A 230,686-nucleotide genomic window follows, 5' to 3' on the forward strand; every position below is an offset into this window, starting at 1 on the left:
CCCGGTTTGGTCTTCTTTGATCACCAGGTTCCGGATCTGGGACAGGTCCTGGAATTTACCCGATAAACGGATCTGGGTCTGACCGGCTTCGTCCTTGATCTTTCCGGTAGGGAAATCCAGGTTGGAGTTTCTGATCTTCTGCTGCACCTGCAAAATGGAGATGCCGTAGGCTTCCAGCTTGCTGGCGTTCACGTTCACCTTTATCTCACGTTCCTGCCCACCCAGAATCTTGATTGCAGCCATACCCTGCACTCGGGAGAGCTCTGGCTTGATCTTGTTCTCAATCAGGTCAAAGAATTCCGTGGCCGGCATGTTGGCGGTGGCCCCCATCTTAATGATAGGCAAATCGTCAAAGTCAAACTTATTAAGGGTAGGCGTGTCTGCATCATCTGGGAGGCGTGACAGCACCGTGTTGATCTTGCGCTGGGCGTCCTGCAGACTCTGGTCTACGTTGGTGCCCTGGTTCAATTGCACGGTAATGATAGAGAAACTCTCCAGCGAGGTGCCTTTGATTTCCTTCACGTTCTCCAAAGAAGACAAAACCTCTTCAATCTCCTTGGTCACGGAGTTTTCTACCTCATTAGGCGAAGCCCCCGGGTAAAGGGTAGTGATGGTGAGTACGGGCGGGCTGAACTTAGGAAGCAGCTCGTAGTTAAGCGCTTTATAAGAGACAACGCCCAGCAAGGTGAGTACGGTGAAGACCACCACTACCAGGGTTGACCGCTGTATAGATACTTTGGTTATATTCATTTTCTGGATGTACTAATTAGAAAATTACTTACTTCTTGTTTCTTAGAGGGCGGTCACCTGAATGCCTTCACGCAGGTTGATCTGGCCGCTCTGCACTACTTTCTCGCCGGGGGCAATGCCTTCCAGAATCTCTACCTGGTCCTGGGTCACGGTGCCCACTTTCACTTTGCGCAGATAGGCCTTGTTGTTTTTTACCACGTACACGCTAGGGTCCTGGATGCTCCCTACGATGGCCTGACGGGCCAGTAACAGGGCATCACGCTGGTCAGCAATCTCAAAAGAGGCGGTGCCGTACATACCGGCGCGCAGGTTGTTGTTAGAGGCGTTTTTCACTTCAATCTCCACGTCATACTTCAAGGTAGGATCAGACTGGGCGCCAATGGCGGTCACGGTGCCTTCGTATTCAGTGCCTCCGCCGGCGTTGGCTGTCACTTTCACTTTCTGGCCTTTTCTTACCAGCAGCACTTCAGACTCAGACACCTTCACGTTCAGTTTCAGGCGGTCTACGTTCACAATGTCATACATTTTGGTACCCATGCTCAAGTAAGAACCTACCTCAATGTACATCTCATTGATCTCGCCGCTGATTGGGGCGGTAATGCGGGTTTTGGTCAGGCGCTGGCGGGCAGCCACTAACTGGGCTCTGGTCACGTTCACGTTCAGGCGGGCGTCTTCCAGCTGCCGTTTGGTAATGGCGTCACCGGCGGCCAGGTTCTCAAAACGGGCCAGGTCTCTTTTGGCTTTCTCGGCGTTGGCCTGGGCCGTGGCCAGGTCTGCGTTCATGGTGTTACTTTCTACCTGTACCAGTAACTCACCGGCCCGTACCTTGTCTCCTTTGCGCTTAAGCACGCGCTGGATCTGGCCAGAGGTTTCGGCCATGAGGGTAAGGCTCTGCACGGGCTTGAAATTACCCTGCGCAGTAAAGGACTTGTCTAATTTGGCAGCTTTGGCTTCAGTAAGCGATACCGGAATGGCGTCACTTTTGATCTCGGCCACGGCGGCCTTTTCCGTCATCTCTTTTTTGTTTTTGTTCAGGGTATAGGCCACAGCGCCAATGAGAACAAGCACCACTACGATATAAATCAGTTTTTTCATCTTTTTAAGAATGTACAGGTAGGTGTTATTTGATAAGGGTTTGTAGTTCGCCGCGGGCTTTTAAGTAGTCCAGCTGGGCTATTTTATATTTTAATCTTTCGCTGTTCAGGTTGGTTTCTGCTGAGCGGAGGTTTACCTCTGCCTCCAGAAGATCTGTGAGCGGGGCCAGGCCTTCACGGTACAGGTCATTGGTGGTTTTGTAGACTTCCTGGGCCAGTTTCACGTTACGCTCCTGGCTCTGGATAGACAGTTGGCTGGTGGCTATTTGCTTGATGGCGTTGCCCAGGCCCATTTGGGTACCCAGTTCCAGGTTCTTCATGTCCAGTTCCACTTTTCTTTCTTCCATCTGCGCCTGTTTTACCTGATTTTTGCGCTGGAAGCCGTCAAAGATGGGAATGTTCAGGCGCAGGCCCAGCACGAAGGTGTTGAACCAGGGTCTGCTGGTGTCATAGAAGTTGAACTCATTGCGTTGGGCCTGGTAGGTATATTGGCCAATGCCCGCCAGGGTAGGGAAGGCACGACCTTTAATGTTCTTGATGTTAAGGCCGTACAGTTTTTTCTGGGTCTGCAGCAACTGGTAGTCTACCCGGTTAGCAAATACCTCGCCGGCGTTAGCATTCACCGGAAGCACCGTGTTGGCCAGGGTAGTGGCCTCTGACAGCTCAAAGTCCTGGTCCATGGGCATGCCCATAAAGAACTTAAGCGCGTTTTTCTGCTGCTCATAGGCCGCCAGAAGCGTTTGCCGTTGGTTTTCCAGGTTGGTGCGGCTCACGGTGATGCGGCTCACGTCTACCTTCTTCACAAAGTCATTCTTGTACTGCAGGGTCAGGATCTTCTCCAGTTGCACCAGACGGTTGAAGTTGGCCTCAATGGTCTTGAACTGCTCTTTGGTTTGCAGGGCCTGCAGGTACGCGGAGCTTACGTTGTAGATCACGTCTTCCTTGCTCATTTGCGTGCGCAGGCGGTACAGGTCACGGGTGGTGGCTGCCGCCTCAAGGCCTACAAAATAAGACTTGCTGAAGATGAGTTGAGACAGTTCCAGCCCGCCGTTGGTGTTATACTTAGTGCCGAACTGCACGGGCACCGTGGTGCCGGGCTTACCAATGATCTCTCCTGGAAGGATCTGGGTTGGGATGGACGGGAACACGTTGAACTGACCCACGCCATTTACCTGCGGTAGGCCAGAGCCTTTGGTTTCCTTTATTCTGTACTCGGCGCTTTCTTCATCTAGCTGGCCTTTTTGAATGCTTATGTTGTTGGTAGTGGCAAAGGTAATTGCCTCCTCAAGCGTAAGAATAGTGGCTTGGGGCGTTGTCTGTGCATAACTGAGCCTGGCCACCAGTACCAGCAGAAGACTCAGTAGGAAATGCTTTTTATTCACGGTGTAAACGGGTAATTGGTTTGTGTATAAGTAGTTGGTTCAGTTAAACGAGAACCAAATCGTTAAAAAAATTACTTCTTTCTTTCCTTCAGCCAGTTCTCCATCAGTTTGGGAACCTCCTGGGAGAGGTATTCCATGAACTCCACGCGTTCTTCCATAAGCTTGTTCATCTCTGGGTTGGAGGTACCTCTAAGCTCATTGGCCTGGCGCACCAGTTTACTGAAGGACAGTACCTGCTCCATTTTATTGACTACCTCCTGGTGCCAGTTCTCCAGCAGCGCCCCAAAGTACCGTTTGCGGTCGCCGGGGTAGGTGGTGTACTCAATCAGGCGCATCTGCAAAAGCATGTTCAATGCATTGCTGGTGGCACTCTTACTTATGTTGAGCGTCTCAATGATCTCTTCAAAGGAGAGGTAAGGTCTATCTGTGACAAACAGCAAGCCCATAATGCGGCCGGTAGCGGGCGGAAAGCCCTGCTGCTCGTGGAAAATCCCTATTTTCTCAATTAATTTTCTTTGCTCTTCAGATAATTGCGCCACTTGGTTATTCTTTGTTTAGCCTAAGAACGCTGCAAAGGTAGAATTAAGTTTCTTTAGTTCATAATTTACAGAACCAAAATTTATTCTTTTTCGGAGGGGTATTTTCTATGACTAAAAGGCGGTTTTGGAGCACCCAAAACTTTAACAGGAAAGCCTTGGGAAGGTTTCTCATAAAAGGGGCCACGTAAGAACTGCTTTTCCTGATTGGGGTGCAAAGATAGGAGAAAACCAACGCCTTTCCTGCGTAAACCTCCAACAAAACTGGCGTTTTGCCTCTAACCCCGAGCAGTTCCGTTTTAAGGCCGGTTTCCTAAAAGTAACCTTAAAACAGAATTGGTGTGGTTATGGGTGGGTAAGTTAAGTAGCCTGTGTCTCGTGGTCGATCAATCTTACTTGGAGTTTGCTTGGAGGTGACCCTTGTGTGAGTACCTAAGCCGATCTTCTTATAAATTCTGCCTTTTTATACATTCTGTCTCCTAAAACATTTTGTCATCCTGAAAGGATCTCGGTGGCGAACGGCAGTAGCGCAACAGCCTAGGCTTATCTAGTTCGCCCACAAGGTCCTTTCAGGATGACAGAAGAAGAAGAAGAAGAAGAAGAAGAAGAAGAAGAAGAAGAAGAAGAAGAAGAAGAAGAAGAAGAAGAATTCGACCTTGCTAGCCATTAAAAGCAGACTCCCGTTTTGGGGCTGTTTTCAGAAAAACGGCCCCAAAACGGGAGTCTGCCAAAGGAATACTTCTGAAAGCCTATTTCTTATAGCGGCCCCCGAAAAAGTCGTTGGGGTTCCAGGTGGGGCGTTCCTTGGTGTTGGCTATCTGGTAACTGATCAAGAAGTTCAACTGCACGTATTTCTTGCCGGCCTCAAAGTCAAAAGAGTCATTGAGTTCATCCTGGGGCTTGTGGTAGAATGCGGCGCGCCAGACCTCTACCTGCTTGTTAAGGTTGTTCTGGCCGTCTTTGGTTTTGTTGCCGTATTTGATGTGCAACGCCGGAATGCCCTGCATCACGAAGCTGTACTGGTCGCTCCGGATAAAACGGTTCTGGTCGGGCTCTGGATCTGCCTCCACGCTTATGCCTAAGTAACTGGCGGCCTTGGCCACCGGCTGGGCCAGGGAAGAGTGCTCCGCGCCCAGCGCCACCGCCGACAACAAAGGGGCAATAATGGTGGGCATATCCGTATTAATGTTGGCTACTATCTTTTGTTGCGGTACGGTAGGGTGTTTAGCAAAGTAGGCCGAACCCAGCAGTCCCATTTCCTCACTGGCCAGCAGCACAAATAGCACCGATCGCTTCGGCTTCACTTTTAAATTAGAATACGCCCGGGCAATTTCCAGCACGCTGGCCACCCCCGAGGCATTGTCATGGGCGCCGTTGTAAATGGAGTCACCTTTCACGGGTGTGCCTACGCCGGTATGGTCAAGGTGCGCGCTGTGCACCACGTATTCCTCCCGCAGGGTGGCGTCTGACCCGGTAATCTTGCCTACTACATTATAAGTGTCAAAATCATGGTACGTAGAGGTGTAGTTGCTTTGCAGCCTGGCCGGCAGCGCCGCCGAAATAGGGGTGCCTTTTTTCAGGCTGGCCGTAACCTGGGCCGTGTCCAGCCCTGCGCCCTGAAGCATAGCATGAAAGGTAGCGGCATTGACGTAGGAAAGCAGTTTGATCTGGTTAGTGACAAAGCTGCGCGAGGCCGCTACGTTGCCCTGGGCATCCATGACGCCATACACGCCGCGTGAGAGGTCTGGCACCGTAGCCCGGGGACTGGCGTTGGTGCTCCCAACCACTACCCCCACAGCACCGTGATCAGCGGCGTTCTTTAAGATCACCATCAGGTCTGAGCTGGCAGCGGCCACAGTGGAATGGAAGCTTTTAGGGGCTCCCCGCAAGATCACTACCACTTTGCCTTTCACATCCAGCCGGGCGTAATCATCATACCCTACCTCTGGGGCGGTAATGCCGTACCCGGAGAAGGCCAGGGGCGCATCTACCGTAATGGTGGGGTTCTGCGGGTTGGGGTAAATGGTGAAGTCCTTACCCGCTGCCAGGGTGGTAGTTCCCTGGTTGGAGGTAAGGCTGAGGATGGCGTCTTTGCCGGTAATGGCTTTCCTGATTCTCACCTTCTGCAGGTACGTGCCGTTTTCGCCGGCCGGCTGCACGCCTGTGCTTTTAAATTGCTGCACCACGTAGTCTACCGCCATCTGGTAACCGGGCGTGCCGGGCATGCGGCCCAGCAATTTATCATCTGCCAGGTACTGGATATGTCCTTTAAGGGCCTCGGGTTTTACCTGGCTCAGGGCTTTGGTGACATCTTTGTCTACTTGCAACTTCTGGGCGGAGATTGGCCCGGCCAGCAGCAGGGCGCTTATCAGGTAAGGGAGTAGCTTCATGGGTAGAATTGCGTTTGCCAATACAATTGAAGCAGGGAATTTACTAAATAAAGTTTGAACCAGAGGCAGGCCTGAAAAGCGGGGAAAGAGCCCGCGCATACACAGAGGAAGTAAGGCCCCAATAGAGGTGGGTACCAATAAGTGGTTTTGGTTTTGGTTTAAGCCTCTTTTCCGGAAAACGGCTCTTAAACAGAAGGGGCTTCTAAGGTTGCCTATACCAGAAGAACAAAAACAAAAATCCCCGCCACGAAGGGTGGCGGGGATTCCATTACTCTTTGGTAGGTTTAATCAGTTGTAGGTACCTGTTCTTAGATTATCGCTGGTTCTGCCGCACCGGCACCGGAATAGGCTGCAGGGTAGGGCCGGTTAAACTGGAAATCAATTTTTTCAGTAACGAGGCGATGGACGGAAGCGTGGTATTTTTCATGTTTGGTAAATACGAGTTTAACTAAAGTGTAAGCAGGGAAACCCCGTTCTGCGGTCAAAGGTCACAGCGCCTTTCTTTTCTTCTATAACTATCAACGCCGGAAAGGGTTTTTGATTTTACGGAAGCAAAATATTTGGTTGCCTCCGGGCCAGAAACTTTCTTACCGTTGATGATTCTTGTACAGACAACAATTGTGCCAGCCTTAAGCGTTCCTCAATCATTTATATTTACGTTTTTCAATAGACCTTCAGCCGATAAAAGCATAAAAAGATCTTTTTGTGCCCGTTCTTAGAAGCTGTCACCGCCAAACATCATTCCCTTAAAAAGACTTGGCCGGGCTTAGTTAAAGGCAAACCCGCAGAATTTCCATCCTTCTCTGCTTTTCTGTTTTAGCACGGTTTTAAGAAAAACGGGCCAGAAACGCATAGGCAGTGGCTCTGCGTCTGCTTTTTCTAAGATAGCTTAAATTTTTAACATTATAATATAGTGAAACCTCAATTTTAGGCAAGGTGTTTGCTTTTGCATTGCAAGGCAGAAAATCCGAAGCGTAAGCGCCTAAGGCCTTGGTGTTTGCTAGGTGAAACTCTACCCCCGTGTACCTTAACTAAAACCAGTATGAAATCTTATTTACAACGAATGTGGGCACTGGGAGTGGTGGCCTTCATTTTCTTCAGCCTGATGGGGAGCGCAGAAGTTCAGGCCCGCCCAGGAGACCGGGTGTCCTTCCGGACGTTCTATGATGAGCTGGAGCCCTACGGCCGCTGGATCAATGACCCCGAGTACGGCTACGTCTGGTCGCCGGACGTGGAGCGCAATTTCCAACCGTACGCCACCCGCGGCCACTGGGTCATGACCGACTACGGCAACACTTGGGTCTCTGACTATGACTGGGGCTGGGCGCCGTTTCACTACGGCCGCTGGATGTTTGACGACTACTACGGCTGGCTCTGGATTCCGGGCAACGAGTGGGGACCGGCCTGGGTAGACTGGCGCCACAACAACGGCTATTACGGCTGGGCGCCCATGGGCCCGCGGGTAACTTATTATGTGCCTGCCTCCCGGTGGGTATTTGTTCCGGTGCGCTACATCACGCATCCGCGCATCTATTCTTATTGTGTGCCCAGAACCCAGGTAGTGAACATCTACCACAACACCACCATCATCAATAACTACTATGAGCGCGATAACCGCAAGTATGTGTATGGGCCCAGAAGCCAGGACATAGAGCGCGCCACCAATAGAAAAGTGAACGTGTACCGGGTAGAAAACGACAGCCGGGCCGGCCGAACCGCGGTAGCAGAAAACTCCGTGAGAATCTACCGCCCTGAGATTGACAACAACCGTCGGTCAGAGGCACCTGCCCGGGTAGAAAACCGGGACAACAGCCTTACCCGCTCCCGGTACGCAGACAGCAACGCCTCCGGTACCAGAACCGACAGAAGCAGCAGCGGTGCAGTACGAAACAGAACAGCGGTAGAAACCCAACCGGGTGCAACTCGTTCCAGCGGCGAGGTGAATACCTCTTCCGTGGGCCGCAGCCGGACAGGTTCGGCCGTTGAGCAGCGCACGTCAGAGGACAGCAGAGTACGGGAACGGGAAAGCATACGCAGAACATCACCGGCCTCACATACAGAGGCCCAGCCTGACCGGTCCACCCGCACCGACTACCCTGCCCGCACCCGGGAAATGGAGCCGCGTGAATCCAGGTCACGGTCTAGCGTAGAGGGGCCTGCACCCCGGTCAGAGAGTAGCCCTGTGTACCGCAGCAGCGAGTCTTCCGTACAGGGGCAACCGCAGCCCCGCACACGGCAAATGCCCGCGGCCACCCCGGCGCCCCGCCAGGAGCAACCTCAAGCACAGCCGGAGCACCGGTCTTCAGGCGGTGAGGCTCCTGCCCGTGAGAGTCGTCGCACCCGCAATTAATTTGTTTTATTAGAGTAATGAATGATGGGAAAGCCGCACCTCTTTGGGGTGCGGCTTTTTGTTTATAAGGAGGAGAAAGCTTGAGGTGGTATTATCTACCTTAAGTCGCTTTTCAAGATGAAATATTTGGGGAGGAGGGGATTTTTGCAAGTTTAGTCATTACTGTCTCAATATGTAATATCGCAGTTCCTTCTCCCTGAGGGAGAAGGGTAGGATGAGGGGGATGTTGCCAGTTAGAAAGACCAATACTATTAAATATGCCTGTTTTGGTTAGAAAAAGACTACTGTTTAGTAGTTCCACTACTCCGGGAGCCACGAGCTTCCGGTGCATAGTAAGGGGAGTAGAACTCCCGGGCAAGACAATCCCGAAGCGGAATATATCCCCAAACAACATGCGCGGAAAAGCAATGAAAACTATGCCAGAAGGAAGTTGAAAACTTCCAACATTGTACCCACAAGTTGAAAACTTGCGGGAGGTATAAGTCTGGTGCGAGCGTTTGTGCCAGGAACCACCGCTGCCCCCTCACCCTAGCCCTCTCCCCTAGGGAGAGGGAATTCTGCAATAGCGTTTTGAGGCTGTTTTCCATAAAATAGGCTCAAAACGAAGACCATTAAGGACTATAAATAAAAGCCCCAACCTCACCAATAGGCAAAGCGGGGCTTCTGAAAAACAAATTGCTAGGCCTCGTGCTACGTGATACGCACTACCTGATACTTAAAACAGCTGGTACTTAGATATCTCCTTAGACGGTAACTCAGAGTCTCCCATCAAATACACATCAATGGCGCGGGCGGCTTCGCGGCCGTCTGAGATGGCCCAGACCACCAGGGATTGCCCACGGCAAGCGTCACCCGCCGAGAAGATGCCCGGTACGTTGGTTTGCCAGTCACGCAGCTTGAAGTTGCCGCGGCGGTCATATTCAAACTGAAAGTTAACCGAGAAGGCATCATGCTCCGGGCGTTCGTAGCCAATGGCGATGAGGGCCAGGTCGCAGGGCAGGATACGCTCGGTGTTGGGTTTCTCGGTGTACTCACTTTGGTTTTTCCATTCCAGCTCTACTACGCGCAGGCCTTTCACGTTTCCGTTTTCATCGGCAATGAATTCCTTGTTCAGCCAACCGTAGCTCCGGTCGCACCCTTCTTCATGCGAGGAAGAAGAAGAGAACGTAGCCGGCAGCTCGGGCCACGGGTTGGCCGGGTGGCGCTCAGAGCTGGGCATGTAGCGGTACTGCAACTGGGTAATGGTTTTGGCAAAGTGGCGGTTGGCCGTGCCCACGCAGTCAGAACCGGTATCGCCGCCGCCAATCACCAGCACGTGCTTGCCTTCGGCGTGGATGTCCTGCTCTGGCGCGATGGCCACCCCGTCTACCCGGCGGTTGTGCAGGGCCAGGTAATCCATGGCAAAATGGATGCCTTTCAGGTGGTTGCCCGGAATAGAAATGGATCGCGGCTTGGAAGACCCAATGGCCAGCAGCACCGCGTCATATTTGCGGTACAGTTTCTTGAGGGTGGTTTCATGGCCAATACGGCGATTGTATTTGAACTTAATGCCCTCGGCCTCCAGGATGGCTAACCGGCGGTCAATGGTCCATTTCTCCAGTTTAAAGTCCGGAATACCGTAGCGCAACAGGCCCCCGGCTTTCTCGTCTCTCTCGTACACGGTCACCTTGTGGCCGGCCTGGTTCAGCTGGGCGGCGGCGGCCAATCCGGCCGGGCCGGAACCCACAATGGCTACTTTCTTACCGGTCCGGTACTGCGGTGGGTTCGGCTTCACCAGGCCCAGCTCAAACGACTTCTCGGCAATAGACTTTTCTATGTGCTCAATGGCCACGGCCGGTTTGTTGATAGACAATACGCAGCTGCTTTCACAAGGCGCGGGGCAAATCCGGCCCGTGAACTCCGGGAAGTTGTTGGTGCTGTACATCACGCGCACGGCCCGTTCCCAATCGCCCTCAGATACCGCATCATTGAAATCCGGAATCAGGTTACCCAAGGGGCATCCGTTGTGGCAGAAAGGAATGCCGCAATCCATGCAGCGGGTGGCCTGTATCCTGGTCTTTTCCTCTGGGAACGGAAGGTAAATCTCGTTGGAGTCGTTAATGCGGGTTTTGGGGTCGCGGGTGCCAGGCAGCTCGCGGCCAAATTTCAGGAATCCGTCTGCTTTTCCCATTATGCCAGTACGTTTACGGTTTCAGTTTCTTTTACTTGTTGCAGCGCCTTTTTCAGGTCATGCGGCACCACTTTCAGGAAGTGTTGGCGGTGCTGTTCCCAGTTGGCCAGAAACTCCTGCGCCAGCACGCTGCCGGTGTAGGCCACGTGCTCCTGCAGTTTCTCCACAATCCAGAGTAGGTCCTCGGGGTCTGGTTCTTCCAGGCCAATCATGTCCAGGTTGCACTGCTCCACATGGGCAGGATCTGGGGCGTAGAGGTAGGCCACACCGCCGCTCATACCGGCCCCGAAATTTTTGCCAATCTCTCCCAGCACCAGTACCTTACCGCCGGTCATGTACTCGCAACCGTGGTCGCCAATGCCTTCCACCACGGCCTCAGCACCGGAGTTGCGCACGCAGAAGCGCTCCCCGGCTAGGCCGTTGATGTAGACTTTGCCGGCCGTAGCGCCGTACAGGGCCACATTCCCGATGAGAATATGCTCATGCGGCAGGTACTGGGTATCCTGGAAGGGTTGTAAAATCAATTTTCCGCCAGACAGGCCTTTGCCCAGGTAGTCATTGGCCTCACCGCGCAGGCGGAACGTGATACCCGGCGCCAGGAAAGCCCCAAAGCTCTGGCCCGCCGAGCCGTAGAAAGTGGTTTTAAAGCTGTCTTCCGGCAGGCCGTGCTTCCCGAAGGTTTTGGAGATTTCATAAGACAACATGGTGCCCACCGCGCGGTCCACGTTGATGATGCGGTACTCCACCTCGGTGTTGCCTTTCTTCAGGTCGCGGATCAATTTCTTGTCCAGCACCTTGTTGATTTCATGGTCCTGCTCAATCTGCTTGTAGGTACCCACGTTGCGCGGCACGTACTCCTGGTGCAGGATAGGCGAGAGGTCCAGATTCTTCAGTTTCCAGTGGTTCAGGTCGGTTCTGATTTTGAGGATCTGCGACTGGCCCACCATCTCATTGATGGTCCTGAAGCCCAGAGACGCCATGATCTGGCGAAGTTCCAGGGCCAGGAAGGTGAACAGGTTCACCACGTGGTCTGGGTCGCCGGTGAAGAGCTTGCGCAGTTCCGGGTCTTGGGTGGCCACACCTACGGGGCAGGTATTGAGGTGACACTTGCGCATCATCACGCAGCCTTCTACAATTAGGGCGGCGGTGGCCACACCGTATTCCTCAGCGCCTAACAGCGTCGCCACGGCCAGGTCATAGCCGGTCAGAATCTTCCCGTCGGTCTGCAATACCACGCGGCTGCGCAGGTTATTTTTGATGAGGGTCTGGTGCGCCTCGGCTAAGCCTATTTCCCAGGGAAGACCCGTGTGCCGGATAGAGCTCAAAGGGCTGGCCCCGGTACCGCCGTCGGCCCCCGAGATCATGATGGCGTCTGCCTTGGCTTTGGCCACGCCCGAGGCGATGGTGCCTACACCGGCCTCGGCCACCAGCTTCACGTTGACGCGGGCCCGCGGGTTGGCGTTCTTCACATCAAAGATGAGCTGCTTCAGGTCTTCAATAGAATAGATGTCATGGTGCGGCGGCGGCGAAATCAAACCTACGCCAGGGGTAGAGCAGCGCACGCGGGCAATCCAGTGGTCCACTTTGTGGCCCGGTAACTGGCCGCCCTCGCCGGGCTTGGCGCCTTGGGCAATTTTAATCTGAATCTCATCGGCGTTAGCCAGGTAATGGCTGGTCACGCCAAATCTTCCGGAGGCCACCTGCTTCACGCGGGAACGCTCTGAGTCGCCGTTGGGGCGCTTGATGTAACGGGCCTCGTCCTCGCCGCCCTCGCCGCTGTTGCTTTTGCCACCAATGCGGTTCATGGCAATGGCCAGCGTGCTGTGCGCCTCATACGAAATAGACCCAAAAGACATAGCGCCTGTGGCGAAACGTTTCAAAATGGCCGAAACCGGCTCTACCTCCTCCAGAGGCACCGATTGCCGTTTCCGGAACTCAAAAAGGTTGCGGAGAGTGATGGTGGACTGCTGGTGCTCCCGTATGGCCTTGGAATATTCCTTGTATAATAAGTAGTCGTTCAGGCGGGTGGATTTCTGCAGCAGGTGAATCACCTTGGGCGTGAGCAAGTGCTCCTCGCCGTCGCGGCGCCACTGGTAGAAGCCCCCGGACTCCAGCAGGTTCTCCAGGTCTGGGTAGGCGCTTTGGTGCTTGGTGAGCGTCTCGCGTTCCAGGTCCTCAAAGTTGAGGCCTTCCAAACGGTTCACGGTGCCTTTAAAGCATTTCTCAATCACCTCCTGGCCAATGCCCAGAATCTCGAAGATCTGGGAGCTTTGGTATGACTGCAGCGTGCTGATACCCATCTTAGATAGAATCTTAAGCAGGCCATTGTCTACCGCGTAGATGAAATTTTGGAAGTAATGGGTGTAGGGTTGCGCATTGTCCAGTTTGTGCTGGTCATGCAGGCTTTTGATGGTGTCATAGATCAGGAACGGGTACACCGCGCTGGCACCGTAGCCAATGATGGTGGCGAAGTGGTGGGTTTCCCAGGCATCGCCGGCCTCGGCTACCAGCCCGGCCTTGGTGCGCAGGCGCTTCTCAATCAAATGGTGGTGCACCGCGCCTACCGCCAGCAAAGACGGAATAGCGGCCCTATCGGCCTGGATCTTACGGTTAGAGATAATCAGAATTTTCTTGCCTGCACGCACGGCGGCCTCGGCCTCGGCGCAGATGCGGTCAATGTCGCGCTGCAGGTTGCCGGGCTCACGGGTGGAGAAGGTGGCATCCAGCAGTTCATGCTCAAAGCCTTCCTCTTTCAGGAACACTAGTTTCTGGAATTCCACGGGGTCTAGCACGGGCTGCGAGATATGGATCTGGCGCACGTGCAGCTCGCTTTCATCCAGAATGTTCAAGGACTCGCCCACGCGGGTGAAAAGCGACATTACCAACCGCTCTCTAATAGAGTCAATGGGCGGATTGCTCACCTGCGCGAAGAACTGCTTGAAGTAGTTAGACACATGCTGGCTCTGGCGCGAAAGCACCGCCAGCGGCGTATCGGAGCCCATGCTGCCCACCGGTTCATAGCCCGTGGCGGCCATGGGTTCTACCAGCATCTTCAGGTCTTCGCGGGTGTAGCCGTAGGCCTTCTGCCGCTGCCGAAGCTCCTCTGGGGAGCAAGGCTGCAGCAAGACGCGGGGCTCGGGGCGCAGGCGCAGCTTGATGCGGTTTTTCTGAATCCAATCAAAATACGGCTTGTCATTGCAGACCAGTTGCTTGATTTCCTCGTCCTCAAAGATTCTGCCCTGGGAGATGTCTGCCAGCAGCATTTTGCCCGGCTGCAGGCGGCCGCGTTTGATCACGTCTTTGGGGTCTACGCACAGCGCGCCAGCCTCAGAGGCCATGACCAGGCGGCCTTGCCGGGTGAGGCAGTAGCGCACGGGGCGCAGGCCGTTGCGGTCCAGGGTGGCGCCAATCTGGGTGCCGTCGGTGAAGAAGAGAGCGGCGGGACCGTCCCAGGGCTCCATCATGGACGCGTGGTATTTGTAGAACGCCTTTTTGTAAGTGTCCATGTGCTGGTTGTTCTGCCAGGCCTCAGGCACCAGCATCATCATGACATGCGGCAACGGCCTTCCCGACAAAGTCAGGAGCTCCACCAGCGCATCCAGGTTGGCAGAGTCAGAATCCTCGGGGTTGGTGATAGGAATCAGCCACTGCATTTCCTCTGGCGTGAACAGGGGAGAGGACATAAGCGCCTCCTTGGACTTCATCTTGTTCACGTTCCCGCGTATGGTGTTGATCTCGCCGTTATGGGCAATAAACCGGAACGGCTGGGCCAGGCGCCAGTTGGGGAAGGTGTTAGTGGAGAAGCGGGAGTGCACCACGGCTATCGCCGATTTCAGCTCGGGGTGGCGCAGGTCATGGTAGTAGCGCTCCAGCTGGTCGGTTTTGAGCTGGCCTTTATAGATGATGGTGCGGCTGGAGAAGCTGGCAATGTAAAATGTTCCGTTCTCGCCGCGCACGCTTTTGCGGGTCTCGTTGCTGATAAGGTTACGCAGTACAAACAGCTTGCGCTCTAAGTCCTCGCCTTTGATAGACGGGTCTACGGGCTGCACAAACACCTGCTCAATGTAGGGTTCCACGGCTTTGGCGCCGTGGCCGGGTACCTGACCGTTTACCGGCACCAGGCGGTAACCGATCAGGTTCAGGCGAAGCTTGCGCAGGCAGTTGTTGAGGATCTTGCGGGATTTCTCGCGCACTTCATACACGGCCGGGAAAAAGACCATGCCCACGCCGTAGCTGCCTTCGGGGGGAAGCGTAATGGCAAACTCGGCTAATTCTTTTTTGAAAAACTCATGGGGTAACTGCAGGAGAATACCTGCGCCGTCGCCGGTCTCGGGGTCACTGCCGGTGGCCCCGCGGTGTTCCATGTTCTTGAGCATGGTGAGCGCATCTTTCACGGTGGCATGCGACTTCTGGCCATCTAAGTTGACCACGCAACCAACGCCGCAGGCGTCATGCTCTAGTTCGGGTGTGTACAACCCTTTTTTGTTCTCATCAGCCTGATTCATCTACTTTAAAATAATGTTTGTAGTAGGGTGAATCAGTAATTTGGGTAAATATTGCTAAAGAAACAACTTAAATATTGATAAAAATGTAGCGAACAAGCGTTAGGGTTAATAAAATTATAAAATACAATTGCCAAAAATCAAATATTGGCAGTATGGCTTTGTTAATCCTTTATCTATATGTGAAAATGAAAATCAGGGGTTTTAAAATTTTTAAGGCAGTTTGAGGTATTACCTTGTAAGGAAAGGCCTTGCTTTGTATCTCTTATAAAACCTGCCGCTGTTTAGGAGAAAGGCGAAGTAGGTTTGATGCTGTTTTTAGAAAAACACCTTTAAAACAGGAATACACCCAACACTTGCTCAGACTCGCAGGTTAAGTCATCAACCCTCAAAAACCGTTTTGAGGAAGTTTTTAGAAAAACAGGCCCTAAACAGGAAGCCAGGTCTGGCTGAGGTCTTGCTGCAAAATATGCCGAACTATCTTCTCGGCATGGTCGCGGGAATTCTCAATAAACCACAGGTGCGTGTCCATGCCCCCGCATACCACGCCGGCCAGGTACAACCCCGGTTGGTTCGTTTCCATGGTTTCTGTATTGTGCTGCGGGTACAGCTTATCATCTGGAGACAGTTGCACGCCAAACCGGCGGAGCAGGTCAAAGTTGGGTTTGTAGCCGGTGAGCGCCAGCACGAAGTCATTTTCAATGGTGGCCATCCCGTCAGGGGTCTGGATATCTACCTGGCCCGGACGCACGGCCATGAGCGATGCGTTGAAATAGGCTTTGATGCTGCCTTCCTTGATGCGGTTCTCAATATCAGGCTTCACCCAATACTTCACCCGCCTTCCAATTTCGGGGCCCCGCACCACCATAGTCACCTGGGCGCCCTTGCGGTAGGTTTCCAGCGCCGCGTCTACCGAAGAGTTGCTAGCGCCTACCACTACCACCTTCTGCATGGCGTAGTAATGCGGGTCTTTGTAGTAGTGGGTCACCTGCGGAAGGTCTTCCCCGGGGATGTCCATGGTGGCCGGCAAATCATAAAAGCCCGTGGAGACAACGACCTTTCGGGCGTGATAGGTTGCCTTAGACGTCTGAACCACGAATCCTTTATCCACTTTCTCCACCGAGGCTACTTCCTCAAAAAGGCGCACGTTCAGGTTGAATTTGAGGGTCACCCTGCGGTAGTACTCCAGGGCCTCCGCGCGGCGCGGCTTAGGGTTATCTGAGATGAACGGGATGCCGCCAATCTCGAGTTTCTCTGAGGTAGAGAAAAAGGTCATGTTCTGCGGGTAGTTATACAACGAATTGACCAGGCAACCTTTCTCCACAATCACATAGGACAATCCTGCCTTTTGCGCTTCAATCCCACAGGTCAACCCGATGGGACCCGCGCCAATCACCACTATATCTACTCCTTCACTGCTACTCATACCGCAAATCTACGAAAGCTACCGGTGGAAGATTAAGGTTTTTGCTTTCGCTAGTTTTTCCGTTCACGGGTTGGGATATGCTATGCTGTTTGATAAAGAATTTGCTTTCGCCTTGGAAGGACGGCTTGTCTATGGCTTCATGGGCATTTTTGTTTCAATTGTCTCTCCGAGCGCTCACGGCCGCGGGGCCCCGCCTTCCGCCCTCGCGCTGTACCCTCTCGCCTGGCCCCGCAGGGCCTGCCGCATCCGCGGCACCGGGTCGAGTGCTAGGCGCTCAGACGAAAGGCTGGAATCGGAAAGAGAAGAAAATGCTTTTTAAGGCCGTTTTCAGAAAAATAGCTCCTAAACGCAATTCCACTTTATAACTGCAGCGCTACCTATTAAGCGCAGACTCTCCCCTTGAGGATTGCCCAAACGAGAGTTTGAGGCAGCGAGCGAAGCTCTGAAAAGGGGTGTTTACATGGGAGAGCACATCTGTAGTAGATGATCCTTCCTTCACTAAACATGTAAGTCACGGAAATAACTTCCGCGCCATAGAAGAAGGCCATTGGAGCAGACACTCGTAGGAGCTGCTAACGCTACGAGGTCTTTTGAGCCAGCGCAGTCTGGCAAGAAGCAAGCATTCTTTCCCTCCGCCTGAAAGGCAATACAGGCATTGCAGCGGACCAACCAGCATTAGGTCTAACTGCCCTGGACCTGGCGGAGGGCCGCCACGCGTAGCCCGAAGCATGGGCAGGGGCAAGCAGCGGCTATCCAAACAGCAAGGACGTAAGCTCCCTATGCAACAGATAGCCTTTACCCGGTGGTACCGCGGTGAAGCCCCGCCTGTCTGAGCGGCAGAGAGTTCGGGGCTTCTTGATTCTTTTGGTTACTTTTCTCATCAAGGAGAAAAGTGACAGACGCAGGCAGGCCGCGACTCCCGCCCCAAGGCTTGGCAGGAAGAGAATAGGAAGTAAGGGCTTATTGGCAAATGGAGCAGCAGTTTCAGTCGTTAGTGAGAACCCCAACAACGGCGAGCAAAGAAAGTCACGGAAGTAAATCCACGCCAAAACAGAAGCCAAAACCCTCTGCCAAAAGAAAAACGTTAACACCAATTGCACCACCTTACAACCGTTTTAAAGCTGTTTTCCCGAAAACACCCCCAAAACAACCTAAGCCTATCTTCAAAATTTCCGTACAGCAGGGGCATGAACAACAAGGTAAGAGAGCTGCAGTCTTTCTTCTACAGTCAAAATTTCTATGACGGAATCCGGACCACCATTGGGGTCCTGATCCCTTCTTTGCTCATGGCGTACCTGGGGCATTTGCAATGGGGCATCGCCATGTCATTGGGTGCTATTGGCGCCAGTTTGGCAGATGCTCCCGGCCCCGTCCTTCATAAACGCAACGGCATGCTGGCCTGCATTGCCCTTTGCACGGTGGTAGCGGCCCTGACGGGGTTTGCGCGCATGAATGCGGTCACGTTGGGGCTGGAGATTCTGGTGCTTAGCTTCTTGTGCTCCATGTTGCAGGTGTACGGCATGCGGGCATCGCTCATTGGGTTGGCGGCGCTGCTGGTCATGATCCTGACCATGGACCATGAAATGACGCCGGTCCAGATAGTGATGTACAGTGGACTGGTGCTGGTAGGGGGCGTGTGGTACTTACTCCTCAGTTTGCTGTCTTTTCAGATGATGCCCTACCGGCCGGCCCAGCAGGCTTTGGGGGAATGCATACGCGAAGTGGCGAAGTTCCTCCGGATAAAAGCCTCTTTCTATCAACCGCAGACCGACCTGGAAGGGGAGTATAAGCGGCTGGTGACCCAGCAGATGGTGGTGAGCGAGAAACAGGACGCCGTGCGGGAGCTGTTGTTCAAGAGCCGCCAGATCGTGAGCGAATCCACAGATGCCGGAAGGGGCCTGGTCATGACCTTTGTAGACCTGGTAGATTTATACGAGCAGATCACGGCCATCCATTATGACTACACCACCATCCGGGAAAAGTTTGGCCCCACCGGCATCTTGCAGGAAGTTTCTGAAGTAATTGAGATGCTGGCCAATGAACTGGATAACATTGGTTTTGCCATCCAGGCCAATTTGCGGCACACCAACCTGGTGGACCTCACCCAAAAGCTGGAGGGGCTCAAAAACCGCATGGACGCTGTGGCCGGGCAGGAGGCAGGGGAGAGTACGCTGGTGCTGAAGAAGATCTACGTCAACCTAAGAACCATAGCGCAACGGCTAGCCGATATTCTCTCCTACGCTAACGCCAAAGGCGTACAGCATCCCAGCAAGGTAAGAGAGCAGGAGTTTGGGCTTTTTGTGACAAAGCAAAAGCTGGACCTTGGCATTTTCCTCAACAACCTTACCCTTAATTCCTCCATCTTCCGGTTTTCAGTGCGGGTGGCCGTGGTGGCCGTTTTTGCCTACACGCTCACCAAACTGGTGCCCTATGGGCAGCACAGCTACTGGGTGCTACTCACAGTGGTCTTCATCTTAAAGCCGGCCTTCAGCCTGACCAAGCAGCGCAATTACCAGCGGGTGATTGGTACGTTGATAGGGGGCATTATTGGGTTGGCGGTGCTGTACCTGGTCAAGAATGACACGGCTCTGTTCTTTATTTTGCTGGTGTTCATGACCGGCTTTTACAGCGTGCAGCGCCTTAACTATGTGCTTAGTGTGGTGCTCATGACGCCCTTCATGCTGATTCTGTTCAAGTTTCTGGGGGGCGGCGGGTTCGCGCTGCTGGAGGAACGGGTGGTAGACACGTTGGTGGGCTGCGGAATCGCGTTTGCGGCCACCTACCTTATTTTCCCTAATTGGGAATCTGAGCAACTGGCCAAGTTTCAGGTGGGCGTGCTGCGGGCCAACCTGAAATACCTGCAGGTGCTGGCCGACGGCCTGTCCGGGAAGGACATTCCGGAATTGCAGTACAAACTGGCCCGGAAGGATGTGTACGTGCATTCGGCTAACCTGTCGGCGGCCTTTCAGCGCATGGTAGGTGAACCCAAGAGCAAGCAGTTGAACAGTAAGAGGGTGTATGAATTTGTGGTCTTGAACCATGTGCTCTCTTCCTACATCGCCACCATCGCCTCAGACAAAAGGAAAATCAACGCGCCCCATTCCAAGGCGTTTCTGCGGCCGGTGCGCCGGGCCATTAACTCCTTGGTAGAGGCCATAAGGCAACTGGATCCTGAGTTCACCTATCCTGAGCAGGAAACAACCCTCCAGGAAACCGCCGCTCCAGTTGCCCTGTCCAAAGACGATCAGCTGTTGGCCGAGCAGCTGGAGTTCATTAGAAAGCTGTGCGCAGATATCTTAAAGCAGAATCCTACCAAAGGCATTCCCCTTAACCCGCAATAGCTATCCAATGATTAGCTCTTATAAGGGATTTGGTGCTAATCTGGCAGAAATAATTTCACATTTAAATACTTCTGCTTTGGCAGTTGCTTGGAAAGTCGGTTATTTATGTATAAATATGTAGGTACATTAAATGTAATGATGTAATTCCAACTCCCCCAAGAGGCCTACGTATAAAGTCAGACTTCAGGGCGAAGCAATCCTTAATCCCAAATCCCAAAACTATGGCAAATGTAAAATGGTCCATTGACCCTACCCACAGCGAAGTTCAGTTCAAGGTAAAACACTTGATGATCACCACTGTGACGGGCTATTTCAAGAAATTTAACCTGGAGGTGGAGACCGAGACCGATGATTTCTCCACGGCCTCCAGCATTGTGTTCACCGCCGATGTAGATTCCATTGACACCAACAATGAGCAGCGTGACACGCACCTGAAGTCAGCCGATTTCTTTGATTCCAGCACCCACGGCGAGGTACGGTTTGTAGGAAAGCGGTACGAGAAAACGGGCCAGGACTCCGCTAAACTGCACGGCGACCTTACCATCAGGGGCACCACCAAGCCGGTCACTGTAGATGTAGAATTCGGTGGTATTGTGGTAGACCCTTACGGCCAGACCAAAGCCGGCTTTACCGTGAGCGGAAAGATCAGCCGCAAAGACTTCGGCCTTACCTGGAACGCTGTGACCGAGGCCGGCAGCGTGGTGGTAAGCGATGACATCCGGCTGTTAGCTGAAATTCAATTAGTGAAACAAGCATAACCACCCATCCATATTCAGAAGGAAAGCCCGGTGCCCACCATGGTACCGGGCTTTTTCTTTGGGGAATGTTTTTGAGGACCCTAAAAGGCAATATTGCACTTAAATTGGTACTATTCTATGAATATACAAGTGTTAAATTAATTTAACAACATCTAAAACCTTGGGGAGGGCTTGCCGTACTTATACAGTTTAGCTAGTAGAATGGTAGTGAAAACAGGCATTAGGTTTAACAGAGTAAGCGTAGCATTCCCCTTATGAATAATTCTTTCGGTATAGACATTATCCCTGATAACGAGGTAGATAGATTAAAAAAGTTATACAATTACCAGATTTTAGACGCAGAAACAGAGGGTACCTTTAAACACATTGCTGCACTGGCGGCCCATGTTTTCAAAGTACCCATCGCCCTGGTTTCTTTCGTAGACGCGGCTACCGTGTGGTTCAAGGGCAACGTGGGCATGGACGGCGTACCCGGGGTAGACCGCGGCATCAGCCTCTGTTCCCTTTCCATCCTTCAGGAGGAAGCCACCATTTTCAGGAACGCAATAGAAGAGAAGTGCCTGCTGACCAATCCCTTGGTAGCCGGTGAGTTTGGGCTTCGGTTTTACGCGGCAGTTCCTTTGCGCACCCATGACGGGTTCAACCTGGGCTCCGTCTGCATTGTAGACAAAGTCCCCCGTGAGTTTACCCCCGAAGACCTGGTTACCCTGGAGTACATGGCCAAGTTGGTGATGGATGAACTGGAGCTTTGGAAATGTAAGCTGTACCTGGAAAACAAGAATAAAATATCGGCTTAACCTCAAAGATTCTTAAAACAGAAAGGCCCTGTGCATTGAATGCACGGGGCCTTTCTGTTTTGAAGGTGGCAAAAGTGCTGGCCAACCTCTCTATGGCCTTACCTGAATTCTGTTGATGCCCAAGCTGTTTTGAGGCCGTTTTCAGGGAAACAGGGCAAAAACGCTATCCCCCACTTTTCTTCATTTCCTTTATTGACATGGAGCTTAGACGCAAGCGGTTTATAAAGAGGCCCTTATCCAAGTGTAGCCCAGTACGCAGATATAGAACCCAGTGAGTAGGTTGCCTGAAAGCGCGGGGTCAATGAATTGGGTAATCACCGTGGCGGCGCCCAGCGTGGCTATTCCCCAAGTGATAAGGGTTGATTTGCGGCGCGGGGCTTTGTACTCCAGCTGCAGCGTGCCAGCCACCGGGAACAGCATGCCCAGCAATACTATCCCCAGCGTTCCGGCCTCCGGTAGATCAATGGCAAAATTGGTGACCAGCGCACTGATACCCCCCAGGAACAAGGCCAGGAAAAGGTTGGAGCCGTCTATCTGCTCCTGGCTCAGGGCATGCCGACCGTAGCGGTTAAACCGCAGCATGGTATTGAAGATGAGGTCTGAGAACCAGGTGAAAAAGATGAGCATAAAGTAAAACGGCAGGAGCAGGGGCATGACGCGCACCAGTATGATCATACCAATGTACATGCCCCACCGGGCCCCACCACTCAATGATGCCATTTTATAACTGAACTGAAGAAAGCCCCGGTAGATCCAGTATTTGGCCTTGAGCGCCTCCACCAGGCCTTCGCGGGCGAAGTCTGAGGTGGGGTTCAGGCGCAGCGCTTCCTGAAAGTGGTGCAGGGCCTGTTTGTATTGGGCCTGCTCCAGGTAGACCCAACCCTGGTTGGTGTGGGTTTGGTGGTTGTCTGGCGCGTGCAGAAAGGCATTCCCGAAGCTTTCGGTGGCCATTTCCTTGTGCCCCAGGCGGTTCAGGGCCCGGGCTTTCAGGTTCAGGCAACTCACGTCCTCGGGCTCTACGGCCAGGCCTTCCTCGGCACTGGCCAGGGCCTCTTTCCACTGGCTACGGCTAAAGCAGATGCTGCCCAGCACAAAATGGTAAGTGGCCTCATAGGGTTCCAGGGTTAAGGCTTCCCAGATGGCGCGCTCACTTTCTGCCAGGCGCTCTTCCTGCAAATGAATAAGGCTGAGAATATAGAAAGCATAGTCCAGGTCGGGCTCCTCGGCAATGGCTTGCTGGGCTTCCTGCAGGGCCTCCTGAGGTTTGTTGAGGTGCAGAAGGCACAGTGCCAGGTAAGCGTGGTTGAGGCCATTGTGGACATCCTCGGTTAAGGCGCTTCTCAGTTCCTTTTCAGCTAAATCATACTTCTTCTGCTGAAGCAGGAGCAGGGCCCGGTCTTGGTTAATGGTTTGCATGCGTGAGGGAATAGAAGGGCAGCCACTACCGGCTGCCTTTTGGTTGAGGAAAGTAAAAGCGGATTTACCTGTGATGGATTACTTCTTCACGCCCATGTAGTCCAGAATCTCATCATAGAGGCCGTTCTCGTTGGCGTACAGTGCGTAGTTACGGGCAGTGGTAAACCATTCCTTGGTAGAGGGTTTTACCTGGTCCAGGGCTTTGAGCAGGTCGTTCTGTTCAATGGGCAGCGGCTGGCCTTTTTTCATGGATTCGCGCAGCTTTAGCTCTATCGCCACGTCTACAATGGCTTTTAAATCGGCACCCGAGAAGTCTTTGGCTTTTTTGGCGATGGCTTCCAGGTTGAGTTTTTGGGAGGGTTTGCCATGGAGGAGCACTTCCAGAATGGCTTCCTTGGCGGCCTGGTCTGGGGGCGTCACAAACACAATGCGGTCAAAGCGGCCCGGCCTCCGGAAAGCGGAGTCCATGTTCCAGGGCGTGTTGGTGGCGGCCAAAATTAGAACCCCTTCATTGGAGTGCTCCACGCCGTCCAGCTCAGACAGGAACTGGTTGATGAGGTGGCGGCCACCGCTCTTGCGCATGTCGGTGCGGGAGGCGCCCAGGGCATCTACCTCGTCAAAAAACAGCACGCAAGGCGCCTGGGCACGGGCCAGTTCAAAGACCTGGTGCAGGTTCTTCTCTGAGTTGCCAATCCACATGTCCAGAATGTCATTGATGCCCACTGACAGGAAAGAGGCGTTCACCTGACCGGCGGTGGCGCGGGCCAGCAGCGTTTTTCCGCAGCCCGGCGGACCGTACATGAGAATGCCGCCGCCAACCTGCTTACCGTAGGCTTTGTACAGCTCTGGGTGCTGCAGCGGATGAATGATCTTCATCTCAATCTCCTCCTTCACCTTCTCCATACCGCCCACGTCTTTGAACTTAATGGTAGGTCTTTCCAGCGAAGGGTATATTTCGCGTTCGGGGGCTTGGGTGGGTACCTTCAGGTCCAGCTCAGAGAAACCGGGGTAGGCTTGCTGGGTAAGGGCAGTTTCCAGCTCTTTGTCTTGCAGGCCCGGGTTCTGGCGGGTGGCCAGCTGGTATTTCTCCAGCGCCTCTTTGGGTTCCTGGTGGGCCAGCAACAGGCGGGCGTGCAGCAGGTTCACTTCGGCGGGGCTGTAGTCCAGGCTGTGCAACTCCTCCACAATCACAAACACAGCCGAGTGCTTGCCAAGCTGCAGGTACGTGGCGGCCAGCAGTAATTTAAGGCTATGGTCTTGCGGGGCGTGTTGCAGGCCCAGGAGCAAATGCTTTTCAGCCTCTTCCCACTGGCCCAGGTTAGAGTAAGTGGCCACCACATGCTTGCGCAGCGGGGTGTTGTTGGGCGAAAACATGAGGGCTTCAAGCAGTCCCTGCAGGGCTATCTCGTCGGGGGTAGGCATGGGCGTGTCTTTTTTAAGGACAGGTAAGTTAGTATAAATTGTTGAAGGTCGAAGGAGAGGAGGGGGCCTTTTACGGGTTTTTGTGGGTACTTCAAGTGAGTGCGTTTTAAAGCCGTTTTCCTTAAAACAGGCCCAAAACGCCTTTCTATCTTTTGTAATTGGTGCCGCATCACCTCCGGTAGTGACATTTATCATATTTCTTCTCCAGGGGAAAGATTCTCTTTGTAGCGCCAAATCTTTTCCTTTTCAGAAAGAAAAAGACCAGCGTATCTCCCAATATGAACCCCAGACTATGACCATCACTGAGCTACAGGAAAAATATAAAAAGACGGAGCCCGTCACCAACCTCACCGACGACCAACTCAAAGAGGAGATCTTACGACTGAAGAAAGAGAAGAACGCCGTTATTCTGGCCCACTATTACCAGGAGTGGAAGATACAGGAGATAGCCGATTACGTGGGCGACAGCCTGGGCCTCTCGCAGCAGGCGGCCAAAACCGAGGCCGATGTGATTGTGTTTGCCGGCGTGCATTTCATGGCCGAGACCGCCAAGATTCTGTCGCCGCAGAAGAAGGTTTTGCTACCAGACCTGGATGCGGGCTGCTCCCTGGCAGATTCCTGTCCGGCAGACGCCTTCCAGAAATTCAAAGACGCGCACCCCGGCCATGTGGTGGTGAGTTACGTGAACTGCACCGCCGAGATCAAGGCCCTGAGTGATATTATCTGCACCTCTTCCAACGCCAAAAAGATCATAGACTCTATCCCGCAGGAGACGCCCATCATTTTTGCGCCAGACGTGAACCTGGGCCGCTACCTCAAAAAAGTGACCGGCCGTGACCTGGTGCTCTGGGACGGGGCCTGCATTGTGCATGATTCCTTCTCCTTAGACAAAATAAAGTCTCTGCAGGAACAGCACCCACAGGCCAAGATATTGGCGCACCCAGAGTGCAGCCACGCTATTCTGGAAATAGCAGACTACGTGGACTCCACGGCCAAGATGCTGGACTACAGCCAGAAAGACGCTACCTCTACCTACATTGTGGTCACCGAAGAAGGTATTCTGCACCAGATGCGCAAGGCCTCGCCGGAGAAGCTTTTCCTGCCCGCCCCTCTGGTCACCTACACCGAGTGCGCCTGCGGAGAATGCCCGTACATGCGCCTGAATACCCTGGAGAAACTCTACCTGTGTCTGCTGCGCGAAGAACCGGCCATTGACCTGGACGAAGACCTTCGGCTGAAAGCCCTGGCACCCATCCAACGCATGTTGGAACTTTCATAACCCAAGAACTGCCGCCCAAGCCTAAACCTTGGTGGGCGGCAGGATACTCTTAAAAAGTTTCAAGCCATGAAAGAAGTAGACGTATTGGTGATCGGGTCTGGCATAGCCGGTTTAAGCTATGCTTTAAAGGTAGCCGACCGCCAGCCAGACAAAAAGATTCTGGTGGCGGCCAAGGCCGGGGTGTTGGATACCAATACCAGCTTTGCCCAGGGCGGCATTGCCGCCGTGCTTGACCTGGCCACCGACTCTTACCAGAAACACATAGAAGACACCATGGAAGCCGGCGCCTGGCTCTGTGACCCCGCGGTGGTAGAGCTGGTGGTGAAAGAGGCCCCAGACCGCATTACAGACCTGGTGGCCTGGGGCGTGTCTTTTGACCTGAACGCCGGCGGCGATTTCCATTTGTGCAAAGAAGGGGGCCACTCCGAGAACCGCATCCTGCATGTCAAGGACCAGACCGGCGTGTCCCTTGAAAAAGCCCTAAGCCAGCAACTAAAACAGCGGACCAACATAGAAGTGCTTACCCACCACTTCGCCATAGACCTAATCATAGACGAAGCGAAAGACGGCGGTACCACCTGCCGGGGCGCCCTGCTGCTGAACGTGAAGGCCCAGGAATTGGTGCGCGTCACGGCACGGGTAACCCTGCTGGCCACCGGTGGGGCGGGGCAGGTATACCACGCTACCACTAACCCGGTAATTGCCACCGGCGACGGCGTGGCCATGGCCAGCAGGGCAGGGGCGGCCATTGAGCACATGGAATTTGTGCAGTTCCACCCAACGGCCTTGTTCAACCCGGGTCATAAACCCTCTTTTCTGGTCTCTGAAGCAGTACGAGGCTATGGCGGTATTTTAAGAAACTCTGCCGGCCGGGCATTTATGGAAGACTATGACCCGCGCGGCTCCCTGGCCTGCCGCGATGTGGTGGCCCGGGCCATTGAGGCTGAAATGAAGAAAGAGGCTGCCCATAGCATGTTCCTGGACGTGACCCACCTGGACCCCGACGCCTTTCAGGCCCACTTCCCTACCATCACCCAACGGTGCAAGAGCCTGGGCATTGATCCGGCCACAGACCTGGTACCGGTGGTGCCCGCGGCGCATTATTTCTGCGGCGGCGTAAAAGTAGATACCCAGGCCAGAACCAGCATTGAGAACCTGTATGCCTGCGGCGAATGTGCCTCGACAGGCCTGCACGGTGCCAACCGCCTGGCCTCTAACTCTTTGCTGGAAGCCCTGGTCTTTGCGCACAGGGCCTGTGAAGACACCTGCGGCAAACTAACCAACATAGACCTGGTAGACGTGGTGCCGGCCTGGTTTGCCATACCCGTTCGGCCCCCAGAGAACCCGGCCCAGCTAGATTGGCTGCGCGAAGAAGTACAAACGCTCATGAGTAGCAATGCCGGTATTTTCAGGAGTAGAAAAGAGCTTTTTGAGCTACGCGGGCGGCTGAAGCAGTTAGCAGATGAAGTGGAGATGATGGTGGGCCTGTCGCCTTTGTCGCTGCAGCTATGTGAGCTGGACAACCTGCTCACCGTGGCACTGTTGGTAGTAGAGGCGGCCATCAACCGGAAAGAATCCATTGGTTTGCATTACCTGGCCCCCGACCTTGAGAGCACCCCGCAACCCGCAGCGCTGGCAGAGGTGGAACCCACCTGATCACATGGGGCGTTTATAAGGCTTTGACAGATACCCTTCTAAAAAAGATTCCCCGGTTCCTCTCACCTAAGAGGTACCGGGGAATTTTCTGTTTTAGGGCTGTTTTCTCTAAAATAGGCGTAAAATAGAAAGCAGGCATGAAGATGTTTTAAGCTGATCCCATGCAATTAAAGTGGAAGGTTTAAAAAGGGAAGGCTGTCCCATCTTTCTCTACAAAGGCAGGTAAAGAAACGCCAATGATATGTTGCCAGCCTGCCTCAAAGTTCTTGCGCGCAAAGTCTGGGTTAGACGCCGGAAAGGTTTCCAGCCCAGTGTGGGTGAGGAGGACCTTGGTTTCATTTTCCTCCAGGGGTATGAGTTCAAAGGTGACCAAGGTGTTGCCCTCATACCCGTCATACCGCCAGGTGTGGGTCAGTTTACGGCCTGGTTCAACCGCCGTGATTTCGCAAAGGTGTAGATACGAGTTTTCTTCGGTTCCGCCTACAAACTGGAATTTGAATCCTACCTCGGGCCGGAACACCGCCAGGTCAAAAAACCACTGCTTCATCTGGTCTTTATCCGTGATGGCTTGCCAGACCTTGGCTGCTGGGGCGTTTACCGTTTGCTCAACTTTGATAGGGTCTTGGGGCATGGGTACCATATTCTTTTTTAGAGGGCTGGGGCTGAGGATGCAGAGTTTAACGTGCTGGGCTTTGCCATGGCGTAGCTATGGTAAAGGTGTTGTTAGCGACTGACTATTTTAAGTAATAGCATTAATGACGTTTGTCTGTCAGGTTTAATCATTACCTATTAAATTATATACCCCAAACAGATACTCTTCCTTTTTCAGCTTAGTTGAGTCACAACCAAATTCAGCCGTCTTAAAGACTACATATTCATTATTCCTCATCTTCAACATCTGTCGTGTTCCAGAAGGCTTCTTAATGGTGTCTCCCAAACTTATAGCTTCATACACACCAGTGTCCTCCCCAAATAAGTCAAGAGTATCCATGTTATTTTGAAAATCTATTAACACCACTGTAGGTGTAGAATGGTTTGACTTATCGAGATACTTCTTCTGAATAACACCCTCAAACTTCATTTTGCCAAAGTCTTCATTCCATGTACAATTATGGAAATTAGTACTTGGAATACAGAAATATATTACCAAGATAAAAGCCCCAAAGAACAGCAATGGTATAGTTCTATTCCTTGGATTTTTCATTTTCTATTAATTAAGGCTTACCGCTAACGATTTGTAGCTTAGTGAAGGGCGGGTTTTTTAGTACTAAAGTTCATGCAAAGTAAAAACGCTCAGCCTTGCACTAGCCTTACTTCGAAGCAAGTAAGCCCGCCTTTTACCAAGCCGTTGTTATGCGTTCGTTATTTTTTTCCTTATTACTTTCCATTTTTTAAATCCTCCGATTAGATATAGTAATCCAATTGCCAATGCGACAAATGAATATGCTATTTCTGTTGTCGAGTGTTTGCTTCGCGTAGTTTCATAGATTAATTCTCCAAGTCCACGGAATATATAAATACCCCCAATTAAAAATATTACGGGCTTTAGGAACGGCATTTTGGGGAGTTTATCGTCGGCTAACAGTCCATAAAGGCCAAAAACTAAAAATACTAAAGCAACAACAATTGTTAGTAAATATGGAAATGATGAATGGATTTCTGAAAGTTCATTCATTTGTTTACTAATACCAAATAACTTAAACACTTGAACCATCCAAATCAGTCCGATAAGATGTACAAATGCAATTAATAAGTTTATGTATCCGCCTAGTTTCAGCATAAATAGTTTAATACCTGTTTTTAGATAATCTTCATATATTTCGGAATTTAATTGAATCAGTTTAAGATTCTTATTCATTCACATTAATGCATAGATGAAATAGACTGAAAAGTGTCATAAAATTTACCTTCTTAGCAGGCGCATACAATTATTTGGCGTTGAATCTGTATAATGAAGCATAACGGACTCGTGTAAAAAACGTGCAAGGCCGTCGGCCGTAGCATGATTTTTACACAATGTTATGGCCTGTTTTTCCTTATTAGCGCATACAGGGCTTCAATTTTCATTGATTCTTCTAAAGTCCACTTTCTCATTGTGTTTAAGTTGACCATTCTTGCGAAGTCGTTTCCACCCTCAATTATATAGTTGTACTTATTCCCTTTAAACCAAACAACAGCGTAGTATATTTCCCCTCCATGCTTTTGCTGATAGAAACGCTTTACCTTTGTTTCTTTAAAAAGTGCTTTCAAATCGGCTGTTTCTGGTCCATTCAATTTTACCGTTTTAGCTTGTTGGGAAGCAAGGTCACGATGGTTATGCTGAAGTCCTGCCGTTGTCCCTGCACGTTTGAAGTCTTTATAAATAAATATTGAATCTGCTTCAATTTGGCAGAAAGCTGGAATTGTAAATAGTATCAGGAAGGCTAGAAGTAATATCTTTTTCATATTTATAAATTGGCCATAACGGACTAGTATAAACTACGGCGAAGGCCGTCGGCCGATGCTGGCGTTTATGCAGTGTTACCAGCAGGTTTTATTTAACTTTTATAATCTTCCCGAAAATTTTACTTATGTGAAGATAGCTTGCATTGGGAGGGCTATGTTTTCTAGGGTCGGTCTCTACAGTAGAAAAACTAAGTGTATCCTTTAATATATCAGCTAATGATATCTCAATACGTTGGGTCGAGAAATTATCTTGAAGGTAGATTGTTGAATGAGAATATCTAATCGTGCCTTTAACTATACCTCCATTCTTCAATTTTTTTGAATAGGTGCTATCAGAGAAAATGATTGAGTTGTCATCCAGATAATATTGATGGTCATATTTAATTACATATTCCCCAGATAGCTTTTCTTTTCTTTGAGAGATGGGAATTACGCTTACTAGTATGAAAATCAGAATTTGATACATCTCTTATCATTATTAAACTTGCTGGTAACGGACTAGGCTAAGCGGCGGCGGAGGCCGTCGGCCGAGGATGCCGTTTAGGTGTTGTTACGCGAAGTTGTTTTTATTTTTACACCTGCTCTTTTGTTAGCTCTAAAGAAGTTTTTTCCTGCTGTAATTCATTTTCAATCTTATTGAGCAGATATATCACTACCAATGGCACTATGTTGACAACAAGGAAAGCTTCTTCGTGGTCCGTGTTCCAGTTATATTCAAAGCTTGACAAGGCAGCATTAAGTTTTAACAGCATACCTTCTGTTAGGTCAAAACCGATAATCACCCCTAATCCTGAAATATACTGAAAACTATAGCCCGCAACGGCGAAACCAATGATTTGCAAAATTTGATTAATTCTAGAGGGTAACATCCCTTTTGTTGGGTTCTTTAGCAATATTAGTCCGCAAGCAATTGAGAATAAGAATAGCATTAACATGGCGAATAGAAAAAGAACTGCATAGCCATTGAATGCTTCGGTCTGTAATATGTAATGAATCAGAATCACAAGTCCGATGAATCCGCCAATTATCTGATACCAGCTAAGAATTTTTATTTCAGTATCTAATTTCATCAAATATCAATTATGCGTAACGGATAGTATAAACGGCGGCTGAGGCCGTCGGCCGATGCTGGTGTTTACACAATGTTGGCTAAAGTATTTTTATCTGTAGGTATTGGAAATCTTTATTGAGGTCGCCTCCCTCATCCCAAAATGCCTGTGCATGGAGAACCTTCACAACAATTGTGTTTGCGTCCTGCCAATAAATCTCCTGAGGCTCTAAAGCGGCCATCCATTTGCTGAAGCTCGCCTCCAGTTCTTTCTTTATAGTTTTGCTGTCGATGATTTTGTACAACTGAAAGTCGGTAGTCTGGTCGTAAGGGTTGGTGTACAGAGAAACAATATACCGCCCGTCAGGGGAAATATAGGGATAATCATTGAAGCTGATAATCTCCTCACCTTTTTCAGAACTGTAGAGCATGTACTCACTTCCTTCATAGTACCCGATTGAGAGCAGAAACGAATTAAGGAGTTCTGAATGTCCAACGTAAGTGTAGTCCTTCCTACTTTCCTCTGCATTGGGTGAGCTTACATACTTCTTTTTCTGCCCATTACCTGTGGATACAATGAGTACAGTATCTTTCTGCGAGACTAAGGTGTTGCGAGGAACAATAAACTTATCTTTCTCTTGCTTATCTTTCTCAAATTCATCTTTGCTGATTAGGTTAATCTTCAATTTGCCATTAATAGTCGCATTGTCAGAAGTCAGGTATAAATCCTTGGCTGTCAGCTTAACCTGTATGAGAGGCCCTACATCAAGTTTGGGTATATTCACTACCTCCCAGCCAGATGACTGAATTTGCTGGCCGTTTCTCACAAAGCTTCTCCCTATGCGTTCTTTTATCTGGTACCAGCTTGCTGCCTCCCCAATGACTTCCACCTTGTAGCCATATTCTAGCGTCTCTAAAACTGCTGACTGCTTATCGGGCTTCTCATAGATATTGCTCCCTTTTGGATTTGTGACATAAAGAGTCTTTATGGTAGGTATCTCAAACACGTCCACCTTAGCTTCTGGAGCATGCTTTTCAATTTGGCTAACCGTCGGCACTTTGTTTTCGGTTCTTTTCAAACTGTCTGAATTTGAGCAGCCTAAGGAGACGCCTATCAAGGGGAGTAAGAGAATGATATTTGAATTTTTCATCTAATATTTTAGCCAACGTACTGGGCTAAACGGCGGCGACAGCCGTCGGCTGGAGTTGCCGTTTAGGTGATGTTGTAAAGCGTTATTTTTAAGCATTTATTGGTTGACTTTGCATATTGCAAAAGTTTTCCTGTCTGACAGTAGATATAAGTGATATGTCTTTTCGTATTTGTTTTCAGTGATTGAAGATTTAGCCATATTCAATATATCCAGGTTATTACGATATAAGTAATCGTCTAATTCAATATTTAAGTAGTAGGTGCCTTTTTTAAATCTGTCACTTGTTACGATTGAATTTTCCAAGTTTCGAAAAGCCAAGGAGTCGATTGTAAAAAGGCTGTATTCCATCATAGGTTCAAGAAACCTACTTTCTTTCCCTGATTGAATCAAGGTCGGCTTGTAAACTCTATCAAATTCAGCCATTTCATTTACATCATCAAACAGTTCGGAGTCTGTTTGACAACTGACAAATAGTAACGCGGCTAAAAGTAAAAAAAGTCGGTTCATTTTTAATGCTTTACAACGGTTAGTATAAAAAACGTGCAAGGCCGTCGGCCGAAGCATGATTTTTATACAATGTTATATGCAGCTTTTTTTTCTTGTTTGTATCAATAATTACCATTCTTGTTCAAAAGCAATTTATTGAAGTCCTGAACAAACCTTGGAATGCAAGTTTGATCGGTCTTGAACTTGAATTTCATACACTGTTCTTCATAAGTGCCGCCTACTTGTCCATTAACATATAGATTTCCATTCGGCTCTATCGAGAACTCTACGAATCCGTCAGAGTCGTTGTCTTCAATTCTTGCTGAACCTTTTAGTGATGAGTAAAGGTCGAGTAGATTCTTGCAAAAGCTTTCTATTTCATCACGTCTTACACAAAAGTGGGAAGTCCCGCTGAAGTCACCCGAACGCACCTTAAGGTCGAAAGTGAAATTTATCTGAACCAAGTACCTTGTTGCAAAAGAGAGCTTTTCAGTTTGTGAATTAGTTTGCAGCTCAATTATGTCATCAAGTTCTAGCATAAAGGTTCTATGGCTTATTTGTAATCTAAAGTTGCATATAACGTCTAGTATAAACAGCGGGCGAGGCCGTCGGCCGAAGGCTGACGTTTATACCTTGTTGCCAGGAGTTATTTTTCAATACTTCTCCAGTTTGACCACACACCGAATGCTCCTAAGCCTATTCCAAACAATCCGCCAAACATTGCTCCCCATATTGAGCCGCCGACCCAAGCATATCCTATCATTTTTCTGAAGTCTTCAGGTACATTAATGAATGTTCTTTTGTAGAAGTCGGGGCTCAAAGTTGCCAGACCCATTGCAATCAGTCCACCAATGACCCAGCATAGGTATACAAATCCTACCACTCTAAGTAAATGCCTGAACCCGAAGCTAAAAGTCGATTGTCCTTTAGTCACAAAACCGATTGTCGCAACAAAAACTAGGGTGAACACTATCCCATAAAGTAGTCCCTCAAATATTCCCTGAGCTATGCTAGCGGCCCAAATGCCTTCAAAGTCCCAGCCCATAACATTGCGGAAATAAGTAGGACTAACAAATCCGTTAATAAGATTAGTAGTTGCCCCAATAAACCCACTTGCTAAGACGCTGGTAATTGCGACCCAAAGAATAGTTAGGTAATTGGTTTCTTTTCTGTAGTCAAAAGTTGAATTCATATTTTTATTAATTACTGGCAACGGTTAGTATAAGCGGCGACGAAGGCCGTCGGCCGAGATGCAGTTTATACAGTGTTAGGTGCCGCTTTTTTTCTTTTTATTTATGAAAAGCCATATAATGAGAGGAATTAGCCCTAGGGTTGTAGTTATTCCCAATCCTATATAGCCGTCTTGCCATGAATTGCTAGTCCTTTCGTAGCTGTTAGACCACGAAAAATAGTACTCCCAATAATCCCCGTTCCATAAACCAATTGCGTAATCCTTTTTCCAATCCGCTTTTTTGAATTTATATTCGTCTCCACTTACTACTTGGGCAATATGCCTTATATATTGTCTCCTCCCAAGCCCAGGAATCAATGAGTCAACTTTCTGATTTAAGTCGCTTGTGTAATCCTCGTAATAATCCCTGTGCCAAGTGAAGTATTCTCTGTTTGATGGCAATCGGCCGTTTTCTACTTTAAATTGATTGATGAAGATTACTGACGGCTTTATATTCTTTTCTACAAAGTCTATGTTCCGTTGAATTTGGTTTGGAGTGTCGAGGAATATAGAGAAACCATAGATTAATATAAAAACAGCCCATATTATTGATACAATCGCTAAAACTGTTTTCATTAGCTTTTTTTATCGAAGTGGCACCTAACGTACTTGTGTAAACGACGGCGAGGCCGTCGGCCGATGCTGGCGTTTACACGTTGTTAGGTCTAGTTTTTCTTTTCAGTGACCTCACATCTTCTTACTGTTTTTAGCCTGTTTTGGTAAAAGTAGCCCGAAAACACGTTTTTTGAGTCACTCTTTTTTTGCAGTCAAACAAGGAGAAGTTGCCACTCAGTTTATCATTTGAATTTTACTGTTTCTATAATTTTCAGTAAGGCCTCATGGTCAGCGGTACCAAGGTCTTTTCCAACTATGGTAAATTCATAGGCGGTTTCACTTCCCTGTAGTTTAATACCTCTGAAATGTGCTCCTGTAACTCCTTTTCCTACTTGTTTTGGGATTACAACCTTTGCTTTAACTCCATTGATTCTCTTCTCTTCAAATTTCTGGGTAACAAGCTTTTCTTGCATGGTCGGAACATCTTTGTCCGTCGGAACAAACACGAATCGGGACATGTCGGCGCCTTCTTTCAAAAGCTTTTCCCTTACTCTTTCTGGAACCACTATTTGTTTCCTTCCGTCATCACTTAGACTCTCTGTGCCTAGGCTAAAGATAACCCCTAAAGTGTCACTGCTGGAGGTAATTATGTCACCTTGGAATGCGTCAATTACTGGGCCCTCATATCTTAGGTATTTCCATTCTGGTGGAACCTTCAATGTGAATGATTGCGTCTCTATCTCTGTCCAGCCTGAATAAGTGCAGGAAGAGGTAAGGGCAAAACATATTACTAAAAACAGAGGAGAAGTAGACTTCAATTTTATGTTTTGAATTTTTTACTATTATAAATTAGACCTAACGGTCTCGTATAAACAGCGAGCAAGGCCGTCGGCCGTAGCTTGTTGTTTATACAATGTTAGCGGCTGGCATTTTTTTCACCTCTCCAGAGCAATTCTTTTCACCTCTCCAGAGCAATTCTTTTCCTTTTCTCTTTTTCAAATACATTTTCCTAGTAGTCATATACCGTTCACCAAAGAACAGGTATTTTCTGCGTCGGCTTAAACCCTGTCCCTGTTTAACTACGTGACCATCTAAATGGAATGAGTACAACTTTCCGTTTTTAAAGAGAAATCTTTTCGGTCTGTATCCGTTGCTAGATAAAGTCCGAGCAATCAAATCTACAGAATCGGCAGAATGCTCTGGTTCAAAGTCGAGATGTATTACACTTACATCTTCCACTCTGTACTTTCCTGTTCCTTTGTTATGTGACAATTCTCCGCTGAATTCATATTTGAATGTGGAGTCCTTATTTAGTTGAATTCTTGTAACGAAGAATCCCAAGTCGGCTACGTTACTTGAATAATAACCCGCTAAATTCTTTTGACTGCAAGAATCAAGTGAAAGTAATACCAAGATTAAAATAGCGAAATTTCTCAATTCTATATTTTTTATTGCTTGCCGCTAACGTCTAGTGCATGAGACATGCAAGGCCGTCGGCCGTAACATGGCTTATGCACCTTGTTAGCACCTGTTATTTTTCTAGTTCTCTACCGAACCCCATTTTAAGGTAGGTTTTTTCTATTTCATTTACAGGACGCTTCTTGTATTCAGAATAAATGGCGTAAACTTCATCTAGAGATTTTACTCCAGCATCATAGTTTGCTTTACCCCATTTATAAATCGCCAAGCCTCTTTTCGTATCGTAAATCCCTGGTTTTATTTGTATTCCGTCGTTCTCGTGTCCCTTAATTGATGTAAAGAAGTCGAATCTACCTCCTTCTTCTGTTTCCTTTAGAATATATGCCTTTAAATCGGATTGGGAAAGAGTAGTAGTTGATGTTTGGCTACTTTGTTGAGCTACTTTTTCAGAACAGCTTGTTAGAACTTGTAAAAGAATGAATGATGCAATTAGAGCTTTTGACATTATTTATGTTTAATTAATTGGTGCTAACGGTCTCGTGTAAACGACGGCGAAGGCCGTCGGCCGAGGTGACGTTTATACCTTGTTGGCAGACGTAATTTTTAGTTCATCCATTTAGCGTTGAAGTTACTGACAAAAAAGGTGTCTACTGAAACCCCGTTTTTATCCTCAAAATGGCAATTGATTTTTATTGTCCATTTCTCCTTGAGTTCTTGCTTTGTCGCATTGAGGTTATTTATTTTTAAACTAAAGTAAGCAGTGTCGCCTACTGGTTTTACTTCAAAGCCATTGCTAAAATCAAAAATCCTTTCTTTTTGAGTCGTATCGAGTAAATAAGTTTTAGAGTATGAGAGGTTTTCTTTTTGTGCAAGCCTTTTGAAAACACTGTCAAGCATCCAAAACTTTACTTTTACTAATTCAAAGTTCCCAGAAGAATCGATTGTTAACTCCCCGTAAGGTTTTTCCTCCTCCTCAAAAGGTCGGTTATCTGAAGGATAATATTCTGAACTAGGCAACCTTAAGTATTTATTCCCATTATAGGTAAACGAGGGAAAAGGCTTCTCTTCGACTTTCCGTTTTGTTTCTTTGCATGAGCTTAGCAACGAAATAGTAAATACAAGTATTAATATTTTCTTCATTTTTATTTATGACTGCCAACGGTTAGGCTACAAAGCGTTTTGATGCTTTGTAGCTGTTGTTGTATGAAGTTTAATTTTACACCCCTTCTAATATCAATTTTAGTAAAAATAAGCTTACTCCGGTTGGTATCAGTAAAAGCAAGAAGAGCATACATTTGTCAAAAAATTTGATTCCATTCTTCCCCTTTGGAGGAGAATCCCATCTAGTGGCCAAGATTAAGGGTCTCTTATAAATAAATAGCGATAAGTAGTTCAGAAGTCGGAGTAGCATTAAATATATCAAAGGATTGAAATAGAAAAATTCTCTATTGTCAAAATTTATCACTCTCCATAGTCCAAAGGTTCCTATTAATAGTGCGCCTATGATGTGGATTGAGAATATTTTCTCGTTGAATAATTTGTAATAATATTTATCCTTTTGCCTTGATGAATTGCTGATTGTCAAAAAACAATATCCAATTCCTATTACTATACTCAGAATTAAACCTATATTATTCATAGGTAAGTAGCATATTAAATTTTACATATTGCATACAACGTCTAGTATAAACGACGGACGAGGTCGTCGGCCGAAGGTTGACGTTTATGCCTTGTTGGGTGGCGTTGTTTTTTCTTTTCCATTTTTAGCCTGTTTTTAAGAAAACTAATCAAAATCAGGCTGTTGTAGATTCTTTTCTTTCTTTAAACCATCTAATGATTGCCAGAGCGCCAATCGAGCAAGAGATAGCTAAAGAGTAAAATATCTGGTTTGCAATGATGTTTGAAACCACTCTTTCATAGTCATATCCATAAATCTGCTCTAAGATTTTCTCAGTGAAAGAAAGGCTAATAAATAGACCTATGACAGAGAAAAGGGTCGAGTAAAATATTTTTTCAAAAGTAGTGAAGCTAAAAAGGGGTAGAAGGTATAAAGCGGAAAGACATATAGTCAAAAACAGAATAGCATAGTGCATATACCAGTCAACTCCGCCTTTCTGAAAAAGTGAATCGGTGAATACTGACCATATTACTATAACCAGAAAAATGAACAGATACCTTTTCGATGACAGCCTTTCTATCATAATATTTAATTATCAATGCCACCCAACTACTGTATATACGTACCACCTACGGTTATCTGACCTATGTGCGTAAGTGTGAAAGCCCGTTTTACTTGGTTCCTTCCCCGGCCAGTTTTGTCTTTGGTTTTTTCCATAGTCGGTATTAAAGGTAAGATAAGAGTATTTTACTACAAGGTATCCAGCGGGCTCTTTATTTTGTCCACCGCATAAGTGGTGATGTGCGTGTAAATCTCGGTGGTCTTACTTGATTTGTGGCCTAGCAAGGTTTGGATGTAGCGCAAATCGGTGCCTTGCTCCAGCAGGTGCGTGGCGAAGGAATGCCTTAGCGTATGGGGGGTGGCCTTGGTTTTGATCCCTGCCTTTTCCATAGCTAACCGGAATACATTTCTGATGCTCTCCACGGAGTATTGCCCCCCAAACTGCCCCTCAAACAACCACTCCTTCGGCCGGTAGGCCTTATAGTACTCCCTAAGGCTTTCCAGGAGCCGCTGCGAGAGCAGGGTGGTGCGGTCTTTCTTGCCCTTGCCGCCCCGTATGAGCAGTAGGTTACGGGCAGACTGCACGTCCGTCAGTTTCAGGTTAATGACCTCGCCAATGCGCAGGCCCCCGGCGTAAAGGAGCTGCAGCAGGCAGCGGTGCTTGAGGTTATCGGTGGCGGCCAGAATCCTGGCCACTTCCTGTTTGCTCAGCACCAGCGGCAGGCGCTCGGGCTTCTCGGGGCGCTCCACATTGCGCAGTTGTACCTCGTGGCGGTTTAGCACCCGCTGGTAATAGAACTTGACGGCGTTTATGCTCTGGTTCACAAAAGAGCAGGAATAGGCTCCGGCCTGCACCATCTGGCGGTGGTAGGCGTTGATGTCCTCCTCGGTGTACGCCGAGATAGCGGCCATTCCCCTGTCTTTGAAATGATTAAGGAACCTCAGCAGCAGGCCGTGGTAGGTCCTGAGGGTATTGCGGCTGTAGTTGAGCAGCAACAACTTTTCCAGGAAGGGGAGGGGGCAGGGAAGGTAGCCGGCGTCCTTCCGGTAGGTCTGCTCCCAGAGTTGCCGCATCAGGCGCACGTCCTGCACGGGCAGGTCCTGGGCCAGCCAGAGCCCGGCCTGTCCCGCCAGTTCCTGCTGCAGGGCCATCAGGGCTTGGCTGCCGGCAAGTACCACAAAGCACTTGGGCACCTGCTCCCATCGGGCCACGCGGCTTTTCTTTAGCGCCTCATACAGGGGCTTGCTGTATTTGAAGGAGAGGCCCACTACCGTGGAACCGTCGGCCAGCAGCAGGGGCTGCAGGCGTACAATGGGCAGCTCTGCCTCTTTTTGCAAGGGTTCGGCCATAGGCCCCGCCGCCAATACCGGCGTGCTTTTGGCTGGCCTGAGCCGGGGCGCCCGGTGCAGGTAACGGGTATTCACCTGGGCCAGCCCCTGCAGGTGCGTGTAGGTAAGGTCAATGGCCTGCGGGGTGTGGTGCATCACCAGGCACTTATAGGTCTTGCTGTACTTGATCCAGGAGGCTTCTTTGAGCCGTTTGCTGAGCAGCGGGTTAGGCTGGTGCCAGAGTTTGATGTACTTCTTGCCTGCGTGCTCCAGGGGGTTGAGGTACAAAGTGGCCGCTGCCGGGCGAGGATAAGATGCTTTGTTTTCGCGCATGCCCCAAGATACGGCAGGTCCATACCTTAGCCGTTTAATAAACGTATAGATGCGTTTATAAACGTTTTAAGCGTTTATAAACGTTTACGAACGCCTATTTGGTAGACTATGGAAAAAAACGGAAAGAAATGTGGTCATTGCCAGGCTTCCATTATAGGCCGGGCAGATAAACGGTTCTGCTCCAGCCAATGCCGCACTGGCTTTGCCAACGCCCATCGGCTCTCAGACCAGGGCGAACTGCTCATAAAAGAAGTGAACATGGTATTGCGCCATAACCGGCAGCTGCTTAAAAAGGCCAGTCCCCACGGTAAGACCACCGTGCGGCGCCAAGTGCTGGAGTTGGCCGGCTTCAACTTCCGTTATTTCACCCATGTCTACCGCACCAAACAAGGCAACACTTATCACTTCTGCTATGACTACGGCTACCTGCTGCTCCCCCAGGAAGACAAAGTGCTAATTGTGAACTGGCAACAATACATGCAGCCACAGGAAAACATATAATCCCCAGGAGAGGGTCTGCCTGTAAACCTCGGCCCAGGCCGATAGATGGATGCCAATACCTGACAAGGGTAGAAGGGCACCAACGCTTGGCCATTGGTGAAGGGGAAAAAGCAGAACAGAGCCGGAATTGTTTTGGGCACGTTTTCCTTAAAACAGGCTTAAAACGCCGTCTTCTGCTTCTCCCTGGGCTTGTCACCAGACAGACCGGAAACAAAGCCCCTCTATTTGGCTATAAACATGCTGGTACGGCAAAAGGGGAGGTTAGGAAAAGAAGAGTATTTTTGATGTGTCGGGGCAATCCCTTGTAGTTGCCCTATTACGGTAACAGACGCATTAGGGCAACCACAAGGGATTGCCCCTACTTTTCTCCGGAAACCCAGAAAATTCACTTTCAAAGGAGATTAACCAGCAAAAGGTGCTACCTTCTGTTTTAAGCCCCTTTTCCCCAAAACAGGCCCAAAACGCAACCACCCCTTGGTGCTTCCGGATTGTAAATCCGAATGAGCGCAAACCCTCCCCCCGGTCTGTCCCCTGACAGACCGGGGGGAGGGTTTGCGCCTCCATCAGCCAAAACTCGGCGTTGGCAGGTCCCAAGCCAAACCCAGGAACCATCCACTCACCATGGGCCTCGCCAAAAAAAAACGCCCCACTTCTTCCACCCAAACTCAAGACTCAGAACTAAGATTTGCTACTTCAGCCGCTTGGCTTTGCGGCGCATGATCTCCTGCACGGGCACATTCTCAATCTTGCTTTCCAGCCAGGAGATAATATCCAGGTACATGAAAGGGCGCCGCTCATAGGGGTTTTCAGAGATGGCTATCAATTTTTCCTTGAGCGTGATAAAGGCGTCTTTCAGTTGCGAGGGAGCCATGTTGCCCAGGCTGCGCAGGAACCGGAAGATTTCCACCTGCATCTGCTGCTGGTTGTCCATCTTGCCCAGAAAATGATACACAGATTTGATCTGGTATTCCAGGGCGTCATCGTCGCCGGCCTCATAGTGGGCAATGAGGTTAAGTATACGGGCGAAGCATTGCAGGTCCTCGCGCAGGCTGGTGTTGCGGTGATGGATTACCTTGTTCAGGTATTCAATGGCTTTCCTGAAGTTACCGCTCCCGAAGTACAGACTGGCAATTTTGTAGTAGAACACCAGCATGCGGTGCGGGTCTAACTGCGCCTGAAAGCCCTGCAGGTTTTTGAGTACGTCTGGTATGACTTGGAGCCCCTCGGTGAACTTGCCCTCCAGAAAGTAGGCGTTAATCTGGTTGGTAGAAATGTACAAGAATAGCAGCGTGTCAATGTTAGGGTTCACGCGCCGCTTGGGGTCATTGGCAAAATCCTCCAGTTGCTGCAATACCTCCTTGAACTTGCTGTAATACAACAGGTTGTACAAGGCGTTAAGCAGGTTGTGCATGCCTTTGATGTACAGCACCGACCGCCGCTCTTTCATGTGCGGGTATTCTTCAAACAGGTCTACCCATTTCTGGGCGTACTTGTAGCAGGCCTTAAAATCCTGGGTGATGAGGTAATACCACACGTGCGCCTGGTAATAATACAGCTTCTCATAAAAGCCCGCGCGGCGGATGTCCAGCTGGGGCAGATTCTCCCGGAAAAACGTGGTAATAGACTGGTGGTCTTCCTGGTTACGGGCCAGCCCCACCTTTAAGTACAGGCCATACAACCGCAGCGCCACATTAGAAAGCGCGTGCATCTGTGACAGCCGTGTAGACACCACTGTGGCCTCCTGAGAGAGATCTTCGGCGCGGCCGCTCAAACTGCGGGTAATGTACTGGCTCTCTATCTGTTTCTCAAAGTCAATAGCCGTGAGCGCAATATGGGGTAGCTCATATTCCAGGGCCGCCACCTTCACCTTGTCCAGCATTTTGAGGCTCTGCTGGTAAAAGCCCTTGTTGTAAAGAACCCGCGCGTAGTCCAGTTGCTCGTGCAGCTGTATGTCCAGGTTCTGGGGCGTATGAAAGGTGCGCAGACTGGAGAGCAGGTGCTTGTAAAGGTTGTTTTTGAGGTTGGCCAGCTGCGCCTTTTTAATAGTGGGTACTTGTTTCAACACCTGGGTCTCATCCAGGGTCTCCTGCTGCTCCAGGGCGTCAAACAACTGCAGGAACTTCAGGTCCTCGCTGGAGCCGCTCCGGTTGGTGAACAGCCTGAAATGTCTCTTTTCTGAAGGGGTCAGAGATTTTATCAGCTGAAAAATAGGATCAATATTTTGATTAGGCATTGTAAATGAAAGCTTGTTAAAATATTGATTACCAGTAGGTTAATAATTTGAAACGCCCTGTTAGAAATAGTAAACACGGGCAAAAAAGTTTTTGCCCTCCGTAAAAGTACCTACTTCTTTGTAAAAGACTTAGAGGCCAAATTAACGATGTCAGCTCAGAAGATACAAATATTTGATACAACGTTGCGCGATGGCGAGCAGGTGCCCGGCTGCAAATTGAACATGGAGGAGAAGTTGGTCATTGCCCGGCAACTGGAGCTTTTAGGCGTTGATGTCATTGAAGCTGGCTTCGCCGTTTCCAGCCCCGGCGACTTTGCCGCCATCCAGGCTATAGCAGCCCAAACCAAAGAAGCCACCGTGTGCGGACTCTCCCGCGCCGTAGAAAACGATATCAAAACGGCCGCCGAAGCCCTTAAGTCCGCCCGCTACCCCAGAATACATACGGGCATAGGTACCTCAGAATCGCACATCAAGTTCAAACTGCGCACCACCCAAGAAGACGTGATTGAGCGCGCCGTTGCCGCCGTGAAATACGCCAAAAGCTTTGTGGAAGACGTGGAATTCTACGCCGAGGACGCCGGCCGCACCGACAATGAGTTTCTGGCCCGGGTCTGCGAAGCCGCCATCAAGGCCGGGGCTACCGTCCTGAACATCCCCGACACCACCGGCTATTGCCTGCCCCAGGAATACGGCGAGAAGATCAAGTACCTGTATGAGAATGTGCGGGGCGTGCAGTACGTGACCCTTTCCACGCACTGCCACAATGATCTGGGCCTGGCCACTGCCAACTCCATTTCCGGGGTGGTGAACGGTGCCCGCCAGATTGAGTGCACCATTAACGGGGTAGGGGAGCGCGCCGGTAACACGGCCTTAGAGGAAGTCGTCATGATTTTGCGCCAGCACCCGTACCTGAACCTGAGCACCGGTATTAACACCAAGCTGCTCACTGAAACCTCTCACCTGGTCTCCCACATGATGCGCATGCACGTGCAGCCCAACAAGGCCATTGTGGGCGCCAACGCCTTCGCGCACAGCAGCGGCATCCATCAGGACGGCGTGATCAAGCACCGCGAGACCTATGAGATCATTGACCCCAAAGAAGTGGGCGCCGAAGATTCTTCCATTGTCTTAACCGCCCGCTCCGGCCGCGCGGCCCTGGCCTACCGCCTGCAGAAAATCGGCTACGCCTTTGACAAATTCACCCTTGACAAAGCCTACGCCTCCTTCCTGGAAGTGGCCGACAAGAAAAAGGAAATTGTAGACGAAGACCTTCATTTACTGGTAGAGCAAGACAACCTGATATCTGCCTCTTAAGCTTGAAGACAAACAATATAATTTCCCTGTCATCCTGAAAGTGGCTCCTCCCGAAAGTATTTAGGAAGACCTTGTAGACAAACGATATATTTTTTTCTGTCATCCTGAAAGGACCTTGTGGGTGAACGGTAGCAGCGGAAAAGCATAGCTGATAACCGGCCCTCCGCATTAAGACAAAGTAACAACCATGGCACAGACCTTATTAGATAAAATCTGGAACGCACACGTGGTCAACTCCATAGAAGGGGCTGGCTTAGACGTGTTTTATATTGACAAACACCTTATTCATGAAGTAACCAGCCCCCAGGCCTTTGATGAACTGGAGGCCCGTGGTCTGCCCCTGTACCGCAAAGACCAGATAGTAGCTACCGCCGACCATAACGTACCCACCAAAAACCAACACCTGCCCATTGAAGAGCCGCTTTCCCGGTTTCAGGTAGATACCCTTACCCAGAACTGCGCCAAACACAACATTGAACTCTACGGTCTGGGTCACCAATACCAGGGCATTGTGCACGTGATCGGGCCGGAATTGGGCCTCACCCAGCCGGGCATGACCATTGTCTGCGGCGACAGCCACACTTCTACGCACGGGGCGTTCGGTGCCATTGCCTTCGGGATTGGCACCAGCCAGGTGGCGCAGGTCATGGCCTCACAGTGCCTGCTGTTGAGCAAGCCCAAGAGCATGCGCATTACCATAGACGGAGCGGTACGGCCCGGCGTGAGCGCCAAAGACCTGATCCTGTACGTGATCTCCAAACTGGGTACCGGTGGCGCCACAGGGTACTTTGTAGAGTACGCCGGAAGCGCATTCCAGGCTCTGAGCATGGAAGGCCGCATGACGGTCTGTAACATGAGCATTGAGATGGGCGCCCGCGGCGGCATGATTGCCCCAGACCAAACGACTTATGCCTACCTGAAAGGCCGCAAATTTGCCCCGCAGGGCGAGCGGTGGGAGCAGGCCCTGGCCTACTGGTCAACCCTGTTCACCGACGAAGGCGCTTCCTTTGACCAGGAGCTCTACTTTGATGCCCAGGACATTGCGCCTATGATCACCTTCGGGACCAACCCTGGCATGGGCATGGCCCTGGATGCGTTCATTCCTACAGAGGTGCCGGCCAGTGAGCAGGCCAGTTACCAGAAGTCTCTGCAGTACATGGGTTTCGCTGCCGGCGAGTCCTTGCTGGGCAAGAAGATAGACTATGTGTTTATTGGTTCCTGCACCAATTCCCGCATAGAAGACCTGCGCGAGGTGGCCCGTTATGTGAAAGGAAAACAGAAGGCCCCGCATGTGGAGGCCATCATTGTACCCGGGTCAAAACTGGTGGAAAAACAAGCCATGGAAGAAGGCCTGGACCAGGTGCTGGCCGCCGCCGGCTTTGAACTCCGTGAGCCCGGCTGCAGCGCCTGCCTGGCCATGAATGAAGACAAGATTCCGGCTGGCGCCTACTGCGTCTCTACCTCAAACCGCAACTTTGAAGGCCGCCAGGGCCCCGGTTCCCGCACCCTGCTGGCCAGCCCGCTGGTAGCCGCCATAGCCGCCGTTGAGGGCAAGATTGTAGACATTACGCAATACCTGAATTAGAAAATATTAAGTGCGCATTTCGTCCCCCTTTGAAGGGGGTAGGGGGATGATAAGGATGGTTAGAAATAGCTTCAATCCGCTAAACCACTAATTAAACGCAGACTCTCCCCTTGAGGGGACCGCAGAGGGGTGTTTACAAAGGAGAGCACTTTTGCAGGGTAAAGGCGTCTTTGCTTAAAGATCCATAAGTCACGGAAGTAACTTCCGCGCCATAGTTAGAAAAAGAAAAATCAGTACCAAAAATCATCCCCCTACCCCCTTCAAAGGGGGACGAAAGAGTAAGACAAGAATAGATGGAAAAATTTGAAATACTTCAATCTACGGCGGTTCCGCTGCCTATTGAAAATATAGATACCGACCAGATCATTCCGGCCCGCTTTTTAAAGGCCACTTCCCGGGAGGGGTTTGGAGAGAACCTGTTCAGAGACTGGCGCTTTGATAATGCCGGGCAGCCGAAGCCAGAATTTGTGCTGAACAACGGAAAATACAGCGGCCGCATTTTGGTGGCCGGCAAAAACTTCGGGTGCGGTTCTAGCCGCGAGCATGCCGCCTGGGCCATCCATGACGCCGGTTTCAAGGTGGTGATCTCCAGCTTCTTCGCCGATATCTTCAAAGGCAACGCCCATAACAATGGCCTCTTGCCGCTGCAGGTCTCTGATGTTGTGTTGGCCCGGCTATTGGCGCAGATAGAGGCAGACCCGCAAACGAAGCTGGTGGTGAACCTGGTCAACCAGGAGCTGGAGGTACCTGCCTGGGAAGAGAAAATTCCCTTTGACATTGATGCTTACAAAAAAGAATGCATGATCAATGGCTATGATGACATTGACTTTTTAGTAAACCAGAAACAAGCCATAGAGCAATACGAAAGCAACCGACCATGGGCGTATTAACCAAAAGAATAGCCGTTTTACCCGGCGACGGAATTGGGCCGGAGGTTTGTGCCGAGGCCTTGAAAGTATTAGAAGCAGTGTCTGAGCGTTTCGGGCATTTCTTCGAGCTGAACATCCAATTGATGGGTGCCTGCGCCATTGACGCCACCGGCGACCCGCTGCCAGAAACCACTTTGGAAGCCTGCTACGCCGCCGATGCCATTTTACTAGGCGCTATTGGTGACCCCAAATATGACAACGACCCCAGCGCCAAAGTACGCCCCGAACAAGGCCTGCTGCGCCTGAGAAAATCGCTGGGTCTGTTCGCAAACATTCGTCCCGTGACGGCCTATGACGTGCTGCTGGAACATTCGCCCCTCAAAGCCGACCGCATCTCGGGCGTAGACATGCTCATCTACCGCGAACTGACCGGCGGCATCTACTTCGGGGAGAAAGGCCGCACCGCAGATGGCGCCTATGACAATTGCTATTACTCCCGCGCGGAGATTGAACGTGTGGCGCACCTGGCATTTGAATCGGCAGTGACCCGCCGGAACAAGCTTACGCTGGTAGACAAGGCTAATGTGCTGGAAACCTCCCGGCTGTGGCGTGAAGTGGTGCAGCAGATCGCTCCGCAATACCCCGGCGTAGCCGTTGACTATCTGTTCGTGGACAATGCCGCCATGCAGATGATTTTGAACCCCAAGCAGTTTGACGTGATCCTCACCGAGAACATGTTCGGGGATATTATTTCAGATGAGGCCTCGGTGATTGCCGGGTCTCTGGGCCTGCTGCCCTCTGCCTCCGTGGGCGAAACCTCGGCTTTGTTTGAGCCTATCCATGGGTCGTATCCGCAGGCCAAAGGCCTGGGCATTGCCAACCCCATCGCCACTATTTTATCGGTGGCCATGATGCTGGAGCACTTCGGGATGCAGGAGGAGGCCGCCCTGGTGAAAGAAGCCGTGGACTACACCTTAGATAAAAACGTGCTCACGCCCGAACTGAACAAAACGAATCCTTTCACCACCGAGCAGGTTGGCTCTTTCATTGCCCACTACGTGCAGGAAGGCGGTGAAGGCTTCCGGCACCTGAAAACGGAAGAGCACAGCTTAAGCACCATTATTTAAAAGCTGTTTTAGGCCCGTTTTTGGAAAAACGGGCTTAAAAACACAAACCTACCTCTGGCGCGAGTCTTCAGACTCGTGACTAAAGATGAAGGGAGTCTCCAGACTCCCCGGGAACCAGAAGAGGAATATGGGAAATGGAGTCTGGAGACTCCAACCATCCAACAGCCCGAGTCTTTAGACTCGCGCCAGTGAAAATAAAGAAAATCCCTTTTAAGCCCGTTTTCCCCAAAATAGGCCTAAAACAGAGAACACGCATCAAGATTAAAAAAGGAAGTACACCATGTGTTTAAATAAATTCAGCAGCATCTACACCAAAGACGACAGCCTTCCGGCCTCCCAGGCCATGTTGATTGGCTCGGGTTTGTCGGAGGGTGATCTACGCAAGCCGTTTGTGGGCATTGTCTCCACCGGGTTTGACGGCAACACCTGCAACATGCACCTCAATGACCTGGCTGATGTGGTGAAGGAAGGCGTGCAGGCGCAGAACCTGGTGGGGCTTCGGTTCAACACCATTGGCGTGAGTGACGGCATCACCAACGGCAACGCGGGCATGCGCTTCTCGCTGGTCTCCCGGGAGATCATTGCTGACTCTATTGAAGCCATGGCCGGTGCCCATTACTATGACGCCATTGCCTGCGTAGTGGGCTGTGACAAGAACATGCCCGGCTCCCTCATGGCCCTGGCCCGCCTGAACCGCCCCGGCATGATGGTCTACGGCGGCACCATTAAAGGCGGGAACTTCAAGGGCCAGAAGCTCAACATTGTGTCCTGCTTTGAGGCTTACGGCCAGAAGCTGAACGGCAACATCTCAGACGAAGATTACCGCGGCATCATCCGGAACGCGTGCCCGGGACCGGGGGCCTGCGGCGGCATGTACACCGCCAACACCATGGCCTCGGCCGCTGAGGCGCTAGGAATGTCCTTGCCGTACTCGTCTTCCTCCGTGGCGGTAAGCCAGGAGAAGCAGGACGAATGCCGCAATACCGGTAAATACCTGCGCAACCTGCTGGAACTGGACCTCAAACCAAGAGATATCTTAACCCGCGAAGCCTTCGAGAACGCCATGGTGCTCATTACGGTCCTGGGCGGCTCCACTAACGCGGTCATCCACCTGATTGCCATTGCCCATGCGGCCGGCGTGCACCTCACCTTGGATGATTTCCAGGCGGTAAGCGACCGGGTAGCATTCCGGGCAGATCTGAAACCAAGCGGCAAGTACCTCATGGAAGACCTTTCCGCCATTGGCGGGGTACCGGCCGTCATGAAAACCTTGCTGAATGAAGGCCTCCTGAACGGCGATCTATTGACCGTGACCGGTAAAACCATTGCCGAGAACCTGAAAGACGTGCAGCCCCTGGGCGAGGAGCAGGATCTGTTGCGACCGCTGTCTAACCCCATGAAGCCCGACGGCCACATTCAGGTGCTGTACGGAAACCTTGCTACCAAAGGCGCGGTGGCCAAGATCACCGGCAAGGAAGGCACCCGCTTTGAAGGCCCGGCTGTTGTTTTTAACTCAGAAGAAGAACTCAATACCGGCATCACCCAGGGCAAAATACAACCCGGTCAGGTGGTGGTCATCCGGTATGTGGGCCCCAAAGGCGGTCCGGGCATGCCCGAGATGCTCAAGCCTACCTCGGCCATCATTGGGGCGGGTCTGGGCGACAAAGTAGCCTTGATTACCGACGGCCGCTTCTCGGGCGGGACCCACGGCTTTGTGATAGGCCACGTCTGCCCAGAGGCCTTTGACGGCGGCACCATTGCCCTGGTAGAAGACGGCGACTGGATTGTGCTGGACGCCGCCAACAACACCATGGACGTGCAGGTGAGCGAGGCCGAACTTAGCCTGAGAAGAGAGAACTGGAAAAGACCAAAGCCCAATGCGTCACAAGGCGTGTTGTTGAAATATGTAAGAACCGTGAGTGATGCCAGCCACGGCTGTATCACCGATTTAGAAGAAGAAGCCTATGTTAACGCAAGAGAAACAAGCCCCAGCCTTGCCTGAAACAGCTACCATGCTTAGCGGCGGACAGGCCCTCCTGCACGCGCTCACGGTAGAAGGCGTAGATACAATTTTCGGGTACCCGGGGGGCGCTATTATGCCCATTTATGATGCCCTGTATGACTTTGAGCCCAATATAAAACACGTATTGGTGCGCCATGAGCAGGGCGGAATCCATGCCGGGCAGGGCTACGCCCGGTCCTCCGGCAAGGTAGGTGTGGTGTTCGCGACCAGCGGCCCCGGCGCCACTAATTTAGTCACGGGCTTAGCTGATGCCCAGATTGACTCCACGCCCTTGGTGTGTATCACGGGCCAGGTATTCGCGCACTTGCTGGGTACCGATGCCTTTCAGGAAGCCGATGTGATTGGCATTACCACCCCGGTCACCAAATGGAATTACCAGATCACTGATGCCACCGAGATTCCGGAAGTTTTAGCTAAAGCTTTCCATATCGCGCGCAGCGGTCGGCCCGGCCCGGTCTTGATTGACATCACCAAAAACGCGCAGCTGCAGAAATTTGAGTTTAAGGGCTATACTCCCTGTGACCATATCAGAAGTTATCGGCCCAAGCCTATTGTGCGTCATGAATATATCCGCGCTGCGGCAGAATTGATCAATAAAGCCCAGAAGCCTTTTGTGCTGTGGGGACAGGGCGTGATGCTGGGTTCCGCTGAAACAGAGTTTAAGGCCTTTCTGGAGAAAACCGGAATACCGGCGGCCTGGACCATTATGGGCGCTGGCGCCTTGCCCAGTGACCACCCGCAGAACGTGGGCATGCTGGGCATGCACGGCAACTACGGCCCCAACGTGATGACCAATGAGTGCGATGTCTTGATCGCCGTAGGCATGCGCTTTGATGACCGCGTGACCGGCCGCCTGGACAAATACGCTAAGCAGGCCAAGGTCATCCACCTGGACATTGACCCCGCCGAGATAGACAAGAACGTGAAAACCACCGTGCCCGTGTGGGGCGACTGCAAAGAGACGCTTCCGCTGCTCACCCAGATGGTGGAAACAAAGCAACATCCCGCCTGGCTGGCCAAATTCCGGGAGTTTGAGCAGAAGGAAATTGACGCCGTCATCCGCGAGGAACTGTTCCCGGCAAGCGGCGAAATGACCATGGGCGAGGTGATTCAGCAACTGAACGAACTCACCAAAGGCGAGGCCATTATTGTCACCGATGTGGGGCAGCACCAGATGGTGGCCTGCCGCTACGCCAAGCTCAACCAAACCCGCAGCAACATCACCAGCGGCGGCCTGGGCACCATGGGCTTTGCTTTACCTGCCGCCATTGGCGCCAAGTTTGGCACCCTGGACAGAACCGTAGTGGCCGTGATTGGCGACGGTGGTATTCAGATGACCATTCAGGAACTGGGTACCATTATGCAGAGCGGCATTGACGTGAAGATCATGATCTTGAACAACCAGTTTTTGGGCATGGTGCGCCAGTGGCAGGAGCTGTTCCATGAGCGGCGCTACTCCTTTGTAGACATCACCAGCCCAGATTACGTGATGGTGGCCAAAGGCTACGGCATTGCCGGCAAAAGCGTGAACCAACGCGAAGACCTGACGGCGGCCCTCCAGGAAATGCTGCACCACCCGGGGGCCTTCCTGCTGGAAGTAATGGTGACCAAAGAGAACAACGTGTTCCCTATGGTACCGCAGGGCTGCAGCGTGAGTGAAATCAGATTGAAGTAACGGGGCTAAAAGGAGAGAAATTATGAGTGAGCAAGCGCACATAGATCGGGAAGAATATAACATCACGGTGTACACCGAGAACCAGGTAGGGTTGCTGACCCGCATTGCCATGATCTTCTCGCGCCGCAAAATGAATATCCTGAGTTTGAACACCTCGCCCTCAGAGATTGAAGGCATCCACCGGTTCAACATCGTGATCCACGAGACCGAGGAAGTAGTGAGCAAGATCTGCCGCCAGATTGAAAAGCAGGTAGAGGTGCTTAAGGTCTACTATCATACCAATGAAGACGTGATCTGGCAGGAAATGGCCCTTTACAAAGTTCCTACTGATGTGATCGCCGAAAAGGTGAAAGTAGAGCGCCTCCTGCGCGAGAACGGGGCCCGCGCCGTGGTGATCAGGAGAGACTACACCGTTTTTGAGACCACCGGCCACCGCGAGGAAACCGACAACCTGATCAAGATCCTGCAGCCCTACGGCCTCATTGAGTTCGTGCGCAGCGCCCGCATCGCCATCATCAAAGACAGCGACGGCTTCAACCGCAAACTGCGCGAGTTTGAACGCGCCGAACCCAGCCATGAGGTGGTAGAGAACGAGTACCTGAACAGTAGGGAAAAGGTGTTCAGTATGTGACATTCGTTTTGTGGCTGTTTTCGCGAAAACAGGCTTAAAACCCAAATCTGTCCCTGGCGCGAGTCTTCAGACTCGTGACAACAGATGAAGGGAGTCTCCAGACTCCCGGGAACCAAGAGTTGAAAAGGATTGCAAATGGAGTCTGGAGAATCCACGCACCTGAAGTCACGAGTCTGAAGACTCGCGCCAGTATAAATCAACGTTTCCTCGGTCTGTCCCCTGACAGACCGAAAGAGTAGCAGCAATGAGTAAAGTGTCGGTGTGTCAGGGGACAGACCGAGGAGAAGAAAGCAATTAGCGTTTTGGGCCTGTTTTTCCTAAAACAAGACCAAACCAGAAAACACTCAGGCCCGGGCCTGTACCAGAACCAGTAAATAAATTATCACCAAATAACAAACCCTAACATGGCAACTATCAATTTTGGCGGCGTAGATGAAACCGTTGTAACCCGCGATGAATACCCTTTAGAAAAGGCGCTTGATTTCCTGAAAGACGAAGTAATTGCCGTGATTGGCTACGGCGTGCAAGGTCCGGGCCAGGCCCTGAACATGCGTGACAACGGCTTTAACGTGATTGTAGGCCAGCGCAATGATTCCCCATCGTGGGAGAGAGCCAAAAAAGACGGCTTTGTGGAAGGCGAAACGCTTTTCTCCATTGAGGAAGCCGCCGACCGCGGAACCATCATCTGCAACCTGTTGTCAGACGCCGGCCAGATTGCCGTGTGGCCTACCCTGAAAGAAAGACTCACCGCCGGCAAAACGCTGTATTTCTCGCACGGCTTCGGGATCACTTTCAAAGAGCAGACCCAGATCGTGCCTCCGGCCGATGTGGACGTAATCTTAGTAGCCCCTAAAGGCAGCGGTACCAGCCTTCGTCGGTTGTTCCAGGCTGGCGGCGGATTGAACTCCTCGTTTGCCGTATTCCAGGATGCTACGGGTAACGCCTATGAGAAAGCCATTGCCATGGGTATTGGCGTAGGCTCCGGCTACCTGTTTGAGACCGATTTCAAGAAAGAGGTGTACTCAGATTTAACCGGCGAACGTGGTGTGTTGATGGGTGCCTTAGCGGGCATCATTGAAGCCCAGTACCAGGTACTTCGCCAGCGCGGACACTCTCCGTCTGAGGCCTTCAACGAGACCGTGGAAGAGCTGACCCAGAGCCTGGTGCCCTTGGTAGGCGAGAACGGCATGGACTGGATGTTCAGCAACTGCTCCGTAACCGCCCAGCGCGGCGCCCTTGACTGGAAAGGTAAATTCAGAGAAGCCACCCTTCCAGTTCTGAATGATTTGTATGACAGCGTAGCCTCCGGCAAAGAAGCAGAGCGTACCATCCAACGCGGCTCTACCCCCGGCTACCGCCAGGAACTGGAAGCCGAACTGAAAGAAGTACGCGAGTCTGAATTATGGCAGGCCGGCGCCGTGGTAAGACAACTCCGCAGCAAAGCCGCCGTGGCCGAGGAGGTATAATACCTGAAGAAGACATTTCCTGGTTCAAGTTTTCAACTTGGACCCACCATTTGGGAAGTTTGCAACTTCCCTGAGGCGCAAGCCTCACACCACGCATTCCGTCCCCCTTTGAAGGGGGTAGGGGGATGATCACGCATTCAGATGTTTCTCTTCAACGAAGGGGATTACAAATCTCCCTTTCCCAACTTCCGGATTGCAAATCCGGAAGAGCCCGATGGTAAACACCACTGGGAGTAGGGAATGGCCCCAACGGGAGATTCAATAATAAGTAAATTCCATTCCCTGTTTTGGGGCTCCTTTTTTAAAAGTAGCCCCAAAACAGCTTTTTCACCCAATCAAGATGCAGAAAGAGACAGCTCCGGTAGAAACGGTGGCCATGCTAGGCAAGGTAGAGAAGGCAGCCAAGAACCTCAAAGGAGTGATTTACAAGACACCCCTGATGAAGAACCTGTGGCTGTCGCAGACCTATGGCGCGGAGGTGTACCTGAAGCGCGAAGACCTGCAGATTGTGCGTTCCTACAAAATAAGGGGCGCCTACAACAAAATGTCTACCCTGTCTAAAGAGGAAAGCGATAGGCAAATTGTGTGTTCCAGCGCCGGTAACCATGCCCAGGGCGTGGCTTATGCGTGCCAGTTATTGGGGGTGAAAGGCTTCATTTTCATGCCGGCCCAAACTCCCGCCCAGAAGGTGAACAAAGTGCGCCTGTTTGGCAAGGAGTGGGTAGAGGTAGTGCTGACCGGTGCTACTTATGATGATACCTTCAAAGCCGCCAAAGACTTCTGCGATGCCCGCGGCAGCACCTTCATTCCGCCGTTTGATGACCTGGCCATTGTGGAAGGACAGGCTACCGTAGGGCTGGAGATCTTCAAAGACGCTGACTTTGCCATTGATTACCTGTTCATGCCCATTGGCGGAGGCGGGTTGGCGGCCGGTGTTTCCAGTGTGTTCAAGCAATTGAGCCCCGGTACCAAACTGATTGGGGTACAGCCCAAAGGTGCCCCGTCTATGTACAACTCCATCAGGGCCAATGAGCGGCAAACCCTGCAAACCATTGACTCTTTTGTAGACGGCGCCGCCGTGAAGTGCCCCGGTCAACTCACCTTTGAGATTTGCCGTGAGTTACTGAATGACGTGGTGCTGGTGCCCGAAGGCCAGGTTTGCGAAGACATTCTCAAGATGTACAATGAGGAAGGCGTGGTATTGGAACCGGCAGGTACATTGACCATCTCAGCGCTGAAATCTTACGCCCAGGAAATAGAAGGCAAAAACGTGGTCTGCGTGATTAGTGGCAGCAACAATGATATCACCCGCATGGAAGATATCAAGGAGCGCGCCCTTCGGCACCAGGGCCTCAAGCATTATTTCATGGTCACGTTCAACCAGCAGCCCGGCGCCCTGCGCACCTTCGTGAACCGGGTGTTGCACCCCCAGGATGATATCATCCATTTCCAGTACATCAAGAAAAACAACAAGGAAAAAGGCCCCGTGTTTATTGGCGTGGAAGTGAAACACCCCCAAGATGTGGAGACCATTAAAGAAAGAATGCAGGAGGAAGGTTTCGCCTATGAGTACCTCAATGGGAAGCAGGACTTCCTGAACCTGTTCGTGTAATAGTGTAGTGTTAGTTTAATTAGTTCGTTTTAGTGTGTGTTGTTTGTGTAGTAATGCCCTGCTTCTGTCAAAAGTTGTGGGGCATTTCACATTTACAGGGCTGCTGTTTAAACCTTTGCCGGATTTTTCCTTCAAAGGCAGACCAAGCAACAAAAGATTCGGGGCTGACCCCTGTTTACCCCCTTGATTTATAGACGTGGGGTTGAGCTTTTGCCTGGGATATAGAACCTTATAGCCAAGCTGCCTTTTGTTTCTGCAATACGTTTTACCTTACTAAACCCTGATATGCGCACCTTCTACCCCCGTCTTTTCTGCCTCGTTTTGTTTCTTTGGGGCGCCAGTTCCCTTTCCAGTATGGCCCAGAGCAAAATCACGCTCTCCAACTTCACCTTTACCCCCAGCCGCCTGGTGGTAGGCCAGGTGATCTCTACCAAAAAAGGGGAACCGGCTCCCAAGGTGAAACTGGTGGGCGACGGGGCCCGGCACTTTACCCTGGAGAAAGACAATACCCTTAAATTAAAGAAAGCGCCCCAAGAAAAATGGCTGGACCTGGTGCTGGAAACCGGCACTGGAAAAGAGGCCATGCGGGACACGTTTAGGGTAGTGAAGGACGAGTTCCTGAAAAACAAGGTCATCGCGCACCGCGGGGCCTTCCAAAACACCGGCGTCGCTGAAAATTCCCTGGCCTCTCTGCAGCACGCCATCCGGTTGGGTTGTACCGGCAGCGAGTTTGACGTGCACATGTCGCTTGACTCTATTCCGTTTGTGTACCATGACCCCAAGATCAACGGCATTGATATTTCCCTGACCCCGGCCGCCGAGTTAGCCCAACTGAAGCTCCCTAACGGGGAAACGCTACCCACCCTGGATGCTTATTTGCAGGCCGGCCTAGCGCAGAACAACACCCGCCTTATTCTGGAAATTAAGCCCCGCGCGAAGAACCTGGCGCATAACCGCGCGCTGGCCCACAAAGTGGTGGAGGCCGTGCGTAAAAACAAAGCCCAGGGCTGGGTAGATTACATCAGTTTTGGGTATGAGATTCTGCTGAAGGTTCAGGAGCTGGAGCCTTCAGCGAGGGTGGCTAACCTCAACGGCGAAAAAACACCGGCCCAACTGGCCAAAGACCGCATGTACGGGCTGGACTACAATCTGGCCCTTATCAAGAAAAACCCGCAATGGGTGAAAGAGGCCCATGACCTGAACCTCACCGTCAATGTCTGGACCGTGAACAACCCCGCCATGATGGAATGGCTTCTGGATCTGAACGCTGACTTTATCACCACCAATGAGCCAGAAATGCTTTTGGAGAAAGTGAAGAAACTGGCGGGGAAGTAAATCTCATGTAAAGGCGCTCAGAATACGCCGGTGAAAAAAGCACCCTATAAAAACAAAAGAAGCGTTTCCGGCCTGTTATCCTAAAAACAGGCCAGAAACGCTTCTTTTGTTTTGGCTTTCACCCAACAACCAGGCTATTGTTTCGTCTCTTCCAGGTGCACAAAGTATTTGGTGATCTTATCCCATTGCAGATCCTGGAAACCGGCCCAGCCGCCTTCTGAGATGAGCGTGTTCAGAACCGCCCGTCCGCCGGCCTCAGGGCCACTATTGTTGATGACCTCGTCCTTGCCAATCTCAAAACCCATGAGCGTGTTTCCGTCGCGCAGCACCCGGAACGTGCTGCTGGCCTCGGGGGAGAAGAAATGCTTGACCTCACTGTCCTGCGGGTCAGCCTGGCCTTCGGGCGACTGGCTGGGTTTCACCACAAATTGCGCCACGTCTTCCTCATCCAGTACCCCAGTCACGGTCACCCAGTTCTCCACGGGGGTGCCTGGTAAGATAATCTCTATGAAATCGCCCACGGCGGGTTGCTGGGCCTGAGATTTGGTGCCGGCTGAGTTAAATAACTGGAACGTGGAAGTAATGCCAGGCAGGTGAGACCAGGCGTTCACGTCAAACAGTTTTTGCCTGGCGCGCGCGAACTCGCGCTGGGCGGTGGCCTCATCTGGATACGTGTGCTCGTTCATGAACAGCTTGTCCTTAGAGTCCTGGCCCTTTAAAACCTCCCACTCTTTTTTAATCTTTTGCAAAATATCTGAAATGCCCATAGTGGTTTCCTGTCGCTAACTAGTGAATAAATGCTGTAAGGAAATACGGCATGGGAGGGGGGAGGTTCAGAAACAGGCGCTGGCAGAATAACTGTTTTAGGCCTGTTTTACTAAAAACAGGCCTAAAACAGACGTACAGTGAAAATGCACGGGAAGGGAAATAAAGGAATAGGCGACAGGGGACTGCTATTTGGCAGGCGGCGTCTGCGTGATGCCGTCCAGCACGGGTCTGATCTGGTTGGCCTGGGTCATCATCTGGTAAAGTTGCTCGGTCTCGCCATGCTGCAGGTGGTGTTGGAACTGCTGCAGGTGCTTAATGTATTCGCCCAGGGCGTGGCTCAGGAAATGCGCGTTCTGTTCAAAGATGGGCGCCCACATGTCAGGGGAGCTTTTGGCCAGACGTACTGTAGACGCAAAACCAGAGCCTGCCAGCGTGAAAATATTCTTCTCGTCTTTCTCCACATCCAGCACGGTAAGGCCCAGTAAAAAAGAGCTCACGTGCGATAGGTGCGAGATGTAGGCCACGTGCTTGTCATGTTCCTGCGGCTGCATGAAAATGGTCTTGAGGCCCAGGGTAGTAAACAGGTCCAAGGCGGTGGCTAGGGCTTGCGCAGAAGACAGCTCCTTCTCGCAGATAATGTTCATCTTGCCCTGGTACAGGCCTTGTAGCGCGGCCAGGGGGCCGGAGTTCTCGGTGCCCGCAATAGGGTGGGCGGCCACGAATTGCGCGCGCTTGGGGTGCTGTTGCACGGCCTGGCAGAGCAGGGTTTTGGTAGAGCCTAAGTCAATGACCACCGTTTGGGGCGGTACCAGGTCCAGTAAAGAGGGCAGCAGTTTCTGGATAGCCGTAACCGGAATAGCCACCAGGATCACGTCAGAAAGTGCGGCGGCTTCTTCCAACGGAAGCACCTGGTCTACAATGCCCAGTTCCACCGCTTTGGCTGCGTTCTCAGGGTTTTGTTCCACCCCAATAAAATGGCTGGCAAACCCTGCTTTTCTAAGATCTAGGGCGGCAGAACCCCCAATAAGTCCGGGGCCAATAACGGTGATGGTTTTCATGGAACAAACGCGTACGCAGGTAAAAAGACGAAGGTACTAAGAATGAAGACACCAGCCCCAGCCCATAGCCACTTCTTTTGCGCCCGTTAAAAGAACCGCCCTCTGTTTTGGGCCCGTTTTCAGGAAAACGGGCCCAAAACAGAGGGCGGTTCAAGAAGTTTCTCCTCGCTTAGATTTCCACCATGAAAGCAGCATACTCGGGGTGGCGCTTCACGAAGGCTTCTACCACGGGGCAGGAGGCAACGAATTTAAGTTGATTGGCTTTCACGTGTTCCAGGGCGGTTTTCACCAGTTGGTCGGCCAGGCCCTGGTTCCGGTGCTCTTCGGGGACATAGGTATAGTCCAGATCCAGTTCCTCTTGCTCCGTGAACGAATAGGTAAGTTCGGCTTCTTCCTCGCCCAGGGCCACGTAAAACCGGAGGTCCTCGGTATCATGAATAACTTCTTTCTTTTCCATGGGTTTTTAGTAGTTTGAGAGAAGGTTGTTATACGGCTAGTCCACTCCTGTAGCTGTTGTACCTTCTAGAAAGTAACAGAACCGCGCTTAGCCCCAGACATGAATTACGTAGACCTCCTGCTGTTGCTCATCATCCTTTTCAGCCTGGTAACGGGTTGGTTTCATGGCTTTGCCCATGGGGTGCTGGATCTGGTGCGGTGGGTGGGAAGTCTGGTGCTGGGCCTTAAGTTTTACCCGTACGTGGCAGATTGGCTGGAGAAGTTACTGCATTGGAACGAGCTCTGGTTACTGCCGCTTTCCTTTTTCCTTATTGCCGTGCTTTCCAGTGTGCTCATTCAGGAACTGGGTGAAAAGCTTCTGGCCTACTTTCCAAAGCACCTGCACCGTCATAAAGGCAACCGGGCGTTGGGTTTGCTGCCGGGTCTGTTGAGCGGACTGGTCACGGCAGGCATTGCGGTGGTATTGCTCACGGCGCTACCCTTGCCCCAGACCCTCCGCGAAAAAGTGCACGAGAGTATGCTGGCCACCCGGTTCTCTTTGTACACCGGCAAAGCCGAGAAGTTACTTACCCCCGTTTTTGATGAGGCCCTGAACCGAACCGCCCGCAAGCTCACCGTAGAGCCGGGCTCTGAAGAGGTGATAGCGTTGCCTTACAAAGTCACGGAAATGGAACCGCGTCCCGACCTGGAAGCCGCTATGCTGAACTTGATCAATGAAGAAAGGGCCAAAGAAAACCTTCGGCCGCTGGCGGCAGACACTGCCTTACGGCGAGTGGCGCGGCTGCATTCAGAAGATATGTTCCGGCGGGCCTATTTCTCGCACTACACCCCAGAAAAACAAAGCCCGTTTGAGCGCATCAAGAAGGCGAAGGTACCCTACCGATTGGCAGGCGAAAACCTCGCCCTGGCGCCAACCCTGGAGATAGCACATGAAGGCCTCATGAAATCGCCGGGGCACCGGGCCAACATTATGCGCCGCCGGTTTGGCCGGGTAGGCATTGGCATTCTGCAGGGCAGCGACGGCCGCCTGATGATCACCCAGAACTTTAGGAATTAAGGAACTCACCAAACACAAAGAAGCCGCTCCTAAGATAGAAGCGGCTTCTTTGTGTTATGATGGGAAGTCTATTTTTCAACCACCTTAAACAAGGTGTTGGCCGGTAGCTGGTCGGTGAGTTGCATGCCGTTCAGAATGGCCATTTCCTCTAATCGGTTGTCCGGAATATTATAGTTTTTCAGAGCCTGCCGTAAGGTGGTGGCAGACTTGACCGTTTTAATGTGCACTACCTCAGGCTTCCGGTTGATCTTCTCCTGGTCGGTGAGCTGTCTGAAGTTCTGCGCCACGCCACTAAAGGTCTGGAAGTAGGTGTTGAAATCCTGGGCGGTGGTGACCCCGGTGATGTTGTAGATGTTGCCACCGTACTGGATCAAGTAGGTTAACAACTGAACGGGCTGCTGCTGCTGCTGCTGTTGTTGTTGCTGGGCCTGTTGCTGCTGCTGCTGCGGGGCCGGTTGCGAAATAATGGCCAAAGCCGGAAGACCGTTCACAGTCACCGATTTAGACTCTATGGCCTGCAATTGGTTCTGCTGGAGCATCTGCTGACCGGCCGCCTCCAGAGAGGTGCCCTGGGCCAGGCGAAGGAACATCAATGCTTTGCCGTCTTTGGGGGCCATCTGTACCTGTTGCGGGGTGTTCTGCACGTTCCAGCCGGCCGGGGTAGGAAACTGGAATTTGAGTTCCGGATGGTAGAAAATGTTGTTTTCTACAAAGCCCTGCTTGGGGTCTTCGCCATAGATAATGCCGTCAATCATTCTCAGGTAGCTGTCACGGCCCTCTTTGAGGTTGGTGGCGCCGGTCTTCTGTTTCCATTGGTCGGCTAGCTGGTGCACGGTGTTGTAGCGGTCACCGGGGTTAGGGTGACTGGATAAGAAGGTAGGAAGCTCTTCCTGTCCGCTCTCAGCGCCCTGGCGTTGCAGGGTCTGGAAGAAGTCTGCCATGTGGCTGGCGTCATAGCCAATCTTGGTGGAGTATTCAACGCCCAATTCATCTGACTGGCGCTCATCATCGCGGCCAAATTTCAGGAACATCAGCCCGGCCCCTTGGGAGAGCACATCACCGTATTGCGCTATGGTAGGCGAGGCAATCATTGTTCCCATTAAAACCACTTGCGCCAAGGTAGCCTTGCTTTGCTGCTGCGCCGAGTGGCGGGCCGTAATGTGCCCAATCTCATGGCCTAACACGCCAGCGAACTGCGCCTCGCTGTTAAAGTGGGCCATAATGCCGCGGGTAAAGTACACGTAGCCGCCTGGTACGGCAAAGGCGTTGAGCACCGGCGAGTCTACAATTCTGAAGGTGTATTTAAGGTTGCTGCGGTGCGAGATAGCCGCCATCTGCTGGCCTTTCTCCTGAATAAAGTTTTGCAGCTTAGGGTTCTGGTACAGACCAAATTGCGCCACAATCTGCGGATCTGCCTGTACGCCCATGGCCACTTCCTGGTCTTCAGAAACAAAGTTGATGTCTTTTTTGCCGGTAACGGGGTTAGTGGCGCAAGAATTGAAGAGCAGGAGCACCGCGGTTACAAGGGGTATTGAAAGGTATTTTTTCATAGTTTTTAGTGTTAGATAGTACGGGAAGAGGAGCAGGGACAACGCCCTTGCTTCTTATACATTTTCTGCAACGTGTTAAACCCGTATTGGTTGCAACCCCCTCTTTTTCAGGCCCAGGAGGCGGTTTTTGCTGGTTTAATAGCAAAGTGAGAGAAAGGCGTTTTTGCACTGTTTTTTGGAAAACAGGCTTAAAACGTAAAAAGGGTAAGCCAGAAAACTAAGGAAGCAGGGGAGTTGGACCAGGCCCGGAAGATAAGTTTAGGGTGCTCTGCTCTTTCCAGCGCATGCGGTAGGCGTTCATGGCCGTGGTGCCCAGTTTCTGCAGCAGACGGTAATTGACCACCGCGCCCACAGGCGCTCCAATGACCGGTATCATCTGGGCCATTTTAGGGATGTCTATATAGTCACGGTATTCCTGCTGCAGGTTGCGCCAGTCAAACTCATGGATGTCTTGGGGTAGAAGGTCTTTTTTTGTTTCCCAGTCCACCATCTGCAGGTACACCTCACGGCGGTGCTGCTGCCCACTGAACGCCAGCTGGAAAATATGCAGCAGGTACACCCGCTCTCTGTAATCATCTACCGGGTACCCATAAAGAGACGCAATGTCAAACAGCATCTTCAGCTTAATGCTCAGCAGCAGCGGAAAATCTGTGAGGCCCAGCAAGAACCCGGCGGCTCCGGTCAAGCCTCCTTCGGCCGCGGCCGTTTTCTTGTAAATCTCTATGCGTTGCTTTACCGCTGCCTCTTTCTCCTCCAGGGTCAAAGGCAATGCCGGTTTGCCGGTGGTATGCTTGGCGCCAAAGAGCACCGCTCTGATCATCTGCTTGATGGTGGCGGTAATGGCCTGGTGTACCTTCTCTGGTATATAGCTGTTTACTTTCTGCTGCAACCCCCGGGTAAGATGGTTCAGGAGGGAAGGCGACTTGAGCATCTGCTGTTGCCAGGCGTGCAGTTCCTGGAGAATCTGGGTTTCATAGGCAGACGTAGGCATGGCCAAAGGGGTAGAAAGTGAGGCTAATGTTACAACTAAACAAGGCAACTATTCTTATTTTTTTAAACTTTAAGCTAGGGAAATGTATTGCTTGCAAATACCTAAAAATGGGTAAGAAAGTAGATTAGATAGAATTATTTTTGAATTATTCATATTTTATTTTATATTATGTGGATAAAAGCAAGTACAGGGTTGAGGATGCTGCTTTTTTGCCCTAGTATTAACTTTTCCATTTCCCCTAGTACGTAGAAGTTTCCCCAAGCATGAATACAAACATACAGCACCTTTTCTCCATTACAGAAAAAGAAAGCCGAAGGATCATAGGGCTTATGTCTGGTACCTCTTTAGACGGACTAGACGTGGCGCTATGTGAGTTCCAGGGGCACGGGCTAAATACCCAGATTACCTTACAGAAGTTTGAAACCATGCCCTACAGCCCCGACTTTAAGGAAAACGTGAAGTCTATTTTCTCAAAACGGCAGGTAGATCTGGAGAAGGTATGCCTCTTGAATGCGTTCATTGGCTCTTACCACGGCCAACTCATTTTAGAATGCCTGCATAACTGGGAGATAGACCCTTCTGAGGTAGACATAATTGCCAGCCACGGCCAGACCATTTACCATGCGCCGGCCGCCCAGCACCACCAGCCGGGCATGCCCAACGCTACCCTGCAGATAGGAGACGGAGACCACATAGCCGTGAAGACCGGCATTATCACCCTCAGCGATTTCCGGCAGAAGCACATTGCCGCCGGCGGCGAAGGGGCTCCTTTAGCGGTGTACGGCGATTACCTGCTGTTCTCAAAAAAAGGCCAGAACCGCATTCTCCTGAACGTGGGCGGCATCGCCAACTTCACCTTTCTGCCCGGCGACCTGGACACTAAAAAGATTTTCTCTACTGATGTGGGGCCTGGCAATACGTTGATGGATGCCTACGTGCAGCTGCATTACCCCGGTACCTATTATGACGCCAATGCGGCCATCGCTTTACAAGGCACTTACAGCCAACCGCTGTTAGCGGCCTTACTGGACCATCCTTTTTTTGAATTGCCTTTTCCTAAAACCACGGGCCCAGAGGTTTTCAACTTAGCGTACCTGGCACAAGCGCAGGAAAAATCTAAAACACAGCATCTCTCGGTGCCAGACGTGATGGCTACCCTGAACCGGTTTTCGGCTACGGGCATCTGTGAGGCCATTACCAAAGGCATCGCCCAGGAAAAGGACTTTGAGATTTTTGTCAGTGGCGGCGGCATGCACAACCCTCTTCTGCTGTCTACCATCAAAGAGTTGCTGGGCACCGATAAGATAAGAGATACCTCTGAGTTAGGTATTTTGCCAGACGCCAAGGAAGCCGTTTTGTTTGCCACCCTGGCCAATGAAACGCTGGTAGGAGACCACATTGATTTTGGCTACAGTGACCGTTTGGTGCCCTCCGTGCACATGGGAAAGATCAGTTTTCCTTCCTAGCGGTAGTGTTTTTATTTAATAAGGATTTACCAACTAAAAGTCAGCTTTATGAGAAAAATTTACGCTAGAAGTAGCGCTTGTCTCCTGACAACGCTGTTTTGTGTCCTCTTGATGGCCCTGGCACCCAAGGTCTCGTTTGCGCAGAATGCCCGGTACACGGTAACGGGCTCCGTGACAGATGCCCGCACCAAGGCTCCTCTAATTGGGGTAGTGGTGAAAGTAGAGAATAGTAATTCAGCCTCGGCAACAGATGTGACTGGTAACTATACTCTTAATCTGGCTGTACCGGCCGGCACCTACCGTCTCACCTTTTCTTACCTGGGCTACCAGCCGCTCACACGGTCTGTAGTGCTGGGATCTACCATGGCTATTACAGAGAATGTGCAGTTAAGCGAAGACATTGTAGGGTTAGATGAAGTGGTAGTGACCGGTACCTCAGTGGCTACCAGTAAAAAGCAACTGGGGAACGCTATCTCCACGGTTTCTGCTGAAGCTCTGGAAAACAGCGTGGCCACTTCTATTGACCAGGCCCTGGCCGGGAAAGTGGCCGGGGCGCAGATTACCCAGAACTCCGGTAACCCGGCGGGGGGCATAAGCGTGCGGTTAAGGGGAACCAGTACCGTGGTAGGCTCCGGTGACCCGCTATATATTGTAGACGGCGTCATCATCAACAACTCCTCTTCTGAACTGATAGATTTGGGAGGCTATGCGCAGAACCGTCTGGTAGACATCAACCCCAATGATATTGAGCGCATGGAGATCATTAAGGGAGCTGCCGCGGCTGCCATCTATGGTTCCAGGGCCAGTAACGGGGTGGTGCAAATCTTTACCAAACGGGGCCGTGAAGGGAAACCCAAAGTAACCGTTTCCTCACAGTTCCGGGTGAATGAGATCCGTAAAACGCTGGATTACAATGATTACCCCTTCCGGTTTGTCAATACCACCGCCACAGATCTTACCCAGGAGCCTGTGCAGCGCTATGATTACCAGGATAAGATCTTCAGGACGGCCTACGGCACCGAGAACAATGTGAACGTGTCTGGCGGTACGGCTACCACCCAGTATTTCCTGAGCGGGAACTACCTAAGCAACCAGGGGATCATTGACAACACAGATTTCAAAAGGGGAGGCGCCCGCCTGCGGGTAGACCAAACCATGAATGACTGGATCTCTGTCTCCCTGGGGGCCAATTACGTGCTCAGCACCAGCGCCGAGATTCCCAACGGTGGCTTAAGTGAAGCCTACGGCGCGTTGACTGGCTTTATCTTCAGCAATAACTTCATTAACCCAGAACCGGTGAACGGGGTGTACCCGTCTACCGCGCCAACGGCCATCTTACGGAGAACTAATCCGCTGGAAGCCATTAACCGCTTTGATTTCAGGCAACGAACCAACCGGTTCATTGGTGACTTTCAGTTGAAGATGACGCCTATCAAAAACCTGAACGTCAACTACACGCTGGGGTATGACAACGCCACCCAGATTGCCACCGGCTTTATCCCGGTCCGGAATACTACGCCATCTTATGATGCCGGGTATTCCCGTAGGGCAGACAAGACGTCTTACTTCCTCAACAATGACCTGAACGTTTCTTACCAGACCAATTTCACAGACTGGCTGGAATCTTCTACCGGCATTGGGGCTACGGCCCAAATTGAGAAGAACTTTACCACCGGCATTACGGGTACCCAGTTAGGGCCTATTGCGCAGATTTCTACCGGTGGGGCTACGGTGGTGTCCGGGGAGGGAAGAAGTGATGTCAGTATCCTGGGGTTCTTCGCGCAGCAGACCTTTGGGTTTGGCGACCGCCTGTTCTTAACGGGGGCAGGACGCTATGACGTTTCCTCTGTGTTTGGCACTGAGAACAGATGGCAGTTTTACCCTAAGGTGAGCGGCTCTTATGTGATCTCCAATGAGAAATTCTGGGAGGGCCTGAAGGAAAAAGTGCCCATTCTTAAGTTGCGCGCCTCTTACGGGCAGTCTGGAAACCTCACCTCTATTGGCGCCTTTGACCGCTACACCAACTATTCGCCGGTGGCCTTGCCCGGCTTGCCGGGGGTAATATCATCTACCCTGTTGGGTAACGCCGGCATTAAACCAGAAAGGCAGGTGGAAACAGAGTTTGGGGCCGATGCCAGTTTCCTGAATGGCCGTCTGGGCTTTGAGTTCTCTGTGTATAAGAAAGACGTGAAAGACCTCTTGTTATTCATTGGTCTGGCGCCGTCTTCTGGGTTTGTGAACCAATACGCCAACATAGGGACCATGACCAACAAAGGGTTTGAACTGATGCTGACCGGAGCCCCCATTCAGACGGCTAACTCAAAATGGACCTCCACCCTTATCTACTCCAGAAATAGGAATGAGATAAATAACATACCAGGTGGCGTGCTTACTTTCCCGGGTGGTTTCGGGCAGGTGGCTGCCGTGAACGGGTACCCCATTGGGGCCTTTTACGCAACCTATTTCGCGCGTAAAGAGGACGGTTCTTTGTTACTGACTCCCGCGGGCTTGCCCCAGGCAGAACGGGTGGGCCGTAACCCCGCCACTGGTCAGCCTACCGGCGCTACCAAGCCCAAGGTGATAGGCGACCCTAACCCAGACTGGACCGGTTCCTGGGTAAACGACGTGTCTGTTGGCAAAGGCTTTTCCTTTAGGGCCCAGGTGGATGCCTCTTACGGTTTTGACGTGTTCAACTTCACCCGGCGGGTGGGGGAACGTGATCTGTATGGCGGCTTGGCCGGGTATGAGCCCGAGTTGAGGGGAGAAGTTCCCAAAGGAACCTCGGCGGCCCTGTTCGGGATCTTTGAGAACTACATTGAAGATGGCTCTTTCATCAAATTGAGAGAAGTTTCTGTCTCTTATGACTTCCAGCCGGCCTTTTTAGGAAAGGCGAATACGCGCCTGAGTTTAGCTGGCCGGAACCTCTTCTCCATTGATGATTACAGCGGGTATGACCCAGAGGTGAATGCTGCAGGTCAGACCAACGCGGTACGCGGGTTTGACTTTGTTGAGGTACCTATCCCCAGGACCTACGCCCTGGGTGTAACCGTTTCCTTCTAATCTGTTTTACTTCAAATGACTGTTCCTATGAGACATATAACATCTTTTTTGAAAATAAGCGCGCTCTCCGCGGGTCTGCTAATGACCAGCAGTTGCGAGCTAGACATAGCCAACCCCAACGCCGCCAGTGACCTGGAAGTCCTTACCTCCAGAGATGGCATCATTTCTTTGAGCGTGGGCCTGCGGCAATTCTACTCCACCTCTGGGGTAGAAGCGGCTTACCTGTACACTGGCGTGACCGGCCGTGAAATGAAAGGCGTGGCCACCTTTACCAACGTGCTGGAACTGGAAGCCGGAGGCACTGCCTTGCCTACGTTCAATGGCAATATTCTGGGCTTGTGGTCCAGAATGCAGCGCACCATGAGCATGAGTGAGCAGATCCTTGAAAACGCCCCTAAGATTTCTACCTTAACCGGGGGGACCCTTAGCGGTATTCTGGCACACGCCCACTTATTTAACGCAATGGCCCTGGGTACCCTGGCTACCTCTTTTGAGCAGGCCAACACCCAAACCAGCAAAACGGGCAATGTCACCTTCAAGCCACGGGCCGAAGTGCTGGCCGCGGCCATTGCGCACCTGGACGAGGCCATTGCCCTGGTAAACGCCAACCCCATTTCTCCGGAGTTTGTCTCTCTGGTAGCGGGCCCCGCCTTAAACCTGAAGAATGCGCTCTATGCCATGAATGCGCGGTACAACCTGTACGCCGGAAACTATGCGGCTGCCCTGGCCAACGCCAACCTGGTAGACCCGACCGTGAAATCTGAGTACGTCTACAGCACCCTGAGCGTGAACCCCATCTACAACACGGTTTTCATTCTAGGCTACTACCGGCCCCGTGACAAGTTTGGTCTTCCCGCCGGTTTGTTTGAGGAAGGCGATGCCCGCTATCCTTTCTACATGACAGATCCAAGTGCGGTGGTCAACGGAGACCCGGTAAAAACCTTGAAAGGATTCTTCAACACCCAGACGGCCAACATTCCGGTTTTCCTGACAGATGAGATCAAGTTGATAAAAGCCGAGGCCATTTTAAGGAGCAACGGGTCTTTGACAGAGGCGCTGGCCCAGATCAACCAGGTGAGAACCCAGACGTCTGGAGACCCCTTCGGCGTTCATGCCGCCTTGCCTCCTTACACGGGTGCCATCACCCGAGAAGATTTATTACTGGAAGTATACAAACAACGTTCCGCTGAAATGTACCTGAGTGGTCAGAAATGGGAAGACAGCCGCCGGTTCAACCGCCCAGCCCCTCCAGGCAACTTAACGGAGCGGAACAGGAACTTCTACCCGTACCCAGATCAGGAACGAATCAACAACCCCAATACCCCACCTGATCCAGCTATCTAAAACCAAAAAGGCGACCTTCTACAGAGGTCGCCTTTTTTGCTTATTAATATAAAAGCGTTTCGGGCCTGTTTTCTGAAAAACAGTCCCGAAACGCTTTTGATAAACCAACGGAATTGAGGGCTTATTTCCGGCCCTTGCCTCTGGTGCCGGCGGTGCGCTTGGTCTTCTGGTCCGCGGCTGGTCTGGCGGTTCTGCCGCCGGCGGCTGGTTTAGCTGGCCGGGTACCGGCGCTTTTGGCGGTTCTGCCTGCCGGGGCAGCGCCTTTAGGAGACCTATCGGTTTTGTTGGAGGTGTGCTCAGACTTGGTCTTCAGGTTTTTGCCGCCAGACGGTTTGCTTTTGCGCGTGGGCCTGCTGGTGACCGCCCCATACTCCACAGATTCCGTCTTAGGGCTTCTTTCTGATTTGGCCTTGGTATTGCGGGGACCTGAGGTGCTGCGTGGGCCAGAGGAAACGCTGCGCGGAGGGGCGCTTTTCACCTGGTGCACCTTCACGCCAAACTCCTCCTCAGACAGCAGATTTTCGTATTCCTCGTCGGCGGTTTTCTTTTCAGGTTTGGCGGTTTTGCGGCCCACTGAGGCGTCTTCGGTTTTAGAGGAACCTGCCACCAGTTGGTTTATGGATTTGATTTCCTCCAGGGTAAGGTAACGCCAGTGGCCGGCCGGCAGATCGCCTAATTTCACGGTCATAATGCGCACGCGCTTCAGCTTCTCCACCTTGTAGCCTAAGGCTTCGCACATGCGCCTGATCTGGCGGTTCAGTCCCTGGGTCAAGATAATCCGGAACACCTTATGGCCTTGCTGCTGCACAAAGCACTCTTTGGTCATGCCCTCAAACAAAGGCACGCCGCTGCCCATTTTCTTGATGAACTCCTCCGTAATGGGTTTGTCTACCATCACCACGTATTCCTTCTCGTGGTTGTTATCAGCGCGCAGGATCTTGTTGACAATGTCGCCGTCGTTGGTCAGGAAGATAAGGCCTTCAGAGGCGTTGTCCAGGCGCCCAATAGGGAAGATACGCTTGGGGAAGCCAATGAAGTCAATGATGTTCTTTTTGTCCTTGCTATCGGTGGTGGTGGTGATACCGGTAGGTTTGTTGAAGGCAATGTAGATAGGCCGGTCGGTGGCTTTCTTGGCTTTTACCTGCTCACCGTCTACGGCTACCTTATCGCCAGCCTTTACGGTGGCGCCTTTCTTGGCGTCTTTGCCATTGATGGTTACGCGGCCCTCTTCAATGTATTGGTCGGCCTCGCGGCGCGAGCAGAAGCCCGAGTCGCTGATGAATTTATTGAGCCGTATGGTGGTGTCTGTTGACATGAATGCAATGGGTGAATGAATGATGGATTAATTGAAGCTAGGAGAAAAGGAGGGCATGGCCCTATCTCTCTTTCTATGGCTGCCGGGTTAGCAATATGTACGTTTCCTGACTGGGAAAGATAGATGGTGAGATGCCGTGGTAGAGGTTGTCAGGCGCTCCCGGTAAGAGGCTGTTTTACTTAAAGGTTTTCAGGTACAGGTCTTCCACCTTCTTGCGGGCCCAGTCGGTCTTGCGCAAAAACGTGAGGCTGGACTTAACGCTGGGGTTAGAGTTAAAGCTGTTGATGTTGATGCGGGCCCCCAGGCCATCCCAGCCGTAGTGGTCCACCAACTGTACCAGAATCATCTCCAGTGTTTTGCCGTGCAACGGGTTGTTTTTCTGCTCTTCCATAGTTCCGGGGCAAAGTTAGTCTTTCTGCACGAGTTTTACGCAGCCCGGGCGGCCTGGAAGAAGATTAGCCATGGTTTAGTCCTGTTTTAGCAAAAACGGCCTCAAAACGTCAGGCAGATTTGGGGAAAAGCGGCATCTCAGGGAAAATAAATTTTACTAACTTCCAGAAGTTTTAGCCCGCTGCGCGAAAGAAGACGCCATGTGCTTGGCCGGAGAGGAGGGCAGAAGAGACGTAAATTTCTAGATATGGAAAAGACCTTTCACCCCCAGGCCATGCTACCCGCCAACCTTACTATAGAAGAGTTTGTGCAGGCCTATGCCACACACCCGGTCTACACGCCGCCCCGCGGGCCCCAACTGCACGCCAAAAACTGGCAGTCTGAAGCCGCGCTGCGCATGTTCCTCAATAACCTTACCGCCGAGGTAGCCGAGGACCCCGAGCGCCTGGTCGTTTACGGCGGCATAGGCCAGGCGGCCCGCACGCCCCAGGACGCCCGCAAGATTGTAGAACTGCTGCTTACCCTGGAAGAAGACGAAAGCCTCCTGATCCAATCCGGAAAACCCGTGGGCAAGGTACGCTCGCACCCCGAAGCCCCGCGGGTGTTAATAGCCAACAGTAACCTGGTGCCGCATTGGGCCACCTGGGAGCATTTCAATGAATTGCGGGAGCGGGGCCTCATGATGTACGGCCAGATGACCGCCGGCTCCTGGATCTACATCGGCACCCAGGGCATCTTGCAGGGCACCTATGAGACCTTCGCGGCCTGCGGCCGATTACATTTTGGCGGCGACCTGCGCCACCGGCTGCTGGTCACCGGCGGACTAGGTGGGATGGGTGGGGCCCAGCCTTTGGCGGCCACTATGGCCGGTGCTACCTTCCTGGGCGTAGACGTTGACCCAGACCGCATCCAGAAGCGCCTGGACACCCGGTATATTGATAAGATGACCTATGACTACGAGGAGGCAAAACGTTGGGTGCTGGAAGCCCAGCAAAAAGGGGAGGCCCTGTCTGTAGGTTTAGTTGGCGACATAGGCGATGTGCTGGAACGGTTAATTGCTGACAACATTACCCCAGATATCCTCACCGACCAGACCTCGGCCCATGATCCTGTCAATGGCTATGTGCCCAATGGCATCACGCTGGCAGAAGCCCGGGCCCTGCGTCAGAGCAACCTTGAGGAATACAAAGCCCGAGCGTTGAAAAGCATGGCCCGCCACGTGCATTTTATGCTGGAACTACAGCAGCGCGGCAGCCGCACTTTTGACTACGGCAACAACCTGCGGGAATTCGCGAAACAGGGCGGAGAGCAGAATGCGTTCAACATTCCCGGCTTCGTGCCCGAGTACATGCGGCCTTTGTTCTGCGAGGGCAAAGGCCCGTTCCGTTGGGCGGCCCTCTCCGGCGACCCCGAGGACATCCGGGTCACCGATGAAGCCCTGAAAAAACTCTTCCCTGAGAATACCCATATGATCAATTGGTTGGAGCAGGCCCACGAGAAAGTAGCGTTCCAGGGCCTGCCCTGCCGCATCTGCTGGCTGGGCATGGGCGAGCGCGAAAAGGCCGGCCTCCTGTTCAACCATTTGGTGCGCGAAGGCAAAGTGAAAGCCCCCATTGTCATTGGCCGCGACCACCTGGACTGCGGTTCGGTGGCCTCGCCCTACCGCGAGACCGAAGGCATGCTGGACGGCTCAGACGCCGTCTCTGACTGGCCGCTCCTCAACCTCATGGCCAACACCAGCGGTGGCGCTACCTGGGTGTCGTTCCACCACGGCGGCGGCGTAGGCATTGGCTACTCCCAGCACGCCGGCATGGTGATCCTGGCCGACGGCACTGACCGCGCTGACCGCTGCCTGCGCCGCGTGCTCTACAATGACCCCGCCCTGGGCATCTACCGCCACGCCGATGCAGGCTATGAAACGGCCCAGCAGAATGCTGAGAAATTCGGATTGAAGGTGTAGGAAATGAGTGAGTGAGTGAGTGAGTGAGTGAGTGAGTGAGTGAGTGAGTGAGTGAGGCAATCCTCTCTTTGTCATCCTGGAAGGATCTTGGCAGCGAACGGTAAGGACATTAATTACCCGCTACTGCCGTTCGCCCACAAGGTCCTTTTAGGATGACAAAAGAAAAAATGCATAGAATAAATAAGTCTGCGTGCAGGCACAAGGGGACGCTTGTGCCATGCATTAAAAGATAAAAACGCAAACCAGTTCTCAAGTAGTAACTCCAATTTAGAGCAAAAATGCATACTCTCCTCGGCCCCTTCACCCAAGTCCTCACCATGGCTAACCTTCCGTTGGCCGGGCCAATAGCCGATGACCAACTGGAGGTGCTGGAAAATGCGGGTGTCCTGGTGCAGGGGGAAAAGATAGTGCAGATTGGCAACTACCAAGACTTGCTGAATGCCCCTGAATCCAGCACCTATGTGCTCCACAAAATAGAGGAGCCCATGGTGCTTATGCCGGGCTTTATAGATGCCCACTCGCATATTTGCTTCGCGGGCTCCCGGGCCGGTGACTATGCCTTGCGGGTAGCCGGCAAAAGTTACCTGGAGATTGCCCGCAGCGGGGGAGGAATACTGGATTCTGTAAGAAAAACCAGGGCTGCTTCTTTAGAGGAATTGACTACCCTGCTGAACCAACGCTGTGACCGGCACCTTTCTGAAGGCGTGACTACCTGTGAGGTGAAAAGCGGCTACGGCCTAACCGTGGAAGCCGAGCTGAAAATGCTGGAGGCCATCAAGCAGGTTGACCAGAGCCACCCCCTGGATTTAATCCCCACCTGTCTGGCTGCCCACATGTGCCCCCCTGAATTTACCGATACCAAAGAATACCTGAACACTGTGCTGGAGCAACTGCTGCCGCAAGTGAAAGAACGCCAGCTGGCCCAGCGCGTGGATATTTTCATTGAAGACACCGCCTTTTCAGAAGCAGAAGCCCTGGACTATTTGCAGTCGGCGCAGACCTTGGGGTTTGAGGTGACGGTACATGCCGACCAGTTCTCAACCGGAGGTAGCAAGGTGGCAGCCGCCGTTCATGCTGCCAGCGCCGACCATTTGGAGGCCAGCGGTCCGGAAGAGATTACCTTGTTGCGAGAGGCTGGGGTAGTGGCCACGGTCTTGCCAGGGGCTTCGCTGGGGCTGGGCATGGCCTTCGCCCCGGCGCGGCAGATGCTGGACGGGGGACTGTGCGTGGCCATCGCTTCGGATTGGAACCCCGGGTCCGCGCCCATGGGCGATCTGCTGCTGCAGGCGGCGGTACTGGGCGCTTCGCAAAAGCTGACCACCGCAGAAACCCTGGCCGGAATCACCTCCAGAGCTGCTCATGCCCTTCGCCTGCCAGACCGCGGTACGTTGTCCCCGGGAATGCTGGCAGATATGATTGCCTTTTCCACGCATAACTATCAGGAGATCCTTTATCAGCAGGGTAAATTGAAGCCTGCCCGCATTTATAAGCGTGGCAAGGTCCTCTCACCAGGCTCACTTAAGACACCTTTAACCAGGCAAACCAATGTATAAGCCGTCAGATAAAACCACCTGGAAAGGGAGGTCAGACATACAAGATGGGGTTTTAGGGCTCAGGTGGCACCAGGTGGTCCATTTCTTGGATCTATCAAGAGAGGTGGAAGAGGGGCACGGGAACTTCGTATTTCTGGGTTTCCAGTGTGATGAGGGTATCCGAAGAAACCAGGGAAGGTCTGGGGCGGCAACTGGGCCCAATGCGCTCCGGCTAGCTATGTCCTCTTTTGCCGACCACCTACCCGAAGACGTTATCCTGTATGCAGGCGGCGACATCATCTGCAATAACCACATGATGGAAACCGCTCAGATTCAACTGGGCAAGAAGGTGGAAATGCTTCTTAGAAAAGGCTATAAAACGCTGGTGATAGGGGGCGGCCATGAAACGGCTTACGGGCATTACCTAGGCATTAAGAAAGTCCTGAAGCCAGAGGAGAAACTGGGCATTATCAATTTTGACGCCCACTTTGACCTGCGTTCCTACGCGTCCCACCCGCACTCAGGTAGCCCTTTCCTGCAGATCGCAGATGACCTGCACGTCAATGATAAAGAATTTCATTACCTCTGCCTGGGCATCCAGGAATGTAGCAATACCCGCCGGCTTTTCCAGACCGCCCAAGAGCTGGAGGTACCATATGTCCTGGCCGAAGATCTGCAAAATGGCCCTTCAGAAACCGTACGGAAACAGGTAGAAACCTTCCTGGCCCAGGTAGACAAAGTGTACGTGACCATAGACCTGGACGTGTTTGCCACTGCCTATGCCCCTGGGGTAAGCGCCCCCAGCGCCTTAGGCATCACCCCGCAGGTAGCGCTCCCGATTCTCCAACAAATCATCACTTCCGGCAAGTTACTGACCTTAGACGTGGTAGAACTAAATCCCACCCTGGACCAAGACAACCGCACTGCCAAATTAGCGGCGGGGTTGCTATATCAGGTAGTGAAATGGTGGAAGTAGAAGGGTAGTCTTGCTATCGCTTAGTGTGATGTTTTTTTATAGGTAGCGGTTGATAAAGAATTTGCTTTAACTAGCGTGTTGTACCAATAATCCTCTAATGTTTTCCTGCCTTTGCTAATGTGGTGGCCGCTGTCGCCTTAGTCCTTATGCTTTCTTGTTTCATTGGTTCCCTCCGAGCGCTCACGGCCGCGGGGCCCCGTCTTTCCCCCTCGCACTGCCCTTGCGGCCTCTTTGCCTTCTGCCCTTAGTAAAGCCATTGCAGGGCCACAAGCGAGGCGCTCGAGGTAAAGACTGAAAATAGGGAATGCGTAGGAAAAGGGGTGTTTTACGGATTTGCGTTTTGGAGGTGTTTTGGGGAAAACAGGCTAAAAACGCAATAGCCTTTACAAAGCGCGGACTCTCCCCTTGAGGGGAGCGCAGAGGGGTGTTTACACAGGAGAGCACGCATTTCGTCCCCCTTTGAAGGGGGTAGGGGGATGACGGCTTTGGCAGTTAAGCCTGTTTCCAGCCCGGTTTTACTAAAACACCCTCAAACCATCTCTTACCTCTAAGCAGAATTCCGCTCTGCGTTGATGATCCCGAAGGAGCAACGCATGACCAGTTTCTCGTAGATGGGTTTGTCTTGTGTGTTGGTATCCTGTTCCTCCATTTCCCTTATTTTGGTGAGGGCGAACTGCTGGATGGTGAGCAGGGGTAGTTCAATGCGTTGGCGCATCTGGATGGAGAGCAGGTTCACGGGCTTGTCTTCCATTAACTGGCTGTTGCCGGTAAGGCGCAGCACGTACTTTTTGGTGCACTCAAACTCCTTGTAGATCATGTTCCAGAGGGGACCATATTGCGGGTGCTTGGCCAGGAACGCCGTGAGCGGGAAGAAGCATTTGGTCATGGCCATCTCGCAGTTCCCTAATAGCGTCCGGAAGAAGAGGGAGCGTTGGTACAGTTGCTCAATGGCTTCCCACTGGCCTTCAGCTTCCAGTTTTTCCATGGCCGACCCCACGCCGTAATAGCCCGGAAGGTTCTGCTTCAACTGGCTCCAGGAACCTACGTACGGCACCGCCCTCAGGTCGTTGAGGTTCAGTTTGCCCGGTTTGCGCTTGGACGGGCGGCTGCCAATGTTGGCTTCGGCGTAGTAGCGCAAAGGGCTGGCGTAGTTAAGGTATTCCAGGAAATTGGGGTTGTTCTTGAGGGTGTTGTAGGCCTGGTAGCTGGCATCGGCGAGGCGTTGCATGAGTTGCTCCTCTTCCTGGGTGAAGGTGGCTTCCTTGGCCATGAACAAGGCGTTTCTGATGCCCGCGTGCAGCAGCTGTTCCATGTTGTACTGCGCCGCGTCAATAGTCCCGAAGTTGGAGCTGATGGTCTGGCCCTGAATGGTGAGCTGAATTTCCTTGCTGGCGATTTTTGGACCCATGGACGCGTAGAACTGGTGGGTTCTTCCACCGCCGCGGGCGGGTGGGCCTCCGCGGCCGTCAAAAAAGACCACCTGCAGTTCATATTGCTGGGCCAAGGCGCTCAGTTCTTCTTTGGCTTTGTAGATGCTCCAGTTAGACATGAGGTAGCCGCCGTCTTTGGTGCCGTCTGAGAAACCCAGCATGATGGTCTGGATATTGCCGCGCCGTTGCAAATGCTGGCGGTACACCTCGGTGGTGTACAAAGCCTGCATCACGTCATGCGCGTTCCGAAGGTCATCAATGGTCTCAAAAAGCGGGACGATGTCCACGGAAAGGGCCTCAGGTTTCCAGCCGCTGAGCAGGAAAAGGCCATACACCTCCATCACATCCAGGGCGCTGGTGCTGTGGCTGATGATGTAGCGGTGGCTGCCTTCCTCTCCGTTGATGGCCTGGATGGTTTTTATGGCCTGCATGGATTGGACCGTGTCGCGGTGCAGTTCATTTTCCAGGGTGGTCGGGTCAACGGTAGTATGGGCAGAAAGCAAGGCGGCAATCTTCTCTTCCGGGGAAAGATCGGCGTAGTTTTGGGGCAGGGCCTGGGCAGTGGCCGCTATGGCTTCCAGAACCTCGGTGTGGGCCGAGCTGTCCTGCCGTACATCCAGCGACGCAAAGAAAAGCCCGAACAGCTCCACTTTTCTGATCAGGTTCTCCGCCAGGTTCAGAAACAGGCTGTTGTGGTCTTTGATGAGGGTTTCCTTTATCTTCTGCAGGGGTGCCAGAATGTCTTCCCTGGTGATATCGGCTTTGTAGCCGGGCAGGAAAAGGTTGTTGTAGAGTTTTTGCTCCAGCGTATTCAATTCACTGAGCACCCCTTTAAAGGTAAGGCGGCGCTTGAGTTTGCGCACATCTTGGTAGTAAGATTTAATGATGCTGCCTCTCAGTGCCTCGGCTACTTTCAAGGTGATCTCCGCAGTCACGAAGGGGTTTCCGTCCCGGTCGCCGCCTGGCCAGAAGCCCAACCGGATCAAGGGGTGCTGCTGAGAAAGGGCATCGGGGAACTGGCTTTTAAGGTAAGACATGATGTGTCCGGCGGCCTGGTAAAAGACGTTTTCCAGGTACCAGATCAAACTCACGGCCTCATCATACGGTGACGGCTTCTCGTTTTTGAAGAACGGGGTCTTGCCCAGCTGGCGCAGGTAACTGTTCACCTGGGCGGTATTGTCGTTGTAAAGGGCTTTAGACAGGTCGTTGATGATACCCAGCACCTCGCTAGGGTAGAATTGTGTGGGGTGGGCGGTAAGCACCAACCGCACCGAGAAATCCTTCAGCTTTTCGCGCAGCTGTGGTTGGGTCTGGGTTTGCTCCACCTCGGCCTGCAGGTGCCTTAATGTACCTGCGCCGGCCATGTCATGAATCTCCCTAAAGGAGGCGTCTTCCAGGGCATCAAACAAAACCACTTGCCGCTCAGCATACTGCACAAACCTAAACAACAGATCGGTCTGTTCCTGCAGGCTGCGGTAAGGGGTATACTGGCTAAAGAAGGTATGAATGATCTCCGCCGGGCTCAGCCCTTTTTCATAGCCCTCCTCACAGTGCAGCAAAAAGATAGACAGCAATACGCCCGTTTTTTCAACCCTATGAAAAGGCAAGGAAGTGAAAAGGCTGTTGTACAACTGGAATTTAAGGCCTACGTGCTTGTCATAGGTTTGCAGGGCGCTGTTGGCAGAACCATCCATACGGGTATCGGTTTGTTAGGTAGAAGCATCCTTTAGACGCAGAATCACTTCTTCGGGTTGGTTAGGTGGCTACTTTCTGAGAAATAGAAAGTGGTCTGCCAAATGTAGTAGTAAATGAGCTTAAAAGTAAAAATAATGGCAGTTAAATGCGGGTATGTTGATTAGATTATTATTAAAACTTCTTTTTATTTCAATTTATTTCAATTGGTCGTTTTAGGCCTGTTTTTCAGAAAACGTGCTTAAAACGCATGATAGAGCTTAAGAAGGTGTCAAGGCCTGGGTAGCGGCTTTGCTGTCGCGGCGTTTGGCCAGGGTGGCCAGCACCGTAATCATAAGGCCAGCCACGGCTACCAGGGCGAAGGAAGCCCTGAGGTTAAGCAAATCGGCTATGAAGCCAATGAGGGGAGGGCCCAGCAGGAAACCGAAGTACCCGATGGTGGAAACCGTGGCCAGCGAGATACCCGGGGAGAGGGAGGGGTTCTTGCCCACCTGCGCATAGGTAAGCGGGATCACCGAGGACGTGCCTGCGCCCACTAGCACAAACCCCAAGATGGCCGTGATTAAATGCGGGAAAAGCACCGCTAAAATCAGACCGGAGAAGATAAGCACCCCGCTGGCCTGGATGATGGCCGTGCTCCCGAAGCGGTTCGTGAAATGGTCTGACACCATCCTGCCCAGCGCCATGGTGCCCATGTAGGCAATAAAACCAGCGGTCACCAACCCGGCCTCCACCTGCACTACCTGCTTAAAGTAAATACCGGCCCAGTCATAGATGCAGCCTTCGCACAGCAAGCCGCAAAAGGCAATGAGGCCCAACCGTAGCAGCACCGGCTCGGGTTTCTTGAACACGAATTTCCGGCTGCCGGCCTGGTGCTCCCTGGACAGATGCTTGAAGGTGAGTAGCCCAAAAATAAGGACCGTGCCCATGATCAGCAGAAAATGGTACAGCATCACCACCTTTAGGCTAATCAGAACCGCGCCCAACCCTGCGCCGCAAAATCCGGCCAGGCTCCAGAGGCCATGGAACGAGGAGATAATGGTCTTGCCGTAGTTTTTCTGCACCGCCAGGGCCTGGGCATTGATAGAGATATTGGTCAGGTTCGCCGAAAGGCCAAATAGCAAAATGGCACCGGCCAGCCACCACACCGAGGGAGATAGTCCCAGCAGAACCAGACTCACGCTAAAGGCCAAAATGCCCACCACCGAGGAATAATTGCTGCCATACTTGTCTACCACCCACCCGGCAAAGGGCAGGCCAATGAAGGCCCCCAACGGCCTGATCAAGAGCAAAGTGCCCAACTCACTGTCTGAGAAAGCAAAAGCCGCCTTTATGTCCGGAATGCGCGATGCCCAGGTGGAAAAGCACAATCCGCTCTGAAAGAAAAGAATACCTAAGGCTATCCGCTGCTTCAACTTTGCATCCATGGGTGTAATCTATAAAAATATAATGGGCTTCTTCTGGCGGATGTCTGTTACGCATTGCACACACTCATGTCCTAATAGGTCCAACTGAGGTTTGTACGGGAGTTGGTGTTTTACGCTTGTTTTCAAAAAAATGGCCCATTTAAAGAACTAGAGCCTTTAAGTAAAAACTTAAAGGCTCTAGTCTAGGCAATAGAAAATTTGAAAAAGCAGAATTACACGTTCACCGGTTTCATTTTAGGCACCAGGGCCTTCATCACGGACCAAGCCAGCAGGTACGCCACGGCGCAGAAAGTGAACATGATGGTATAACCGGTTTCCACGTGGCCCAGCTTGTCATAATAGTCAAACAGGTAGCCGCCCACCTTGGTCACAACCACCCCGCCTAAACCACCGGCCATGCCGCCAATACCGGTCACCGAGGCCACCGATTTTTTAGGGAACATATCAGAAACGGTGGTGAAGATGTTGGCGCTCCAGGCCTGGTGCGCCGAGGCCCCGATACCGATCAAAATTACCGGGAACCAGAAGCTCAAGTGACCCAACGGTTGGGCGGCCAGAACCAGCAGCGGGAACAAGGCAATCACGAACATGGCGCGCATGCGGCCCTCATAGGGGTTGTAGCCTTTTTTGATGAAGTACATCGGGAACCAGCCCCCAAAGATACTCCCGAACATGGTCATGCTGTACAACACGCCCAGCGGAAGCATCACTTGCGTACCTGTCAGGCCGTATTGGGCTTTCAGGTAGGCAGGCAGCCAGAAAAGGAAGAACCACCACACGCCGTCGGTCATGAACTTGCCAAAGGCGAAGGCCCAGGTCTGTTTGAAGCTAAGCAACGTGAACCAGGAAACCTTCTCGGCCGCGGCCGGAGAGTCCTGTTCCAGAACAGGCTCGCTGTCACTGGCAATGTAGGCTCTTTCAGCCGCTGACATTCTGCGTTGCTTGTCTGGGGTCTCATAGTAAATGAACCAGAAGAACAGCCACAGGAAACCAATAGCCCCAATGATGAAGAAGGTATATTCCCAGCCCAGGTGCGAGGCGATCCAGGGAACGGTGAGCGGGGCCAGAATGGCACCCACGTTAGAGCCCGAATTGAAGATACCCGTAGCCAGGGAACGCTCCCTTTTAGGGAAATACTCTGCGGTGGCTTTGATGGCCGCCGGGAAGTTACCCGACTCTCCAAAACCCAGGAAAGCCCTGGAAACCATGAAACCCAGCACCGAGGCCGGCACCGCAAACCCGATCACTGTGAACAGAGGCGTGACCATGCGTCCCAAAGGCTCTGCGTAAGCGTGCAGGATAGCGGCAAACGACCAGATAATCAATGCCCAGGCATAGCCTTTCTTGGTGCCCAGCTTGTCAATAATACGCCCGGCAAAGAGCATGGAAATGGCGTAGGTGAACTGGAACACCGCCGCAATGTTGGCGTAGTCGGTGTTGGACCAGTTGAACTTCTCGGCCAGCAGCGGCTGCAGCAGGCTGAGAACCTGCCTATCCAGGTAGTTGACGGTGGTGGCAAAGAAGAGGAGGGCGCAGATGGTCCACCGGTAATTGCCTACCTTTTCCTGGGTGAGCGGTTTTGGGGTTGTTTGTTGCGTTTGGGACATAAGGAGCGCGGTTTTTAGTTTCTACAGGTCTTGGCCAGGTGTAACGCCTGGACGGTAAGCTCACGTAATTTGTCATACTGCTGGTTGGCCAGCACGTCTTTGCTGATGAGCTTGCTGCCCATCCCCACGGCGCACACACCTGCCTTAAACCAGGTCCTGAAATTGTTTTCCTCCAGCTCCACACCCCCAGTAGGGATGAACAACTGGCCCTGGAACAGCTCTTTGATGGAGGACAGGAACTCAGGCCCCAGAATGTTGGCCGGGAAAAGCTTGATCAAAGCCGCCTTCGCCTGCTGGGCCACATGAACCTCTGTTGGCGTAAAGCAGCCCGGTATCCAGAGCAGGCCGGCCTCATGGGCCAGGTTGCCTACCGCAGGGTCCACAATGGGTGCCACAATGTAATCGGCCCCGGCATCAATGAAGTCCTGCGCCTGCTGCACGGTTTTAATGGTACCAATCCCCAGGTGCAGGTCCTGAAAATCTTTGAGCCCAGCCTTCAGGTATTTGAAGTTCTCCAAAGCGGCCGGACCCCGGTTGGTGTACTCCAGGGTTCTCACGCCCGCGTCATACAGGGTCTTGATGATTTCTAGGCTCACTTCTGCGTTCTCGTAGAAGAAAAGCGGTAGCAGGCCCTGGTCTGTGATGGCTTTGAGCGCGGTCTCTTTAGTTGGCATATTCTTGGATGGTTTCCTCAATCTCGGCAACTGTGCTGGTGGTGGCGTCTGATAAGATGAAAAGTTTTTTGAAGGCGGCCGCCGTGGCAAACTCCAGGGTCTGCTTAGGCGAGTGACCCTGGTGGAAGCCGTAGATCAGGCCCGCCATGAAGCAGTCACCGCTGCCCACTTTGTCCAGGATTTCGTTCACCACATACTCCTGTGACACCAGCAGTTCGCGGTGGGTATATAGCGTGGTGAAGTAGCGTATTCCTTTGGCGCCATGGTCAAACCGGAAGGTGTTGGCCACGGTCTTGCATTTCGGGAACGCTCTCAGGATTTCTTCTGAGGTCAGTTGGGCATGTTGCAGCAGTTTCTCTTTCTCAATGTCCTGCACCAACTCTTCTTGCAGGGGCATGCCCAGCATCTTGTTGGCGGCCCACACGTTGCCCATGATCAGGTCACAGTGCGCGGCCAGGGCAGGCATGACTTCTACCGGGTCTTTGCCGTATTTCCAGAGCTTGGCACGGTAGTTCAGGTCCAGGGAAATCTGGATGTTCTTATAAGAAGCCACTTTCAGGGCCTCGGCGCAGACATCGGCCACGTTCTGGTTAATAGCAGGGCAGATGGCGCTGAAATGGAACCAGTCCACGCCTTCAAACACGCTATCCCAGTCAATGGAACCGGGGGTGAGGCCCGCGAAGGAAGACCCGGCCCGGTCATAGATCACGCCGGCATTTTTCACATCCTGGCCCTTGGGCAGGTAGTACAAGCCAATGCGGTCTCCCTGAATGGGAATAGACTCGGTGCCGATGCCCAGTTCCTGCAGGTAGCCTATGAGTTGTTTAGACAGCAAATTGTCTGGCAAGGCGGTAAAGTAACTGGTAGGCACACCCCACAAGGCCAGCGCCGAAGCCACGTTCAGCTCAGCGCCGCCCACAAAAAAGGGCAGGCTGTTTTCCTGCAGCCACTTGCCTTCCGTATCTGGCACAATCCGGAGAAGCAACTCCCCAAAAGATAAAACCTTTCCCATACCTCTCTGGCTTAGAAGTTGAAGTAAGACTTGGCGTTGTTGTAGCAGATGTTCTCTACCATCTGGCCCAGCCAGGCCATTTCACTTGCCGGTAACTCTCCGTTCTCCACGTCATTGCCCAGCATGTTGCACAGAATCCTTCTGAAGTACTCATGGCGCGGGTAGGAGAGGAACGAGCGGGAATCTGTGAGCATGCCCACGAAGCGGCTCAGCAAGCCCATGTTAGACAAGGCGTTCATCTGGCGCTCCATGCCATCTTTCTGATCCAGGAACCACCACGCCGACCCGTACTGCACTTTGCCCGGGGTGCTGCCATCATTGAAGTTGCCAATCATGGTGGCGTATAGCTCGTTCTGGCTTGGGTTCAGGTTATAGAGAATAGTCTTGGCCAACTGGTTGGAGTTGTCCAGCTTGTCCATGAACCTGGAAAGCGGACGGGCCACGTCAAAGTCCCCGATGGAGTCAAAGCCGGTGTCAGCACCCAACTCGCGCAGCATGCGCTTGTTGTTGTTCCGCAAGGCGCCCAGGTGGAACTGCTGCGTCCAGCCTTTGGCGTGGTCCAACAGGGCCAGTTCCACCAGCATGGCAGACTTGAACTTGGTCACTTCCTCCAGGGTGAGGGCCTGCTTTTTCAGGGCCTTTTCAAAGATCTGATTGATCTCCTGCTCGGTGTACTCTTCAGCGTACATGGTTTCCAAACCGTGGTCAGACAGGCGTCCGCCCTGGGCGTTGAAGAAGTCATGGCGCTGTTTCAGGGCTTCAAGCAAGTCTTGATAATTGCTGATAGATACGCCAGAAGCGGCCTCCAGCTTCTCTAAATAGCCCAGGTACCCGCCGTCTTCAATGGCCATGGCCTTGTCTGGGCGGAACGTTGGCAACACCTTAATCCCGAAGTTATCTGAGGCGATTTTCTGGTGGTGCTCCAGGCTGTCAATCGGGTCATCGGTGGTGCAGATAGTGACTACGTTCATTTGCTTTAAGATGCCGCGCACGCTGAAATCAGAGGTCTGCAGCTTTTCCGTAGCCTCGTCATAAATAGCCTTTGCTGACTCCGGCTTAAGGATTTTCTCAATCCCGAAAGGGCGCTTGAGCTCCATGTGGGTCCAGTGATACAAGGGGTTCCGCATGGTGTAGGGCACGGTCTGGGCCCACTTCTCAAACTTGTCATAGTCGGGGGCGTCGCCGGTGCAGTAGCGCTCGGGAATACCGTTGGTGCGCATGGCCCGCCACTTGTAGTGGTCGCCTTCCAGCCAGATCTGGGTCAGGTTCTGGAACTGGCGGTCCTTGGCAATATCCTCAGGGTTGAGGTGGCAATGGTAATCAATGATGGGCATGTCTTTGGCATGCTCATGGTATAGCCGCTGGGCGGTTTTGGTCTGGAGGAGAAAATTATCGTCTAAAAAGGACATGTGCAAAAGGGTGATAAGGTGATGACAAAGAACAGGTGGCCTGTATCTAAAATAGGAGGAACCTGTTTTGAGGGTGTTTTTCTAAAAATAGGCCTAAAACAGACGCTTACCAAAAAAATAAGCGTCTGTTTCACAATTGCCTCTGGTAGGGAATATTACTTTAGGCGATAGTTGAATTTGAAACGGCCTGTAACTGGGTTAGTGCCTGGGTGACAGTTTCTTCCAAACCTTTGATCGTGGTCAGGTTTTGACCCCAGAAGTCTTCATTGGAAAGCACGGCGTGCACGGTCTCAGCCACCGAATCTTTCTGCCAGGCAGCCTTGAAGAAGGTCAGCACCTCAGGCGTATCGTTCAACGGAATCTGTTCGCCGTTATACTCTCCTTTGTAGAACAGGATAAGCGCCGCCAATGAGGTAAGCAACCGCTGCGGCAACTGGCCTTTGCGGTTCACATATTCCAGCACCGATGGCAACACGCGCACCTTGTACTTAGATACCGAGTTCAAAGAAATAGAAAGCAACTCATGCCGGATGAACGGGTTCTGGAAACGCTCTATCACGTCTTTCGCGAACTGGTTCAACTCCTCAGCCGGAAGGTCCAGGGTAGGGATGATCTCCTCAAAGATGGTCTCTTGAATGAATTTGCCGGCAGTTTCGTCTTCCACGGCTTCTCTTACCGTGCGCAGGCCTTGCAGGTAGGCCACCGGTACCAGGGCGGTGTGCGCGCCGTTCAAGATGCGCACCTTGCGGGTGCGGTACGGGGTCAGGTCCTCCACAAACTTCACCTGCAGGCCGGCCTGCTCCGTTGGGAATACCTTGGCGACTGATTCCGGAGCTTCAATCACCCATAAGTGGAAGGGCTCGGCCTTCACCACCAGGTTATCTGAGAAGCCCAGGCTTTCCTGGATCTCAGAGATAGTTTCTTTCGGGAAGCCCGGTACAATGCGGTCTACCAGGGTGTTGCAGAAAAGGGTATCGTTCTCAATCCAAGCGGTAAACTCAGCGGGCAGGTTCCAGTGCTTAGCAAACTGCAACACGGTAGTGCGCAGGTTCTCGCCGTTCTTCTCAATCAGCTCACACGGGATTATGGTCAGGGCCTTGTTCTTAGCGCCGTTGAAATGGGTGAACCGGCGGTATAAAAGGGCCGTCAGCTTACCCGGGAAAGAGTTAGGTGTGGTCTCAAAGCCCTTGTCTGAAGGCTCAAAAGAGATGCCGGCCTCTGTGGTATTGGAGATAATGAACTCCAGGTCTGGGTTCTCGCCCAGCTGCAGGTAAGACTCATAGTTTTCATAGGGGCTCAGTGCGTTAGAAACGCAGGTGATCAACCTCGTTTCCTGGGTAGGTTCCCCGTTCTGGATGCCTTCCAGCACCAGGTGGTACAGGCCATCCTGCTTGTTGAGCAGCTGGAAAATGCCTTTGTCCAGGGGCTGTACTATTTCCACATTGCCGTTAAATTCGGTTTTCTCATTGAGGATATCAATCATCCAGTCCACAAAGCCGCGGAGGAAATTTCCTTCTCCAAACTGTATTACCTTGGTGGGTCTTTGGGTGCTGATATTGGCGGTGCTTCTGTTCAATGGTTGCATGTGGAATTGATTTACGTTTTGGGCCTGTTTTGTGGAAAATGGCCTCAAAACAGAATTTTATAAATGTTTTATAGTTCCTTAAATCGGTGCCGGCCGTTAGCGTGCCTGTTCTTCCGGAGGCATGGGCCGGCGCAGGGAGGACCCCCGGATGACCAACTCAGGTTTGAGCACGGTTTTCTGGGGTACAATCTTTTTGTCGCCGGTTTTAAAGTTCTCAAAGAACAGCTCGGCGGTGATGCGGCCCATGGTTAAACTGAACTGGTCAACGGTAGTAAGGGCGGGGTCTGAGAAGGAGGTGAAAGGCTCGTTCCCGAAACCTGCCAGGCCAATCTCCTCCGGAATCCGGATCTTATGCTCCTTCAATACCTGCATGGCGCCCATGGCCCCATAGTCTGACGCCGAAAACACGGCATCTGGCCGTTCCTGGAGGGTTAATAGTTGCTCCATACCGGCGCGTCCGTCTTCCAACTGCAGGTTGCTTTTTATAACCAGTTCCTCCTGGAAAGGAATCTCATAATCCCGCAGGGCATCCATGTACCCGCGCAGACGCTCCTTGAACACGCTCACTTTCAGGGGGCTGGTGAAATGGGCAATCCGGCGGTAGCCCTGCTGAATGAGGTGCTCGGTCATTTTATAGGCGCCGCGGTAGTCATCAATCATCACCTGGCTTACTTCCAGCTCGTCGGTGGTACGGTCAAACAAAACCAACGGAATGCCTTTCTCCTGCGGTCTCTTGTAATGGTCCAGGTTGGTGGAGTTCTTCCCGATAGAGGCAATGATGCCGTCTACCCGCGCGCTCAACAGCGCATCTACTGTCTGCACCTCTTTCTCATAGTTGTCGTAAGACTGGCAGATGATCACCTTGTAGTTGAGCTTATTAGCGATCTCCTCAATACCGCGGATCACAGAACCAAAGAAGGCCCGGTCTACGGTAGGCACAATAATGCCAATGATGTGGCTTTTGCCGTTGCGAAGGGCGGCCGCAATGTTGTTGGGCTGGTAATTCAGCTGCTTGGCCGCCTTCAGCACCGCTTTCTTGGTGATCTCACTGATCCTGGGGTTATCATTCAGCGCCCTGGAAACGGTAGAGGCCGTAATGTTCAGTTTCTCAGCTATGTGGTGAATAGTCACCTTTGGTTTGCTTCCCATAGGATTAGCCGCCATGTATGTTCAATCAAATGCAATAACAAAATTCTCTTTGCAGCCTGAAACTAGTGTTCATTGCTGGGTTTGCCAATGGTGGCCAGAATGCCGCCATCAACGTACAGGATCTGCCCGTTCACAAAGTCACTGGCCTTGCTGGCCAGGAAAATAGTGGCGCCGGCCAGGTCCTCAGGGTCACCCCACCGCCTGGCAGGGGTTCTATGGATGATAAACTCGTTAAATGGGTGTCCTTCTACTCTAATTGGGGCCGTCTGGTCCGTGGCAAAGTAACCCGGCCCGATGCCGTTGACCTGCACGTTGTATTTCGCCCACTCAGTGGCCAGGTTCTTGGTCAGCATTTTGAGGCCTCCTTTAGCGGCGGCGTAGGCTGAGACCGTGTCGCGGCCCAGTTCGCTCATCATGGAGCAGATGTTAATGATCTTACCGGCCCTTCTCTCCACCATGTACTTGCCCACGTTTTTAGACATGATGAAAGGGCCCGTCAGATCCACGTCCAGCACCTTCCGGAAATCGGCTACATCCATCTCCAGGGCCGGAATGCGCTTGATCATGCCGGCGTTGTTCACCAAGATAGCGATTGGACCCACTTCATACTCTATCTGGGCAATAGATTCCTGAGCGGCTGCCTCATTGGTCACGTCAAACAGGTAGCCTTTGGCGTTGATGCCTGCCTCCTCGTACGTTAAGAGCGCCTTTTCCATTTTCTCTGGCGTGTTGCCGTTCACCACCAGGGTGGCGCCGGCCTGCGCCAGGGCTTTGGCCATGGCCATTCCCAGGCCGTGGGTGGCTCCGGTTACCAGGGCTACTTTGCCGGTTAAGTCAAATAGAGTCATCATGCGCAGGCTATTTAAGGTCCGTGATGGGGAATTTGTCCATGTCATTGTAGTCCAGGTTCTCTCCGGCCATACCCCAGATGAAGGTATAGTTAGAGGTGCCTGCCCCGCTATGGATAGACCAGGGCGGAGAGAGGACTGCTTCATTGTTTTTTACCCAGATATGGCGCGTCTCCTGGGGTTCTCCCAGAAAATGGCTCACGACCTGGTCTTCCGGCACTTCAAAGTAAAAGTAGGCCTCCATGCGGCGGTCATGGGTATGGGCTGGCATGGTGTTCCAGACGCTGCCGGGCTTCAGTTCGGTGAGGCCCATCTGCAGTTGGCAGGTTTCCACCACGGAATTGATGAGCACTTTCCGGATGGTGCGGTGGTTGGAGTTCTCCAGGGAACCCATTTCCACGGTTTCGGCCTCGCTCAGTTGAACTTTCTTAGTGGGGTAGGTATGGTGGGCAGGGGCGGAGTTGAAGTAAAACCGGGCACCCCCTTGCGGGGCCGGGTGGAAGATTACCTCCTTCACGCCTTTGCCTATGTACAAGGCTTCTTTGGCCTTCAGTTCTATCACCTGGCCGTCTACGGTCACGGTGCTGTCAGAGCCCACGTTGATGATCCCTATCTCACGGCGGTCCAGGAAATTCTCAGAACGCAGGGTAGGGAAGGTCTCCAGTTGTACGGGCCCCGTTACCGGTTGCACACCCCCTACAATTAAACGGTCATATAAAGTATACACCAATTGCACCGAGTCTGGCAGAAAAAGATTCTCAATCAGGAAGTGCTCGCGCAGCTTTGCCGTGTCATACCCCTTGAAGTCCTGGGGGTGGATGGTATGCCTGGTGGTGTGGTAAACGCTCATGTTATATATAGGGTGAAAGGTGTAATCGTTTGCGCAAATTACAAATTTATCAATCCGGTGGACCTGCTTTAGGGAATAAAAATTTTAACAGAGGGTATTTCCCATTTCCTGCTTCCATGCTAATCTAATTAAAAAATGTTAATTGCTTGCCTTGATAACGCGATATTTTAGGAATGTGTTAAAAAAGAACGCAATTTTTTTGGGAAAGAATTTAAATAATGGTAAATATGCAATCGGTTGCGCAGATTACTTGTATATCCGTTGCCGCCGCTGCTTTTCCTCGTCTATTAACAAAACCTTAATTGTTACCCATGCAACAAGCATTACTTAAAAAGAGCCGGTATCTATTGGTGTTGGCTTTTTTCTTTACTGCCATAGTAGGTGCCTTCGCACAGACTGTCACCATCACCGGAAAGGTGACCGATGAAAAGAAGGAAGGCCTGCCAGGTGTGACCGTTCTCTTGAAAGGTACCACCACCGCCAATGCCACAGACATTGAGGGAAACTATTCTATTAAGGTGCCTTCGGCCACCGGCACGCTGGTGTTTTCTTACATAGGGTTCCAGACGCAGGAAGTAGCCATTAACGGCCGGACCACGGTTAACATAACCTTAGGTACAGATGCCAAGGCATTAGACGAAGTGGTGGTAGTAGGTTACGGGACCGTGACCAGAAAAGAACTGACAGGTTCAGTGGCCTCTGTGACCGCAAAAGACATTCAGGATATACCGGTAAGCACGGCCGCTGAGGCGTTGGCCGGTAGATTGGCCGGGGTGCAGGTAACCACTACGGAAGGTAGACCAGGGGCTGATATTCAGGTGCGGGTACGCGGAGGCGGATCTCTCACCCAGGATAACTCTCCTCTATATATAGTAGACGGTATCCAGATGGAAAATGCCTTGTCTATTATTTCTCCTCAGGAAATTGAGTCGGTAGACGTGTTGAAAGATGCGGCTTCTACTTCTATTTACGGAGCAAGGGGCGCCAACGGGGTAGTGATTATTACCACCAAAGGAGGAAGAGAGCAAAAGACGCAGGTAACGTACACGGGCTACGCTGGGGTAAGAAGCATAGTGAACAAGTTGAAAGTGATGAACCCGTATGACTATGCCTTGTACCAGTATGAGTCTTACAACCTGTTCACTAATACAAACGAGGAAAGCCGTGCCTCTTTCAGAGACCGGTATGGGAGATGGGAAGATTTAGATATCTATAAAAATATGCCAATGACTGATTGGCAGGATAAAGTGTTTGGCCGCGATGCCTTTAATCAAACCCATGTGTTAGGGGTGACTGGTGGTTCTAAAGAAACTTCCTTCAACTTTACCCTGAACCATGCCGAGGAGGAGGGGATCATGATCAATTCTGGTTATGAAAGAACTCTGGCGTCTTTCAAGTTTGACCATAAAGTCACCGACCGTTTCAAGGTTGGGTTAACTACCCGGTATAGCCGCCAGCGCGTGGACGGGGTAGGTACTTCCAGTACCGGTTCACAAAGCAACAACAGATTAAGAAATGCTGTGCGGTACAGACCATTTGTGGCGCCCGGGTTTGAAAGCCAGGTAGATGAATTTGATGTAGATTATGCCAGCAGCACTCAATTGACCAGCCCTGTGCTGTTAGCCAACAGTGAAACCAGACGCGATTACCGCAATGACATTATCGTGAACGGCTGGTTCAGTTATGACATCATCAAGAACCTTACTTTTAGAACAGTGGTAGGGGTAAATGCCTTAGACAGAAAAACAAATGCCTATAGCGGCCCTGTGACCAGTATTGCCAGACAGAACAATGACCAGCCAGTAGTAGATATGAACTCTGGAGAGGCTTTTTCTTTAACCAACACCAATACGTTAACCTACAAAAAGAAGGTTGGTGAAGATCATAATATTGATTTCTTATTGGGCCATGAATTAGTGGAGTGGAACAGTAAAGCCAAAGGAATCCGCACCAAATGGCTTCCAGTTGACATTACCCCAGATCAGGCATTTGCCGGAATCCAGAAAGCCACTGCACCCGCAGGTCTGATCCAGGAGAGCCCTTCTACTGGTGAATCCAGCACCAGACTTCTCTCTTTCTTTGGAAGAGTAGGGTATAACTACAAAGGCAAATACTTTGCGAATTTCAATTTAAGACGTGATGGTTCTTCTCTTTTTGCAGAAAGCAACCGCTACGGCACTTTCCCCTCTGCGTCTTTGATGTGGCGTGCGGCAGATGAGCCCTTTATGGAAACTGCTCAGGATTGGTTAAGCGACCTTAAAGTGCGTTTAAGTATTGGTACAGTAGGAAATAACAGGATTGGGGTTGACTTGTTCAGAACCATGTACACGGCTGGCACCAATGACGGATACGCTTTCAGTGAAGCCATTACCCCGGGGTATGTGGCTCCTACTTTAGCCAACCCTTTCCTGGTTTGGGAGTCTACTCTCTCTAAAAACCTGGGGGTTGACTTCGCCTTCTTCAAAAACCGTTTAACAGGTTCAGTTGATGTGTACCAGAATAAAACCAAAGACCTTCTGTTAGAAGCCACCATTCCGCAGACCAGTGGTTATACTACCCAGCTCCAAAATATTGGGGAAACCGAAAATAGAGGTATTGAACTGCAGTTGGGCGGCGTAGTAGTAGACAAAGGTGATTTTAGATGGAATGCCAATTTCAACATCTCAAAAAATCAGAACAAGATTGTGAGTTTGGGTCTGGATCCTTCCGGGCAGCCAAAACAGTCTTATCTGGTACAATCCGGTTGGGTTAACTCCTTAGAAGATTTCAAAGTGGAAGTAGGGCAGCCCGTAGGCCAGTTCTATGGCTACGTTACAGATGGATACTACACGGTTGATGACTTCAATGCCACTTTCAATGCTTCTACCAATACCTGGACCTATGTGTTGAAGGAAGGTGTGGCCAATAGCTCAAGCGTAGCTTTGGGTAACAGACAACCCCAGCCAGGTGACCTGAAGCTGAAAGACCTTACAGATGATAACAACTCTTTGATCTCCACTTCAGACCGTACCGTTCTGGGCAACGCGCAACCTAAATTCACAGGTGGTTTCAATCAGCAGTTTGCTTACAAAGGCTTTGACCTGAGTGTGTTCCTGGTGTTTTCTTATGGCAACAAAGTGTATAATGCCAACAAGCTGGAGTTCACCACCCAATACACTACCAGAGACAACAATATGCTGGCGCTGATGAATGACCGCTTTAAATTGTATGATGACAACGGACAGAGAGTATCTGACCCAGAGCAACTTAAAGCGCTAAATGCCAACGCAAAATACTGGAGACCATCATTAGGGAACTACTTCATGCATTCTTTTGCCATTGAAGATGGATCTTTCTTAAGAATCAGCAACCTTACCTTAGGGTACAGTATTCCTGAGGCGCTGGTCAAGAAAACCAGGGTAATCTCCAAACTAAGAGTGTATGGCACGGTGAACAATCTGCACACCTTCACCAAATACACCGGGTATGACCCAGAGGCCAACACCAGAAGAAATTCACCCCTCACGCCAAGTGTTGACTATGCGGCCTATCCGCGCAGCAGGTTCATTTTAGGTGGTATTAACGTTACTTTGTAATTTTTTGAAAGAGCAACAATGAAAAGAAATATCTTAAAAAGCTTTATCATCCCGCTTAGTCTTAGTGGTTTGATGGCCATAAGCTCCTGCGAAAACTACCTGGAAGTTGAAAATCCTTCTACGCTGTCACAGGACGCCATTTTTAATAGTGTTGGTTATACAGAGTCTGCCATAACCGGTATTTACAACATGCTGCCCGGTGATGACGGGTACGGAAGCAGGATCTCCACGCTTTTCCCCAATGGGTCTGATGACTTCAAACTTGGAGGAGACTTTGACCCTATTTCAAGAAGTGGTATTGCCCATTTTGAGGTAGGCGCCGGTTATACTGATTTGCAGAATCCTTTCCTGCAACTGTACAGAGGAATTGAACGCGCCAACATCTGTATCAAATACATTCCGCTTTCTTCCCTTTACACCAGTGGTACCCCTGCCCAGCAAACGACCATGCGCCGTTTCTTAGGCGAGGCCCTTACGCTTAGAGCGCAGTTCTATTATGAACTGATCAGAAACTGGGGAGATGTGCCTGCCCAGTTTGAGCCTTCCGCCGATATGCCTGACCTGTACCTGCCAAAAGCAAACCAGGATGAGATCTATGACCGACTGTTAGCTGATCTGGCTACTGCTTCTGAATTGGTTCCCTGGAGAGGAGAGTCTGGTTCCCCCACTACCCGGGTGACCAAAGGGGCTGTAAAAGGACTGCGTGCCAGAATAGCCCTGGCCCGTGGCGGGTATGCCTTAAGAAGAGAAAGCAAGATTGTAGAGCGCAGAGCCAATTATAAGGAGTTCTACCAGATTGCCAGAGATGAGGCCTGGGCTGTCATCCAAAGCAAACAACATGCCCTGAACCCAAGCTTTGAGAACGTATTCAGAAGCTTACATGGCAACGGGGTAACGGATGCGACCTATGAGCATGTGTGGCAAGTGGGCGCCTTCGGCGGAAATGCCCGTACTGATACGAAACTTGGGTATGGAAACGGCCCAAGAATTGCCGAGGCAAGTACCTATGGTCGTGCCAACGGCCTGGTAGAAGCGGTGCCCACCTACTTCTATGAGTTTGACTCCATTGGAGATTCGAGAAGAGACGTGACGCTTGCCTACTTCCAGGTAGACACCAAAGCCAACAATGACAATAAATTACTGACTACCCCTCTGTTGATGAGAGAAGGTAAATTCAGAAAATACTGGACCAACATTGCCGGTACCAACCAGACCCTAGGCATTAACTGGCCCCTTATCAGATATGCAGATGTTCTATTGATGTTTGCTGAAGCGGAGAATGAACTGAACGGACCTACGGCAGCAGCAAAGGCGGCCCTGGAAGAAGTGAGAAAAAGAGCCTTCATTGACCAGTATGAGAACAGAATGCCTGCTACCCCATCTAATAAGGATGATTTCTTCAGAGCCATTGTGCAGGAGCGCTATCTTGAGTTCGGGGGAGAGGGAGTCCGGAAGTATGACCTTATCCGCTGGAACCTGTTAGAGGCAAGAATCCTGGAAGTAAGAGCCGATCTACGGGCCATGATGGACGGTACCGGTCGGTATGCCAACGTACCCCAGTATGTGTTCTACAAGCCTACGCCGTTGTTAGGTCCTAACGCTTCTGCCCGCCAGGAAATGCTGGACTTCAATTTGTTCGGAGGAAATGTGACCAAGGTCATGTATGAACCTTCTTCCATTACCACTGCCCCAGACGGGTACACCAGAATAAGTTGGAGAACCTCTATCACAGAGGCCCATATTACCGGACCCACCAGAGGTTTTGCCAGCCAGTTCAAGAAGAACCACTCTGAGCTGTTCCCAATTTTCAACGGGATCATAAGCCAGAACTACAGATTAACGCAAGACTACGGGTATTAATAAAAGCTTTTGACTTATAATCAGATATAGAAATGAAGACATTACGTTCAAAGTTTTTTCAATTAATATACCCAGTAGGTTTGCTGCTGGTGCTGGGCATAGCTTCCTGTAAGGAAGACGAGGAAAACCTGGAGCCCATGCGCATGTTCCAGCCTGCTGGCGTGATTGCTTCCACCAGCGGTGAATCTGAGGTGAAACTATCCTGGAAAACCCCGCCAAATACCGTAGCCGGTAAGGTGTCCTATTCAGTGGAAGTAGCCAAAGACACCCTCTTTGCTACACCAATCGTGTTTACCGGGGTAACAGATACTACGGCCATCACGATCACCGATGATAAGTTAACTCCCAAGGAATTCTACTTTGCCCGGGTTAGAACTATCTCCAAGGACAATAGCGGGGAGCAGTCAAAGCCATTGACCAGTAACCGTTTCTCCATCAGAGGGGCACAGTTGTTCCTGGACAACCCGGTGAAAAGCACAGATGTGTCTGACCGGGCGGTACGGTTACGCTTTACCTCTAGAACGGAGCTTACTAAAATTGTGCTTACCAGTGCCACAGGCGCCCCTAGAGAAATTACTCTAACTCAGGCAGATTTAGCTTCAGGAACAGTTCTGGTAGATAACCTGGCTTCCAAAACTTCCTACACGGCAGAGATCTTCGCTGGTGCTAAAAGCAGAGGTACTACCACTTTCAGAACCAGTGAGCCACTTGCCGGTAACCTCATTGATTTGAGAGGAATCCTCAACAGACCAGGTGTATTGCAGGACACCCTCCCGCAAATCCCGAATGGCAGTACGGTCATTCTGAAGCGTGGGGTCACGTATAACATCACCTCTGCTATCAGCCTTGATAAATCAGTGACGATCACCAGCGGATCAGATTTAACGGAGCAGAACCTGGCTTCTATTTACATGACAAGTAACTTCGCTATCACCGCCGGAAGCAACATAGACTATCTTGTTTTCAAGGATGTGAACATGAGCAGTGACAACGCAACCTCTAAATACGTGTTCAATATCAATACTGCCTCTACCATCAAAACCATGACCTTTGATAACGTAAGGGCCAGCATGTTCAGAGGCATTGTAAGGTTACAGACTTCGCCAGTGACCATCACAGATTTCACGGTGAATAACAGCGTGATGGATAGCCTTGGAAGCTATGGCGTGATCAACGTAGATGTGGTGACCTCCAAAGTAGAGAACATTGTGATCAAAAACTCCACTATCTACAAAGCAGAGAAAATTGTCACCAGTAGAAACAATTCTACCTCTGTGCTGATAGAGAACGTGACCGTGAATGAGTCACCTTTGGCAGGTGGTTACCTGGTGGATTATTCAACGTCGCCTACCAACAATGTGACCAATGGCATCAAGATCAAAAACTCTATTCTGGGTATTGGGAAAAACGGAAGCCAGGCCATTAGGGGAGTAAGAGCCAATGCTGCCACTTTGGTAGAGGCTACTGGTACCTATACCACCGCAGATTACGTGGCCACGTCTAACCAAATCCCTGGGGTGACACCTTATTCTGCTACCTCCCTCAACTTGTGGCAAGATCCTAAAAACGGAAACTTCCGCCTTAAAGATGCCGCCTTCCCGGGCAAAGCCACGGCAGGTGACCCAAGATGGAGATAATTTAGTAATCATCAGGTGCCGCCTCTCCCGTAGGCGGCACCTGAATTATTGTTTTGAAATGAACACCTCCCCCCTTAAAGTCAGTACGCTTTTACTTCTCCTGGGCATTTTAATCAGCCTGTCCTTTACAGATTGCAAAGGCTCGCAGCAAGACCCTAAACCGGTACAGGAAGAAGTGGGTCCCACCCCGGTGCAGGAAACTGCCCTGGCGTTCCCGGGGGCCGAAGGATTTGGGAAGGATGTAACCGGCGGCAGGGGAGGAGCCGTGGTGTATGTCAACAACTTAAATGATGCTGGCGCCGGCAGCTTACGGGAGGCCGTGAACAAGACCGGGGCCAGAATCATTCTCTTCAAAGTATCTGGCACCATCGCCTTAAAGTCTAACCTGACTATTAACTACGGCAACGTGACCCTGGCCGGACAAACCGCGCCCGGTGACGGTATTACGCTTAAGAATTACCCGGTTACCGTGAACGCAGATAACGTGATCATCCGGTTCCTGCGGTTCAGGATGGGAGACGAGGGCGACCAGGAAGCAGACGCCCTGGGCGGACGGTTCCATAAAAACATTATCGTGGACCATTGCTCCATGAGTTGGTCTACGGATGAATGCGTGTCTTTCTACAACAATGAGAATTTCACCATGCAGTGGTCTATCATCGCGGAAAGCCTCCGGATTTCGGTGCATGACAAAGGAGCCCATGGCTATGGCGGCATCTGGGGAGGAAAAAACGCCTCTTTCCACCACAACTTAATGGCCCACCATGATAGCCGCGACCCCCGCTATGGCGAGGAAGCCGGAAAGGCGTTCGCCCTCACCGACCTGGTGGATGTGCGCAACAACGTCTTCTACAACTGGGGCCCTACCAACAATGCCTATGGTGGAGAGGCCATGAACATCAACATTGTCAACAACTACTACAAGCCAGGTCCGGCTTCCACCAAACTGGACCGCATCTTCTCCCCTGACAAGAACAAGATTTCCGGCACCGAGGTCTATGACATCTGGGGCAAGTTCTTTATTGACGGCAACGTGGTGGAGGGCAGAACCAACCCAACCAATGATAACTGGACCTTCGGCGTGTACAACCAGTTCCACGGCAGCTACGGCACTGTCTCAGAAACCGACAAAGCCGCCATGCGCCGGGCAACTCCGCACCCCATTAACAACAATGTGGCTACCCACACTGCGCTTGATGCTTACAGCAAAGTGCTGGCCTGGGCAGGCGCTTCCCTGAAACGTGATGCCGTGGATATGCGGGTGCTGGACAACGTGCAGAAAAAGACGTTCTCCTTTGCCGGCTCCAAAGGCAGCACCAACGGGATCATTGACTCGCAGGCAGACGTGGGCGGCTGGCCTGAACTCCAGTCTTTGGCGCCGCCGATAGACACAGACAATGACGGCATGCCCGATGACTGGGAAAAAGCCATGAAACTGGACCCTGCCAAACCCCAGGCCAACGGTAAGCACCTGAGCACCGGGTATGACAACGTGGAGGTATACCTCAACAGCCTGGTAAAGCAGATCATTGAAGGCCAGAAATAAAAATCCGTTTTAAGGCCGTTTTCTTGAAAACAGGCTCAAAACAGAAAGCTGGAACCGCCTGCCGGTTTTAGCCCGAAGTGCTAAGATTACACGGGCTGACAACCCAGAATTCTGCCGCTATTCAAAACCAAAGCAGCAGTCTTATGAACCTTTGATTTATCACTTGAACTATGATTAGAAAGTACCCTTCCTGGTTGACCCTATTAGCTGGCTTGTTCCTGCTCCTTCATTTTGGTTGCACCTCAAGCAAGCCTTCTGCTTCAGCTGAATTCCCTGAGTCGTTCACGGTGCAGGTAACCAACCCGCTTAAGCGCCAGCGGGGGAATGTATTGGTCCTGATCAAGGAAACCGATCTGCCCAAGCAGGGCGCTGGCTTTAACCGGAATGCGTTTATCGTGACCGATGGCGCCACCGAGGTTCCCAGCCAATACAACGCCAAAGATACCTTTAACAAGGGCATCGGCTTGGTCTTGGATAACATGAAGGCAGGGGAGACCCGGCAACTCACCGTGAGGTTCAACAAGACCGGCACCAACAAACACACCTACACCAAGCGCACCCAGGCCGAACTCTCCAAGAAAGTGGGCGGCAAGTTTGAGAACCGCAAATACATTGGCGGCACCTTCCAGAACATTGACTCCCTGCGTGTGCCCGATGAGGTAACGGACCACTCCTTCTTCCTGCGCTATGAAGGCCCGGGTTGGGAATCTGACAAGGTGGCCTACCGTTTTTACCTGGACTGGCGCAATGGCGTGGACGTATTCGGGAAAAAGACCAACAACATGGTGTTGCAGCAGGTGGGCCTGGACGGGTATGATTCTTACCACAACGCGCAGCCCTGGGGCATGGACATCCTGAAGGTAGGCAAAGCCCTGGGCGTTGGGTCATTGGCCATTTTTGAGAACGGAAAGGCCGTGCGCGTAGAGAAAACCGACAGCACCTACAGCAAAATCACCCAGAACGGAGACGTCTATTCCTCTATTCTTACCGACTACTACGGCTGGCAAGTGGCAGGCCAAAAACTGAACGTCCATTCGCAACTCAGCATCCACGGCGGCACCCGGCTCACGCACCACCAACTACGCATTGAAAACGGGCAGCCCCAAAACATCAGCACGGGGGTAATCAAAGACAAGGCTGCTAAACTGGTTTCCTCCAGGGGAGAGGCCGGGAAAAGCTACGGCTACATTGCCACCTATGGCGCTCAGACCCTGAATACACCGCCAGACAACGTGGGCATTGCTGTTTTCTTCAAGCCCCAGGACCTGATCAGTATCACCGAGGATCCCTTGAACCACGTGGTGCAGCTCAAGCCCTCCAACGGACAGGCCGAGTATTACTTCCTGGCCGCCTGGGAACTGGAGCCCAATGGCATTAAAACTGAAAAGCAGTTTCACCAATACCTGACCCAGGTAGCCGAAGACCTGGCCAACCCGGTGCTGGTGAAAGTAAGGAAATAGAAGGCCCTGGGCCCTCCCGTTCTGAGCACGTTTTGGCCAAAACAGGCTTAAAACAGAGAGCAAGAAATAAAGTTAACGCAAGCCTGCGTGTTCTTTTCTTAAAGAAATAAGAAGACCACCGGGTTTTATCCTAGCAAACAAAGTACCCATGAATACACACCGTACCTTTTCTAAAATAGCCCTGCTGGGCGTTGCCTTCCAGTGTTTCAGCCTGACCGGATGCGCGCAGAAAGCCATTCCGGTGGCCGCGCCCCCTACCCCAAAGGCGACTACCAACCCTGAGGCAAGCAAGGCCCTGGCGTTCCCGGGGGCCGAAGGCTTCGGGAAGTTCACGACCGGCGGCCGCGGCGGACAGGTAGTGGTGGTATCAAACCTGAATGACAACGGACCCGGCAGCCTGCGTGAAGCCATCCGGAAGAAAGGGCCCCGCATCATTGTCTTCTCCGTTTCCGGGAACATTCTCCTGGAATCTGCTTTGGACATCAACAACGGTGATTTGACCATTGCCGGGCAATCAGCGCCTGGTGACGGCATCTGTATTCAGAACTACCCGGTCAGCGTGAAAGGCGATAACGTGATTATTAGGTACATGCGCTTCCGGCTAGGGAACAAGGCCGCGCAGCAGGCCGATGCCCTTGGCGCTAACAAAGGGGCCAATAACATCATCATTGACCATTGCTCCATGGGTTGGGCCACCGATGAAAGCGCTTCTTTTTACCGCAACCAGAATTTCACGCTGCAGTGGAGTATCATTTCTGAAAGCCTGAACGCGTCAGTACACGCCAAGGGAGAGCATGGCTACGGCGGGATCTGGGGCGGCAGAGGAGCCTCGTTCCACCACAACCTCATGGCCAGCCACAACAGCAGAACCCCACGGTTCAGCGGTTCTACCACCACGCCCAACACGCCAGACGAACTGGTAGATTTTACCAACAACGTGATCTATAACTGGGGCCAGAACAACATCTACGGCGGCGAGAAAGGCCGCTACAACATGGTCAACAACTACTACAAGGCTGGTGCCGCCACACCTAAGTCCAAAACCAACCGTTTGGTGAACCCCTCGCAGCCCTACGGCAAGTTCTACGTGGCCGGTAACCACATTGAGGGCTTCCCGGAGATTTCCAAAGACAACTGGGCCGGCGGCGTGCAGTGTGATCACCCAGACTCCGTGAAAACCACCAAAGCCTTTGCCGTAACGGCAGTGCCCGCGCAGGAGGCCAAAGCCGCGTTTGAGGCGGTGCTCAACAACGCTGGCGCCAGCCTGAAACGGGATGCCGTAGATGCCCGGGTGGTAGCCGAAGTACGCTCCGGAAAATCTACCAACGGCAAAAAACAGAACGGCATCATTGACTCGCAGCAGGAAGTAGGCGGGTGGCCTGTTTTAAAATCGGTTCCGGCGCCTGAGGATAAAGACCAGGACGGCATGCCCGATGCCTGGGAACTGAAGCAAAAGTTGGACCCTACCAAAGCCACCGATGCCGCGGCGTTCACCTTAGACAAACAGTACTCCAACGTGGAGGTGTATCTCAACAGTCTGGTTAAGTAGAAAGACCTCATGAAGAAGTGGACAGCGGTATTCTTTTTGGCCTTGCTAGGTTTCCTGGCCCAGGCGCAGCAGAAAAAGCTGGTGGTGGCCCAGGACGGAAGCGGGGACTACACTACCATCCAGACCGCCCTGGACGCTATTCCCGCGTTCCCGGAAGAGCGCCTGGAAATCCATATCAAAAACGGCGTCTACAAAGAGAAACTGGTCATCTCCTCCTGGAAAACCAGGATCTCCTTCATCGGGGAAGACCGCGACAAAACCATCATTGTCTGGGATGATTATTCCGGCAAGGGGGCCATTAACACCTTTACGTCTTACACCGTGCTGGTGCAGGGCAATGAATTCCGGGCCGAGAATATCACCTTTGAGAACAGTGCCGGTCCGGTAGGGCAGGCCGTGGCGCTGCACGTAGAAGCCGACCGCTGCGTATTCAAAAACTGCCGCATTCTGGGCAACCAGGACACTATTTACGCCGGGGTTGACAACAGCCGCCAGTACTACGTGAACTGCTACATCGAGGGTACTACTGACTTTATCTTCGGGCCGGCCACGGCGGTGTTTGAGAACTGCACCATCCATTGCAAGAAGAACTCCTACATCACCGCCGCCTCTACGCCTCAGGGCCAGCCTTACGGGTTTGTGTTTTTAAACTGCAAGCTCACCGCTTCCCCAGAGGCGACCAAAGTGTACCTGGGCCGTCCTTGGCGGCCTTACGCCCAGACGGTGTTCCTGAACACCGAGATGGGCGCCTTCATCAGGCCCGAAGGCTGGCATAATTGGAAGAAACCCGAGGCCGAGAAAACCACCTTTTACGCCGAATACAAATCCAAAGGTCCGGGCGCGGCCCCAGACAAACGTGAAAAATGGTCCAGGCAACTGAGCAGAAAAGAGGCGAAAAGATTCAAACCCGAAATCGTGTTGGCCGGCCAGGACAAGTGGAACCCCACTAAATAACCAGCCTGCGTTTTAAGGTCGTTTTTGCCAAAACCGGTCAAAACCAGCCTCCCAAAAATTGAACAGATAATGATTATGAAAAAGCTTACCTCCTATACCCTGTTACTTGTTGTCTTGCTTAGCGTCGCCTGCCGTTCGGGGCAAACCGCTGCAGAGACCCAGGCTGTGGCGAATCCCTCCGGCAAGCCCTGGTCGGTTTGGATGGCAGATTCTGAGATGAAACGCAGCCCGCAAGGCTGGATGATTGATTTCCGGCCAGAGCCGAAGTGGGATTACACCCAGGGACTTTTCGCAAGCGCCCTGGAACGCGTCTGGAAACGTACTGGTGACCGCAAGTACTTCACCTACATCAAGGCGTTTGCAGATACCATGATCACCGAGAACGGCACCATCAAGACCTACAAGAAAACCGACTACAACATTGACCGCGTCAACCCGGGTAAGTTCCTGATCGCGCTGCACAAAGAGACGGGGCAACAGAAATACAAGATTGCCCTGGACGAGCTGCGCGACCAGATGCGCACCCATCCACGCACTTCAGAAGGCGGCTTCTGGCACAAGAAAATCTACCCGCACCAAATGTGGCTGGATGGGTTGTACATGGCCTCCCCGTTCCTGGCCCAGTACGGCGCTACTTACAATGAACCCGCCGTGTTTGACGATGTGGCCAAGCAGATCATTCTGGTAGATAAGCACACCTATGTGAAAGGGAAAAACCTGTTCTACCACGGCTGGGATGAGAAGCGCGAGCAACCCTGGGCCGATAAGCAAACCGGCCTTTCGCCCAACGTGTGGGGCCGTGCTATGGGCTGGTACGCCATGGCCCTGGTAGACGTGCTGGATTTCCTGCCAAAGAACCACCCGCAGCGGGACGAGGTCCTGAAAATCACCCAGAAAATGGCCACCGCCCTTACCCAATACCAGGACCCCGCTACCGGCCTTTGGTGGCAGGTAGTGGACCAGACCGGCCGCGAAGGCAATTACCTGGAAGCCTCGGCCTCCAGCATGTTCACCTATTTCTTGATCAAGGCTTCCAAGCAAGGCTACATAGACCAGAAATACCGCCAGGTGGCCCAGAAGGGCTATAACGGCATCCTGAGCAACCTCATCAAAAAGAACGCAGACGGCACCATCAGCATTACGCAGGTGTGCGCCGTGGCCGGCCTGGGGGGTACGCCGTACCGCTCCGGTACCTATGAGTACTACATCAATGAGGAGAAGCGCGACAATGACCCCAAGGCGGTGTCGCCGTTCATCATGGCTTCGCTGGAGTTTGAGGAAACAGGTAAGGCATCGGCTTCTAACTAAGGCAGACATGGAGTTCAGAAAAACAACAGTCCTGTTCCTTTTGCTCAGTGTTCTTTGGGGGCAGGCCCAGGCGCAGGCGTATGATTTTGTGGTGGCCAAAGACGGCAGCGGCCAGTTCAAGACCGTGCAGGAAGCCATCAACGCCGTGCCGGATTTCCGGAAGAACACCACTACCATCTTTATTAAGAAGGGCGTCTACAAAGAGAAGCTGACCTTGCCGTCCACTAAGACCGCGGTAACCCTGATTGGAGAGGACGTGCAGAAAACCATCCTGACCTATGATGACTTCGCCAGCAAGAAAAACCGCTTTGGCGAGGAAATGGGCACTACCGGCTCCACCAGCTTCTTTGTGTACGGCGATGACTTCACTGCCCAGAACCTCACCTTTGAGAACTCCTCGGGCCCGGTAGGGCAGGCCGTGGCCGTACGGGTAGACGGAGACAAAGTACACTTTAAGAACTGCCGCTTTCTGGGCTTCCAGGACACGCTGTACCCACACGGCGAGAAAAGCCGCCAGTACTACCAGAACTGCTATATTGAGGGCACCACAGATTTTATCTTCGGGTGGTCTACGGCCGTGTTTGAGAATTGCGAAATCTTCTCCAAGAAAGGGGGCAGCTTCGTGACCGCCGCCTCCACCATAGAAGGGCAGCCCTACGGATTCGTGTTCCTCAACTGCCGCCTTACCGGCGATGCGCCCGAGAAATCCTATTACCTGGGCCGTCCCTGGAGACCCTTCGCCAAAACTGTTTTCATCAACAGCTATTTGGGAAAGCACATCAACCCGGCCGGCTGGCACAACTGGAACAAACCCGAAGCCGAAAAGCAGGTCCTGTACGCCGAGTACAACTCCACTGGCCCCGGCGCCTCTAAAACCGAGCGCGTGAAATGGGCCAAGCAACTGACCGCCGAGCAAGCCAAAGACTACACCCTGGAAAAGATCTTCGGGGACTGGAACCCGTTGGCCGTGAAGTCCGCGCCGCAGGCCGGAAAATAAAAGACAGGTTTTTCCTGTTTTGGGGCTGTTTTCCAGAAAACAGCCCCAAAACAGGAAAATGATCTTTAGTAAAAAAAAACAGCCGCAAGGCCACAGATAGTCCGCTCTTTGAAGGCGAGGGGCGCCGGAAGGGAAGTAGCTCAGGCTACCCGGCAGAACGCATTTGAATAACGAATACGGAAACCGTTCTGCAGGCCTGGAAAGCGCTCCTCCCCTTCAAAGAGACTTTAATTGGTTTTCCTCCGCAGGGAGAGAAGGCCAGTTGCCAACCCTATAGCCACCAGAAGGAAATGAAAAGACCACTACAAAAAATAATGCCCCTTGTCCTAACCCTGCTGTTGGGTTTTGCAGGAATTGGCCAGGCGCAGCAACTGGCATTCCCGGGGGCCGAGGGTTTCGGGCGGTTTACCACCGGTGGCCGCGGCGGCGTCGTGTTGGAGGTCACCAACCTTAACGACTCGGGTACGGGCAGTTTCAGGGCGGCGGTATTGGCCACTGGCCCCCGCACCATCGTGTTCCGGGTGAGCGGCACCATTAAGCTGTTGAGCTCCCTTACCATTAGAAACGGAGACCTGACCATTGCCGGCCAGACCGCGCCGGGAGACGGCATTTGCATCAGTAACCAAACCGTGATGATAGACGCAGACAATATCATCATCAGGTACATGCGCTTCAGGTTAGGTGATGAGGCCCAGGTAGACAATGACGCCATCTGGGGTCGCAACCGCCAGAACATCATCCTGGACCATTGCTCCATGAGCTGGTCAGTAGACGAGACGGCCAGCTTCTATCTCAACAGAAATTACACCATGCAGTGGTGCATCCTGAGCGAGAGCCTGTACCGGTCGGTGCACGACAAAGGCGACCACGGCTACGGCGGCATCTGGGGCGGGGACCATGCCTCTTTCCACCACAATCTGTTGGCCCACCACACCAGCCGCAACCCCCGCTTCAACGGCGGTGGCCGCTCCGGCATCAATGGCGGAACCTACCCCAATGAACACGTGGATTTCAGGAACAACGTGATCTACAACTGGGGGGGCAACAGTGCCTACGGTGGCGAGAACGGCAATTACAACATGGTCAACAACTACTACAAATATGGGCCTGCCACGTCTAGTGGGGTGCGGTCGCGCATTGTACAGGTGTCGTTTGAGGCAGACCCCACCTGGGGCGCAGGCTATGGCAAGTTCTACATCAATGGCAACAACGTTCACAACAACGCGGCGGTCACGGCTGATAACTGGAACGGCGGGGTGAACTATGACTCCAGCCTTCCCACGGCGCAGCGGCCCAATGTGCAGTTACAGGCCCCCATTGACTACCACATGGCCACAAACCATACCGCGGCAGAGGCGTATGAGGCGGTCTTGGCGCAGGGCGGTGCCAGTTTGAAGCGCGATCCGGTAGACACCAGAATCATCAATGAGGTACGCACCGGAACCGCCACTTACGGCGGGGCCTATGGCGCCGCAAAAGGCATCATTGATACCCAAACCACCGTAGGCGGCTGGCCGGTGCTGGCTTCCTTTCCGGCCCCCACAGACACCGATAGAGACGGCATGCCAGACGCTTGGGAAACCACCAACGGCCTGAACCCCAATGACCCCGCCGACCGCAACGCAGACGCCAACAGCAACGGCTACACCAATCTGGAGGAATACCTCAACGGCATCATTGCCAACGCCACGCTCACCGGCGCAGGAGAGGAAACCGATGCGCTGGCCACGGCAGTGTCACCCAACCCTTTCTCAGGAACCACCACCTTTACCTTCAGGGCAGCACAGAAAGGCCAGGCCACGGTCATCGTTTCAGACCTGTCCGGTAGGAAGATCAGCACGCTTTTAAACCAGGTGATTGCCCCTGGAACCCACGCCTTAAACTGGAACGGTACTAACAGAAATGGAGGAAAAGTAGCCCCCGGGCTTTACCTGATCACGTTGCAACTGGGCCAGACCCGGGTGGTGAAACGGGTGGCGCTGGTGCGGGAGTAAATGAATGAAGTGTTTTAAGGCCGTTTTAAGGAAAACAGCCTCAAAACAGAAAAGCAGGAAGGGCAGGAAGATTGGAGGAAAAAACCATAAGGCTTTGCTCCAGATCAAAGTTCTTAACCAAAAAAGTAATCATGCAAACCAGGTACTACCTTGCCGGGCTAAGTCTATTGTTCGCCTGCCAGGCTGAGAAAACATCTATGCACCCGTCCGCGTCGTTGGCGGCCCCCACCGGAGAAACCTCCAAGGTGTGGGTGTCTGACCTGGGCAACGGCACGTTCCAGAACCCGGTCCTTGACGCCGATTACTCAGACCCGGATGTGTGCCGCGTGGGCGATGACTTCTACATGACCTCCTCCAGTTTCAACGCCATTCCGGGTTTGCAGATTCTTCATTCCAAAGACCTGGTGAATTGGAAGATTATCGGCTATGCCATTGACCGGCTGCCGCCGTATGACCACTTCAGCAAGCCGCAGCACGGCAACGGAGTGTGGGCGCCTTCTATCAGGTACCATAAAGGCGAGTTCTTCATCTACTGGGGCGACCCGGACTTTGGCATTTACATGGTCAAGACCAAGAACCCGGCGGGCCGCTGGGAGGCCCCGGTGCTGGTAATGGAAGGCAAGGGCCTGATTGACTCCTGCCCGTTTTGGGACGAGGACGGCCAGGCCTACATGGTGCACGGCTGGGCCGGAAGCCGGGCGGGCATCAAGAGCATCCTTTCCCTTAACCGCATGAACCCCGAGGGCACCAAAGTGCTAGACGAGGGCGTCATGGTCTTTGACGGGCATGACGCGCACCCCACCGTGGAAGGCCCCAAACTCTACAAGCGCAACGGCTATTACTACATCTTCGCGCCGGCGGGCGGCGTGGCCACAGGCTGGCAATTAATTTTAAGGTCTAAGAACATCTATGGGCCTTATGAGGAGAAAATTGTGCTGGAGCAAGGCAAAACCCCTGTGAACGGCCCGCACCAAGGCGCCTGGGTAGACACCAAGTCCGGCGAAGACTGGTTCCTGCATTTCCAGGACAAGGAGGCCTACGGCCGCGTGATGCACCTGCAGCCCATGAAGTGGGTGAACGACTGGCCCGTGATGGGCGAGGACCCGGACGGCGACGGCAAAGGCCATCCGGTAATGACCTACAAGAAACCCAACGTAGGCAAATCCTATGCGGTGGTTACGCCCCAGGAATCAGATGAATTCACCAGCCCAACCCTGGGCTTGCAGTGGCAGTGGCACGCCAACCCCAAGGCCACCTGGGCTTTTACCACCAACAAGGGAAACCTGCGGCTCTTCACCGACCAGATGCCCCAGGGCGGCAAAAACCTCTGGGACGTACCCAACCTGCTGCTTCAGAAATTTCCGGGCGAGGCCTTTACGGTTACCACCAAACTCAAGTTCACCCCCAATCCTAAGCTGGAGAATGAGCGCACGGGCTTAGTGGTCATGGGCTTAGATTACGGCTTTGTTTCAGTGGTCAGCAAGAAAGACGGCCTGTACCTGACCTACAATACTACCCAAAAAGCCGATAAAGGGACTGCCGAGAAAGAGCAGATCCTGGGGAAACTCTCCGGCTCTGAAGTCCACTTCCGGGTGCAGGTGAGCAAGGGCGGCCAATGCCAGTTCAGCTACTCAGAAGAAGGACAGAACTTCAAGGACGCCGGCGGGCCTTTCACGGCCACTGTCGGTAAATGGATTGGCGCCAAAGTGGGCATTTTCGCCCTGCGCGAAGAAAAGACCAATGACTCCGGCTACGCCGATTTTGACTGGTTCAGGATCACAAAATAACGGTTTTCTGTTTTGGGCTCGTTTTTCTTAAAACGGCCCTAAAACAGAAAGCAGAAAGGGGGAGGGCGTGACTACCGCGGCTCTTTTACCCAAACAGAAACAAACAGCATTACCGCGTAAAGTTTACCTATATGAAAAACGTACTTAAGAGCAGCCTGCTGCTGAGTCTGGGGCTAGCCAGCATGTTACAGCTTTCCTGCCAGCAACAGCCTTCCACGTCGGGGGCCAGTGTAGCTGCTGGGGCATCAGCTTCCACTACGGCGGGCCGCAACTTCTCCAACGCCAGCGTAGACGCCTCCATTTATGAGGGCATTGAGTTTGCTATGCCCAAAGTGAAAGAAACCAAGTTCCCGGAATACAGCGTGTCCATTACCAAATACGGCGCCGTGGGCGACGGCATCACCAAGAACACCAAGGCGTTTGAGCAGGCCATTGCCGATGTGGCAGCCAAGGGTGGCGGGCACGTGATCATTCCGCGCGGCCTGTGGCTGACGGGCCCAATCGTGCTGAAAAGCAATATTAACCTGCACGCAGATGCTGGTTCCATGGTCATCTTCAGCAAAGATTTCAATGATTATCCGCTTATAGAAACCAGCTTTGAAGGCTTGAACACCTGGCGGAGCCAATCGCCTATCTCGGGCAAGAACCTGGAGAACATTGCCATCACCGGCGATGGTACCTTTGACGGCAACGGCGATGCCTGGCGCCCGGTAAAGAAAAGCAAGATGACCGATGCCCAGTGGAAAAACCTGACCAAGACCGGGGTGTTGAGTGATGACGGCAAGACCTGGTACCCAAGCGCGCAATCCAGAAAAGGCGACAGCAAAGACAATTTCAACGTGCCCAACTTCAAAACCAAAGAGGAGTTTGAGGCCGTGAAAGATTACCTGCGCCCGGTGCTCCTGAGCTTGGTGAACTGCAAGAGGGTATTGCTGGACGGGCCCACTTTCCAGAATTCCCCGGCCTGGAACCTGCACCCGCTTATGTGCGAAGATATCATCTTGCGCAACCTGAACGTGCGCAACCCCTGGTATTCCCAGAACGGCGACGGCCTGGACCTGGAGTCCTGCAAAAACGCGCTGGTCTACAACAACACCTTTGACGTAGGCGATGACGCCATCTGCTTCAAATCCGGGAAAGACAAAGACGGCCGTGACCGGGGCGTACCCACCGAGAATGTGATTGTGAAAAACAACGTGGTGTACCACGGCCACGGCGGTTTTGTGGTGGGCAGTGAGATGTCTGGTGGCGTAAGAAACGTGCACGTGTCTAACTGCACCTTCATGGGCACCGACATTGGCCTGAGGTTCAAAAGTACCCGTGGCCGCGGCGGCCTGGTGGAAAACATCTGGATCTCCAACATTGACATGATCAACATCCCCACCCAGGCCATCAGCTTTAACCTTTTCTACGGCGGCAACTCGCCGGTGCTGGAAGAAGACCAGAAAGCCGGCACGGAGGCCCGCGTGGAGAAACTGGTGCCGGTCACCGAAGAAACCCCCTCGTTCCGGAATATCTGGATGAAGAACATCACCGTGTCTGGCGCGGAGGAGGCCGTGGCCCTGCAAGGCCTGCCGGAGATGAACCTGCAGAACGTGAACATAGAAAACGCCTACCTGAAGGCCAAACGCGGCATTTCGGCGGTAGATGCCACCGGTATCACGCTTAAAAATGTGCAGGTGATCACCGAGAAAGGCCCCGCCCTTACCATCTACAACAGCAAAGACGTGCAGGTGCAAGGCTTGACCGGCAACCAGACCAAAGAACCCATGGTGAAAGTACTTGGCCCTCTAACCAAAAACGTAAAGCTGGAGAGCAAAGACTTCTCCAACGCCGCCACCCAGATTTCCAAAGGGAAAGACCTGAGCAAGGCAGCAGTTACCTTGAAATAAAGCCCAGAGCTATTAAAGTATTATGCCTATTGGCCAGCAGCCGCTGACTAAGGATAAGATCTGTTTTGAGGCTGATTTCTGGAAAACGGCCTCAAAACGCTAAACCGGTTCATAGAAAGGGTGGGAGGTAGCACCGGACCACCCTTTTTTTACTTATTAAACCTGTTCATCATGAAGAAGAAGTCTTTCGCGTTTTTGTTGCTGTTGTTAGCTGTGGTGGCCATGTCTTTTGCGCCCTCTAAAAAGAAGGTGGTGCACGTGTACCTGGTAGGCGATTCTACCGTGGCCGATTACTCTGACTATGACGGCGAAGACTATCTGAACAAGCGCTATCCGGTCATGGGCTGGGGACAGGTGTTTCAGCCTTTCCTACGGCCCGACAGCCTGTCCAAGCTCAAATCCCTGATCAAGGCGGACAGTGCCGTGGTGCTGGACAAAGCCCGGGGCGGCCGCAGCACCCGCACCTTCTTTGAGGAAGGTCGTTGGGCGCAGGTGTTCCAGGCCTTAAAGAAGAATGATGTGGTCATGATCCAGTTCGGGCATAATGACGCGGCCGTTGACAAGCCAGAGCGGTACGTGAACATTCAGGGGTACAAAGAATACCTGCGTCTCTTTGTGAACCAGACCCGGCACAAAGGCGCCACGCCCATCCTGCTCACCCCCGTTACCCGCAACTACCCCTGGAAAGACGGCAAGATTGGCAACGTGCACGGCGAGTACCCTCAGGCGGTAAAAGACGTGGCCAAGGAACTGAACGTGCTCCTGATAGACCTGCAGCAGCTGTCCATAGATTCTTTCTCGGCCAAAGGCCAGGAGTATGTTTCTACCAATTACTTCATGAACCTGCCGGCCGGTAAGTTTAAGAACTACCCCGAAGGCCAGAAAGACAACACCCATTTTCAACCTGATGGCGCTAAAGAAGTGGCCAGGTTGGTATTTGAAGGCATGAAGGGGTTGAAGGTGAAATAGCGTTTGGAACTGGCAGAATAAAATAAAAAGCTTTTAACAATTTCTACAGGAAGCAAGTCACTTTAAGGCGTGGAAAAAGATAAAAGAAAGCCTCTGCGCAGAAAGTAATTTCTTTTCGTGACTCTCAGAAAATACTTAAATTTTCTAGACAATAGAAATGGCGGTGACTGAGGAACTGCCTCTTTTTTAATGTCATGCTTAATCGATTGCGCGAGGGTTGGGCTCCTGCATTGGACTTACCCTTAATTTAAATTTGTGAGATGGTTTTAGTGAAGAGAACGCTTTCCTTTCTTATCTGTAGCCTACTTTCCGGGGCGGGAATGGTGCCCGAGGCGCAGGCCCAGGTATTGCCTTTCAAGGCGCAAACGGCGTACAACGCCTACCTGGTGCGGAACCTGCACCAAGCCTATGATGCCCGCCGCGAAAAAATAACCCAGGCCCTTGGCTCTCCTGAAGCCATGAAAGCCTACCAGGCTCAGGTGAAAAAGGAGTACCTGCGCGTTTTAGGCCCGTTTCCGGAAAAACAGCCTTTAAACGCGAAGATCACGAAACAGCAGAAGCAGAAGGGGTTCACGATAGAGAACCTGGTGTATGAGAGCCGGCCTAACCACCACGTGACGGCCAACCTGTACGTGCCGGAGGGCAAGGGGCCGTTCCCGGCGGTGCTGCTCATGAACGGGCACGAGATGCCGGCCAAGGCCACGGATTCTTACCAGAAAACAGCCCGGCTCTTCGCTGCCAATGGCTTTGTGGTCCTTTCCGTAGACCCATTCTCGCAAGGCGAGCGGGTGCAGCTAACCGATAAAACCGGCAAATCCCTGACCCGCGGCTCCACCACCGAGCACACGTTGCTCAACGCTGGCGCTACCCTGGTGGGTACCAGCGTGGCTGCCTATATGCTCTGGGACAACGTGCGCGCCCTGGATTACCTGGAAACCCGCCCCGAAGTGGACAAAGACAGAATGGGCGCCATTGGCAATTCCGGCGGAGGAACCCAGACGGCCTACCTGCTGGGCTATGATGACCGTATCAAAGTGGCCGCGCCCTGCAGCTACTTTTCCCAGCGCGAACGGGACATGCTCTTACCCGGGGAGCCGGACGGGTGCCAGTTCTTGCCCGGGGAGGGCAACCTGGAATTCGCTGATTACATTATTGCGGCCGCACCAAAACCGGTCTTGATCCTGGCTGGCGAGAATGATTTTGTGGACTACCAGGGCACGCTCCAAGGCATACAAGAACTGCAGAAAATCTACACTACGCTACAGCAGCCAGACAAGGTAAAGCTCTTCACCTGGCCAGACGGGCACGGCATTACCCAACCCAAGCGCGAAGCCGCCGTGACCTGGTTCCGGCAATGGTTGTATAATGATGCCAGACCCGTGAAAGAAGGGAATATTGGCGTGCTTACAGAACAGGATTTATGGGCCACCTCCACCGGCCAGGTGACCACTACCTATCCCCAGGAAACCACCGTGCCCGCCCTGAACCAGGCCATGTACAAGCAGCTATCCGCGCAGCGGCAGGCTTTTTGGGGTCAACCTTATGATGCCGCGCTCAAGGCGAAAGTGCGGGACGTGATAGGTTTGAAACTCAACCAAAACCCGGTGTTTACCGAACTCAGCGGCCAAAGCCAGGCCCCGCAGTACCATCTGGAAAAACGGGTTATCATGCGCCAGGGCGAGTTGCCCATCCCGGCCCTTATTTACACCCCAATCGGCAAGGCCAAACCCAAGAAAATCATCATCCGGTTAACCGACCAGGACAAAGGAAAAGAGGCTCTGGCCAGGAACGATAGCCTAATCCAAAAGGAGATGCAGGCCGGCCATGTGCTGGTGCTGGCAGACCTTCGGGGTATAGGTGAAACCCAGGACGACCCTAAACTCAATGATGCCAAGTATTGGAGCAGCGAGTACCGCAACGCGGTGCTGGCCCTGCAACTGGAACGCCCCCTGCTGGGGCAACGGGTGCAGGACCTCACTACTTTGTTAGACTTTCTCCAGAGCAATAAAAGCCTGGCCGGGTTACCCATTTCTATTGAGGCCGAAGGAGTGTATGGTCCGGTGGTGACGCACACAGTGTTCCTGGATGAGCGCATCTCCCAAGCCACTGTCTCCAAGTCCCTCACAACCTATGAGGACTACCTGACCCGCCCGCTGCAAAAAGACATGTTTTCCAATGTGGTGCAGGGCATTTTACAGTACTATGATTTACCAGACTTGGCGCAGAAATGCGGCCGTCGCTTAAAGCAGATTCCAGATGAAACTAGAGCACTTCGCCCTTAACGTAGAAGACCCCGTGGCCATGGCCGAATGGTACATCCGCCACCTGGGCATGCGGGTGGTACGGCAAATGCCGGAAGCGCCTTTTACAACTTTTCTGGCAGATGACAGCGGCCGCATTCTAGTGGAAATTTACCTGAACCCTGCACATGAGGTGCCGCCCTACCGCACCATGAACCCACTGCTGGTGCACCTGGCCTTTGTGTCTGAAAACCCCACCGCCGATCAGGAGCGGCTCTGCGCTGCCGGGGCCACCCTAGTCACCGACCAGCACCTTCCCGACGGTTCGCACCTGGTAATGCTCCGTGATCCCTGGGGCCTGGCGCTGCAACTCTGCAAACGCGGAACGCCTATTCTGGCAGCTCGGGAAGAATAGGTTCCCGTTTTGAGGCTGTTTTAGCCAAAACGGCCCCAAAACGAAAAAGAGTAGAGCTAATGGCAAAGCCACCGCGGTAACCTAAAACCTGTTTTGTTCCTTTATTGCTGAATTTTACTGCCATGAAACTTCCTTTCTTCTCCCTGGTGCTGGCCTTTTGCGGGTTGGCCCTCATGTCTTTTCTTTCGGTTAAAAAGAAACCTATTACGGTGTACCTGGTAGGGGATTCCACTATGTCTATCAAAGACCCCAAGGCCTATCCAGAAACAGGGTGGGGCGTGCCGTTTGCCACGTTCTTTGACCCATCGGTGGCCATAGACAACCACGCCAAGAACGGCCGAAGCACCAAAACCTTCCTTACCGAGAAGCGGTGGCAAACCGTGGAGGGCGCCCTCAAGAAAGGCGATTACGTGTTCATCCAGTTCGGGCATAATGATGAGGTGAAGACCAAGGCCAGCTATGCCACCGAAGAGGAGTTTACCCAAAACCTGACCCGCTTCGTGACCGAAGCCAGAAAGAAGAAAGCCATTCCTATCCTTATCACCCCGGCGGCCCGGCGCAAGTTTGACGCCAACGGTAAAATTGAGCCCACCCATGAGGCGTATTCCGCGCTGGTGCGCGAAGTGGCTAAAAAGGAGAAAGTCTGCCTCATTGACCTGGACAAAAAGAGCCAGGAACTGCTCCAAAGCTACGGCCCCGAAGATTCAAAAAAGCTGTTCCTCCATTTGCAACCGGGGCAACATCCAAACTATCCGGAAGGCAAAGCCGATGACACGCACTTTAACGAGCGCGGCGCCCTGGAGATGGCGCAGATTGTTCTGGCGGAGGTAAAAGCCCTGAAGCTGGACCTGGCGAAAAGGATTACTGCCCCTGCCGTTACCCCTTAATCCAAATTATGCTCCCATTTTAGTGCCTTCAAATTTCCTTTCATCCCCTAAAGGTCCCCGTATGATACAGCGTCTTTTGAAGTGGTTAGCCTTTCTGTTGAGCTTTCTGTCCATACCCGCCTTCGCGCAGCAGCGTTCCTCCTTAACCTTGTGGTATGATCAACCCGCTGCCAACTGGAATGAGGCCTTGCCGCTGGGCAATGGGCGGCTGGGGGCCATGGTGTTTGGCAACCCGGCCCGGGAGCTTCTGCAACTGAATGAGGAAACGGTCTGGGCTGGGGAACCCGGAAACAACATCAACACAGCCCTTTTCCCGGCCCTCACCGAAATACGCACCCTTATCTTCGCCGGCAAGCACCAGCAGGCCCAGGATCTGGCTCTGCAGAAAATCCCCCGCCAGGCGCCCGCAGGCAACAACTACGGCATGCCGTATCAACCGGTCGGGAATCTGTTTCTGACTTTCCAGGGCCATGAAAAAGCCACCAATTTTTACCGGGACCTAAACATTGAGCAGGCAATAGCCTCAGTTTCTTATAAAGTAGACGGCGTAACCTTTAAGCGGGAAATGTTTTCCTCTTTCCCAGATGACGTGGTCATTGTGCGGCTCACCGCCGATAAGCCCCACAGCATAAACGTTACCCTGGGAGCCGATAGTCCGCATAAGAATTACCAGGTTACCATTTCCAAAGGGCAACTGGTGCTGGCAGGGGTGTCTGGAGACGTAGACAACAAGAAGGGGAAAGTGCGGTTTCAGGCCCGGGTGCAGCCTACCGTTAAAGGCGGCGAGGTATCTTCCACCGCCAATACGCTCACCTTCAAAAACGCCGATGAAGTGACCCTCTATGTTTCCATGGGCACCAACTTCAAAAGCTATAAAGACCTGTCAGGAAATGAGGAGGCGAAGGCCAAAAATTTACTGGCAAAGGCGGTCAAAAAGAACTACATCTCCGCCAAGGAAAACCACATCAAACATTACCAACGGTACTTCAAAAGAGTGTCACTGGATTTGGGAACCAGCCCGGCGGCGGCCCAGCCTACCAATGTGCGCCTGCAGAATTTCGTGCAGGGCCATGACCCGCAGCTGGCGGCGCTCTACTTTCAGTTTGGGCGGTACCTGCTTATCTCTAGCTCGCAACCCGGCACGCAACCGGCCAACCTGCAAGGCATCTGGAACGACAAGATTGCGCCGCCTTGGGATAGCAAGTACACCGTGAACATCAACACCGAGATGAACTACTGGCCCGCCGAGGTCACCAACCTCTCAGAGATGCACGAGCCGCTGTTCAAAATGGTGCAGGAACTGGCGGAGACCGGCAAGGAAAGTGCCGCAAAGATGTACGGGGCCCGTGGTTGGAACATGCACCACAATACGGATCTCTGGCGGATTACCGGTCCCGTGGACGGGGCGTTTTACGGTCTCTGGCCCATGGGCGGCGCCTGGCTCACCCAGCACCTGTGGCAACATTACCTCTACACCGGCGACCAAGAGTTCCTGAAGAAGGATTACCCGGTGCTCAAAGGCGCCGCCCTGTATTACGTAGACGTGCTGCAGGAAGAGCCTTCGCATAAATGGCTGGTCGTGGTCCCGTCCATGTCGCCGGAGAACAAGCACCACGGCAATGCGTCTATTACGGCGGGCACCACCATGGACAACCAACTGGTGTTTGACGTGTTCTCCAATGCCCTGCAGGCTGCCCGCATTTTAGGGGTGGACCAAGCCTTCGCCGATACCCTGCGCCAGCTGCGCGACCGGCTCCCGCCCATGCAGGTAGGCCAGCATGGCCAGCTCCAGGAATGGCTTTTTGACTGGGACCGCAAAGACGACGATCACCGCCACGTCTCGCACCTGTACGGGCTGTTCCCCAGCAACCAGATCTCGCCGTTCACCCACCCTGCTCTTTTTAACGGCGCCAAATCTACGCTGGTGCAGCGCGGGGATAAATCTACGGGCTGGTCTATGGGCTGGAAAGTGAACCTCTGGGCCCGGCTGCTGGATGGAAATAGGGCCTATAAACTGATCGCTGACCAACTCACCCCGGCAGGGGCCGAGGCCTCAGGCCAAAGCGGCGGCACTTACCCCAACCTGTTCGACGCGCATCCGCCGTTCCAGATAGACGGCAACTTTGGCTGCACCTCTGGCATTGCCGAAATGCTGTTGCAAAGCCATGACGGCACCTTGCACCTGCTGCCCGCCTTGCCGGATCAATGGCCCAGCGGTCAGGTAAAAGGCCTGGTGGCTAGAGGCGGGTTTGTGGTAGATATGCAATGGGAAAAAGGCAAGGTGACTTCCCTGAAGATAACATCTACCCTTGGCGGTAACTGCCGCCTGCGCATAGGCAATCCTTTAACCTTGAAGACCAAAGGGAAATTGGAGGCGGCCACCGGCATTAACCCAAATCCCTTTTACCAACCCACCGCCATTAAAGACCCCTTGGTTAACCCTGTTGCTGGTTCAGCCAAAATCACTTTGCCCGTAACCCATGTATTTGACCTGGCAACCCAGAAGGGGAAAAGGTATGAGCTGGTGTCGTTATAAAACCAATGGGTAAAAGCGGCCTCAATAGGCCGCTTTTACCGTGCAAGTGTTTTAAGGGTGTTTTCCGGAAAACAGGCCCAAAACGGGTAAGCCGAAAAATATGAAAATAAGTCAAGTCATTCTCTTAGTTCTGGTCACATGGTGGGGTTCTTCGTGTTCTTCGGTTAGGCCTATTACCTGGCCCTTGGAATCTGTGGCCAGCGTGGGCGGGCACACGGTTACCATCTCAGGCAACCCGCAAGTAGTGAAGCAACCAACACCGGCCATTGCCTTTGACGGGATAGACGACGGATTGCTGGTGCATGCCAACCCCATTGTGGGGGCCGAGGAGTTTACCATAGAGGTGGAGTTCAAACCCAGGGCCGCCTGGCCCGCCAACGTGGAGCAGCGGTTTCTGCACATAGAAGATCTGGCGCTGGGCCAACGGCGGCTACTCTTGGAGCTTCGGCTGAACAACCGCGGGCAATGGTACGCCGATTTTTTTATGCGTACCGAGAAAGCGGCCCTTACCTTGATTGACTCCACCCAAGCGCACCCGGTGGGGGAGTGGGCCACCATGACCATGGTCTACAAAGACAAAAAGCTACAAGGCTACGTGAACGGCCGCCTGGAACTGTCCGGTGACATAGAATACCTACCCATTCCCGCCTCCGCTAATACGTCCATCGGTACCCGCATGGACCAACGGTCGTGGTTCAACGGGGAAATCAGAAGCGTGAAAGCCTGGCCCAAAGCAATCCTGCCCAAGCAGTAATTCTGGGCCTAAAAGGTTGGTAAAAGTAAAACCCTGTTTCGGGGCTGTTTCTGAGAAAATAGCCCCGAAACAGGGTTTGATATGTAAAGCCCCTTAGGGTTACAGGGTCATGTACTTGCGCACTTTCTCAATCATCTCTGTAGAGCCAATCACCAGTGGGCAACGCTCATGCAGGGCGCTGGGTTGTTTGTCTAGAATACGTTCCACGCCATCGGTGGCCTGGCCGCCCGCCTGTTCGGCAATGAAAGCCAGGGGGTTGCACTCATACAGCAGGCGCAATTTACCGGCTGTGTTTTTAGAGGAGCCCGGATAAAAGTAAATGCCGCCCTTCAAGAGGTTTCGATGGAAGTCTGCCACCAGAGACCCAATGTAGCGCGAGGAGTATTTCTGCTCTTTACAGAAGGCAATGTAGTTCTGGATACCCAGCGGGAAGTGGCCCATGTTGGCCTCGTTGCAGCTGTACTGCTTGCCATTCTTAGGGATTTTGATGTCTGGGTGTGAGAGGAAAAACTCGCCCAGCGAAGGCTCATAGGTAAAACCGTTCACGCCGCGGCCCGTGGTGTACACCAGCATGGTGGAGGCGCCATAGAGAATATAGCCTGCCGCGGCCTGCTGCGTACCTTTCTGCAGACAGTCTTCCAAGGTGCCGTCCTGGCCACCCTCAGATAACCGCCGGTAAATCCCGAAGATGGTACCGATGGGGATGTTCACGTCAATGTTAGAGGAACCGTCCAGCGGGTCCATGGCCACAATGTATTTGGCGTTCTGGTTGCCGGTATGGATGATGTCCTCGTCTTCCTCAGAGACAATGGCGCAAACCTCGCCACCGTTGCGCAAAGCCCTGATGAACCGGATGTTGGCAATCACGTCCAGCTTCTGCTGCTCTTCGCCCTGCACGTTGGTTTTGCCAAACTTGCCGCTGGTGTCCTGGTCTACGCGGCTAATCTCGCGGCTCACAATCTTGGCCGCCAGGGCCATGTCGCGCAGCAACTGAGACAACTCGCCGGTGGCATACGGAAAGTCTTCCTGCTTTCTCATGATAAACCGGTCCAGGGTGGTGCCTACGGGCAGCGCTAATGCATCATTCATACGGTAACTTATTTGGGGATAATCTGTTAGCTGAACTTTTGATATTACAAGGGGAAGAAATACAAAGGTCCTGTCTCTCTATGCCCCGGCTGGAAACCTGAAGCGTTTTGAGGGACAGGACCTTAATGAATCTTCGTTCTTACTTACCCAAAGGCAAGCAGATTCTTCAAGGATACCTTACAAAGATACACCCCGTTTCCACGGAATGAAATCATCCTGCTGAAGGAATTTCTCTTTGGTCTGGATGTTGCCGCTGGCCACCTCAATAATGAAGTCCAATACGTCTTCGCCCATTTCCTCAATGGTCTTCTCCCCTGAAATGACTGCGCCGGTATCAATGTCAATGATGTCTGGCATGCGCTCGGCCAACTTGGTGTTGGAAGAGATCTTGATCACCGGAGCAATGGGGTTACCGGTGGGGGTGCCCAGACCGGTGGTGAACAAGACAATGTTAGTGCCGGAGCCAACCAGCGCCGTGGTGCATTCCACGTCATTGCCGGGAGTGCACAGCAGGTTAAGGCCGGGCTTGGTCACGTATTCAGGGTAATCCAGTACGTCCACGATAGGGGAGTTACCGCCTTTTTTGGCCGCACCGGCAGATTTAATGGCATCAGTGATCAAGCCGTCACGGATGTTGCCCGGGCTGGGGTTCATGTCAAAACCGGAACCTACGGCCTCGGCGGACTTGGCGTAGGCACGCATTAAAGACACAAAGCGGTCGGCAGACTCTTCGCGCTCGCAGCGGTTGATCAGTTCCTGCTCCACGCCGCACAACTCAGGGAACTCAGAAAGGACGGTTTTGCCGCCCAGGGCCACCAGAATATCTGAGGTAAGGCCAATGGCCGGGTTTGCAGAGATACCAGAGAACCCGTCTGAGCCGCCGCACTCCAGACCAATGGAAAGCTTGCTCAAAGGCGCTGGTTTTCTGGTCAGTTTGTCGGCCTCTATCAGACCCAGGAAGGTCTGGCGGATGGCTTTGGACATCAGTTCCTCTTCGGTGCCTTCTTTCTGCTGCTCCAATACAATAAGTGGCTTGTTGAAATTAGGGTTCAGGGCTTTGATCTTGCTTTCCAGAATACCCACCTGCGCGTTCTGGCAACCCAGGCTCAACACGGTGGCACCGGCCACGTTGGGGTGGTGGATATAACCCGCCAAGAGGGCGCACAGCATGTCAGAATCCTGACGGATTCCGCCGCAACCGCCGTCATGGGTCAGGAACTTGATGCCGTCTACGTTTTCAAACACGCGGCGCTGCACTGGGGCCAAGGTCTTCTGCAGGGTAAGCGTGCCAATGGCCTCGGTGTTGCCCGACTGGTACAGGTCTACCATCTGCTGTACGTAGGACTTGTACACGTCGCGCTGGCCAAAGCCCAGTTCGTCTAAGAAGGCCTGCTTGATAATGTCCACGTTGCGGTTCTCGCAGAACACCAACGGAATCACCAGCCAGTAATTAGAGGTTCCTACCTGGCCGTCTTCGCGGTGGAAGCCATTGAAGGTTCTGTTCACCCATTTAGACACGTCTGGGGCCGTCCAGCCAATGGTTTTGGTTTTGCCAGTAAAGCCGTTCACCTGGTGTTTCACGTTAGCCGTGCTCAGGACGCCGCCCGCCGGAATGTCATACACTGCCTTGCCCACCAGGGAGCCGTACATCAAAATCTCATCTCCGGCGGCCAAAGGCTGCTGGGCAAACTTATGCTTGGCCTGGATATCATCAACCAACACAATGGCTGCACCGTTATACTCTACGGTCTCGCCCTTTTTCAAATCCGTGAGTGCTACCAGCACATTATCGTTCGGATGGATCTTTAGGAATCTGTGTAACATATCTATAAAATAGGCAGAATGTGCAATCGATTGCGCAAGATATTAATAAATGTAAGAAATTGGAAAAATTACCAACATTTCTTTTTTAGAATGCGAGAAATTGAAGGGAGTTCCGTTTGGGGCCGTGCACTTTTCCATATTCGGAAAATCTGGAAACGAGATAATGGTGCGAGAGCCAATGGTTTCGCTGCCGGATGACAGGAGTGGAGCATAACGCAGGAGGAGGACACTCACTCCTTTTCTAGATGTTAAGTCACACGGAAATTCCTGTTTTGGGGCTGTTTTTAAGAAAACGACCTCAAAACAGGAATGCAAGGAAAAGCCCTTTTGCAGCAACGAGCGCCGCTTTACCAGCCCACTATCTGGTCCATGACCCAAGCGGTGCGGGCAGCAGATACGCCGGTGCTGGGGCAGGTACCGGTGCCGGTCAGTTCTTCCACTATGGTCTGGATAAAGGGTTGCTGCACGTGGGCCGGCGGCGGAAGCCAGAACTCCTCCACGCCCTGGCTGGTCTCCAGTTTAACAGGTTCTGGCGCGAAGGCCGGGAACGTGATTCGTCCCTTGCTGCCTATGATCTCCATTTTGTCTTTAAACTGCGCGGGGTCCACGGTAAAACACCAAACCCCGGTGCCCAGGGCGCCACTCTTGAAGGTGAACTGGGCGGTCACCAGGTCCTCAGCAGGGTAGAGGCCCGCCTGGTTGGCGGTTTGGCCAGAGGCCGAGGCAATGGGGCCCAGCAGAAAGTCAAGGTAATCCAGCTGGTGGGAAGCCAGGTCAAAAAAGAGTCCGCCCCCGGCTATTTCGGGCTGCACGCGCCAGGGAAGGTTGTCTGGGGTAAGGTCTTTCTGGGCCGGGTGAAAAAGCTTAATGTTCACGCACCTTATGTCACCAATGGCCCCGCTGTCTACCAGTTCCTTCACCTTTAGAAAGGAGGGAAGGCAGCGGCGGTAATAGGCCACAAACAGCGGCACCCCGGCTTCGGCGCAGGCGGTTACCATTTCCTGGCACTGCGTGTGGTTCAGGGCCATGGGTTTTTCTACATACACCGGTTTTCCGGCCGCGGCCACCTGCAGCGTGTACTCCAGGTGCGAGCCTGGCGGCGTGGCAATGTAGACGGCGTCTACCTCTGGGTCGTTTATCAAGTCTTGTGCCTGGTCATACCAGTTGGGCACCCCGTGCCGACGGGCGTAATCCTGGGCTTTGGCGCCATCGCGGCGCATAACGGCCACCAATCTTGAGTGAGGTACTTTCTGAAACGCGGGGCCGCTTTTTACTTCGGTGACGTCACCGCAGCCAATGATTCCCCAGTTAAGGGTGGTGTGTGCTGTATTTGTCATAGATGGTTGGTGGCAATTTGCCCCGGGCAAGGAGGAAGATTAGCCGCTCTTTTAGTAGATCAGCCGCAATGTAGTAAATCTCGTTTCAGGCCTGTTTTCTGGAAAACAGGCCTGAAACAGAAAGTCATTCCTGGTCCAACAACTGAATCTCTTTTTTCATGTTTTCCCGGGCAGTTTCTTCTAACCTGTCTTTGAAGTCTGGGGTTCTGTAAATGCTGTCCAGGTCCAGGAAATGCTGCAGTACTTTCTTGCGGCCGTTGCGGTAGAGATAGTCTGAAAAGAGGTGGTATTCCTTCCTGATCTGGTGGGTGTACACGAGGTACTCGGGCCAGGGAGCACCCAGGATAGACAGGTCGAAATCAAGGAGCAGGTTCACGTCTGGGTTTGGGGAAGACTGGTACGTTTTGGTGGCCAGAATCATGTCTGTGACTACGGCTATTTCCGGCGCGGGAACCCTTAAGGTAGACAGCCGGTCCTGGGCCAGTTGGGCGCTTTTCTCCTCGTTGTCTGTTCTGGTGGTCACGTAAACCGCATCATGGTAAAAGACGGCCAGCTTCAGCACCGTGGGCTGGGTGATCTGGGGCAGGTACTGGTCAGAAAGGTGCAGCAAGGCGGCCACGTGGTGCAGGGTATGGTAATGCCGCTCGGGGTCTGTGTACGCCTTTTTCAGTTCCTCCCACAGGTAGTTGGCCACGTGTGGGTCTGAGGCATAGGAGGCGGTTATTGCTTGCCAGGTTTCTTGCAGAAAGGTATCCATAAATAGCAGGTAGCGGGCTTTATTCTTTCTTGTCCAGAATGATGTTTACGGATTTATTGCCTGGGGTAACGGTGATTTTTTTCGGCTGGAAGCCGGGACTGGTGATGACCAAAGTAGCCCCTTCTGCTGGGAGATCCAGCGTGAACTGCCCACCGGGCCCGGTAGTAACCCTAGAAGAACTTTCTTCTACCTGCACGGTGGCGCCCTCCAGTTTCTGCCCAGCCGCATCTGTTACCACGCCGGTCAACTGGGAGGAGTTGGCAGCAGGCTGGGTGTTCTGGGTGAAATGACCGCTGGGCTGCGCGAAATAGTGGTGATAAATCACCTCGGCTATAGCAAAGGCCAGCACCAGCAGCACGGCGGCGGTCTGCCAGATGGGCCACTGGAAAACTTTTCTCTTGCGCTTCTTCTGGGCCAGCAGGTGCTTGAGGCGGCCATGCGTCTCGCGCACCGCTAGCCGCACGCGGGCGGGGCGGGCAATGGCCATACCCTCCACCATGTCTGAGCACAGCTCACAGGACAGCAGGTGCCGTTCCACCTGGTGGCGCAGGTCAGGGGGCAGGGCTCCGGCCTGGTATTGCCGCAGCATTTCCATGGGCGGATGTTCCTCCGGACCCCACTCAGCGGGGAGGTTATTCCTGCTCATAGTTCTTATTCATGTAAATTTTGAGGTTTCTTTTCCCGTTCTGAATATGGCTTTTCACCTTGGAGACATCCAGGCCGGTTAAGGCCGCTATTTCTTTGTAGCTCTTTTTCTCCAGGTAGAAAAGCTCCACGCAGGAGCGCTGCTCGGGGCTCAGTTGCTCCAGGCTTTTGGAAAGCATCTGTAACTCCAGTTCATGGTCAGTCTCCTCTGCGGGATAGTGCGCTCCGGCTTTCTCCACCAAGGGGATCAGCGCCTCATCCAGGGAATCGGTTTCATGCTGTTTCCGGGACCTGATCTGCAGCAGGCAATGGTTTTTGGCCATGACGTGGAGCCAGCTTTTGAAATTGGTGACCTCGTGCTTTTTAAGGGCCGTGATGAGGTTCTCAAAGATCTGCATGGTAGCGTCTTTGCTCTCTTCCTCGCCCTTCAGGTACTTAATGCACACCAGGTACACCATCTCTGTGTAGCGCTCAAACAACTGACCCACCAGGGCCAAATCTCCTGTCTCCTTGTACTGCTGGATCAGTTCAAGGTCATTGGGCGGCTTTGAGCGGGAGAAGAGTTTTAAAAACATACCAGAGCAGTAAAACGCTTTTATAAATAAAAGGAAATGGAAGCGAAAAGCAATTGGTCTTTTGATAAAAACCCCCTTGGCCTGCCTGGTCTCTTCCAAGAGCCCGGCCCGACAAGAAGGGTAATTTTCAACAAGATGCTTTTACCGGCAGAATTGCACAGACCAGGGTATGCTTTATTTTTCTGAAGAGAAACTATACCCTATCCTGAAAAAAGAAAAGCCCGTGTTTTGGGCCCGTTTTCAGAAAAACAGGCCCAAAACACGGGATCAAAGAAAGTTAGCTTTTTTATAAAACGGAGGTCACCTTTTGCTCCAGGGCCAGGTCTTCATGGGCTACGCCCTGCAGCAGGTCCAGTTTCTTGCCGTTCTCTGGTAAAACCAGCATGGGCAGATGCAGGCTTTGGAGGAGTTTAACGGTCACGCTGTCTAGGAAGATCCTTTCCCAGAAATCGCGGTGCAACATGGTAAACGCCAGCAGTTGCGTGGGGTGGGTCATCACGTAAGCGGTAATGCCGGCGGCCACGTCTTCCTCCTCAATGGTATCAAACCTGAATTCCTCCTCCGGGAACTGGAGCCGCAGGTTGGCTTTTATCTCTGCGTCATCCAACAGGTCCAGTTGGTCCTCGCTGTTCACGTGCAGGATGGTGAGGAGGGCCTTGAACACGTTCTTGAGCTGCAGCAACTGGTTCATTGCCGATACTTCATCGTGCTCCATGGAAGAGGAATAGACAATGTGTTTCACCGGCTCCAACGACGCCTGCTCCGGCACGGCTATGACGGGGCAAAGCCCGCGTTTGGCCAGAGACTCAGTGTTGGTGCCCAGGAATTTCTCCATCTGGTTGTGCGCCCCCTGGGTACCCATGATCACCAGTGACACATTGTTCTGCTCTATCAATTGGCCCAGCCGATGGATGATGTCGCCTTCCTTCAGAATGAAATCAAGGGGCACCGATACAAAAGCATCTGAAGTCACTTCTTCCAGGAACACCTGCATGCGCTGCACGGCCTGTTTGCGTACCTCTTCCTCATGGTCGGTAGGGGCTCCCAGCAAGGCCTTGGGCCTGGCATACACGTGGGTGACCAGAATGCGGGCGTTGGTCTTTAGTGCCAGATCCAGGGCGAAGAGCAGGGCCTTTTTGGCGTGTGCTGAAAAGTCTGTAGGAACTAAGAAAATTTTCATATCCGGGGTCTAAAGGGGTGGCTAGAAGGATTCCTGGGTTTCTGGGAAGGAGGAAACGATGTCTTTGGCGTACGCCGGTTGCGGGGCGGGCAGCGTGAGCAGCGGCAAGGTAGTGTGCGCCGAGAGGGTACCGGTAATGCTCTTTTTGAGGATAATGTCCAGGTACGAGTGCTTATGGGGCGCCACGATCAAAACGTCTGCCTGCTGGTCTTTGGTAAACTGCTCAATAGACTCCAGCACGTTACTGGTGGCTTTGAAATAAATGGTAAAGCCAACTTCCGGCAGGCCTTTGTCCAATTGGTGGAGCGACTCCTGTATCCTTTCCAGTTCCTGGGTCTTGTCTTCATTGTAGAGGTGCAGCAGCTTGAGGGTAGCCCCAAACTGTTGCGCAAAGGTCTGCAGAAAAGCCAGGTGCTGCGGGTCTGGCAGGGTTCTCAGGTCAATGGCATACGCTATGGTGGCCAGACCGGTGTAGCGGCCGCAAAGCGGAATGGCCAGTACCGGAATGGTGGCCCGCAGCATGACCTCCGTTACCACGCTGCCCAGCAATGCCCGGCCCATTGCCCTGGCACCGCGCATCCCCATCACTACTATGTCAGCGGAATAGGCATGAATGGCCTCCAGGATTTTCTGCGAAGGGTCGCCAAAGATAGCCACGCACTTAATGGGCAGGTTGGCAATGGCCTCGGCGTGCGGAAGGGCCTCCAGGTAATGGAAACCGCTGGGGGTAAGGGAGTAATTGGAAAGGATGTCGGTGGTGAGTTCTGCGGGGGTATGGAACTGGAAGGCGAAATCTCTGGAGAGTTCCGCCTGCATGTGGTGGGCGTACTGTTCCTGCTCCCTTGTTTTCCGTTCCTCCAGGTGAGCAATATACTCGTCCAGGTTCAGGGACTCAGACAGCGGAATCTGCTGGTGGAAAGCATGGAACAAAACAATCTGGGCCTTGGTATGGATGGCCATCTCCAGCGCGTAGATAAAGGCGTTACGGGCTTCAGCGGAATGGTCTGTGGGGACAAGGATAGTTTTCATAGCGGTATTGGAAAAAGTAGAACCAACAGCTGAAAAAAGGACAGCCTTCACAAAAACGAAAGGCAGCGGGAGGGCGAAGACTCACCCCAGGCCTTCAGCAAAAAATGGGGGACAATCTCTCTATAAGTTTACCTGAAAAGAAAAAATAGGTTTCTGCACGTCTCCTGCAGAAATGTGCCCGGGCAAAGGAGGCAGGCTTTTAAAATCAGGGGCTGACCACCCAACTCCCTTAGCTGCCTTTTTTGGCCGTTAGGTCATGTTATATAGCGTCTTCTATGGTTACATCCTTTCCGTAAATGTCTGTCCTGAACTGTATCTCACCGGCGTCATTCACCCAGCAGGTATAGTAGGCTATTTTAATGGCCACCGGCTTGGGTAAAAAAACATTCTGCTCGGTTCTGGAGAGCGGTAAAAGAGGGTAGGGTTTAGGGGCGGGCGTCTTCCAGTTTTGTCTCATTAAGAGCGCCGCCAGTACCTCTGGGTGCTGGACCCGCACGCACCCATGGCTATAGGCCCGGGCGGGGTGCTTGAACAGCGATTTAACGGGGGTGTCATGCAGGTAAATATGGTAGGGGTTGTCAAACAGGAACTTAATGCGCCCCAGGGCATTGTCATTTCCCGGCTTTTGGATCACTTGCATGGTTTCATCTGAAGGGTTCAGGGTAAACCAGTTAATGGAGCTGGGGGAAACGGGTATGCGGCTGTTACGGGTCAGGCGGTAAACGGTCATGTTGTTGCGGGCCAGATACCCCGGGTCTGTTTGCATGATAGGGATGATCTCCCGCCAGATAATGCTTTTAGGAACATTCCAGGTGGGGTTCAGAACAAAATAACTGATCTTGCTTTCCAGCGGTTTGGTGTGGAATTCTCTGCCCAGTTGCCCTACCACTACCCGGGTCTGCCAGATGACCTTTCCACTTTCCTGGAGTACGTACAGCGAGTAATCTGGAATGTTCACCAGCACAAGGGGCTGGGGTGTTTTGGCCGAGTCTGCTTCCCAACGGCGCAGGTTCAGTTCCATTTGCTGTATGCGCCGGGGTATGGAAATATTGAGGGCCGCCAGGGTTTGGGTACCTACAATGCCGTCTGGTTCCAGGCCGTGCCGGCGCTGGAATTTCTTGACCCCCTGCAGCAGGTCCTTCTCAAAAGCCACTGAATCTTTGGGGTTGGCGGTAAGCGGTAAATCTCCAGTGAGTTTCAGGTTGATGTACAGGTCTGGCAGGCAGTTATCTGGCTCTCCGGCCTTAAGGCATGACTTGTCAGGAAAGGCTTTCCACTGCGGGTTGGTCACCAGGCCCCGGTAATACTGCAGGGCCAGTCGCAGGCGGGCCGCCTGTACCGCGGGGTTGAAGTTGGTGGCCTGCGCGTAGACCGGCAGGCTGAAGCCGGAAAGCAGAAACAGCACAAAGAAGGCAAGAAGAAGGGGTATCCTTCTGCCTAAACTTTCTACTCTATGGTTTCGCGCTTTCATGGGTGGGCCAGTTTTAAAATTAAACGGCGGCCCTGGGTTACAGGGCGGGCAAAGGTTTCTTTTCCCCGTTTTTATGGGCCTGGAAGTGGTATGGGTTCTTAGGCAGGGCCAGTAACGGCACAAAGGCCTGGTAGGCCAGGGCCTGGGTCACGCTGGTGTGTAGCAGGCCTTCCACAAACCCACGTTCATGAATAGAGACGGCCAGCACGTCTATGTTGTTTTCCTCCACAAAGGTCTTGATACCGGCCACCACGTCATTGTTGAGCAGTTGGGCCACGGTATAGGCATTCTCAGGGAAATGTTTGTTCAGGGTCTTGAGCACCTGGTGGTCAGATACTATGTTCAGTTGTCTTTCTGATTTTACGTTGATAATGCTTACTTCAGAGCCAAAGGGCGACGCAAACTGGAAAAGCTGTTTCAGGTACACGGTTTCATCGGTCTCAAAATCAGAGGCGTAGGCAATGTGCGACAGGCCTTTAAACGTGGCCTGGCCCGGAACCACCAGCACGGGGCAATCTGCCTTCTTGATAAAGTTGGCGGTGTTGGTACCCAGTAGCCGGTCCAGGAAATTGCTGGCGCCCCGGGTGCCCATCACCACTAGGTCGGCGGCCTGGGTGTTGATGAGTTCGTTCAGGTGCGGGATAAGTTCACCGTACAGGCAGATGGTTTTCACCTCAAAGGCATATTCGTGTTCCTCCTGAATCTTGAGGGCTAGTTTCTGGAGGGCTTCCTCACAGTCCTCAATCTGCCGTGGGTCAGCGGGAATGGAGACAAAGCCCTGGGGGGCAGTGGTAGCGGGGAAAATAAGCGTGTGCACCAAGAGCAGTTTCCCCCCTCCATGTAATGCTAGTTGAGACGCGTACCGTATGGCGTTGGCAGCGTTCTCAGAAAAGTCTGTAGGTACAATTATGGTTGGCATGGAGGTAGTCTTAAAAGGTGTAACATCAGATGTTATTCTCTTTTACAAAATTACCTAAGATACCACTGCTTGAAAATGACACTGGTCAAAGCGTAAAGTGATGCTTGTCAGTCAGGAAATCACTTGTGGGAGGGCGTTTATGTAGTTATACGAATATAAATAATTTTAGAAGCGAACGCAAGTATTTACCCGGAGAATTTATTTCTGCGGGACCTGAGATGGAAGGGAGGTGCAAGTTGCCGGAAAGCTATTTCTTGTAGGGAAGGACCAATAAAGGCAGAAACGTGTTGGAGGCAACCTTCTGGGTTTTATTTACCAGGAACTGGTACTGCCAAAAGTTAATGTTCCGGGAGCCCATGACCAGTAAATCTGCTTTTTCCTGAAAACAGAACCGGGTAATGCCCTCCTGAACGTTATTGTCTTTTTCTAAGGCATAAGAGACCTGGGGGTAAAACGAGCGTTTGCAGATCAGCCGCAGCCCTCTTTCGGCCTTTGCCCTCTCTTGGTCGCCGGCATCTGTTAGAATATGCAGGAACTGGATCTGGCCCTGAAAGGCCGCTGCCAGCTGTGAGACAAAGCCAATATCCGTGAAGTCATCACCACGCAGGTCAGTGGCGAACACAATCTTGCGCAAGGGCTGAAACGAGACGTGGGGCGGGATGATGAGCACCGGGCAGGGCGAGTACCGGATGATCTGGGAAGTGACGGAGGCCGGGAAAATATCCTGCAGCCCTTCATGGCCCAGCACAATGACATCTGCCTCTGTTTCTGCGGCCGCCACCGGAAGGGTAGACGAGACAGCGCCCACCCGCAGCTCGCTTTCTGTGGCTCCACATTCCTTGGCCACCGCGAACAGCTTTTCCTTAGCCAGGGATATCTGCATCTCACGCACTTTCTTTTCCTCCGGGTCTGGGATGGGTTCCATGTAAGGCACTCCGCCCACCGGCACGTAAGGTTCTTTTTCTGGTTGAGGCACACTATGGAAAAGAAGCATTTTTGCCTGCAGGGGCTGGGCTAATTCGCGGGCGTAGTTGAGTGCGTTTCTGGAGCAGGAGGTGAAATCAGTGGGGCATAGAATCTTTTCCATGATTTTTCTGATAAAAAGTTTACCGTTATTAGTATCTTTTACTCTTAATCAGGAATTGAGATGTGTTTTAGGCGTAGTAGTTTGCCACACCAATCCTGCTTTTTAGACAGATCTCGTTTATAAAAAAGGACTTTCGTCATCTTTGTCCTGAATTTTGTCATTGACAATGGCTTCGGGAGTGCCTACTTTGCATCAGGAGTCATTTCATGTAATTAAAAGAGTAACCCTTGGAACAACCTTTGCAACCTTCCCCCAATCAACTGGATGACCAGGCCCGCCTGAAAGCCATTATTGATGCGGCCATTGACGGCATCATTACCATAGACAGCCGGGGCATCATAGAGACCATGAACCCGGCGGCTCTCCGTATTTTTGGGTATGGCCCCGAAGAGGTGATTGGGCAGAACATAAAAGTCTTGATGCCGGAGCCAGATAAAAGCCAGCATGACGGCTATCTGGAGCATTACCACCAGACCGGGGAGCGGAAAATCATTGGCATAGGCCGTGAGGTGGTGGGCCAACGGAAAGACGGCAGCCTTTTCCCTTTCCTGCTTAGCATAAGCGAGGTGAAACTGCAGGACAAGGTCATCTTTACCGGCATTGTGCATGATATCTCTCGGCAGAAACTAGCCGAACACGCCCAGCGCGAAAGCGAGAACAAGATCAACTCCATTATTCAGGCGGCCGTTGACGGCATTATCACCATTGACAGCCACGGCATCATAGAAATGGTGAACCCCTCTGCCGCCAAACTCTTTGGGTACGTGGAGGAAGAACTGTTGGGTAAAACCATTAACATGCTCATGCCGGAGCCAGATAAAAGCCGGCATGACGGCTACATGCACAACTATGAGCGCACTGGCAAGAAAAGGATCATTGGTATAGGCCGCGAGGTCTCTGGCCTCAAAAAGGACGGTACCATCTTTCCTTTCTATCTGAGCATAAGCGAGGTGCAGCTGGAGGGACGCAGGCTCTACACCGGCTTTGTGCATGACATCACCAACCAGAAATTAACTGAGGAGCGCTTGCGGCGCTATGCAGCCGAGCTGGAACGCAGCAACGCCGAGCTCCAGGATTTCGCCTACGTTTCTTCGCATGACCTGCAGGAGCCTCTGCGTAAAATACAGGCCTTCGGGGATAGGCTTAAAACCAAGGAACAGGCGCACCTCAGCGAACAGGGCAAAGACTACGTAGACCGCATGTTGAACGCCGCCGTTCGTATGCAGAACCTCATCAATGACCTGCTGGCTTTCTCCAGGGTAACCACCAAGTCAAAGTCGTTTGAGGTAGTGAACCTGGATACCATTCTCACCGAGGTGCTCTCTGACCTGGAAATCACGATTGAGAAAACCGGGACTATCATTGAGCGGTCAACGCTGCCCAGCATTGAGGCCGAGCCCACCCAGATACGCCAACTTTTCCAGAACCTGATCAGCAATGCCATCAAGTTCAGGAAAGAAGGGGTAACGCCGGTGGTTAAGATTTACCATGAGCAATTGCAGCGCACCGCCCACCTTATTGGCACCCCCGGCGACCTGCAGATAGCCATTTATATTGAAGACAACGGCATAGGCTTTGACGAAAAGTACCTGGACCGGATCTTCAACATCTTCCAGCGCCTGGAAGGCCAGAAATACGAAGGGTCTGGCATAGGCCTGGCCATTTGCCGCAAAATTGCCATCAGGCACGGCGGCGACATTACCGCTGAAAGCAAGCCCGGGCACGGTACCCGTTTTATCATTACCTTGTCCACCAAGAATCTACAATACTAGAACCGCAACATATGAGCCGCAAGAAAAGAACTATAATCATTCTCATAGCCGATGATGATGCCGAAGACCGTATGCTGGTGAAAGACGCCCTGGAAGAAAACCGTCTCACCAATGAGGTGCAGTTTGTAGAAGACGGCGAGGAACTGATTGATTACCTGCATAACCGGGGTAAATTCACGGACCGGGAGAAATACCCCACCCCGGGCCTTATCCTGCTGGACCTGAACATGCCCCGCAAAGATGGCCGCGAAGCCCTCAAGGAAATAAAAGCCGACGAACACCTGCGCGTAATACCGGTAGTGGTGCTTACTACCTCCAAGGCCGAGGAAGACATTCTGCGCACCTATGACCTGGGAGTGAGCTCTTTCATTACCAAGCCGGTAACCTTCGCCGCTCTGGTAGACGTCATGAAGACCCTTACCAAGTACTGGTTTGAAATAGTGGAATTGCCCAAGCCTGAGTTATAGGAAACAGGCACTGCTGCCAGAAAAAAATCTGCCGCTTTGCCGTTTTAAGCCTGTTTTAGCCAAAACAGGCTTAAAACAGATTTTACCTGCCAAGCCTATTCAAGTAGATAGCAACCCATGAGAAAGCCTTGAAATAGGAAGGCAATTGTCGCGGTAACCGTGGGCGGTTTAAGTAGGGTAGGAGGTTTTTTTAAGAAGGCCAAACAAATATGCTATGGGAGAAAAAGTGCTTTCCGTGAGGGAGTTACAGGAGAAGGATATAACCCCGCTCAGTGACTACTGGTTTTCCGCGGAGCCCGGTTTTCTGGAAGGGATAGGCGTGGACCTGGCCAAAATGCCCGCCCGCGATGAATGGCAGGAAATGCTGGCCACGCAGATGAGGCAAGGGTATGAGGAGAAGCAATCCTACTGTGTTATCTGGCAGGCAGACGGGCAGGCCGTTGGGCATTCAAACGTCAATAAGATTGTGTTTGGTCAGGAGGCGTTCATGCATCTGCACCTCTGGAAACCAGACTTCCGGCAGAAGGGCATGGGCACAGACCTGGTGAAACTGTCACTGCCTTACTTCTTTAAAAACCTGCAGTTGAAAACCCTGTACTGTGAGCCCTATGCCCTGAACCCAGCCCCCAATAAAACCCTGGAGAAAGTAGGCTTTGACTTCCTGAAGGAATATATCACCACCCCGGGGTGGATCAACTTTGAGCAGCCAGTTTGCCTTTGGGCCCTTACCTTAGAGAAATTCAGAAAGTTGTAAAAGCGATTTTTAGATGATATCTTCAAGGAAAGGAAAAGCGGGCGGAAGTATCCTTGAAAAGTGCTGGCGGGTAGTAAGTTGCCGGTAGGCCTCAGATACAAAGCGTGACTGCCAAAAGTAGTTCCTGTTTTTAGGCCGTTTTCCTGAAAACAGGCCTAAAACAGCTTATTGGCTGAGGTCATTTACCGCGCCATTACTAAGGGCAGAAACCGCCGCCCCGGGCGAAGATTTTGCCAGGCTTTCCTGGTTACTTTTGGCCTGTCCCCCTGGCCTGGTACCTAACCTTTGAGCAGATAAGATCTAATCAGAATAGATAGTACAAGTGCACTCACCATCATGCTAGAACTAGTAAGAACCGATTCCACCAACCAGGCCTTTGTTGCCCTGGTGCAGCTGTTAGATGCAGACCTTAAGAGAAGAGACGGCGAGGACCATGCCTTCTATGCGCAGTTCAACAAGATTGATTTGTTGAACCAGGTAGTAGTGGCTTTCCTGAACGGGGAGCCCGTGGGGTGCGGGGCTATCAAACAGTACAAGGTGCACACGGCAGAGGTCAAGAGAATGTTTGTGAAGCCAGAACACAGAGGCAAAAACATAGGCACCTCCATCTTGCAGGAGCTGGAGCGCTGGGCTTCTGAGCTGGGCTATAATGCCCTTATTCTGGAAACCGGCAAGGCCCAGCCCGAAGCCATTGGTCTCTACACCAAAAAAGGCTTCAACCAGATACCCAACTACGGGCAGTATGAGCAGATAGAGAACAGCGTGTGCATGCAGAAAACGGTCACCCCAGAATAGTCAACCTCCATTAGTCAGCCTTCTCTGGTTTTAATATCCTTTACCCAGCTAAGCGGGGCCGGTATTGCGCGTACTATTCACTCTGGTTTTAGCGATCCTTTACTACTCCTCGCCCTGCCTGACGCTAAGGCTACCCATGCCCATAAACTGCAATAATCCGGGCAATGAGGGAGATTCTGCGGGCCAGAAGGTCAGAAAACAGCCTGCCTGCGGCCTTGCTCGGCCATAAAACTTACCATACGCTACGGTTTTTTATTTTATTCACTTAAATTAGCTTTTGATCGGCCAGCCGTGTAGGCGTTAAAACAACTTTGAAAGCGGTTGCTGTGGCAGAATCTGAGGCTAAACCCATATCTCAATGCCCGATAGAATCAGGATTCTTTTGATTGATGATGATGAAGATGATTTCGTGATCACACGGGACATTATCCAGGACATTCCAGGTAGAAATTACGCGATTGAGTGGGCGCCTTCTTTTGAGGAGGGGCTGAACCTTATCCGCCAGAAAATCCATGACGTGTACCTGGTAGACTTTTTCCTGGGGGCCCATGACGGACTGGAACTGATTACGCGGGCGGTAGAAGAAGGCACCACCGCCCCCCTTATTCTGCTTACCGGCCAAACCGACCGCGAGACCGACGAAAAAGCCATGCGGGCCGGGGCCCTTGACTTTCTGGTGAAAGGCGCCATCAACCCGTATGACCTGGAACGGTCCATCAGGTACAGCATTGACCACGCCAAAAGCCTGGCGGAGATTCAATCCTTAAATGCCCAGTTGGAACAGCGCGTGCATGAGCGCACCCAGGAGTTGGCAGAGGCCATTCAGCAGCTGGAAATGACTAACCGTATTTTGCATGAGGCGCAGCTGGATATTGAGAAAGCCCTGCAAAAGGAAAAAGAACTCAATGAACTGAAATCAAGGTTTGTGACCACGGCGTCGCATGAGTTCAGGACCCCATTGAGCACGGTTCTATCTTCGGCCTCCATTATTGCCCGCTACAAAACCACTGAGGAAGATGACAAGCGGCTCAAGCACGTAGACCGCATTAAATCTGCAGTGCAGAACCTCACGGTTATCCTCAATGATTTCCTTTCCATGAGCCGCATAGAGGAAGGCAAGGTGTACAATGTGCCGTCCGTCTTCAACCTGGTTTCCTTCTGCAAAGAAAACGTGGAGGAAATGGAGGCGCTGGTGAAGGAAGGGCAGCAGATCGCCTATACCCATGAAGGCCTGCAGGAACTGGTGGAACTGGACAAGCAACTGCTTAAGAACATTCTCATTAACTTGCTTTCCAACGGCAGTAAATATTCCAGCGAGGGCAAGACCATAAACCTGGAAACCAAGATCACCCATGAGGCGGTCACCATAAGTGTAAAAGACCAGGGCATAGGTATTCCCAATGCAGACCAAACCCACCTGTTCACTCCCTTCTTCAGGGCCCAGAACGCTACCAATATCCAGGGCACGGGCCTTGGGCTGAACATTGTAAAAAGATATGTAGAGGTGATGGAGGGCACCATGCAGTTTAAATCTGTCCTCAACAAAGGCACTACCTTTACCATCACTTTCCCCAAAACAGCTAAAAAATGAAAAAGATACTTCTTATTGAAGACAACCAGGAAATCAGGGAAAACACCGCCGAGATTCTTTCATTGGCCAACTACGCCGTAGTGGAGGCCGAGAACGGAAAAGTAGGCGTTGACCTGGCCCGTAAGGAGAAACCAGACCTGATCATCTGTGATATCATGATGCCGCAGCTAGACGGTTACGGCGTGCTGCACATGCTCAGCAAGAACCCAGAGACCTCCAGTATTCCCTTCGTTTTTCTGACGGCCAAATCTGAGAAAGAAGACTTTAGAAAAGGCATGAACCTGGGCGCCGATGATTACCTGATCAAACCCTTTGATGACCTGGAGCTGCTGGATGCCGTGGAGATGCGCCTGAAGAAGAATGAGATCCTGCGGGCCGAGTTCAACAAAAGCGTGGAAGGCCTGGACGAGTTCATTCAGGAAGCCAAAGGCTACGAAGACCTTAACAAACTAATCTCAGACAAGCGCAAGGTGACCATGTACAAAAAGAAACACAACCTGTTTCTGGAAGGCAACTACCCCAACGCCCTATACTTTCTGAGCAAGGGGAAGGTGAAAACCTACAAGGCCAACGAGGAAGGCCGCGAGTACATCACCAACCTCTACAAAGACGGCGATTTCATTGGCTACCTTGACCTGCTGGAAGAAGGCCCGTACCGCGAATCTGCCATGGCCCTGGAAGATTCCGAGGTGTACCTCATCCCGAAAGAAGATTTCTTTACGCTGCTGCATCAGAACCGTGATGTGGCCAACAAGTTCATCAAGATCCTGTCTGATAACCTGGCAGACAAAGAAGACCGTCTCTTGAAACTGGCCTACAACTCCGTGCGCAAGCGCGTGGCAGAAGCCCTCATTCTGGTGGAAAAGCAGTACCAACAGGAAGGCAAGCCCGCCACTGAAATGTCTATCTCCCGCGAGGACCTGGCCAGCATTGTAGGCGCCTCCAAAGAAACCGTCATCCGCACGCTGGCAGACTTCAAAGACGAAAAACTCATTGACACCCGCGGCAGCAAAATCTTCATCCTCAACTCAGAGAAACTGGCCAAAATGCGGAACTAAGGGATTAAAATTGCTTTGTGTATTTTTAATAAAAAGGGCCTATTTTGAGAAGAACAGGCCCTTTTTATTAAAAAGAAAATTCTTCTCTCTGGGGAAATGAATAGTTTTAGGGGCTGAGGCTTCAATGGCTAAGACGCTCGCAGGTCTTTCAGATGCTACGAGGTCTTTTTAGCCGTCCGTATAGTGCTGGCTACCTTTAAATACAATTAGTTTTCCGGAAGTTCTATTTCGCTCTTTCGGATTTGCAATCCGGAAGTTGCCGAAATGGGGATTTGCAATCCCCTTCTTTTGCTCGAGGTTCCAGGCAGAGTGGGTGCCCGAAAGAACAAAAGAGTTAAGTATTAAAACAGCTTTTTACCTCCCCGGCCTGTCCCCTGACAGGACGGAAGATAAGCCTATCCATTTGAAAAAGATATTGGTTGGCCTGTTAGGGGACAGGCCAAGGAGAAGAAGCCAACAACACAAACTGCTCACGCATTTCGTCCCCCTTTGAAGGGGGTAGGGGGATGACCAAGGCGCTGAAGATGCTAAAGCTTTCCTAATTAGAAACTTTCCCCCTCATCCTACCCTTCTCCCTCAGGGAGAAGGAACTGCGCTGTTTCGTTTTGAAGCCGTTTTGCGGAAAAGAGGCGTTAAATACCCTTCCGCATTTTGTAAATCCCTTACCTGAAAGTCACCAGAAACCATTGCCCAAAGAAAAGGGGCACCCACCAGGAGTGCCCCATCTATACTTATTAAACGCCCGTTTTTTGCAAAACGGGTACAAACCAATTTCTACGCAGATACCGCAGATTTCCTGAACATAGGCGCTCTTCTCAACTTAGACGCCTGCTCATAAGCGTAGGCAATCTTCAGCAACTCCGGTTCTGTGTACGCCTTCCCGAAGAAAGACAACCCGATCGGCAGATTCTGCACCTGGCCCATGGGCAGCGTGATGTGCGGGAAACCTGAGATAGCAGCCGGGGTAGACAGACCGTAGCCGGTAAAGGAGTCGCCGTTCACCAGGTCAATGCACCACGACGGGCCATAGGATGGGCCGGTGATGGCGTCTAGCTTGTGCTCCTGCATGATCTGGTTGATGGCCTCGCGGGAGCCAGATACCTGTTTGGTCACCGCTTCTTTATATTCCTTGGTGTTCAGGTCGCCCAGTTTCTCAGACATCTCCAGAATCTCCTGCTTGAAAAAAGGCATGGCCTGGGCCTCGTTGCGCTTGTTAAACTCAATGACTTCTTTCAAAGATTTTACCTTGCCGTTAGACGTGGCCAGGTACTTGTTTACGCCGTCTTTGAATTCATATTGCAGCACCGTAAAGCTCTTGCCAGACACTTCCCTGATCTTCTTCATCATCTCCACTTCCACAATGGTGGCGCCTTTGCTTTTAAGCACGTTCAGGGCCTGTTCCAGCAGTTCGTCAATGCCTACGTGGCCTTTCATGAAAGATTTCTCCACACCAATGCGTTTGCCCTGCAGGCCGTTGGCATCTAAGAACTTAGTGTAATCTGGGTGGGCTTTGCCTGAACTTTCTTTGGTGACCTCATCAGCATTGTCTACCCCGGCCAATACGCCCAGCAGTATGGCGGCATCGGTGACGGTTCTGGCCAGGGGGCCGGCAGTGTCCTGGGTGTGAGAGATAGGGATAATGCCCGAACGGCTTACCAGCCTCACAGTGGGCTTGAACCCTACCAGGCCATTCACGGCGGCGGGGCAGACAATGGAACCGTTGGTCTCAGTGCCTACAGAAACGGTGCACAGGTTCGCGGCCACCGCCACGCCAGACCCTGAACTGGAGCCACAGGGTGTGCGGTCCAATACGTAGGGGTTGCGCGTCTGACCACCCCGGCTGCTCCAGCCACTGCTGGCTTTGGTAGACCTAAAATTGGCCCACTCGCTTAGGTTGGTCTTGCCAATTAAAACCGCCCCGGCGGCGCGCAGCCGCGCTACAATAAAGGCGTCTTTGCTGGCTTTGTTGTCGGCTAAGGCCAGGGCCCCGGCCGAGGTGGACATTTTATCAGCAGTGTCAATGTTGTCTTTCACCATCACCGGAATGCCGTGCAGCGGGCCGCGCAGTTTTCCGGCCTTGCGTTCCTGGTCCATGGCATCGGCTATCTGCAGGGCGTCTGGGTTCACCTCAATCACCGAGTTGATTTTAGGCCCGCTTTTGTCAATGGCCTGTATGCGGTCCAGGTACATCTGGGTGATCTGGCGGCTGGTAAGTTCACCTTTCTGCATTTTCTGCTGCAGCTCCTGAATGGTGGCTTCGTTCAGTTTGAAGTCATCCTTGAAAACATCAGGAGCGGTGGCAACCGGAGTCTCAGGCGTGGCCGGAGCGGTGGTAGCGGTGGCGCAGGCACTCAGGCCCAGCGCTGAAAAAGTCACGCCGGCCAGGGAGCCGGTTCTTATAAAATTTCTACGGTTCATGTTTATCCAATTTGGAGTAAGATACTGGTCTGGCCGCCCAATTAAAAAGAATAAGCCGCAAATTTGTTTTAGGGCGGTTTTGCGTAAAACAGGCTTAAAACGCCCGGACTGTTTTCTTGGCCAACCCTGTCTTTATTGCCCAAATCAGAATACATTTGATCTTGATGCGAACGCCTATGCCCAGATACCTGCTGTTTCTCTTTTTGCTGTTCCTGGCCACGGCCACTGCGGGCCAATCCCGCAAGCGGGCCCGCGAGTACGGGATCAAAATAGGCGTCCTGCCTACCGGAAAGCTTAATGCTATTACAGACGTGCCCGGGGTAACGGTAGGGCATGCCACCGTAATAAGCGGAGATCAAATCCGGACGGGCGTCACGGCTATCTTGCCGCATGGTGGCAACGTTTTTCAGGAGAAAGTGCCGGCGGCGGTGTACGTGGGCAACGGGTTCGGGAAACTGGCGGGCACTACTCAGATTCAGGAACTGGGCAACTTGGAAAGCCCCATCATTCTTACCAACACCCTGGCTGTGGGCACTGCCCTCAATGCCGTGGTGGACTATACCCTGCAACAGCCTGGCAATGAGGCCGTGCAGTCGGTGAACGCGGTAGTGGGTGAAACCAATGACGGCACGTTGAATGACATACGCGGCCGGCACGTCACCCAGGCCCACGTGCTGGAGGCTATCAAACAGGCCAAAGCCGGGCCCGTGGCAGAAGGGAATGTGGGAGCGGGCACGGGAACGGTCTGCTTCGGGTTTAAGGGCGGTATTGGCACCTCGTCCCGGCAACTGCCCCAAAGCTTGGGCGGCTACACGGTGGGCGTGCTGGTGCAGACTAATTTTGGCGGCGTGCTGCAGATAGACGGCGCCCCGGTAGGCGAGGAGCTCAAGCAGTTCTCCTTCAGTAAACAGGTGCTGGAGAAAGCTGACGGTTCCTGCATGATGGTAGTAGCCACCGATGCTCCCCTGGATGCCCGCAACCTGGAGCGCATGGCCAAACGCGCCATGATGGGCCTGGCCAAAACCGGCGGCATTGCCTCTAACGGCAGCGGCGATTACGTGATCGCTTTTTCGGCGAATGCCGCGGTAAGGATTCCGCATGCATCTAAAGAGAAAACACAAACCGTAACCCTACTGCGCAATGATGAGGTATCTGCCTTGTTCCTGGCCACTATTGAAGCCACCGAGGAAGCCATCATCAATTCTTTGTTCAAAGCCGAGACCCTGCAAGGCAAAGATAAAACCGTTGTTCCGGCCTTGCCGTTGGAAAAAACCTTAGAGATCTTAAAGAAGCACCATGTCATTCAACCATAGATTATACGCCTTTTTAAATGATGAAATCCTGCCCCAGGAGAGCGCTTACCTGCACGTAAGTGACCTGGCCATTCTGCGGGGCTACGGTATTTTTGATTTTTTCAAAACCCAGGAAGGTGAGCCCCTTTTCCTGGACGATTACCTGAACCGCTTCTACGGTTCGGCGCTGATCATGGGTCTGAAGGTCCCGCTGCCCGAGGAAGAGCTGAAGCAGACCATTGAAAAGTTGATCCAGATGAACGGGCTGTCAGACTCGGGCGTGAAAATGGTTTTGACAGGCGGGTATTCTGAGAACGGCTATGACCTGGGGGAGCCTAACCTGATCATTCTGCAGCAGCCGCTGTCCATGCCCTCAGAGGCGCAACTGGCTACGGGCCTGAAGGTGATTACCCATGAATATGTGCGGGACCTGGCAGCTGCCAAAACCATCAATTATTCCATGGGCATTAAGCTGCTGCAACAGGTAAAGGCAAGGGGCTCCGATGACGTGCTCTACCACCAGAAAGGCGTGGTCTCAGAATTCCCGCGCAGCAATTTCTTCCTGGTAAAGCAGGACGAGACCGTCGTGACCCCCGCCCAGGAAATATTGAAAGGCGTTACCAGAAAAAACGTGCTGGAATTGGCGGGCAAGAAGTATTCCGTGCAGGAGGGAACGGTCACGTTAGAAGACATCGCGCAAGCCAAAGAGGCCTTTATGACCAGCACCACCAAACGCGTGCTGCCCATTGTGCAAATTGACGGCCAACCCATTGGCGACGGGAAACCGGGCAGTGTCACGTTAGAGTTGCTGGAAGACCTGATTGCCCTGGAAAACCGGCACCTGCAAAAGTAAAAATCCGTTTCGGGGCTGTTTTAGCTAAAACGGCCCCGAAACGGATTTTGGTAAGTCAGGTGGTGGCCCTTACGGCTTAGCCTTTGGTGGAGAATTTATAGACCGTCTGCTGGCGGTATTCCTGCCCGGGTTGTAAGATGGTGGAAGGGAATGCGGGCTGGTTAGGGGAATCTGGGTAATGCTGGGCCTCCAGGCAAAAGCCGGCGTGGTTCTGGATGGGTTGCCCGTTCTGGCCGGTAATTTCACCTTTCAGAAAGTTTCCGGAATAGAACTGCACGCCGGGTTCGGTGGTGAAGACTTCCATAAAACGGCCGCTGTTTTTCTCATAGGCAGTGGCCGCCAGTTTCAGGGTGCCATCTGCGTTCCGGAGCACGTAGTTATGGTCATAGCCACCGCCTTCCATTTGTTTAATACGCTCTCCAATCAGGTGCGGCTCCCTGAAGTCCAGAGGCGTGCCGGCCACTTCCGGAAGTTCCCCTACCGGGATAAGGTTTGCGTCTACGGCGGTGTATTGGTCGGCGTTGATCACCAACTCATGGTTCAGCACATCTTCCTGGCCGCCCGTTAAATTGAAATAGCTGTGTTGGGTAAGGTTCACCGGCGTGGCTTTGTCTGTGGTGGCGCGATAATCAATAACCAGTTCGTTCTGCGGGGTAAGGGAGTAGGTGACGATTACCTGCAACGTGCCTGGGTAGCCTTCTTCCCCGTCTGGGCTGGTATAGGTTAGCGCAAGGGCGTTTTGGTCGGGGAGTTCGGTGGCGGTCCATACCACTTTGTCAAAACCAATTAGGCCGCCGTGTAAATGGTTGGGGCCGTTGTTGGTGGCCAGGTTATATTCCTGCCCGTTGAGCGTGAATTTCCCCTTGGCAATCCGGTTTCCGTACCGCCCAATCAAGGCGCCAAAATAGGGCATATTTTTCAGGTAGGCAGCAGAAAGGTAGCCTTCTAAAGAATCAAACCCTAGCACCACGTCTGCTGCTTTTCCGTGTTTATCTGGTACCAAAAGCGAAGTGACAATGCCGCCGTAATTGGTGATGGAAGCGGTCATTCCATGCTCATTCTTCAGGGTATATAACTGAACGGGTGTTCCTTCTGGGGTATTACCGAATGGTTTTTTCTCTATCTGCATACATCAGTTTTTAACGGCGCATTTCTTTCACCGAAAGGTAAAGGTAAGAATACAAAATCTTCGCTTTTGTTGGCGCTGTTTTTATCCTGTTTCCCTGGAGAAAGGGCATAATCAGGTGGGGTTGCTGTCCAGGTCCTTGATTTCCTTTTTGTAGGCCGGAGGCAGGATGATAGACTTGAGGAACCAGTCCAGCTTAAGGGTGCGGGTGACTTTGTAGGCCTGCAGCAGCGGGGTGATGAGCGAGATTTTACGGAAACCCAGCAGGTCTTTCACGCGGTCTGGCACCACCATTACCTGGGCTTCCAGAAGCAGGCGGTACCGCACCAGGCCCAAATGTTTCTGGTACTGCTTGAACAGGTCATGGGTGTAGTGGCTGGGGGCCAGGTCCTGCTGTAAATGCTCTTCGCGCATCTGTACCCAGGCCAGGTAGGAGGTAGGCAAACCGGTCAGACCCATTCTGAGGCCCACCCGGTTAAATACCTCAAACACCTCTTCTTTCTCCGGCAATGACAGCTTCCGCTCCAGCACTTCATAAGCCCTGATGGAGTAGTCAATGAGCATGAACAAGACATCGCGGTACGCCCAATCTGGAATAGAGGCCCCGCGCTTGTTCTCAACGGCCGCATGGATGTGGGCCATTTTGTCTATGGTGCGGTGGGCGCCTTCCAGCGAGGAGAAAACGATCTGCCGGGCATAGGCTACCGTGGAGAAAAGCCGGCCCAGCGGGTCTGCCGGAAGGCGGCCGGTAAAGTAGAGCCAGTCCACGGCTTTGTTAAGCGCAAATTCGGCGGCCGAGCCGGCAAAAATAAACAGGATGGTATCCCCTTTGCCCCAGATTTCGCGCACTATTGATCCTTCCTTTACAAAGAAATCCATGGCCTGTGTGGAGTTAAGGTGTGAAAGGTGGTAGCGGTGTTTTCCCGCAAGAAAAAGCAAGACGCGGCCAGGAAAGCAAAGGCAATTGCCGAAACCTGTTTTACGCCTGTTTTGCTGAAAACACCCTTAAAACGCAAGGTAAAATAAGAAGCCAGCTCAGGTGCTACAGACCTACCCATTCCCTGGCGGCGTCACGGTGGTGGTGCTCAAAATACTTCACCTGGGCGGTGGTAAAGGGTTTCATAAGCGTGGTCAGGGCCTTCTCCCAGGCCCGGTCTCCTACAATGGCAATTTTCAAAAAGCTGTTCAGGTGTTTGAGGTCAAACTTGAGGTCTTCCCAAAGGCCACCCGCCAGCCAATGGTCCAGGCCGGTCATTTCCCAGTACAGGTTCAGTTTGCCATGTTGGGCTATTTTCTCATCCAGTAAAGGTACCATTACCTCATATTCCGGTTTGCCTAAGGTGCCCGTTACCCGCACGGCAAATACCATGGGGTTATCGGTTGTAATTATCTCTACCATTGCCTTGCATTTTCATTTTGGTACGCTATTACAGGCCGTAAGTTAAATCAAGCGAGTTATTTTGGGCCTCTTTTTCTTAAAACTGCCCCAAAATGCAAAGTGCCACAGGAAAGGCTGCCAGGGACCCGGCACCTTAGCGTTGCACTTTTTAATAGTCAGTTTTTTTAGAACGGACCGCTCTCAAAGATTAGCGCCCATCGCCAAAAGGCAGCTTGGTAGAAACACGGAAGGCCCATTGCCTAAACTACCAGATTTCGTGCGGTCCGTAAACACAGAGGAAGCATCTCCCGTTGCGGGGGGTTAAACTTGAAAACCCATGACACTACCCCCTTTTCTCAAAGCCGGTGATAAAGTAGGTGTGATAAGCACCAGCAATTTTACAGAGCAGCCTTACATTGATGAATTGGTAAAGATCCTTAAAGGCTGGAAACTGAAGCCGGTGCTGGGCAAGACCATTGGGCCCCGCCAGGGCAGCTTTGCGGGGTCAGACAACCTGCGCCGGCAAGACCTGCAGGACATGCTGGACAATGATGAGATCAAAGCCGTGCTGGAGACCATGGGGGGCTACGGCATTGTGCGGGTGATTGAAGACGTAGATTTCAACAAGTTCAAATTCCACCCCAAGTGGCTGGTGGGGTATAGTGACACCACCTTTCTGCACAGCCATGTGCAGGGCCTTTTGAGCACGGCCACCATTCATGGCACCATGGCTTGTGATCTGGAGGGTGGGTATAAGGTAGAATCTTGGGAAAGCCTGCGCAAGGCTCTTTTTGGGGAAGATCTGGAGTACTCTGTAAAAGCCCACCCCCTAAACCGGTTAGGCAAAGCCGAGGGCACCCTGGTAGGCGGCACCATAAGTATTCTTTGCAATGCCAAAGGCACCAAGTCTGAGGTGAACACCAACGGGAAAATCTTGTTTCTGGAAGACGTGGGGGAGCAGCATTTCCGGCTAGACAATTACCTGCTTTCCTTAAAGCAAGCCGGCAAGTTTGAGTATGTGAAGGGGCTTCTGGTGGGGCAGCTGGTGGAAATCAAGAAAGACGACCCGCCGTTTGGGAAAACCCCAGAGGAGATTGTTTTGGATGCGGTGAAGGAGTATGACTTTCCCGTTTGTTTCGGGTTTCCGGCGGGCCACAGCGGGGTGAACAAGGCCATGGTCTTTGGCGCGCCGGTTAAAATGGAAGTGACCGACAAAGGCTCCACCATCAAGTTTAACCTATAAGCCAACCATCTGCAAAACCTGTTTTAGGCCTGTTTTTAGGAAAATGGGCCTAAAACGGAAACCCTGGCAATATGGAGAAAACCAAACCAATCTTTCTGCTTACCTGTGAGCACGCCGGAAACGAGGTGCCCAAAAAATACCTGGCTCTTTTCAAAGGGCAGGAGGACGCGCTTTTCTCCCATAAAGCCTTTGACCCCGGGGCGCTTCGGCTGGCCCGGCACCTGGCCGCTGCCTTAAAATTGCCGCTGTATGTTACCTCCGTCTCCAGGTTGCTGGTAGAAGCCAACCGGTCTCTGGACAGTGACGAACTGTTTTCTGACTTTAGTAAAAGCCTGTCTGAAAAAGACAAAAAAGAGGTACTGGACAAGTATTATTTCCCGCACCGGCAAGAGGTGGAAAAGCAGATAAGGAAAGTCACCGCTGCCGGGAAACAAGTCTGTCACCTGGCCATCCATACCTTTACCCCAGTCCTAGACGGAGAGGTACGCAAGGCAGACATTGGCATTCTGTATGACCCCAAACGGCCGCTGGAAAAGGCCATTGCGCAGCACCTCAGGCAACATTTAAAAGAGCAGAACCCCTCCCGTAGGGTCCTCTATAATTCGCCCTACCCCGGCACCGATGACGGCTTTCCTACCTACCTGCGAGGCAAGTTCACCAAATACCAATACGCCGGCTTTGAACTGGAAATTAACCAGAAGTTCTTTCTGGATGGCAGAGAGGAAGTCTGGCAACAAGTGGTAGACGAACTTACTGCTGCCTTGCAGCAAACCCTGAAAGGCACTTAGAATCAAGCTATGGTCTGGTAAGTTCTCTGGAAAGGTCCGAATGAGCGTTCTCTCAGGGAAACCTATACTTTCACTGGCTTGATTTTAATGAGGTTGAGCAGGCAAAACTGATAACATTCCTCTGCAAAAGTGACCTTCATCATCTTTCTGCTGGTCGGTTCTGTCGAAATTTGCAATGCAATTTGACCATTGACCATGCAGAACCAGTTCAAAGTACTTACTTTATCTTACAAACAAGCCCCCATTGCGGTGCGCGAAGCGGTATCTCTCAATGAGATAGGGTGCCGTAACCTATTAGATAAAATAAAGGATTTCACCCAGGCGCAAGACGTGTTGGTGCTGTCTACCTGTAACCGCACAGAGGTCTATTATTCCGCCGAAGCAGATTACTCCCGGGAGTTAATGGAGCTGATTGCCATTGAAAAAGGCATTTTTGATACCCAGAAGATTTCCCCGTATTTCAAGCACCTCACGCAGCCGCAGGAAGCGCTACAGCACCTCTTTCAGGTGGCCTTGGGCCTGGAGTCTCAAGTGGTAGGTGACATGCAGATCATGAACCAGGTGAAGAACGCTTACCAGTGGGCCTCAGACTCGGGCACGGTAAGCCCCTTCCTGCACCGCCTGATGCACACCATCTTCTTTACCAACAAACGGGTGGTGAATGAGACCGCTTTCAAAGATGGCGCCGCCTCTGTGTCTTATGCCACGGTTGAGCTGGTGGAAGAACTGACCAGATACATGGTAGCGCCTAAAGTGCTCATGATTGGGGTAGGGGAGATTGGCGCCAATGTGTGTGATAACTTCCAGAAGTCTGCCCTGCAGCACATTACCATTGCCAACCGTACCCACCACAAGGCGGTAGACCTGGCCGTTAAATGCAATGCCAGAGCCATTTACTGGGAAAACGTGTGGGAAGAAATGGCCCAGGCAGACGTGGTCATCTCCTCTGTGCCCGGCGATTGCTTTTTCATCAGTAAAGAACGGGTGGAGAAAATGGGAGAGGCCGCCCCGTCTTTCTTTGTGGACCTGTCCATGCCGCGCAGCATTGACAACAACCTGCAGGAACTGGCCGGTACCAAGGTGTATAACATTGATAACATCCGTAACCGGGCTACCCAGGCCCTGGAAATAAGATTGGCCGCCATTCCGGCCGTGCAGGAAATCATACAGGAAGCCATGGCCGAATTTGAAACCTGGACCAAAGAAATGAGCATGTCACCTGCCTTACAGCAGTTCAAAAACCGTCTGGAAGAAATACGCCAGCGCGAACTGGCCCGTTACGTGAAATCCATGGGCGCCCAGGAAAAAGAATTGGTAGACACCATCACCAAGAACATCCTGAACAAAATTGTGAAAATGCCGGCCCTGGAGTTGAAAGCCGCCTGCCAGCGCGGCGAGTCTGAGGCCCTGATTGAAGGACTCAGCGCCTTGTTTAACCTGGAAAGCGAGCCACAAAAAGCATAAAAATAGGTGCCGCCATACCTCACGAAGGTTTACGCGGGGCACCGGAATCTGGAAATATTTTCAATTGGGGAGTGAACGAATCATATATTGAATACTACATTTAATTCAGACTTGAAGGCAAAGAGAGCCAGGCAAACAGCCTGGCTCTCTTTGCTTTGGCAGAGTCCTGACCTACGCTGCTAAATGGCCTGGTTTTTTTATGGGAGCAAAAGCTACTTCTATTAAATGGAAAGGCCTCAGGAAGTACAACTTCCTGGGGCCTTCTATAAAGGGTTAGCGGCTGTTTAGAACGGAATCTTTCTGGCATGGATCACCATAAGCGGCAGGTGCGTATGGAAAGTGGGCGCCTGGGGTGCCTCTACCTGAAATAGGTTCTGCCAAGGGTCGGTGGCATGGGCCCCTACCACCAGCATATCTGCTTTCTGCATCCGGCAGAACCGACTGATGCCTTCCTCAATGTTGGGGTTTACCTCTACATTAATGGAAACCCGCTGGTAAGGCAGCCGCTTGCTCAGCCGTTGCAGCTCTTCGGTGGCAAACTGCCGGGCCGTTTCGTCTTCTTTTGAAATAATGTGCAACAGCTGAATCTGCGCCCCAAAATAGCTGGCCAATTTCAGCACCATGGCGGTGTCTGAGAGGGAGAACCCGCGCAAGTCTGTCGCTAATACAATTTTCCTGATGGGCCGGAACGTGGCGTTCTCTGGGATAATGAGCACCGGACAAGGGGCCTGGTTAATCACCTGACCCGCTAAAGAATTCACCACAATTTCCTTGAGGGCATCTGTTGGGCCAGAACCCAGAACAATCAGGTCAGCGTTTTCGTCCTGGGCCAGGGTGGTCACGTTCTGGTGGGTTTCGCCGTAGCTTACCCTCGTTTCATATGAAACCGGGATTCCCCATTCCGTGCTCTCCAGGTAGGTCTGTATACGGCGCAGTTTCTTCAGTTGCTTTCTCTCCAGTTCCATCTCTTCTTCAGAGGGAAAAGAATCCGTACCTCCGGCCATGGCCAGAACATTGGCGCGCTCCACAATACTATGGAATAAAACTATTCGGGAATTCATGCGCTGCGCGATCTCATCTGCGTACCTGATAGAATTCTCAGATTTTTTTGAAAAATCTGTTGGGCAAATAATGGTCTCCATAGCTAAAAAGTTTAGATACTTTATTTGAAAGATAAAGGTGGGGAGGAAAAGGCTGATAGAGAATGACTTAGGTCAAATCAAAAAATGACTAATATCATCCTTTCAGGAATTTATTGGGGAGTTATTCCGCCTTTTCAAGCACCACAACGGAGAAAGCCTGTGGTAGGTTCCTTGTTTATGACATATTTTTTAAGAAAATAAGCCTAAAAACGGTTCGGGTGTTTATAAGCGGAAAATTAAGGGCAGAGGAGGTATCCTTTACTCCAGGAACCGGACCGTCACATAGCTGTTGGTGTTGCGGCCCTGGTCATCCAGGCAGGAGATTTTAAGCTTACCGGCTTTGTCTGGCTCAAAAAAGACAGCCTCATTGCCTGCCGCGGCTTTCAGAAATTGATCGTTCACGTACCAATATACCTTCTTTACTTCATTGTGGGCCGTGCACTGCAGCATAAGTTGCTGATGTTCTGCCTTCTCCAGCAGGTACTCCATGCCGGCCGTAGGCGAAGCAATGATGGGGGCGTACTCCTGGAAAATGCGGCTGCACGCCGGGTTGTGCGGGGGCAAGGCCACATAAGGCAGTTGCTGGGTTACAAAATAAGTAAGTATCTCCGGCGAGTGGTTGGGATACCATTTCTGGGTATAGCCATTCTCTGGCAGGCAGGCGGTACAATAGGCGAAATGTCCGTCCAGAGACACGGACACTTGTTTGAGATGCGTACATTTTACCGCCGAAGAGACACCCGGCAGGAAGGTGTCTACCACCAGGTCCTGGCAGAAGCTGTTGCCGGGCCTTCCGCTTTCAGCGCAGACGCTGCGGGTACCCACGCTTTTGGGTGCGGCATACCACTGGTTGGGGCTGTTGTAGTTAATGGTGTTGAAGATGGAAAACAAAAGCGGGGTGGCGGTATCGGTGCCGTTTAGTTCAGGCACGCCTTCACCGGAGAAGTTTCCCACCCACACGCCCACCGTGTATTTCTGGTTATAGCCTATGCTCCACGCGTCTTTGCGGCCGTAAGAAGTTCCGGTTTTCCAGGCGATCTTGGGCAGGTGACCGCTATTGTCGGCGTTGTGGGGCAGGTCGGGGCGTTGCAGTTGGGTCAGGATCTGGTTGACCATAAACGTAGCCCCCGGCGACAAGAGCTGTTTCTCCTGACGGGCGGTGTCTTCCTGCAGCCAGCGCAACGGCGCATAGGTGCCCTGGCGGGCGAAGGCCGCGTACAAGGCCGTCAGTTCCTCTAGTTTCACGGCGCAACCGCCCAGAATCAAGGACAGTCCCAACTGGTCGCCGTTCCTTTTCATCTGGGAGAACTCTGCCAGTTTCAGCTTCCTCACAAACGTGCCCACGCCCACCTGGTCCAGCAGCTTCACCGCCGGAATATTCAACGATGTAGCCAGTGCCCGCTCTATGGTAATATTGCCGCTATAGGTACCAAAGTAGTTTTCGGGTCGGTAACCGGCATAGTTGATGGGGACGTCTGAGATCATAGATTTTGGCGTGATGAGTCCCTGCTCAAAGGCGGTGGCGTACAGAAACGGCTTCAGCGTACTGCCCGGCGACCGTAGGGCCCGCACCCCATCCACCTGGCCCCCATGAAGCGCATCTGAGAAATCGGCTGAACCGAGGTAGGCCTCTACCGCCTGTGTTTGGTTGTTGATGACCAGCACCGCCGCATTGTGGATGTTCTTGTACCTAAGTTGCTGGAGGTAATTATAGGCCAGTTGTTCTACCTTTTCCTGCACGGCCAGGTTAAGCGTGGTCTTGATAATGGTCTGGTTCTGGTGCTGCCGGTACATGCGGTACGCGAAATGCGGCGCCACATGGGGCGCTGGCTGCCGGCGGGCATCCAAAGGTTCCAGCAGTGCGTCTGCAATAGCGCCTTCCGGGAAGGCCTGCTGCCGGGCAAAATGCCGGAGCCACTTGTTCCGGAATGCCACAATCTGCCGGTTCTGGACGCCAATCCTGAGCGAGGAGGGTTTGTTGGGAATAACCGTTAGGGCCACCGCCTGCGCCAGACTCAACTGCCGGGGAGACTGCTGGAAATGCAGCACTGAGGCCGCCTTCACGCCTTCTATATTTCCGCCGTAGGGTACAAGGTTGAGGTAAAGGAGAAGGATCTCGTCTTTGGTGTACTGCCACTCCAACTGCAGCGCCCTGAACACCTCCGTGAGCTTGTGCCAGTAGGTCCGTTCTTGGGGGTATAGCAGCCGCGCCACCTGCATGGTAATGGTGGAAGCCCCAGAGGTGGTTTTCTGATGCAGCAGGTTCTTGACCATTGCCCGGCCCACTGCCACCAGATTCACGCCCGGGTGGTAATAGAAGTACCGGTCTTCTTTCTGCAGGACGGCTTTCCGGAGGGTAGGACTCACTTCATCTGGTTCCAGCTGCATGCGCCATTTATCATCCTTGCTCAGAAACGAGTGTAGAATGGTGCCATCTGCCGCCGTAATGACCGGTGAGTACGGAATGTCCACCCTTAGCGGGAACAGAAGGTTGAGCAGAATAAACAGCGCCAGGAGAAAAGCCAAAGCCCCACCCACATTCCAGAGCCACACCTTGCCTTTTTGCAGGCGAAGGGCGGGGAAGAAGAAACGTCTGGTCTTGGTAAGCGGCATGTAGGGATAAAGTGTATTTTGATAAAGTGTGATATGGATTGTTTTTACTTTTCCGTCCCATTTTGAAGGAGGTTGGAAATCGTGGCAATTGTAGTACTGTTTTAAGCCTGTTTTAACCAAAACGGCCCAGAAACGAAAACTAAAAATCTGTACCTCTTTACAATCTTCCCCGGCCTGTCCCCTGACAGGACGGAAAGTAAGCGCCTCCAATCCCCTCGGTTACTGTTGGCTGGTCAGCGGACAAGCCAAGGGAAGAGAAAAAGCGTCATGCCGCGGTTAATGAACCCTTCTCCCTTTAAGTTTAGCAAAAGGTAAATCTGTTTTACCCCTGTTTTTAGAAAAACAGGCCTAAAACGTCATCTCACCTTGACCACCCCCGCACCGTGGTAGGAGTGGTATTCGCCGTTGTACATGGCATCTGCGCCCACGGGTCCCATCTGGAAATCGCCTTTGTTCACGGCCCTGATCTGGTAGAAAAAGTACTGTGTTTTGGGGCGGGCGGTGGCGTAGAGGTTCAGGCGGTCATCCCGGATGTCCATGTAATCCGGGGTAGCCGGTTTCATCCCCTCCAGCCAGCTGAATTCACGGGAGGCCAGTAGCCTAGGGTTCTCAATCTCAAAGCCGGCGGGAAGAAGATCTGTGATGGCCACGTTGGGAATGGTGCGGCCGTCCAGTGACTGCAGGGCCAGCCGCACTACCACCAGGTCGTTCTGCTTGAAAGTGGCGTTGGTGATGGCTTTGCCGTCGCGGGTGAAGAACGACTTTCTGATCTTCAGGAAATTGTCTTCCTGCTTATAACTCCCGCTCTGGCTGATGCCTTCCAGTTCCCAGAAGTAATACAGCGTTCCCTGGCCTTTGCTTTGCAGCGTGACAGCACCAGCATTCAATGGATTAGCCAGGGTTAGGTCCTTGCCGTTGAACGTACCGATAGTCTTTCCGTTCTGCAGCACCTGGGCCGTCACGTTGCCGCGGGTCCTGCTGGCTTGTTTGCCCAGGGCCAGCAGGGCGAAGGCACGTTCCTGGGTGTTGTACCAGCGGCTGGACTTCAGTTCCTGAGAGAGATGGCGGGCCAGGGTAATGACCTGTGGGTGGTCAGGGTTGGCCTCCAGCAGGCTGTTCAATGAAATGGCCATATCGCGGAGCGGAGAGTAGAAGGAGCCGTCAAGGGCACGCATGGAAGTCTCTCCCGCAAAGGATTTGGGCAACAGCAGATTGAAACTCTGTTGCCCACCGTTCATGGCGTAGGTGCTGGCCAGCAGGTAGCGGGCGTCAATAGAAAGCAGTTCCGGCTTGGCCTTGTAGTAGTTCATGGTAGACCAGTCGGGTTTATTGGCTAGGCTGAGCACGTAGAGCGAATAGGCAGTTTCATGGGCGGTAATGTACTTGCTCTTCACCTTGCGGGCCGCGTCATAATACCGGTACACCTCCGTAGCCTTGGCTTTCACTTTCTTCTGCAGATACGCAAGGGCCTTGCTTAGCACCTGCTGGTTCACGGGGAAGCCAGCTTTCTGGGCCTCCAGCAGGAAATGGGTCGCATAGGCACTGCTCCACCAATCGGTGTGGGGCTGGCCGGGCCAGTAGCTGAACCCGCCGTCATATTGCTGCATGCCCTCAATCTTGGTAATCGCTTCCTGCACCAAGTAATTCGGGTTGAAGGCGCGGCCTTTCTGTTGTTGGTTCAGGGACCGGGCCAGGTCTGTGTAATACAGCAGCGGGAAGGCGGTGGAGGTGGTCTGCTCCAGGCAACCGTGCGGGTAGCGGAGCAGGAAGGTGATGTCATCTGTGAACTGCACCAACGGCGATGTACTCACTACTAATTTAGAAGACAACGAAGCCGGCAAATAGTCATGCACCGGTTTAATCTGTGCACTGCCAGCATTTTTCAAAGTGCCCGAGCCGGTCATCTGAGCCAGGGGCGCCGCAGTGCGCACGGTTAGTTCGGTGGTATTGGTGAACTGCTCGCCCAGCGCCTTCACGGCTACCTTCACGGTGGCGGGGCCGATGGCGGGACTCGCCACCAGTTTGTACACCACCTGCTTCTCAGCGTTGGCGCCCGCTTGCGCGGAAGTAGTAGCAGTCCCTACTATCCTAAGCGGACCGGTTACCGAGATGGAACTAGTGAAGGCAGCGTTTTTAGCGGTGGTGTTACTGATGGTCACGGGCACCAGGAGCGTGTCTTTCGGGCTCAGGAAACGGGGAAGGGCCGTGCTGATCACCATGGGGTCAGCCACGCGCATGAGTTTCTCCGCTGAGCCGAAGGCGTTGCCTTTGTAGGCCACCGCCATCACGCGCACCGCCCCCGAGAACTCCGGAATCTTTACCTGGACCGTGGCCAGGCCGCGGCCATTGGTCTTCAGCCGACCACTCCACAAGGACACTAGCTTCACGCGCTTAGAGGTAAGGGGATTGATGCGTTTCTCCAGGTCATAGCCGTCGCCGCCGGTGCTGGAGCGGGTGCCGGTAATTTCTGGGAACAGGAAAGGGTAGAGGTCGAAGGCCAGTACCTCCAGGGCCCGTTTCTGGTAGAAGAACGCGTGCGGATCTGGCGTCTGGTAGTCTTTGAGCTGCAGAATGCCTTCGTCTACCACAGCCAGGGTCACTTCGGCGTTAGGCGCGGTTTTGATGCTCACCTGCTGGGTGCGGTTAGAGCGCGAGGCGTCAGGAGCGGTGAGGACCACGTCCAGCTTGGTGCTTTTCTTGGTCACGGCCAGCGGTTTGAAGCCCCGGGCAATGGTGAGCGGCATCTGGTTGTTTTTGATCTCCCGCAGGGCTACCGCCGAGATGTATACAGTGGGCAGGTGTTCGTCTTTGATAGCCAGTTTAAGGGAGGCGGCTTTCTTGTCGGTTTTAAGGTAATGGTAGCTCAGGACCTTGTTCTGCTCCACGGTGACCAGAATCTTGCCCCGGAACGGCGACTTGAACAGGATTTTGGCGTCATCGCCTACCTCATAGCTTTCCTTGTCCAGGGCAATGTCTACCTCGCCTTCATTGTTCACCTCAAAAGACGTGCTCTCCGTGTCTCCCCAACCATAGGCGTAAAAGCGTTGGGCCACATAGTTATAGGCGCCGGGACGCATCACGCGCAGTTCATACTCCCCAGAGGTGGAAGGCACAAAACGCACCGCCGTTCCTTCTTTGGAAACCTGCAGGGTGGTGTTGAGCAAGGTGCTGGCCCGGCGCTGGGAATTGTAGTTGTAGTCTTCGCTGCGGCGCTCCACCACCGTCTCATAGGTAAACCGCACCAACTGCACCTGCACCGTGGTGGCGATGGGTTGGCCTTGCGCGTTTAAGGCAATGAGGGGCACCTGCATCTCCTTCCGGGTACTCACGTACGTATCAAATTTTCTGATGCCGTAAAAAGCCTGTTGGGTGCTCACCGAAAACCGGTTCAGTCGGTTGACCGGCCGACCAGTTTCGTCAAAGACGGTGGTAAAAAGCGAGCCTTCCAACAGGCCCACATCCCGGAAGTTATTCAGTTCAAAGGTTTCCTGGGCCTTGCCCTCGGCATTAGTTTCGCCCTGGCGCATGCTGTTCTGCAGGTTCACCTCCTGGGCGTTGTTGAGCTCAAAGGTGTAGTCTGGGTAGCGGGGGGCTTCAAAGGTTTTCTTCTTCAGGCTGAGCTGCACCTCGTAGTTTCGGCCGGCGGCCGGAGGGCCAAAGAGGTTCTGCGCCGTCAGGTTCACGGTCACGTTCTCGCCGGCCCGGAACTCGTTTTTATTTAAGGTGGTAGTGACTTTGAGGCGGTCTGGCATGAATTCCTCCACGCCAATCTTGCGCGAATTCAGGAGCACGTCATTGCCGGAATACACCTCCAGAGTGTAGGTGCCGGTCACCACCGAGGTGCTGAGCACGAACATGGCCTCATAAGAACCTTCTTTGTTAAGCGTGCCTTTTTGGCTGCGGTACTCCTTGCCGTTGGGTAGCAACAGCTTTACTTTAAGGGGTAGGCCCACCACCGTTTTCCAGTCTGGGGTGCGTACCAGGGTATTCACGTGCACGGTGTCGCCGGGGCGGTACAGGTCGCGGTCGCCGTAGATAAAGGCGTCATAGTTGAGCTGGTCCAGACGCTTGCCACCCACGTCAAAGCGCGAGGTGTTGACCTGGGTCTGGGAGTAGGGCAGGTAATTGAAGTCATCGCCGCGGCGCGCCGTAATAAGTCCCAGCTTAAAACCCGCCGCGGTCTTGGCCATCTGAGGGAAGCGCGCCACGCCGTCACTGTCTGTGGTGGCTTTGTGCACCACCTGGTTGTTGGTACTGATAAACCGCACGTCTACCCCAGACAAGGTAAGGCCGCTCCTAATGGAATTGGCGAACACCAGCACCTCGTCTTTGCCCTGTTTGGCAATAAGCCCGATGTCTGATACCGAGATAATCTTGGAGTCTCTAAGCCAGTTGTTTTCGGTGCTGGCCACATTGATCACGTACAGGCCCTTGAAGTTGCTGTCAAAGTCCAGGTCATCCAGCGCTAGGTTTAATAGATGGTTTTTGCCTTGCTTGCGAAGGGTTTTAGTGTCTAGCTCGCGCTCAAAAATGGTTTTGCCGTTGTTCTCATTCACGTCATAATAAGAACTCTCGAAGTACTCTTCTGACTCCTCATCATAATGCCCGTCATAAGTCTGGCCGTCTTGCAGGTAGCGCAGGATGTTGTTCTCAAATACCTTACTGATGCTCACCTTAACCCGGGGCACCTGCGTGAGGTTCAGGGCAATGTTGCGGGCGCCCTGGCTGCTCAGGTAAATGCTTTTCTGATTGACAAAGGCCACCGTGGGCTTATCTGACTCAAAGGTAACCGGGTGCAGGTACGGCTTGCCCAGAGGTTTGCCCGCCACGCCGCTGGCCTCGCCCGACAGCGTGAGGGTATAGGCCTGCCCAGCCGTGAAATTGCCGCTCAAAACAAGGCCGTTCTCCAGGCGTTCCACGGTAAATTCGCGGCGTGGGTTTAACGTCACCAGCGAAGTCAGATCTGGGTTGGTGATGGGTTGGGTGGTGAGCACGTAGATCTTGTCCAGGCCTTCTTCCTGGACGGTGATTACCTCCATAACCATCAGGCGGTCGCGGCTGGGCAGCACTACCGTTTGCTGCGTGGGCTGCGGGGTCTGGTACGTGCTGCCGGGGGTAGATAAGCCTTTGGCCAGAGTGACCCGCAGCGGTACTTCACCGGTACTGTTTTGCTGCAGGCCTTTTACCCGTACAGAGAGGCTCTTTTTGCTAGCGCTGATTACCTGCACCGGAAGGGGCGTGTTGCCTTTGTAGACCTTTAATCTGTCACTTACTGTTTGGGCGGCAACAGGGTAGTTGAAGTCAAACACCACGTTGGCCACCAGTTCAGAGGGGTTGTTTTCGTTTTGGGTCCAATAGGCTTTGGTGCCGGTAAGTTGCAGGTAAGGCGTGTGGAATTTGATCTCCTGCCCCGCAGGGATCTTGAGTTTGGAGCGCGCGTGTTTAAGTAAATGCGTGGTTAGTTCGGCCTGGTAATTGGTGCTGGGGGCAAAGGGGTTGGCTGGCGAGAACACCAGCTCATTAGGCGCGGTCCACTTGAATCTACCCTCCACCTTAGGGGTGAAGGAAAGGTAAGGCACGGTGTCCCATTGGTTCAGGAGGGAGTCGGTGACCAAGTCTTTGTCAAAGGTGAACACCAGGTTCTGCTCCTGTGCTATCTCGGTCTCAAAGTTCTTTTTCTCCAGGCGCAGTTCATCTGGGTGGCCCTTACAGCCGAACAGCTGCGTAAGGGTCATCAGCATAAAAAGGGCAAGGAATAATCGCCGGGGCCGGGCCGAAAATGAGCAGTTCATAGGGCAGAAGAAGTGGGGTGTCTTGCTCCTCTAAACTTACTAATTGTTTGAGTGGGAAGGTAGTATTGCCAAAATATATTTGATAGACGCTATGTATTGCTTCGCTTGCCGGAACCATTTCAACTTCTGCGCCTGCTTTTGTTTAGAAACCAATGCGTTTAAGGCCTGTTTTCAGAAAAACACCCTTAAAACGGAAATGCCCTTCAGCACGGAAACTGGGCTGTTTGTGCCTTGCGATAGGTGGCAGGGTGGCTAGAAAAAGACTTCCCGTTTCAGGCCTATTTTTCGGAAAACGGGCCTGAAACGGGAAGGGTTATGGAAAGGGCCAGCCCTTATTCCACGGAAGAGGAATTGACGAAGAAATCTGAAAAGAGCCAGTCCAGGGCGGCGTCTTTGTTGGTGAAGTTCTCCAGCTGGGCCTCCGCATCTCCCGGAAGGTTAGAGGAAATACGATGGATGTCCAGCATACCTACACCCTGTTTGGTGGTAAGCCGGGCGTACTTTTTAATGGAAGAAGACAGGAAAAGTGGGGCCATCTCGCGTAAGATCCAATTCTGGTCGCCGAAATCAAGATAGGGGATTTGGCGGGCGTCACTCAGCCAGTAGCTGCAGCCTTTTTCCAGCGCTAGGTTCACGGTGTAATGGAATAGCCGCCGAAACGCCTCTTTATTTGGCTTCTGCAACCACTCCAGGTAGAGGTAGCCCACATGTTCATCTATCTCGACTTTTATGTACTCATCTGAGTAAACCAGAACGGGGTTTAAATCTATGCGCATGCCATTGGGTTAATTACTGTTTGTTCTCAGTTTGAAGCCACCTATAGACAGAAAGCAATCACTTGCCCGGGGGGCCTATCTAAGATATGGGTAATCTAGCCTTAAGAAAACCCTGAGGGAAGTAATTTAACACATTTTTTTTATTGTTCTTCCATGACAAGGGGTAAAATGAAAAATGCCCCCGTTTTTTGGGAGCATTTTTCAAAGTGGATGAACCGGTACCCTAAAGGGTTAACTAATTTAAGTTTCTGGGTTTTACGTTTCGGTCTGTACTGAAAGAAAGCACCCATGAGTACGCATTAAGGCCGTTTTATTTTTGTCGGCCAGGGCCGGGTAACTTAAGCTGGGGAGATAGAATTAGTGCAGCACCTTCAGGGCTTCTTCATTGCCTATCTTTTCGGCCATTTCTACCGCGGTTAGGCCCCGGCTGTCTCTAATGCTCTGGTCGGCACCTTTATCGGCTACTAGCCGCACGAGTTCATGCCGTCCAAACATGGTGGCGAACATGAGGGCCGTGCCGCCGCTGCCATTTTGCAGGTTCAGGTCGGCCCCCCGGGCAATGAGCAGTTCGGCAATATCGGCGTAGCCTTTAAAGCAGAGCCCCATCAGGGCGGTGTTGCCGGCAAAGTCCTGGGCGTTCACGTCGGCGCCGGCATCCAGCAAGGATTGCGTGGCGGCCAGGTGCCCTTCATAAGAAGCCAGGATAAGGGGCGTGAACCCGCGGCCATTCTGGGCATTGATATTCACCCCTTCAGAAAGGAGTTGCTGAATAGTGGGCACGTCTCCTTTACGGGCCGCGTCAAATAGAAGGTCTTCTGGGTTAGAGGAGGTAAAATCCATAGCGTTTGCAGGTAGGTGGTTGAGATATTTAAAGTACAGGTAACCAACAGGAAAGGCAAGATGTTTAAGGGAGGTACGGGTAAGCCGCGTTCATGTTTTTACTTCTAATCATACAAGTACTGGAAGCGGCCGTTTCACGGTTCTTCTCAACTTATACCCCCAGATGTAAGTATGTAGGAGGGTAATGTACCTTAAATGACGATTATGGCAACCGGTAACTCTTTTGATGAACTTCTGAATACCAAGAAGAAAAAGCTCTCCTTTTTCCAGAACCTGATTATTGTGGCCACCGCAGACCGCTACCTGGATGAGCAGGAAAGCGACTTTCTGGTAACCATTGGGCAGCAGCTGGAGCTTTCTGAGCAGGACACCAGCCCCATTGCCGAGAATCTAGGGGTCCTGTCTTTTATCATTCCGGAAGACGGCATGCAGAAGACCCTGGAGCTGCAGACGCTGGTCATGATGATGCTGCAGGACGGAAACTTGGCCGACAAGGAATACAACCTTTGCCTGGAGTATGCCCGCCGCGTGGGGTACCCCAAGGAACTGCTGGATGACATGATCAACCAACTGAAGGTAGGGCAGTAGTTGCCCGCGCCAGACACCATGTTGTGCTTCTCCCATTTTTCTGCTCATACACAGAAGACCATTTAATCCGTTAATTTTGCCTGGACTAATAAATGGGCTTGAAAAATTGATCTTACCGGCCCGGCTGTTTTAGGCCTGTTTTCTGAAAAACAGGCCTAAAACAGCCGGGCCCTAAGAAGAAGGAATGCATGGAAGACGTAGAGAGACGTGATGGGGGATTTGAAAGCAAGGGCAGTGCAGGTGGCCTGGACGTTTGCGTCTTGATCCCATGTTTCAATAACCAAGAAGGGTTAACCCGGTCTTTACAGAGCATTTCTTACCAGGCGACGGGGCTTTTTGTAATGGTGGTAGATGACGGAAGCACCGCTCCGGTGACCGCAGCCCTGGTGAAAGACAGCCTCCCCGAAAACTACTCCTTTCATCTTCTTTCCCTGCCCGAAAACCGCGGTATCACCCACGCCCTGAATGCCGGCCTGCACTGGATCCAGGAAAACCTGACGGTGCGGTATATTGCCCGGCTAGATTGTGGCGATGTCTGCCACCAGGACCGCTTCTACCAACAAGTCCGGTTTCTGTACCAGCACCCCCTTGTAGGCCTATTGGGCTCCTGGTGCAGGTTTCAGTCTCCTGAGAATGGTCTGAGGTTTACGTATACCACGCCCACCACACACGCCGCCATTCTGGATGAAATGCATGCGCGCAATGTGTTTATTCACCCTACCGTTATGTTCAGGGCAAGTCTGGTAAAGAAAATTGGCGGCTACCCCACTACTTACCCGTTTGTAGAAGACTATGCCTTGTTCTACCAGATGCTGCACCACATGCAGGGGGCCATCTTAAATCTGCTTCTGGTTACCTGTGAGATTAATGAAGGCGGCATCTCCATGGGGAACAGATCTGGTCAGCTGAAAGGCAGATACCGGGTGGTGGCTGACTTTGGTACCAGCCCCTGGTTGAAAATGAAAGGGCTGTTCAAACTTTCCCTGCTTCAGGTGGTGCCCTACAACTTTGTTCTGTGGGTTAAAAGCCGCCGCCACCGGTCCACGGAGACACCTGACTAAAGTTTTCAAGGAGCCTCTTTTAGAACTATCTTAATATTTATACCAATTGTTAGGTATTGTTTAAGCCGTTTTAAAACTTTTATAATAACCTCTTCCTTTCTTCAATTTTTACATGATTAAGGGTATTTTGCTCCAGAACAGATGCTGACTTGCTTTAAAGAGGGTTGTTGGAGAAAAAATGGTCTAGTGCTAAAAAATATTGTACTGGCCTAGTGTAAATAAAGTGGGAACATGCAAAATATAACTATCTTTGCTTTCATAAGCCTCTGAAGTAAGAAGCGAAAAAACATCTGCCCTTTCCCAGGCTCATGAAGATTGTCCACGTAATAGAACCATTTGCTTCTGGGGTTGCCGTTTTTGTGAAATCCCTCACAGAAACCATGCCTGAGGACCTTCATATCATCATACACGGGGAACGCAAGCAAGTGATGTCGGCTAAGGACGTGAAACGCACCTTCCCTAAAGAAAACGTTCGGTTCCTGCGCTGGAAGTCTGTGCAGCGGTCCATTAATCCGTTCAAAGATTTTCTTGCCCTCTCAGAGCTTCACCATATTCTTAGAAGACTCAAGAAAAGAGGCCTGGTAGATGCTGTGCATCTTCATTCCTCCAAGAGCGGTCTGTTAGGCAGGCTGGCCTGTAGGCTGGCGGGTATTAAAAAAGTAATCTATACACCAAACGGCGCACCTTTCCTGAGCACAGGAAACTCCTTCCTGAACTTCACCTTTAAGCAGATTGAACGCCTTGGCCATGGCTTGGGGGGGGAAGTGGTCTGCTGTTCGGCCTCAGAGCAGGAGGAATACAGCAAGCTGGGTATCAATGCCTCCTTTATTAATAACGGTGTCTCCTTAAAACCGTCTTCAACTGCCCACTTGGTAAAAAAGCCTACGGACAAGTTTACCGTTATCACTATAGGCAGAATAGAAGAACAGAAAAATCCTGTGCTGTTTAATGCCATTGCCTCCTTTCTGGAAGACTTTGCCCAGATAGAATTTATCTGGGCTGGTGATGGCAACGGGAAGCACCTGCTTACCTCTAAAAATATAACTATTACTGGTTGGTTAGAACCCGCCGCCGCCTCTGCCCTAGTAGCACAGGCAGACCTCTTTATTTCTACCTCCGTTTTTGAAGGCCTGTCATTTAGCGTATTGGAAGCCCTGGCCCTAAAAAAGCCTGTCTTGTTAAGTGACTGCGTGGGCAACCGCGACATTGTGCAAAGCGGCCTGAACGGAGATGTATTCAAAACCGACATTGAAGCCATAGGAAAAATCCTGTACTACTTCAACAACCGGGAGATGCTGGAGGTGATGGGCCAATACTCTCTCTCAATTTGTGAAGAAGATTTTAATGTTGATTTAAACCTTAGGGGGTATAGAACTGTCTATGAAGGGCCCAAGCCGGTAGAAAAGGGGAATCCCTACGCTTCCGCTGTTTGAGGTGCTAGTACAAAATATTTTATTACAGATTACATATATGGGAAACGCTTTACTTTTACAGGATTACATATCCTCCTCAGATCATCTGGAAGATATTCATAAAACACTGGATGCCATTCAATTACAATTGCTGAAAGAGCTTTCCCATAAGCAAAACATGCTGGACGCCAAAGACCAGGAGATCCTTCAGTTGAAAGCTGCTTTGCAGACTAAAATCCAAATGGTAGAAGAACTGAACCAGCGGGTTTTGGTAGTGGAACGCAACAACGAAGGCAATAAACAGCTCAATAAAAAGCTGATCAGTGAAATTGTTAGAAAACAGCAGGATATAGAGTGGTATAAGCGCACGTATGAGAAAAGGAGCTTAATTGGGTATATTAAAGAAAAAATCTTCAAAAAGGCATAATCATCTTTTTAAGAGAAGAATACCTGCTGTTGCCATTATATATATCCGAGGTTTATTTTGAATAATATCAACATCTATAATCAAGATCCACTTGTTGAAATGTCTTTTCAACAAGGCTCTACTTTATTTCCTAAGGTAAGTCTTTCTGAAATTGAAGCGTTGAAAAAAGTGTTCAACATTGATGTTACTTATAACCTTTGCCCACTCAGGGCAATCCTTCTGAAGGATCAATATATTGATCCTCACTGGGCTTTGGTGTTTGATAAAGAGCTTAATGTTGTTCTACAATCTGCCTATCTTAAACCAGAAAGCTTAGTTCAGGAAATACTAAATAAGAGGCAAAAAGGGGTAACGCAGCTGTCAGAGAAGTTTGTATATTTTGTAGGTTATAATCTTGGATATGGTAATTATTACCATTGGTGCCTGCAATGTCTGCCAACCTTAATATTGTATTTTTCTTTAAAGAATATATATACAAATCTAAAGTTACTTCTGCCTAAAAGTTTGCCCGACTTTGCTTTTCAATACCTTCAAATTCTTAATGTTGATTTGAAGAATGAAGTAGAGTTCATTGTTGTAGATGAGCGTTTGTATTTGGCTAAGGAAATGATTTATCCTTCTTTATTAGGAGGGGAGTTTGCTTTTGAAGCTTCTATAAGTGTCCTTAACTTCTCTAAAAGCTATTTTGAAAATTCTATTAAAAAGAAAAGTAGCCTGTTTTCTTTAAATTTAGGTAAAAAGCGCCTAATGTATTGCGCTAGGTTAGATAGTAAGAATCGGATAATAAAAAATGAACAACTTTTAATTAATCATCTAAAGGAGAAGTATCACGCAAAGATATATACTAATACTGGTCAGAGTGTTAAAGATCAGGCCAATAGTTTTCATGAGGCTGATATTATTATTTCTCCCCACGGAGCTGGAATGACCAATATCCTTTTTTGTAAAAAAGGCACCACCATTATAGAACTTATACCTGATAAGTATACAAATCCCTGCTTTGCTACATTAGCTGTCCACAATGAGCTAAAGTATTTTCCTTGCGTGTTTCCAACCATTACATATGAGGGGCGGCAGCAAGATTATGAATGGGAAATTGAGCTAAGTTCAATTGACTCTGTTTTGTCCAAATTAATTTAAAACTTTAATTACGAGAGTAATTAATGAGTATTATGTTTTCCAAAAAAATAAAGATAAGTCTTACCCCTAGCCCAGCATTAAAGCAGCAAGAAATTAACGGGATAATAACGTATGAGTCTTTTGATAATGATCCTTTTTTTGAGATCTGGCCTCTGGACGGCATATTAAAAGCTGGCTGGTATAAAGTTGCTTTAGGGCTTAAGTTGCAGCAAGGTGAAATTATTATTCCTAAAATTTATTTTGACTTTGGAAACGGATACTCTGAAGAATACCACTGGAAATTGTACTTCAGAGATGCAGAAGTTTTAGGACTGGTTAAGCTTCCCTGGGATTGTTACAGACTTAGATTAGATGTTTCAGAGACTAATGTGGTATTTGAAGCTTCTGACTTGACTATTTTTAAACTTACAAAACCGCAAGCCATTTTCCAGTCCTTTAAGGTGCTTGAAAAAATTGGTGAAAGCAGGGCTTCGTTTCTCAAAAAGGTTGTTTATCAAAAAAACGTAAAGGAAAGAAAGAAAATCCTGAAGTCGGTTTTTGACGGCTCCTATGTGCCCCTTCCTTACCATGAGTTACCAGCTATTGATGAAAAGCAAACTCAATTTAATAAAGAAGTTGATATAGCCGAGTTATTAACCTATAGTACAATCCACGCGGAGAAGCTTAAGGAAACTAAGCGTAACCATGAAATCATATCGAAACTAAATTATAGAGCCGATAACCAGGTGCCTGTAGACATTATTTTGCCTGTATACAATGGTTTGCATTTTTTAGAAAAATTAATACCCCAAATTTTTAGTAATAGTGACTTGCCCTTTACACTACATATCATAGATGATTGTAGCCCTGATCAAGAAGTTGTAGATTATCTGCAGGAAGCAGTACTTAAATATAATAACCTTAATGTAACACGAAATACAACCAATTTAGGGTTTACTAAGACCGTTAATAAGCTGTTAAGTATTTGCCGGCAAGATGTAATAGTTTTGCTAAATAGTGACATTGAAGTCCCTGGAAACTGGTTATCTACACTAATAGCCCCTTTATTGTTAGATGATAAAATAGGCACTGTTACGCCCATGTCTAACTGTGCCACTATCTGTAGCTTTCCAAATTTAGGAGATAACCCCATATTAGATGGGTATGATGTAGAATCATTAAACGCCCCTCTTAAAGATTTCCAGACCTATTATGAAGAAATTCCTACAGGTGTTGGCTTCTGTATGGCCATAAATGGTAAGATGCTTACAAAAGTGGGTACCTTAAATGAAGAGGCTTTTCCTAGAGGTTACGGGGAAGAGGTGGACCTGTGTTTTAGGGCAAGAAAAAAGGGCTATAAAAGTGTCCTTAATTCTAATTTATTTATTTACCATAAACACGGAGGGAGTTTTGCCAGCGCAGAAAAGGTAAAGTTGCTGAATGAAAACCAAAAGAAATTAGAGGTGCTTCATCCTGAATTTAATCAGGTGCTTAAAAAGTATTTTAACAATAACACCTTTATTTTACAAAAGCTTGCTTATTTTATAAAGATACTACAATCTGAAGGTAAACTGGTTTCTGTGTTTCTGGATCATGATTTAGGAGGCGGAACCAATGTATATGCAAGTAACTATTTGCTAAAAGAAAAGGAAAACTGCTTTCTTTATGGGCAGTATTTAAATCCGAACAGAAACGGCGACAAAAGAATTCTGTTTTCTCTTTCCTATAAGAACTATAATCTAAAGTTTGGGATTGATGAAATTCAGACCTTGTTTGATTTGTTTGACTTTTACAACCTTAAAATAAACAAGATTGTAATAAATAACTTAGTAAGTTACCATAATAGCTTGCTGTTGGCTAAGCAAATTATTGAGTACAAGAAGAAGAATAGTGATGTCTTCCTGCAAGCCTTAGGGCATGACTTCTTTTTTATATGTCCTAATTTCCTTTTGTTTAGAGACAACAAAGAGTTTTGTGGCGTGCCCACTGATTTAAGTGAGTGTATTACCTGTCTGAAGGGGATTAGTAAAAACATTGATCCTCAATTGGTGCCAAATGACTTCACCACTGTAGAAGAGTGGAGGAGAACCTGGGGCGACCTACTTACTGTCTATGCCAATGAATTAGTGGTGTTTAGTGAATCTACTAAAGCTTTATTTCTGAAGGTTTGGCCGTTGTTAAGTACTAAAATTCAATTAACGCCGCATTCTTTGGTTGGGTTTACCAAAAATGAGAAACGTATATTAAATATTGGTATTTTAGGAAATATACATTCTGTAGCGAAGGGGGCTAGGTTTATTCAAGAACTGGCCATTTATATACAGCAGAATAATCTGCATCATTTTAAGCTGATTAATTTTGGGGGGATACAATCCACGTTTGATCATCCTGCTATAATCAAAACAGGAGGCTATTCATTAAATGAGCTTCACTTTAAACTGGCGCAAAATAAGGTTGATGTCATTTTTATTCCATCTGTATGGTCTGAAACCTTCTCTTACACTACGCTGGAAGCTATAGAGACTGGAATTCCAACCGCTTGCTTTAAGTTAGGAGGCCAGTTTGACCAAGTAAGGCATTACGATAAAGGAATTGTGGTAGAAGAGATTAATCCTGAAGCCTTTATCAACGCAGTTACTAATTACTTCAACTAGTATACCCAGATGGAGACGTTCAAGTGTGCTATTCTATACCATAACTACTATAGCATAGACGGGATTGAAGATATCAGGAATCGTATTAGCCTGTTAACTGGCCATAAGGTTTTACTATTGGTTAGTTTGTCTGAGAAATTGTTTCTGGAAGGCAATTTTAAGAATTCTGAAACGGAGAAGTTTGTTATTTCCACCAATAAAGGAAAAGATATTGGTGGAAAGCTTCTGTTGATAGACCTGGTTCAGAAATTGTACCCCCAAATTCCTTACCTGATCTTGTTGCACGATAAAAGGAGTTACCAAAAATTCTCTGGAAATCTTGAAAAGGAAAAGTTGTTTGAAATCATTCAGCCCGCAAAATTTAGTGCCATTTTAGAATTGATGGAAAATGATAAAAGCGTGGGTATTGTAGGTACCAAGTCTACGCTCAGAAACGAGTTCCAGCCAACTACGGGTACTTTCAATACTACAAATAATACCCTTTTAAAGCAGTTAAGCCAGCGGTATAACCTAACACCTGCAGGATACCAGTTTGTGGGGGGGACCATGTTTTGGGTAAAGACTTCTGTCTTCCTTGGTTTTTTTGGCAAAAATAATCCTGTTGAAATCCGGGGATCCTTGGAGAGCGGAAACATCTTGGATGGCAAAAATGGTACTATCACCCATTCCTGGGAAAGACTTTTATGTTGGATTGTCACTTCCAGCGGATTTAAAATTATTGGTATTTAGATGTTTAATCAGGTCTGCATTCGCTCAAACCAACTCACCCAGGTAAGAGAAGTATTTTCCCTTATAGGTAATACATCTATTTCATTTACCCATGGCGTAGAGGAACCGGAGCCAGGTTTTGTTCTGGATTTAACTTCTTTCTATTATGGGGAGGATGCGCCTACGGCCTCCTTTAACATTTTGGTACAGAACGCCTCTGGTCCGGATTTTCTGAACCAATTAGGTATCTTGTTTGCCCATCCTAGCTATTTAAGGACAGAAAGAGGCCTGTGCGTTTTTTATAATAACGCAGCACTTGGCTTACGGGGGCTTCTAGAAAATTTCCTTACCAGGCAAGGGTTCACTGAGTTTGTTCTGGAGGGGGTAACGTGTGACATAATGCCCTCAGAGAACCTTACCTGGCATTTGCTTCCTGGCACTTTGCTAATGAATGACACCAAGGTTTCATCTTTTACTTATTTTTACCAGGAGTACCTGAACCACAGATACCAATACCAAGATTTTTTGCTTCTTACTCCAGGTAAGCTAAACACCCTGAAAGGGGTAGTAGAGGAAATAGAGAAAGCCAGCAAAGCCTTCCAAGAAAACCGGCCTCACTTGGCGGCTTTGTTTAAGGACTTGTATGCCCTGCATAAGCAAAATCACCATTTGGCCTTGCTAGCTGACATACGGGCAAAAGAAATAACTACCCTTCATGAACTGTTCCGGGAAAATGCCCAGCATAAGGAAACAGAGTATATTCTGAATTTCTACACGCAGGAATACGAGGTGTTGCCATTATGGTATAAGCGCATGGGGCACATCATTAAGGCGGTAATGGGCAAGCGCACCTGGAAGTCCTTGTTACCTAAAGCTGAGGCAAGGTAACATGATTAAATACTGGCTTCTAACTACAGAATATCCCCCTTTCCATGGGGGCGGGATTAGCACGTATTGCCTTCATACAGCGCGCATGTTGCAGGATAATGGATATCAGGTAACTGTCTTTCTGTCAGATAACCAGGTCCAAGACTATAGCAACTCTATAGAGAAAGGTGTGCAAGTGGTGCGGTTCAATGTAAACAGCCTTTCTGAGAAGATGGACCTTGATTACTCGGCCCGGCTCAGTTACGCCTTTGTAAATGTTTTAAAAAAGGTGGTTGACCTACATGGGAAACCAGATATCATAGAGGCGCAAGATTACCTGGGAGTTGGGTACTACCTCCTCCAGTTCAAGCATACCCTCTCTGAGCCTTTTGTCTCTATACCGGTACTACTTACCTTACATTCTCCTGCATTCTTGTATTTGGAGTACAATAGGGTAGCCACCTATAAGTTTCCTGAATTCTGGATCTGTGAAATGGAGAAACAGGCTATTGTATCGGCTTCTTATCTGGTGACCCCTACAGAGTTTTTGGCCAAAGAAATAGATAAGACGTTTCCCCTGGATAAAAACAAAGTTTCACTTGTGCCTAACCCATATCAACGGGTAAACCGGGAACTTGACATCCAAGCAGATATTACTCCGGGCAAAGTAGTCTATTATGGAAAGTTATCCAGGCAAAAAGGAAGCTTTGCATTGTTGGCTTACTTTAAAGATCTATGGGACGAAGGCCATACCTGCCAATTGTACATGGTGGGTGCAATAGATATTGTCTACCATGTAGAAATGCGCACCATGGGTGATATTCTACAACAGAAATACCAAGCCTACATCAAAAAAGGATTATTGCATTTCGTTGGCAAAATTACGCCCCAAGAGGCAGCGGCTTATGTAGCAGATGCGCAAGTAGTGGTTTTTCCTAGCCTGATAGATAACCTGCCTTATGCGGTTATTGAAATGATGGACTTAGGCAAGGTGGTGTTAGCCTCTAAACAGGGCGGTCAGCGGGAAATTATTGAAGACGGCAAGACAGGGTTTCTGTTTGACCATAGTATTTCAGGCGATTTTAAACAACAACTCACGCGTATTCTAGAGTTAAGCACTCAAGAGCTTATCGACATAGGGAAGCGTGCGCAAAAAAGTATCCTGGAAAAATATTCTTACGCCACCATCTTTCCCCAAAAGGCAAAAGTAATTCAGGCACTTTTAGAAACCGGGGTGCCGCCGGTGGCAGAGAAATTCCCTTTTGTGTACCAGGAAGCTTTTGCCACGGTACCGGCGCAGAATGATATGCTAACAGTCATCATCCCATTCTATAACATGGGACAATATATCAATGAAACTCTCCAGTCTGTTCTCGCTTCTGATTACCCGCACCTTGAACTTATAATCATTGATGACGGAAGCACTGAGGCTCAAAGTATTCAAGTGCTGCAGGAAATAGAGAAAGATCCTAAAATCACCGTTCTAAGAAAACAAAATGAAGGCCTGGCTACGGCCAGAAATTTTGGCGCCTCAAAGGCTGCAGGCTCTTACATAGCCTTTCTGGATGCGGATGATAAAGTAAGCCCTACGTATTATTTTAAAGCCATCTCAATATTAAAAGCATACTCCAATGTTTTTTTTGTAGGGTGCTGGGTCCAATATTTTGGAAGGTCAGAAAAGACTTGGATCACCTTTAATCCCCAGCCGCCTTATTTATTAACGCACAACATGATCAATAGCAGTGGGTTAGTCTATAAGAAAGACGCTTTCCTAATGGCCGGGCAGAATGATGCCCAACTGGAGTTTGGACTGGAAGACTATGATAGTGTTTTGGGCTTGGTAAAACATGGATTCAATGGAGTAGCAATTCCAGAATTCCATTTCCATTATAGGGTAAGAAAGGGTTCTATGTTCAGGAGCCTGAACAAGAACAAGTTGGTATTCTCTTACAAATACATTGCAGAAAAACATTCTTTGCTTTTTAGTAAATTCGGGCCTCAAATTTCCCATTTGCTTACTGCAAACGGGCCTGGTTTCTTCTATGAGAGCCCTACTGAAGAAATTAATTTAAAATTAGGTTCAGGTTTAACAAGTTCAGTTAAATCTTTTGGAAAAAAGGTGGTGAATAAAAACGCTGCCTTAAAGAAAATGGCACTTTTTGGATTAAGATTACTTAAATATTAATTAAATGATTACAACTGTTTACAAAGACTGGATTAGGCAAAGCAATAAACTGGAGAGACTCTTTTTATTGGCTAAGATTGAATTTAAATTACGATACTATGAAAATAGGCTAGGCTTGTTTTGGGCCGTTATCAAGCCTTTAATGGACTTAGCTATTTATTATATAGTTTTTAAAACTATTATGAAGCAGGGCGTGGATAACTACGCGTCTTTTCTTTTTATTGGTCTAATATTTTATAATTTTTTCTTAGAAAGCACCAGTGGCACTGTTTCTATTTTAAATACTAAAAAGTATTTATATGAATACAGTAATATGAATAAGCTGGAAATTTATATATCTACTTTGCTGAGTAATTCTATTGGCTTTCTTTTTAACCTCACCGTTTTTACTTTCTTTTATTTAGTAATAGAACCCGGAGATAATATAATTACCTGGAAGGCAGTGTTTATTGTTCCCCTTTTCTTTAATATGTTCATTTTGGCGTTGGGATTTTCTTTAATCCTGTCAAATGTTTATATAATAGCAAAAGATATAAGCCAGATTTGGATGGTGTTTACTACGCTGTTTTTCTTTGTGTCTCCAATTTTCTATAGGCTTCAGACCTTTAGAGAAAGTGTTCCTGGTGCTGATTATATCAATCCGTTTGCAGGTATTATTATAAATGCGCGTAAAGTAATAATGGAGGGCGTATATCCAGAGTGGGAGCTTTTCTATTTTGATTTTGGGTACGCCTTTCTGGTTTTAATGTTGGGATTAATTTTATTGAATAAGTTAGGAGCAAAGGCTTCTGAGAAATTGTAATTGGTTATGGATAAGCAGATAGCTATAAAAGCAAGAAATATTAGTAAAACGTTTAAGATTACAGAAGACAGCCATAATACAGTCAAGCATCGTCTTTTCAATATATTTAATCCGCCAAGAAGGAAGTTTGTGCCTGCTTTAAAAAGCTTGTCATTAGAAATAAAAAAAGGGGAGTGTATTGGGCTATTAGGACGTAATGGTTGTGGTAAATCTACGCTGGTAAAATTATTGGCAGGGGTGTACCCTACAGACAGTGGCTACATTCAAATTAATGGTTCTACCATGCTCATGAACCTTGGAGTAGGTATGAGCCATGAACTTACGGCCAGAGAAAATATTTATGTTTCGGGGTCAGTACTAGGCTTAAAAATAAAACAGGTAGATGCCATTTTTGATGAAATCATTGCCTTTGCCGAGTTAGAAGACTTTGTAGACACCAAAATAAAGTTCTTCTCCTCTGGTATGGTTGCCCGATTAGGGTTTTCTGTGGCCGTTAATGCAGGAGCAGATATTATGTTTTTAGATGAAGTTTTCGCGGTGGGCGATGCCAAATTTCAAGAGAAGGCCATTAAGGTTTTTGAAAGCTCCTGGATTGAAGGGAGAACCGTTATTCTTGTGAGCCATAGCATGGAAACCATAAGAAAATATTGTCATAGGGCGGCTTATATGAAAAATGGCGAATTAAAATATATAGGTGACCCTACTACTGCTATAGATATGTACTTGGAGGATAACCAGTAAATTCAACGCCTGCAAAAGCAAAGTTTAAAATGGGTTATTTTTAAGGGAATTTATATCATTTAGGAATTAGAAGCGCCAAAGCTAGAATTCTCTACTGCAACTTTAAGGTATTTATATAGTTTGCCTATTGCCAAGTAAATTCTTTTTGGGTGTATGTTATAGGTATAGAGGAGTATTTATTCAGTTTGAGAATCAAAAGAAATTAAAAGGTAATTATATGGGATTGATAAATTTAGACGCTGAAAAAATTGAGGTTTTAAAAAGCCATGGATTAGAGGTTCTCCCTGGAATGGTTCATATTGATAGCGACCTTTCATTTTCCTCCCCCTGCGGTGTGAAATGGTCTGTTACCGAGCAAGGGGTTGAACTGGGCGCTTTTAGTTATATGGTCAGCGGATTCATTTGCGGAACTAAGATTGGGAGATACTGTTCTTTCGGGGAAAACATACAGATAGGGCGCCAAAGCCATCCTTTGAACTGGATCAGTACATCGCCATTCCTGTACCTCAATAACAGCATGATTGTTCCTTTTAATGAGGATTTAAAAGAGGTCACCACACAAGAAATACAATACTTACCTGTCCCGCCCACCAGCCTGCAGAGAACTGTCATAGGTAATGATGTCTGGATTGGGCATGGTGCTATGGTACTCCCTGGCGTCACAATTGGGGACGGGGCGATCATTGCAGCTGGTTCAGTTGTGACAAAAGATGTTCCGCCCTATGCCATAGTTGGAGGAAATCCTGCCAGCTTTATAAAGTTCAGATTACCTTTTGAATTAATTTCTGAAATCCAGAAAACAGAATGGTGGAATTACAGCCCAAAGGTTCTGAATACGTTTCCGATTTGGTCGCCAACCCAATTTATTGAAGAATTCAACAAAGCGAAAGATCAACTGGAACCTTACCAAGGTGCTTTCCAAAAAGTAAGCGACATACTTAATTAAATATCTATATAAATCAGAAGACAGTCCATAAAGAAGTAAACGCTCTTTATGGACTGTCTTCTGATTTATATAGATAGACACCGAAAACGAAATTTCGGGGCCTTATTTCTTATTTGAGTTTAAGAGCACAAAAGGAATAAAAAAACCCGCCAGCATGGTCCCGAAGTTCTTCCCAAAGTAGACTTCCGTGATCCATGCGGTATAGAAAGTGAGTAGGAAGACCAGGGCAAGGGCGTTTCCGGTTCTGTAGGCTTGTCCCAGAGGCAGCAGCACCCAGGCTAGCAAGAAAACCAAAAAGCCCATCACGCCGGTGGAGAAAAGCACGTCCAGATAGTTGCTGTGCACGTTCTTGTCGGTTTGCAGAGCCATGTGGAATTTCTTTTCGCGGTACTTCTCCCGCAGCACCTCGTCTTTATCGCCCACGCCGACGCCAGTAATTGGGCTGCTCTGAAAGACCTCCCAACCGCAGGTCCAGGCGGCCAGCCGGAAGTTGGCGCCGTTCCACTGGTCTGGGGTAATGGCCATATTGTAGTGGCTTTCGGGGCCTTTGCTCTCAAAGTCAAAGCGTTGGTAGGTGAGTTCTTTGTACCGGTTGAAAGTAGAGGGAAGGAGCTTATTAATGACTACAGTTCCTATTACCAGGCCTAACACCAGGGTAGCGCCTTCCAAGTATTTCCGCTTTTGGAGTATGTAGTAGAAGCTGAAACAGAGCGTTGCCGCCACCAATACCGCAAACATAATACGGCTGGCCAGGAGATAGCTAAAGGCAAACAGGAAAACCACAGCCAGCAACATCTTGAAAGGGTGTTTGGTGTTTTGGAAGAATATGGCTTTGGCGAAAATGTAAATGGCCAGATTTACCGCCAAGGCCACGTAAATGGATTGCTGCCTGATAAGCCCCGTGAGTGCGTCATTGTAAAGATAATCGGTTCGGCTGGCGGAGTAGGCGGTATGGATGCTGCTTCCCAAGCACAGCAGGCAGACCAAGGTGGTGATGGTGGCATAAGAAAGCAGGACGTTTTCTTTGAAGTCTTCGCGGAGCTTCAATAATCCAATGCTTATAGGAAATGCGAATAACGGCAGCCTGATCTTGAGGTGATGCAGACCCATGGGCACATCATCAGACACCAGAGTACTAACTACCAGAAGCAGAAAAAAGGCTAACATGGCCTGAAGGTCAAAGCGCTTCTTGAAGGTCAACCATTTTTCTTGCAGACTGCCGATAGAGAAGCTATAAATCACCAGAAGCCCGGCGAGGTTAGAACTAAGAGCGCTTAGCTGCGCAAAAAAGAGGGTAATAAAGAAAAGCAGGAATAAAGCATAGAGGCCCTTTTCTTTCTTATTAAGAGAATGTAAAAATTCAATCATGGAGGAGAATGGTAAATCAAGTAGGAAGGCAAATCATTAAGCCTTTTTTAGGTTGGCAGCCTTGAAAATTTCTTGAAGGTGATTCTGCAAAAATAGCAAAGGAAAAGGTGATCTCTTTAGTATTTCCTTGCCAATGTATAGGAGACTGGTAATGACCTACACCAGAAGTTTTTTAAGAAACATAGAGCCATTTAAAAACAAAAAAGCCGCTCCTGCCTTAGCAGAAGCGGCTTTTGCACCTTGTCACACGGACAGGTTAGTCTAACCAGGCATTCCAGGGAATGCGGCTGAGTACCAGAATCAGGCCCAGGCCGTAGAAGATAGCGATGGTCTTGAAGCCGCGGTTGGTTCCAATCTGGCGCTTGGCCTTAGAGTAGCCCACCGTGATCAGGATCACGGCCAGCACCATCATGAGGGGGTGTTCCAGGAAATAAAGCCGGGAAGTAGCGTCTTTTATGGCGGCGCCAGAGGCATTGGATAACCCCAGCGGGGACACCAGGTAAAGGATAATGCCTATTACCACCTGCAGGTGCGTGGCGATGAGCCCGAAGAGACCAAGTTTGCGGTCTTTGTCTGTGAAGGTTCTGTTGCCCGACAAGCCTACCAGGGCCGCGCCCAAAGAGATCAATAAGCCTAATAGCACCAGATAGCCCATATAAGAGTGTAAGTGCTGTAATCCTGTATACATAGTTTCAGAGGTTGGTTGCAGAGGTAAATATAAGGAATACCTATATACCATAGGAAAGATTACGCCAGATTCACTCGAACTTCAAAAAAGAGCCCATCCTGCAAAACCTATGAAAGCTGTTTTGAGCCTGTTTTCAGAAAAAGGCCCCAAAAACGCTAATTGCTTTCTCCTGAGAAGGGAAGGCCGCGCTGGCAAGTGACCAACCTATAAATGAAAGCCAAGGCCCCATTCAATCACGTTGGCGTGGCCATCATGGGCCATGAGCAAAGCGCTGGCCGAGAGATGTTCAAAGAGCTGGTACTTGAGGCCGTAGCGCTGGTAATAGTCAGGGAAAAGATGGTGCGGCTGGTAAATGTAGCGCCCAAAATGGAAGACGGCCGCCAAATTCCCCACGTGTAACTCATGCCCCACAAAAATACCGGCCGTCCGCTTGTCTAAGTAGCCCTCTGGGTAGTTGACCCCTTTGTTCAGGTACTCTTCGCCAATGGCGGTATCATGAATGGCATCGGCGCCCAGTAAAAAGGAATTGGTGTGGGTGACCCGTTTGCTAGCGAAGGCCGACATCATGTACACTTGGTGTTTGAAATCATCGCGCAGCACCTCTTTCACGCCGGCGGCCAGCCTGATATTCATGCGCACGCGCTTGTCAAGCTCGGGGGCGGTAGGGTCTTGCCCTGCCGCCGGGGCCACCGGTGGTTTGGAGCCGTAGCGTACCCCAAGACCCAACAGCGGCATGTTCATGCCGTTGTTGGATTGGTTAAGGCTGCCGTTTGAGAAGTGCCGGAACCCAAAGATAACATTCAGAAACAAACGGTCATGGACTGGGTATTCATAGCGCAAATTCCCCCTGAGCGAGAAGGTGAGGGGGCTGCCAATGGCTTTGTTATTTTCATTGGACGTGGAGTTGTAATACATGGTGCTGTAGACTAAGCCAGTGCCCAGGTTATACCGCAGGCTTCCTTTGCCGATTTTGGTAATGGGGCCATCCAGGTAAGAAGTCACCGCCACCGATTTTCCCAGTTCCTGGGGCACCATGTAATTGAAATAAGCCAGCGCAAACCCAATGGAAGGAAGTTTGTATTTCGGCTCCCAGAACCTTCTGCCCGAGGTCTGTTTGTTGGCGTAAAGCTCCACCCCATGCAGGTGCGAGTAATTGAGCAAGGAAAGCCCCGACCTATACCGGAAAAAAGCCCCGTAATACCCGTTCACGCCATAAGACCAGGATCCCTTCGGCGATGGGAGTGGGTCTTGGTTTTGGGAAAAAGCAGGAAGGGAGGCAGTGAGCAATAGGAAGAGAAAGAAGGCCCTTAAGGAACGGAGCATAGCACGGTAAAAGGTTAGACAATGGCAGGTCTACTGTGGTTTTGGGTAAGCTGAAAGGCGATTTTAAAGATAGTAGAAATGCAGAAACTATTTGGCATCAACCCACGCAGGAAAGCTCTTATGCTTATTTTATTTGCTTGTGGTATCATAGGGCAGGAGCGACGTCGCCCATAATGGTTGGGTAGAATCTTCCTAAATAAGATAAAACAGCAGCCATTTTGAAACCTCCTGCTTTAAGAAGGGCTATAACTAGTCTAGAGATGTTTCACTTAAAGCATATACTTATGGAAGCGACTTGTAATCACTGTGCCCACTGGGTGCAAGACCAAAAGATAGTTGAAGTACAAAGCAAAGACTTTGGGGTATGTGATGAACTGACCGGCAAGCACGCCATGGACCCGGAATATGTGCTGCCGCTGGTACACGTTGACGCCCTCCATGATACCAAGCCCAAACAGTTTGAGATGATCACCGGCGCTATGTTCGGGTGCAACCACTTTGACGAACGCCGCAGCTGGATAGAGTAACTTAGCCACTTGTTGCAGTTCTCCTGTGTAACAGGGTACAAAGCCTATAAAAAGAGCCGCTTTTCCTTTTAAGGAAAAGCGGCTCTTTTTATAGGCTTTACCAGGAGCAGCCATTGGGCAAGGTAGACGACAGGCACTGCGCAGGTTTCTTTTGCCCGGGCAAATCCGGAGCCTCTGCTCCTTTACATTTGGCTTATCCATAGATGGAGGTTCAGGCCCTGCCTCCCGGATAAAGGAAGCCTTAGCGTGACCATACAAAGGTACAGCAGGGGTGGAGGGGTTGGCTGCCTGTTGCCCTTCTCTTAAATATTTAATGGTTTACCTGAAACCGGTACAAAGGCCTATGGGAATTGCAATACATTCTGTATTATTATAGGCTTTTTAACAATCCATCATGTGCTTAGGTAAATACACACCCTTGGTAGGGCTTGCTTTCTTATTTCTGTCTGTTTTAGGGTGTGAAAAAAGCACAAAATCAGAAAAGGCAGGCCAGGCTGGTGCAGGTACTGCCGCTCCCACGCTCTTTACCCTGCTCCCTGTTGAAAAAACCAACGTAACCTTTAACAATGCTCTTACTGAAACGCCCTTTGCCAACATTATGGCCTACCAGTATTTTTACAACGGTGGGGGCGTGGCCGTAGGCGATTTAAACCAGGATGGCCTGCAGGATATTTATTTTTCAGGGAACCTGGTGCCTAATCAGCTGTACCTGAACAAAGGAAAGATGCAGTTTCAGGATGTAACGGCCGTTGCCGGGGTGGCAGGCAGACCCAATACCTGGAAAACAGGAGTCTCCATTGCTGATGTAAACGGAGATGGCCTGCCTGATATATACCAGTGCTATTCGGGGCACATGCCCGGGAGTGCCCGGGTTAACCAGCTGTTCATAAACCAGGGCGCAGGAGCCAATGGGGTGCCGGTGTTTATTGACAAAGCCGCTGAGATGGGCCTTGCCGATTCGGCCTACAGCACCCATGCCGTGTTCTTTGACTATGACCGCGATCAGGACCTGGACCTGTTCCTGCTCAACCACAACCCGGTGCAGTTTGTGAACCTTGATGCAGTGACCATCCAAGAAATTCTGAAAAAGCCGGAGCGCAATATGCAGGCCAAGCTGTACCAGAACAACCAGGCCGTTTTCAAAGAGGTGTCAGACAAGGCGGGGCTGCACAAATCAGCGTTCTCCTACGGACTGGGCGTGGGGGTGTCTGATATTAACCAGGACGGTTGGCCCGACCTCTATGTCTCCAATGATTACTCAGCCCCTGACCGCCTGTTGATCAATAACCAAAACGGCACCTTCTCAGATCAATCAAAACCTGCCCTGCAGCACACGCCTATTTACTCTATGGGCAATGACCTGGCAGATATCAATAATGATGGCCTGACCGATATCATGGCCCTGGACATGCTGCCGGAAGACAACAAGCGCCAGAAGCTGCTGTTTGGGCCTGATAATTATGAATACTTTGACCTGTTGGTCAAGGCCGGGTTCAACCACCAGTACATGCGCAACATGCTGCAGGTGAACAATGGCAACGGTACCTTCAGTGAAATTGGCCAGCTGAGCGGCGTCTCCAATACAGACTGGAGCTGGGCGCCGCTGGTGGCGGACTACGACAACGACGGCTGGAAGGACCTGTTCATCAGTAACGGCTTTCTGCGTGATTTCACCAACATGGACTTTATCAAGTTCCGGAGTTCGTACTTCCAGTACCTGCGCGGTAGGGTAACGCCTGAGAGTGTAATGAACCTGCTCTCTAAAATGCCGGCCTCAAACGTGAACAATTATATGTTCCGGAACAATGGCAACCTGCAGTTCAGTAACATGGGGCAAGATTGGGGGTTTAACGCTCCATCAAACAGCAACGGGGCCGCTTACGCAGATTTTGATAATGACGGTGATCTGGACCTGGTCACAAACAACGTAAACCAAACCGCTTTCGTCTACATGAACCAAAGCGAGAAGCAGCTGAAAAACCGGTACCTGCAGGTAAAACTGGCAGGGGTTGGTTTGAATACCCAAGGCCTGGGGGCCAAAATAACCCTGTACCACCAGGGGCAACAGCAGTTTCAGGAGCAGATGCCCTCCCGCGGATACCAGAGCACGGTGTCGCCGGTACTGCATTTTGGGCTAGGCACCCTTACCGCGGTAGACTCAGTGCGGGTGGTATGGCAGAGCGGCAAACAACAGGTGCTCACCCAGGTACCCACCAACCAGGTGCTCACCCTGGAGGAGAAGAATGCGGCGGGTACCTACGTGGCTCGTCCTTTTGAAAAACCGCTGTTCAGCCCTACAGCCTCCCCCTTGCCTTTTGCGCACCAGAAAAACAATGTAAACGACTTTAAGCGGCAGCCGCTCATGGTGAGCCCCCAATCGTTCAGTGGGCCTTGCATGGTAAAAGCAGACGTGAACCGAGACGGGTTGGAAGACCTGTTTGTGGGCGGGGGGGCTGGTCAGGCTGGTGTCTTGTACCTGCAGAACCGCAACGGTCAATTTACGGCAAAACCTACCCCGGCTTTCGCCCTTGACAAGGCCAGTGATGATGTAGATGCCCTGTTCTTTGACGCCAACAAAGACGGAGCCCCTGATTTGTACGTGGTGAGCGGGGGGTACCACCAGTTTACCCCAGATGATGCCGCCCTGCAGGACCGGCTGTACCTGAACGATGGCAAAGGCAATTTCACCAAAGCCCCCACCGGCACATTGCCGGCCATGCGCACCAGTACCAGTTGTGCCCGGGCGGCCGACGTGAACGGCGATGGGGACCTTGACCTATTTGTGGGCGGCCGCGTGGTGCCGGGCCGCTACCCCGAAACACCGCGCAGTTACGTGCTCCTGAACAATGGCAAAGGGCAGTTCACTGACCAGACAGCCACAATTGCCCCCCAACTGCAGCAGATAGGCCTGGTTACCGATGCCGCCTGGCATGACCTAGACCGGAACGGTACCCTTGAGCTGCTGCTGGTAGGGGAGTGGATGCCCCTGACCGTTTTCAGCCTGAAAAACGGGAAACTAACCCAAAACACCAAGGCCTTCTTCGCCAGAAAATACAGCGGGTGGTGGACCAAGCTCCTGGTGGCTGACTTCAACGGCGACAACCGACCTGATCTGCTGGTGGGTAACCAGGGGCTGAATACCCAGTGCAAAGCCTCAGACAAAGAACCCGCTGAGCTGTATTATAAAGATTTTGACGACAATGGCGCGGTAGATCCTATCCTTTGCTTTTATGTTCAGGGCAAAAGCTACCCTTATGTGACCCGTGATGAACTGTTGGACCAGGTGAGCATGATGCGCACCCGCTTTCAGGACTACGCCAGTTACGCCAACGCCAGCCTTGAAAACATCTTCTCTGCAGAGGAACTTAAAGGAGCGGGCAAGCTGTCTAGCAATCACCTGCAAACGGCTTACTTTCAGGGTACAGCCACCGGAACCTTTAAAGAAATGCCCCTGCCATTGCAGGCCCAGTACGCACCAGTATTTGCCCTGGCCACGCTTGATGCCAACCACGACGGAGCCCCAGATGTGCTGCTGGGCGGTAACGTGAATAAGGCCCGGCTGCGGTTCGGGAAGTCAGACGCCAACTATGGCATGCTGCTGCAGAACGACGGCAAGGGTAATTTTACGTACGTGCCGCAGCAGCGGTCAGGGTTTAAAGTCTACGGCGATGTGCGCAGCATTATGCCTTTGAAAAATACGGTTCTGTTTGGCATAAACCAGATGCCGCTTACCGCTTACAAGTTACGCTAATGAAAAAAGGATTGCCGTTCTTATTGCTGATACTAGCCCTTTGGGGCTGTGCAGAGCGGGGCCAGGAGAAAAAGCAGAACCTGGCTTTCAGTTCTAAACAGATTAGCCAGATCATTCACCGCATGACAGATGTCATGGTGAATGATGTCACCAATCCGCCTTTGGCTTCCAGGTTTTTCTCGTATGCCACCCTTGCCGGGTATGAGGTGGTGTCTCAGAACGACAGTTCCTATCACTCTATGCACGGGGTGCTGAACCAGTACCCGCAACTGCACAAACCTGATTCTATTACCGGGTATTCTGTGGAGTTGACGGCGTTGTTGGCCATGATGGAAACTGCCCGGAAAATGCAGCCTTCAGGCGCGCTGCTGGACTCGCTCAAGACACACTTCCTGGACTCCTGCCGGCAGGAAGGCCTGTCTGAAGATGTGATTGCCGCTTCACTGGCGTATGCGCAGCAGGTCAGCAAAGGGGTTCTGGCTTACGCCAAAGCAGATAAATACAACCGCATCAGTAATTACGCCCGCTACACGCCTACTGAAGGAAAGGGAAAGTGGTATCCCACCCCACCCGGATATTTTGCCCCGGTAGAGCCCTATTTTAGCACCATCAGGTCGTTTACTTTAGACAGAAGCAGCCAGTTTAAGCCGGTACCGCCCGTGGTGGTTTCCACAGAGAAGGCCTCTCCCTTTTTCCAGCTGCTGCAGCACGCTTATACCACCAGCAAAACCCTTACCCAGGAACAGAAAGAAATCGCTTTTTTCTGGGACTGCAACCCGTTTGCCCTGCAGGACAACGGGCATCTGCAGGCGGGCCTGAAGAAAATATCACCCGGTGCCCACTGGCTGGGTATTACCGGCATTGCCTGTGCCCAGGCCAAGACTGATTTCAGCAAAGCTTTGAAGGTGCATACCGTGGTTTCCCTGGCACTGATGGACGGCTTTATTTCCTGCTGGGATGAGAAGTTCCGCAGCAACCGTATACGGCCCGAAACGGCCATCCGACAGCAGCTTGACCCATCGTTCCGGCCCCTGCTCCAGACCCCGCCGTTCCCTGAGTACCTGAGTGGCCATTCCACTATCTCGTCAGCTTCTGCGGTTATTCTAACCCATTACTTCGGTGATCATTTTAAATACTCTGATACCGTGGAAGAGCGTTTCGGGCTGCCCGCCCGCACGTTTAACTCCTTCCAGGACGCTGCCATAGAAGCAGGGGTAAGCCGCTTCTATGGGGGTATCCATTTCATGGATGCCATAGAAAACGGCCGCACTCAGGGCTTGCAGGTAGGGGAGTGGGTGCTCCGGAAGGTAGAGGGTGGACCCCAGGTGCTAGCGAAAAAGTAGCCTCTCTTTTACAGAACTATTGCCTCCTGCTTCTTCAGGTAGCTTGGCTCCCTGCTTTTTTGGTCTCTTTTTGAAGGTCAGGTTAAAACAGCCTTAAAACACAGGGCCTCCACTCATGGCCTTGCGCAGCACAAGGCCTCAAGCTGGCGGAGGACCTTTCATTACCTGTATACCTGCTTCCACAACAAACTGCCACGGCAGCAAAAGGACCAAAGCCACTCTTTTGGCTGAGCGCCTAAGCCTCTTGCGTTGCGGCGGCAAAAACTACAGCCGCGGCCTCTTCCGGTTTTAAATTCAAGAAATCAGCAGTCTACCCCTCACTTCTGTTTTGAGCCTGTTTTATGAAACACAAGCCTAAAACGGAAGCCACTCTATAAACGCAGACCTCACAGGTTTTCAAAACCTGTGAGGTCTGCAACTCCCTCGATCTAACAATGAGCAATCAACAATAAACAATTTATTTACCTCCAATCCACCTTCGGGAAGCGGGCTTTTAGGGAGCCGCGCATTAAGCGGTATTCTTCCTGCCAGAAGTAATGCAGGCTGTTCACCACCTTCAAAGGCTTTAGGTCTGGGGTGAGCAGGTGCAGGGCCACGCCTACGTCGCCGCCGTCTACGGTAGGGTTGTGCTCCCAGGCAAACACGTCTTGCAGCCTAATCTCCATGATAGGGGCCAGAGCATTGTCTGGGTAGTACAGTTCCACAGCGTGGCCATCTGGTAGCGTCAAAGTGGCCGGGGCCAGTTCTTCCAGGCGTTCGCGTTGCTCGCGGGTCAGCATGTTCTGGAGCAGGGGGAGCAGGTCAATGTCCAGGAGGTCCTGGCCAATCTGAACGTCTTCCAGGTGGTAGGCCAGCCACTCGTTACAAGTCATGAGCAGGGTAGGGATGCTGATATCGGGGAAGCCTTCGGTGGGGTGCCATTTCCGTAGGCACAGCACGCGGTTCTGGAACTGCTTCACGGCCTCAGAGAAGTTTAGCCAGTCCTCGCCTTCGCGCTTGATGGTTTCGCAGATGGCTTGCACCAGGAAACGTTCGTCGGGCTCGGGCAGGGGTTTGCTTTGGAGCACAATACTTCCAATGCGCATGTCACGGGAGGCTGTTAATTCGCCTTCCTCGGGGTCCCAGGAAACCACGTCTTTCTGCTTGACTAGCGGGGCCAGGTCTTTGGGGTTGAGCGGCGAGGCCAGGAAAATGCGGCCCGGACCATCGCCGCCGGCGTGCAGGTGGGCAATGGCCAGCCAGGGGTCATGGGCCAGGTCATCGCGGTGGCCGGCAGAGGCGTACTTGCCGTTGGCCAGCTGGAACTGGGCGTTGTTGCCGGGCCTTGCGTAGGCAATGCGCTCTGGGTAGCAGTTAGCCAGTAGCACGCCCGTCTCATACGGGTCTACCGTGGTGTTCTCGGGCTCAATGTTAAACAGGCGCCGGTAGGAAGACGCAATCTTGTCAATCTTGGAGAAGCGCTTCTGGTGCAGGACTTCTTTGCGGGTGCGGCGCAGGGCCTCTAGGCGCAGGTTCAGGTCAATGCCGACTTCGCGGGGCAAAGGGTCACGTTCTTCCAGCAGGGCGGCAACATCAGTGGCCAGGGCCAATTGGTCGCTTTCCTGGGCGGCCAGCAGCATGTGCGCCAGACGCGGGTGCGTGGGCAGGGCGTGCATCTTCCGGCCATGCTCCGTGATGCGGCCGTTCTCCAGGGCATTGAGCTGATGCAGGGTTTCCTGGGCGTACAGCAGGGCGGCTTTGGGCGGCGGCGTGAGCCAGGTGAGCGCCCTGATGTCTGAGATGCCCCAGGCGGCCATGTCCAGCACCAGCGGGGCCAGATCGGCTTCCTGAATCTCGGGGGTGCGGTGTGGGGCCAGGCGTTCGTGCAGGGCTTCGGTCCAGAGGCGGTAACAGGTGCCCGGACCTAACCTTCCGGCCCGACCGGCGCGTTGGTCGGCGGCGTCTTTGGAGATGCGCACCGTTTCCAGCCTGCTCAGGCCGGTGGCGGGGTCAAAGCGCTGGGTTTTGGCAAAGCCGGTATCAATGACCACGGTAACGCCTTCAATGGTGAGGCTGGTCTCTGCAATGGAGGTAGCCAGCACCACTTTGCGCTTGCCGTTGCGGTCTGGCATAATGGCGGCGTACTGCTTGCCGGGGGGCAACATGCCGTACAGCGGGTGGATGGCCACCTCGCGCAGGCCTCTCCTAAGCAGGGCTTCCACTTTTCTGATGTCCTGCTCGCCGGGCAGAAACACCAGCACATCGCCTTGCTGTTCTTGCAGGGCTTTCCGGGTGGCGCGGTCAGTCATTTCATGGAGCAGTTGGGCATCGGTCTCGCCGGCGTAATGCACGTCTATGGGGTATTGCCGGCCCTGGCTCTCTACGGCGGGGGCGTTGAGCAGGCGGGTGAGCTGGGGCATGTTGAGCGTGGCGCTCATGACCAGAATGCGCAGGTCTGGGCGCTGGGTGCTCTGGGCTTCGCGTGCCAGGGCCATGGCCACGTCTGCGTGGATGCTCCGCTCATGGAACTCGTCAAAAATGACCAGCCCTACGCCGTTGAGGGCGTTGTCTGAATGCAGCATGCGGGTGAGGATGCCCTCAGTGACTACCTCCAGGCGGGTCTTCTCTGAAGTGCGGTTCTCAAAACGGATGCGGTAGCCCACGGTCTGGCCCACCTCCTGGCCCAGCAGTTGTGCCAGCCGTTCGGCAATGGTGCGGGCCGCCAGCCGGCGGGGTTCCAGCATGATGATTTTCTGCCCCTTCAGCCAGGCCTCGTCTAAGAGAGCCAGCGGCAACAGGGTACTCTTGCCCGCCCCCGGAGGCGCGTTCACAATAAGGGTGTTCTGGGCGGCCAGGTTTTCGCGCACCGCCGGAATGATTTCCCGAACGGGTAGATCTATGGAAAAGGGATCGAAAGACAAGGGTGACAATTAAGAAGTAGGAATTAAGAATTAGGAATGTGGCAGAAAACGAAGGCTTACATGGCTCCCTTTTCGCTGTGCCATTCCGGAAGGACCTTGGGGGCGAGCGGTGGTTGCGTTTATGCAACGCTTATCTGGTTCGCCCGCAAGGTCCTTTCAGGAAGACAAAAGTACGGGAAAGAATTTTAGCTGGAGCGACGTATAAGGATAGCTGCATAGGAGGAAGTGGCAGATTTAGTGAATGCCGCTTTCTACCAGCAGGCAGAGTGCCTGGTTCATGCTACCGGACCAGCAACTTTAGCGCCCTGCTTTCCCGCGTCGGGTTGGACTACTTCCGCAAAGCGGGTAAGGTCCTTTAAGGGGTTGACTGGTTCACCTTATGTGGGGCGGTTGGCTACAGATAACTCAGCCATTTCTTCTCTGGGTGGGCCGTTTTGTAGCGGCTGTACCTGCGGCAGGCGGGGTAGAGCGCCAGCACTAGGCATAACCAGAAAAGGTACACGTAGGGTAACTCTAACCCCACGCCTTCTTTGGGCCGGCCAAACTCCAGCATCCCGAAGGGCAGGTCTTGCCACTTCACGCCCTGCAGCAGCACCATCACCAGCATAGACGTGTGAATCACGTACCAGTGCACCAGGTAAAAGAAGAGCGGCACGCGGCCGTAGGTGGCCAGGAACCCCGTGACGGCATTGTTGGCCAAGTGAATCAGCGCCTGCAGCACAAACATAAGGCCCAGAAACAGCAGAATAAACTGCAACGAAGGGGCGTATTTGGTCACGTTCAGGAAAGACAGGAAGGTGAACACCGCGGTACTCTGCGGGGCCCAGGGCGAAGGCTCGCCGTACAGGTTAAAGTACCGCAACCCGGCAAAAACCACCAGGAACAGCAGCCCCGTGAGCCATAAGGTTCTTCGGCGGGCGGCGGCTTCCTGTTTAAAGACTTCGCCAAACCCGTACCCCAGCAGCAGAATTCCCAACCAGGGAACCAACGGATAGGCCACCAACACCGCCGGACCTACCTCAAAGGGAAAGAAGCCCTGGCGAAACAACAGCGAATACAGAAACGTACCGCCCATGGTCTCCGCGGGACCCACCTGGGGCAACAGGTTGTGCAAGACCACCATGGCCAGCCCCAGGCCGCCAATGACTCTGCTGGGCAAGCGCAACAGCGCCGCCAGCGCCACAAACCCAAACCCGATGGCAAAGATAACCTGCAGCATGACGGTCCTGAACTGGATATCAAACCAAATCCCGAAGCCGATGACCGTTACCTCCAGCGCCATCAGCCAAAGGCCCCGGCGCAACAAAAACTTCTGGGCCCGGGCCACGTCTCCGTGGCTTTTAAGCGCCAGGTACGCCGAGGTGCCCGCCAGAAACACAAACGTGGGCGCGCAGAAATGCGTGACCCAGCGCGTCAAAAACAACCCGGGGGTGGTAGTGGCAAACGCCAGCGGGTCTTGCGCCAGCGAGGTGGTGTGCATCAAATCCCGCACGTGGTCCAGGGCCATGATCACAATGGCCAGGCCCCGCACCACGTCAATAGTGGATACCCGGTGCTGGCGGGTGAGCAAGGGAGAAGAAGTAAGTACCGTTTGGGTCATAGGCGGAAAGGTTGGGAAGGGTTACCAATTGGTTCTAAGGTAATTATCTTCGGTTTTCTTTCCTAGAGAAGAGTAGGAGAGAAAGGATGCCTTTCTCTCCTTTTGTTATGTCAATGTGCGGTCAGTAAGTAGGCAGTGTTCCGGTAGCTTGGTGTTCTATCCTTTGAGCCAGGCGTCGTCTAAGAGGGCCAACGGCAACAGGGTACTCTTGCCCGCCCCCGGAGGCGCGTTCACAATCAGTGTGTTCTGGGCGGCAAGGTGTTCCCGCACGGAAGGGATAATCTCCCTAACGGGCAGGTCTATGGTAAATGGGTCGAAAGGCAAGGGGAAGAGTATTAATGTAAAAAATTAAAATAGAGATTCTATGAGTCAATGGTAAATTTACTAAAGTTGTTAATAGTTGAAGATATATACCTTGATAACATTCTGAAATTAAGGTGTTATAATTTGATAATGTTAATAAATTTAGAATATTGTATATTTGGAAGGTTTAATTTTGTTTATTGGGTTGTTTTTGTAAAAACTAAATTGATTTTTGGTTTATAAGCGTTTGTTAATAAATTAAATTTTTTAATATAAATGGCATTTATCAAATCTTTAGGGGTTGAGAACTTTAGGACTTTTAATTCAATGGTTTCTATTGAATTAGAGTCAATAAATGTATTAACAGGTGTAAATAATTCGGGTAAAAGCTCATTGTCAAAATTATTACTCTTAATTAAAGATAGTTTTGTTGATAATAAATTTTTGCAAAATTTAGATTTTGCTGGAAAATCGCATAGTCTTGGAGATTATCAAAATGCGGTTTTCGAACAGAATAGTAGTGAGGCAATATCTATATTGGTTGATTTTCCAATATTTAAAACAGATAAGTATAAGATTCACTTAAAGTATTTGCCCAAAAAAGACGTAAAATCTTATAAAGCTGAGTGTATAAGTTTAGTAGTTTTCGAAAAGAGTAGTAATGTTGAGCTGTTTTCGCTGGCAAGGAAGAGTTTTTCCAATGAAAAAGTAGACCATTATTTCGATTCAATTCAAGATTCATTTGATTTATTTATTAATATTTCAAAATTTACTCAAGAGGTTCAATTTATTTTAAAAAAAATAAAGGAAAAAGAAGAGGAGAATGCAAATTGGTTTAAAAGAGTCTCTTCTAGTAGTATAGAGTATTTGGAAGACCCAAAGGAGCAATATGGGACAAAGTTTGAAGAATTTGATTTCAGAGTTGAGAAGCAATACGTAGATATACATTTAAGCGGTCCTCAGTATAATTTTGGCTCTAATGAAACAATGCTAAAATTGAAAACTTCAATTGAGGAGTTTTTGAATTTAAAATTAAAGGATGATATAAAATTTAGTTCAATATTTACAGGTTACGATGTTGACTCTTTATATGGTCCAGAGAGTTCATTAAAAGATTTTAATACATTAGAGAACGCAATTTATTCTTTGTCTTTTCAGAATATTCGGGTTATTAGAAAAAAGGAAGTAAAAGGTAAAGTGGTTGCTGTGCTTCTAGGTTTACTATTTACAGATGCATTTTATGTTATTAAGTCATTTTTTACTAAAAATTTAAATCATTTGCCTCTTTCAAGAGGAGAATTGAAAAGATTACATCTTGGTGATGGGAATATATTAGATAGAGTTATTACTGATTTATATTTTCATGAAAGGAACGAGGGTTTTTCCTTGCCTAAAACTTTTATTTTAGAATGGATTAGAAAATTTGGTATTGATGATTTTAATGATTACGAAATCAAGCATTTCCCAGAACATGATGTTTGTACTTTTGCCTTATTAAAAACTACTGGAAGTCCTTATAAAATTGTTAAAAGGAAAGTTTTAGCTGACTTGGGATTCGGTGTGGCCCAACTGATATTATTGCTGTCAAAAATAGCAACCCTTGCAAGACAACAGGGGCAATATTATGGAGAATATAGGGAACTCGATTGTACTCCTCAGCTTTTAATTATTGAAGAGCCAGAATCTCATTTTCACCCCAAATGGCAATCACTACTAGCTGATATGCTAATAGACGCTTGTGATAGATTTAATATCCAGTTTATAATTGAAACACACAGTGAGTATTTTGTCAGAAGGCTCCAATATCATGTTGCTAATGAAACTGTGTCTTCTGAATGCATTCGTATTTATTATATTAATAAAAATGGACCTAACAATACATTAATAAAATATATGGAGTTAGGTTACAATGGGTCGTTTAGAGAACAATTTGAAAGTGGTTTTTTTGATGAGTTGACGACCTTATATGATGAAATAAAGGTAGTGCAGGAGATTCAAGCTTATAAAAATGAGATTGATGAATTCAAAAAGCGTTATAATACTGATATTACTTGTATAGTGCTTACGGAGGATGCTGAGGCTGATGATAATATCAATTCAAATCTTGGTTTAGTGTTGAAATCAAATGGTTTCTGCATGGATAAAGTGAAAATTAAAACTTATCATACATCAGGTGATTTAAGACTGGCCGCTGGTATGATAAAAGCTTATGAGGATTTGGATAATGTCAAGTTAATTGTTTGGCATCTAGATGGAGATTTTGAATATACAAAGAAATTGGCCACAGTAGAAGGCCTTATTGCTAAGCAAGGGCTAACTAAAACAATGCCATTTGTAACTAAATATAACGATATTGAGGGGTACTTTATTAATGAGAAGCACATAAAGTATTTGTGTCCAACATTAAAAATATCTCTTATAAGGTCTTTGATATTAAAAGCTCAAAATGAATTGCAAGAAAAGAGTTTGAAAATACTTATAAAGAGACTATCGGATAATGTAGAGCCGGCAGTGTTGCTATATAATAGTAATCCTTTAATATATAGTCATACAAAAAGTATGGTTAAAAAGTTAAACAATTTAATTAATCAGCATTTGAAATTGAAGAATACTCTTGCTATTCTTCAATACTCGCCATACTTATTAGATGATAAGCTAAAGGCTTATTCAAAAATATTAGTATGATTAAATTTTGATTAATAGATAAGTTTTGCTTATGATATACCTTGATGAATTTTGATAAGATTTGTAGTTAGACTAAAACTGATAATTGCACTAAATAATTAATTAGTGATTTTAAGAATGTATCACTCTTCCTCATAAACCCGCTCAATCCTCCTATCCGGTATCAACCACATCAACGCCACCAGCACATAGACACCGTTCGCGGCCCAGGGGCTCCAGAAGGAGAGGGCTATGCCGGTCAGGTACAAGAGCGGGGAGAGTTTGCCTTTCAGGTCTTGGCCAATGGCTTTGGCGAGGAGGGAGTCTTTGCCGTTCTTTCTAATGATGGTCTGCTCCAGCACCCAATAGGCAATAGAGCACAGGAGCAGGATGCCGCCATACAAGGCCGTAGCCGCCGGCGCGAAGCTGTTTTCGCCCATCCAGCCGGTGGCAAAGGGAATCAAAGACAGCCAGAAAAGCAGGTGAAGGTTGGCCCAGAGAATACTTCCGTTCACCTTGGCGGCGCTGTGGAGCATGTGGTGGTGGTTGTTCCAGTAAATGCCAATGTAGATGAAGCTGAGCACGTAGCTCAGGAATACGGGCAAGAGCGGGACCAGGGCGCGCCACTCGGTGCCGTGCGGTACCTTTATCTCCAGTACCATAATGGTGATGATGATGGCCATGACGCCATCACTAAATGCTTCTAGCCGTCCTTTGTTCATGTGTGGGGGCCATGTTCTGGCGCACGGTTCTACTTACAAAAAGGAAGGTAGTACTAAAAGTTGTATGTAGGAAAAGCTATATTGATTTAATTTAAAGGTGTAGAAAGGGCAAGATTTCGTTTTGGGCTTGTTTTGAATAAAACAGGCTCAAAACGATCTTGCCGGGTTATAGCGGGAACAGAAGGCAAATGCCTGGTGACCTCCTGCTAAATGGCGGGGCGGCACCTCTATTGCCACCCCGCCATTTACACAAATAGAAAGAAATTAACGGTTTAGGTCCTCAAAGGGCTATCAGGCATGGTCCTGTTCCGTGGGTTTCTTCTGGTTGCGCAGGTACTGGTCCTGCCCCTGTAGCCAGTCTTCGCGGCCCGGGGAGAAGAGGGTCACAAAATCAGTGTCTTCCAGTAAAATGACAGAATGGGGAACATCTGGCGGAACCAGGATAATTTCACCGGTCCGCACCACCACCTCGCGGTCATCAAAGACATATTTCAAGGTCCCCGAAAGTACCCAGGTATTTTCTTCGTTTACATGCTGGTGGCGTTCTACTTCCGCTCCGTCTTTCCCCTGGAACCTGGCCAGGGTAGTCTTTTCCCCGAAGAGCACCTGGCGCTTAAGTAAGTCTGTCAGCTCCTCTGTGTGAACTGCCTCCCAGGAGCTTTTCTGTATCTTCTCTTTCACGTCTTTGCTGGAAGGGCCGTCCCCGCCGTAGAGTCCGGAACCCACAATATAGGTCTTGCCGTCTTTCGCCTGCACTTTTTGTACATAGGTTTGCTTAAGCGCCGGCGTATTAGAGCCGGGTTGGTACCAATAGCACTCCAGCCAAGCTCTGCCGTCGGTCATGGCCGTTGATATTTCAATTCTTACTATTTCCTTGCCTTTCAGGTCCTTCAGTTTCATCAGATTTTTTCCTTCCAGGCTGGGTTGCGCGGGGTTCACCAGTTCAACACCTTCGGGGGTCTGCACAAAAACATAGGTGTCCATGAAATAGAAGGGGCCCGTTTTATCCCGTAGCTGACCAAAGGCGTCCTGCCCCTTTTCCGCTACCAACAAGGCCGCCCGGTTCACCAGATCCTCAATCATGGCTTTGTCTAGTTGCAGGTGGTAAACGCCGCAACCAATAATGAAGGTCTGGCCAGAGGGGTAGGTGACCTGCTTAACAAACGTAGATTTCCAGGTGGGGAAGATGTAGCCTGGCTGTGGGTATTGGTAGTGGACCCACCCTTCACCGCCCGGACTGGCCCCCGCCTCCAGCATCATCTGAATCATAGGCTTGCCCAGGGCATCTTTCTGCTCCAGCACGTTTATTCCCTCGGTGGTTGGCTCTGCCGCATGGAAAACCCGGGTCCCGTCAAAGCCTAAGACAAAGAAGTAGGTTTCGTCATTCAGCCATTTTGAGTTTTTTTCCCTGAACTGGGGGTACGCTTCTTCGCCTTGCTGCTGCAGCAAATCGGCGGCCTGCCTTACCAGATTCATTAATTCCGGAGCGGTCATGGTGGCGGCAGGCTTGGTGCCTTTAGGCGCATCTGGCAGGTAAACGCCGCAGCCCACGGCCATCGGTTTACCGTCCAAAAGGGCTTTGTGCACGTACGCCGATTTTTGGCTAGAGACACTCTCGCCGGGTTTGGGCCACATGTAATCTACCCAGCCCTCGCCTTTGGTGTTCACAATCTCCAGAATATCCTTAATAAGGTACTTGCCCTTGGTGTCTTTATAGTCCAGGATATTACGACCCTCTATGGTTGGAAAAGCCGGGTTTACCAACTCATTGCCCTCCAGGTCCATCACGAAGATATAAGCGTCCTTGGCCAGGTACTGGCTTTTAGGGTCATGGAAGAGCGGGAAGGCGGCTTTCCCATGCTGCTCTATCTCGCCCACCGCGTTCAGGACCAGGTCTGCCACAAATTCGCGCTCCATGCGGTTGTCATACATGCCGCTGCCAATCACGTAGGTTTTCCCGTTGGGGGCCTTTGCCTGGTGCACGTAGCTGCTCTTCCAGCGGGGGAGGAGCTCACCCGGTTTGGGCCATTGGTAGTGGAACCAGCCCTCCGGTTTGTCTGGGTGCGCCTTGGTGGCGCCTATCAGGCCCCAGACAATGGATTTGCCGTTCAGGTCTTTTAGGTCCAGTTGGTTTTTCCCTTCCATGTCTGGCTCTGGGTGCACCAGCATGTTTCCCTCCAGGTCCAGTACAAAAACATACGTCTCGCCCTGGCGCCAGCGGCTGTCCGGTACCTTAAAATCCTTAAATGCCGCCTCGCCCACCTTCTCCACCAGGGCGACGGCGTCCTGCACCAGCCTGGTTACCTCACTTGTGTCTTTATTTTCTGGCGGGGCACTTACAAGAGAGGCTGTCTCTTTAGAATTGATTTCTAGTGTTTCCATGGGTAAAGGAAGTTTGGGTATGAAGGAATTTTAAGGTCTCCTGAACAAGAAGACCGTGCTATTTCTTTTGCTTACTGCTTTTCCCCTTGGGCACGTTAAGGGCTTCTGTCGCGTCCTGGGTAGGGTAGAAGCCAGCCCCTACAATGTAGGTGTCGGGGCCGTGGGTTACTTTTCTAACGTAGGTGAGTTTTTTGCTTTGCGTGTTTTCGTTGGGCTTGTACCAATAGTATTCCACCCAGGCGCTGTCTTTCTGCATTACGGCGGTAATGTAGTCGCGCACCGAGTAATTTCCTTTCAGGTCTTTGGTGTTCCAGAGGTTGGTGCCTTCCAGGCTGGGCTGGGCGCCGTTGACCAGTTCATCGCCTGTCGGCGATTCCACAAACACGTAGGTGTCCATGAACACGTAGCGGCCAGTCTTGTCACGCAGCGCCGGGAAGGCTTCTTTGCCTTTGGAAGCCACCAGGGCGGCGGCCCGGTCCACAAGGTCCTTGATCAGGGTCTGGTCCATCTGCATGTGGTAGATGCCGCTGCCAATGATGTATGGCTGGCCGTTAGGGAACGTGACCCGTTTAACGAACACAGATTTCCAGGCCGGGAAAATATCGCCGGGCTCTGGGTACATGTAGTGCAGCCAGCCTTCGCCGGCGGGGCTGTTTCCTTCTTCCAGAATCCTTTTGCCATAGGGCCGGCCTAGCACGTCTCTGGCGCCTGCCGCATTGCTGCCGGCCAGCTTAGGATCAGCGGCATGGAAAGCCCGCCTTCCTTTCAGGTCCCAGACAATAAAGTAGGTGTTGTCTTTATACCATTTTGAGCCTTTACGCTTGAACTCGAGGTAGGCGTCTTCGCCTTTCTTTTCAAAGACCGTGGCGGCCTCGCGGACCAGGGCCATAAGTTCTGGGGCGGTCATGGCGCGGACGGCAGTGGTAGGCCTGGGGGCGTCTGCCAGGTAAACGCCGCAGCCCACGGCCACCGGTTTGCCGTCCAGCATAACTTTCTGCACGTACGCTGATTTGGGTGCCGGAACGTTCTCGCCGGGTTTAGGCCACTGGTAATCTACCCAGCCCGAGTCTTTGGTCTGCACCGTTTTCAGGATCTCCTTGGTGAGGTACTTGCCGGTGGGGTCCTTCACGTTTAAAATGTTGCGCCCTTCCAGGTTGGGGAAAGCCGGGTTCACTAACTCTATCCCTTCCATGGTGAGCACAAAAATGTAGGCATTTTTCACCAGGAACGGGCCCGCCGGGTCATGGAAGGCCTTAAAGGCGCCTTTGCCCTTTTGCTGGATCTCCATGACCGCGTCTTTGACCATGTCTACCACAAACGCGCGCTCCATGCGGTCATCATACAAACCACTGCCTACCACGTAACTCTTGCCCGACGGGGCTTTTACCTGGCGCACGTAACTGCTTTTCCAGCGCGGAAGGAGCCCCCCCGGAACCGGCCACTGGTAATGGAACCAGCCTTCGGGTTTGTTGGGGTGTTCTGTAGCGGCCGTCAGGAGGCCCTGAATGATGGGTTTGCCTTTCAGGTCTTTGAGGTTTATCTGGTTTTTGCCCACCATGGTGGAATCTGCGTGCACCAGCATGTTGCCCTGTGGGTCCAGCACAAAAACATAGGTCTGGCCTTTCCGCCAGCGGCTGCCGGGTACCTTGAACTCCTGGAAGGCCGCCTCGCCCTTCTGCTGGATAAGCCCGCCCGCGTCTTTTACCAGAGCGGTAATTAGGGCAATAGAGTCCTGGGTTTGGGTGCCGGAAATTTGGCCAGGAGGCCGAAGATTCTGATCCGAAGCCTGGGCAGAAGGGTGTAGGGTCCACAAGGCATTACCGGGACGGGCGGGCCCCAACACCAACCAGCCAGCCAGAAGAACAGCCGCGGCGATGACAAGCAAGAGAGATGCTTTTTTCATAGGTAGAGGTAGAGTTAGGAAAGGAATGAGCAGGCTAGTTGGTCATGGGCCGGAGCCACGGAAGCTAGGTTCTCCAAGGGCAGGGGTACTGCCGGTCAGGGGTCTTTTGCTCAGGAGAAAAACCTTTGCGCCGGTTCTGCTTCTGTAGCCCAGGTGGATCACATGTGGGGGAGCAAATACCCGGGGATTTGGTATCTGTGGGGATAGTATTTTTTACGACGAGGTGCCCTGTTGGTTGTTAGGGCACTTAGGTAGAATCAGCAGCAGGCACCTTTGGCCATGGCAAGCGCGTCCGTGCTTTGGTTTTTCTTTTGAATTCAGGGGCCGGCTATCTGGGCAAGGTTGGTTCTCCTGAAATCACTACTTGTGGCTATTGAAACCCGGTAAACGCAGAACTCCCGTTTTGAGCCTGTTTTCTGTAAAACAGGCCCAAAACGGGAGTTCTTTCTAAAGACTTTTCTAAACGACTTCTCCTTACGACAGCAGGTCTTTGATCTGCAGCTGCATCCAGAGTTCCTCGTGTTCTTCCTGGCTCAGGATACCCATTTCGCGCAGCCACCCGAACCGCTCAATCAGCACTTCCTGGGGCAGGTGTTGTTCTACCACGCCATATTTGTTTTTATAGTAGGCCTGAATGTGGGCATGAATAGACAAGATAAAGTTATCTACCTCCATGTTGGAAGGGCTCCCGCGGAACAGTTCCAGCGTTTTGGCCCCGCCGGTGAGCAGGACAAGGTCGCGGTTGGTATGAGAGAAGGCCAGCGCCGCCAGCACCATAGACACCAGGGTGGCGCTAATCCAGAGCAAGGCAACCGGACCCGCGCCCTCGTGCAGGAATGAAACCACAAAGGAATACAGACTGATGCCGGAGAAAAGGCTGAGCAGGCATGCCGGCAGGAGCGCGGCTTTCTCGCGTTTCTTCACCAGTTCAAAGCCCATGTCTTCGTACCGAATGCGGTACTCCATGTTTTCTTTCCAGTTCGTGGTAATGACCCTGATCCCAGATTTCCTCAAGGTGAATTCTTTGCTGCTGAATAGGTGGCGCTGCTTTAGCTCTTTCATTATTCTTAGATGGATAACGTAACCAGATATATGCTTTTGCTGAATTGTGCAAAAAGGTAAGAAGAAAAATGTAGCAAGCAAGCGTTTGAAGCTAATATTTGTAATTTTCTTTCACGTTATAATTAAAAATATGGTTTTTCATATTTAACCATAGGATTGGAGAAAGAGTAGGACTTCTGGGGGAATGGGTGCGGGTAGGGAGGGGTGGTTTTTGGGCAGGGGGATTAGGGATAGGGGATTGCAAATCCGTATTTCGGTAGTTCGGGATTGCAAATCCCAAACAGCGGTCAGAATAGGAATGGGAGCATTACAGGAAGATTCCAAATACTTGAACTTGATTGAATAGACTTACCGTTCATGGAAGGCGGATTACAAATCCGCTTTTCAATGGTTCGAGATTGCAAATCCCAAACAGCAATAATTAAAAGTATTATAGAACTCTGTAGCTCTTTCGGATTTGCAATCCGAAAGTACCGAAAGGGGGATTTGCAATCCCCTACGCATTTCTTCTAAAACTAAACTACCCTTAACTGTCCCCTTAAAACCAGCCACTTTTTTTCAAAATTGACAGCTGATTCGTAAGCTTATTTGTTCTAGAAAAAGGAAGGGTTACTGCACCAAAATAATTTCCAGCAGGCCTTGTTCGCCCGCATAGTCACGGGCAGAACTGTAGAGATAATGTTCAGGTTCACTCACAATTTCTGCCCGGACCGGGTTTTGGTGAATGTATTCCAGTTTTTGGTCCAAAAAAGCATTGGAGTGAATTTCCTTGGCTTCATTGCCTTCTTGCCAGAATTTGTATTGCATAATTTTCGGGTCTTGCGCTCCTCTGAATGTGAATCTACTCAACCACCTTTCCTTTCTGCGTTCATTTTTCTCTTGAATAGCTTTGATAAGGGCTTTGCTTGTAAACTTCTTGAAGTCTCTTAAAATATGGGATAGGTTTTGCCCTTCTTTAGCGCTTGCTATTAAATGAAGGTGGTTGGTCATTAAACACCAGGCATATACTTCTAGTCCCTTCTCCTGTTGGCAGTACCTAAGGGCATCTACTAACAGGTGCTTGTACACCGGTCTTGTGAAAACATCTATCCAGTCCACTACAGTAAGCGTCAGGTAATACAAATACCCTTCCTGGATTTTATTCTTGATGCCCATTGCTTACAGGATATATTTTCTGCCCTTATACCCATATAGGCCTTTTAAAGGTTGTAGGGTAACACTGAATCTATCGTACTTGCACTTTCGATTTTGTAACCACTTTTTTCTTTTTTTTGCTCTTTCGGATTTGCAATCCGAAAGTACCGAAAGGGGGATTTGTAATCCCCGTGCGAACAAACTTTTCAACACAAGCAGCAGGCGGATTGCAAATCCGCTTTTCAAAAGTTCGGGATTGCAAATCCCGAACAGCGGTAGCAGCAGTAGGATAGTTTACAAAGATAACAGCGCCATCGCTGCTTGCGTAAGGGCAAAGACTCCTTTGGTTCTACCGCACATGGCAAAAAACACACACGCAACCCCGCCTTCAGAATTCACCGGCTTCGTCACCGTCCGCGGGGCCCGCGAGCATAACCTCAAGAACGTAGACCTCACCATTCCCCGCGATGCGCTGGTGGTGTTCACGGGTGTGTCGGGGTCCGGCAAGTCGTCGTTGGCATTTGGCACGCTGTACGCCGAGGCCCAGCGCCGTTATTTGGAGAGTGTGAGCCCCTACGCGCGGCGGTTGTTCCACCAGATGGCCGTGCCCGAGGTAGACGCCATTGAGGGTTTGCCCCCGGCGGTGGCCTTGCAGCAACAGCGCGGTACTCCTACCACCCGTTCCAGCGTAGGCAGCGTGACCACGCTCTCCAACCTGGTGCGCATGCTCTACAGCCGGGCTGGTGATTACCCCAAAGGTCAGGGCATTATCTACGCCGAGGCTTTCTCACCTAACACCCCTGAAGGCGCCTGCCCTACCTGCCACGGCCTGGGCCGGATTTACGAGGTGACCGAAGAAAGCATGGTGCCTGACTCAAGCCTCACCATCAGGGAAAGAGCCATTGCCGCCTGGCCCACTGCTTGGGGTGGTCAGAACCAGCGCGACATTCTGGTGACCCTGGGCATTGACGTGGACCGCCCTTGGCGCGACCTTCCCAAGAAAGACCGTGATTGGATTCTATTCACCGAGGAGCAACCCGTGGTGCCCGTGTACCCCGGCTACACCCCAGAGCAAACCCAGCGCGCGCTCAAACGCAAAGAGGAACCCAACTACATGGGCACCTTCTCTAGCGCCCGGCGGCACGTGTTCCATACGTTTGCCAACACCAACAGCCCGCTTATGAAGAAGCGGGTAATGCAGTACATGCTTCACACCAACTGCCCCACTTGCCAGGGGAAACGCCTGAATCCCGCCTCGCTGTCGGTGACCTTTGCGGGCTATGATATAACGGAGTTGTCGCGTCTGCCCCTGCAACGCGTGGCCCAGACCCTGAAACCGTATGTGAGCGCCGTTACCACTAGCCACACCCGGCATGACGAGGAGCACCCGGAGCAGGTGATTGTGAAGCAGCGCATCGCCCAGGATTTGGTGGCGCGTATTCAGGTACTATTAGATTTAGGTCTGGGATATCTGTCCCTTGAACGAAGTACGCCTACCTTGTCGCCGGGGGAGTTGCAGCGCCTGCGCCTGGCTACGCAATTATACTCGCATTTGTTTGGCGTGGTGTATGTGCTGGATGAGCCCTCGGCGGGGCTGCACCCCAGTGACACGTTGGCCCTGCTTACCGCCTTGGAAAATCTCAAGAAAGCGGGAAATTCCCTGTTTGTGGTGGAGCATAACCTGGACGTGATCCGGCAAGCCGATTGGTTGGTGGACGTAGGCCCGGCCGCCGGCGAGAAAGGCGGGGAGATTCTCTACAGCGGTCCGCCCGAGGGGTTGAAAACCGTTTATGACTCCCAGACCGCTGCCTATCTTTTTGGCGCCACGCCGGTACCTGCACGCGAACGCCGTACCCCCACCGGTTGGCTGAAACTAAGCGGCGTGACCCGCAACAATCTGCACCAGCTGGATGCTGCCTTTCCGCTAGGTGTGTTCACTACCGTCACGGGCGTATCGGGGTCGGGTAAGTCTAGTCTGGTAAGTCAGGTGCTGGTAGAACTGGTGGCCGAACATCTGGGGCATGAGTTGCAACCCGAGGAAGAGGAAACCGATGGCTTGGAGCAGTCGGCTCCGCAAACTACCGGCGGAAGAATTGTGAGTGGCATGGAGCAGATCAAGCGGCTGGTGCGGGTAGACCAAAAGGCCATCGGGCGCACGCCCCGTTCCAACATGGCTACCTATACCGGCTTGTTTGACCACGTGCGCAAACTCTTCGCGGCCACGCCGCTGGCCAAGAAGCGCCGGTATGATGCGGGCCGTTTCTCCTTTAACGTAGCCAAAGGCCGCTGTGAGAACTGCACCGGCGAAGGCTTCGTGATGGTGGAACTGCTCTTTCTGCCCAGCGTGTACGCTCCTTGCCCGGTCTGCCACGGTGCCCGCTACAACTCCCAAACCCTGGAAGTCACTTACCGCGACCTGAACATTGCCGAAGTGCTGAACCTGACGGTAGATGCTGCCCATGAATTCTTTGATGAGGAACCCGCTATTCACCGCGCCCTTTCAGTACTGCGCGAAGTAGGCCTGGGCTACCTGCGTTTGGGTCAGCCTGCTACTGAACTCTCGGGCGGGGAGGCCCAGCGCATCAAACTGGCCACTGAACTGCAGCGCCTGAGCCGGGGCAATTCTTTGTATGTGCTGGATGAACCCACCACCGGTCTGCACCCCTCAGACGTGGAGAAACTCATGGCCCAGCTGGAGGTGCTGGTAGACGCTGGTAACACGGTCATTGTGGTAGAGCATACCATGCGCGTAGCCGCCGCCAGCGACTGGGTAATGGACATCGGCCCCGGGGCCGGGGAGGAGGGAGGCCAGATTGTAGCCGCCGGTAAGCCGGAAGAAGTAGCGAAGGTGAAGAAGAGCAAGACAGCACCCTTTTTGAAAGACGCTTTAGGAAAGTAGGATGGACGTTTTAAGGGTGTTTTCCGGAATACAGGCCCAAAACGCAATTTGAGTTTTTAATCTGGCGCAAGATTGGGCCAAGGAGTAACTTGGGATAAACTTGTTGCCAGTTTGCAACTGACTGCTGTACAGCTAAACCCTTTTTAAGGCAGGTTGAAAACAGACCTACCACTGAAACTACCGTACTTAAACCAAAGAAATTTTACCTTCTAACCCATTGAAACGCAGCTATTGATTTTACAAAAGTTGATGGAATAAAATACTGCAACTTAATAGGCTCCAGTTTTACATAAGAAGTGTATTTTGTAAATTGACTCTAAATACAAAGGACCGACAAAACTATGACTACACGTAGACGCTCGTACCTATCACTTGTTACACTTCTTTTTCTGGCCCTAGGGTGCGGAGACAAAAAAGAAGAAGAACCTACACCTAAACCTGAGCCAGCCGAGGTGAAATGCCTATTGTTGAAGGAGCAAATAACCTTTCCCGCGCCAGGAGAGTCCCTTACCCGCACCATTACTTTTGATGGAGACAGGGTAACGCAAATAAGTGATGTGCTGCAGGGGCAACGGCCTACTACTTCCACCGTGGTGTATGGATACAATGTCAAGGGCGAAGTTATCTCTACCACTTTGGTAGATCCTCAGGGCTTGCCACTGGAAGCGTTTGCCTTTGAGCATGATGCCAATGGATTGGTGAAGAAGGTAGACTGGTATAACAAAAAGCAGAACCCCGGGTCACCGCAGTTGGCCCTGTATGCCACCAAAGAATATACCTATACTGATAAGAAGCTAATCAATGTGAAGAATTGGTTGGTGACCGGTTCTCCGCGGCTACTATTGAATGATTTTAACTTTACCTATGATGCCAAAGGAAATGTGACCCAAGTGCATGAATACCGGGTGTTAGGTTACATTGACAACAATCCAGACAATTACAATGATATTGTTATCAACGTGACCTATACCTATGATGACAAAATGAATCCCTACAAAGAGAGTTGGTATATGAAGTACCTTCCTACCGGTTTGTTTATTCCTGGCTTATCTCAGAATAACATAGTAGCTACTACTTCTGCCACTACCCTGGAAGGTACGAAAAAAGGGCCAGGCGCTAACTTCAATACCAACATGTATAATTTCACCAATACTACTACCTATGCCTACACAGACAAAGGCAGGCCAAATACCGCCACGTATTCTGGTGGTTCGGTGCGTACCTTTACCTACAAGTGTGAGTAAGATTGAATTTAAATTTTTTCCCTCCCCTAAAAGCTGATGCCTGAAGGGGAACTTCAGGCATCAGCTTTTAGGGGAGGGCTTGAACTATGAAGTCTACGTCTGGCCATACCCGTGGCAAGTCATCACCCCCCGGATTTAATGGCGAAAGGCAGGAGTCTTCAATAGGAATTTATGAGCACCGGCGTATTGTTTCAACAGGCCTATGGCTTTTGCCTTTTTGACTTTTTCAGGGCATAGCTTAGAGGCAGTTACAGTAATGTGTCTCTTCTTTTAAAGTAACCAAGGCGGTTCTTAAAAGAAGAGAAGTTGTCTTTTGAAAAGGAAGATTATAGATGATTATAGATTAGGGCTTATGCCACCATGGTAGAAGCGCCTGTTTTTATCTGGCTATTGATTACCTCCAGGATCAGGCGCTCAATCACATCATTATCCAGCTCTGGGTTGCTGCTGGTAATGAACTCAAATACTTTATGCTGGAGACGCTGTTTCTCTACCACAGATCTGTCTTGCAGGCCTTCCATTTTCACGTACTGGTCAATTTTGTAGGCGACAAAGATCTCCAGGTTCTCTGGCCGCAGGAAAATCTCTGTTAAGTTGTTCATGCCTGCCTGTGGGGCATGGTGGGCAACCACCGGGGCAGCTTCTTTGTGAATAGTGTTCTTGAGCGTTTTCACTTCTTCCATTAATTTTTCAATGGAATCAAGCATGAACTTTTCTGCTGATTCTTTACTAGCGCTTGGCTTCTCTTTCTTGTACTCCCCCAGAATCTCCAGAAAAGTGCCAATGGTGGCATTCTCCTTCAGCTTTAGGGCCATCTCTTCAATCTTGCCCTTCAGCGCTTTCTGGAAGGCCAGAATGGCGGTGAACCGAAGACCTCTGGGGTAAGTTATAGGCTCTATAGGAAAGGAGTCAAAGGTATAGTTGGTGGCATCATCTTTTATAATAATGGTGGGCTTGTCAAAGGCCAACCGCATGCCCAGGGCAAACATTACATTGGGGTTTTTACCGCTCACGTCAAACACCATAAGTGGGTTGTTGTACATGGTCTGAATGATGTCCTTTTTTACAAGGCAGGTTTCATCTGAATGACACGTTACCTGAGGCTCAAACTCTGAGTCCCTGATCACGTCTGTCACAATAGACAATACCTCCCGCCAATGCTCAGCAGACACGCCATCTATAGGAGACGAAGGCATTACCAATCCACACATCTCAACTGCCCTTTCTTTCCCGTTAACTCCTATTTCTACTTGAACCTTAGTGTTCATATTCAATGGGTGATGTATAAATATATTATAATTTTTAAGCCTTTAAGAAAGAACGGGGGGCTGTGCTTTCTCGTTTATTTATAAACAATATCTAAAAAAATATTCAGATTTGGAGATAATTGAGCGAATTTTTGAAACAAAAATCTGATTGATTCGTCACTAACCTCCGTTTCTTGCTTTAATAGCGGTTTGCCGCCCAAACAAGCCATTTTAAAGGCTAGTAAATAAAGGTAAAAAAGTATGAAAGGCAGATTGAGCCCTGTAGATGGTATTTATAAAATACTTAGAACTAAGTATATAAGTATTGAGTTTTCTTACTTTGCCATTTTGCTGTTAGAAGAAGCCCCAATAAAAAGGCTAAAGAATTATTCCTACTATAGAGTACTTTTTTCAGGAATGATATTTATTTGTTTTAGTTGAAATAGTTATATATTAAATTCACAAGCTTATAAAAATAAATATGTAAAGAAAAGACTTACTTAAATATGAATAATAATTATATGAAAAGATGAATATTGGCTTTCTGACCTTGGATTGGGCTTCAGATAGTAGGTAAAAGATAAAGTTTATCACTTTACAACCAGTTAGGTCTAAAATAAGAAGCAAGGCTGCTATCCTAGAAAAAGAAAGAAACAAAAGAGCCTCCCGATAAAGTATGTTACTCTTTCTTTGGGAGGCCCTTCTATAAGGTGGTAGACTATATTTTAAAATTCGTCTGAATCGTTTTGCCAGCGGCCATACCCCTGAGGGTTGTTACGGCTGTAGGTGCTTTCATCATGGCCATACGTGCTACCTCTGTTGTTGCCGGTGTTTACCCCATAAGAGGGACCATGCCAATCGTCTTGCTGTTGGCTGCCTTTATAGCCTTGCCCACCGGCATAGGAGGCGCCACCATAGGTGCTGCCCCTTTCTGCATTATAAGAGTCATAGAAAGACCTGTTACCGTAGCTAGGGTTAATTCTGCCTGCCTGCCACCCAAATGGTCCAGACGGTCCACTATGTCTTGTTCTTTCCCCCCGGCCTTGGGCATAAGGGTGATCTTGTTCCTCCTGCTGGTATCTATAGCGATGTTCCCTGCGGACATTATCAAATTGATCTGACGTTCCGCCATAGCCTAAACTGCCATGGCCCCGCCGGCTCTCATTTCTTATCTCTTGATCCTCTTCCCAACGAGGTACCATATGGTCTGGCCTGAAATGAGTTTGGTAGTGCTGACCAAACCGGCCCTGGCTATAATTGCTTTGCGAAGGGTAAGCACCGCTTAAATGGGGACGATAGTGACCTGCTGAAGGCATGTGCTGGCGTTCATATCTGCTGTAGTCCTGGCCAAAGCGGTCAAAGTCGTTTCGGTGGTGTTGTGGGTATTGGTATTCTCCACGCATATCATAGTCAGGACGGTCTTGATGGTCCTGCTCCTGTTGCATGAAGCGCCGGTAGTTCCAGATATCAAACCAATCTATTTCTCGTCTGTCCATAGCTGTTAGGTTAAGGTTAGAAATGGTGTTACTTAGTTTAACGCGCCGTGTGCCATCCGGTTTACGAGGTGGTTTCTTAGTTAGGGAAGAGGCTTAAAAGGTTCTTTTAGTTAATGCAGTAAGACCACCCGATAAACAAACCTGAGTTGGCTCACAATACACTTGACTATAAAAAGTAATAGGTATATTTAATATAATTTATTAGTGTTAAATGTAGAATAATTTAACACTAATAAGTGTAACTTAAAATATGTGGTTCGTATAATTAGATTATAATTCAGTTACACATGCACCTTTACTAAAGGTGTTTAATTGGGAAGCAACTCCCTTAATGCTCTTAAGTATTTCCCTTGTATGGGAGATAAAGAGATGAGAAATAGCCCTAATTTCTCAGGAACAGGTTAAGCAGAAGAAAGGAAAGAGACGTTTATTTTTTCAGATAAAGCGTTATTTACTAACTATTCAAGTTTTAATACCCTACCAAGTTAGAAGCAGAAAATCTATCTGCTTTTCCCTCCTACATCGGTTTATTCATATGTAAGCTAACTTAAGAAATTAGCAAAGAAGAATTTATTGCCAGAAATGGACTTTCAGACAGGGAGCAGAAGCGGTTTGCTTTTGAGGTTTATTGGAATATTGTTAAATAATATATTTAAATTATAATTTTTTGCTTATGTAGAAGCTGTTCTGTTGTTTTTTTAAAATGCCTTTGAAAGGAAGCAGTTCCAAAGAAAAGCCAGTTTTTATTTTCTGGTTTGGAAAAGCCTACTAATGGCCATGGTCAGTTATTTTCAGTTATTTATTAGCTGGTCATAAAAATTAAGAGATTTTTATGGCTAACATATGCTTAAACAATTAGGAGCTGGAATAACTATGTTATATTAAGAATAAAGCCTGAATTGGTTTAGTTATTTGATAGTTTATTTTCACCAATTGTATGGTAATAAAACGCAGATATTGCCAAAATAATGTTGTAGATAAAAGACTAATTAAAGATGTTATCTGCTGAGTGTTTAGGTGTATTACTAACAAGGGTTTTAAATTTTTTTAACCATTTAATCATTCATAATTATGAAAGCAAGAATCTTAAGTTTCGCCTTTGCGCTTATTGCGCTGTTCAGTTTTAATAATGCTTTTGCACAGAACCTTGTTGTGAAACAACAACCTACTGCCACTGACTTAGGAAAAAATTTACAAATCTGTGTTGATTTTGCTGGTTTAGGTAATATTGATGAGGTGGATATTACAGTGTACTATACAGCTACAGTTGAAACAGGTTGTATTAACCAAGGGCAAGCGAAAAAAGATGGGGATCAAGTCCCAGGTCTGACTCAAACTTTACCTGGTCAAAGTTCCACACTTACATTTGATGTGAGAAATGGAAGAACAAGAGGCTGCCAGACTCTTGTAACTAATTTTACACCGGGAGAGTGTCCTAGTTCAAATATGACAGGAACAGTATCTGATGTTACTTTTACAAATGTTTACTTCACCATTTTAGGTCGGAGATTCGACTTGCCAAACCCAACACCTGTAAGGTAGTAAAAATAAAACAGCCAAAGCACCTTAATTTAACTCAGACCATTAAGGTGCTTTGGCTGTTTTCAAAATACTGTTTCCTACTCCAGTTAAATACAATATGAGACTACAAAGTAAAATAGTATTTAGGATATGTCGAATGCTGCTTACTGGTTTTTTTTGTATCTTTTATTTTATCACCTCTGCTCAACATTTGCCATCAATAATAACACTAAAAGGCACAATAGCAGATTCTTCTAATAAGATTCCGCTCAGCTACGTGACTATTGTTATAAAAGAAAATAGTAACAACCAAGTAACTAACTCCACTATCTCAGAGCAAGATGGTACCTATAGGCTTTCTATTTTGACTGATAAATATTATCAGATGTCCTTTAGTTTTATAGGCTATAAAACTAAAAATATTCATCTATCAACCTTGACTTCCCCTGTTCACGACCTTGGCACCATTCTTCTCTCCCCCACTGCTACCCAACTGGAGGAAGTTCAAGTAACTGCCCAAAAGCCACTGATAGAGCAAAGTATAGACAAGACCACTTACCACGTGGAGGCAGACCCAGAGGTAAATCTGCTCAGCACGCTCGATATGCTGCGCAAAGTGCCGTTCCTGACGGTGGATGCAGAAGATAACCTGACACTCAACGGGCAGATGAATTACCAAATCCTGGTCAACGGGAAACGATTAGCACTTTTCTCTTCTAATCCCAGCGAAGTCCTTAAAACACTTCCCGCCAACTCAATCAAACAGGTTGAAATCCTCACTAACCCGTCTGCCTGCTATGAGGCTGCCGGCACTGGTGGTGTCATCAACATCATCACCCACAAGCGAAGCATCAGCGGATATAACGGCTCAATTAATTTGGTGGCAGGGCATCCTGAGTCCTATAACGGGAGCGCATCACTAACAGCCACCGCGGGTAAAGTCAGCGTAACCGGTAGGTATAGTAATAACTATGCTAAACAGCCGGAGAATAATAGCATCTTTTACAGGCTGGACAACGTGCGTGGCAGCAGATTAGAGCAAACCGGAAATGGCAGCGGCGAGAACAGGGCTCAAAATTTCGGCGGTGAACTAACATATGATATAAGTCTGCTAGACCAATTTACCCTTTCCTATGGTATGAACAGTAACAACGGTTCAAATAATAATATCCAGCAAGTCTCACATTTAAACATTGCTGGTGAAACGACAGAGTCTTATCAGAACATTAACAAGGGCAACAACGATGGCAACAATTCATACTTAAATCTTGGCTACCAGCGCAGTTTCAAAAACAATAGCATGCGCAGCTTCTCCTTCGACCTCAGCAGGAACAACAGTGAGAACGAGAGTGCATCAGGTTTTTCATTGGAGCCCATTATCAATTACACAGGACGTCAAACCACCACACAAAACCAGGATGTGGCACGGGAGTATAACTTGCAGGCTGATTATACCCACCCACTGGGCAAGCAAACGCTGGAGCTGGGTATAAAATCGGTACTGCAGGAAAACAACAGCGGTTATTTTTATAAGAACCTGGAGCAGGAGACAGGTATGTTGGTGCTGGACTCTGCCTTGAGCAACAGCTTCGACTATCGTCAGGACATCCATGCCGCCTATGCCTCCTTCAACCTCCGCAACAACAAGTGGGTACTTAGAACAGGGCTCAGGGTGGAGGAAACAAGGCTTCATGCCAACTTCCGCTCTTCATCCACTAAGGCCTCGCAGCAGTACCGCAATCTGTTTCCTAATATCACCCTCAGCCTTATGTTAAAAGAGAGCAGCACGCTCAAACTCTCTTATACCCAGCGCATACAGCGTCCGAGCCTCTATGACCTCAACCCTTACGTGGACGCCACAGACCCGCTCAATGTCAGCTACGGTAATCCTGCTTTGGACCCGGCCACTAGTCATATCCTGCAACTTGATTACATTAAGTATATTAAAGCCACCTCTCTGAGTGCGGGTCTTTCCCACCACTTCACAAACAATGCTATCCAGTATTTCACCACACTGGGAGAGGATTCGGTAGCCCGCAGCACGTACGGCAATCTGGGCCATGACCGAATGTATAATTTCTCACTTAACAGCAATACCACATTTTCTAAAAAACTAACCCTTAACCTCAACATCGGTACTAGCTACGTATCTTATACCAGCATGCTGGAAGGCAGGCCTCAAGCCAACAAGGGTTTTATCTACAGCGTAAGGGGAGCCATGGCCTACCGCATGGGTAAGACCTGGAGAGCAAGCGGCAACTTGAATTATAACTCCCCTAACGTATTGCTGCAAGGTAGCACTAGTGGATATACCTGGAGTAGTGTAGCGCTCAACAAGCAATTCTTGAAAAACGGGAAAGCAAGCCTGAGCCTGTCTGTCAGGAGTCCGTTTGAAGCAAGGCGGCACACTTCTTCTGAGACAACCGGTTTAACTTTCTACCAGAGACGGGAGTCCTATACAGTGATCAGGCAATTCACGGTAGGCTTCAATTACCGGTTTACCAAACTGAAAACCAGTGCACCTCCTGAAAATTTAATTAGAAGAAAAAAGCCTTAGAGAATAGAAGGGAAGTAGGAGGTATGTCCAAATTGAATCTTTCATGCTCTTTCTTTCATGGGAAGTCGTGGGGAATTTAAGTTTCAAGGAATAAAATTGGCTTGAAGCTACTGTTCATATACTTATATCGATTTAATAATGTAATGCAATTAAATATAAGCAATATTAAATTTATATATATGTGTTGTTATTGCCTTTGCGTGGAGCATTTCTAATTTTGGAACAACCTGATTAGTGGTTTATAAAAGCCTCTGAAAAATAATTGGAGAGGTTTATTATTCTGTAGTTGAACTTTTTACCATACTTAATGACCTGTAACAGGTGCTAATTTAAAGTTAGCGCACTACTGGATTGCGGCCTTGATTAATATTGAAATACGAGCAGGCGGTGAAGCTTTAGATTCGTCTTGTATTAATGGTGCAAAAAACCATCTAGCAAACTATGATTTGAGAGGCACTACCACAACAAAAGCCTTACTGAATGCCTGGTAGATTTCAAGAAGCTCCAGCAATAATGGCAGATCAACAAACTTGTACATTTAAGTATTAGAAGCAGCAGCCGTTTATGGGGAAACCTATTGATGGCTGCTTTTTATTTTAGTTTCGTATCGTAAATTCCAGAGTAAACTTTCAGTTTAGCTATGGTTTCAGGAAAACGGGCTTAAAACACATGACCTTTATCTAAGTGCAAAAGGCCTCAGTACTATTATAATTTAAGAAAGCACCTGTAAATGAATGAACTACTCACTGATAGGTAGGTCTTCATTTAGCGGCTTTTCCTTAAAACTTTAACAAAAATTTATAAACCTATGAGTATATAGGTCGTATGAAAACCAAAGGCCTGCAAATAATATTATAAATTATATTTAAATAGTTAAAATATTAAGGACCTTTTACTGTTTTAATGGGTATTGCAACACCCCGTCAATATCTATGCAGGCTTACTTTAAAGCTATTTTAGTTTAAAAGATTTCTACTTCCCCTATCCCCCTTACCCCCAAGTGCTTTTAGATCATGGTCAAGTCTATAAAAGTCTTACCACTTATCTGAAACGAAAAGTTAAGGTTTTATTGGCTCTAAGGATACGTTACGTCTGGCCCAAAGCTGAATGGTATGCCTTTTTCTAGTTTCAGCTATTCCTATGGAACGCTTGGCTAGGGATGGGTACATCACCTTAAGGTCTTTCTTGACACACAATGTAAAAACCTGAAGTTTATTCTGTCTCGGTCCTGTAAACGACTGCTGTATGTAGCATCTAACTTATCCGCTTAATTACTAAACCTCTCTGGTTTAGGTTCTGGTAACACCATCCACTAATTTATTTTTTGTCTTTCATAGTATAAGTCCACTTTAATTAATTACCGTTTATGAAAAACCATTACCAATGCAAAAGCATGACGGGGATCGTTGTGCCTAATTTATCCACCTCCTTATGGCGCTCTACGTTTGCGCTGGTAGCTTCTATGTTGATGGGGGTAGGCGCTTTTGCCCAAATAGCCCCCGTTAATCCGCCAATAAATGGCTTTCATATTGATGGGGGCCTACGGGCAAATACCCCTACCGTAAATGTTGGTGACTGGGTATTTGGTAGCCCTGTGGTTTCTGGTACTGGCGGGCGCGTGTTTACTGATGCCGGTGTTCCAATAAGCGGGGTTAATGCAGAGCTTAAAAGAGATCTATATAATAGCTCAACTGATATCATATTTACAGAGGGTAGTAAATTTAATGCAAGCCCAGCCTCATGGGCTTGGACGGCCAGCAGCGCCCCAGATAAAAATGATATCAATAATGCCATGTACCTGGTGACCAAAGGCACCAATAATGATGACTGGTTAGTAGTAGGCGGTGACCGCTTATCAACCAATGGTACCAGTTATATTGATTTTGAGCTCTTGCAGAAAACCGTAACCCGCAATACAAACAATAACGGATTTTCCACAGGAGGAACAGATGGAGGTAGGACGGTAAATGACCTGGTGATCTCTATGGAATATAGCAATGGAGGAGGCAAGCCAAACGTAGCTATTTATAAATGGGCGTCTTTGTCCGGCGGAAAGTTCGGGTATCAGTTAATACCGGGTTCTACCGTAATCTCCACTAACCCAACCGTCACTTTAAATGATATTGCCTTTGCAGAAACTAACAGAACTGGTACAGAAAATGTGCCTTTTGAGGCATTTGGTAGCACTACCTACAAGCAATTTGCCTTTGTGGAGGCAGCTATTAACATGACCAAACTCATAGGGGCCTTAGGAGACCCTTGCCTGGGCCTAAGTATTAAAACCGTATTTATTAAAACCAAGGCCTCAGATTCTAACACGGCAGCGCTTAAAGACTTGGTAGAGCCTATTCAGGTGTCCATTACCTTTGGTACTGCCTCTATTGCTTATTCAGGGCCTTATTGCAATACAGGAACAGCAACTGTTACCCAAAGTGGTACTGGAGGAGGAACCTATTCTTATGCTCCTAAATCACCTACTCCAAGTACCAATACCATCTCTCTTAATTCAAGCACAGGCGCCATAGATTTGGCTGCTAGTATGCCAGGTACCTACACTATTACTTATTCATTTACCACAAACGGTTGTGCAAAAACAGCCACCACAGATATAACCATTAAGGCCAGTACCTCGCACACGACCACTGCGTCTGCATGTGATAGTTATACCTGGGCCGGTCCGCTTGGGAACGGGCAAACCTATACTTCTTCAGGAACTTACACCAACGAGACCACAAACGCAGACGGCTGTACGCATACAGAGACGCTGGATCTTACAATCACAGGTTCACCTGTGGGTACTAATACCAGCATGTCAGCTTGCCCCACTACGGCTGGCGGCACTACAGCTTACTTTGACCTGACCACTGAGGAAGCGACCGTAACCGGAGGAGTTGCAGGGGTGACGGTAGCAGGTTGGTACACAGGCTACAACAGCTCTACTAAAGTTTTCTCTGGTCTTATTTCTACCCCTAACAACTATTCTTCTGGCACTGCCACGGTTTATGCCAAGTTAGCCAAAGGCACCTGTTATGGTGTAGCAGAGAATGAACTAACTGTGAACCAGTCACCTGGCAAGCCATCTGTCACTTATAACGCACCAGCGTGTGATGAAGTGGTCTTTAGTGTGACGGTAAACTCTCCAATTATTGGTGCTATGTATAAAATCACAGACAAGGATGGCAACAATTCAGATGAGATAACCGCAGAAGAAGGCAAAGATGTCATATTCCTTAACCGAGCCGCCGGGTCTGGTTATATTGTAATGGCTACAATTGGTGATTGTGTTTCTGAGGCAGAGACTTGCGGGTCCCCAACCCCAGCTATGAAATCAGAGGTTAAATCACTTAAAACAGAGAGCATCAAAAGTGAAGAACGGGCAGTGGCCTATCCTGTTCCATTCTATGACAAGGCTACCATTGAGTTTACAGTAGAGCAAAGTGGCAAGTATGTTATCAACCTGTATGACATGAATGGAGAACTGGTGCGCGAGGTTAAATCCGGGACTGCCAAAGCTGGCGAGAAAAACATAGTGGAACTAGATGGAAAAGATCTGGCAGATGGAATGTACGTTGCCAGAATCTTAAGCAGCACTGGTAAAAAATCAATTAAACTGTTAAAACGGAGGTAGCAGTAAACGCTTCCAACAAGGTGATGCCGCCAGAGAGTAAGTTCTCTGGCGGCATCGCTTTTTTTTAAGGCATAACCAAACCTGCCGGCCCGTATGTAACCATCTTTTATTTCTTGATTGTGCCCCTTGGGATATGTCTGGTTTTTGCCTGTTTTCAGGAAAACGGCTCTAAAACGCAAAGTCTGCATTACCACTTTCTCAAAACCGGAAGGCAACAAACTTGGCAGAAAGGCTTTCCTATTTCGAGCCTGTTTTCCTGAAAGTAGCCCTAAAACAGAAACGCTACCCCAACAAACTTAGCAACTCCTGTTTGGTCATGGACTTCAGCATGGCGCCATCGGTCTTCACCAGGTCCTGGGCCAGGTCTTTCTTAGTGGCCTGCAGTTTCATGATCTTTTCCTCCACGGTATTGGGGCAGATGAGGCGCACGGCTACTACATTCTTTTCCTGCCCAATGCGGTAGGTGCGGTCAATGGCCTGGTTCTCGGTGGCGGGGTTCCACCAGGGATCTACCAGAAACACGTAGTCGGCGCGGGTGAGGTTGAGGCCGGTGCCACCTGCCTTCAAACTGATCAGGAACACGCGCACGTCTTCCTGCTCCTGAAACTGCGCCACGGCCCCCGCCCGGTCTTTGGTCTGGCCGGTGAGGAGCGAGTATTTAATGCCACGGGCGTTGAGTTCTTTCTGGATAAGGTTCAGCATAGAAACAAACTGCGAGAACACCAGTATTTTATGGTGGGGCGCCTTGCTCTCAATCTGCTCCAGCAGCACCTCCAGCTTAGCCGATTCATTGCTGCCCGAGGTGGCTTCCTGTTCTGGCAGCAGCGCCGGCGAGTTACAGATCTGCCGTAGTTTGGTCAGGCCTCTCAAGACACTCATGCTGTTTCTGGGTATTTCCTCTTCGGCCTGGGCCGAGATATAATCCCGTATCTCCCGCTCATGTAACGCATATACCTGCCGCTGCTCTTTGCCCATCTCACAGTACAGCACCATTTCTGTTTTCTCAGGCAGCTCTTTGGCTACCTGCTCCTTGGTTCTTCGCAGCAGGAAAGGACTGATCTTGCGCTGCAGTTCGGTGGCGCGCTTGCTGCTCTTGAACTGGTCAATGGGCTTGGAGTAATAGTCTCTAAAGAAACGTTTGTTGCCCAGCAGGCCCGGGCAGGCGAAGGAAAGCTGGCCGTACAGGTCATAGGTGCTGTTCTCCAGGGGCGTGCCTGTGAGCACTACCCGGTTGCGGGCCTGCAGCAGGCGCACGGCCCGGTAGCGCTGCGACTCAGGATTCTTAATGGCCTGTGACTCGTCCAGGAAAATATAGTTGAACGTGTAGTTTTTGAGGAGCGCGATATCAGACAGCAGCGTGCCATAGGAGGTAAGCACCAAGTCAAAACCGTCCAGGTCTTTGATCGCCTTTACCCGGCTGGTTCCGTAGAGGGTCATGATGCGGAGGGAGGGGGCAAATTTGGCCACTTCGTTCTGCCAGTTGAAAAGGAGTGAGGTTGGTACCACCACTAGGTTGGTGTTGTGGCCGCCTTTGCGTTTAAGCGATAAGATAAAGGCCAGAACCTGTACCGTTTTACCCAGACCCATGTCATCTGCCAGACAGCCCCCGAAGTTGAACTGGTCCAGAAAGTGCAGCCAGTTCAGGCCCTGCCTCTGATAGGGGCGCAGGGTGGCCTTCAGGTCCTGGGGAACTTCTATTTCTTCAATGGCCTCAAACCGGGAAAGCTTCTTGCGGTAGAGCGCCAGTTCCTCCCGCACTTCCTGGCTCAGAACCTCCGTCTCATACAGTTCCTCTATGCTGGCGAAATTCATCTTGGGAGTGCGAAGCCGGTCGCCCACTACTTCAGAATTTTCAAAGAAGCGGTTAAGTTTTTCCAGCCATTCCTGGGGTAGGATGCCCTGGGTGCCGTCATCTAAGGTGACAAAGCGGGTCTTGTGCCTGAGGGCCTTGTGCAGGTGTTTCAGGGATGCTTTCTGTGAACCGAAGGTTATGTCCAGGGAGGTGTCAAACCAGTTAATGCCGCTGGTGACCAGAATAGTGACTTTGGCCTTGTGCGGATTGAGGTTTTGCTGTTTCAGTTCTTTGAACCCTAAAAGGGTGATGTCCTGATTCCGCCAGGCGTCAAAGGCCTCCAGAAACCAATCCTGGGTCAGGAACCGGTCGCGGTGCAGGTAAAAGCAGTCCAGGTGCAGCTGCTCCTTAAAGTGGGGGTGCTGCTTGAGAATCTGAGCCGTGAACTGCAGCTCCGCCTCCTGGTCCCGGGCCACTATAAATGCTTTGCCCTGGGCATCGGTGGCATGGATCTGCTTTTTGGATAGCACAGGTACTTCCACATGGCCATAGCGCATCACGGGCGTGAGCAGGATGTAGTCTTCAGATTCAGACAGGTATAACAGTCGTTCTCTGTCCTGGGTAAAGCCCTGCTCCTTGAGTTGGCGGGCTGTGGCGGGCTTCAGGAATGAGTAGGAAATCTTGATCCTGGCCTCTAGATTAGCCAGAATATTCTGCCGGAACTCCTCAAACTTAGATTCATGTACCAGCACCTGGTGGCCCCGCTTCTGGAAGAAATCAATGACCCGGCGTAGGTCTGGGTTGTGCAACAAATATAAGCAGGCTTGCACCTGCAGAAAATGGCCGTACCTGAGTTGCAGGTGCCGCAGCAGGAAAGGTTGGCCTTCTATGTGCAACTGGGCATAAATGGCGTAGAAATGGTCTTTGTAATCTACCTCCAGCACCAATTCCAGGTTGGTTTTCTTGAGTTGTACCGGGGCCACTGAACTGGCGGTTATATTAGCTGATACTTCTGGATTATGCTGGTAAACCGCCAGATGGAGTGGGTTCTGCACCAGGGCCTTTAAGGGCTCCAGGTCTACATCAGTGGGTTCAGCGTTATAGTTATTCTGAAACCGGGCCAGGGCTGTATAGAACTTCAACTCACTGGGGTGGTCTGTCTGCCAGATAAAATCTAGGGGGTTTAACGTTTTAAGCGGGTTCTTTACTTTGCCTGCCTGGGTAATAGTAGACTCCAGCAGTTCCACTGTTAGGTGCCGGTAGTATTTATGCTCGCCCAGGACCACTATCCTCTGAGTATTGGTATTGGTTTCTCTTGCGCCCGGCAAAAAGGGGAGCTTTTGCGCAGGGATAAGTTTCTCTCTGAGCAAGGCCTGGGATTCTTCTGTTACCGGCAGGAGGTTAGGATTTCTGGGTGTAATGTGCAGGCTCTTGTTCAGGTACTCCACTTTAAAGTGTAAGTCCAGGTCTTCTTCTTCGGCTAAGCCAAAGGCAGCGGCTACCGGCTTAATCTTCTCCCTACGTAGGGCCACGTCAAAAAATACGCTCAGTTCGGGACGGTTGAGCAAAGTCTGCAGTACTTGGGTCTGGTGTTCGCACAGGCCTTTCTTGGGAGTTGGGCACCCACAGGACAGCACCAGCCCGTTTTGCTGCTGCACCACCGTTACCGCCGGGAACCGCCCAAACGGAGAGATGCCCGAAATAGTGGCTTTATTCAGTTCTATTTGGGTAGGCTGTAGGGCGAAACCAGAAGTTCCAGCCGCCATGGCCTCGGCAGAGGAATGGCGGGCAATAGTAGCATAGGTAAGCGAAGAAACCGAGATATCTGGCAGGAGGTAATGCGTGGGGTGAGGTACTGTCTTTGCACGTGTTCCGTCTTGCTCCGCCATCTTTCTGGTTGTTTACTGGGCACCAAAGGTAAGCAGAAACTTTGGCTGGGGAGAAGGCACAAAAAGGTGGGGAGAAAAGCCTTGGTACACAAGGTGAACAGGAAAAGAGAAGGTAAGCGTTTCATAGGCCACAGTAAGTGTCGCCATTTGGGCAACTATTAAAGGGGGATTTCCTATCCTTTACCAGGTTCCTTTAGATATTTGATAATTATTTAAAGGAAATTTTATATTTTTCTAATCTTAAAGAAGAGAATATTGCAAAATCGCTTAATAATACTAGTATAGTAAACGGAGTCTTGGTATAAAGATTTTTTAAGAAAATATTTATACATAAGGTATTGTAGATATAATTATTGTAATTAATTTTATGACTTATAAAGACCTAAGGTGATAAAAAATAGTAATATTATATAGTTACTTAAAAGTAAGTATTTAGAAGCTTATTTTAACAATATAGATTTGCAGAATTTTAATGTACCTAAGGTTAGGTTGGATTTTAGGGATAGTTTTTATTTCCATTGCCTAAGGCCATATACAAAGCTTGCCCCCAACAAGCTATGGTCTTTTAAGATGTAACGTAGGGAGAGTCTGAAGATTACTATTTTCTGACGTTACTCTTTGGCAGAACTGATAGTGTCTCACTATCAGTTTATTATCAGTTTTAAAACAAGTTTATTTTAAAAGAGCATTACCCAAAGGGTCTTATGTGACAATAGATCATTTGCCTTTTAGGTGCTGCGTGAAATCAAAATGACTTTGGTTACAAGATAAGGTACGCCTTTAGAATAAAGTGCGCCTGGTATAATTATGCCTTCTTCAAGTTTAACTAATATATAAACAACTAAAAATTAACCACTTAAAAACAAATTAATGACAAGAAACATTTTTACCCGCTTCAATTTAGGTGCAACTATTGTTACTGTAGCCCTTCTGCTAGGAGGTTGTGAAAACGCAATGGATGAGCTAAGCAATTCTAAGGCCAGCAGCGCTGAAGGAGTAACTGTAAATGATAATAAGGTTATTGTATCCATTAATCAAGCAGGGCCTGTCTCAGCAGGTAGTTCTGTTGTAATTACCGCTTCAAAAGGAGTTGGGCAAGAAGAAGGAACAATTGCCTTAGAAGAGAAAATAGTTAATGAAGGTGTTGAAAGCTGGGTTACGGTAGCTAATCCTTTAGTAATTGAATCTGCGTCTGTTGACTTAGATAATGGAAGAGAGTTCAGAGGCTATTTAACAAGACCACAAGGCACTAATAAGGCAGCTCAAAATAATGATTTTGTCTCAACCTCTATCAAACTGAAAGTACAGGAAGACTGTGCAGGTTTTAATCTTGATCCTTCAATGGTTTCAGTGAAATATTTAGGTAATAACAATTATGAGTTCACAACTGATTATGTAGTAACTACTTGTGGAAGAGCCGTAAACGGTATCAAGTTGCAGGGTGGTTTAACCGCTGGTGCTGTGTTTGTAAAGGACCAAACTACATCTGGTGTGGTTCCTAAAACGACCGGTAAAGGAGATAAGTCTAATACCGTGCTTACCTGGAATGTAGGTGACATGCCGGCAGGTGCCACGAAAACTTTCACTGTGGTTTACTCCCAGAAAGTTGCCTGTGGCACAATGAAAACTATCACTGGAGCATGGTCTGCCAAAGGAACATACCCAGATGACTTAACTGCTGCAGTAGCTGGTTATGATAACACCCAAGCATATTCTGCAATGTCTTGCTCTTTCTAAGAACTAATAATATATAATAAAGGAAATAGCTCCTAACTTAATAGTTAGGAGCTATTTCCTTTATTATATATTATTAGAGTAAGGACGTGGTCTAAAAAAAATACTTGACTTAGGTTTATCTTCAAAAACTACCTTAAGCAACTCCCAATCCCCATTTTTTCCTAACTTTAAGCTTGTAACATGAACAGAAGCAATCAAAAACTTCTAACCTCTATTTCAAGCTTTTATGAAAAACCGAATAATATCCTCTGCCAGGAAATCCAGTGTCCTGGTGATGCTGGCGCTGGTGGGCTGTACCTCCACCCAACCGCAGCAAGGCACAGCCACCACCTCAACCCAGGCCCCTGAAGTAACGGAAATGAAAGACGTTGACAATACGGCCTTGCCAGAAAACACCTTGTTAAAAGAGTGGACCGGACCTTACGGTGGTGTGCCGGCTTTTGACAAAATGAGCCTCACAGACCTGGCCCCTGCCATGGAGGTGGGTATGAAAATGCATCTTGCAGATATTGACGCCATTACCAACAACCCCGCTGCCCCCACGTTTGAGAACACCATTGTGCCCTATGAGAAAGCCGGCGAGGCGCTGAGCAGAGCCTTTACCTACTACGGCATATGGGGCAGCAACCTATCCACCCCTGAGTTCAGGAAGATACAAGGCGAACTGGCGCCCAAGATCTCTGATTTCCGGTCTAAAATCTCGCAGAACAAAGCCCTGTTTGACCGCATCAAGGCCGTGTATGACAATTCCCAGAAAACGGCCTTGCCCGCCGACCAGCAGCGGGTGGTGCAATTGATCTATGAAGAGTTTGCTATGGAAGGGGCCGGGCTTGACGCTGCCGCCAAAGAACGCTACGCTGCCATCAATAAAGAACTGTCTTCCCTCTACACCACGTATGGTAACAACGTGCTGGCAGATGAGGAGAAGTATGTGACCTACATCACCAAAGACCAGTTGAGTGGCTTGCCTGAGTCCTTTGTGAAGGCCGCCGCCAAAGCCGCCACAGACAACGGCAAGCCCGGCATGTACGCCATCACCAATACCCGTTCCAGCATGGATCAGTTCCTGACCTACTCAGACAACCGGGCCCTGCGTGAGAAAGTCTGGAACACCTATTACTCCCGCGGAGACAACGGCGATGCCAATGACAACAACCAGAACATCACCAAGATTCTGCAACTCAGAGATGAGCGCGTAAAACTGCTGGGTTATGACACCTACGCCGATTGGCGCCTGCAGAACCGCATGGCCAAGAACCCGCAGAACGCCATGAACTTGATGAATGCCGTATGGCCGGCAGCCCTGGCGCGCGTATCACAGGAAGTGAAAGACATGCAGGCGGTGGCTAATGCCAGCGGCGCTAAAATCACCATTGCCCCCTGGGACTACCGCTACTACGCTGAGAAAGTGCGCAAGAAAAAGTATGACCTTGACTCAGATGAGGTGAAGCAGTACCTGGAGCTGGGCAACCTTACCCAGGCCATCTTCTTCACTGCCGGGGAGTTGTTCAACTTCAAGTTTACCCCGGTGCCAGCCGGCTCAGTTCCTGTGTACCACCCAGACGTGAAGGTGTGGGAAGTAACTGATAAAACCAGCGGGGAGCACATTGGCCTTTGGTATTTAGATCCGTTTGCCCGGCAGGGAAAGCGTTCCGGCGCCTGGGCCTCGCCGTACCGCAGCCATACCACCTTCAATGGCAAGAAAACGGTATTGGCCTCTAATAACTCTAACTTCATCAAGCCCGCTCCCGGCGAGCCGGTGCTGGTTTCCTGGGATGACGCCACCACGTTCTTCCATGAGTTTGGGCACGCGCTCCACTTCCTGTCTTCCAACGTGAAATACCCTACGTTGAACAGCGGCGTGCGTGACTACACCGAATTCCAGAGCCAGTTACTGGAGCGGTGGTTGTCTACAGACAAGGTGATCAACCAATTCCTGAAGCACCACAAAACCGGAAAGGTGATGCCTCCGGAGTTGGTCGCCAAAATCAAGAAAGCCGCCACGTTTAACCAAGGCTTTGAGACCACTGAGTTCCTGGCCTCGGCACTCATGGACATGAAGTTCCATACCGTGAAAGACCCTACCGACCTGGACCCTGATAAGTTTGAGCGTGAGACCCTGGCTGCCTTAAAAATGCCGAAGGAGATTGTGATGCGTCACCGGTCGCCGCACTTTACCCACGTATTCTCGGGTGAGGGCTACGCCGCTGGGTACTATGGTTACCTCTGGGCAGATGTGCTCACCGCAGATGCGGCAGAAGCCTTTGAAGAAGCCCCTGGGGGATTCTATGACAAGCAGGTGGCGGCCAAACTGGTGAAATACCTCTTCGCGCCGCGTAACTCCATGGACCCCGCAGAAGCTTACCGCCTGTTCAGGGGCCGCGATGCCAAAATAGACGCCCTCATGCGCGACCGCGGTTTCCCGGTGCCTAATCAGAAAACCCAGAAGGCTAAGAAATAAGCAATAGCTTACCCTTTATTAAATTGCAAAATCCCGTTTTGGGCCTGTTTTTCAGAAACTGGGCCCAAAACGGGATTTTTATTTTATGCTTCTTTCCAACAGACTGAGATAACAGTTCCCCAAAGAATCCCTCTTAACCTTCAATCACTCACTAAATCGCCAGCCCTTTATTCACTCATTCACTCAATCACTCATTCACAAGCCTCAGGCTTTCAGAATTAATGCAAAAGCGCAGGCCATGCGGCGCGGGCCCGTCCGGGAAGACATGGCCCAGATGCCCGCCGCAGACATTGCATTGCACTTCTATGCGCTGCAGGTGGTGGCTGTCATCAAAGAGGAAGCGCAGGCCGCTTTTAGATAAAGGCTGGGTGAAGCTGGGCCAACCAGAGATGGCGTGGTATTTTTCCTGGGAAGCGAACAACGCTTCGCCACAGCCCGCGCAGACATAAGTGCCCGGGGCATAAGACCGGCAATAGAGGTTGCGGTAGGGCGGCTCAGTTCCTTTCTCCCGAAGCACGTGGTACTGGGCCGGGCTGAGCAGTTGCCGCCACTCGGCCTTGGTTTTCTCCACGGTAAAGGGTGGTTCCGGGTTACTGTACTTGGCATATTTGATCACGTCTATCCACCGGAGCATAGGGTCTGAATGTAGAATGTTAGTATTTCATTATTGCTGAAATGGGCTAGGTGAAACCTGTTTTGAGGCCGTTTTTCTGAAAACAGGCTCAAAACAGTTGGCCCCCGGACCGTCAAAACCCAGCACCGTATTCGTACCAGAGCGTGGATTATCCCGTATGTAGGGCTAAAATAGAGAAGCTTTGGCCCTGCGTCATCTGCGTTTTGCTGTTTAGCGCCGCTTCTCTAAGCACCATACCAGTTTTACATGAGATCAGTTTTTACGTTTATTTTACTTCTTTTCCTGACTTTGGGGGCACAGGCGCAAATTATTACGGCGCCAGATTCCATTAAGGCCGGCAAGGGTACCCGAAAACAGCAACTAGACAAAATCAAGGCCCGCAAAAACCGCCTCTTCACCGATTCGCTGGGCGGAAGCGAACCCGCCAACGCCGTTCTGCTGGATACCACCTTGTTCAATAAATACGGTGATCTGTTGCATGATGACCCGGAGTATAACCCGCGCCAGCCGCTCTGGAAACCCGCCGCCCAGGTATTGGGCATTAATGCCGTGTTCATGGGGTTTAACCGATACGTGGCCAAAGCAGATTACGGCTACGTTAGCCCTTCCACCTGGAAGCGGAACCTGAGGTCTGAACCAGAATGGGACACCGATGAGTTTGGCATTAACTTTATTGGGCACCCGTACCAGGGCACGCTTTACTTTAACGCCGCCCGCGCCCAGGGCTACAGCTACTGGCAGTCCCTACCCTTCGCCGTGGGCGGAAGCCTGACCTGGGAGTACTTTGGCGAGAATACGCTGCCGTCTTACAATGACATGATTTACACGCCTTTGAACGGGGCGTTCCTGGGGGAGGTCCTGTACCGGGTGAGCTCCAATATCCTGGATGACCGTACCACAGGCCGGGAGAGGGCGGTGCGCGAAATTGCCGCCGGCCTCATCAACCCGGTGCGCGGCCTGAACCGGCTGTTGCAGGGCAAAACCTTCCAGGTGACCAACAAAGAGGTGTATGAGAAAGAGCCTATCAACGTGACCCTGTTTGCCGGGGTGCACCGCCAGAACAGAAATCAGGACGATGTCTTTGGGGCGGGCTATAACAACGCCATGCTCAACGTGCAGTTAGACTACGGCAACCCGTTTGAATTGCAGAAACGCAAACCCTTTGACCTTTTCCGGCTGCGCGCCGAGTTTAGCGAAAGCAAGCAGGACACCGTGTCTGGCATCATCAATAACATTACCGGCTATGGTGTACTCCTGGGCCGGAACAACCAGGTAGGCAAATTGGACCTGCTTACTGGCTTCTTCCAATACTATGACTACTGGAACACCCGCAACTTTGACCTGGGAGCCCTGGGGTTTGGAGGAGGGTTATTCGCCCGGTACCCGCTTTCCAGGCAAGTGAACCTGTACACCAACGCGCACCTGGGCGTGATACCCTTGGCCGGTAACAGCACGCGCTTTGCCCCAGATGAGAATGGCCTCCGGGATTATGTTTATACCACCGGCCTGCACGGCAAACTGGAAACTACGCTAAGTCTGGGCAAATACGCCTCGGCGGCCTTTGTGTATTACCATTACTGGCTCAAAACCTTTGAGGGCCTGGAAGGCAGCAACTCCATTGGCATTGTGCGGCCCCGTCTCACGGTACAGGTATTCAAGAATGTAAGCTTGGGCTATGAGCATTTCGGGTACACCACCAACCGCCGCCTGGAAGCTTTCCCCATCCAACGCTCCACCATCACCGACCAGAAAATCTTCCTCCAGCTTTTCCTGCAAGACCCCCAGCGCAAGGGGAGGTATAATTAGGGTTCTGAGTCTTTAGTCCTGAGTCTGCAGAATAAAAAGAAACCCGTTTTGGGCCTGTTTTATGGGAAACAGGACCAAAACGGGTTTTTTGTTTTAGGTGCTTTCCTTTGCATTTTACTGCTTCCTCCTCCCTTTGTCATCCTGAAAGGATCTTGTGGGCGGACGGCAGTAGCGGGTATTAAATGTCATTACCGTTCGCTACCAAGATCCTTTCAGGATGACAAAAAAAAGAAAAAGATTATTCTTACTTTTCTTACAAATCCACTATTTCATTTCGTTGCGGGATAAAACAGCCCCAGCCTAGTTTTTCTTTGATTTTGTCTTTGAGCATCTGGGCGGCGGTGGGTTCGCCGTGCACCAGGAAGACCTGTTTGGGTGGGGTCTTCATCTCGCTTAGCCAGTCCAGGAGTTCCTTTTGGTCGGCGTGGCCGGAGAGGCCTTCCAGGTTGAGCACCTCAGCTTTCACTGCGTACATTTTCCCAAAGATTTTCAGTTCAGGCGCTCCTTGCTCCAGTTGCCAGCCACGGGTGCCTTCGGCCTGGTAGCCGGCCAGCAGGATGGTAGTGGCGGGGTTGTCCAGGTATTTGGTGAGGTAGGTGAGAATGCGGCCGCCGGTGAGCATGCCGCTCCCGGCAATCACAATTTTGGGGCCCTTGCGGTCAATGATCTCCCAGGTTTCACGGTACGAAGTCACAATTCTGAAGTTAGAGAACATTTGCAGGCATTCTTCACCAGAGAGCTTGTGCCAGGACAAGGACTGGTAGAAAACCTTGAGCGTATCGGCGCCCATGGGCGTATCCAGAATGATGGGCATTTCTGGGATGGCCTCCTCCAGTTTTAGCTGCCATAGCAGGTACATAAGCGACTGGGCACGTTCTACGGCAAAGCTGGGAATCAACAGGGTGCCTTGCCGGCTAAAGGTTTTGGTGACTATCTTTTTTAGCAGCGCCTTGGTTTCTTCTTTGGGGTGCAGGCGGTCGCCGTAGGTACTTTCCAGGAGCAGCACATCGGCCTGGTCTGGTTTCTCGGGGGCATGCAGCAGCAGGTCCTGGGGCCGACCAATATCTCCGGAGAAGACCAGCATTTTGTCATCCACCTCCAGCTCAATGAACGTGGCCCCCAACAGGTGCCCGTTGTACCGGAAACGGCAGCGTACCTTTTCGGCAATAGAAATCCAGTGGTTGAGGGGCTTCATCCGGAACAGGCGCAGGGTTTTCTCCACGTCTTTTAGCGTATAGAGCGGAAGGGCAGGTTTGTGCCGGGAAAAGCCTTCCTCGTTGGCCTGCCGGGCCTCCACCTCCTGGATCTTGGCACTGTCCTTGAGGATGATTTCGGCAATGTCCAGGGTGGGGTCAGTGCCCCAGATTTCGCCGCGGTAGCCCAGCTGCACCAGTTTGGGCAGGTAGCCGGTATGGTCCAGGTGGCCGTGGGTGAGCAGTACCAGGTTGATCTCTTCCGGGGAGAAGGCCGGTCGTTCCCAGTTAAGCTGGCGTACTTCTTTCAGGCCCTGGAAAAGGCCGCAGTCAATGAGAATTTTCTGGCCCTTGACGGTAAGCAGGTATTTGGAGCCGGTCACGGTGCCGGCAGCCCCTAAAAACTGAAGCGAGATATCGGTTTCCATAGGTATGGTAAAAAATGAGGTTTAACTGGGTTGGCAGAGGTCATAGGCTTCGCGCATGATGCGGTGCAGGCGTTCGGTGCCAATGCCCAGATCTTCCAGCAGGGCGGGGCTATGGCAGATTTCCTTACAGAGTACCACCTTTTCCTGCAGCAGGTGCTGCTTTTCAAAGCTGGTGAGGGTGGTGAGGCTGGTAATGGGGTGGATGCCGCTTTGCTCCACCAGTTCCTTCAGGCCCCGGCCCTCCGGGAAGTTCCAGCCCAGCATGTGCAGCCCGGCGCAGGTACCGTAGGCAATGGCATCTGAGGTAAAACGGGTATTGGTGACGGCCCAGCCCTGGTACTCTATATCCTCCCGGCCTTCTCTTTTTTTAAGTTCGGTTTCCATGTCTCTGAACCTGGAGTGGATGTAGAGCGGGGTTTTAACGTCGCACTGGTAATTGGCCTGGTTATGGAACTTGCACTCAATGAGCAGGTGCAGGTTGCCCCGGGTGGCTACTACGTCTACCTCATGGCTCACGCAATGGCCTTTCATGATCTGGCCCACGGCTACGTTATAGCCCTGCTCTTTGAAGATCTCGCCCACAAAACGCTCAAACGGGTACCCCGATGGCCCCAATTCCATGATGGCAGACTTGAGTTTGTACCGCGCCGCCAGCGCCCCGGGCTTCCTTTTTAACAAGGCAAAGGCTTTTTTATAGATCTTGCGGGTAGGAATGCCCTGGTATAGCTGGTCTTCAATCTGGGCAATAATGTCCTCTATAATGGCCTCGCTGGCCCCGGCCGCCGACAGGGATTTCTTCAGCTTGCTGTAAGAGAAGGGCGCGGTCTCCCCGGATGATTTGGTGATGAGGTAGTTAGCCTTGTGCTTCTTCATGGTTTAATAGATGATTTTAAGTTTCCTTAGTGCCAGGTTCAGGAAGAAAGACAGCAGGCTGAACCCCAAAATGACGGCAGCCATCTCTTTATCAAAGGAACTAAGGCGTAGGGCCTTCGCCAGGGTGGGCACCAGCAACACCAGCGCCAGAATGCCCACGCACAGCAAGAGCGCCAGCCAAACGTATTTGTTGGTGAAGACCTCATTCCTGTAAAAGGCGACTTTGGTGCTGCCCATGTTAAACACGTGCCACAGCTGGCAGAGAATGAGGGTGAAAAACAGGATGTTGTTGGAATAGTTGAGGTCCCAATCGCTTTGGTCATAGACCACCCAATGCCCAAAGGAGACGGCTCCAATCACGCACGCAGAGATAACGGCCGCATACACCACCAATGAGATCCAGTGGGCGTTCTTCAGGATGGGCTCTTCCAGATGGCGGGGTTTGTGTTTCATGACAGTGGGGTTACCGGGGCTCACCCCCAGCGCCAGCGCCGGCAACACGTCTGTGATCAGGTTAATGAACAGGATCTGGATGGGCACCAACTGGAAATCAAAGGCCAGCAAAGACACCATCGTCACCAGAAAAAGCTCACTTAAGTTACAGGAAAGCAGAAAAATGACAAACTTTCTAATGTTGTCAAAGATGATGCGGCCCTGTTTTATGGCCAGGACTATGGATGGGAAAGAATCATCCTGTAAGATCATGTCAGCTACTTCCTGGGCCACCTGCGTGCCCCGTATGCCCATGGCAATGCCTATGTCTGCCTTCTTAAGGGCGGGAGCATCATTCACCCCGTCGCCGGTCATGCCTACCACCATCTGGTTGGCCTGCAGAAGCGTGACCAGGTCCAGTTTCTGCCGGGGGCTTACCCGCGCAAACACCGCCGACTCCAGCCATTCTTTTTTCTGTTGCTCTGAAAGCTGGTCATAGGCCGGCATGTTGCTGCCATGGATCACCAGCGCCTGCTGCCCCTTTGTGATGCCTACCTGTTCGGCAATGTTACGGGCGGTGGCCGGGTGGTCACCGGTGATCATTTTTACGTCTATCCCCGCCGAGGCGCATTCGGCCAGGGCCTGTTTAACGTCTTCGCGCGGCGGGTCCAGGAGGCCGGCAATGCCCAGAAATACCAATTCCTCCAGCAGAATATTCTTGGTTTCCTGGGTGTCCTTGTAGGCAAAGGCCAGTACTTTCAGGCCTTCATTGGCAATCTGTTCCTCTTTCTTCTGCCATTCCTCGCGGTCCTGGGGAGTAAGTGCCTGCGGTTGGCCGTTGGTTAACTGGTGGGTGCAGCGCTGGAGCAGTTCTTCCAGGGCGCCCTTGGCGTAGATCACGGCCTGGTCTCCATTCCGGTGCAAAGTGCCCATCACTTTGGTCTCTGAGTTAAAGGATTCCTCGGCTAGTTTAGGGTATTGGGTTTTTACCTGCTCCAGGTGTAGCCCGGCGGCCAGCGCGAATTTGAGGAGGCCGGTCTCTACGGGGTCACCTACTTCTTTTTCCTGCTGGTTAATAATCTCGTACCGAGCGGTGTTGCACAAGACGGCACACAAGAGCAACTGCTTGTAGCTTTCCTTTTCCTGCAGGTGCTGCGGGTCTGAAAGAAAAATGATTTCACCCTTTAAGGGATTGGGCCTAATTTGGGCCTCGGCGCCCGCCACCACAATGCGGTTTACCTCAATCTCATTTTTGGTAAGGGTGCCGGTTTTATCTGTGCAGATGACATTGGTGCTGCCCAGCGTCTCTACCGCCGACAGTTTCTTGACAATGACCTGGTGCCGGGCCATGCGCAACATGCCCTGGGCGAGGGCCAGCGTGGCCACAATGGTCAGCCCCTCAGGAATGGCGGCCACCGCCAGGGCAATAGCCGTGGTGAGACTCTCCATCCAGGGCCGGTGCTGGAGCAGGCCTGCCCCAAAAACCAAAACGCACAGAAAAATGGTGATTTTGATAAGCTTATGGCTGAACGATTCCAGCTTTTTCTCCAGCGGCGTAGCCGATTGCTGGGCGCTTTGCACCAGGTTGGCAATCTGGCCCAGCTCGGTGTTCATACCTGTGCCGGTTACCAGTGCATGGCCATTGCCCTTGGTCACGAAACTGCCTTTAAAGACCATGTTCACCCGTTCGGCCAGAGGTTGGCTATCTGGCAGGACTTCAATTTTCTTGGGTATGGGCAGAGACTCGCCGGTGAGCGCAGACTCGTTTACCTCCAGCTGCATGGTATGAAACAAGCGGGCGTCTGCGGAGATCATGTCACCAGCCTCAAGAAAAAGCACGTCGCCGGGCACAATGTGCTCAGAGGAGATTTCCTCCAGACGGCCGCCCCGTAGTACCTTGGCCGGCACCATGGCCATTTCGCGGAGCGCCTCCATAGATTGGCGGGCATTGTATTCCATAAAGAACCCAATGAACCCGTTAAGCAGAATCACCAATAAAATAGCCGAGCCATCCAGCCATTCCTGAAACAGAAAAGAGAGGCCCATGGCGGCCAGCAGCAGGAAGGTAATGGGCCCGGTGAACTGATGGAGCAGCACTACCAGCAGGCTTTCCTGTTGCTGTTTATCCACCTGGTTTTCGCCCCATTGCTTTAATCTGGCTTCTATCTCTTGGGCACTTAATCCCTTTTCCAGATTACCGGCCAAAGCGGTGGCCAGCTCCTCCGGTGAAAGGGCGTGTGGGTTAGGGAGGGTATGCGGAAGCGCTTGCGTTTTGGCCATGGTTGGTCTTTGCTAACAGCCTAAAGTCCATGTACTACCAGAAAAAATGCCACTTCTTTTCATACGTTCCTTGCAGTTTAAAAGCCACCCGGGCGGCAACCAGTTTTACAGGAGGATGCGCTATTGCTTTCCGGTTTGGGACGGCCTGGAGCATGAAAAAAGTAAAAGGCGTTTTAGGCCCGTTTTCTGGAGAACAGGCCTGAAACGGAACATTCAGGTCACCTTGGACAGGGCAGATCCAAAATTTCTGGTACTTCTACAAGTCCTTAAGTAGGATACCTACCAGGTAGGCCAGGGAGGCCGCGGCGCCCCCCAGCAAAAGGGTTTCCAGGCCGGACGAATACCAGGGCTTGTACACAAACTTGCTTTTGAGGGCGCCAATCCCAAAAAAAGCAATGGCGGTGCAAACACTGCTCCACAGGAAAGGCGACTGAAGGTTTCCCTTGAAATAGTAATCAAACAGAAAGGGCGCTACCGGAATAAAGCCCACCAAAAGAAAAGCGGTAAAGGTGGCAAAGGCCGCTTTCCAGGCCGACATGGGGTTGAGGGACATGCCGTGTTCTTCCTGCACCATGGTCTCGCACCAGAGCTGCTTGTCTGCGGTGATGGTTTGCACTATTTGCTCCAGCATGTCACCGTTGAAGCCTTTGGCGGCATAGATCTGCCTGATTTCCTCCTGCTCCCCCTCCGGGAACAATTCTATGTGGTTGCGTTCATCGGTGCGGGTCTTTTCCAGGAGCTGTAGTTCTGTGTTGGTGCCCAGGTAGTTGCTCACGGCCATACTGAACCCATCGGCCAGCAGGTTAGCCATGCCCATAATGATCACAATCTGAGGAGCCAGGCTGGCCCCCGCCACCCCAGACACCACCGCGAAGGTGGTCACGGCGCCATCTACCGCCCCGTACACAAAATCTTTGAGATAACTATGCTTGGTCTGCTGCTGCAGCCGTGACCTTACCTGCTCCGGCGTATGCGAAGCCTCCAGTTGCTTCCGTATGAGATCTTGTGGTTGCATACAGCATACAGGTGACGGTACGGCAGATGGACCTTATCAGGGCCTGACAAGCCAAAGCTCTGTAGTTTTCCATCCTTATAATTTACTCCAGAACGCAAGGCGAGGTTGTTCCGGAACGGGTGATACAGGTTGTTCAGAAGGTTTCTATTTTACGGGGCCGGTAGCCGAAGAAGGAAGGCAGAAGTACGATTTTTAGCGCTACAATGGTGGCTTGGCCGTATCTTGCGTACCTTAGAAGGAAAACAAGCGGAGGCGGCGCAAGCCTTTGCGCTCACGGAAATACCATGAAAGTAGTAGGCAACATCAAAAGCATCACCCCCCAGCGTAGTTCCAAGAAACAGGCCATTGAGCTGCACATTGACCGCGTAGAGTACGTAACCAGCAAGAAAGACGGCCGCTATTACCAGGACTTCAACTACATAGATGACCTGGACACACCCCTGGTCATCACTGGCGACTGCCTGGCCTTGTCAACGGACAAGAAGCTGGACGAAGACGAATATGAGTTCCACGTCTATGACAAAGTAGGCGAAGAATATGTCCTGAACAAAGACAAGTACCTGTTCCTCTCCATGGCCTATGACTTTGACGAAGACCAGCACATCTTAAGCGAAGTAGACTACACCATCACCCTTCCGCCAGATGAATTTGACCAATTCAAGAAAGAGCGGGAAAACGAAAAGGCCCTGAAGGTGCTGGGCAAAAAGCGCAAATAAACTGGTAAGGTAAAGCCGGTAAGGAGATCGTCCTTTACGCTTCAGCAGCCCGATATAGTATTTCTGTTTTACGCCTGTTTTCCAGAAAACAGGCGTAAAACAGATTCGCTCTTGGGGCCTCCAATATTCACTAATTCGGCCCGGCACAGCCTCAAAAAATCTCACTTGATAGGTGTCTAAGCCTTTTGAAAGTTAGCCCATAGGTTCTCTGGGTAAACGCCTGCCTGTACCAAGGCCGCTAAATTCTGCACCGTGCCGGGCTTGTCTTCGGGGTAGGTCACACCGAACCATTTTTCTTTGGAAGGCAGCACTTTTACCCGGGCCTGCCCAGCCGTGATCATCTGGCCCACCACGGTAGACAACACGCATTCCTCCTTAAGCGAGTAGCCCTCGTGAATGAGAAATTCCCTGAAACACCGCTCCAGGTACGGCAGCACATCGGGCTTGAAGCCCATTAAATTCATAGACACCATCTCCCGCCCGGTTAACGTGCTGTAGGCCGCGCCGGCATCCTGCACCTGAATGCCGGTTTCGGTACGCAGGATCTGGGTGAGTTCGGTTAGTTTGGTCAGGTAACCGTCTGGGGTGAGTTCGCAGAGGGCGCGGGAAACGGCCCCGTAATCAGACAAGGTATTTTGCAGATGGAAGCCCACCAGTGCATGTTCCTGCGGCGTGTGGTTTTCCCGGAAGAAGCGGGCTACCAGGTCAAAGGATTTCCGGCCGTAGAAATCATCTCCGTTAATGACCGCAAAAGGCCCTTCCTGCAAGGCAGAAGTGGCTACCCAGAGCGCGTGCGCCGTGCCCCAGGGCTTTTGGCGGCCTTCCGGTACCCTAAAACCTTCGGGTAACTTGTCCAGTTCCTGCCGTACGTAGGCCACGGGTACATTCGCCGGCAGACGTGCGTCCATGGCCGCCCTGAACTCTTTCTCAATGGCCTTCCTTATCACAAATACCACCTTCCCGAAGCCCGCCTGCAACGCATCATAGATAGAATACTCCATGATAGTTTCACCGTGCGGACCGAAGGGCTCCAGTTGCTTCAGGCGGCCGTACCGGCTAGACATGCCAGCTGCTAAGACAAGTAAGGTGGGGCGTGGTGACATCATAGTTATTTATGGAGCAGTTATCGACTGAAAGCAAAGGGAAGTACTAGAGTGTACGGGAATAGGTAAGAATTTGCCTTGCGAGGTGGGTGATAATAATAGGTTTTTGGGAAGGAAATATTTTGGATTACGTGTACCCACGATTCAAAATCAGAGGAGTAAAGCTGGGCCAGTGACTGATTCTCATACGCGAAGGCGTGGACCCGCATAGGCATCCGGTTCAAAGACACCACCTGAGGCGTGGTCAATTCATAGGGCAGGCCAGGGTGGGCAAATAAGGGGGCAGCAAAAAGCAGGAGGCAAAAAAGCAGCAGCGCAGATTTGGGGTAAAACATTGGGGAAGGGCTTAGGTAGTAGTGTGGTATAAGCGAAGGTTAAGGTAAATAATAACAGGTCGCCGTGAGGCTAACCGGGCAAGATGAAAATTCCGGCCCAGCCGGTTTTTGTTTTAAGGCCGTTTTTAGTAAAACAGCCTTAAAACAGAAAGCCTTAGATATTAGAACAAGGCCTAAAGTTTAAAACCTGGCAGTAAGATAATAAGATTGGGATATCCTGAAAAGGTAACTGCTTTGAACTGGGTTGCTTACCGGAAAGGAGTGGGAAACAGACACATTTGCCAGGTGCGTAAAACCGCTGGGCAGGGCAAAGGAAGGGAGGAGAAAGAGAAATCGATTAAGGCCTTGTAGAAAGGTGTTTTGGGTCTCTTTTAAGAAAAACGGCCTCTAAACGCCAAGCGGGAAAATTTGAAAGAGGGGATTACAACTGCAGGTGGCAGGGAAGCTCCATTTCCTGGCCGGTCATCACAAAAAAGAAGTTCTGCAGTTGGTGCACGTAGGCCACGGGGGCGCTGGTGGCAATGTAGCCGCCGTTAAAGACAATCTCTTTGTACTTTGGGTCCAGGGCCCACTGGCTTAGCTCTGGGAACATGAACTCGTCTTCCAGCTCATCATAGTTGGCCCCCGAAAGCCATTCATCTGTCAGGGGGATAGGGTCATACAATGCCGCCTCGCCGCTGAGAATAGCCATCATGCGACCCGCATCAATGACCACGTAGGTCCCTGCCTCAGAAACTATATTACCAAGCCGAAGTTCATTTGCAAACATGCTGCAATATACGGGTTATCATTTTTATAAAAACACAATTGGCCCCAGTCTTGGGCAGAAGCCCAGTTGAAACCAGAAATCCAGGAAGGCAACCAGCTACTAGCCAGTGGGTTCCCTTAAAGGAGGCTTTTCTTGCCGGCCAATAGGGGAAACCCATCTTCGTTTTAACGGTCCCCGTCTTCGCTTTCGTCTTCGTCTGGCAGGTTTTTTTCACCCAGAAGCTCGTTCACCAGGTCCTGGTGGGTGGGTTCATAGATGAGTTCGCCTTTGAGCAGGAACTTGTGCACGTCCATCATCACGTCATAAATGGGGGTGTGCACGTGCATGGGAATCTTGAACAGGCGCTCGTCTCGTTTGTCAAAAGGGGTGGAAACCTTTGCGTCATAGAGGTAGGGGAGCAGGGTCTTGGAGCAACTGATGGCCACGCGGTGCACGGTATGGTCCTCAAAGTATGTTTGCAGGCGCTCGTTTATGTTCTCGAAGAATTCCAGGGTTTCGCCTAGCCGCACCCGGGAGCCGGCCCTGGATTTGCCTTTGGTCTTGAGGTACTTGATCTGGCTTTTGCCCTGCTTTTTACGCACCATGTAAGACCGGAACACTTTATGGTCCAGGTTAACCCCGTCCTCAAAGTAGCCCACCGCGCAGTTGCCCGCCTGTATAAGCAGCAGCACGTAGTGCACGGGTGCGTCCTCCTTTCCGCCCACGGCCGGAAACACAATAGGTAACCGGAAGATCACCTGCTCATTGCCGGCGGCGTCTAAAAGCAGCACGCGGTGCTTCTCCTGGTCATAGGCATACGGCACGGCCCCGGCCAGAATCTTTTGGAGCAGGTGGGCAGAGGTCTCTCTGGAAAGGAATCGGTTCATAAAACGGAATAGGCCTTTGTGAAAGTAAGCAAAAAGCCGCTCTATACGGCAAGCCACCCCCTTGGGCAAAAGTCAAATATACGCTAAAAGCACCAGGAGGCCGCCCATATCCTATAACCTGACCCAGGCAGATACGTTATTTAATATAGTATTAACAATAGAACCGCTGGTATTTTCCCTGTGCGCTGAGCACCCGGAAAACCAGCCTCCGCTTTGCGCCTCCTGCCCAAGATGCCGTCTGTCTGGTGTCTGTAAATGATCTGCCTGCCTGTTTCACCTCCCCCTTATTGCCAATGCACCGGTGCCTAAAAGAGTCCATGCCATGGAGCCATTCATCAAGCTGTTCAAAGAAATCAGTTACCAAGACCTGGGAAAAGTGGGGGGCAAGAATGCCTCGCTGGGCGAAATGTTCAACCAACTGAACCCGGTGGGGGTAAAGGTGCCCGACGGCTACGCCACAACGGCAGACGCCTATTGGTTTTTCCTGGACAACCAGAACCTGCGGCAGCCACTCACCCAGATATTGCACAGCCTGGACCTGGACCGGTTCTCTAACCTGGCAGCCGTGGGCGAGAAAGCCCGGGCCCTTATTCTGCGGGCCACCCTTCCAGAGCAGCTTTGCCAAGAAATTGAGAAAGGCTATGACTACCTCAAAAAGCAATACGGCGAGGAGATCTCCCTGGCCGTGAGAAGCAGCGCCACCGCCGAAGACCTGCCCACCGCCAGTTTTGCCGGCCAGCTGGAGACCTACCTGAATGTGCGGGGCCTGCGCCACCTGCTGTTGGCCTGCCACCACAGCTATGCCTCGCTGTTCACAGACCGCGCCATTAAGTACCGGGTAGACAACGGCTTTGACCACATGCAGGTGGCTTTGTCGGTGGGCGTGCAGGTAATGGTGCGGTCAGACAAGGCCAGTTCCGGGGTCATGTTCACCCTGGACCCAGATACCGGCTTTGAGAACGTGGTGGTCATCTCGGGGGCCTGGGGCCTGGGCGAAAACGTGGTGCAGGGGGCCGTGAACACCGATGAGTTCATGGTGTTCAAGCCTCTGCTGGAAACCGCCGCCCAACCCGTGATTTCACGCAAGCTGGGCAGCAAGGCCAAAACCATGGTTTACGCCGACCCCGCCGAGGGGGAACTTCAGAGCCCAACAGATGCAATTATAAACCTGGACACCCTCCCCGAGAAACAGGAACAGTTGGTCTTGCAGGACCAGGAAGTAGTGCAATTGGCCCGATGGGCTATCAAGATTGAGGACCACTACCACCAACCCATGGACATTGAATGGGCCAAAGACGGCCTCACCCAGGAACTGTTCATTGTGCAGGCCCGCCCCGAAACCGTGCAGAGCCAGCATAAGAACCAGGCGTTTTTCACCGAGTACACCCTGGAGGAAAAAGGCGAGGTGCTGTGCGCGGGCATTGGGCTGAGTAACCGCATTGTGTCAGGTATTGCCAGGATCCTGCACTCGCCGGCAGAGATAGACAAGCTGCAGGAAGGCGAGGTGCTGGTAACCCGTAAAACCGACCCGGACTGGGACCCCATCCTGAAAAAGGCCATCGCCATTGTCACCGAACAGGGCGGCCGCACCAGCCATGCCGCTATTGTCGCCCGTGAGGTAGGCGCCGTAGCTGTGCTGGGCACCAACAACGCCACCCAACAGATACAGGACGGCCAGGAGGTGACCGTATCCACCGCCGGCGGCGAGACCGGGTACGTGTATGCCGGCAAGCTGAAGTGGTCCGAAGTAAAAACCGATCTCCAGCACCTGGAAAAACCCCAGACCAAGGCCATGTTAATTCTGGGCGACCCAGAGCAGGCCTTCAAATACTCTTTCCTTCCCAATGATGGGGTAGGACTCATGCGCATGGAGTTCATCATCAACAATGCCATTCAGATTCACCCCATGGCCCTGAAGCATTTTGAGAAGGTGCAGGACCCGGCGGCCCGCGAGAAAATAGAAAATCTCACCCGCCAATACACTAACAAGGAAGACTTCTTCGTGGAGAAACTGGCCGAGGCGACCGCCCTCATTGCCGCCGCTTTCTACCCCAAAGACGTGATTGTGCGCATGAGCGATTTCAAGTCCAATGAGTATGCCAACCTTATTGGCGGCCGGCAGTTTGAACCCGAGGAATCTAACCCCATGATTGGGCTTCGGGGCGCCTCCAGGTATTACCACCCACTGTACCAGGAGGGGTTTGAGATGGAATGCCTGGCTATGAAAAAGGTGCGCGACGAAATGGGCCTCACCAACGTGAAACTGATGATTCCTTTCTGCAGAACCGTGGAGGAAGGCCGAAAAGTGATTGATCTTATGGCAGACTACGGGCTGCGGCGCGCCGAAAACCAACTGGAGATCTATGTAATGGTGGAGATTCCGTCTAACGCCCTCTTGGCCGAGGAGTTTGCCCAGCTTTTTGACGGCTTCTCCATCGGTTCCAATGACCTTACACAACTGACCTTGGGTGCCGACCGTGACTCGGGGTTGATCAGTGATATTTTCACCCCCTTTGACCCGGCCGTGCAGCAACTGATTGTCATGACCCTGCAGAAGGCGCACCGCACCGGCACCAAAACCGGGCTCTGCGGCCAGGCCCCCAGCGATTACCCGCAATACGCTTCCTTTTTAATAGAGAACGGCATAGACAGCATTTCCTTTAACCCAGATGCCTTCTTCCGGGGGCTGGAGAACATGCTGCAAGCCGAAAAGCTGCAGGCCCAGCGG

The 230,686-nt window shown here is 51.0% G+C and carries 164 protein-coding genes (2 of these 164 cut by a window edge); 79 read left to right on the forward strand and 85 right to left on the reverse strand.

Translation table 11 applies throughout. The features are described 5' to 3' along the window. The 5 genes from TH63_RS04190 to TH63_RS04210 all read right to left on the reverse strand — a co-directional run. Window positions 1–750, reverse strand: the 5' end (the start) of a protein-coding gene (locus tag TH63_RS04190) for an efflux RND transporter permease subunit (RefSeq protein WP_048919840.1). The gene continues 2,436 nt to the left of window position 1, outside the view; 750 of the gene's 3,186 nt are visible here — the first part of the coding sequence; it begins with the start codon at window positions 748–750; its stop codon lies beyond the left edge, outside the window. 42 nt (window positions 751–792) lie between these two features. Next, complete coding sequence (locus tag TH63_RS04195; protein WP_048919841.1) at window positions 793–1,845, reverse strand: efflux RND transporter periplasmic adaptor subunit; 1,053 nt, start codon at window positions 1,843–1,845, stop codon at window positions 793–795. 25 nt (window positions 1,846–1,870) lie between these two features. Then, window positions 1,871–3,226 carry a TolC family protein gene (locus TH63_RS04200; RefSeq protein WP_231583544.1) on the reverse strand — a complete coding sequence of 452 codons (1,356 nt, stop codon included), beginning with the start codon at window positions 3,224–3,226 and terminating at the stop codon, window positions 1,871–1,873. 71 nt (window positions 3,227–3,297) lie between these two features. Continuing rightward, window positions 3,298–3,765 carry a GbsR/MarR family transcriptional regulator gene (locus tag TH63_RS04205; protein WP_048919842.1) on the reverse strand — a complete coding sequence of 156 codons (468 nt, stop codon included), beginning with the start codon at window positions 3,763–3,765 and terminating at the stop codon, window positions 3,298–3,300. 746 nt (window positions 3,766–4,511) lie between these two features. Further along, window positions 4,512–6,152 carry a M28 family peptidase gene (locus TH63_RS04210; protein WP_048919843.1) on the reverse strand — a complete coding sequence of 547 codons (1,641 nt, stop codon included), beginning with the start codon at window positions 6,150–6,152 and terminating at the stop codon, window positions 4,512–4,514. A 1,042-nt stretch (window positions 6,153–7,194) separates the two neighbouring features. On the opposite strand from TH63_RS04210, the gene TH63_RS19760 reads away from it, so the two are divergent. Continuing rightward, complete coding sequence (locus TH63_RS19760; protein WP_156180368.1) at window positions 7,195–8,502, forward strand: DUF6600 domain-containing protein; 1,308 nt, start codon at window positions 7,195–7,197, stop codon at window positions 8,500–8,502. A gap of 715 nt (window positions 8,503–9,217) precedes the next feature. Here the strand turns inward: TH63_RS19760 and TH63_RS04220 are convergent. The 3 genes from TH63_RS04220 to TH63_RS04230 all read right to left on the reverse strand — a co-directional run bounded on the left by TH63_RS04220 (window position 9,218) and on the right by TH63_RS04230 (window position 16,600). Continuing rightward, the gene (locus TH63_RS04220) at window positions 9,218–10,672 is read right to left on the reverse strand and encodes a glutamate synthase subunit beta (protein ID WP_048919844.1); all 1,455 of its coding nucleotides are present in this window, start codon (window positions 10,670–10,672) and stop codon (window positions 9,218–9,220) included. Beyond that, the gene (gene gltB, locus TH63_RS04225) at window positions 10,672–15,177 is read right to left on the reverse strand and encodes a glutamate synthase large subunit (protein ID WP_048919845.1); all 4,506 of its coding nucleotides are present in this window, start codon (window positions 15,175–15,177) and stop codon (window positions 10,672–10,674) included. The genes TH63_RS04220 and gltB overlap by 1 nt, the downstream gene beginning before the upstream one ends. 424 nt (window positions 15,178–15,601) lie before the next feature. Then, entirely contained in the window at window positions 15,602–16,600 is a 999-nt protein-coding gene (locus tag TH63_RS04230; RefSeq protein WP_048919846.1) for a YpdA family putative bacillithiol disulfide reductase, read from the reverse strand. A gap of 1,187 nt (window positions 16,601–17,787) precedes the next feature. Between TH63_RS04230 and TH63_RS04245 the strand changes: the two genes are divergently transcribed. The 3 genes from TH63_RS04245 to TH63_RS04255 all read left to right on the forward strand — a co-directional run bounded on the left by TH63_RS04245 (window position 17,788) and on the right by TH63_RS04255 (window position 21,496). Then, window positions 17,788–19,941 (forward strand): FUSC family membrane protein, encoded by a 2,154-nt coding sequence (locus TH63_RS04245; protein WP_048919849.1) that lies wholly within the window; start codon window positions 17,788–17,790, stop codon window positions 19,939–19,941. Window positions 19,942–20,162: 221 nt separating this feature from the next. Next, window positions 20,163–20,699, forward strand: a complete 537-nt coding sequence (locus tag TH63_RS04250; protein WP_048919850.1) for a YceI family protein — start codon at window positions 20,163–20,165, stop codon at window positions 20,697–20,699. 254 nt (window positions 20,700–20,953) lie between these two features. After that, window positions 20,954–21,496: a GAF domain-containing protein gene (locus TH63_RS04255; protein ID WP_048919851.1), complete on the forward strand. Its 543-nt coding sequence runs from the start codon at window positions 20,954–20,956 to the stop codon at window positions 21,494–21,496. A gap of 219 nt (window positions 21,497–21,715) precedes the next feature. Here the strand turns inward: TH63_RS04255 and TH63_RS04260 are convergent, their stop codons facing one another. Both TH63_RS04260 and TH63_RS04265 read right to left on the reverse strand, forming a co-directional pair. Continuing rightward, window positions 21,716–22,912: a tetratricopeptide repeat protein gene (locus TH63_RS04260; protein WP_048919852.1), complete on the reverse strand. Its 1,197-nt coding sequence runs from the start codon at window positions 22,910–22,912 to the stop codon at window positions 21,716–21,718. A gap of 78 nt (window positions 22,913–22,990) precedes the next feature. Further along, window positions 22,991–24,334, reverse strand: coding sequence for an ATP-binding protein (locus tag TH63_RS04265; protein ID WP_048919853.1), 1,344 nt, complete (start codon window positions 24,332–24,334; stop codon window positions 22,991–22,993). Between the two features lie 292 nt (window positions 24,335–24,626). Here TH63_RS04265 and nadA point away from each other — a divergent pair, with 292 nt between their 5' ends. Both nadA and nadB read left to right on the forward strand, forming a co-directional pair. Further along, on the forward strand, window positions 24,627–25,613 hold the full coding sequence (gene nadA, locus TH63_RS04270; protein ID WP_048922576.1) for a quinolinate synthase NadA: 987 nt from the start codon (window positions 24,627–24,629) through the stop codon (window positions 25,611–25,613). A gap of 66 nt (window positions 25,614–25,679) precedes the next feature. After that, complete coding sequence (gene nadB, locus TH63_RS04275) at window positions 25,680–27,269, forward strand: L-aspartate oxidase (protein ID WP_048919854.1); 1,590 nt, start codon at window positions 25,680–25,682, stop codon at window positions 27,267–27,269. 181 nt (window positions 27,270–27,450) lie between these two features. Here nadB and TH63_RS04280 read toward each other — a convergent pair whose 3' ends face one another. The 15 genes from TH63_RS04280 to TH63_RS04365 all read right to left on the reverse strand — a co-directional run bounded on the left by TH63_RS04280 (window position 27,451) and on the right by TH63_RS04365 (window position 39,445). Next, window positions 27,451–27,900: an SRPBCC family protein gene (locus TH63_RS04280; protein WP_048922577.1), complete on the reverse strand. Its 450-nt coding sequence runs from the start codon at window positions 27,898–27,900 to the stop codon at window positions 27,451–27,453. A 144-nt stretch (window positions 27,901–28,044) separates the two neighbouring features. Continuing rightward, window positions 28,045–28,473 carry a hypothetical protein gene (locus TH63_RS04285; protein ID WP_048919855.1) on the reverse strand — a complete coding sequence of 143 codons (429 nt, stop codon included), beginning with the start codon at window positions 28,471–28,473 and terminating at the stop codon, window positions 28,045–28,047. Between the two features lie 147 nt (window positions 28,474–28,620). Beyond that, window positions 28,621–29,127, reverse strand: coding sequence for a hypothetical protein (locus TH63_RS04290; RefSeq protein ID WP_231583545.1), 507 nt, complete (start codon window positions 29,125–29,127; stop codon window positions 28,621–28,623). Between the two features lie 161 nt (window positions 29,128–29,288). Further along, window positions 29,289–29,714, reverse strand: a complete 426-nt coding sequence (locus tag TH63_RS04295; RefSeq protein ID WP_048919856.1) for a hypothetical protein — start codon at window positions 29,712–29,714, stop codon at window positions 29,289–29,291. A 572-nt stretch (window positions 29,715–30,286) separates the two neighbouring features. After that, entirely contained in the window at window positions 30,287–30,784 is a 498-nt protein-coding gene (locus TH63_RS04305) for a hypothetical protein (RefSeq protein ID WP_048919858.1), read from the reverse strand. A 79-nt stretch (window positions 30,785–30,863) separates the two neighbouring features. After that, window positions 30,864–31,841 (reverse strand): SH3 domain-containing protein, encoded by a 978-nt coding sequence (locus tag TH63_RS04310; protein ID WP_048919859.1) that lies wholly within the window; start codon window positions 31,839–31,841, stop codon window positions 30,864–30,866. Between the two features lie 168 nt (window positions 31,842–32,009). Beyond that, window positions 32,010–32,420, reverse strand: coding sequence for a hypothetical protein (locus TH63_RS04315; protein WP_048919860.1), 411 nt, complete (start codon window positions 32,418–32,420; stop codon window positions 32,010–32,012). Window positions 32,421–32,521: 101 nt separating this feature from the next. Then, a complete protein-coding gene (locus TH63_RS04320) occupies window positions 32,522–32,938 on the reverse strand; it encodes a WapI family immunity protein (protein WP_048919861.1) in 417 nt (138 codons plus the stop codon). 107 nt (window positions 32,939–33,045) lie between these two features. Further along, window positions 33,046–33,591, reverse strand: a complete 546-nt coding sequence (locus tag TH63_RS04325; protein WP_048919862.1) for a hypothetical protein — start codon at window positions 33,589–33,591, stop codon at window positions 33,046–33,048. 75 nt (window positions 33,592–33,666) lie between these two features. Beyond that, a complete protein-coding gene (locus tag TH63_RS04330; RefSeq protein ID WP_048919863.1) occupies window positions 33,667–34,206 on the reverse strand; it encodes a hypothetical protein in 540 nt (179 codons plus the stop codon). 221 nt (window positions 34,207–34,427) lie between these two features. Further along, window positions 34,428–35,003: a hypothetical protein gene (locus tag TH63_RS04335; protein WP_156180370.1), complete on the reverse strand. Its 576-nt coding sequence runs from the start codon at window positions 35,001–35,003 to the stop codon at window positions 34,428–34,430. Between the two features lie 88 nt (window positions 35,004–35,091). Then, on the reverse strand, window positions 35,092–35,526 hold the full coding sequence (locus TH63_RS04340; RefSeq protein ID WP_156180372.1) for a hypothetical protein: 435 nt from the start codon (window positions 35,524–35,526) through the stop codon (window positions 35,092–35,094). Between the two features lie 190 nt (window positions 35,527–35,716). Then, complete coding sequence (locus TH63_RS04345) at window positions 35,717–36,109, reverse strand: hypothetical protein (protein WP_048919866.1); 393 nt, start codon at window positions 36,107–36,109, stop codon at window positions 35,717–35,719. Between the two features lie 98 nt (window positions 36,110–36,207). Next, a complete protein-coding gene (locus tag TH63_RS04350; RefSeq protein ID WP_048919867.1) occupies window positions 36,208–36,744 on the reverse strand; it encodes a hypothetical protein in 537 nt (178 codons plus the stop codon). A gap of 1,228 nt (window positions 36,745–37,972) precedes the next feature. Next, complete coding sequence (locus TH63_RS04365) at window positions 37,973–39,445, reverse strand: tyrosine-type recombinase/integrase (protein WP_048919870.1); 1,473 nt, start codon at window positions 39,443–39,445, stop codon at window positions 37,973–37,975. A gap of 108 nt (window positions 39,446–39,553) precedes the next feature. On the opposite strand from TH63_RS04365, the gene TH63_RS04370 reads away from it, so the two are divergent. Further along, window positions 39,554–39,946, forward strand: a complete 393-nt coding sequence (locus TH63_RS04370) for a hypothetical protein (protein WP_048919871.1) — start codon at window positions 39,554–39,556, stop codon at window positions 39,944–39,946. Between the two features lie 688 nt (window positions 39,947–40,634). On the opposite strand, the gene TH63_RS04380 is transcribed toward TH63_RS04370, so the two are convergent. Further along, a complete protein-coding gene (locus TH63_RS04380; protein ID WP_048919873.1) occupies window positions 40,635–42,179 on the reverse strand; it encodes a hypothetical protein in 1,545 nt (514 codons plus the stop codon). A 147-nt stretch (window positions 42,180–42,326) separates the two neighbouring features. On the opposite strand from TH63_RS04380, the gene TH63_RS04385 reads away from it, so the two are divergent. The 10 genes from TH63_RS04385 (at window position 42,327) to TH63_RS04430 (ending at window position 55,816) form a co-directional block, all read left to right on the forward strand. Next, window positions 42,327–43,493: a 2-isopropylmalate synthase gene (locus TH63_RS04385; protein WP_053093734.1), complete on the forward strand. Its 1,167-nt coding sequence runs from the start codon at window positions 42,327–42,329 to the stop codon at window positions 43,491–43,493. Window positions 43,494–43,680: 187 nt separating this feature from the next. Then, on the forward strand, window positions 43,681–45,078 hold the full coding sequence (gene leuC, locus TH63_RS04390) for a 3-isopropylmalate dehydratase large subunit (protein WP_048919874.1): 1,398 nt from the start codon (window positions 43,681–43,683) through the stop codon (window positions 45,076–45,078). A 293-nt stretch (window positions 45,079–45,371) separates the two neighbouring features. Continuing rightward, window positions 45,372–45,968 carry a 3-isopropylmalate dehydratase small subunit gene (leuD, locus tag TH63_RS04395; RefSeq protein WP_048919875.1) on the forward strand — a complete coding sequence of 199 codons (597 nt, stop codon included), beginning with the start codon at window positions 45,372–45,374 and terminating at the stop codon, window positions 45,966–45,968. Next, window positions 45,956–47,074 carry a 3-isopropylmalate dehydrogenase gene (leuB, locus tag TH63_RS04400; RefSeq protein ID WP_048919876.1) on the forward strand — a complete coding sequence of 373 codons (1,119 nt, stop codon included), beginning with the start codon at window positions 45,956–45,958 and terminating at the stop codon, window positions 47,072–47,074. Before leuD ends, leuB begins: the two co-directional genes overlap by 13 nt. A 280-nt stretch (window positions 47,075–47,354) precedes the next feature. After that, entirely contained in the window at window positions 47,355–49,076 is a 1,722-nt protein-coding gene (ilvD, locus tag TH63_RS04405; RefSeq protein ID WP_048919877.1) for a dihydroxy-acid dehydratase, read from the forward strand. 10 nt (window positions 49,077–49,086) lie between these two features. After that, complete coding sequence (ilvB, locus tag TH63_RS04410) at window positions 49,087–50,772, forward strand: biosynthetic-type acetolactate synthase large subunit (RefSeq protein WP_197088673.1); 1,686 nt, start codon at window positions 49,087–49,089, stop codon at window positions 50,770–50,772. Window positions 50,773–50,794: 22 nt separating this feature from the next. Beyond that, window positions 50,795–51,403, forward strand: a complete 609-nt coding sequence (gene ilvN / locus TH63_RS04415) for an acetolactate synthase small subunit (RefSeq protein WP_048919879.1) — start codon at window positions 50,795–50,797, stop codon at window positions 51,401–51,403. 404 nt (window positions 51,404–51,807) lie between these two features. Beyond that, window positions 51,808–52,869 carry a ketol-acid reductoisomerase gene (ilvC, locus tag TH63_RS04420; protein ID WP_048919880.1) on the forward strand — a complete coding sequence of 354 codons (1,062 nt, stop codon included), beginning with the start codon at window positions 51,808–51,810 and terminating at the stop codon, window positions 52,867–52,869. Between the two features lie 340 nt (window positions 52,870–53,209). After that, the gene (gene ilvA / locus TH63_RS04425) at window positions 53,210–54,481 is read left to right on the forward strand and encodes a threonine ammonia-lyase IlvA (RefSeq protein WP_048919881.1); all 1,272 of its coding nucleotides are present in this window, start codon (window positions 53,210–53,212) and stop codon (window positions 54,479–54,481) included. A gap of 285 nt (window positions 54,482–54,766) precedes the next feature. Further along, window positions 54,767–55,816 (forward strand): glycerophosphodiester phosphodiesterase, encoded by a 1,050-nt coding sequence (locus tag TH63_RS04430; RefSeq protein WP_156180374.1) that lies wholly within the window; start codon window positions 54,767–54,769, stop codon window positions 55,814–55,816. Window positions 55,817–55,950: 134 nt separating this feature from the next. On the opposite strand, the gene TH63_RS04435 is transcribed toward TH63_RS04430, so the two are convergent. From TH63_RS04435 to TH63_RS04445, 3 genes are all read right to left on the reverse strand, one after another. Beyond that, the gene (locus TH63_RS04435) at window positions 55,951–56,583 is read right to left on the reverse strand and encodes a hypothetical protein (protein WP_048919882.1); all 633 of its coding nucleotides are present in this window, start codon (window positions 56,581–56,583) and stop codon (window positions 55,951–55,953) included. 186 nt (window positions 56,584–56,769) lie between these two features. Further along, complete coding sequence (locus TH63_RS04440; protein ID WP_048919883.1) at window positions 56,770–57,642, reverse strand: prephenate dehydrogenase; 873 nt, start codon at window positions 57,640–57,642, stop codon at window positions 56,770–56,772. A gap of 169 nt (window positions 57,643–57,811) precedes the next feature. Next, on the reverse strand, window positions 57,812–58,099 hold the full coding sequence (locus TH63_RS04445) for a GNAT family N-acetyltransferase (protein ID WP_048919884.1): 288 nt from the start codon (window positions 58,097–58,099) through the stop codon (window positions 57,812–57,814). Window positions 58,100–58,198: 99 nt separating this feature from the next. Here TH63_RS04445 and TH63_RS04450 point away from each other — a divergent pair, with 99 nt between their 5' ends. After that, a complete protein-coding gene (locus TH63_RS04450) occupies window positions 58,199–59,155 on the forward strand; it encodes a CvpA family protein (RefSeq protein ID WP_048919885.1) in 957 nt (318 codons plus the stop codon). A 68-nt stretch (window positions 59,156–59,223) separates the two neighbouring features. On the opposite strand, the gene TH63_RS04455 is transcribed toward TH63_RS04450, so the two are convergent. Both TH63_RS04455 and TH63_RS04460 read right to left on the reverse strand, forming a co-directional pair. Then, window positions 59,224–60,705: a M48 family metalloprotease gene (locus TH63_RS04455; RefSeq protein WP_048919886.1), complete on the reverse strand. Its 1,482-nt coding sequence runs from the start codon at window positions 60,703–60,705 to the stop codon at window positions 59,224–59,226. 217 nt (window positions 60,706–60,922) lie between these two features. Beyond that, the gene (locus TH63_RS04460) at window positions 60,923–61,696 is read right to left on the reverse strand and encodes an EcsC family protein (RefSeq protein WP_048919887.1); all 774 of its coding nucleotides are present in this window, start codon (window positions 61,694–61,696) and stop codon (window positions 60,923–60,925) included. A 263-nt stretch (window positions 61,697–61,959) separates the two neighbouring features. Between TH63_RS04460 and TH63_RS04465 the strand changes: the two genes are divergently transcribed. The 3 genes from TH63_RS04465 to TH63_RS04475 are packed head-to-tail and all read left to right on the forward strand — an operon-like array spanning window position 61,960 to window position 67,566. Continuing rightward, the gene (locus TH63_RS04465; protein WP_048919888.1) at window positions 61,960–63,162 is read left to right on the forward strand and encodes an anhydro-N-acetylmuramic acid kinase; all 1,203 of its coding nucleotides are present in this window, start codon (window positions 61,960–61,962) and stop codon (window positions 63,160–63,162) included. A 48-nt stretch (window positions 63,163–63,210) separates the two neighbouring features. Next, complete coding sequence (locus TH63_RS04470; protein WP_048919889.1) at window positions 63,211–66,222, forward strand: SusC/RagA family TonB-linked outer membrane protein; 3,012 nt, start codon at window positions 63,211–63,213, stop codon at window positions 66,220–66,222. Window positions 66,223–66,249: 27 nt separating this feature from the next. Continuing rightward, on the forward strand, window positions 66,250–67,566 hold the full coding sequence (locus tag TH63_RS04475) for a RagB/SusD family nutrient uptake outer membrane protein (RefSeq protein ID WP_048919890.1): 1,317 nt from the start codon (window positions 66,250–66,252) through the stop codon (window positions 67,564–67,566). Window positions 67,567–67,687: 121 nt separating this feature from the next. On the opposite strand, the gene rluF is transcribed toward TH63_RS04475, so the two are convergent. Both rluF and TH63_RS04485 read right to left on the reverse strand, forming a co-directional pair. Next, window positions 67,688–68,881, reverse strand: coding sequence for a 23S rRNA pseudouridine(2604) synthase RluF (rluF, locus tag TH63_RS19905; protein ID WP_076606402.1), 1,194 nt, complete (start codon window positions 68,879–68,881; stop codon window positions 67,688–67,690). Between the two features lie 175 nt (window positions 68,882–69,056). Then, window positions 69,057–69,272, reverse strand: a complete 216-nt coding sequence (locus TH63_RS04485) for a VF530 family protein (RefSeq protein WP_048919891.1) — start codon at window positions 69,270–69,272, stop codon at window positions 69,057–69,059. A gap of 246 nt (window positions 69,273–69,518) precedes the next feature. Here TH63_RS04485 and TH63_RS04490 point away from each other — a divergent pair, with 246 nt between their 5' ends. The 3 genes from TH63_RS04490 (at window position 69,519) to hutG (ending at window position 73,739) form a co-directional block, all read left to right on the forward strand. Continuing rightward, window positions 69,519–71,231 (forward strand): urocanate hydratase, encoded by a 1,713-nt coding sequence (locus tag TH63_RS04490; protein WP_231583546.1) that lies wholly within the window; start codon window positions 69,519–69,521, stop codon window positions 71,229–71,231. A 278-nt stretch (window positions 71,232–71,509) separates the two neighbouring features. Further along, window positions 71,510–72,784, forward strand: coding sequence for an imidazolonepropionase (hutI, locus tag TH63_RS04495; protein ID WP_048919892.1), 1,275 nt, complete (start codon window positions 71,510–71,512; stop codon window positions 72,782–72,784). Then, a complete protein-coding gene (gene hutG, locus TH63_RS04500) occupies window positions 72,777–73,739 on the forward strand; it encodes a formimidoylglutamase (RefSeq protein ID WP_048919893.1) in 963 nt (320 codons plus the stop codon). The genes hutI and hutG overlap by 8 nt, the downstream gene beginning before the upstream one ends. Before the next feature lie 547 nt (window positions 73,740–74,286). Here the strand turns inward: hutG and TH63_RS04505 are convergent. From TH63_RS04505 to kduI, 10 genes are all read right to left on the reverse strand, one after another. Next, window positions 74,287–76,863 carry a phosphoenolpyruvate carboxylase gene (locus TH63_RS04505; RefSeq protein WP_048919894.1) on the reverse strand — a complete coding sequence of 859 codons (2,577 nt, stop codon included), beginning with the start codon at window positions 76,861–76,863 and terminating at the stop codon, window positions 74,287–74,289. A gap of 258 nt (window positions 76,864–77,121) precedes the next feature. Continuing rightward, window positions 77,122–78,288: an MFS transporter gene (locus TH63_RS04510; RefSeq protein ID WP_048919895.1), complete on the reverse strand. Its 1,167-nt coding sequence runs from the start codon at window positions 78,286–78,288 to the stop codon at window positions 77,122–77,124. A gap of 212 nt (window positions 78,289–78,500) precedes the next feature. Further along, window positions 78,501–79,895, reverse strand: coding sequence for an MFS transporter (locus TH63_RS04515; protein ID WP_048919896.1), 1,395 nt, complete (start codon window positions 79,893–79,895; stop codon window positions 78,501–78,503). 14 nt (window positions 79,896–79,909) lie between these two features. Then, on the reverse strand, window positions 79,910–80,569 hold the full coding sequence (locus TH63_RS04520) for a bifunctional 4-hydroxy-2-oxoglutarate aldolase/2-dehydro-3-deoxy-phosphogluconate aldolase (protein WP_048919897.1): 660 nt from the start codon (window positions 80,567–80,569) through the stop codon (window positions 79,910–79,912). Continuing rightward, the gene (locus tag TH63_RS04525; protein ID WP_048919898.1) at window positions 80,559–81,581 is read right to left on the reverse strand and encodes a sugar kinase; all 1,023 of its coding nucleotides are present in this window, start codon (window positions 81,579–81,581) and stop codon (window positions 80,559–80,561) included. Before TH63_RS04525 ends, TH63_RS04520 begins: the two co-directional genes overlap by 11 nt. 11 nt (window positions 81,582–81,592) lie before the next feature. Next, window positions 81,593–82,990 (reverse strand): glucuronate isomerase, encoded by a 1,398-nt coding sequence (uxaC, locus tag TH63_RS04530; RefSeq protein WP_048919899.1) that lies wholly within the window; start codon window positions 82,988–82,990, stop codon window positions 81,593–81,595. A 160-nt stretch (window positions 82,991–83,150) separates the two neighbouring features. Further along, window positions 83,151–84,575 (reverse strand): tagaturonate reductase, encoded by a 1,425-nt coding sequence (locus TH63_RS04535; RefSeq protein WP_048919900.1) that lies wholly within the window; start codon window positions 84,573–84,575, stop codon window positions 83,151–83,153. Window positions 84,576–84,671: 96 nt separating this feature from the next. After that, window positions 84,672–85,724 carry a LacI family DNA-binding transcriptional regulator gene (locus TH63_RS04540; RefSeq protein WP_048919901.1) on the reverse strand — a complete coding sequence of 351 codons (1,053 nt, stop codon included), beginning with the start codon at window positions 85,722–85,724 and terminating at the stop codon, window positions 84,672–84,674. A 62-nt stretch (window positions 85,725–85,786) separates the two neighbouring features. Then, window positions 85,787–86,575: a gluconate 5-dehydrogenase gene (locus tag TH63_RS04545; RefSeq protein WP_048919902.1), complete on the reverse strand. Its 789-nt coding sequence runs from the start codon at window positions 86,573–86,575 to the stop codon at window positions 85,787–85,789. A gap of 7 nt (window positions 86,576–86,582) precedes the next feature. After that, complete coding sequence (gene kduI, locus TH63_RS04550; RefSeq protein WP_048919903.1) at window positions 86,583–87,422, reverse strand: 5-dehydro-4-deoxy-D-glucuronate isomerase; 840 nt, start codon at window positions 87,420–87,422, stop codon at window positions 86,583–86,585. Between the two features lie 311 nt (window positions 87,423–87,733). Here kduI and TH63_RS04555 point away from each other — a divergent pair, with 311 nt between their 5' ends. The 18 genes from TH63_RS04555 (at window position 87,734) to TH63_RS04640 (ending at window position 115,782) form a co-directional block, all read left to right on the forward strand. After that, on the forward strand, window positions 87,734–90,997 hold the full coding sequence (locus TH63_RS04555) for a SusC/RagA family TonB-linked outer membrane protein (protein ID WP_048919904.1): 3,264 nt from the start codon (window positions 87,734–87,736) through the stop codon (window positions 90,995–90,997). Window positions 90,998–91,015: 18 nt separating this feature from the next. Next, window positions 91,016–92,857 (forward strand): RagB/SusD family nutrient uptake outer membrane protein, encoded by a 1,842-nt coding sequence (locus TH63_RS04560; RefSeq protein WP_048919905.1) that lies wholly within the window; start codon window positions 91,016–91,018, stop codon window positions 92,855–92,857. Between the two features lie 32 nt (window positions 92,858–92,889). After that, window positions 92,890–94,494, forward strand: coding sequence for a DUF5123 domain-containing protein (locus tag TH63_RS04565; protein ID WP_076606403.1), 1,605 nt, complete (start codon window positions 92,890–92,892; stop codon window positions 94,492–94,494). A gap of 58 nt (window positions 94,495–94,552) precedes the next feature. Next, window positions 94,553–96,040, forward strand: a complete 1,488-nt coding sequence (locus TH63_RS04570; RefSeq protein ID WP_048919907.1) for a pectate lyase — start codon at window positions 94,553–94,555, stop codon at window positions 96,038–96,040. Window positions 96,041–96,210: 170 nt separating this feature from the next. Next, the gene (locus tag TH63_RS04575) at window positions 96,211–97,500 is read left to right on the forward strand and encodes a DUF4861 domain-containing protein (protein WP_048919908.1); all 1,290 of its coding nucleotides are present in this window, start codon (window positions 96,211–96,213) and stop codon (window positions 97,498–97,500) included. 148 nt (window positions 97,501–97,648) lie between these two features. Beyond that, window positions 97,649–99,049 (forward strand): pectate lyase family protein, encoded by a 1,401-nt coding sequence (locus tag TH63_RS04580; protein WP_231583547.1) that lies wholly within the window; start codon window positions 97,649–97,651, stop codon window positions 99,047–99,049. Window positions 99,050–99,058: 9 nt separating this feature from the next. Then, complete coding sequence (locus tag TH63_RS04585) at window positions 99,059–100,003, forward strand: pectinesterase family protein (RefSeq protein WP_048919909.1); 945 nt, start codon at window positions 99,059–99,061, stop codon at window positions 100,001–100,003. Between the two features lie 75 nt (window positions 100,004–100,078). After that, the gene (locus tag TH63_RS04590; protein ID WP_048922584.1) at window positions 100,079–101,311 is read left to right on the forward strand and encodes a glycoside hydrolase family 88/105 protein; all 1,233 of its coding nucleotides are present in this window, start codon (window positions 100,079–100,081) and stop codon (window positions 101,309–101,311) included. Between the two features lie 7 nt (window positions 101,312–101,318). After that, on the forward strand, window positions 101,319–102,308 hold the full coding sequence (locus tag TH63_RS04595; protein WP_048919910.1) for a pectinesterase family protein: 990 nt from the start codon (window positions 101,319–101,321) through the stop codon (window positions 102,306–102,308). A gap of 314 nt (window positions 102,309–102,622) precedes the next feature. Further along, window positions 102,623–104,302, forward strand: coding sequence for a FlgD immunoglobulin-like domain containing protein (locus TH63_RS04600; RefSeq protein WP_197088636.1), 1,680 nt, complete (start codon window positions 102,623–102,625; stop codon window positions 104,300–104,302). A gap of 131 nt (window positions 104,303–104,433) precedes the next feature. Then, the gene (locus TH63_RS04605) at window positions 104,434–106,089 is read left to right on the forward strand and encodes a glycoside hydrolase family 43 protein (RefSeq protein ID WP_082161549.1); all 1,656 of its coding nucleotides are present in this window, start codon (window positions 104,434–104,436) and stop codon (window positions 106,087–106,089) included. A 131-nt stretch (window positions 106,090–106,220) separates the two neighbouring features. Then, complete coding sequence (locus tag TH63_RS04610) at window positions 106,221–107,981, forward strand: glycoside hydrolase family 28 protein (RefSeq protein WP_048919911.1); 1,761 nt, start codon at window positions 106,221–106,223, stop codon at window positions 107,979–107,981. A gap of 171 nt (window positions 107,982–108,152) precedes the next feature. Continuing rightward, on the forward strand, window positions 108,153–108,950 hold the full coding sequence (locus TH63_RS04615) for a rhamnogalacturonan acetylesterase (protein WP_048919912.1): 798 nt from the start codon (window positions 108,153–108,155) through the stop codon (window positions 108,948–108,950). Window positions 108,951–109,210: 260 nt separating this feature from the next. Then, a complete protein-coding gene (locus tag TH63_RS04620; RefSeq protein WP_082161550.1) occupies window positions 109,211–111,232 on the forward strand; it encodes an alpha/beta hydrolase family protein in 2,022 nt (673 codons plus the stop codon). Continuing rightward, window positions 111,207–111,605 (forward strand): VOC family protein, encoded by a 399-nt coding sequence (locus tag TH63_RS04625; protein WP_048919914.1) that lies wholly within the window; start codon window positions 111,207–111,209, stop codon window positions 111,603–111,605. The genes TH63_RS04620 and TH63_RS04625 overlap by 26 nt, the downstream gene beginning before the upstream one ends. 122 nt (window positions 111,606–111,727) lie before the next feature. Next, complete coding sequence (locus TH63_RS04630) at window positions 111,728–112,492, forward strand: rhamnogalacturonan acetylesterase (protein WP_048922587.1); 765 nt, start codon at window positions 111,728–111,730, stop codon at window positions 112,490–112,492. Between the two features lie 61 nt (window positions 112,493–112,553). Then, entirely contained in the window at window positions 112,554–115,028 is a 2,475-nt protein-coding gene (locus TH63_RS04635; protein ID WP_048919915.1) for a glycoside hydrolase family 95 protein, read from the forward strand. A gap of 100 nt (window positions 115,029–115,128) precedes the next feature. After that, window positions 115,129–115,782, forward strand: a complete 654-nt coding sequence (locus tag TH63_RS04640; RefSeq protein ID WP_048919916.1) for a LamG-like jellyroll fold domain-containing protein — start codon at window positions 115,129–115,131, stop codon at window positions 115,780–115,782. A gap of 99 nt (window positions 115,783–115,881) precedes the next feature. On the opposite strand, the gene fbp is transcribed toward TH63_RS04640, so the two are convergent. The 11 genes from fbp to TH63_RS04695 all read right to left on the reverse strand — a co-directional run bounded on the left by fbp (window position 115,882) and on the right by TH63_RS04695 (window position 127,695). Continuing rightward, on the reverse strand, window positions 115,882–116,871 hold the full coding sequence (gene fbp, locus TH63_RS04645; RefSeq protein ID WP_048919917.1) for a class 1 fructose-bisphosphatase: 990 nt from the start codon (window positions 116,869–116,871) through the stop codon (window positions 115,882–115,884). A gap of 177 nt (window positions 116,872–117,048) precedes the next feature. Continuing rightward, window positions 117,049–118,695: a UxaA family hydrolase gene (locus TH63_RS04650; RefSeq protein ID WP_048919918.1), complete on the reverse strand. Its 1,647-nt coding sequence runs from the start codon at window positions 118,693–118,695 to the stop codon at window positions 117,049–117,051. 347 nt (window positions 118,696–119,042) lie between these two features. Further along, a complete protein-coding gene (locus tag TH63_RS04655) occupies window positions 119,043–120,032 on the reverse strand; it encodes a Gfo/Idh/MocA family protein (RefSeq protein ID WP_048919919.1) in 990 nt (329 codons plus the stop codon). 124 nt (window positions 120,033–120,156) lie between these two features. Beyond that, on the reverse strand, window positions 120,157–120,789 hold the full coding sequence (locus TH63_RS04660; protein WP_048919920.1) for an HD domain-containing protein: 633 nt from the start codon (window positions 120,787–120,789) through the stop codon (window positions 120,157–120,159). A gap of 19 nt (window positions 120,790–120,808) precedes the next feature. Further along, on the reverse strand, window positions 120,809–121,435 hold the full coding sequence (locus TH63_RS04665; RefSeq protein ID WP_082161551.1) for a carboxypeptidase regulatory-like domain-containing protein: 627 nt from the start codon (window positions 121,433–121,435) through the stop codon (window positions 120,809–120,811). Then, on the reverse strand, window positions 121,422–122,009 hold the full coding sequence (locus TH63_RS04670) for an RNA polymerase sigma factor (RefSeq protein WP_048919922.1): 588 nt from the start codon (window positions 122,007–122,009) through the stop codon (window positions 121,422–121,424). The genes TH63_RS04665 and TH63_RS04670 overlap by 14 nt, the downstream gene beginning before the upstream one ends. Window positions 122,010–122,295: 286 nt before the next feature. Continuing rightward, window positions 122,296–123,189: a universal stress protein gene (locus tag TH63_RS04675; RefSeq protein WP_048919923.1), complete on the reverse strand. Its 894-nt coding sequence runs from the start codon at window positions 123,187–123,189 to the stop codon at window positions 122,296–122,298. Window positions 123,190–123,210: 21 nt separating this feature from the next. After that, a complete protein-coding gene (locus TH63_RS04680) occupies window positions 123,211–124,218 on the reverse strand; it encodes a universal stress protein (protein ID WP_048919924.1) in 1,008 nt (335 codons plus the stop codon). 259 nt (window positions 124,219–124,477) lie between these two features. Then, complete coding sequence (locus TH63_RS04685; RefSeq protein WP_082161552.1) at window positions 124,478–125,689, reverse strand: L,D-transpeptidase family protein; 1,212 nt, start codon at window positions 125,687–125,689, stop codon at window positions 124,478–124,480. Between the two features lie 37 nt (window positions 125,690–125,726). Beyond that, the gene (locus TH63_RS04690; RefSeq protein ID WP_048919926.1) at window positions 125,727–126,608 is read right to left on the reverse strand and encodes a universal stress protein; all 882 of its coding nucleotides are present in this window, start codon (window positions 126,606–126,608) and stop codon (window positions 125,727–125,729) included. A 247-nt stretch (window positions 126,609–126,855) separates the two neighbouring features. Continuing rightward, window positions 126,856–127,695: a universal stress protein gene (locus tag TH63_RS04695; protein ID WP_048919927.1), complete on the reverse strand. Its 840-nt coding sequence runs from the start codon at window positions 127,693–127,695 to the stop codon at window positions 126,856–126,858. A gap of 227 nt (window positions 127,696–127,922) precedes the next feature. Between TH63_RS04695 and TH63_RS04700 the strand changes: the two genes are divergently transcribed. The 6 genes from TH63_RS04700 (at window position 127,923) to TH63_RS04725 (ending at window position 134,132) form a co-directional block, all read left to right on the forward strand. Continuing rightward, window positions 127,923–129,467, forward strand: a complete 1,545-nt coding sequence (locus tag TH63_RS04700; RefSeq protein ID WP_048919928.1) for a PAS domain-containing sensor histidine kinase — start codon at window positions 127,923–127,925, stop codon at window positions 129,465–129,467. Between the two features lie 11 nt (window positions 129,468–129,478). Then, a complete protein-coding gene (locus TH63_RS04705; protein ID WP_048919929.1) occupies window positions 129,479–129,934 on the forward strand; it encodes a response regulator in 456 nt (151 codons plus the stop codon). A gap of 214 nt (window positions 129,935–130,148) precedes the next feature. Beyond that, complete coding sequence (locus TH63_RS04710) at window positions 130,149–130,688, forward strand: GNAT family N-acetyltransferase (protein ID WP_048919930.1); 540 nt, start codon at window positions 130,149–130,151, stop codon at window positions 130,686–130,688. A gap of 336 nt (window positions 130,689–131,024) precedes the next feature. Further along, window positions 131,025–131,483 carry a GNAT family N-acetyltransferase gene (locus TH63_RS04715; RefSeq protein ID WP_048919931.1) on the forward strand — a complete coding sequence of 153 codons (459 nt, stop codon included), beginning with the start codon at window positions 131,025–131,027 and terminating at the stop codon, window positions 131,481–131,483. A gap of 358 nt (window positions 131,484–131,841) precedes the next feature. After that, entirely contained in the window at window positions 131,842–133,074 is a 1,233-nt protein-coding gene (locus tag TH63_RS04720) for a hybrid sensor histidine kinase/response regulator (protein ID WP_048919932.1), read from the forward strand. Next, window positions 133,071–134,132, forward strand: a complete 1,062-nt coding sequence (locus TH63_RS04725) for a response regulator (RefSeq protein WP_048919933.1) — start codon at window positions 133,071–133,073, stop codon at window positions 134,130–134,132. The genes TH63_RS04720 and TH63_RS04725 overlap by 4 nt, the downstream gene beginning before the upstream one ends. A gap of 774 nt (window positions 134,133–134,906) precedes the next feature. Here TH63_RS04725 and TH63_RS04735 read toward each other — a convergent pair. Further along, entirely contained in the window at window positions 134,907–136,550 is a 1,644-nt protein-coding gene (locus TH63_RS04735; protein ID WP_048919935.1) for an amidase, read from the reverse strand. A gap of 176 nt (window positions 136,551–136,726) precedes the next feature. Here TH63_RS04735 and TH63_RS04740 point away from each other — a divergent pair, with 176 nt between their 5' ends. Beyond that, window positions 136,727–137,863, forward strand: a complete 1,137-nt coding sequence (locus tag TH63_RS04740; RefSeq protein WP_048922588.1) for a DmpA family aminopeptidase — start codon at window positions 136,727–136,729, stop codon at window positions 137,861–137,863. Next, complete coding sequence (locus tag TH63_RS04745) at window positions 137,847–138,695, forward strand: aminotransferase class IV (RefSeq protein ID WP_048919936.1); 849 nt, start codon at window positions 137,847–137,849, stop codon at window positions 138,693–138,695. Before TH63_RS04740 ends, TH63_RS04745 begins: the two co-directional genes overlap by 17 nt. 76 nt (window positions 138,696–138,771) lie before the next feature. On the opposite strand, the gene TH63_RS04750 is transcribed toward TH63_RS04745, so the two are convergent. The 3 genes from TH63_RS04750 to TH63_RS04760 form a co-directional block, all read right to left on the reverse strand. Beyond that, window positions 138,772–139,824, reverse strand: coding sequence for an aldose epimerase family protein (locus TH63_RS04750; RefSeq protein ID WP_082161553.1), 1,053 nt, complete (start codon window positions 139,822–139,824; stop codon window positions 138,772–138,774). A gap of 111 nt (window positions 139,825–139,935) precedes the next feature. Then, entirely contained in the window at window positions 139,936–140,700 is a 765-nt protein-coding gene (locus tag TH63_RS04755) for an oxygenase MpaB family protein (RefSeq protein WP_048919937.1), read from the reverse strand. A 163-nt stretch (window positions 140,701–140,863) separates the two neighbouring features. After that, on the reverse strand, window positions 140,864–141,220 hold the full coding sequence (locus TH63_RS04760; protein WP_048919938.1) for a SpoIIAA family protein: 357 nt from the start codon (window positions 141,218–141,220) through the stop codon (window positions 140,864–140,866). 316 nt (window positions 141,221–141,536) lie between these two features. Here TH63_RS04760 and TH63_RS04765 point away from each other — a divergent pair, with 316 nt between their 5' ends. The 3 genes from TH63_RS04765 to hemA all read left to right on the forward strand — a co-directional run bounded on the left by TH63_RS04765 (window position 141,537) and on the right by hemA (window position 144,694). After that, on the forward strand, window positions 141,537–142,442 hold the full coding sequence (locus tag TH63_RS04765) for a S66 peptidase family protein (protein ID WP_048919939.1): 906 nt from the start codon (window positions 141,537–141,539) through the stop codon (window positions 142,440–142,442). A gap of 71 nt (window positions 142,443–142,513) precedes the next feature. Next, the gene (locus TH63_RS04770; protein ID WP_048919940.1) at window positions 142,514–143,230 is read left to right on the forward strand and encodes an N-formylglutamate amidohydrolase; all 717 of its coding nucleotides are present in this window, start codon (window positions 142,514–142,516) and stop codon (window positions 143,228–143,230) included. A gap of 195 nt (window positions 143,231–143,425) precedes the next feature. Further along, the gene (hemA, locus tag TH63_RS04775) at window positions 143,426–144,694 is read left to right on the forward strand and encodes a glutamyl-tRNA reductase (RefSeq protein WP_048919941.1); all 1,269 of its coding nucleotides are present in this window, start codon (window positions 143,426–143,428) and stop codon (window positions 144,692–144,694) included. Between the two features lie 284 nt (window positions 144,695–144,978). Here hemA and TH63_RS04780 read toward each other — a convergent pair whose 3' ends face one another. The 5 genes from TH63_RS04780 to TH63_RS04800 form a co-directional block, all read right to left on the reverse strand. Next, a complete protein-coding gene (locus TH63_RS04780) occupies window positions 144,979–145,836 on the reverse strand; it encodes a universal stress protein (protein ID WP_048919942.1) in 858 nt (285 codons plus the stop codon). Window positions 145,837–146,094: 258 nt separating this feature from the next. Next, window positions 146,095–148,449: a penicillin-binding protein 1C gene (gene pbpC, locus TH63_RS04785; RefSeq protein WP_048919943.1), complete on the reverse strand. Its 2,355-nt coding sequence runs from the start codon at window positions 148,447–148,449 to the stop codon at window positions 146,095–146,097. Window positions 148,450–148,805: 356 nt separating this feature from the next. After that, window positions 148,806–154,190, reverse strand: coding sequence for an alpha-2-macroglobulin family protein (locus TH63_RS04790; RefSeq protein ID WP_048919944.1), 5,385 nt, complete (start codon window positions 154,188–154,190; stop codon window positions 148,806–148,808). Window positions 154,191–154,573: 383 nt separating this feature from the next. Further along, window positions 154,574–155,017 carry a hypothetical protein gene (locus tag TH63_RS04795; protein WP_048919945.1) on the reverse strand — a complete coding sequence of 148 codons (444 nt, stop codon included), beginning with the start codon at window positions 155,015–155,017 and terminating at the stop codon, window positions 154,574–154,576. 357 nt (window positions 155,018–155,374) lie between these two features. Then, window positions 155,375–155,857 carry an ankyrin repeat domain-containing protein gene (locus tag TH63_RS04800; RefSeq protein ID WP_048919946.1) on the reverse strand — a complete coding sequence of 161 codons (483 nt, stop codon included), beginning with the start codon at window positions 155,855–155,857 and terminating at the stop codon, window positions 155,375–155,377. 204 nt (window positions 155,858–156,061) lie between these two features. Between TH63_RS04800 and TH63_RS04805 the strand changes: the two genes are divergently transcribed. The 12 genes from TH63_RS04805 to TH63_RS20890 all read left to right on the forward strand — a co-directional run bounded on the left by TH63_RS04805 (window position 156,062) and on the right by TH63_RS20890 (window position 169,367). Next, entirely contained in the window at window positions 156,062–156,445 is a 384-nt protein-coding gene (locus TH63_RS04805; RefSeq protein ID WP_048919947.1) for a hypothetical protein, read from the forward strand. A 188-nt stretch (window positions 156,446–156,633) separates the two neighbouring features. Continuing rightward, window positions 156,634–157,506 (forward strand): glycosyltransferase, encoded by an 873-nt coding sequence (locus tag TH63_RS04810; RefSeq protein WP_082161554.1) that lies wholly within the window; start codon window positions 156,634–156,636, stop codon window positions 157,504–157,506. Between the two features lie 308 nt (window positions 157,507–157,814). Continuing rightward, window positions 157,815–158,939 (forward strand): glycosyltransferase, encoded by a 1,125-nt coding sequence (locus TH63_RS04815; protein WP_048919949.1) that lies wholly within the window; start codon window positions 157,815–157,817, stop codon window positions 158,937–158,939. Window positions 158,940–158,976: 37 nt separating this feature from the next. Further along, on the forward strand, window positions 158,977–159,345 hold the full coding sequence (locus TH63_RS04820; protein WP_156180377.1) for a hypothetical protein: 369 nt from the start codon (window positions 158,977–158,979) through the stop codon (window positions 159,343–159,345). Between the two features lie 57 nt (window positions 159,346–159,402). Further along, the gene (locus TH63_RS04825) at window positions 159,403–160,485 is read left to right on the forward strand and encodes a glycosyltransferase family 61 protein (protein ID WP_048919951.1); all 1,083 of its coding nucleotides are present in this window, start codon (window positions 159,403–159,405) and stop codon (window positions 160,483–160,485) included. A gap of 23 nt (window positions 160,486–160,508) precedes the next feature. After that, on the forward strand, window positions 160,509–163,118 hold the full coding sequence (locus tag TH63_RS04830) for a glycosyltransferase (RefSeq protein WP_048919952.1): 2,610 nt from the start codon (window positions 160,509–160,511) through the stop codon (window positions 163,116–163,118). Between the two features lie 9 nt (window positions 163,119–163,127). Further along, window positions 163,128–163,847 (forward strand): rhamnan synthesis F family protein, encoded by a 720-nt coding sequence (locus tag TH63_RS04835; RefSeq protein ID WP_048919953.1) that lies wholly within the window; start codon window positions 163,128–163,130, stop codon window positions 163,845–163,847. A 378-nt stretch (window positions 163,848–164,225) separates the two neighbouring features. Further along, window positions 164,226–164,714 (forward strand): hypothetical protein, encoded by a 489-nt coding sequence (locus TH63_RS20230; RefSeq protein WP_156180379.1) that lies wholly within the window; start codon window positions 164,226–164,228, stop codon window positions 164,712–164,714. Between the two features lies 1 nt (window position 164,715). Further along, entirely contained in the window at window positions 164,716–166,878 is a 2,163-nt protein-coding gene (locus TH63_RS04845) for a glycosyltransferase (protein WP_076606406.1), read from the forward strand. A gap of 4 nt (window positions 166,879–166,882) precedes the next feature. Continuing rightward, window positions 166,883–167,680, forward strand: coding sequence for an ABC transporter permease (locus TH63_RS04850; RefSeq protein ID WP_048919956.1), 798 nt, complete (start codon window positions 166,883–166,885; stop codon window positions 167,678–167,680). Window positions 167,681–167,686: 6 nt separating this feature from the next. Continuing rightward, window positions 167,687–168,421: an ABC transporter ATP-binding protein gene (locus TH63_RS04855; RefSeq protein WP_156180381.1), complete on the forward strand. Its 735-nt coding sequence runs from the start codon at window positions 167,687–167,689 to the stop codon at window positions 168,419–168,421. 217 nt (window positions 168,422–168,638) lie between these two features. Continuing rightward, window positions 168,639–169,367: a CatB-related O-acetyltransferase gene (locus TH63_RS20890; protein ID WP_156180383.1), complete on the forward strand. Its 729-nt coding sequence runs from the start codon at window positions 168,639–168,641 to the stop codon at window positions 169,365–169,367. 102 nt (window positions 169,368–169,469) lie between these two features. Here the strand turns inward: TH63_RS20890 and TH63_RS04865 are convergent, their stop codons facing one another. The 3 genes from TH63_RS04865 to TH63_RS04875 form a co-directional block, all read right to left on the reverse strand. Continuing rightward, entirely contained in the window at window positions 169,470–170,534 is a 1,065-nt protein-coding gene (locus TH63_RS04865; protein ID WP_197088637.1) for an O-antigen ligase family protein, read from the reverse strand. A 457-nt stretch (window positions 170,535–170,991) separates the two neighbouring features. Beyond that, window positions 170,992–171,423, reverse strand: coding sequence for a hypothetical protein (locus TH63_RS04870; protein WP_048919959.1), 432 nt, complete (start codon window positions 171,421–171,423; stop codon window positions 170,992–170,994). A 204-nt stretch (window positions 171,424–171,627) separates the two neighbouring features. Continuing rightward, window positions 171,628–172,746 (reverse strand): acyloxyacyl hydrolase, encoded by a 1,119-nt coding sequence (locus TH63_RS04875; protein ID WP_082161555.1) that lies wholly within the window; start codon window positions 172,744–172,746, stop codon window positions 171,628–171,630. Between the two features lie 284 nt (window positions 172,747–173,030). On the opposite strand from TH63_RS04875, the gene TH63_RS04880 reads away from it, so the two are divergent. The 3 genes from TH63_RS04880 (at window position 173,031) to TH63_RS04890 (ending at window position 178,367) form a co-directional block, all read left to right on the forward strand. Continuing rightward, window positions 173,031–173,273, forward strand: coding sequence for a hypothetical protein (locus tag TH63_RS04880; protein WP_048922590.1), 243 nt, complete (start codon window positions 173,031–173,033; stop codon window positions 173,271–173,273). A gap of 598 nt (window positions 173,274–173,871) precedes the next feature. Next, complete coding sequence (locus TH63_RS04885) at window positions 173,872–177,024, forward strand: VCBS repeat-containing protein (RefSeq protein WP_231583548.1); 3,153 nt, start codon at window positions 173,872–173,874, stop codon at window positions 177,022–177,024. Beyond that, window positions 177,024–178,367 carry a vanadium-dependent haloperoxidase gene (locus TH63_RS04890; protein WP_048919962.1) on the forward strand — a complete coding sequence of 448 codons (1,344 nt, stop codon included), beginning with the start codon at window positions 177,024–177,026 and terminating at the stop codon, window positions 178,365–178,367. Before TH63_RS04885 ends, TH63_RS04890 begins: the two co-directional genes overlap by 1 nt. Before the next feature lie 461 nt (window positions 178,368–178,828). Here TH63_RS04890 and hrpB read toward each other — a convergent pair whose 3' ends face one another. The 3 genes from hrpB to TH63_RS20235 all read right to left on the reverse strand — a co-directional run bounded on the left by hrpB (window position 178,829) and on the right by TH63_RS20235 (window position 183,191). Continuing rightward, on the reverse strand, window positions 178,829–181,267 hold the full coding sequence (gene hrpB, locus TH63_RS04895; protein ID WP_048919963.1) for an ATP-dependent helicase HrpB: 2,439 nt from the start codon (window positions 181,265–181,267) through the stop codon (window positions 178,829–178,831). A gap of 394 nt (window positions 181,268–181,661) precedes the next feature. Further along, on the reverse strand, window positions 181,662–182,867 hold the full coding sequence (locus tag TH63_RS04900) for a DUF1624 domain-containing protein (RefSeq protein WP_048919964.1): 1,206 nt from the start codon (window positions 182,865–182,867) through the stop codon (window positions 181,662–181,664). 156 nt (window positions 182,868–183,023) lie between these two features. Continuing rightward, entirely contained in the window at window positions 183,024–183,191 is a 168-nt protein-coding gene (locus TH63_RS20235) for a hypothetical protein (protein WP_156180385.1), read from the reverse strand. A 255-nt stretch (window positions 183,192–183,446) separates the two neighbouring features. Between TH63_RS20235 and TH63_RS04905 the strand changes: the two genes are divergently transcribed. Continuing rightward, window positions 183,447–185,855 (forward strand): AAA family ATPase, encoded by a 2,409-nt coding sequence (locus TH63_RS04905; RefSeq protein ID WP_048919965.1) that lies wholly within the window; start codon window positions 183,447–183,449, stop codon window positions 185,853–185,855. Between the two features lie 122 nt (window positions 185,856–185,977). On the opposite strand, the gene TH63_RS04910 is transcribed toward TH63_RS04905, so the two are convergent. The 5 genes from TH63_RS04910 to TH63_RS04930 all read right to left on the reverse strand — a co-directional run bounded on the left by TH63_RS04910 (window position 185,978) and on the right by TH63_RS04930 (window position 193,058). Then, window positions 185,978–186,556, reverse strand: coding sequence for a TMEM175 family protein (locus TH63_RS04910; RefSeq protein ID WP_048919966.1), 579 nt, complete (start codon window positions 186,554–186,556; stop codon window positions 185,978–185,980). A gap of 291 nt (window positions 186,557–186,847) precedes the next feature. After that, on the reverse strand, window positions 186,848–188,938 hold the full coding sequence (locus TH63_RS20065) for a cache domain-containing protein (protein WP_048919967.1): 2,091 nt from the start codon (window positions 188,936–188,938) through the stop codon (window positions 186,848–186,850). Between the two features lie 58 nt (window positions 188,939–188,996). Next, window positions 188,997–190,841, reverse strand: coding sequence for a cache domain-containing protein (locus TH63_RS04920; protein WP_048919968.1), 1,845 nt, complete (start codon window positions 190,839–190,841; stop codon window positions 188,997–188,999). Window positions 190,842–191,315: 474 nt separating this feature from the next. Continuing rightward, window positions 191,316–191,903 carry a hypothetical protein gene (locus TH63_RS04925; protein ID WP_048919969.1) on the reverse strand — a complete coding sequence of 196 codons (588 nt, stop codon included), beginning with the start codon at window positions 191,901–191,903 and terminating at the stop codon, window positions 191,316–191,318. Window positions 191,904–192,512: 609 nt separating this feature from the next. Further along, window positions 192,513–193,058, reverse strand: a complete 546-nt coding sequence (locus tag TH63_RS04930) for an REP-associated tyrosine transposase (RefSeq protein WP_048919970.1) — start codon at window positions 193,056–193,058, stop codon at window positions 192,513–192,515. A gap of 337 nt (window positions 193,059–193,395) precedes the next feature. Between TH63_RS04930 and uvrA the strand changes: the two genes are divergently transcribed. Together uvrA and TH63_RS04940 are read left to right on the forward strand one after the other, a co-directional pair. Beyond that, window positions 193,396–195,936 carry an excinuclease ABC subunit UvrA gene (gene uvrA / locus TH63_RS04935; protein WP_048919971.1) on the forward strand — a complete coding sequence of 847 codons (2,541 nt, stop codon included), beginning with the start codon at window positions 193,396–193,398 and terminating at the stop codon, window positions 195,934–195,936. Window positions 195,937–196,277: 341 nt separating this feature from the next. Then, entirely contained in the window at window positions 196,278–197,180 is a 903-nt protein-coding gene (locus TH63_RS04940; RefSeq protein ID WP_156180387.1) for a hypothetical protein, read from the forward strand. Window positions 197,181–197,530: 350 nt separating this feature from the next. Here TH63_RS04940 and TH63_RS04945 read toward each other — a convergent pair whose 3' ends face one another. Together TH63_RS04945 and TH63_RS20240 are read right to left on the reverse strand one after the other, a co-directional pair. Beyond that, window positions 197,531–198,448 carry a hypothetical protein gene (locus TH63_RS04945; RefSeq protein WP_197088638.1) on the reverse strand — a complete coding sequence of 306 codons (918 nt, stop codon included), beginning with the start codon at window positions 198,446–198,448 and terminating at the stop codon, window positions 197,531–197,533. A 704-nt stretch (window positions 198,449–199,152) separates the two neighbouring features. Further along, window positions 199,153–199,923 carry a hypothetical protein gene (locus TH63_RS20240; RefSeq protein WP_156180391.1) on the reverse strand — a complete coding sequence of 257 codons (771 nt, stop codon included), beginning with the start codon at window positions 199,921–199,923 and terminating at the stop codon, window positions 199,153–199,155. A 1,071-nt stretch (window positions 199,924–200,994) separates the two neighbouring features. Here TH63_RS20240 and TH63_RS04955 point away from each other — a divergent pair. The 3 genes from TH63_RS04955 to TH63_RS20070 all read left to right on the forward strand — a co-directional run bounded on the left by TH63_RS04955 (window position 200,995) and on the right by TH63_RS20070 (window position 207,629). Further along, on the forward strand, window positions 200,995–201,465 hold the full coding sequence (locus TH63_RS04955) for a hypothetical protein (protein WP_048919975.1): 471 nt from the start codon (window positions 200,995–200,997) through the stop codon (window positions 201,463–201,465). Window positions 201,466–201,601: 136 nt separating this feature from the next. Further along, the gene (locus tag TH63_RS04960) at window positions 201,602–204,001 is read left to right on the forward strand and encodes a TonB-dependent receptor domain-containing protein (RefSeq protein ID WP_197088639.1); all 2,400 of its coding nucleotides are present in this window, start codon (window positions 201,602–201,604) and stop codon (window positions 203,999–204,001) included. 1,366 nt (window positions 204,002–205,367) lie between these two features. Then, the gene (locus TH63_RS20070; RefSeq protein WP_048919977.1) at window positions 205,368–207,629 is read left to right on the forward strand and encodes a T9SS type A sorting domain-containing protein; all 2,262 of its coding nucleotides are present in this window, start codon (window positions 205,368–205,370) and stop codon (window positions 207,627–207,629) included. A 282-nt stretch (window positions 207,630–207,911) separates the two neighbouring features. On the opposite strand, the gene TH63_RS04970 is transcribed toward TH63_RS20070, so the two are convergent. After that, window positions 207,912–211,310 carry a DEAD/DEAH box helicase gene (locus tag TH63_RS04970; RefSeq protein ID WP_048919978.1) on the reverse strand — a complete coding sequence of 1,133 codons (3,399 nt, stop codon included), beginning with the start codon at window positions 211,308–211,310 and terminating at the stop codon, window positions 207,912–207,914. A gap of 870 nt (window positions 211,311–212,180) precedes the next feature. Between TH63_RS04970 and TH63_RS04975 the strand changes: the two genes are divergently transcribed. Together TH63_RS04975 and TH63_RS04980 are read left to right on the forward strand one after the other, a co-directional pair. Continuing rightward, the gene (locus TH63_RS04975) at window positions 212,181–213,047 is read left to right on the forward strand and encodes a hypothetical protein (RefSeq protein WP_156180395.1); all 867 of its coding nucleotides are present in this window, start codon (window positions 212,181–212,183) and stop codon (window positions 213,045–213,047) included. A 226-nt stretch (window positions 213,048–213,273) separates the two neighbouring features. After that, window positions 213,274–215,508 carry a M3 family metallopeptidase gene (locus TH63_RS04980; protein ID WP_048919980.1) on the forward strand — a complete coding sequence of 745 codons (2,235 nt, stop codon included), beginning with the start codon at window positions 213,274–213,276 and terminating at the stop codon, window positions 215,506–215,508. A gap of 187 nt (window positions 215,509–215,695) precedes the next feature. Here the strand turns inward: TH63_RS04980 and msrB are convergent, their stop codons facing one another. Further along, window positions 215,696–216,142, reverse strand: a complete 447-nt coding sequence (gene msrB / locus TH63_RS04985; protein ID WP_048919981.1) for a peptide-methionine (R)-S-oxide reductase MsrB — start codon at window positions 216,140–216,142, stop codon at window positions 215,696–215,698. 246 nt (window positions 216,143–216,388) lie between these two features. Here msrB and TH63_RS04990 point away from each other — a divergent pair, with 246 nt between their 5' ends. Continuing rightward, on the forward strand, window positions 216,389–217,948 hold the full coding sequence (locus tag TH63_RS04990; protein WP_082161557.1) for a DUF3943 domain-containing protein: 1,560 nt from the start codon (window positions 216,389–216,391) through the stop codon (window positions 217,946–217,948). A 253-nt stretch (window positions 217,949–218,201) separates the two neighbouring features. Here the strand turns inward: TH63_RS04990 and TH63_RS04995 are convergent, their stop codons facing one another. The 4 genes from TH63_RS04995 to TH63_RS05010 form a co-directional block, all read right to left on the reverse strand. Next, window positions 218,202–219,569, reverse strand: a complete 1,368-nt coding sequence (locus TH63_RS04995; protein ID WP_048919983.1) for an MBL fold metallo-hydrolase RNA specificity domain-containing protein — start codon at window positions 219,567–219,569, stop codon at window positions 218,202–218,204. Window positions 219,570–219,590: 21 nt separating this feature from the next. Further along, window positions 219,591–220,442, reverse strand: a complete 852-nt coding sequence (locus tag TH63_RS05000) for an ATP cone domain-containing protein (protein WP_048919984.1) — start codon at window positions 220,440–220,442, stop codon at window positions 219,591–219,593. Window positions 220,443–220,445: 3 nt separating this feature from the next. Then, window positions 220,446–223,154, reverse strand: coding sequence for a cation-translocating P-type ATPase (locus tag TH63_RS05005; RefSeq protein WP_048919985.1), 2,709 nt, complete (start codon window positions 223,152–223,154; stop codon window positions 220,446–220,448). A gap of 256 nt (window positions 223,155–223,410) precedes the next feature. Then, window positions 223,411–224,169 carry a VIT1/CCC1 transporter family protein gene (locus TH63_RS05010; RefSeq protein ID WP_048919986.1) on the reverse strand — a complete coding sequence of 253 codons (759 nt, stop codon included), beginning with the start codon at window positions 224,167–224,169 and terminating at the stop codon, window positions 223,411–223,413. Between the two features lie 284 nt (window positions 224,170–224,453). Between TH63_RS05010 and TH63_RS05015 the strand changes: the two genes are divergently transcribed. Continuing rightward, window positions 224,454–224,885, forward strand: a complete 432-nt coding sequence (locus tag TH63_RS05015) for a hypothetical protein (RefSeq protein WP_048919987.1) — start codon at window positions 224,454–224,456, stop codon at window positions 224,883–224,885. 176 nt (window positions 224,886–225,061) lie between these two features. On the opposite strand, the gene TH63_RS05020 is transcribed toward TH63_RS05015, so the two are convergent. The 3 genes from TH63_RS05020 to TH63_RS05035 form a co-directional block, all read right to left on the reverse strand. Then, window positions 225,062–225,991: a nucleotidyltransferase family protein gene (locus tag TH63_RS05020; protein WP_197088640.1), complete on the reverse strand. Its 930-nt coding sequence runs from the start codon at window positions 225,989–225,991 to the stop codon at window positions 225,062–225,064. A gap of 753 nt (window positions 225,992–226,744) precedes the next feature. Next, window positions 226,745–227,092, reverse strand: coding sequence for a hypothetical protein (locus tag TH63_RS05030; protein ID WP_048919990.1), 348 nt, complete (start codon window positions 227,090–227,092; stop codon window positions 226,745–226,747). 164 nt (window positions 227,093–227,256) lie between these two features. Next, the gene (locus TH63_RS05035) at window positions 227,257–227,958 is read right to left on the reverse strand and encodes a hypothetical protein (RefSeq protein ID WP_048919991.1); all 702 of its coding nucleotides are present in this window, start codon (window positions 227,956–227,958) and stop codon (window positions 227,257–227,259) included. Between the two features lie 322 nt (window positions 227,959–228,280). On the opposite strand from TH63_RS05035, the gene ppsA reads away from it, so the two are divergent. Further along, on the forward strand, window positions 228,281–230,686 hold the 5' portion of the coding sequence (gene ppsA, locus TH63_RS05040) for a phosphoenolpyruvate synthase (protein WP_048919992.1). Its footprint extends 27 nt past the window's final position; 2,406 of the gene's 2,433 nt are visible here — the first part of the coding sequence; the start codon lies at window positions 228,281–228,283; the stop codon falls past the right edge of the window.

It is taken from the genome of Rufibacter radiotolerans (genome assembly GCF_001078055.1).
Taxonomy (GTDB): Bacteria; Bacteroidota; Bacteroidia; order Cytophagales; family Hymenobacteraceae; genus Nibribacter; species Nibribacter radiotolerans.

What these genes read in the sequence shown, in the direction of transcription:
- TH63_RS04195 (WP_048919841.1), bottom strand. Translation starts at nt 1,845, where the DNA reads ATGAAAAAACTGATTTATATCGTAGTGGTGCTTGTTCTCATTGGCGCT.
- TH63_RS04210 (WP_048919843.1), bottom strand. Translation starts at nt 6,152, where the DNA reads ATGAAGCTACTCCCTTACCTGATAAGCGCCCTGCTGCTGGCCGGGCCA.
- TH63_RS19760 (WP_156180368.1), top strand. Translation starts at nt 7,195, where the DNA reads ATGAAATCTTATTTACAACGAATGTGGGCACTGGGAGTGGTGGCCTTC.
- TH63_RS04220 (WP_048919844.1), bottom strand. Translation starts at nt 10,672, where the DNA reads ATGGGAAAAGCAGACGGATTCCTGAAATTTGGCCGCGAGCTGCCTGGC.
- gltB (WP_048919845.1), bottom strand. Translation starts at nt 15,177, where the DNA reads ATGAATCAGGCTGATGAGAACAAAAAAGGGTTGTACACACCCGAACTA.
- TH63_RS04230 (WP_048919846.1), bottom strand. Translation starts at nt 16,600, where the DNA reads ATGAGTAGCAGTGAAGGAGTAGATATAGTGGTGATTGGCGCGGGTCCC.
- TH63_RS04245 (WP_048919849.1), top strand. Translation starts at nt 17,788, where the DNA reads ATGAACAACAAGGTAAGAGAGCTGCAGTCTTTCTTCTACAGTCAAAAT.
- TH63_RS04250 (WP_048919850.1), top strand. Translation starts at nt 20,163, where the DNA reads ATGGCAAATGTAAAATGGTCCATTGACCCTACCCACAGCGAAGTTCAG.
- TH63_RS04255 (WP_048919851.1), top strand. Translation starts at nt 20,954, where the DNA reads ATGAATAATTCTTTCGGTATAGACATTATCCCTGATAACGAGGTAGAT.
- TH63_RS04260 (WP_048919852.1), bottom strand. Translation starts at nt 22,912, where the DNA reads ATGCAAACCATTAACCAAGACCGGGCCCTGCTCCTGCTTCAGCAGAAG.
- TH63_RS04265 (WP_048919853.1), bottom strand. Translation starts at nt 24,334, where the DNA reads ATGCCTACCCCCGACGAGATAGCCCTGCAGGGACTGCTTGAAGCCCTC.
- nadA (WP_048922576.1), top strand. Translation starts at nt 24,627, where the DNA reads ATGACCATCACTGAGCTACAGGAAAAATATAAAAAGACGGAGCCCGTC.
- nadB (WP_048919854.1), top strand. Translation starts at nt 25,680, where the DNA reads ATGAAAGAAGTAGACGTATTGGTGATCGGGTCTGGCATAGCCGGTTTA.
- TH63_RS04280 (WP_048922577.1), bottom strand. Translation starts at nt 27,900, where the DNA reads ATGCCCCAAGACCCTATCAAAGTTGAGCAAACGGTAAACGCCCCAGCA.
- TH63_RS04285 (WP_048919855.1), bottom strand. Translation starts at nt 28,473, where the DNA reads ATGAAAAATCCAAGGAATAGAACTATACCATTGCTGTTCTTTGGGGCT.
- TH63_RS04290 (WP_231583545.1), bottom strand. Translation starts at nt 29,127, where the DNA reads ATGAATAAGAATCTTAAACTGATTCAATTAAATTCCGAAATATATGAA.
- TH63_RS04295 (WP_048919856.1), bottom strand. Translation starts at nt 29,714, where the DNA reads ATGAAAAAGATATTACTTCTAGCCTTCCTGATACTATTTACAATTCCA.
- TH63_RS04305 (WP_048919858.1), bottom strand. Translation starts at nt 30,784, where the DNA reads ATGAAATTAGATACTGAAATAAAAATTCTTAGCTGGTATCAGATAATT.
- TH63_RS04315 (WP_048919860.1), bottom strand. Translation starts at nt 32,420, where the DNA reads ATGAACCGACTTTTTTTACTTTTAGCCGCGTTACTATTTGTCAGTTGT.
- TH63_RS04320 (WP_048919861.1), bottom strand. Translation starts at nt 32,938, where the DNA reads ATGCTAGAACTTGATGACATAATTGAGCTGCAAACTAATTCACAAACT.
- TH63_RS04325 (WP_048919862.1), bottom strand. Translation starts at nt 33,591, where the DNA reads ATGAATTCAACTTTTGACTACAGAAAAGAAACCAATTACCTAACTATT.
- TH63_RS04330 (WP_048919863.1), bottom strand. Translation starts at nt 34,206, where the DNA reads ATGAAAACAGTTTTAGCGATTGTATCAATAATATGGGCTGTTTTTATA.
- TH63_RS04345 (WP_048919866.1), bottom strand. Translation starts at nt 36,109, where the DNA reads ATGTCAAAAGCTCTAATTGCATCATTCATTCTTTTACAAGTTCTAACA.
- TH63_RS04350 (WP_048919867.1), bottom strand. Translation starts at nt 36,744, where the DNA reads ATGAAGAAAATATTAATACTTGTATTTACTATTTCGTTGCTAAGCTCA.
- TH63_RS04365 (WP_048919870.1), bottom strand. Translation starts at nt 39,445, where the DNA reads ATGCGCGAAAACAAAGCATCTTATCCTCGCCCGGCAGCGGCCACTTTG.
- TH63_RS04370 (WP_048919871.1), top strand. Translation starts at nt 39,554, where the DNA reads ATGGAAAAAAACGGAAAGAAATGTGGTCATTGCCAGGCTTCCATTATA.
- TH63_RS04380 (WP_048919873.1), bottom strand. Translation starts at nt 42,179, where the DNA reads ATGCCTAATCAAAATATTGATCCTATTTTTCAGCTGATAAAATCTCTG.
- TH63_RS04385 (WP_053093734.1), top strand. Translation starts at nt 42,327, where the DNA reads ATGTCAGCTCAGAAGATACAAATATTTGATACAACGTTGCGCGATGGC.
- leuC (WP_048919874.1), top strand. Translation starts at nt 43,681, where the DNA reads ATGGCACAGACCTTATTAGATAAAATCTGGAACGCACACGTGGTCAAC.
- leuD (WP_048919875.1), top strand. Translation starts at nt 45,372, where the DNA reads ATGGAAAAATTTGAAATACTTCAATCTACGGCGGTTCCGCTGCCTATT.
- leuB (WP_048919876.1), top strand. Translation starts at nt 45,956, where the DNA reads ATGGGCGTATTAACCAAAAGAATAGCCGTTTTACCCGGCGACGGAATT.
- ilvD (WP_048919877.1), top strand. Translation starts at nt 47,355, where the DNA reads ATGTGTTTAAATAAATTCAGCAGCATCTACACCAAAGACGACAGCCTT.
- ilvB (WP_197088673.1), top strand. Translation starts at nt 49,087, where the DNA reads ATGCTTAGCGGCGGACAGGCCCTCCTGCACGCGCTCACGGTAGAAGGC.
- ilvN (WP_048919879.1), top strand. Translation starts at nt 50,795, where the DNA reads ATGAGTGAGCAAGCGCACATAGATCGGGAAGAATATAACATCACGGTG.
- ilvC (WP_048919880.1), top strand. Translation starts at nt 51,808, where the DNA reads ATGGCAACTATCAATTTTGGCGGCGTAGATGAAACCGTTGTAACCCGC.
- ilvA (WP_048919881.1), top strand. Translation starts at nt 53,210, where the DNA reads ATGCAGAAAGAGACAGCTCCGGTAGAAACGGTGGCCATGCTAGGCAAG.
- TH63_RS04430 (WP_156180374.1), top strand. Translation starts at nt 54,767, where the DNA reads ATGCGCACCTTCTACCCCCGTCTTTTCTGCCTCGTTTTGTTTCTTTGG.
- TH63_RS04435 (WP_048919882.1), bottom strand. Translation starts at nt 56,583, where the DNA reads ATGGGCATTTCAGATATTTTGCAAAAGATTAAAAAAGAGTGGGAGGTT.
- TH63_RS04440 (WP_048919883.1), bottom strand. Translation starts at nt 57,642, where the DNA reads ATGAAAACCATCACCGTTATTGGCCCCGGACTTATTGGGGGTTCTGCC.
- TH63_RS04445 (WP_048919884.1), bottom strand. Translation starts at nt 58,099, where the DNA reads ATGGAAAAGAAAGAAGTTATTCATGATACCGAGGACCTCCGGTTTTAC.
- TH63_RS04450 (WP_048919885.1), top strand. Translation starts at nt 58,199, where the DNA reads ATGAATTACGTAGACCTCCTGCTGTTGCTCATCATCCTTTTCAGCCTG.
- TH63_RS04455 (WP_048919886.1), bottom strand. Translation starts at nt 60,705, where the DNA reads ATGAAAAAATACCTTTCAATACCCCTTGTAACCGCGGTGCTCCTGCTC.
- TH63_RS04460 (WP_048919887.1), bottom strand. Translation starts at nt 61,696, where the DNA reads ATGCCTACGTCTGCCTATGAAACCCAGATTCTCCAGGAACTGCACGCC.
- TH63_RS04465 (WP_048919888.1), top strand. Translation starts at nt 61,960, where the DNA reads ATGAATACAAACATACAGCACCTTTTCTCCATTACAGAAAAAGAAAGC.
- TH63_RS04470 (WP_048919889.1), top strand. Translation starts at nt 63,211, where the DNA reads ATGAGAAAAATTTACGCTAGAAGTAGCGCTTGTCTCCTGACAACGCTG.
- TH63_RS04475 (WP_048919890.1), top strand. Translation starts at nt 66,250, where the DNA reads ATGAGACATATAACATCTTTTTTGAAAATAAGCGCGCTCTCCGCGGGT.
- rluF (WP_076606402.1), bottom strand. Translation starts at nt 68,881, where the DNA reads ATGTCAACAGACACCACCATACGGCTCAATAAATTCATCAGCGACTCG.
- TH63_RS04485 (WP_048919891.1), bottom strand. Translation starts at nt 69,272, where the DNA reads ATGGAAGAGCAGAAAAACAACCCGTTGCACGGCAAAACACTGGAGATG.
- TH63_RS04490 (WP_231583546.1), top strand. Translation starts at nt 69,519, where the DNA reads ATGGAAAAGACCTTTCACCCCCAGGCCATGCTACCCGCCAACCTTACT.
- hutI (WP_048919892.1), top strand. Translation starts at nt 71,510, where the DNA reads ATGCATACTCTCCTCGGCCCCTTCACCCAAGTCCTCACCATGGCTAAC.
- hutG (WP_048919893.1), top strand. Translation starts at nt 72,777, where the DNA reads ATGTATAAGCCGTCAGATAAAACCACCTGGAAAGGGAGGTCAGACATA.
- TH63_RS04505 (WP_048919894.1), bottom strand. Translation starts at nt 76,863, where the DNA reads ATGGATGGTTCTGCCAACAGCGCCCTGCAAACCTATGACAAGCACGTA.
- TH63_RS04510 (WP_048919895.1), bottom strand. Translation starts at nt 78,288, where the DNA reads ATGGATGCAAAGTTGAAGCAGCGGATAGCCTTAGGTATTCTTTTCTTT.
- TH63_RS04515 (WP_048919896.1), bottom strand. Translation starts at nt 79,895, where the DNA reads ATGTCCCAAACGCAACAAACAACCCCAAAACCGCTCACCCAGGAAAAG.
- TH63_RS04520 (WP_048919897.1), bottom strand. Translation starts at nt 80,569, where the DNA reads ATGCCAACTAAAGAGACCGCGCTCAAAGCCATCACAGACCAGGGCCTG.
- TH63_RS04525 (WP_048919898.1), bottom strand. Translation starts at nt 81,581, where the DNA reads ATGGGAAAGGTTTTATCTTTTGGGGAGTTGCTTCTCCGGATTGTGCCA.
- uxaC (WP_048919899.1), bottom strand. Translation starts at nt 82,990, where the DNA reads ATGTCCTTTTTAGACGATAATTTTCTCCTCCAGACCAAAACCGCCCAG.
- TH63_RS04535 (WP_048919900.1), bottom strand. Translation starts at nt 84,575, where the DNA reads ATGCAACCATTGAACAGAAGCACCGCCAATATCAGCACCCAAAGACCC.
- TH63_RS04540 (WP_048919901.1), bottom strand. Translation starts at nt 85,724, where the DNA reads ATGGGAAGCAAACCAAAGGTGACTATTCACCACATAGCTGAGAAACTG.
- TH63_RS04545 (WP_048919902.1), bottom strand. Translation starts at nt 86,575, where the DNA reads ATGATGACTCTATTTGACTTAACCGGCAAAGTAGCCCTGGTAACCGGA.
- kduI (WP_048919903.1), bottom strand. Translation starts at nt 87,422, where the DNA reads ATGAGCGTTTACCACACCACCAGGCATACCATCCACCCCCAGGACTTC.
- TH63_RS04555 (WP_048919904.1), top strand. Translation starts at nt 87,734, where the DNA reads ATGCAACAAGCATTACTTAAAAAGAGCCGGTATCTATTGGTGTTGGCT.
- TH63_RS04560 (WP_048919905.1), top strand. Translation starts at nt 91,016, where the DNA reads ATGAAAAGAAATATCTTAAAAAGCTTTATCATCCCGCTTAGTCTTAGT.
- TH63_RS04565 (WP_076606403.1), top strand. Translation starts at nt 92,890, where the DNA reads ATGAAGACATTACGTTCAAAGTTTTTTCAATTAATATACCCAGTAGGT.
- TH63_RS04570 (WP_048919907.1), top strand. Translation starts at nt 94,553, where the DNA reads ATGAACACCTCCCCCCTTAAAGTCAGTACGCTTTTACTTCTCCTGGGC.
- TH63_RS04575 (WP_048919908.1), top strand. Translation starts at nt 96,211, where the DNA reads ATGATTAGAAAGTACCCTTCCTGGTTGACCCTATTAGCTGGCTTGTTC.
- TH63_RS04580 (WP_231583547.1), top strand. Translation starts at nt 97,649, where the DNA reads ATGAATACACACCGTACCTTTTCTAAAATAGCCCTGCTGGGCGTTGCC.
- TH63_RS04585 (WP_048919909.1), top strand. Translation starts at nt 99,059, where the DNA reads ATGAAGAAGTGGACAGCGGTATTCTTTTTGGCCTTGCTAGGTTTCCTG.
- TH63_RS04590 (WP_048922584.1), top strand. Translation starts at nt 100,079, where the DNA reads ATGAAAAAGCTTACCTCCTATACCCTGTTACTTGTTGTCTTGCTTAGC.
- TH63_RS04595 (WP_048919910.1), top strand. Translation starts at nt 101,319, where the DNA reads ATGGAGTTCAGAAAAACAACAGTCCTGTTCCTTTTGCTCAGTGTTCTT.
- TH63_RS04600 (WP_197088636.1), top strand. Translation starts at nt 102,623, where the DNA reads ATGCCCCTTGTCCTAACCCTGCTGTTGGGTTTTGCAGGAATTGGCCAG.
- TH63_RS04605 (WP_082161549.1), top strand. Translation starts at nt 104,434, where the DNA reads ATGCAAACCAGGTACTACCTTGCCGGGCTAAGTCTATTGTTCGCCTGC.
- TH63_RS04610 (WP_048919911.1), top strand. Translation starts at nt 106,221, where the DNA reads ATGAAAAACGTACTTAAGAGCAGCCTGCTGCTGAGTCTGGGGCTAGCC.
- TH63_RS04615 (WP_048919912.1), top strand. Translation starts at nt 108,153, where the DNA reads ATGAAGAAGAAGTCTTTCGCGTTTTTGTTGCTGTTGTTAGCTGTGGTG.
- TH63_RS04620 (WP_082161550.1), top strand. Translation starts at nt 109,211, where the DNA reads ATGGTTTTAGTGAAGAGAACGCTTTCCTTTCTTATCTGTAGCCTACTT.
- TH63_RS04625 (WP_048919914.1), top strand. Translation starts at nt 111,207, where the DNA reads ATGAAACTAGAGCACTTCGCCCTTAACGTAGAAGACCCCGTGGCCATG.
- TH63_RS04630 (WP_048922587.1), top strand. Translation starts at nt 111,728, where the DNA reads ATGAAACTTCCTTTCTTCTCCCTGGTGCTGGCCTTTTGCGGGTTGGCC.
- TH63_RS04635 (WP_048919915.1), top strand. Translation starts at nt 112,554, where the DNA reads ATGATACAGCGTCTTTTGAAGTGGTTAGCCTTTCTGTTGAGCTTTCTG.
- TH63_RS04640 (WP_048919916.1), top strand. Translation starts at nt 115,129, where the DNA reads ATGAAAATAAGTCAAGTCATTCTCTTAGTTCTGGTCACATGGTGGGGT.
- fbp (WP_048919917.1), bottom strand. Translation starts at nt 116,871, where the DNA reads ATGAATGATGCATTAGCGCTGCCCGTAGGCACCACCCTGGACCGGTTT.
- TH63_RS04650 (WP_048919918.1), bottom strand. Translation starts at nt 118,695, where the DNA reads ATGTTACACAGATTCCTAAAGATCCATCCGAACGATAATGTGCTGGTA.
- TH63_RS04655 (WP_048919919.1), bottom strand. Translation starts at nt 120,032, where the DNA reads ATGACAAATACAGCACACACCACCCTTAACTGGGGAATCATTGGCTGC.
- TH63_RS04660 (WP_048919920.1), bottom strand. Translation starts at nt 120,789, where the DNA reads ATGGATACCTTTCTGCAAGAAACCTGGCAAGCAATAACCGCCTCCTAT.
- TH63_RS04665 (WP_082161551.1), bottom strand. Translation starts at nt 121,435, where the DNA reads ATGAGCAGGAATAACCTCCCCGCTGAGTGGGGTCCGGAGGAACATCCG.
- TH63_RS04670 (WP_048919922.1), bottom strand. Translation starts at nt 122,009, where the DNA reads ATGTTTTTAAAACTCTTCTCCCGCTCAAAGCCGCCCAATGACCTTGAA.
- TH63_RS04675 (WP_048919923.1), bottom strand. Translation starts at nt 123,189, where the DNA reads ATGAAAATTTTCTTAGTTCCTACAGACTTTTCAGCACACGCCAAAAAG.
- TH63_RS04680 (WP_048919924.1), bottom strand. Translation starts at nt 124,218, where the DNA reads ATGAAAACTATCCTTGTCCCCACAGACCATTCCGCTGAAGCCCGTAAC.
- TH63_RS04685 (WP_082161552.1), bottom strand. Translation starts at nt 125,689, where the DNA reads ATGAAAGCGCGAAACCATAGAGTAGAAAGTTTAGGCAGAAGGATACCC.
- TH63_RS04690 (WP_048919926.1), bottom strand. Translation starts at nt 126,608, where the DNA reads ATGCCAACCATAATTGTACCTACAGACTTTTCTGAGAACGCTGCCAAC.
- TH63_RS04695 (WP_048919927.1), bottom strand. Translation starts at nt 127,695, where the DNA reads ATGGAAAAGATTCTATGCCCCACTGATTTCACCTCCTGCTCCAGAAAC.
- TH63_RS04705 (WP_048919929.1), top strand. Translation starts at nt 129,479, where the DNA reads ATGAGCCGCAAGAAAAGAACTATAATCATTCTCATAGCCGATGATGAT.
- TH63_RS04710 (WP_048919930.1), top strand. Translation starts at nt 130,149, where the DNA reads ATGGGAGAAAAAGTGCTTTCCGTGAGGGAGTTACAGGAGAAGGATATA.
- TH63_RS04715 (WP_048919931.1), top strand. Translation starts at nt 131,025, where the DNA reads ATGCTAGAACTAGTAAGAACCGATTCCACCAACCAGGCCTTTGTTGCC.
- TH63_RS04720 (WP_048919932.1), top strand. Translation starts at nt 131,842, where the DNA reads ATGCCCGATAGAATCAGGATTCTTTTGATTGATGATGATGAAGATGAT.
- TH63_RS04725 (WP_048919933.1), top strand. Translation starts at nt 133,071, where the DNA reads ATGAAAAAGATACTTCTTATTGAAGACAACCAGGAAATCAGGGAAAAC.
- TH63_RS04735 (WP_048919935.1), bottom strand. Translation starts at nt 136,550, where the DNA reads ATGAACCGTAGAAATTTTATAAGAACCGGCTCCCTGGCCGGCGTGACT.
- TH63_RS04740 (WP_048922588.1), top strand. Translation starts at nt 136,727, where the DNA reads ATGCCCAGATACCTGCTGTTTCTCTTTTTGCTGTTCCTGGCCACGGCC.
- TH63_RS04745 (WP_048919936.1), top strand. Translation starts at nt 137,847, where the DNA reads ATGTCATTCAACCATAGATTATACGCCTTTTTAAATGATGAAATCCTG.
- TH63_RS04750 (WP_082161553.1), bottom strand. Translation starts at nt 139,824, where the DNA reads ATGCAGATAGAGAAAAAACCATTCGGTAATACCCCAGAAGGAACACCC.
- TH63_RS04755 (WP_048919937.1), bottom strand. Translation starts at nt 140,700, where the DNA reads ATGGATTTCTTTGTAAAGGAAGGATCAATAGTGCGCGAAATCTGGGGC.
- TH63_RS04760 (WP_048919938.1), bottom strand. Translation starts at nt 141,220, where the DNA reads ATGGTAGAGATAATTACAACCGATAACCCCATGGTATTTGCCGTGCGG.
- TH63_RS04765 (WP_048919939.1), top strand. Translation starts at nt 141,537, where the DNA reads ATGACACTACCCCCTTTTCTCAAAGCCGGTGATAAAGTAGGTGTGATA.
- TH63_RS04770 (WP_048919940.1), top strand. Translation starts at nt 142,514, where the DNA reads ATGGAGAAAACCAAACCAATCTTTCTGCTTACCTGTGAGCACGCCGGA.
- hemA (WP_048919941.1), top strand. Translation starts at nt 143,426, where the DNA reads ATGCAGAACCAGTTCAAAGTACTTACTTTATCTTACAAACAAGCCCCC.
- TH63_RS04780 (WP_048919942.1), bottom strand. Translation starts at nt 145,836, where the DNA reads ATGGAGACCATTATTTGCCCAACAGATTTTTCAAAAAAATCTGAGAAT.
- pbpC (WP_048919943.1), bottom strand. Translation starts at nt 148,449, where the DNA reads ATGCCGCTTACCAAGACCAGACGTTTCTTCTTCCCCGCCCTTCGCCTG.
- TH63_RS04790 (WP_048919944.1), bottom strand. Translation starts at nt 154,190, where the DNA reads ATGCTGATGACCCTTACGCAGCTGTTCGGCTGTAAGGGCCACCCAGAT.
- TH63_RS04795 (WP_048919945.1), bottom strand. Translation starts at nt 155,017, where the DNA reads ATGCGCATAGATTTAAACCCCGTTCTGGTTTACTCAGATGAGTACATA.
- TH63_RS04800 (WP_048919946.1), bottom strand. Translation starts at nt 155,857, where the DNA reads ATGGATTTTACCTCCTCTAACCCAGAAGACCTTCTATTTGACGCGGCC.
- TH63_RS04805 (WP_048919947.1), top strand. Translation starts at nt 156,062, where the DNA reads ATGGCAACCGGTAACTCTTTTGATGAACTTCTGAATACCAAGAAGAAA.
- TH63_RS04810 (WP_082161554.1), top strand. Translation starts at nt 156,634, where the DNA reads ATGGAAGACGTAGAGAGACGTGATGGGGGATTTGAAAGCAAGGGCAGT.
- TH63_RS04815 (WP_048919949.1), top strand. Translation starts at nt 157,815, where the DNA reads ATGAAGATTGTCCACGTAATAGAACCATTTGCTTCTGGGGTTGCCGTT.
- TH63_RS04820 (WP_156180377.1), top strand. Translation starts at nt 158,977, where the DNA reads ATGGGAAACGCTTTACTTTTACAGGATTACATATCCTCCTCAGATCAT.
- TH63_RS04830 (WP_048919952.1), top strand. Translation starts at nt 160,509, where the DNA reads ATGAGTATTATGTTTTCCAAAAAAATAAAGATAAGTCTTACCCCTAGC.
- TH63_RS04835 (WP_048919953.1), top strand. Translation starts at nt 163,128, where the DNA reads ATGGAGACGTTCAAGTGTGCTATTCTATACCATAACTACTATAGCATA.
- TH63_RS20230 (WP_156180379.1), top strand. Translation starts at nt 164,226, where the DNA reads ATGCCCTCAGAGAACCTTACCTGGCATTTGCTTCCTGGCACTTTGCTA.
- TH63_RS04845 (WP_076606406.1), top strand. Translation starts at nt 164,716, where the DNA reads ATGATTAAATACTGGCTTCTAACTACAGAATATCCCCCTTTCCATGGG.
- TH63_RS04850 (WP_048919956.1), top strand. Translation starts at nt 166,883, where the DNA reads ATGATTACAACTGTTTACAAAGACTGGATTAGGCAAAGCAATAAACTG.
- TH63_RS04855 (WP_156180381.1), top strand. Translation starts at nt 167,687, where the DNA reads ATGGATAAGCAGATAGCTATAAAAGCAAGAAATATTAGTAAAACGTTT.
- TH63_RS20890 (WP_156180383.1), top strand. Translation starts at nt 168,639, where the DNA reads ATGGGATTGATAAATTTAGACGCTGAAAAAATTGAGGTTTTAAAAAGC.
- TH63_RS04865 (WP_197088637.1), bottom strand. Translation starts at nt 170,534, where the DNA reads ATGTTAGCCTTTTTTCTGCTTCTGGTAGTTAGTACTCTGGTGTCTGAT.
- TH63_RS04870 (WP_048919959.1), bottom strand. Translation starts at nt 171,423, where the DNA reads ATGTATACAGGATTACAGCACTTACACTCTTATATGGGCTATCTGGTG.
- TH63_RS04875 (WP_082161555.1), bottom strand. Translation starts at nt 172,746, where the DNA reads ATGCTCCGTTCCTTAAGGGCCTTCTTTCTCTTCCTATTGCTCACTGCC.
- TH63_RS04880 (WP_048922590.1), top strand. Translation starts at nt 173,031, where the DNA reads ATGGAAGCGACTTGTAATCACTGTGCCCACTGGGTGCAAGACCAAAAG.
- TH63_RS04885 (WP_231583548.1), top strand. Translation starts at nt 173,872, where the DNA reads ATGGCCTACCAGTATTTTTACAACGGTGGGGGCGTGGCCGTAGGCGAT.
- TH63_RS04890 (WP_048919962.1), top strand. Translation starts at nt 177,024, where the DNA reads ATGAAAAAAGGATTGCCGTTCTTATTGCTGATACTAGCCCTTTGGGGC.
- TH63_RS04900 (WP_048919964.1), bottom strand. Translation starts at nt 182,867, where the DNA reads ATGACCCAAACGGTACTTACTTCTTCTCCCTTGCTCACCCGCCAGCAC.
- TH63_RS04905 (WP_048919965.1), top strand. Translation starts at nt 183,447, where the DNA reads ATGGCATTTATCAAATCTTTAGGGGTTGAGAACTTTAGGACTTTTAAT.
- TH63_RS04910 (WP_048919966.1), bottom strand. Translation starts at nt 186,556, where the DNA reads ATGAACAAAGGACGGCTAGAAGCATTTAGTGATGGCGTCATGGCCATC.
- TH63_RS20065 (WP_048919967.1), bottom strand. Translation starts at nt 188,938, where the DNA reads ATGGAAACACTAGAAATCAATTCTAAAGAGACAGCCTCTCTTGTAAGT.
- TH63_RS04920 (WP_048919968.1), bottom strand. Translation starts at nt 190,841, where the DNA reads ATGAAAAAAGCATCTCTCTTGCTTGTCATCGCCGCGGCTGTTCTTCTG.
- TH63_RS04925 (WP_048919969.1), bottom strand. Translation starts at nt 191,903, where the DNA reads ATGAAAGAGCTAAAGCAGCGCCACCTATTCAGCAGCAAAGAATTCACC.
- TH63_RS04930 (WP_048919970.1), bottom strand. Translation starts at nt 193,058, where the DNA reads ATGGGCATCAAGAATAAAATCCAGGAAGGGTATTTGTATTACCTGACG.
- uvrA (WP_048919971.1), top strand. Translation starts at nt 193,396, where the DNA reads ATGGCAAAAAACACACACGCAACCCCGCCTTCAGAATTCACCGGCTTC.
- TH63_RS04940 (WP_156180387.1), top strand. Translation starts at nt 196,278, where the DNA reads ATGACTACACGTAGACGCTCGTACCTATCACTTGTTACACTTCTTTTT.
- TH63_RS04945 (WP_197088638.1), bottom strand. Translation starts at nt 198,448, where the DNA reads ATGAACACTAAGGTTCAAGTAGAAATAGGAGTTAACGGGAAAGAAAGG.
- TH63_RS20240 (WP_156180391.1), bottom strand. Translation starts at nt 199,923, where the DNA reads ATGGACAGACGAGAAATAGATTGGTTTGATATCTGGAACTACCGGCGC.
- TH63_RS04955 (WP_048919975.1), top strand. Translation starts at nt 200,995, where the DNA reads ATGAAAGCAAGAATCTTAAGTTTCGCCTTTGCGCTTATTGCGCTGTTC.
- TH63_RS04960 (WP_197088639.1), top strand. Translation starts at nt 201,602, where the DNA reads ATGCTGCTTACTGGTTTTTTTTGTATCTTTTATTTTATCACCTCTGCT.
- TH63_RS20070 (WP_048919977.1), top strand. Translation starts at nt 205,368, where the DNA reads ATGAAAAACCATTACCAATGCAAAAGCATGACGGGGATCGTTGTGCCT.
- TH63_RS04970 (WP_048919978.1), bottom strand. Translation starts at nt 211,310, where the DNA reads ATGGCGGAGCAAGACGGAACACGTGCAAAGACAGTACCTCACCCCACG.
- TH63_RS04975 (WP_156180395.1), top strand. Translation starts at nt 212,181, where the DNA reads ATGACAAGAAACATTTTTACCCGCTTCAATTTAGGTGCAACTATTGTT.
- TH63_RS04980 (WP_048919980.1), top strand. Translation starts at nt 213,274, where the DNA reads ATGAAAAACCGAATAATATCCTCTGCCAGGAAATCCAGTGTCCTGGTG.
- msrB (WP_048919981.1), bottom strand. Translation starts at nt 216,142, where the DNA reads ATGCTCCGGTGGATAGACGTGATCAAATATGCCAAGTACAGTAACCCG.
- TH63_RS04990 (WP_082161557.1), top strand. Translation starts at nt 216,389, where the DNA reads ATGAGATCAGTTTTTACGTTTATTTTACTTCTTTTCCTGACTTTGGGG.
- TH63_RS04995 (WP_048919983.1), bottom strand. Translation starts at nt 219,569, where the DNA reads ATGGAAACCGATATCTCGCTTCAGTTTTTAGGGGCTGCCGGCACCGTG.
- TH63_RS05000 (WP_048919984.1), bottom strand. Translation starts at nt 220,442, where the DNA reads ATGAAGAAGCACAAGGCTAACTACCTCATCACCAAATCATCCGGGGAG.
- TH63_RS05005 (WP_048919985.1), bottom strand. Translation starts at nt 223,154, where the DNA reads ATGGCCAAAACGCAAGCGCTTCCGCATACCCTCCCTAACCCACACGCC.
- TH63_RS05010 (WP_048919986.1), bottom strand. Translation starts at nt 224,169, where the DNA reads ATGCAACCACAAGATCTCATACGGAAGCAACTGGAGGCTTCGCATACG.
- TH63_RS05015 (WP_048919987.1), top strand. Translation starts at nt 224,454, where the DNA reads ATGAAAGTAGTAGGCAACATCAAAAGCATCACCCCCCAGCGTAGTTCC.
- TH63_RS05020 (WP_197088640.1), bottom strand. Translation starts at nt 225,991, where the DNA reads ATGATGTCACCACGCCCCACCTTACTTGTCTTAGCAGCTGGCATGTCT.
- TH63_RS05030 (WP_048919990.1), bottom strand. Translation starts at nt 227,092, where the DNA reads ATGTTTGCAAATGAACTTCGGCTTGGTAATATAGTTTCTGAGGCAGGG.
- TH63_RS05035 (WP_048919991.1), bottom strand. Translation starts at nt 227,958, where the DNA reads ATGAACCGATTCCTTTCCAGAGAGACCTCTGCCCACCTGCTCCAAAAG.